Origin of the sequence: Kosakonia sp. YIM B13571 (assembly GCF_042788095.1) — a bacterium.
GTDB classification, from domain to species: Bacteria; Pseudomonadota; Gammaproteobacteria; order Enterobacterales; family Enterobacteriaceae; genus Kosakonia; species Kosakonia quasisacchari.
Genome location: NZ_JBHZPL010000003.1, coordinates 1 through 230686 on the forward strand (window position 1 = coordinate 1; position 230686 = coordinate 230686).

Below are 230686 nucleotides of genomic sequence, written 5' to 3' on the forward strand. Positions count from 1 at the left end.
CGGAACCGCAGCCGGAACCGCAGCCGGAACCGCAGCCGGAACCGCAGCCGGAACCGCAGCCGGAACCGCAGCCGGAAAAGACTGATAAAAAAAACAAAAAATAACCCGTTAATAGCGGGTTTTTTTCATAGGTGCTTCTGATGATCCTGACGAAAGAAGAGATCAAGCGGCAATTACGGCTTGAGGTTGATGACACCACTGAAGATGACTTGATCAGCGCTCTTGGCTCTGCAGCAGAATCCAGGACAGCCACTTACCTGAACCGGAATTTATATGCCGGAGACGAAGACATTCAGGAAGGAGATGATCGGGGGCTTGTTGTATCGGATGACCTCCGGCTGGCGATGCTGATGCTGGTAACTCATTTCTACGAAAACAGGTCAACGACCTCTGAAGTGGAAATGCTTGAAACTCCGCTGGCCTATAACTGGCTGGTGTCTCCTTACAGGTTTTACCCGCAATGAAAATACGTCAGGCGCAGACCAGCGCAACCTATATTCTGCCTGATCCGGGGGAACTGGATAAGCGGGTGCAGATCCGCCAGCGTGTCGACACGCCGTCGGACGATATGGGGACAGAACCGACCTATCCGATGGTGTTTAATGCCTGGGCAAAGGTGACACAGACCAGCGCCACTACTTATCAGGAAACGGCGCAGACGGAGAATGTCATCACCCATTACATTACGATCCGCTGGCGCACCGGTATCACGAAAGATTTTGAAGTCGTTCTCGGCGATGAGGTGTTTCGTGTGCAGCGCGCCCGCGACCTCAACAGCAGGCGGCGATTTTTGCTGCTGGAGTGTACCGATCTCGGCGTACCGTCGAACAGCGGAGGGAGCAGCAATGGCGACACCCTTTTTTCACGTTGATTTTCAGCAGCCCAGTGAGATGCGCTTCAACCGCGCGCGGGTGCGCAGGGCATTTATTCGCATTGGTCAGAAGCACATGCGCGATGCCCGCCGCCTGGTGATGCGGCGTGGCCGCTCGGAACCCGGTGTAAACCCCGGCTTTCAGACCGGCCGGCTGGCGAAGTCCATCGGCTTTATGGTGCCAAAGGCAAGTAAACGACGTCCTGGCTTTATGACGCGTATCGCGCCGAACCAGCGCAACGGGCAGGGTAACAGGCTCATCACCGGCGACTTCTACCCGGCATTTCTTTTCTATGGTGTTCGCGGCGGTGCCAGGCGTCGTCGCAGTCATCATCGGGGTGCCTCCGGCGGAAGTGGCTGGCGACTGGCGCCGCGTAACAATTTCATGGTTGAAACGCTGAATCACAATGCCCCCTGGACGCGTTACTTCCTTGCGCGCGAGCTGCGCCTCTCACTGAAGCCGGAGAAACGCCGCAAATGAAACTGACCCCGATTATTGCCGCGCTGCGCGCCCGCTGCCCGGTATTTCAAAACCGCGTTGCGGGCGCTGCGCAGTTCAAGAACCTGCCGGAGGCCGGGAAACTTGCGCTCCCGGCGGCCTATGTTGTACCGGGGGATGATTCGCCGGGCGATCAAAAAAGCCAGACCGACTACTGGCAGGATCTCCGGGAGGGCTTTTCGGTGATTGTTTTCGTCAGCAACGGACGCGATGAGCGCGGGCAGTGGGCCTCTTATGATGTGGTTCATGATATCCGCAACATGCTTTTCAAAGCCCTGCTGGGCTGGAACCCCGAGCCGGACGGCGAACCCATCACCTACGACGGCGGCACGCTGCTGGATGTGAACCGCTACGAGCTGACGTATCAGTTTGATTTTGTCGTTGAAAACGAATTATCCGGCGAAGACACGCGCCAGCAGGAGGAACTGGACTCCCTTAATGACCTGCTGACGCTGGCAATTGACGTCGACTTTATCAACCCCGGCAATGGCCCGGATGGTGTCATCGAGCACCACACGGAAATCCACTTTCCCGAAAACTGAGAGGCTCCATGTTTGTAAAACCCGTAGCCGGGCGGTCAGTTCCTGACCCTGCCCGCGGTGATCTTTTGCCCGAAGCCGGGCGGAATGTCGAAGAAAACAGCTACTGGCTGCGCCGGGAAGCTGCCAGCGACATTGAGCGCGCGGACAACGTTAAACCGAAAAAGGTGAAATCCGATGACAATTAGTTTCAATACCGTACCGGCTAACACGCTGGTGCCGTTGTTCTATGCCGAGATGGACAATTCGGCGGCGAACACCACGCAGGACTCAGCCCCGGCGTTACTGCTTGGTTACGCAAATACGGGCTCTGCCATTGCAACCAGTACGCTTGTGCTGATGCCGTCAGCGGATTACGCGAAACAGATTTGCGGGGCAGGCAGCCAGCTTGCGCGCATGGTCGATGCGTACCGTGCGACAGATCCGTTTGGTGAGCTCTACGTGATCGCCGTGCCTGAACCGGCAGCCGGTACAGCGGCAAAAATCACCCTGACCGTTACCGGCGCGGCGACGGAAAGCGGGATCGTTAATGTGTATATCGGTCGCACCCGCGTCCAGGCCGCTGTGGTGAATGGCGACGATGTTGCCGCAGTGGCGGCCAGCATCAGCGCCGCCATCAACGCGGACGCCACACTGCCTTTCACCGCATCGGCAGCACTGGGTGTGGTGACCCTCACCGCCCGCCATAAGGGGCTGTGTGGCAATGAAATTCCTGTTGCGCTGAACTATTACGGCTTTGGCGGCAATGAAGTGCTGCCTGCCGGTGTCTCGGTGGCGATCGCCTCCGGCACTGCCGGTGCAGGCGCGCCGAATCTGTCCGGGGCTATCGCGGCAATGGCGGATGAACCGTTTGACTATATCGGCCATCCGTTCAACGACCAGGCGTCTGTTAACGCCCTCGCCAGTGAAATGAACGATACCAGTGGTCGCTGGAGCTATGTTCGCCAGCTTTACGGGCATGTGTACACCGCAAAGCTCGGCACTCTTTCAGAGCTGGTGGCGGCCGGTGACCTGTTCAACCTGCAACACATCACCCTGGCGGGTTACGAAAAAGAGACGCAGACCCCGGCGGATGAACTGGCGGCCAGCCGTACAGCCCGCGCCGCCGTCTTTATCCGCAACGACCCGGCGCGCCCGACGCAGACCGGTGAGCTGGTGAATATGCTGCCTGCGCCGAAAGGGAAACGCTTCACGATGACCGAGCAGCAATCCCTGCTGGCGCATGGCGTGGCGACGGCATATGTCGAAGGCGGCGTGCTGCGCATCCAGCGCGATGTGACCACTTACAAAACCAATGCCTGGGGATCGGCGGATAACAGCTATCTCGACAGCGAGACGCTCCATACCAGCGCCTATGTGCTGCGTGCGCTGAAATCAGTCATTACCAGCAAATACGGTCGCCACAAACTCGCCAACGACGGAACCCGCTTCGGCCCCGGCCAGGCGATTGTGACCCCGGCGGTGATCAAGGGTGAACTTCTGGCGGTGTATCGCCGTCTGGAGCGCGCGGGCATCGTCGAGAATTACGACCTGTTCAAGAAGTACCTCATTGTTGAGCGCGATGCGAACAATCCGAATCGCCTCAATACCCTTTACCCGCCGGATTACATTAACCAGCTGCGTGTCTTTGCTGTCGTTAATCAGTTCCGCCTGCAATATCCAGAGGAGACAGCCTAATGTCCCGTATTGGTGGCACCTGTTATTTCAAAATTGACGGCCTTCAGTTGTCCCTGACCGGGGGCATTGAAGTGCCGATGAACAGGACGGTCAATGACGATGTTATTGGCCTGGATGGTTCTGTTGATCGCAAGGAGACGCACCGCGCGCCCTACGTTAAAGGGACATTCAAAGTCCCGAAGGATTTTCCTGTCAATAAAATTACCACGTCGGATCAGATGACCATTACCGCTGAACTGGCGAACGGGCAGGTCTACGTGTTGTCGTCTGCCTGGCTTCATGGCGAAGCAAACCACAACGCCGAAGAAGGTACGGCAGATCTTGAATTCCACGGTGAAGAAGGAGATTACCAGTGAGCGAACTTGAACTGACAAAGCCGATTCAGGCGCATGGCGAAACGATCAGCGTGCTGGAATTTGAAGAGCCAACAGGGAAAGACGTGCGCGAGCTGGGCTATCCGTACCAACTGAATCAGGATGAGTCCATCCGACTGCTGGCGAACGTCGTTGCGAAATACATCATCAAACTGGCCAAAGTCCCGCAAAGCTCTGTTGATCAGATGTCGCCTGTGGATCTGAACAACGCCGGCTGGCTGGTGGCCGGTTTTTTCCTCAAGGGCTGACAGCCGCATCTATCATTGATCGTTACTTCGACTGCGCCAGTTACTGGCGCATTAACCCTTATGAATTGTTGAATATGCCGATCAGTGAGATACCGCTGCTGATTAGCCAGGCGGACAGGATTGAGCAGGAGAAAAACTGATGGCTGGTGAGTTTGAACTGAAAGCGCTCATCACGGGCGTCGACAGGCTTTCGCCCGCGCTTGGCCGGATGCAAAAAAGTATCAGCAAATTCAGGCGGCAGGCGGAGGAAGGCGGGCGCGGCGGGCTGGCGATGGCTGCCGGGCTTGCCGCCGGGCTCACTTTATCGCTTCGCTCATATGCCCAGCAGGAGGATGCGGCGACCGGTCTGAAAGTCGCGATGATGCAGGCAAACGGACAGGTCGGCGCAAGCTTTGAAAATATCAACAAACTGGCAATCGGTCTGGGAAATAAGCTGCCCGGTACCACTGCCGATTTTCAGAACATGATGCAGATGCTGGTTCGTCAGGGTATTCCGGCGGAAAACATCCTTGGCGGCGTGGGCGAAGCGACAGCCTACCTTGCTGTGCAGCTCAAAAAGACACCTGAAGCGGCGGCGGAATTTGCGGCCAAAATGCAGGATGCTACCGGTACAGCATCGAATGACATGATGGGATTGTTTGACACTATTCAGAAAGCCTTTTACCTCGGTGTCGACGATACCAACATGCTTTCGTTTTTCACCAAAACCAGCTCTGTCCTGAAGATGGTTAATAAAGACGGGCTGAAGGCTGCCCAGGGGCTTGCGCCGATAAGCGTGATGATGGATCAGATGGGCATGGAGGGCGAGTCCGCCGGTAACGCATTGCGGAAAGTCATTCAGTCTGGCCTTGATATCAAAAAAGTCAGGGCGGTGAATAAAGTCCTCGGGGGGCAGAAACTTGGTATCAACCTCGACTTTACCGACGGTAAAGGCGGTTTCGGTGGCCTTGATAACCTGTTTAAGCAGTTGTCAAAACTGCGCAAACTAACAGATGTCAAGCGCACCGGTGTACTTAAAGCCCTGTTTGGTGACGATGCAGAAACCCTCCAGGTGGTGAACGCGCTCATTGATAAAGGTAAGGACGGTTACGACCAGATTCAGGACAAAATGAACAGGCAGGCCAGCCTGAATAAGCGCGTGGATGCACAGTTAAACACGTTAACCAATCTCTGGGATGCCATGACCGGTACCGCGGTAAACGGGCTTGCGTCGATTGGCAGCGCATTTTCTGGCGATACCAAAAAAGTGATCACCTGGCTTGGTGATATCAGCGAGAAGTTCGGTAAGTTCGCTGAACAAAACCCGAAAGTTATCCGGGGCATTGTTGGCGCTGCCGCCGGGTTTGTCGGTCTGAAACTCGCCATGCTTGGCGTTAACACCGCGCTGGGCTTTATCGGCGGTTCACTGAAAATGACCCCGATGGGGGCGTTTCTCCGCCTGGCGGCTATCGGTATCGGTTATGTGATCGCGAACTGGGATAAATTTGGTCCGATAATCGAGAAAATATGGGAAAAAATTGAATCCCTCACCAGTGGAACCGATGGCTGGAAAATAGCGCTGGCAGGTGTGGCGGCGTATATCGCGGGTAAATGGCTCACCACAATCATCAGTTCAGTCAGAACGGTGGGGACAGAGGCTGATGTTGCCAGTAAGAAAATGGGGTTGCTGGGTAAGCTTGGGCTGGCATCAATGCTCTACGCGCCTGTCGAAGGTGCGATGGAGTCGACTATCGGCAAGACATCCGCTGGCGACTGGATGAAAAACAACGGGTTGTTCCTGGCGTCTGACTGGACGCCATTTTTCAACCGGCAGAACATGGAAGAGTATGAGAAGGGTATCAAGCGCGGGCCAGGCGCTGCCGCTGCTGCACCTAAAGGTGAGCTCAAAGTCTCTTTTGAGAATGCGCCACCCGGTATGAAAGTGGATCCTTCCGGCCCCGGTTTTCAGGGGATTAGTTACGATGTGGGATATACCAGTATCGGCCGACCCTATTAATCGCAGCTTTCTGCTTTCTCAGTTAACAACCCGCTCCGGCGGGTTTTTTGTACCCGGAGAAAATATGGCGTGGAAAGACAGGCTTGTTGATGCGTCGTTTCGCGGCGTGAAATTTAAAGTTGAAGATGAAAGCGCGGGGGTGGGGCGCCGGGTTGAGACGCACGAATACCCGAACCGCGACAAGCCGTACACCGAAGACCTTGGCAAAGTGACCATGCGGCCGTCGATTTCGGCGTATGTGATCGGCGATGACTGCTATGAGCAGCGCGACAGGCTCATTGAGGCGCTGAACAAACCCGGACCCGGTACGCTGGTGCATCCGTCTTATGGTGAGCTGAAAGTCTGCGTTGATGGCGAAATACGCGTCAGCACCACCACCAGTGAAGGGCGCATGGTGCGCTTTGACCTGCGTTTCGTTGAGGCCGGGGAACTCTCGTACCCGACCTCCGGCGCGGCGACCGCGCAAAATCTGACTACATCCTGTTCCGCACTCGATGACTGCATCAGCACGGGGTTTGAGCAGTTCGGCATGACCGGTATGCCTGACTTTGTTCAGGCCGGTGTTATTGATGATGCGACCAGTATGGTCGGTTTTGTGTCCGACAAAATGAAAATGGTCGACTCCGCGATTTCAGCCGCCGCCAGGGCAATGCAGGGGGATATTTCCGTTCTGTTGCCGCCGCCGTCTTCCGGTAAAGGTTTCGTTGAAGCGCTTCAGACGATGTGGCGCGCCGGGAAACGCCTGTCAGGAAACGCCGGTGATCTTTACACGATGATTAAAAACTTTTCCGGCATCACGCTGGGGAGTGACCTTGCGCCGCGTGGCGTCTGGAAGACAGACAGTGTGACCACCCGAAACCGGGTCCGGCAGAGAAATTATGTCGCCAGCGCTATCCGTACGACGGCGATCAGTGAAGCCGCTTACGCCGTGACAAATCTCCCGGCGCCGAAAGCACCCGGTGCGACTGACAGCAGCCAGACTGCTGGCTGGCCTGTGGTGTCTCATCCCGCCCTGAATAATACCCCGGCAGCAACCAGCCCGGCAGCATTGCCGACCTGGGAAGAGCTGGGTGATATCCGCGACACGCTGAACCAGGCGATTGACAAAGAAATGGCACGCACTGACGACGATCAGCTTTTTCTTGCGCTGCGCCGGGTTAAAGCCGATCTGAATGCGGATATCAAAGACCGTCTCCAGCAGACACAGAGAACGGTTATCCGCACGCCCGACGAGGTGACGCCCGCACTGGTGCTGGCTGCAACCTGGTATGACAACGCCACGCGGGACAGCGACATTATCCGCAGAAACGCGATTGCCCATCCCGGCTTTGTCCCTGTCGAAGAACTGAGGGTACCTTTGCAATGAACGATAACGTAACGCTGCGCGTCGACGGGCGGGAGTGGGGCGGCTGGACGTCGGTGCGTATCGGCGCCGGGATTGAACGTCTGGCACGCGATTTCAGTGTTGAAATCACCCGCGAATGGCCCGGCGATGAGGGTGCCGGATCATTACAAACGCGCATCAGGAACGGTGCAAAAGTTGAAGTACTGATTGGTGATGATCTGGTGATGACCGGCTGGGTTGAAGCAACCCCTGTGCGCTACGACGCACAGTCAGTGAGTACCGGTATCAGCGGTCGCAGCCTTACGGCAGACCTCATCGACTGCGCCGCAGAGCCGACGCAGTTCAACGGGCAGTCGCTGGTTCAGGTTGCTGCCGCGCTGGCGAAACCCTTCGGTATCGAGGTGGTGAATTCCGGGGCACCCGCTGGAGTTATCCTCGGCGTGCAGCCTGATCACGGTGAAACGGTTATCGAAGTCCTGAACAAAATGCTGGGTAAGCAGCAGGCTCTGGCGTATGACGACCCGCGCGGCAGGCTGGTTATCGGCGGCGTCGGCTCCACCCGTGCCACTACGGCACTGGTGCTCGGGCAGAACATCATCAGCTGCGACACCGAGAAAAGCATCCGGGAGCGGTTTTCCACCTATCAGGTCAGCGGCCAGCGCGCAGGCAATGATGACGACTTTGGCGCGGCCACCACGTCGGCACTGCGCGCGAAAACGACGGATGCGGGTATCTCCCGTTATCGTCCGATGGCAGTCCAGCAGACCGGGCAGGCAACGGGGGCAAGCTGCATCGCCCGCGCTGAGTTTGAAGCCCGCCAGCGGGCAGCACGCACGGATGAGACAACCTACACAGTATGGGGCTGGCGGCAGGGTGACGGCACACTGTGGCAGCCTAACCAGCGCGTCATTGTGTCTGATCCGGTTTGTGGTTTCGATAACCGGGAAATGCTCATCTCGGAAGTCTCTTTCATCAAAGACCGCAGCGGCACACTCGCTGAGCTGCGTATTGGTCCGCCGGATGCATATCTGCCGGAGCCAAAAGATCCGAAGAAACGTAAAAAATCCTCTGACAAGGACCCCTTCTGATGCGAGCACTGCAGAGCCTGCAACGGCAGGTACAGAGTCTTATCGCGCGGGCGATTATTGGCAGCGTGAACCCCGCCACGAAGTGTCAGACCGTCGATGTTTCCATGATTGCGGGCGAAGAGAAATCCGGTATTGAGCACATAGAGCCATATGGCTTTACATCCCGCGCCACATCCGGCGCGGAAGCGGTACTTCTTTTTCCCGATGCTGACCGCTCACATGCCGTGGCGGTGGTGGTTTCAGACCGCCGTTACAGGATTAAGGGGCTGGCCGCCGGAGAGGTGGCGATTTACGACAACCAGGGTCAGTCCGTAACGCTTACCCGCGCAGGGATCGTTGTTGATGGCGGCGGTAAGCCCATCACCTTTATCAACGCGCCGAAGGCAAGATTTGAAATGGACATTGAGGCTACCGGCCAGATTAAGGACCTGTGTGACAGCAACGGACAGACAATGGCAGGCATGCGCGTCGCCTATAACGGACACCGGCACAAAGAGAACGGGCAGGGCAGTAACACAGACACCCCGACCACACCGATGGAGGCGTGATGGAACTCTGGCTGACAGTAAACGGGCAGCGGGTTAGCGCCAGTGCGCAACTGGATATGCTGACCCGTGCCGTGGTGATTTCTCTTTTTACATGGCGCCGCGCCGAGCCCGACGACAACGCCGATGTACCGATGGGATGGTGGGGGGACTCATTCCCGGCCGTACAGAACGATCGCTACGGCTCCCGTCTCTGGCTTCTGCAACGCAGCAAACTGACCAACCAGTTAGTGCAGAAGGTTCGGGTATACATCCGCGAAAGCCTCCAGTGGCTTATCGATGACGGGGTGGTGTCACGTATTGACCTGGACATTCAGCGCACCGGTATCAGTGAACTGGCAAACAGCATCACGCTGTGGCGCCGTGACGGGCCGGTGACGATTTCATTTAACGACTTATGGAGCGCGATCACAGATGCCGGACAGTGAATTTCAGCGGCCGACGCTGGCCGAAAATATCAGCATGATCCGCACCGACCTTTTCTCGATGCTGGATGTGAGCGACACGCTGCGCAGGATGGATGAGGATGTGAGGGCGAAGGTATACGCCGCGGCACTTCACACGGTCTATGGCTACATTGATTATCTGGCGATGAACATGCTGCCGGATCTCTGCGATGAAACCTGGCTTGCGCGGCATGCCGCAATGAAGCGCTGTCCGCGAAAAGACGCCACTTATGCTACCGGTTATATGCGCTGGGACGGCGTGGACAGTAACATCACTGTGAATTCCGGGGCCGTGATTCAGCGTGATGACCTCGTACAGTACACGGCTGTCGCTGATGCAACCAGCGCGGGCGGTGTGCTGCGGCTGCCTGTCATATGTAGCACGGCAGGCGCAACCGGCAACGCAGATGACGGAACGACACTGGCACTGGTGACGCCCGTTTCCGGTCTGCCTTCCGGCGGCGTGGCGGACACGATCACCGGCGGCTTTGATATCGAGGACCTTGAGACCTGGCGCGCCCGCGTACTCGAACGTTATTACTGGACGCCACTTGGTGGCGCCGACGGGGATTACATTGTCTGGGCGAAAGAGGTTTCCGGCGTCACCCGCGCCTGGACATACCGGCACTGGCTTGGCACCGGCACGGTAGGCGTTATGGTGGCGAGCAGCGACCTGATAGATCCGATTCTGGACAGCGCGACTGTTGCTGCGGTGCAGGCGCATATCGAACCGCTTGCACCTGTTGCAGGTTCGGATCTCTATGTGTTCACTGCCTTACCCCATGCCGTTAATTTCACCATTGACCTGACACCGGACACCATGGCTGTGCGTGAAGCGGTAGAGGCTGAGTTACGCGCCTTTCTTCTGCGCGATGGAATCCCCGAAGGGAAACTGGAACTCTCCCGCATTAACGAGGCTATTTCCATCGCTACGGGGGAATACAGCCACAGGCTGGTTTCTCCTGTCGCTGATATCCCAATTGCGAAAAACGAACTGGCCGTGATGGGGGCTATCACATGGCTGTGACCCGTGACGATTACATCAGCCTGCTGTCTGCACTGTTGCCGCCAGGCCCGGCATGGTCACCGGATGATCCGGCGGTAAAAGGGGCGGCACCCTCATTGCTGCGTGTGCATCAGCGCGCAGATGCACTGATGCATGAGATTGATCCGCGCACCACCACGGAACTTATCAACCGCTGGGAGCGAATAGCGGGGTTGCCCGATGAATGTATACCCGAAGGCACACAAACCATCAGGCAGCGTCAGCGGCGGCTTGATTCAAAACTCAATCTGACCGGTGGCATTAACGAAGCGTTTTATCTTTCGCAGCTTGCAGCGCTCGGCATGCCTGACGCCACGATAACCCGGTATGACAAAAGCACGTTTAAATGCACATCAAAATGCACTGACGCGCTCTGGTCACCGGAGTGGCGTTATTACTGGCAGGTCAATATGCCCGCCGCAGTGAATGTTATAAGCATGACCTGCAACGATAACTGCGAATCGCCGTTGCGCTGGTGGGGCGATACCGTTGTCGAATGCGTGATCAGCAAACTCTGCCCGTCCCATACCCATGTAATATTTAAATATCCGGAGTAACCATGCATCGTATTGATACGCCCACCGCACAGGTGGATAAATTTGGCTCAGGTAAAAATGGTTTTACACGCGGAAATCCTCAGACAGGTACACCTGCAACAGATCTTGATGATGACTATTTTGATATGCTGCAGGAAGAGCTTGTTGGAATTGTTGAGGCTGCTGGATTATCCCTCGATAAAACAAAGCATAACCAGCTAAGAACCGCTCTTCCTCTGTTCCTTGGCTTAGGAACAGCATCCAAAAAAAATATTGGTACCGGAGCGGGACAGATTCCTGACATGTCTAGTTTTACTACCGGTGTTGATGGCGCTTTTAAATTACCCTCTGGTCATATAGTACAATTTGATAATGGAACAACAAGTTCTGGTACTAGTGGCGGCGGATTCACTAAATCATTTCCAATACCATTCCCAAACTCCTGTCTTATGCTAATAGGGACTGCTTTTAATTTTCTTGGACAACGCGTTTCAGTTACAACAAACACCTCGGATCGCACTGCCGCAAATATGAATTTTGTCGATCAAAATGGCAATGGTATTGGTGGCATTCTTGTCGGTTACATAGCAATAGGTAAATAATATGAAATCTGTTTATTCACCTTCCCAGCACGTAATTTATAACTCATCTTTTTATGAAGATTATCAGCTGGCCGGAACTTGGCCAGCGGATGGTATTGAAATAAGCGACGAGGATGCCATAACATTTAATGGGCGTAATGAGCCTACTAGAAAAATGCTTGACTACCAGAATGGAAATTTATGCTGGGTTGACAGGCCTGCACCAACCCTTACAAAAGAGCAACTAGTATCTCAAGCAGAACAAAAGAAAGCCTCACTTCGCGCTACTGCTGATGCTGAGATTTCCTGGAGGCAGGATGCAGTTGATGCTGGAATGGCAACAGAAGATGAAGGGAAGGCTCTATCAGCATGGAAAATTTATCGGGTTTTGCTAATGAGAATTAGCACTTCCACAGATCCAGACATCAAGTGGCCAGAACTTCCGCAAGCATAAGATGATGAAGCACAGCCAATGTAAGACTGTGCTTTTATACTAAGCGATCTGATTTTGTATATTATTTTTATAAAACTTTCTTCCATAGTTCCTGATGGGAGACTCCAAAAATCTAAATGATATCTCAGCAACACAAGCTGTTAATAACAATCCAAAAAACAACATCCTGAATGTATCATTGCCATTTAAGTCTCTATTCATAATATTTTGTACTGATTCTGAAACAAAATAAAAGCAAGGAACATGGCATAAATATATGCTATAAGATCTAGAGCCTATCCATAAAATAATTTTATTTCTGCTTGCGTTTTTTAAGAAATAACCTTCGTCATATGAAGATATAAAAACCATTATCGCACTAATGACAGCCATAACACCCACATTAAATGATATTCCATGACCGTGGGTAAAAAATGCGAGAGATAAAATTAGTAGAGACGAAATGAAAATTCTTATTGATGGTGTGTTTAAAATTAAAGGCTTAATGCGCTTATACATTTCACTGTTGCTAAAGATTGCTATTAAGCAACCCCACGCAATAGCATCTGTTCTCACCATCCACGGCAAGGAAAATATTGGTCTGGTTAGTGTGAATTGAATAAGTATAATTATTAGCAATAATATTGGTGTTTTGTTTTTGAGAACCAACACTATTAGCGGCATTAATAAATAAAATTGTTCCTCAAGTGAAAGCGACCAGTATATTGAGTTTTTCCCGCATTCATATAAACCAACAGAGCAATAGTGATATCTGAAGTTTGAAACCTGAAAGATCTGAGCGATGATATCAGTGAAGTTTGCTGAAGGTAAGCCGTAATTTTCATGAACATTGTAATAAATGCTAAGAACAAAGGTTAAAGATATAAAAAACAAAGAAGCAGGAAGTAACCTAAATGCTCTCCTTATCCAAAATGACTTTAAAACTTGCGCGCGTCCTTCGCCATTAACAGACAATAACCTATTATATATGCTCTTTGTTATAACATATCCGGAAACGCAAAAAAATAAATCAACACCGCCCCAAAACTGCAAATTACTATTCATTAATGAGATCCAAGAAGGATTCCATGTTAAAAACACATTCAAATGAGCCAGTATAACGAAAACAATTCCTATAGCCCTTAGTGCTTCTATCTCATTGTTCTTATGCATGATTTCGACATAATTTTCTAAAATTAATTACACGTGATGATAGCACGTCACGTGAATGCCAACCATCATCACCTTTGATTAGAGGGGAATGCAACTCAAGGCCTGCGAGTGTGAGCAGAAATTCACCATTCATAAGCCAATCCTGGAAATTTACACAACGCGTAACCAGCTAACAAACATCATAACTTAATTCAAATTTGTTATGTAACAACCTCAGCAAACGAAACGGGATCTTGAAGAATGGCTTAGATAATAATACTGTATGTAAATACAGTATTTGTGAGATGCACATCATGCCACGCCAGTACGAAATACATACCGCCTTTGTGGCTTCCATACAGCAAAACCCCAAGGGTTACCAATACCTGCGTACAGCCGATTTTATACGTGAGCTTGCTGCTCGTAACTGGCATTTCAGCCAGGCGGATGCAAACGCGTGGATCGAGCAATATCAAACCGACTTTGTTGATAAGACGGCAGACTTCAGCGAGAACCGTCTCTGGATGCTGCGCAACATGGGGAGGATTCACTAATGGGATTCCCGTCGCCGGCAGCCGATTATGCAGAGCGCATGCTAACGGTTGACACTCTTTGTCGGATGGATGCCAATTGCCGGATTATCGAAACAGATACCGGGTATGCTGTGATAGACCGATCAGCACGTCCAGGAGAGGGCGAAACGGTTCTCGCCACTTTCGACGGACGCGCGCAGTTTGCAAAATGGATGGGTTGTGCGCTGATAACGGAAGACGGTGAAGCCATTGAAGGCGAGGCGCTGGACGGGGTTATAGTGCACGGTGTGCTGACCTATTCAGTTATCCGCGTTAAAGAAGATAATTTCGCGGTTTAGATGTCAGGGGTTTGACTTTCATTTTACCTTTGCAAAATTTCAAGCATAAAAAAAACAACCGCAATAGGTAGGGACTCTTGGTATTTTTATTGAGCACCAGAACACCTTAACCTCACATTATGTCGAAATCATTGCGCCTGTTATACTGGTAACCAGTTGCATATCCAATAAATAAGATATGATAGAATTAGTACACACAACAAATTCAAAGTAATGATAAATTTAATCGAAATATTCATGTGAAATAATCTCAATTTATAATGGTTCTTGCTATCATTATTAATGAATGAAGTGATATTATTTGTATTATCCTGCTTCGCTGTCATATAGTTTTACTCGTCTCGCACTATTGCTACTTACATTTTTATAGGGTAAGTGCTCTGCAGCTTTACGTAATGCTTGGTTGAAGGCAATGACTGTAACTGGTTTTACTATTGCTTTAACTCTATTCGAATGGCTTTGAAAAATATATATATCGTTCGGATATAAAACCCTGCGTTTTTTAACTATCTCAAAGGCACTTGTGTTCAAATATAGGGGATGGCTTTCCTTGTGAAAATTTTCAGTGATTACCCCTTTATATGAACATACGTCGGAATACATTAGATTTATAACTTTTCCAACACTTGTTTTTTGATAAAAAAGCATTGACCATAAATCGGACCATGTTTCGCTTAACTGTTTTAGCTTACTGTTTATACTTATAAACTCCAAAAAAGATAGTTCATCAGGTTTTGCCATGACACACCTGTATTTTTATAAGGCTATTTTATAGATATAAAATAAAGGAATGTAGCATTGAATACAATACATGATTAATGGGGGGCAGATCCCCGTTGCTTAAGATAACACGATGTAAGTATGCATTCCGAATGTCTACTCCTAGCTCATAGTGGACTTTTTCTTCCTGCCATAACGCACCGAACGGACAGAGGTTTTACCTTCATTTTACCTTTGTTTTACCTTGGCTGAATCTCAGGCATAAAAAAACCAACCGCAATTGGTTGGTTTTCCTAGGATTTTTTGGTCGGCACGAGAGGATTTGAACCTCCGACCCCTGACACCCCATGACAGTGCGCTACCAGGCTGCGCTACGTGCCGACATGTGGCGCTAATAGTACCCTTTTCATGGCTGATTGCAAGCTAAGGGCAGGCTGAGTGATTCATAATTAATCAATCAGTTAGCGATAAAACGTTTTTCATCCGTCAGCACCTGCAGCAGCAAACTGAGTTGCGGTTTCTGATCGCGAATTTTCTCACCCTGCGCATTCCAGGTCTGGTAATTTCCATTCTGATTCAGCACCAGCGTTAGTTCCGGCGTGGTAATCGCCAGCACTTCGCTGTCCGCAGCGGTTACCCAGTTATGACGGCGCATGGCGTTAAACAGATCCTGACCTTGCGAGTACTCGCTTGCAGGTGTGCTGACATGCAGCAGGCGTTGCATCAGGGTGGTCATAATATCTTTATGATCCGTCAACTTGCTAATACGTTGCGCTGGTGTCCCCGGCCAGTGTACGACCAGCGGCACGTGTAACCGACTGCGTGACCAGTCAAAATGGTTATCTTCTTTGCTTTCCGGAATGCCGTGTCCGGCGGTGATAATCACCACCGTGTCATCAAGCTTCCCGGAGGCGCGCAAAGCATCCAGCACGCGAGCGATTTGCTCGTCGACATTGGCCGCCGCTTTGCCATATTTACGGGCAAAGCCTGGCTGCGACATATCAACGGACGCTGTGCCGTTTAGCGAAATCCACGAGAACCAGCGGTTATCTTCCTGTGCATAATGCCCCAGCCAACTAATCCACTGGTCAGCGGTTTGTTCATCGCTCTGTATTTTTGCCGTGGGCAGCGAAAAATCAGATAACAGCGCCTGGCGATAAAGTGGGCTACTAAAACCGTCGGAAGAGAACAGCCCCAATTGATAGCCCTGCTGGTTAAAGGCGGTAATAAGCGCTGCCGGAATACGCGCCGACAGCACTCCATCCATATAACTTGGGGATATGCCATAAAACAGGCCGAAATAGCCGCCATCAGCGCTATTACCAGAACTCATATGCTGCGTAAACGTGACGTTTTGCTGGGCGAAACTCGCCAACTGCGGCATCTGTTTCTCATAACGTGAATAGTTGAGACCGTCGACGGTAATCAGCAATACATTCTGACCGGAACCCATATCCTGGTAACGCAAATCACTTAGCGGGTACTGAACCGACACCGCTTCCGGGTTGCCTTGCTCCACCAGGCGGCGCTGATAATCCTGCGCATCCAGTAGCCCGTGTTTTTCCAGGAAACGACGCGCGGTCATTGGGTAGGAGAGCGGCAGATTCGCTCGCTGCATGGTAATGGGGCGATAGAAATTAGCGTCGGCCCAAATGTACATCACGTGGGTGGCAATAAAGGCGACGAAGAAAAAAGCGGCCAACGGTTTGGCAAAGTGGCGACGCCGGGTGAGACTGCGCAGTTTCTGCCAGCTCCAGGTCGCAAACAACATCTCAATCAGCAGGATCACCGGCACGCTGATAAACATTAACTGCCAGTCACGCGCGGTTTCGTTTTGATCCGGGTTAATGACCAGTTCCCAGACGATCGGATTGAGATGCAGGTGAAAACGGGTAAAGACTTCACTGTCGATGAGCAACAGTGTCATGCCGGCGGTTGCCAGCAGCGCCGACAGCACGCGCATCAGCCGCTGGGACATCACAATAAATGTCAGTGGAAACAGCACCAGCAGATAGGTGGCGAAAACCAAAAAACTAAAATGTCCGACCACGCTCAGGTAGGAATAAACCCGCCCGGAGAGAGTGGTCGGCCAGTCGGCAACAAACAGATAACGGCTACCGAGCACGATGGACAACAAAATGTTGAACAACGCGAACCAGTGCCCCCAGCTTACCATCTGGGAGACTTTTTCACGGTAGCGCTGACGATTAGTCACCATAAACTGTCGATATTTCCCTTAATGCGCCTGGTCGTCGCCGATGGACGATTGTAACGCCTGCGCGAACGACTTCGCGATAGCCTGACGCTGTGCGGGGGCGACGCTGGTATTAATCAGGTTCGTCACCATATTGCCCAACACCATCAGGGATAGGTCGGTCGGTGCTTTGTGTTTTTCCAGTACGTTAGCCAGCTCACTCAGTAGCTTTTCAACGTGTTCATCACTGTAGCGGGAGATTTGTGGCATAAATCGAAATCAGTCTGTTCATGAAAGGGCAACATATTACCGTAGCAACAGCTTTTTTTCTGCTTTTTTATCAGCAGTTGCACAGTCGCGTTGGTGGTGGTTGAATACCGCCGGTCTAAAAGGAGAGTTTATCATGAGTCTGGACATCAACCAGATTGCCCTGCACCAGCTTATCAAACGTGATGAGCAAACCCTCGAACTGGTGCTGCGCGATTCTTTGCTGGAACCCACTGCGCCTGTCGAAGAGATGGTCGCTGAGTTGCATCGGGTTTACAGCGCGAAAAATAAAGCCTACGGCCTGTTTAACGATGAGAGCGAGCTGGCGCAAGCACTGCGTCTTCAGCGCCAGGGTGAAGAAGAGTTTCTGGCCTTCAGCCGTGCGGCAACCGGGCGCTTACGTGATGAACTGGCAAAATATCCGTTCGCTGATGGCGGTATTGTGCTTTTTTGCCACTACCGTTACCTGGCGGTGGAATATCTGCTGGTCGCAGTGCTGAACAACTTAAGCAGCATGCGTGTTAATGAAAATCTGGATATCAGCTCCACACATTATCTGGATATTAACCATGCGGATATCGTCGCGCGTATCGATCTAACGGAGTGGGAAACCAATCCGGAGTCGACCCGCTACCTGACATTCCTGAAAGGCCGGGTAGGGCGAAAAGTCGCCGACTTCTTTATGGACTTCCTCGGTGCTAGCGAAGGGCTGAATGCCAAGGCGCAAAACCGCGGGTTGTTGCAAGCGGTGGACGATTTTACCGCCCAGGCGGAGTTGGATAAATCAGAACGCCAGACGGTGCGCCAGCAGGTCTACACCTACTGTAACGAGCAGTTGCAGGCGGGAGAAGAGATTGAACTGGCCTCGCTCTCCAAAGAGCTGGCAGGCGTGAGCGAAGTGAGTTTCGAGGAGTTTACAGCAGGCCAGGGCTACGAGCTGGAAGAGAGCTTTCCGGCAGATCGCAGCACGCTACGCCAACTGACTAAATACGCCGGTAGCGGCGGTGGACTGACCATCAATTTCGATGCTTTACTCCTCGGTGAGCGCATTTTCTGGGATCCTGCGACCGACACGCTGACCATTAAAGGTACGCCACCGAATCTGCGTGACCAGCTACAGCGCCGCTTATCCGGCGGGAAGTAATCCTCTGAACCTGCCTGTAAAGGCAGGTTTTCTGCTTTACGACCCACGAGCCGTTAACGTATGGCTCTACGTCCGGGTATCGATTTCACTGCTGCGCACGGACATTACTCAATCAGCTTAAACACGAGCAGGCGGATTGACCCGCCACTTATCGATAGCGATCGGGCATAAAAAAACCCCGCCGGAGCGGGGTTTCTTCAACTTGTCGGCGATTAAGCGCGAACGAAGTCGATGTGGTTCAGTTTGGCTTTGTACGGGTGACGTTGTACAGCCTGAACTTTTACTTTTACTTCTTTGCCATCAACAGCAATGGTCAGAACTTCGCTGTAGAACTCAGCTTTAGACTGCATGTTCCACACTTTGTCGTGATCCAGTTCGATAGCGATTGGTGCTTCAGTTCCACCGTAAACGATAGCCGGGAACTTGTTAGCAATACGCAGGCGGCGGCTCGCACCCTTACCCTGCTCTTTACGTACTTCTGCGTTAATAGTAAACATTTGAATCTCTCTTAAATAATCCTGTTACAGGCGACCCAGCAACAGGCAGATGATCGGCTTTGCGGATGCAAAAGCGGGCGGTATTCTATCCCCGAATGTTTAATACATCAATCAAAAGCGCGTTTATCCGCGTAATTCATGTGCCCGCCGGAAACGGCCTTCGTAATCGAACACTTTTTCGCGCACTTGCCAGAACTGGCCTTTCATACGAGCGACGACAAAATCAGGATGGCGTAACAGCGCCTGCTGCGCCACGATATCCGCTGCGACAATCCAACGCAGCGGCACGCCAGGTGTGCGAGTATGTGGGCGAATAAAGAGTTGCTCAAAGGCGGTGCGTTGGGCGGCGGTTTGCAGACGGAAGCGCTCACTGACATCCGCGCCATCTTCATCGTAATAGGTGATTTTCAGCCATTCGCCTTTTTCGTCCGCACCCTGTTGTAATGTCATGCCACTACAGCGCAGCACAAGCGCATCCTTCAGTTTGAGCGCCGCTTTTAGCATATCGTCCGGGTCGACGAGCACTGCATCGCAGGTGCGACAGCGCCGGGCGGCGATATCATTTTCTGCGTTGCACTGTGGGCAATTTTTAAAGCGAAAACGAAAATCGCACTGCTCGCGGTGGCCTTCATCATCTTCCAGCCAGCCCTGGCAGCGGCGACCGAAATGTTCAATTAGCGTACCGTCGGCGGTGGTTTTTCCCCAAAAGGTATTGGCAAAACCGCACGCCGGGCAGAACACCTGCACCGGCACATTATCGCTTTTGCCTTTTGGCGCGCCGATTTCCGGGGCATAGAGATCGTGCGGGTTACCCGCGTAGTCAAGGATCAGGCAGTCGGTTTTTCCAGGTGAGAGGCGCAGGCCGCGACCAACAATTTGCTGATACAGGCTGACGGACTCTGTCGGACGCAGAATGGCTATCAAATCCACATGCGGTGCATCAAAGCCCGTTGTTAGCACTGCCACGTTTACCAGAAAGCGAAATTGCTGGTTTTTGAAGGCTTCGATTAAGGCATCACGCTGCGGGCCGGGGGTTTCACCGGTGATCAGCGCAGCGTCATCGGCCGGTAATAGGCCCGTAATCTCGCGCGCATGTTCGACGGTGGCGGCAAAAATCATCACTCCTTTGCGTGTCTGCGCAAATTCCACAATCTGGCTGACAATGTGTGGCGTAATGCGCTGCTGCTTTTTTAGCTCGCGATTTAGGCTGGCTTCGCTAAACAGGCCGTTACTTTGCGCCTGCAAACGGCTGAAATCGTACTGCACTACTGGCATATCCAGCCGTTCCGGCGGTGTGAGGTAGCCGTGTTTAATCATGTAGCGCAGCGGCAATTCATAAATACAGTCGCGAAACAGGGCTTTTTCATCACCGCGCACCATGCCGTGATAATGAAAACGGTAAATCCAGCCTTTCCCGAGGCGAAAAGGCGTCGCCGTTAGACCAAGCAAACGCAGGTGAGGGTTCACTTCGCGTAAGTGGCTGAGGATCTGTTGGTACTGGCTGTCATCGTCGTCGCTGATGCGGTGGCACTCATCGATCACCAGCAGGGAAAACTCGCCCTGAAACTGCGCCAGGTTACGTGCAACGGACTGGACGCTGCCAAACACGACTTTGCCGTGGCTCTGTTTACGTTTAAGCCCGGCGGCAAAAATATCGGCCTCCAGCCCCAACGCGACATATTTTGCGTGGTTTTGCGCCACCAGCTCTTTAACATGCGCCAGCACCAATACGCGCCCGCGCGCCAGTCGCGCCAGTTCGGCGATAACCAGGCTCTTTCCTGCACCGGTGGGCAGCACAATGACTGCAGGTTCGGCATGTTGACGGAAGTGGGCGAGGGTGGCGTCCACCGCTTCGCGTTGATAGGGGCGTAAGGTAAAAGTCATTATCTCGCAGGGGTTACATATTCACACTGCACAGTATGCCACGAATCTTTCCTTTGAGCGGTCTGTGATGCTCGTTATACTGTTCAGGTACTCATTTCTGTTTTTGGGCGCATTGCCCGCACCCAGCACCATACAGGCAAAAAAATTTCATGCGACTTGATAAGTTTATCGCTCAGCAACTCGGCGTCAGCCGCGCTATTGCCGGGCGTGAAATCCGCGGCCAGCGCGTTACGGTCAATGGTGAGATCGTCAGAGATACCGCTTTTAAACTGCAACCCGAACACAAGGTTGAATACGACGGTAACACCCTCGTTCAGCAAAATGGCCCGCGTTACTTTATGCTGCACAAGCCGGAAGGCTACGTCTGCTCGACGGATGATCCGGATCACCCGACGGTACTCTATTTCCTTGATGAGCCAGTGGCGCATAAGCTGCATGCGGCAGGGCGGCTGGATATTGATACCACCGGTCTGGTATTGATGACCGATGATGGCCAATGGTCGCACCGCATCACTTCGCCGCGACATCACTGTGAAAAAACCTATCTGGTGACGCTGGAATCGCCGGTGGCAGATGACACCGCTGAGCAGTTTGCCCGTGGCGTACAGTTGCATGATGAAAAAGATCTCACCATGCCTGCGGTGCTGGAAATCATCACGCCAACACAGGTGCGTCTGACCATCAGCGAAGGGCGTTACCACCAGGTTAAACGGATGTTCGCTGCGGTCGGCAACCATGTCGTGGGTTTGCACCGCGAGCGCATTGGTGCGATTACGCTGGATTCGGAGCTCGAACCTGGTGAATACCGACCGTTGACCGAAGATGAAATTGCCAGCGTTGGCATGCCCCCCCGCTAATTCAGGAGATTTACGTGACCCGCAGGCCGCACTCATCACTGAGCATTGTGTTTATTCTTGGTCTGTTGGCCATGTTGATGCCGTTATCCATCGATATGTATCTGCCCGCGCTGCCGGTGATTGCCGAACAGTTTGGCGTTCCGGCGGGCAGCGCACAGATGACGCTGAGTACCTATATTCTGGGCTTTGCGGTAGGGCAGTTGTTCTACGGCCCGATGGCCGACAGCATTGGACGTAAGCCAGTGATCCTCGGCGGCACGCTGATTTTTGCCGCCGCTGCCGTTGCCTGTGCGCTGGCGCAGAGTATTGAGCAGTTGATTATCATGCGTTTTTTCCATGGTCTTGCGGCTGCTGCGGCAAGCGTGGTGATTAACGCGCTGATGCGCGATATCTACCCGCGTGAGGAGTTCTCCCGCATGATGTCGTTTGTCATGCTGGTGACGACTATTGCGCCGCTGCTGGCACCAATGATTGGTGGCGCAGTGCTGGTCTGGTTCAACTGGCATGTGATTTTCTGGATCCTGGCGATTGCCGCATTGCTGGTTTCGGCAATGATTGTCTTTTTTATCCGCGAAACGCTTCCGGTTGAAAAACGTCATAAATTCCATTTTCGCACCACGCTTGGCAACTTCGCGTCGCTGTTTCGCCATAAACGTGTGCTGAGTTATATGCTGGCGAGTGGTTTCAGCTTTGCAGGTATGTTCTCTTTTCTCAGCGCCGGGCCGTTTGTCTATATCGAAATTAACCATATCTCACCGCAGGACTTTGGTTACTACTTTGCGCTGAACATTGTGTTCCTGTTTGTGACGACGATTATCAATGGCCGTATTGTCCGCCGCGTGGGCGCATTGAATATGTTCCGCAGCGGGCTATGGGTGCAATTTGCCATGGCGTTGTGGATGGTGGTAACGGCGCTGCTGGATGTCGGCTTCTGGTCGTTGGTGCTGGGCGTTGCGGCGTTTGTCGGCTGTGTAGCGCTGGTGGCTTCAAACGCAATGGCGGTGATCCTGGATGAGTTTCCGCATATGGCGGGTACGGCCTCATCACTGGCGGGGACGTTCCGTTTTGGTATTGGCGCAATTGTTGGTGCGCTGTTGTCGATGGCGACGTTTAACACCGCCTGGCCGATGATTTGGTCGATTACCTTCTGCGCTACCTGCTCGATTCTCTTCTATCTCTACGCCAGCCGGGCGAAAAAACCGGCTTAACCTGCCTGAACAGGGAGCAAAAACGCTCCCTTTTTTGATTCATGTCAACCAGAAACAACTTACGGCCACCCTTATTTGTTTATATTATGTAAAATCCTTTCGTGTAAAAAGTCACATCATTGTAGTGAAAAAGGTTGAGTTAGATCGCAGAAACGGGTACATATACCCCGAAACTAGGCCTGTCGCTTACCCATAATATCCTGATAAATGAGTGACTACCCCACACGCCGCGCGGGATGCGTTCATTTCTACGTGGTTGACAGGATGAATTGTCAATAATGTGTTAATATAAGTGTGAAATATTTGTGAAGTGAAAGTGCTTCTGGGGAAATAAAGTGAATACATTACAGCTCTCCATTATCCACCGTCTGCCCCAGTGCTATCGCTGGCTGGATGGTTTTGCAGGCGCCAAAGTTGAACCGATTCCGCAAAATGGCTTGGCGGCGAACGACACGCTGGTGGCTTTAAAACTGCTGAGTCCGGATGGTGACAACGCCTGGCCTGTCATGCACAAGCTCAGCCAGGCGCTAAGTGATATCGAAGTGAATTGCTCCGTGCTCGAATGCGAAGGGGAACCGTGCCTGTTCGTCAACTGCGAAGATGAGTTTGCCGCGACCTGCCGCCTGAAAAATTTTGGCGTTGCCATCGCGGAGCCTTTCTCCAGACAAAATCCTTTCTGATTTAGCTTAACGCCAAAAGCTGGCGTGTATACGCCTGCGCAGGCGCATCAAACACACGTCGGCACTCTCCTTGTTCCACCACTTCGCCCTCTTTCAGCACAATCACTTGATGGCACAACGTGCGCACAACCTGCAGATCGTGGCTAATGAAGATGTACGCCAGCCGGTAAGTTTCCTGTAAGGATTTCAACAGCGCGAGAATTTGCGCCTGCACAGTGCGATCCAGCGACGAAGTTGGCTCATCGAGAATGATCAGCTCAGGTTTGAGGATCAGCGCACGGGCGATAGCAATACGCTGGCGCTGGCCGCCGGAAAACTCACCGGGGAAGCGGTGTCGCGTTTCGGTATCCAGCCCGACTTCTCGCATCACGTCGATCACACGCTGTTCGCGTGCGTCACGCGATAGCTCAGGGTGATGGACTCTCAGCCCCTCTTCAATAATTTGCTGAACGTTCAGCCTTGGGTTCAGCGCAGAGTTAGGATCCTGAAAGACCACCTGAATTCGATGGCGCACTGGCAGCATCTGCTTCCGGTTCCATTGATGCAGCGGTTTATTATCGAACAGGATCGTCCCGCGCGAGGCGACCAAGCGCAGCAATGCCAGCCCGGTGGTGCTTTTGCCTGAACCGGACTCCCCCACCAGGCCGAGTGTTTCACCGGGGCGCAGCGTAAAGCTGATATCCTTCACCACCGTATTGTTATCCACCACACGCCTAAATATCCCTTTTCGAACAGGGAAGCTAACGGCGAGATTTTCGACCCGTAACAAGGGCTGTGCATCGGGATGAAGAGTGACGGGGTCGCCGCTAGGTTCGCTGTTCAGTAGCTTTTGCGTATAAGGATGCGCCGGTGCGAGAAACAGCGTCTGCGCACTGTTTTGCTCGACACAGCGGCCGTTTTGCATCACCGCTACATTGTCTGCCAGCTTACGTACAATGCTCAAATCGTGGGTGATGAACAGCAGCCCCATATTTAGCTCATCGCGCAGTTCGCGCAATAACGTCAGGATTTGCGCCTGCACAGAGACATCAAGCGCGGTCGTTGGCTCATCGGCAATCAGCAATTCAGGACGCGTGAGCAGCGCCATCGCGATCATCACGCGCTGGCGCTCACCGCCGGATAGCTGATGCGGGAAATCGCTCAACCGCGCGCGCGCGTTGCGGATCCCCACGCGATCCAGGCAGTCAAGGATTTCCGCCCGCCCGGCTTCTCGCCGCATACCGCGATGCAAAGAGAGCACTTCATAGAGCTGTTTTTCCAGCGTATGTAGTGGGTTCAGGGAGACCATCGGCTCCTGGAAAATCATGGCGATTTTATTACCGCGTATCCCGCGCAAGGTTCTTTCGCTGGCATGCAACAACGAGTCGCCATGAAACAGGATATCACCGGCAGGGTAAACCACCGGCGGTGAGGGGAGCAGGCGCAGGATCGATAATGCGCTAACGCTTTTGCCGGAGCCGGATTCGCCCACCAGCGCCAGTGTTTCGCCCGCCTCAATCCGTAAGGAGAGGTCATTGACGACGGGATGCAGCGTTTCACGCTGGCGAAAGGCGATTGTCAGAGCATCGATAGAGAGCAGGGGAGTAGCCATCTTACACCGCCTTATTTGGGTCAAACGCGTCGCGCACGGCTTCGCCAATGAAAATAAGTAGCGAAAGCAGCAAAGCGGTAGAGACAAAAGCGGCGATACCCAGCCACGGTGCCTGTAAATTGTTTTTCCCCTGCAGCAGCAATTCGCCCAGCGACGGTGAGCCGAGCGGCAGACCAAAGCCGAGGAAATCGAGCGAGGTGAGTGTGCCGATCGAACCGCAAAGGATAAACGGCAGGAACGTCAGGGTCGCGACCATCGCATTGGGCAGCATATGACGCAATATAATGCCGCGATCGCCCACGCCCATCGCCTGCGCGGCGCGGATATAGTCGAAATTACGCGTACGCAGAAATTCGGCGCGCACGACGCTCACCAGCGTCATCCAACCGAACACCACCGTGATGCCGAGAAGCCACCAGAAACCAGGTTGGATCACACTCGAAAGCAAGATGATTAAAAAAAGTGTGGGCAAGCCTGACCAGACTTCAATAAAACGCTGGCCGAGCAGATCAATTTTGCCGCCGTAATAGCCCTGTACCGCGCCAGCCAGAACACCGATAACGCTGGAAAAGAGGGTCAGCATTAAACCGAACAGAAGCGAGATGCGCGTGCCGTAAAGAAGGCGCGCCAGCACGTCTCCGCCGTTCGCATCGGTACCCAGCCAGTTTTGTGCCGAAGGCGGTGACGGGAAGGGCTGCGTGGTGGCGTAATTGATGCTGCGCGCACCAAAACGTATCGGCGCCCATAGCACCCACCCGTGCTCTTCAAGCTGCTTTTGTAGCCAGGGATCCTGGTAATCAGCAGGCGTCGCGAAGGGACCGCCAAAGTCGTTTTCGCTGTAATCTCTCACCACGGGCGCGAACCAATGCCCCTGATAGCGCACCAGCAGAGGTTTATCGTTGGCCACCAGCTCGGCGCACAGACTCATAACAAAAATCACCAAAAAAATCCACAGCGACCAATATCCGCGGCGGTTATGACGAAAACGCGCCCAGCGCGCCTGATTGATGTAGCTTAATTGAAGCATCAGCGCCCCTCGAAATCGATTCGCGGATCCACCAGCGTATAGGTGATATCACTGAGGATATTCAGCAGCAGGCCGATCAAAGAGAAAATATAGAGTGTGCCAAACATTACCGGATAGTCTCGCGAGACGGTGGCTTCATAACCCAACAGCCCGAGCCCGTTAAGGGAAAAAATCACCTCAATCAGCAGCGAACTGGTAAAAAACATGCTGATAAATGTCGCCGGGAAACCGGCAATCACCAGCAGCATGGCGTTACGAAACACATGTTTGCGCATGATATTACGCTCGCTGACACCTTTGGCGCGCGCGGTCACCACATACTGCTTACGGATCTCATCAAGGAAGGAGTTTTTGGTCAGCATGGTCAGCGCGGCGAAACCACCAATCACTGTCGCCAGCACCGGCAGAGCGATGTGCCATAAATAGTCGGTGATTTGCTTATACCACGGCAGGGTGTCGAAGTTGGTCGACACCAGGCCGCGTAGCGGGAAGAAGTCGTAATAGCTGCCGCCCGCAAAGAAAATAATCAACAAGATGGCAAACAAAAAAGGGGGAATAGCGTAGCCGACAATAATCAGCGCACTGCTCCAGCTATCAAAGCGGCTACCGTTATAGACCGCTTTGCGAATGCCCAGGGGAATGGACACCAGATAGATAATCAGCGTACCCCACAAACCAATAGTCACCGAAACCGGCAGGCTGTCCTTAATCAAATGTAACACCGACGCGCTGCGAAACAGGCTGTCACCAAAGTCGAAACGCGCGTAATCCCACAGCATTTTGAAATAGCGCTGATACATCGGCTTATCAAAACCGTAGCGCTTTTTGATCTCTTCAATGACTTGCGGATCAAGGCCGCGACCACCACGATAATGGCTGTTATTGCTCAACGCATCGCCGACGCCAGTGCGCGCATGCGTAGCGCCCATTCCACCACCGCCGCTACCGGGGAGATTGCTCTGATCGCCATACTCAATAGCAGCGATAGCCTGATCGACCGGGCCGCCGGGTGCGATTTGCACGATAAAAAAGTTGATGGTGATAATTGCCCAAATCGTAGGAATGATCAGCAATAACCGGCGAATGAGATATGCGCCCATCTCTTCTCCTTAACGTCTGGCAGCGGGCAATTTCGCCGCCTTGTTTACGTCATACCACCAGGTGTCGAACCCGAGCGAGTAGACGGGGCGAATGCCGGGCATGGAAAATTTATCCCAATAGGCGACGCGATCGGCAGCCATGTACCACATTGGCAGCATGTAATAGTTCCACGTCAGGACACGATCCAGCGCCCGCCCGAGCGGAAGTAGCTTCTCTTTGTTTCCCTGCCAGCGATTGATCTGCTCTATCAGGTTATCGACCGCCGGGTTTTTGACACCGGGAGCATTATACGAAGAGTCAATGTATTGCGAGCTCCAGGATATTTGCAAATCACCGCTTGGCCACGGTTGGGCGCGCCACAGGCGAGGCATCATATCGTAGTCGCGGCTGCGCATACGGTTGGTGGCTTGCGAGTTATCGACCTGACGCACCTCCATCGCGATACCAAGCCGCTCAAGATTGTGCTGAAACGGCAGCACCCACTGCGTATTGCCGCCGGAGGGCAGCAGCAGTTCAAAGGTAAAAGGCTGGCCGGTTTTGGCATTAACGCGCTGCTGATTTTTCAGTATCCAGCCGGATTCGGTGAGCAATTTATCGGCTTTCAGCAAATTTTCGCGGTCGTAGCCGTCCGCGTTTGATTTCGCAGGCGAATAAATGGAGGTAAACACTTCCGGCGGCACTTGCGCTTTTAACGGTGCCAGTAGCGTCAGTTCATCGGCATCAGGATAGTTGCGCGCCGCATATTCGGTGTTTTGAAAATAACTGTTGGCGCGGCTGTATGCGCCGTAGAACAGCGCTTTGTTCATCCATTCAAAATCAAAGGCCAGCGACACCGCTTCGCGCACGCGGCGATCGCTAAACACCGGGCGAGTGGTGTTAAACGCCAGCCAGCGTGTGTCCTGCGCGGAGATGTTTGGCTGCTCATCTTTAATGATATACCCCTGGCTGAAATTGCTGCCGATATAGCGCGTCGCCCAGTTTTTCGCATCGCCTTCGCTGCGCAGGTCGTAAGCGCCCGCTTTGAACGCCTCGAACGCCACGTTGTCATCGAGGTAGTAGTCATAACGAATGTTATCGAAATTCCAGCGCCCCCGATTCACCGGCAAATTTGCCGCCCAGTAATCGCGAACGCGGGTGTAGGCAATATATTGCCCCATGCGCCAGGTGCTGATGCGATACGGCCCACTGCCCAGCGGCGGGTGGGCGAGCGGTTCGCTCAGCTTATGATCTTTCCAGAACTTCTCCGGCATAACGGGCAGCGTTAACAGGCTGAGCATGTCCTCTTTACCCGGTTTCGCCAGCACAATGCGCACGGTGAGCGGCGAAATGGCTTTGACGGTCGTGCCTTTGTAGATCAGGCGGAATTGCGGCACGCCTTCGGTCATAAATTTCTGAAAGGTAAAAGCGACGTCGCTGGCGCGGATCGGTGTACCGTCATGAAATACCGCCCGTGGATTGATGCTGATCTCCATCCAGGAATAATCATCAGCGTAGCGCGCCATTTCAGCGACCAGCGGGTAATAGCTCCCCGGTTCATCGTCCGAGGTGGTAAACAAGGCGTCGTAGAGCGATTCGGTGCGCACCGCCGCATTACCGCGTAATGCGAAACGGTTGAAGTTGTCGAAAGTACCAATCACTGACAGTGTGACGTTGCCGCCTTTGGGCGCGGCAGGATTCACGTAATCGAAATGGGAAAAATTAATCGCGTATTTGGGCTCGCCAATAACGGCAAATGAGTAGCTTTCTTTTATGGTTTGCGCCTGACATGCCAGGCCAACAAAAACCAGCAATAAAGCTGAAATGCGCACAAACTTCATCCGGTGTGTTCCTTTGACCTGCAACGCGACAGGCTCGCTAACCACTTATCGTTGAATAATAAGGGAGGCCTGGTCTGATGTGAAATTATTCACGCTAGAGCAACGTGGTAAACTCCGGCGGATGCCACGCCACAAATTGCTCCAGCGTCAGCGGTCGGCTGAAGAAATAGCCTTGCATATAGTGAATGCCGTGTTCACGTAGCCACCTGGCTTGTTCTGGCGTTTCGACACCTTCGGCAACCGTGAGCATATTTAACCGCTTCGCCAGCGTCAGGACGGCGTCGAGCACCGGCGATGTCACGGTTTCTGTGCCGATAGCGTTAACGAAACCGCGGTCAATTTTCAGATAATCAAGCGTAAAGCGTTCCAGATAGATCAACGCACTGTGTCCGGTACCAAAATCGTCAATAGCGATTTCATAACCTTCGTTGCGCAGCGAATCAAACAGTTTGGTCACTTCCGTATAACGCAGCATATCCCGCTCGGTGATTTCCAGCACAATGCTGAAATGGTGCGGGGGCAGGGAGTGGGCGAAGTCGCGGACATCTTCAAGGAAATTGGCGGCATGCAAATGGCCAGGCGCGATATTAACACCCATTTTTGCACCTGGCGGAAGCAGCGTTTGTAACACGGGCGCGTCACGCGCAATCAGGTCAAAGAGATGCAATGTTAGCGGCACAATAAGCTGCTGCGCTTCGGCAAAGTGAATAAAAGCGTCAGGCGCTATTTCTCCTGCGGTGGGATGCTTCCAGCGCATCAGCACTTCGACACCTGTTACTTTCAGATCTTTTGCACTGATGACCGGCTGATAAACGACATAAAACTGGTCGCGCTTAATGGCAGTGAGGATCTCTCTGCCGGGGCGCATTTGCGTATTAAGGACGAAAGCACTCAGTAACGCTGCCAGCATGCCAAAGGTTGCTCCGAGCAGTGCGGCAAATTGTATATCTTCCGGACGCCACTTTTCTGCGTAGAGATAAAGCGTGATTGGCGAACCTTCAATCTGGGTGGTCAGAAAAGGGGACTGAGGCATATTGCTCAGGTTAATAAGCCCGCTGGAAAATGTGGAGACAGCCCGATCGCCAATACCAAGGGCGATACCGGTCAAATCCGGCTGCTGCGAAGTGTAAAGTGTGTAGGGGGCCAGATTGATGTTCAGCGTAGCGAATATGCCACGATGATCCAGCAATGGGCTGCGAAGCCAGAGTGCAATGGCGGGTTTATCCGGCATCATCGGTGTACCTGGTAAGAACACCATATCGCTGGCTTTATCGAGATCGATTTCTGGTACCAGATCTTTCATCGCAAGGCTCATCTCGCCGGTGGCCGAGGAGCAAAAGGCGTAGCGATCTTTCACCAGTAAAAAAGCACGCACGTTCATGCTGAATGCGGCGCGGGAAGTTAGTTCGCTGGTCACAGCGTGGCAATCATTCAGAGTGAGTGGTTGGAGCGATTCGGCAGTGGCGCGGATATCATTGAGGTAGTCCGAAAGCCAGGACTGCATATTGGTGAGCAGTGTATCGTATCTGGCTTCTCGCCGCTGTTGTTCGAACCAAAACTGACAGCCACTCGCGATTAATGCTGAGAACAGACCGATAAGCAGGCTGGTCAGCAAAATTTTTCGATTAACGGAAAAATGGCGGGTGAACATGGCGTTGGGCCCATTGTAGGTGCTCGGGGCGGCGTGGTGGTAGAGCCGGACTATAACCTGAAAAGATTCGTATAGCATAATGCAGACATAAAAAAACACTGCCGGAGCAGTGTTTTTTTATACTTAACGCGAGCCAAGGGAAAACCGGCATTAAGCAATTAGCTACGTGTCAGGATACGTCGCGCTTCGTTGTAGCGCTTCTTCCAGTAAGGCTCATCCATGCTTGAAATCATGACACCGTTGCTGGTGGAAGCATGAACAAACTGGTTATTACCAATATAAATGCCAACGTGTCGGCCGGTTGAACCCGCGCGGAACAGAACTAAGTCGCCCGTACGCAAACTGGTGCGCGAAATAGACTTTCCTGTTTCCTGCTGTTCCCAGGTGGAACGCGGCAACTCTAAACCAAACTGTTCACGGAAAGTGCGCTGCACAAAGCCGGAACAATCGATGCCTTTTTTGGTGTCGCCGCCCAAACGGTAGCGAACGCCTTTCCAGTCAGCATATTGATCCATAATGCGGCCTTTAACGTCCAGATTACGAACCATATTTTCAAATTCATCCTGAGAGGCTTGCAGTGAAGAGTTGTCTTCGCCCACAGCAAGCGTCTCAGAATGCATGTTCTTTGCGGTATTTGTAGAACAAGCTGAAAGCAGAACCGCTACTGCAATCGCGGGTATCGCCCGCACGATATATCTCAAAATCGGCTGAGATTTGACCATGTTGCTTATTTTCCCTTGAAGTCCTTAACGATAAATATCGTTATAAAAAATGCCAACGCAGCGAGATTAATTATCTGAATGCATCGAGACAAATGCTCTGACGTAATTTTGTGGAAGAACGCACAAATTTACGCGCAATGAGAATAAGAGCACTCTTTGCGACAAGACGAACCGAGGTTACCTGAACATCTTCGGCATGGCGAGCGGTTTTCTTTAATTTTTTATAAGAAATTATGATAGAGAAAGTGAATTCTCAGGATTGGGTGAAAAATAACCAATTTGGCTTAAATAGCATGCAAATTGCTCTTTTATAGGCAGATTGCCGTGACGAGAAAATGACAAAATTAGGGAAAAGCCGGGATTACGCATCAGGAATCGAAAACGATTCCTGATGAATGCGTGTTATTGATAATCGGAAATTGTTTAAATTTTGTTATTTCTGGGCAGGAAATGATCAAAGGCAGAAATAATTTTGTCGCTAAGCGGTGTTAACAAACACCACGGCAGACCGATCAAGACCGCCGACAGAGATCCGATGGCAATATCGGTAAACCAGTGAGCGCCGATCATTACGCGTGGAAAGGCGAAAACCGCAAAAATAATAAGGGAAATGCCCAGCGCTTTTCGGCCAAAATATCGCCACATTACACCCGCGAAAATAAGCAGCATCATGCCGTGATCGCCAGGGAAACTGTCTTTCGAGGCGTCTTTGGTGGGGAAGTCGAGCAAATCGCTAACCCGGTAAATGTCGGTAAAGAACAGCGACGGGCTGGCGCGTTTGACGGGCATCAGATTCTGCGCCAGTTGATTAATCACCACGGCGATCAGCAGCATCGTCAGGCCAATCATCAGAATACGGCGTCGCCCGGCCGCATCGTCTTTTAACCAAAAAGAGGTCATTAAACAGCCCATCGCCACCAGCGAGCAGGCGTCAAAGGCGCGATTATTGGTTAGCGCCACCAGCCACAAATAAGCGCGGCTTTCCATCAGACCCTGGTTGAAAAAGTGGAATATTGCAGAGTCCAGCGGAAACCAAAAACCGTGGTTAGCGGGCAAATACCAGGAAATAAATAGCGCCACTCCTGCGGCATTCAACAGTAAAATTAGCGGTAAACGAGTTTTCATAACGAATCTATTTTCAATTAACACGGCGGCAACGTTAGTGTTCCTGACTTAAACGAAGCTTCAACAAAGCGGACTGAAGCGTGTTCCAGTCTGCCTCTGAGGCGGTAATCAGCTCAATGCGGCTATCCGGCGGCGCAACATTTTGCGTTTCGATATGCAGATCCTGCCCCTGGCGGTTAACGCGCAGCAATCCTTCCGGAATACGCATTACCCCTTTAACACGCTCAACCGGCGCAAGGCGCGCCCACTCCAGTAAACCGATGGTGTCGAACACTGTCTCTTCATCAAAAATCCAGCCGCAGGCGTGATGGCCCTGGCCGCTGTTAAGGCTGCGACGCCAGCGTTGATGCGCTGGCAAGCTTAATGCCGCGAGGCCTTTTTTCTCACTATGTGCATGGTTATGCGCGGCACTTGAAGGTAGCTCACGCAGGTTACGGCGAGGAAGATCAAGCAGTGCGCCGTCAATAGCACCCTGGGTCGCGCTAACCTGTAAGCGATCACCACCATACTCCGCCCACCACCTATCCAGCGCTTGCTGGCTCTGCGGTGTAGCGCGATCTTGCTTATTGGCAACGACAATATCTGCCGCCGCTAATTGGTCGCGGAAGTTTTCATTGGTGAGTGCTTTTTCATCCAGTAACTGGCGGGGATCCAGCAAGCAGAGCGTTGCGCGCAAGTCTATCCACGGTTCATACACTGGGGCGCTGAGCATATCGAGGATCTGTTTTGGATGGCCCAGCCCGGTCGGCTCAATCAGCAACCGGTCAGGTTTCCCCTGGCGCAGCAGCGTATTGAGACCCACCTGCATCGGCAGGCCATTAACGCAACACATACATCCGCCCGGAATCTCTTTAAGCAGCGCACCGCTGTCAGCCAGCAGCGCGCCATCAATGCCGACTTCACCAAATTCATTCACCAGCACGGCCCATTTTTCCTGCGGGTCTTTATTGGCCAGCAAATGCAAAATCGACGTGGTTTTGCCGCTTCCGAGAAAGCCGGTGATGAGGTTGGTTTTGGTCACAAGCGCTCCAGGCGTCAACGAAATTAAATGTGACTGACGATCCTGGCGAAAAAAGTGCGAAAAGAGAAGGGCGCGGACGGCGTAAAAGCACTAACCGTCCGCCTAAATAGCAGAAATTGTTAATTACCGAGTGCGCGTTTCACCGCTGCATGTGCACCTTCAGTGGTGAGCGCTTGCCATGCGCGATGGATAGCATCAACAAACGTCGGGTTTTGCGGCAGGTCACTACCGAAAATCTCTTTTAGTGTCAGCAGTGCCGTTACGCGTTCATCGACGTTACTGGTTTCGACAATCGCGTGAATTTTATCCGCCAGCGGATCGCGAATATCAATACTCTGACCGGCGTCATCCACACCGCTGACATAACGCATCCAGCCCGCAATACCCAGCGCTAACAGCGGCCACTGCGTTTCTCGTTGCAAATGCACCCGAACACCATCCAGCATACGCTGCGGCAGCTTTTGGCTGCCGTCCATGGCGATTTGCCAGGTGCGGTGTTTCAGCGCCGGGTTAGAAAAACGGTCGATCAGGCTATCGGCATAGGCAGTGAGATCAACGCCAGTAATGCGCAGCGTCGGGGCTTGTTCCTGGAGCATCAGGCGGCGCACCGCGGTGCGGAACACATCATCCTGCATGCAATCATTAATATGCGCGAAACCTGCCAGGTAGCCGAGATACGCCAGAAAAGAGTGGCTGCCATTAAGCATGCGTAACTTCATTTGCTCCCACGGCTGTACATCCTGTACCAGTTGTACGCCTGCCACTTCCCATTCAGGACGTCCGGCGACGAAATTATCTTCAATCACCCACTGAATAAACGGCTCACAACTGATGGCGCACGGATCAAATACGCCCAGCGCTTCGCTTATTTCTGCCAGTGATTCGTCCGTTGCTGCCGGAACAATACGGTCAACCATGGTGGCCGGAAAGCTCACATGTTCCGCTATCCATTGCGCCAGTTCCGGCGAGCGGGTTTGTGCCATGCCAAGTACGGCGTTTTTAACAATATGACCATTATCTGGAATATTATCGCAGGAGAGCACGGTAAAAGGCGGCAGCCCGCGTTCACGGCGACGGGAGAGCGCTTCAACCAGAATCCCTGGTGCTGAGTGCGGTTCGCCTGGGTGCTGGAGATCGTGTTCGATGCGCGGCTGCTGCAGATCCAGTTTGCCGCTGGCAGGGTCAATGCAATAACCTTTTTCGGTGATGGTCAAAGAGACAATCGCCACTTGCGGTTCGCAGAATTTTTCAATTATGGCGGGCAGCGAATCGAGTTTCGCGTTCAGACATTCGTTCACCACGCCAATAATAATCGGCTGGTTCCCGTCCGCCCCTTTTTCCAGCACGGTGTATAAATGATTCTGCTCGCGCAACTGGGACATGAGCACATCGCCGCTGAACAGGCTTATTTCACAGATCCCCCAGTTACCGCCTTGCGCGTTCAGCACCCGGTTGGTTAACAGCGCCTGATGCGCACGATGAAATGCGCCAAAACCAAAGTGCACAATTCGCGAGCGCAGTTGTGTGCGGTCATACTGAGGTTGCTGTACGCTGGCGGGAAGCGTTACGGAGGCGATTGTCTTCATCTATATACACCTGATTAACCAATAATTAACAATGTGCAGTGTAAAGTTATATGACAGCAAAAAGAATTGGTATGCCGTAATTATCCGGGGAATGTGAGCTGGATCAATCATTGCTGTGGGAAGATTTGACCGTTGTAATTAAGCATGTATGGTAGTCGTCATATGTTTGTGTGTATTGGTATAACAACTTTGTAGAGGGTAAGGCAATGGAACAAACCTGGCGTTGGTATGGCCCGAACGATCCGGTGTCGCTTGATGATGTGCGTCAGGCAGGCGCGACGGGCGTCGTGACCGCACTGCACCATATCCCGAACGGCCAGGTCTGGCCGGTTGACGAGATCAAAGCGCGTCAGGCGCTGTTGGCGGAAAAAGGGCTGGTCTGGTCGGTGGTCGAAAGTATTCCGGTGCATGAAGATATTAAAACTCATACCGGGCAGTACGACACCTGGATTGCCAACTATCAGCAGAGCATCCGCAATCTGGCAGCCTGCGGTATTGATACCGTGTGCTACAACTTTATGCCGATCCTCGACTGGACGCGTACCGATCTTGAATATGAACTGCCGGACGGCTCCAAAGCGCTGCGTTTTGACCAGATTGCTTTTGCCGCGTTTGAGCTGCATATCCTGAAGCGCAAAGGCGCAGAAGCAGACTACAGCGAAGAAGAGCAGCGCCAGGCGCAAGCTTATTTCAACGCCATGACTGAAGCGGAAGTCGAAAAGCTGACGCGTAATATTATCGCTGGCTTGCCGGGTGCTGAAGAGGGGTATACCCTGGCGCAGTTCCACGCGCGCCTTGCTGAATACGACGGCATCGACAAAGCGCAACTGCGTGAAAATATGGCTTATTTCCTGCGCGCTATCGTTCCAGTTGCGCAGGAAGTGGGCGTGCGTATGGCGGTTCACCCGGACGATCCGCCGCGCCCGATCCTCGGTTTGCCGCGTATCGTTTCTACTCTTGAAGATATGCAGTGGCTGAAAGAAGCGGTAAACAGCATCAACAACGGTTTCACCATGTGCACAGGTTCATACGGCGTGCGTGCGGATAACGACTTAGTGCGGATGATCGAGACGTTTGGCGATCGCATTCACTTTACGCACTTGCGTTCAACCTGCCGCGAAGATAACCCGAAAACGTTCCATGAAGCCGCGCATTTGCAGGGTGACGTGGATATGGTGTCGGTGGTTGCCGCCATTCTGACTGAAGAGCAACGCCGCAAGAAAGCCGGTGATTTGCGCCCGATCCCGTTCCGCCCGGATCATGGTCACCAGATGCTGGATGATTTGCGTAAGAAAACCAACCCAGGTTATTCGGCGATTGGTCGCCTGAAAGGGATGGCAGAAGTTCGCGGCGTTGAGCTGGCGCTGAAGAAAACCCTGTTCCGCGATCTGTTGTAATCCGATTTATTGTCGGAAAATAAAAAGCCACTTCAATGAAGTGGCTTTTTTAATGTATCACGCTTATCAATCGGTGCGGCCCATATAGCGGCGCTCTTCAATATGAATACGGATTCTCTCGCCGGTGGTCAGGTATTCCGGAACCTGTACCACCAGGCCAGTCGTCAGGGTTGCCGGTTTGGTGCGCGAGCTGGCGGAAGCGCCTTTGATACCTGGTGCGGTTTCCACAATTTCCAGATCCACCGTCTGCGGCAATTCGAGAGCCAGCAACTGGCCGTCCCACAGCAGAACCTGCATATCCGGCATACCGCCTTCTGGAATAAACAGCAGCTCTTCTTCAATCTGCTCTTTATTGAAGGTGTACGGCGTGTAATCTTCTTTATCCATAAACACGTATTCGTTGCCGTCAACATAAGAGAAGTCGACAAAACGACGGTTCAGGGTCACGGTATCAAGGATATCGTCGCCTTTAAAACGCTCTTCCACTTTCAGCCCAGTACGGACATCGGAAAAACGCATTTTGTAGAGCGTTGCCGCGCCACGGGCGCTCGGTGACTGAATATCAATATCTTTCACAATCAGCAATTTGCCGTTGTAATTCAGCACCATACCTTTTTTAATTTCGTTCGCTCTTGGCATTGCAAGGGTCCTGTAAATTGAAAATTACGAAAATATCGCGACAAACTACTCGCGAGGGACTTTTCAGGCAAGTGGAATCGGAGAGTTTTGCGTTCAGAGGGCAAAAGATGGTAGCTTGCGCCTGCACGCGCAGCCCCGCGCGCCTGATAACCGAGAACGTTTATGGAATGCCGCCCGGACTGCGGAGCTTGCTGTACCGCCCCGTCCATCAGTAGCCCGATACCCGGCATGCCTGACGGGAAACCGGCCAATACGCCCTGCGTTCAGCTCGACGCGCAAAAGCGCTGCAAGATATTCGGCTCACCGCTGCGCCCAAACGTGTGCGCCGGGCTGCAACCGAGCCGTGAAATGTGCGGCGCAAACCGTGAGCAGGCGATGGTGTATCTGCTCGATCTTGAGCAACAAACCGCGCCTTAAATATCTTTTATCCGGCTCAGGCAAACCTGCGTAGCCAGCGTCATCACCAGCGCAATCCAGAACACGGCGTGATAACTCCAGATCTCTGCCACTACACCAGCCAGCGAACCGGCGATGATCCAGCCGACGCGCGTGGTATTAGTATAAAGGGTGGTGGCTGAACCCGCCTGGCCCGGCATTAAATCCTGAAAATAGAGCATGCCAATCCCGGCGAGAATCCCGATATAAATAGCGTTCAGCAACTGTAAAGCAAGCAATACGACGGGCGTGTGCACCGTCAGCATTCCTGCATAAAAAAAGATGCCCGCTACGGCGCTAACGCGCATCAGAAAGCGTTTGCCGAAGCGCTTTGCGTAATACCCGGCAATCAGCATGGTGGGGATTTCCAGCCCGGCAGCGGTGCCCATCATCACGCCCGCCAGTTTCTCTGGCAGATGCAGCTCATCAATAATGAACAGCGGCATATTAATAATATAAAGGCTGTTGGTGCCCCACATCAGCGTACAAATCACGAACAATAGCAGCGCATCGCGGCGGTGAGTGCGTGGCGCTTCCATCACCGCAGATTTCAGCTTTGGCTCTTTACGCATGGTTGGCAGGAACAGCCACACCATTGCACCGCAGACAATAAAGGCTGCCGCCGCGCATAAATACATGGCGGAGAAACCAAAGCCCATCGCCAGCGCGTAGGCCAGAGGCGGGCCAATCACCCACGCCAGGGAGACTTGCGCGCGCAGGATCGAGCTGAACATCACGGCTTCACGCCCGGTGCGATCCGCATATTCACGCGCGAGTGCAAACATTTGCGGGTTCGCTGTCGAGCCGAAGCTGCTGAGGAACACCCCGATGAACAGTAAAACAAAGTAGTTACGGTTCCAGGCGAACAGCACACAGGCCAGCACGCCGAGCAGGCAACAGAACACAATCAGCGTTTTGCGATCGCCTTTGCGATCGGAGCGTCCGGCAAGAAACTGGCTCACCAGAATGCCAATCACAGCGCTGCCGGTGAAAAAGAAACCCACCATCGCCGGGCGAACGTGCACTTCATTGGTTAAAAACAGGCTCAGCGTCGGCGTTTGCAGCGCACCGGCAATCCCCGTTAAAAAAGCGACAATCAGGAATGCCGTTGAGGTGAAATCAAAAGCGCCGGGACGCGCAGCGGCGGGAGAATTTTGCATGTTAAATGAGATCCAATAGCGAGACGCGGAGTGTACGCCGCTGCATGAAAAAAACCCAGCCTGCTAAGCAAAATTCATCACAAAAAATCCAATCCTCTTTCCAGCCTTTTTATTAAAGCTGATGAAAGCTGAAAGTGGATTGCTGAACAGAAAGATTGCTTCAGCAAATTTGCCTTACGCGTGGTCGAAATGTGCTGAACCTCAAAATTCTGCAACGCCAATTGAGAGAATTCTTGCTTACGGAAGAAAAAAAGTGAATGCTCCTTGAAACGTTTCAGCGTCATCACGTTATGTCTGAACAACGGCGGTGACGCATTATTTCTCAACTTAGCTGAAACGATTCAATCAGCGAGCGAGGGTCACATGTTCCAGTTATCCGTTCAGGACATCCATCCAGGCCAGCAGGCCAGCAATAAAGAAGATGCCATTCGCCAGATTGCGGCGGCGCTGGTAGCAGCAGGTAACGTCGCCGACGGTTACGTCGATGGCATGCTGGCGCGCGAAGGGCAAACTTCAACGTATCTCGGCAATGGTATTGCTATTCCGCACGGCACCACCGACACGCGCGATCAGGTGCTGAAAACCGGTGTGAAAGTCTTCCAGTTCCCACAGGGCATCCTCTGGAGCGAAGGACAGGTGGCGTATGTCGCCATCGGTATCGCCGCCAGTTCCGATGAACATCTTGGCCTGCTGCGTCAGCTGACGCATGTGCTGAGCGATGATTCCGTGGCCGCACAGTTGCAGTCCGCCACCTCTGCTGAAGAGCTGCGCGCATTGCTGATGGGCGAAAAACAGAGCGCATCACTCAAGCTGGATAACGAAACCTTAACGCTCGATGTCGCTGCCAGCGATCTGACGACGCTGCAAGCGCTGAACGCCGCGCGTCTGAAAGAGGCGGGTGCGGTTGATGCTGCCTATGTTACTCGCGCCATTAACGAGAAACCGCTGAACCTCGGTCAGGGCATTTGGCTGAACGACAGTGCTGAAGGCAACTTGCTGAGTGCGGTTGCGGTGAGCCGTGCAGCAACCCCGTTTGAGGTAGAAGGTGAGCGCGTGGCGCTGCTGGTCAGTGTTGCCATGGCCGACGAACAGCCAGTCGCGGTGCTCAAGCGCCTTAGCGATTTGCTGCTTAACAATAAAACCAGCCTGCTGCTGAATGCCGACGCCGCCACGCTTCTGGCGTTGCTGAGCAGTGACGATGCGGTTGCTGAAGACCTGCTGAGCGAGGAATTTGTCGTGCGTAACGAGCATGGTCTGCACGCACGTCCGGGCACCATGCTGGTCAATACTATCAAGCAATTTAACAGTGAAATTACCGTTACCAACCTCGACGGTACCGGCAAACCAGCTAATGGACGTAGTCTGATGAAAGTTGTTGCACTTGGCGTGAAAAAAGGACACCGCCTGCGTTTCACCGCGCAGGGTGATGATGCTGAACAGGCGCTGAAAGCGATTGGCGAAGCCATCGCTGCCGGTCTCGGGGAGGGCGCATAATGAGCAGACGTGTCGCTACGATTACCCTTAATCCAGCCTATGATCTGGTGGGGTTCACCCCGGAAGTTGAACGCGGCGAAGTGAACCTCGTGCGCACTACCGGCCTGCATGCTGCGGGTAAAGGGATCAACGTCGCAAAAGTACTGAAAGACCTTGGCATTGATGTCACCGTGGGCGGCTTCCTCGGTAAAGACAACCAGGATGGTTTCCAGCAATTGTTCAGCGAGCTGGGCATCGCCAACCGTTTTCAGGTGGTGCAGGGGCGTACCCGTATCAACGTGAAGCTGACGGAAAAAGATGGCGAAGTGACGGATTTTAACTTCTCCGGCTTTGAAGTTACCCCGGCTGACTGGGAACGCTTTGTTAACGATTCGCTGACCTGGCTTGGCCAGTTCGACATGGTTTGCGTGAGCGGTAGCCTGCCGTCTGGCGTCAGCCCGGAAGCCTTTACGGACTGGATGACGCGCCTGCGTAGCCAGTGCCCGTGCATTATCTTCGACAGCAGCCGCGATGCGCTGGTAGCTGGCCTGAAAGCCGCGCCGTGGCTGGTGAAACCGAACCGCCGTGAGCTGGAAATCTGGGCGGGCCGTAAATTACCAGAATTGAAGGACGTTATTGAAGCTGCTCATGCGCTTCGCGAACAGGGGATCGCCCATGTGGTGATTTCCCTGGGCGCAGAAGGCGCGCTGTGGGTTAACGCTTCGGGCGAATGGATCGCCAAACCGCCGTCAATGGAAGTGGTAAGCACCGTTGGCGCAGGGGATTCAATGGTTGGCGGGCTGATCTACGGTCTGCTGATGCGTGAATCCAGTGAACATACTTTACGCCTGGCCACCGCTGTTGCTGCACTGGCGGTAAGTCAGAGTAACGTAGGTATTACCGATCGTACCCAGTTAGCCGCGATGATGGCGCGAGTTGACTTAAAACCCTTCAACTAACAGCAGGAGAGGCATAATGAAAACGCTGCTGATAATCGACTCCGAACTCGGGCAGGCCCGCGCCTATATGGCGAAGACCTTGCTGGGCGCGGCGGCGCAGAAAGCAAATCTGCAATTTATTGATAACCCAGGCGAAGCGGAACTGGCTATCGTACTGGGAAGCAAGCTGCCAGGCGACAGTGCGCTGGACGGGAAAAAGGTTTGGCTGGGCGATATCAATCGCGCAGTCGCCCACCCGGAACTGTTCCTGAGTGAAGCGAAAAACCACGCATCGGCGTATGTCGCGCCTGCCGCAACGGCGACAGCCGTGACCAGCAGTGGCCCGAAACGCATTGTGGCGGTCACTGCCTGCCCGACGGGGGTGGCGCACACCTTTATGGCGGCGGAAGCGATTGAAACCGAAGCGAAAAAACGCGGCTGGTGGGTGAAAGTGGAAACCCGTGGTTCCGTGGGTGCGGGCAACGCCATCACCCCGGAAGAGGTTGCGCAGGCGGATCTAGTGGTGGTTGCGGCTGACATCGAAGTCGATCTGGCGAAATTTGCTGGTAAGCCGATGTACCGCACAACAACGGGTCTGGCGCTGAAGAAAACCGCGCAGGAACTGGATAAAGCTGTCGCGGAAGCGAAGCCTTATCAGCCGGCGGGTAAAGGTTCTGCTGATGCTGCTGAAGGTAAAAAAGAGAGTGCGGGCGCCTACCGTCACTTGCTGACGGGTGTTTCCTACATGCTGCCGATGGTGGTAGCCGGTGGTCTGTTAATTGCGCTCTCCTTCGCATTCGGTATTACCGCGTTTAAAGAAGAAGGCACGCTGGCGGCCGCGCTGATGAAAATCGGTGGTGGTTCAGCCTTTGCTCTGATGGTGCCGGTGCTGGCGGGCTTTATCGCGTTCTCCATCGCCGACCGTCCGGGTCTGACGCCGGGTCTTATCGGCGGTATGCTGGCGGTCAGCACCGGTTCGGGTTTTATCGGCGGTATCATTGCCGGTTTCCTCGCGGGCTACCTGGCGAAAGGCATCAGTAAAGGTCTGAAGCTGCCACCAAGTATGGAAGCGCTGAAACCGATTCTGATCATTCCGCTGGTTTCCAGCCTGATTGTCGGTCTGGCGATGATTTACCTGATCGGTACGCCGGTGGCGAAAATCCTGGCAAGTCTGACCTCCTGGCTGCAAACCATGGGCACGGCAAACGCCGTCCTGCTGGGCGCAATCCTCGGTGGCATGATGTGTACCGATATGGGGGGCCCGGTCAACAAAGCGGCATACGCTTTTGGTGTGGGTCTGCTGAGTACGCAAACTTACGCGCCGATGGCGGCAATTATGGCCGCCGGTATGGTGCCGCCGCTGGCGATGGGCCTGGCGACCATTGTTGCACGCAACAAGTTCGACAAAGGTCAACGCGAAGGGGGTAAAGCGGCGCTGGTACTGGGTTTGTGCTTTATCTCTGAAGGCGCAATTCCGTTTGCTGCCCGCGACCCGATGCGTGTTCTGCCGTGCTGTATCGCCGGTGGTGCGCTGACGGGTGCTATCTCCATGGCGATTGGTGCGAAACTGATGGCACCGCACGGTGGTCTGTTTGTGCTGCTGATCCCAGGCGCTATCACGCCGGTGCTGGGCTACCTGCTCTCAATCGTCGCGGGTACGCTGCTGGCGGGTCTGGTGTATGCCTTCCTGAAACGGCCAGAAACAGAAGCCGTCGCGAAAGTAGCATAAGAAATTGCCGACACCCGGAAAATGAGAAGGGCCGCTTAGCGGCCCTTTTTTTATGCGGTGGCTTCAGCGGTCTGCTGCGCCTTCAGCCAGGCAATTTCTTCGGCCCAGATATCCGGGTTAATGGTTTCCAGAATCATGGGAATGCCGTCGAAACGCGCATCGCGCATGATCCAGCGAAACGCGTCATGCCCGATATTCCCTTCGCCGAGGCTGTGATGGCGGTCAACGCGGCTACCAAAAGTACTTTTTGCATCATTCAGATGCATACCGCGCAGATACTGGAAACCGACCACACGCTCGAATTCCGCAAAGGTTTCTGCCGTGGCCTGTTCGCTGCGCAAATCATAGCCTGCGGCAAACGCATGGCAGGTATCAATACACACGCCGACGCGGGATTTGTCTTCCACTCCGTCAATAATTGCCGCCAGATGCTCGAACTTAAACCCAAGGTTGCTGCCCTGACCGGCGGTGTTTTCAATCACTGCCGTGACGCCTTCGGTTTGTGCCAGCGCAATGTTGATGGATTCGGCAATACGCGCCAGACATTTCTCTTCGGGGATCTGCATTAAATGGCTGCCCGGATGGAAGTTCAGCAGCGTCAGCCCCAGTTGCTGACAACGGCTCAGCTCATCAATAAACGCGTCGCGAGATTTTTCCAGTGCGTCCGCCACCGGGTGACCAAGGTTAATCAGGTAACTGTCGTGCGGCAGGATCTGGCCTGGCGCGAAGTGGTATTTTTCGCAGGCGGTTTTAAACTCGTCGATGGTTTCCGTACTCAGCGGCGCGGCACGCCACTGGCGCTGGTTTTTGGTAAACAGCGCGAAGGCCGTCGCGCCAATCTCCGCTGCGCGAATCGCGGCATTCGCTACGCCGCCGGAGGCGCTCACATGCGCACCAATGTATTTCATAAAAACTCCTGTTAAACCCGCCAGAGGAAAACGCTCATCATAGCGGGTCAACAGGGAGGAGACGTAGTGGTTTATGCCATCAGGTGATGAACCGCCAGGTTAATGGCACCGCCGCCGACAATCAGCCAGATAAACAGGATCAGCCCCATAACCAGCGGTTTTGCCCCGGCATTTTTTAGCGCGCTGATATGCGTGGTCAACCCCAGCGCCGCCATGGCCATCGCCAGCAGCAGCGTATCCAGCGTGTTCAGCATGTTCACCACCGATGCTGGCAACAGATGAAACGAGTTAAACACCGCGACAGCCACAAAACCCAGCGCAAACCACGGGATAGTCAGCTTGCTTTTTTCTGCGCCTTGCTGCGGGCTGAGCTGTTTGATACGCGCTGCCAGCAGCAGTAAAAACGGTGCCAGCATCATCACGCGCAGCATTTTGGCAATCACCGCGGCATTTTCCGTTTCCGGGCTGATAGCGTGTCCGGCTGCGACCACTTGCGCCACTTCATGTACTGTTGAGCCAACCCAGATGCCGTAGGTTTCCGGGCTAAACCAGTGCCCAACCAGCGGATAGAGTGCCGGGTAAATAAAAATCGCCAGCGTGCCGAAAATCACTACCGTCGCCACCGCAACCGTCACTTTGCTGGCTTCTGCTTTGACTACCGGTTCGGTTGCCAGCACGGCTGCTGCGCCGCAAATACTGCTGCCCGCGCCAATCAGCCAGCTGGTTTTTTTATCCAGGCCAAATACTTTTTGCCCAAGAAAACAGGCCAGCAAAAAGGTGCTTGATAGCGTCAGCACATCAATGGCGATACCGCTGACCCCGACATCGGCAATTTGCGAAAACGTCAGGCGAAAACCATAAAGAATAATCCCCAGCCGTAACAGGTGCTGTTTGGCGAACAGCACGCCGCTGTCGCAACGGTGGTGCCATGTCGGATAGAGCGTATTGCCGAGCAGCATGCCGATAAGAATGGCCAGCGTTAAGGCGCTCAGCCCAAGGCCCGCGACCGACGGGATAGCGCTAAGCCATAATGCGGCGGCGGTAATCACGCCGGTCAACAGCAAGCCAGGAACAAAATGCCAGGCTGGGTGGCGTCGAGTGTGTAACGTGATTTCTGTCATAACCTTCTCCTTTCAATGGAGAAAAGGTTAAGGCGAACTGGTTTAAAGGTAAAATTGATTATATATTTATAATCAATCTTTATAAGTGGTAAGTGACCTCTATGCATATAACGTTACGCCAGCTTGAAGTGTTTGCAGAAGTGCTGAAAAGCGGCTCCACCACCCAGGCTTCTCAGCGGCTGGCGCTCTCGCAATCGGCGGTTAGCGCGGCGCTAACCGATCTTGAAGGCCAGCTGGGTGTGCAATTGTTCGATCGCGTTGGCAAACGGCTGGTGGTCAATGAACATGGACGTTTGCTCTACCCCCGCGCGCTGGCAGCGCTGGAGCAGGCAACGGAAATCGAGCAACTGTTTCGCGAAGATAACGGTGCCATCCGCGTATTCGCCAGTAGCACGATTGGTAACTACATCCTGCCGGAGGTGATTGCCCACTACCGTCGTGATTTCCCCGATCTGCCGCTGGAGCTGAGCGTGGGTAATAGCCAGGACGTGATCAACGCGGTAGCGGATTTCCGCGTTGATATCGGTTTAATCGAAGGCCCGTGCCACACGGCGGAGATTATCGCCGAGCCTTGGCTCGAAGATGAGCTTGTGGTATTTGCGCCGCCGTCATCCCCGCTGCTGCAAGGGCGCGTAACGCTCGAACAACTGGCCGCTGCGCCGTGGATCCTGCGTGAGCGCGGCTCCGGCACGCGCGAAATTGTCGACTATTTACTGCTCTCGCATTTGCCGCAGTTTCGTCTTGGCATGGAACTGGGGAATTCAGAAGCCATCAAGCATGCAGTGCGCCACGGTTTGGGCATTAGCTGTCTGTCGCGGCGAGTGATTGCCGAACAGTTGGAAACCGGCAGCTTAGCGGAAGTCTCGATTCCGCTGCCCCGTCTGGTGCGTACGCTTTGGCGTATTCACCATCGTCAGAAGCACCTCTCCAGTGCATTGAATCGCTTTATCCGTTACTGCGCGATTTGATTGCACCATCAGCAGGCGTCTGCACCGTTTTGGTGGTGCAGACGCAGCGCTGCAACCTTCGATTCAGCCTCTAAACACCTCGTACTCCACACACCGTCGGAATATATCGTATTGGCACATTAGTTGCAGAAAGTGATTCAAAGAATCTTTTGTTTCATGAGCGATGAGGTGTTGACGATGAAAACGTGGATGAAGGCTGCAGCGGTGGCGACAGTAATGATGGCTTGCACCTCGCAGGCCATGGCGGATCAATTACAGGATATTCAGAAGCGTGGTGTATTGCGCGTGGCTGTACCGCAAGATTTTCCGCCATTTGGCTCTGTGGGCACCGATCTCAAACCGCAAGGTTACGATATTGATATGGCCGGGTACCTGGCAAAAGGTATGAAGGTGAAACTGCAACTGGTGCCCGTAACCAGCGCCAACCGCGTGCCGTACCTGCAAACGCATAAAGTTGACCTGGTAATTTCCAGCCTGGGCAAAAATGCGGAACGCGAAAAAGTGATCGACTTTAGCCGCGCTTATGCGCCTTTCTTCCTTGGTGTGTTTGGTCCGAAAGAGTCCACGGTGACTGACGCGAAAGCACTAAGCGGCAAATCCATTGGTGTCACACGCGGTGCGGTAGAAGATATGGTGCTGAGCGACATCGCGCCGAAAGATGCCGACGTGAAGCGCTACGAAGATAACAACACCACGCTTTCAGCCTATATGTCCGGCCAGGTGCAGTACCTTGCCACCGGTAACGTAGTGGTGGCGGCTATCGCGCGGCAGAACCCGCAAAAAGCCCCGGTCAGCCAATTTATGCTGAAAGATTCGCCGTGCTATATCGGGCTGATGAAAAACGAACCCGCGCTGAAAGCCGAAGTCGACAAGCTGGTGGAGCAGGCGCTGAAAGAGGGCGAGCTCAACAGCTTGTCACAGAAATGGATGCAGGCGCCGTTACCGGCCAACTTTGGCGCGTAACGCATGACGACGTCGCTTGATTTCGCCGCGCTCTGGCCGTACTGGCCAGAGCTGCTGGCAGGGCTTTGGACCACATTGACCTTAACCACGCTGGCGACGGTTGGTGGCGTGGCGATAGGCATTGCCGGTGCGGCGCTGCGTAGCGGTAAACCCGGCGTGATGAGTGCCATCTGGGGCGCGTATGTTGAGCTTATCCGCAACACGCCTTTTGTGGTGCAACTGTTCTTTATTGTTTTTGGCTTACCGAGCCTCGGGCTGAAACTCACCGCTGGTGAAGCGGCACTGATTGCCATGCTGGTTAACCTTGGCGCCTACAGCACGGAGATTATCCGCGCCGGGATCCAGGTTGCGCCGAAAGGGCAGTGGGAAGCTGCCCGCGTATTGGGGCTCAGTAAATCGCAAACCTTCTTACGGGTGATTTTGCCCCCCGCGCTGAAACGCATTTATCCGGCGCTGGTGAGCCAGTGCATTATCGTCATGCTGGGCTCCTCGGTAGTGTCGCAAGTTTCTTATGAAGAGTTGACCTTTATGGCCAACCTGATTCAGTCGCGCACGTTTTTAAGTTTTGAAGTCTATTTTGTCACCACGCTGCTGTACCTGATGCTGTCGCTACTGATGCGCCAGTTACTGCTGGCAATTGGGCGCAAATGGTTAGGGAGCGAGGCCTAATGAGTACGTTTACTGACTGGGATATTCTGCGCAACCTGCTGCTGGCGGCGCGCTGGACGGTGCTGTTGTCACTGATTGCCTTCGTCTGCGGCACGCTGGTGACGCTGCCGCTGCTGGTGTTACGCATTAGCCGCTGGCGTTTACCAAAACGGTTTATCAGCGCCTATGCCGCACTCTTTCAGGGCACACCGTTGTTGATGCAGCTGTTCCTGGCTTTTTTTGGCCTTGCGCTGTTTGGTATCGATGTCAGCGCGTGGACGGCGGCGACGCTGGCGTTAACGCTGTTTACCAGCGCCTTCTTGCTTGATATCTGGTACGGCAGCATCAAAGCATTGCCCAAAGGGCAATGGGAAGCCTGCCGCTGTCTGGGACTGAGTTTTGGTCAGACGCTGTTTCGTGTGATCGCGCCGCAGGCTATTCGTATCGCCATTGCGCCAACGGTGGGGTTTTCCGTGCAGGTGATTAAAGGCACGGCGCTGGCGTCGATTATCGGTTTTGTCGAACTCACCAAAGCCGGCACCATGCTCAACAACGTTACCTTCGCACCGTTCAAAGTGTTTGGCCTGGTGGCGTTAGGCTATTTCCTGCTGTGTTATCCGCTGTCGCGCTACAGCCGTTATCTGGAGAATAAATTCCATGCCGCTCATCACCATTAATGAAGTGCAAAAATATTATGGCGACAACCATGTGCTGAAGGGCGTAAGCCTCGACATAGAGATGGGGGAAGTGGTGTCGATTATTGGCCGCAGCGGTTCAGGCAAAAGCACCTTGCTGCGCTGCATGAACGGGTTAGAAGGCTACCAGGATGGCAGTATCAAACTGGGGGGGATGACGGTAACGGACCGGGAATCCCAGGCGCGTGAGATCAGCCGCTCAGTGGGAATGGTGTTCCAGAGCTTTAATCTGTTTCCGCATATGACGGCGCTGGAAAACGTGATGCTGGCACCGCGCCGGGTGCTGAAATTGCCTGCGGATGAGTGTCGTCGGCTGGCCAGTGAGATGCTGGAAAAAGTGGGGCTTGGCGAGCGTATTGACTACTATCCGGCTAATCTTTCCGGCGGCCAGCAGCAGCGCGTGGCGATTGCCCGTGCGCTGGCGATGAAACCGAAAGTGCTGCTGTGTGATGAAATTACCTCTGCACTGGACCCGGAATTGGTCGGCGAGGTGCTGCGCGTACTGGAGCAGCTTGCCCGTGAGGGGATGACGCTGATTCTGGTGACCCATGAAATGAACTTTGCGCGCGAAGTGGGCGACCGCGTGGTGTTTATGCATCAGGGAAAAGTCTGGGAGCAAGGCGAAAGCAAACACTTCTTCACGCAGCCGAAAACGCCGGAACTGCAGCAGTTTATCGCGTCAGTACGCGGTCTGAATTAATCTTTCTGCTCCCGCATCCGCGCGGGAGCCTGTTTATCGCCTCGCAACATCTGCCATTCACTGCTTTACTTATAATCCTCTGCCGATCATGAAGGTCTCTAATAAGAGGCGTTTTATGCCGGAAGGCCTGCGTTTCGTTTGCTACAATCGCGCCTCATTTTTTGGATGGATAGCATTTTCTTATGGTTTCCGAAACTAAAACCACAGAAGCGCCCACGCTTCGTCGAGAACTCAAAGCGCGTCATCTGACGATGATCGCGATTGGCGGTTCCATCGGTACAGGTTTGTTTGTCGCATCAGGGGCGACCATTTCTTCGGCGGGCCCGGGCGGCGCGTTGTTCTCCTATATGCTGATTGGCTTGATGGTCTACTTCCTGATGACCAGCCTGGGCGAACTGGCGGCGTACATGCCGGTTTCCGGTTCGTTCTCCACCTATGGTCAGAAATACGTTGAAGAGGGCTTCGGCTTCGCGCTGGGCTGGAACTACTGGTACAACTGGGCGGTGACCATCGCCGTTGACCTTGTGGCATCGCAATTAGTGATGACCTGGTGGTTCCCGGACACGCCGGGTTGGATCTGGAGCGCGCTGTTCCTCGCGGTGATTTTCCTGCTTAACTACATCTCTGTGAAAGGCTTTGGCGAAGCGGAATATTGGTTCTCGCTGATTAAAGTCACTACCGTTATTATCTTTATCGTTGTTGGTGTGATGATGATTGTCGGTATTTTCCAGGGGGAAAAACCGGCAGGCTGGAGCAACTGGGCGATTGGCGATGCGCCATTTGCCGGTGGTTTTTCCGCCATGATCGGTGTGGCAATGATTGTCGGTTTCTCTTTCCAGGGCACTGAGCTGATTGGTATCGCGGCGGGTGAATCGGAAGATCCAGAGAAGAATATTCCGCGCGCGGTGCGTCAGGTGTTCTGGCGTATTCTGCTGTTCTATGTGTTTGCGATTTTGATTATCAGCCTGATTATTCCCTACACCGATCCGAGCCTGCTGCGTAACGACGTAAAAGATATCAGCGTCAGCCCGTTCACGCTGGTGTTCCAGCATGCGGGTTTGCTCTCTGCGGCGGCGGTGATGAATGCGGTGATCCTGACGGCGGTGCTGTCGGCGGGGAACTCGGGAATGTACGCTTCCACGCGTATGCTCTACACGCTGGCGTGTGATGGCAAAGCGCCGCGCATTTTCTCCAAACTGTCGAAAGGTGGCGTGCCGCGTAACGCGCTGTATGCCACCACGGTGATTGCCGCGCTGTGCTTCCTGACCTCAATGTTTGGCAACCAGACCGTGTACTTGTGGCTGCTGAACACTTCCGGCATGACTGGTTTTATCGCCTGGCTGGGCATTGCCATCAGCCACTACCGTTTTCGTCGCGGTTATGTGGCGCAGGGACATTCGCTGGATAACCTGCCGTACCGTTCAGGTTTCTTCCCGCTGGGGCCAATCTTCGCCTTCGCGCTGTGCCTGATCATCACGCTTGGGCAAAACTATCAGGCTTTCCTGGCAGACCGTATTGACTGGGGCGCGGTAGCGGCGACGTATATTGGTATCCCGCTGTTCCTTATTATCTGGTTAGGTTATAAATTTTCCAAAGGAACCCGTTTCGTGCGTTATAGTGAAATGGAGTTTCCGGAACGTTTCACGAAATAAATTCACTCTTTAGCCCTCTGTATGGAGGGCTTTTTTTGCTCTGCCTGTTGCCTTTAGATTTACATCTCACACGACTGACAGCGGCTTCTTTTAAGGTTTTTTAGTGCGCCCTTCGGGGGCGAAATGAGTGTCGCTTTCTGTGAAGGCGGATATTTTGTGCTCCCTGTCCTGGCTTCGCTATCAGATCTCTGCGCCAACGAACCTATACTTCTCCTGATATCCACAAGTGTTATCGACAGTAATGGAGAATCGTATGAGTACATCCCTTTACAGTAAAACCCCGTCAGTCGCGGTGCTTGATAACCGGGGCCTGGCGGTACGCGACATCATATATCACCGTCATCCCGATGCGCCGGACACCTCCGAGGAACGTATCACGCATCATCAGTTCGATGCGCGTGGCCAGCCGTCACAAAGTGCCGACCCGCGTCTGTATGCCGCCGGGCTGGTGAATTTCAGTTACCTCCACGACCTGAACGGTACGCCGCTGCGTACGCAGAGCGCCGATGCCGGTACCACGGTTGCCCTGAATGACGCGTCAGGGCGGGCTTTTTTGCAGGTCAGCAATATCGGCACCGGTAATGACCGCAGCACCACAGTCACCCATACTTTTCAGTATGAAGAGGCAGGGCTGCCGGGGCGGCTGCTCGGTATTACCGAACAGATTGCCGGAGACAGTGCGCGCATCACGGAGCGGTTTATCTGGGGCGGTCATTCCTCAGATGAACAGAGCCACAATCTCGCCGGTCAGCTGGTCAGCCATTACGACCCGGCAGGCCTGCTTTCGATGAGCAGCGTTTCCCTGAACGGCGTGCCGCTTTCCGTCACCCGCCAGTTGCTGCCGGATGATGCAGAAGCAGACTGGCAGGGCGCGGACGCCTCGGCGTGGAACGACCTGCTGGCGGGTGAAACCTACACCACAACCAGCACGGTAGACGCCGCCGGAAATGTCCTGACCACGCTTGACGCGAAAGGCAATACCCAGCGCGTGGCGTTTGATGTGGCGGGTCTGCTGAAGGGCAGCTGGCTGACCATTAAGGGTGAAACAGAACAAGTCATCGTGAAATCCCTGACATACTCTGCTGCCGGGCAGAAACTGCGCGAGGAGCACGGCAACGGCGTGGTGACAACCTACAGTTACGAAGCGGAAACCCAGCGGCTGGTGGGTATTAAAACCGAACGCGCGACAACGACAAAAGTGCTGCAGGATTTGCGCTACGAGTACGACCCGGTGGGCAACGTGCTGGTGATTACTAACGATGCCGAGGAGACCCGTTTCTGGCGCAATCAGCAGGTGGTGCCCGAAAACACCTACGCCTACGACAGCCTGTACCAGCTGGTCAGCGCCACCGGGCGCGAAATGGCCAGCGCGGTGCAGCAGAGTAATAACCGGCCTGATTTCACCTCCTTCGATAACGCCACCTACACGAACTACTCCCGCACTTACACCTACGACAACGCCGGTAATCTGACGAAAATTCAGCACAGCGCCCCGGCCTCCGGCAATAACTACACCACCAGCATCACCGTCTCCGACCGCAGCAACCGCGCAGTACTCAGCACCTTCACGGAAAACCCGGCCGATGTGGAGGCGCTGTTCACCGCCGGCGGTCAGCAGAAACAGATGCTGCCGGGGCAAAATCTGCTGTGGACGGCGCGCCAGGAACTGCAGAAAGTCACTCCAGTGATGCGCGATGGCGAACCCGACGACAGCGAACGCTACCGCTACGACGCCAGCAGCCAGCGCGTGCTGAAAATCACCTCGCAGCTGACCGGTAACAGTACGCAGACGAAAAGGGTGATTTACCTGCCGGGTCTGGAACTGCGCAGCAGCAGCGCGGAAACCCTTCAGGTGATAATCGTTGGAGAAGCCGGTCGCGCCCAGGTACGGGTGCTGCACTGGGAAAGCGGTCAGCCTGCCGGAATTGCTAATGACCCGATTCGTTACAGCTACGACAACCTTACCGGCAGCAGCGCACTGGAAGTGGACGGCAGCGGCGAGCTTATCAGCCAGGAAGAGTATTACCCGTATGGCGGCACGGCGCTGTTTGCCGCGCGCAGCCAGCTGGAAGCGGATTACAAAACCCTCCGTTATTCCGGTAAAGAGCAGGACGCGACGGGGCTTTATTATTATGGATATCGCTATTACCAGCCGTGGGCGGGACGGTGGCTCTCAGCAGACCCGGCGAGCACCGTGGATGGGCTTAATTTGTTCAGGATGGTGAGGGATAATCCGGTAACATTATATGACAACGATGGTAGAGTTTCGAATGAAACACAAAGATTGAGAAAATATTCAATTAAAAATCCAGGGCTTGATGAGGAAATAATAACTGCAAAATCCATTCTTGATGAGGCGATAAAAAAACTGGAAGTGCCTAAATTAGAGAAAAAAACAAAAGAAGATATTCGTGAAATTCTTAAAGGAGGAGCTAATGCTAAAAAGATAAAAACGACAGAATTAAAAGGGGAAATATTGTTAAGATTTAAATTTATGCAGGATGCTTTATTAAAAAGCAAAACCATGTACGATGAGGAAGGAAAGGAAAAAGGAAATCTTGCATATGTATTACATGGTGATTCTGAAAGGAAAATATATTTTTCTGAGGCGCACTTAGAGCATTTGGGATCTGTTCAGAATATCCATAATATACTGCATGAAGCATCACATTTTTCCGGTATTAAAAGAAGCGGTAGATTCTACGAAATATTCGGTGAAAAAGGAACGCAGGACTATTTTTACACTCCATCCAGTCCTCACAATATTTATAAACCTGAAGAATATGTCAAGGAGTTAACCGGCGATACGGAAATAATTCTAAAAGGGATAGATCTAAGTGGAGTAAATAGGAATGCTAAGACGAAGAAGACAGCAATAGATATAGCATTGCATAATGCAGATACGTTAAGTCTTATTGCATTAAAACTTGGTTTCTCCAGAATTAAAAAGATGTCAACTTCGACAAGTAATCTCCATAAATAAAAGAGGAGCCGGCGAGTTAATCGCCGGGTTTACGATTATTTCAGCAGATGTTGCGCATGGAAGCGCACATGATCTTCAATAAACGAAGCGATAAAGAAGTAACTGTGATCGTAGCCGGACTGGATGCGCAGCGTCAGCGGCCACGATTTTTGTCGTGCCACTTCCGCAAGCCTCGCAGGCTGGAGCTGATCGGCCAGGAACTGATCGTTGTCACCCTGATCGATAAGTGTTGGAATCGCGTCAGTTTCGTTGCTTTCCAGCATCAGCGCACAGCTATCCCATTCACGCCATTGTTGCGCGTCGTCACCCAGATAGGCGCGAAACGCTTTTTGCCCCCACGGCACCTGTAACGGGTTAACGATTGGTGCAAAGGCGGAAACGCTGGTGTAACGGCCAGGGTTTTTCAGCGCCATGATTAGCGCGCCGTGGCCGCCCATCGAATGGCCACTGATAGCGCAGCGGTCGCTGACCTTAAATTGCGACTGGATAAGCGTCGGTAATTCATCGCGTAGGTAATCATACATTCGGTAATGCGCTGCCCACGGCTGCTGGGTGGCATTGAGGTAAAAACCTGCACCTTTGCCCAGGTCATAGCTGTCTGCATCTGCCACATCGTCGCCACGCGGGCTGGTATCCGGCATCACCAGCACAATACCTAATTCTGCAGCGACGCGTTGTGCCCCGGCTTTGGTGGTGAAATTTTCGTCATTGCAGGTGAGGCCGGAGAGCCAGTACAGCACCGGCGGCGGTGTTGCGCTGTATTGCGGCGGTAAGAAGATGCTAAAGGTCATCGTGCAGTTCAATATGGCGGAGTCGTGGTGCCAGCGCTGTTGCCAGCCTTCAAAACAGCGGTGCTCTTCGAGCATTTCCATGCGGGGCTCCTTAGAATTTTTACAAACAAAGTAAGGTGACTTCTTGTCATCATACAGACTATTCCCTTTGCTGTGAGTAACTTTCACTTCCGCATAAACGCAACATACTGCATCATAAACATAACTTTACGTTAACATTTGGAGGCGCTAATGGCGCAACGTGTGGCGCTTTGTGGGTTTATTGTGCTGGTGGTAGCGATGGGCATCGGGCGTTTTGCCTTCACACCGCAGGTGCCGTTAATGATCCGCGACGAACAACTAACCCTGACCAGCGCCGGGCTGGTGGCGGCGATTAACTACCTCGGCTATCTGCTTGGTGCCTGGGACGCAATGCGTGCGCAGCGGCATATCGAAGTGCGTCTTTATCTTGGTATTGGCGGCGCGGTGGCGCTGACCTTTCTCTCTTCGCTTGCGGATAACGCATGGGTGCATGGGGCGTTGCGTCTGGTCATTGGCGCAATGAGTGGCTGGGCGATGGTGCTGATTGCCGCCTGGACCAACGAGCGGCTGGCGCACGCTGGAAAACCAGGGCTGAGTGCCGCGGTGTTTGCCGGGCCGGGCGCAGGCATTGCATTAAGCGGCCTGCTGGCGGTGGCGATCCAGGCAAAAGGGTTAACTGCTGCGTCCGCATGGCAGGTGTATGGCGTATTGGCGCTGCTGTTGGTGGCATTGATTGCCCGCTATTTGCCGCGTCCTGGTGAGTGGCATCGGCCAGGAGAAAAGCCACAGCCGCTACAGTTAACCACCGATCTTAAACGCCTGGTCTGGAGCTACAGCCTGGCCGGGTTTGGTTATATTTTACCGGCGACGTTCCTGTCGCAAATGGCGGCGCTGCGTTTTCCGGGCAGCCTGTTTGCTCAATTTGTCTGGCCGGTGTTTGGTGCCGCCGCGGTGGTGGGGATAGCATTAAGTATTCTGCTACGCCACGTTGGACACAGCCATCAGCGGCTGGCGATTGTGTTGTGGCTGCAAGGCGCGGGCGTACTGGCGGCATGGTTACTGCCAGGTATGAGCGGGCTGGTGTGCGGCGCGTTGCTGGTAGGCGGCGGATTTCTCTGCGCCGTGCAGCTTTCACTGCTGTATGGACGCGAACTTGCACCCAATCACACGCGTTATATGGCCGGGTTGTTGACCACGGGCTATGCGATGGGGCAACTGGTCGGCCCAATGACCTCTGCTCTTTCCACCTGGCTTACGCAGCAGCTTGAACCGGCGCTTGGTGTGGCGGCAATGGCTCTGGTCATTGGGGGAGTTTTGGTCTGGAAACGTACGTCCTGAAAGGCGGCAGCGATTTCAATAATTATCGTCGTCGGGGCTGGATTATGTGCGCGACCTCACGCACAATGTTCGCTCACTTTGCGTTAACACCGCGAAGTTCGCCACACCTGCAGGAGAATAAAAAACATGTCATCACTCAGTAAAGAAGCGGCGCTCGTTCACGAGGCTCTGGTTGCCCGTGGTCTGGAAACGCCGCTGCGCCCACCAGTGCAAATGGATAACGAATCCCGTAAACGCCTTATCGCCGGGCATATGACTGAGATTATGCAACTGCTGAATCTCGATCTGAATGATGACAGCCTGATGGAAACGCCGCATCGCATTGCCAAAATGTATGTCGATGAGATCTTCTCCGGCCTTGATTACGCCAATTTCCCGAAGATAACCGTCATTGAAAACAAGATGAAAGTCGATGAGATGGTGACGGTGCGCGATATCACGCTGACCAGCACCTGCGAACACCATTTTGTCACGATCGACGGCAAAGCCACCGTTGCCTATATCCCGAAGGATTCAGTTATCGGCCTGTCGAAAATCAACCGTATCGTGCAGTTTTTTGCGCAGCGACCGCAGGTGCAGGAGCGACTGACGCAGCAGATCCTTACCGCGCTGCAAACGCTGCTTGGCACCAACAATGTCGCGGTTTCTATTGATGCGGTGCATTATTGCGTGAAAGCGCGCGGCATCCGCGATGCGACCAGCGCAACCACCACGACCTCGCTCGGTGGTTTGTTCAAGTCGAGCCAGAATACTCGCCAGGAGTTCCTGCGCGCAGTCCGCCACACTAACTGATAAGCGGGAGCCGCCGACATGGAGAGGAATGTCACGCTGGATTTTATTCGTGGCATCGCCATTCTCGGGATTCTTTTGCTGAATATCACCGCCTTTGGTTTGCCAAAGGCGGCTTATCTTAACCCAGCCTGGTACGGCGACATCACGGTGTCGGATGCCTGGACTTGGGCGCTGCTCGATCTCTTCGCGCAGGTGAAATTCCTCTCACTGTTTGCCCTTTTGTTCGGTGCGGGTCTGCAAATGTTGCTGCCGCGCGGGAAGCGCTGGATCCAGTCGCGCCTGACGCTACTGGTGCTGCTCGGTTTCATTCATGCTCTCTTCTTCTGGGATGGCGATATCCTGCTGGCTTATGGGTTGGTTGGGCTAATTGCCTGGCGCATGGTACGCGATGCGCAGAATGTGAAGACGATGTTCAATACCGGTGTGGTGCTGTACCTGATTGGCATTGCTGTTTTGTTATTGCTGGGGGGCATTTCAGGTGCGCAGCCGAACCGCTCCTGGTTGCCGGATACGGCGAATGTGCAGTACGAAACCTGGTGGCGAGTCAGCGGCGGCATAGGGGAGGCCATCAGCAATCGTGCGGATATGCTCTCTAATGCACTGTTGTCGCTGGGGGCGCAATATGGCTGGCAACTGGCGGGCATGATGCTGATAGGCGCGGCGCTGATGCGCAGCGGTTGGTTGAAAGGGCAATTCAGCCTGCGCCATTACCGCCGAACGGGGGGGCTGCTGATTGGTCTAGGGCTACTGATCAACATCCCTGCGATTATTGCTCAGTGGCAGCTAGGCTGGTCGTATCGCTGGTGCGCTTTCTTTCTGCAAGCTCCGCGTGAACTTGGCGCGCCGTTACAGGCGGTGGGTTACGCCGCGCTGGCGTGGGGATTCTGGCCGCAGATCTGTGGTTTCAAGCTGGTCAACGCTATTGCCTGTGTTGGACGCATGGCGCTTACCAACTATTTGTTGCAAACGTTAATTTGCATCACCTTATTCAATCGTTTCGGGCTGTTTATGCAGTTCGACCGCCTGCAACTGCTGGCATTCGTGCCTGCGGTATGGGCCGTGAATATCCTCTTCTCCCTGTTTTGGCTCAGGCGTTTTCGCCAGGGGCCAATGGAATGGCTATGGCGGCAATTGACCGCACGTGCTGCAGGGACGTCATTAGCGCGCACATCCAGATAACGATCTGGATCACAATCATTAACAAAACGGATGTAACCGTTTCCATTCATGTGATGCCACTCACGTAGCAATCGTCTGCTGACTGCCAGAATAGCCTCCTTACTTAACACAGGGGGTGGCTGTGAACTGCCGCAATCCAGAAAAGGTAGGTAAAAATGATCACCATTCGTGACGTTGCCCGGCATGCGGGCGTCTCTGTCGCGACGGTGTCCCGCGTGCTTAATAACAGCGCGCTGGTCAGCCCGGAAACGCGCGAAACGGTGATGAAAGCCGTTGCCCAACTGGGTTATCGCCCGAATGCCAACGCCCAGGCGCTGGCGACGCAGGTTAGCGACACCATTGGCGTAGTGGTGATGGATGTCTCCGATGCCTTTTTCGGTGCGCTGGTGAAAGCGGTGGATACGGTTGCTCAGCAGCACCAAAAATATGTGCTAATTGGCAACAGTTATCATGAAGCGGAAAAAGAGCGTCACGCCATTGAAGTTTTGATCCGCCAACGCTGTAACGCCCTGATTGTTCACTCAAAAGCACTAAGCGATGAAGAGCTTACGGGCTTCATGGAGCAGATCCCCGGCATGGTGCTTATCAACCGGCTGGTGCCTGGCTATGCGCACCGCTGCGTCTGCCTTGATAACGTCAGCGGGGCGGTGATGGCAACGCGCATGCTGCTCAATAACGGCCATCAGCGCATCGGTTATCTGGCGTCCAGCCATCAGATTGAAGATAACGATATGCGCCGCGAAGGGTGGTTCCGTGCGCTGGAAGAGCAGGGGATTAATGCCCCGGAAAGCTGGGTTGGCACCGGTTCGCCGGACATGCAAGGCGGTGAAGCGGCGATGGTGGAGCTGCTGGGACGCAACCTGCAACTCACCGCAGTCTTCGCCTATAACGACAGCATGGCAGCGGGTGCGTTGACGGCGCTGAAAGACAACGGCATTGCGGTGCCACAGCATTTATCACTCATTGGTTTCGATGATATTCCAATAGCGCGTTACACCGACCCGCAACTGACGACGGTACGTTACCCGGTCGCCTCAATGGCGCGGCTGGCGACCGAGCTGGCGTTGCAGGGGGCCGCAGGAAAGCTGGATCCAGAGGCTGCGCACTGCTTTATGCCGACCCTGGTACGCCGCCATTCCGTGACCGCGCGGCAAACTGTGGCGCCGATCACTAACTTATAAACTTCGATGATGTAACCGTTTTCAATCTGTGAGTAAATTCACAGTATCTTAACAAGGCGCTGACTATGATGTCAGCGTTTTAGAAGCTGAAACACGATGTAACGGTGATTAATCACTTTCACTATAAGTGAGCGCTTTGAAACATCGAAGAAAGCGAACTTCTGGAGCGTTACCCGGACACGGACGAATGGATTTTTAGAGTGAACTTCGGTCGGCAGTAACGTTTTCGTAACAACTGACCCGCCGAGCATTATTCACAAGAACTACCCTGCATATAAAAAAACCGGAGATACCATGAATAAGAAGGTGTTGACTCTGTCTGCTGTTATGGCAAGCATGCTTTTTGGCGCAGCCGCACACGCAGCGGATACCCGCATTGGTGTGACCATCTATAAATATGACGACAACTTTATGTCCGTTGTCCGTAAGGCTATCGAAAAAGACGCCAAAGCAGCGCCAGATGTTCAGCTGCTGATGAACGACTCGCAGAATGACCAATCCAAACAGAACGATCAGATCGACGTGCTGCTGGCAAAAGGCGTAAAAGCACTGGCGATCAACCTGGTTGACCCGGCTGCGGCAGGCACGGTGATTGAGAAAGCGCGTGGTCAAAACGTTCCGGTTGTTTTCTTTAACAAAGAACCTTCTCGTAAAGCGCTGGATAGCTACGATAAAGCCTACTACGTGGGTACCGACTCCAAAGAATCCGGCGTGATTCAGGGCGACCTGATTGCTAAACACTGGGCGGCGAACCCGGGTTGGGATCTGAACAAAGATGGCCAGATCCAGTTTGTACTGCTGAAAGGCGAGCCGGGCCACCCGGATGCTGAAGCACGTACCACTTACGTTATCAAAGAGCTGAATGATAAGGGCATTAAAACCCAGCAGTTGGCTCTGGATACCGCTATGTGGGATACCGCTCAGGCGAAAGACAAAATGGACGCCTGGCTCTCTGGCCCGAACGCCAACAAAATTGAAGTGGTTATCGCTAACAACGACGCGATGGCAATGGGCGCGGTTGAAGCACTGAAAGCACACAACAAATCCGCTATTCCGGTATTTGGCGTCGATGCGCTGCCAGAAGCTCTGGCACTGGTGAAATCCGGTGCGATGGCCGGTACCGTGCTGAACGATGCGAACAACCAGGCGAAAGCGAGCTTCGATCTGGCGAAAAACCTGGCCGAAGGTAAAGGCGCGGCAGATGGCACCACCTGGAAAATCGAAAATAAAATTGTTCGTATTCCTTACGTTGGTGTAGATAAAGACAACCTGGCTGAAATCGCCGGTAAATAATATTAAGAAAGCATGTTCTCATTGGGCGCAACGACTGTTGCGCCCTTATAACACGATATGCCAGGCCAACAAGGTATAATTATGGTCAGCAATAATACTCAGTCGTCAGGTGAATTCTTGTTGGAAATGAGCAATATCAACAAGTCTTTTCCAGGCGTAAAGGCACTCGATAATGTCAATTTGAAAGTCCGTCCGCATTCGATCCATGCATTAATGGGCGAGAACGGTGCGGGGAAATCAACATTATTAAAATGTCTTTTTGGGATCTATCAAAAAGATTCCGGCAGTATTCTTTTTCAGGGGAAAGAGATCGATTTCCATTCCGCTAAAGAAGCGCTGGAAAATGGTATTTCGATGGTTCACCAGGAACTCAACCTGGTGTTGCAACGTTCCGTGATGGATAATATGTGGTTGGGGCGTTATCCGACCAAAGGCATGTTTGTCGATCAGGATAAAATGTTCCACGATACCAAAGCCATTTTTGATGAGCTGGATATTGATATCGACCCTAAAGCACGCGTGGGAACATTATCTGTATCGCAAATGCAGATGATTGAAATTGCCAAAGCGTTCTCTTATGACGCCAAAATTGTCATTATGGATGAGCCGACTTCTTCGCTGACGGAAAAAGAAGTTAATCATCTGTTTAAAATTATCCGTAAACTGAAAGATCGTGGCTGTGGCATTGTTTATATCTCCCATAAAATGGAAGAGATATTCCAGCTGTGCGATGAAATTACTATTCTGCGCGACGGCCAGTGGATTGCCACCCAGCCGCTGGAAGGGCTGGATATGGATAAAATCATCGCCATAATGGTTGGCCGATCCCTGAACCAGCGCTTCCCGGACAAGCACAACGTGCCGGGCGAAACCATTCTTGAAGTGCGTAATCTCACCTCGTTGCGCCAGCCCTCTATTCGCGATATCTCCTTTGATTTACGTAAAGGCGAAATTCTCGGTATCGCGGGGCTGGTCGGGGCGAAACGTACTGATATTGTTGAGACGTTATTTGGTATTCGCGAAAAGTCCGCAGGCACGATTAAACTTCATGGCAAGTTGATTAATAATCACACCGCCAATGAAGCGATTAATAATGGCTTTGCGCTGGTGACGGAAGAACGCCGTTCTACCGGTATTTATGCTTATCTTGATATCGGTTTTAACTCATTAATCTCAAATATTCAGAATTACAAAAATAAAGTCGGTCTGCTGGATAATAGCCGCATGAAGAGCGATACCCAATGGGTTATTGACTCCATGCGTGTTAAAACACCCGGCCACCGTACACAAATTGGTTCGCTTTCCGGTGGTAACCAGCAAAAAGTGGTTATTGGTCGCTGGCTATTAACGCAGCCAGAAATTTTAATGCTTGATGAGCCGACCCGTGGTATTGACGTTGGGGCTAAATTTGAAATTTACCAACTGATTGCCGAACTGGCGAAAAAGAATAAGGGGATCATTATTATTTCCTCTGAAATGCCTGAGTTGTTAGGCATCACTGACCGTATTCTGGTTATGAGCAATGGCCTCGTTTCCGGAATTGTTGATACTAAAACGACAACGCAAAACGAAATTCTCCGTCTTGCGTCTTTGCACCTTTAAGATCAGGGGCTCCTCATGAGTGCGTTAAATAAGAAAACTTTTCTCACTTATCTGAAAGACGGCGGTATTTACGTTGTTCTTTTAGTGTTACTGGCCATTATCATTTTTCAGGATCCCACATTCTTAAGTCTGCTGAACTTAAGTAACATTCTGACGCAATCCTCGGTGCGTATTATTATCGCGCTGGGTGTAGCGGGTCTGATTGTGACCCAGGGTACAGACCTTTCCGCCGGACGTCAGGTTGGCCTCGCGGCAGTGGTTGCCGCAACGCTGCTGCAGTCGATGGAAAACGTCAACAAAGTCTTCCCGGATATGTCGACAATGCCGATTCCGGTGGTGATCCTGATTGTCTGCGTCATCGGCGCAGTGATTGGCCTGGTGAACGGTATCGTGATTGCTTACCTGAACGTGACGCCGTTTATCACCACGCTGGGTACGATGATTATTGTTTATGGTATCAACTCCCTGTACTACGACTTTGTGGGTGCGTCGCCGATTTCCGGCTTTGACAGCGGCTTCTCGACCTTTACGCAGGGCTTTATTGCGCTGGGCAGTTTCCGTCTGTCGTATATCACTTTCTATGCGTTGATCGCCGTGGCGTTCGTCTGGGTGCTGTGGAATAAAACCCGCTTTGGCAAAAATATTTTCGCCATCGGTGGTAACCCGGAAGCGGCAAAAGTCTCCGGCGTTAACGTGGCGCTGAACCTGCTGATGATTTACGCGCTGTCCGGTGTGTTCTATGCCTTCGGCGGGATGCTGGAAGCGGGTCGTATCGGTTCCGCTACCAACAACCTGGGCTTTATGTATGAACTGGACGCCATCGCCGCCTGCGTGGTTGGCGGGGTCTCCTTCAGCGGCGGTGTGGGTACCGTGCTTGGCGTAGTGACCGGTGTGATTATCTTCACCGTTATCAACTACGGTCTGACCTATATCGGTATTAACCCGTACTGGCAGTACATCATCAAGGGCGGCATCATTATCTTCGCCGTGGCGCTGGACTCACTGAAATACGCACGTAAAAAATAATCCCATCATCTATACCAGGCCCGCTGAAATAGCGGGCTTTTTTTTGCCTGTTTACCGCCTGTTGCGATGGATTAAACCCACTGCTTCCTACCCAAAAACTTCACTCACGGCGAGTTGTTAAATTTTTTGCTTCAGTGCTACGCTCAATAAAGTCGCAATGTTAATAAGGAGATTAGGGATGAACAGTGAGTGCACGTTTCCTGCACTTCCCGTGATTGGCTGGCAGGTGGGAGTGGTAGAGGATTTGAATGGCGTGGTAGTGAAGTTTGGTTGCAGCACGGGGCCTTGCGGCGCGGGAGCAACGACGTTTGATTCGCCTTTTTTTAATTTAACCCCTGATATGGTGAGAAGCCTGATCTACGACCTTGAGCGTAGCCTGCAGCAGCATGAAAGCAAAGTGGCCTGACGCTTCGCTTTGCACTTCGGGTGCATCCCATGTGCCCGATATTTAAGCCAATTCTGAATGCCTGTATGCCCATAGCTACTTACGCTTGAAAGAATGAATCTGTGAATGAGGTTGTATCCGCAGCTCAGGGGCGCTTATGAATTTTGTTTATTTTACTGTTGATAATCTACCGCATGAAAAAAATACTCCTGTTAACTTCTCTCTGAAAAATGTCGAACTGTTGCGCGATGGCGACGTGATTGCCTCCCTCGGCGATCTCAAAATCACGTCCTTACCCTTTTTCTATTTCTGCCCGGTACCTACTGGCTTTCGCAAAATAGAGTTCAGGATGAAGAACAGCCCGCCAGCACGGATTGTGTGTAGCGCAGGGTATTTAAAAAGCGGGGAATACCTGGTTAATACGCCGGAAGGGGAGAAAGCATTGTCCTTCAACGCGCTAAATGGCCAGTGGACGCTCGACAGAGCCAGCCGTGCGGCTATCGATCACCGCCATTTTGTTGAGCGCGGCTTTACGCTTCTCCGTCCAATGAAAACCAACAGTCGCAACGCGTCAATTAACTGACGCTTCAGTTTTTTCCTTTCTTTTGCATATCGATAAGCTGCTCGGCGGTGACGGCCGGGTAGCCTTGCGCGTCGTCCGGCACTTCCTGCATTGACGGAATAGGCACCAGCGGACCGAGGAAGCGCGGCTCACGCTTGAACATATACAGATCGGCAATAGTGCCCAGCCGCGCGCCAAATTCGCGCACGCGGACGCTCCACATATCTTTCGGCGAAGGCACGGCGTAACACTGTGCCTGGATGCCCATATGCTGGGCGATAAACAACGCACGTTCGCAGTGGAAACGCTGGGTAATGATAATGAAGTCGTTGGTATCGAAGACTTTACGCGTGCGCACAATCGAATCCAGTGTGCGGAAACCGGCATAATCCAGCACGATGTCGGCAGGATCGACACCAGCGGCGATTAAATCCTTACGCATGGTCATCGGTTCGTTGTAGCTTTGCAGGGCATTATCACCGCTCAGCAACAGGTAGTTTACCTTGCCGCTGTTATACGCATTAAGCGCGCCCTGAATTCGGTAGCGGTAATATTGATTGATAACGCCAGTACGGTAGTACTTTGCGGTACCGAGGACGACGCCGACCTGCCGCCAGGGAAGATCCTGCAAGTCGTCGTAAATATAGGGGGCGGTTTTCCAGCTCATCCAGCGGTCTAAGCCAAGCGCAGTTAACAGCAGCAAGCCGATGAGGACTAACAAGCTGTAAAAAAAACGCTTTAACATGCAGCAGACTCGAACAGGATTAGAATGTCCCTCAGGCTACTTTACCCGTGCGGCAAGCGCAAGAAACCACGGTTCAATTGCGGGGTTTTTCATCACTGCGGGCGCGAACCCGCAGCGTGAGTTATTTACTCAGCAAAACACGTTCAACTTTCTCACATCCCAGTGCGCGCAGTGTGGCGGTGGTGGCATCCCATTGGGTGAGCGGCGCATCGGCGCGTTCCGCCAGTACAGCACGTTGAATATCCGAGTAGTCGAAGCCGCCAAGGCTCAGCAGATTCAGTGCGCCTTGCAATGGTGGCAGCGTGGGGTTGAATGCGGCGTTTTCCGCGTAGCTACCGCTGAAGATACGCCCGTCGCGACAAAGAATTGCCACGCCCGACGGCGAATGGGTGTAGGGCGAGTGGCTTTTATTGGCCGCGTGGATTGCCGCCTGTGCCACGTCATCACCGTGCAGTGAAAAACCGTGGTTCTGTTGGTCCATTAACAGCGTTTTGATGTCGAGATCTTTTGGACCAAACGCATCCGGCAGGTAATCGCCCAACGTATGCGGCGCGCGACCCGGCAGGTTAATGCGCAGAGTCAGGCCGCTGTTCAGTTCATTCATAAACTGGCGGCAGTGGCCACACGGCGTGTAGTTGACGGTCACGGAAGAGAGCGCTTTTTCCCCGCGCAGCCAGGCGTGGCTGATGGCGCTCTGCTCGGCATGTACGGTTTGTTGCATTGTCGCGCCAAGAAACTCCATATTGGCGCCGAAATACCATGTTCCGCTGATGCCACGCGCAATCGCGCCCACGTTGAAGTGGGAAAGGTCGGTGCGGGCGCAGGCGGCGGCGAGCGGCAGTAACGCAAACGCCAGCGCATCCTCGTCCAGCCCCGTCGCGCTTTGCAATGTTGCCACCTGCTCTGCGCTCAGCATGGCGGGGAAATGCTCATCCACCAGCAGAGGAGCCAGTGCGGTCTGTAAATTCTCCGCAAGCCCGGAAAAAGCAGGGTGAAAACGTGAATGCATAGCTGTGCCTCATAGCAGTGTATTGGAATCGTAGTTTACGGGGCCGCATAGCCTCTATGTGTGATTCACTTCACACTGTATGTGCAACTTATGAAACTCAAATTAAAAATGCGCGACGTATCGCAAATTTTAACCCAGCAATGCGAGGATAACCGGGAACAAAAACGGCGCGGCCAGCGAGGTGATAATCCCGCAAATCACTAATGCCAGCGAACTGAACGCCCCTTCCTGATAATCCAGCTCGGCGCAGCGCGCGGTACCCAGCGCATGCGAGGCGGTTCCCATCGCCAGCCCGCGTGCCGATTTCGTGGTTATACGCATCAGGTTCAGCAGGGTATGACCGAATACTGCGCCCAATACGCCGACAAAGATCACGCACACTGCGCTGATTGCCGGGATACCGCCAATGCTGCCACCAACCGCCATCGCAATCGGCGTGGTAACGGATTTCGGTAATATCGATGCCGCAATTTCCGGTGTCGCGCCCATCAGCAGCGCAACGGCGGTACCGGAAAACATCGCCACCATGCTGCCGATAAAGCAAATAGTAATAATTGATTTCCAGCGGGCGCGAATCTGATGTAACTGCTCATAGAGCGGAAACGCCAGCGCAACAACGGCAGGTTGCAACAGATCGTTAAGGACCTTACTGCCCTGGAAATAGTGGTCATACGGAATACCCGTCACCAGCAGGATCGGGATAATCACCACCATCGCCACCAACAGCGGGTTGAGCAGCGGCAGCTTGAAACGCGCGGCGAGTTTACGCGCGGCGAAAAAAACCGCCAGCGTCAGCGGTAACGACCACCAGATATACGTCATCATTCTTTACGACCTTTTTGTCCTGCCACTTTACGCTCGCCATGCACCAGATGGGTGCTCCAGCTCACCACCAAAAAGACAATAATTGTGCTCACCGCGCAGGAAACAACAATCGGGCCGAACTGCGCACGCAGCAGGTCGTAATATTGCATGACGCCAACGCCAATGGGTACGAACAGCAGAGCCATGTAACGGATCAAAATAAAGCAGCCCGGATTTACCCATTTGGCAGGCAGAATTTGCAGCGCCAGCAGCACGAACATAATCAGCATGCCGATAATGCTGCCAGGAATGGTAATGGGCAGCAGCGATGAAACAAAAATGCCTGCGTAGAGACAAGCGTAAATAAGCACAAACGCACGAAGATACTGCCAGATAATATTCAGTGAGTTACTCATGGTGAAAGCCCTTGTCGAAACGCATTCATCATACAATTAAAGCAAAAAACGTGCTACTGATCACATCATGAATTATGAGCATACCAAACATTCCATTCAGGAACGTTATGCATTCCCACAAGATTTAGCGCCACACGTAGCCCAAAGTGTAGTGAAGAAAGGCACTTTCCACGCCTGAACAGAGACGCTACTATGGCGCCTCTTTTTTGCGGGGCGATATATGCGTGTATTACTGGCGCCGATGGAAGGCGTGCTCGATTCGCTGGTGCGCGAGCTGCTGACCGAGGTTAACGATTATGATTTGTGCATCACCGAATTCTTACGCGTGGTGGATCAACGCCTGCCGGTAAAATCCTTCTATAAAATCTGCCCTGAGTTGCACCGTCAAAGCCGAACGCCTTCCGGTACGCTGGTGCGTATTCAACTCTTAGGACAATACCCGCAGTGGCTGGCTGAAAATGCCGCGCGCGCGGTTGAGCTGGGCTCCTGGGGGGTTGATCTCAACTGCGGTTGCCCGTCGAAACTGGTCAACGGCAGCGGTGGCGGTGCGACGTTACTCAAAGATCCTGAGCTTATCTATCGTGGTGCAAAAGCGATGCGCGAAGCGGTGCCGTCGCACCTGCCGGTGACGGTAAAAGTGCGTCTTGGCTGGGACAGCCCTGCGCGCGCGTTTGAAATTGCCGATGCGGTACAGCAGGCCGGCGCCAGCGAACTGGCGATACACGGGCGCACCAAAGAAGAGGGTTACAAAGCCGAGTGCATCAATTGGCACGCCATCGGCGAGATCCGTAAGCGGTTAACCATTCCGGTGATTGCCAACGGCGAGATTTGGGACTGGCAAAGTGCACAGGATTGTATGGCCGCCACCGGCTGTGATGCGGTGATGATTGGCCGCGGCGCGCTGAATGTGCCGAATCTGAGTCGGGTGGTGAAATATAACGAACCGCGTATGCCGTGGCCGGAGGTTGTCGCGTTGTTGGCGAAATATTCGCGGCTGGAAAAGCAGGGCGATACCGGCTTGTATCACGTTGCGCGCATCAAACAGTGGCTGGGCTATTTACGCAAAGAATATCTTGAGGCCAGCGAGTTGTTTACTGAGATCCGCACCTATAAACATTCCGACGATATCGCGCAGGCGATCTCTCGCCAGCTCACCTGCGTTTGCGGCTGACGCGAACCGATTACAATATTCATTAACTGAATATATCGTATGATGGCGATCACATTTCACTGGCTGTCTCGTTGTTCGCTTCAATACAGCTAGTTTAAAGTGCGAGCGTGGATTGTTACTGCGCAAGCAGGCGAAACCTGATCATCTGGCAACTGTCGGAGGTCAGGTTTTTTTATTTCCGGGGTCGGAATGAATATCACCAAAATATTAAACAACAATGTCGTGGTGGTGCTGGACGAGCAGCAGCGCGAACAAGTGGTGATGGGCAGGGGAATTGCTTACCAGAAACGTCCCGGCGATCAACTCGATGAGCGCAGTATCGAAAAAGTGTTCGCCTTGCAGAGCGATGAGCTGGTGCGGCGTCTTGGTGAGCTTCTCAGCCAGATCCCGCTGGAGGTAATGACCGCCTGCGATCGCATTATTGAGCTTGCCAAAGCGCGGCTCGGGACGTTGCAGGAGAGTCTCTACATCACGCTGACTGACCACTGTTTTTTTGCCATTGAACGGCAGAAAAAGGGCGCGGTGGTGCGCAATGTGCTGTTGTGGGAGATAAAACGCCTCTACCCGAAAGAGTTTGAACTGGGTCAGCAGGCGCGGGCGATCCTCGCCCAACGTCTTGGTGTGGAGCTGCCGGAAGATGAGGCGGGGTTTATTGCCCTGCATCTGGTGACGGCGCAGTTGAACAGCGAAATGCCTGAAGTGATGCATATCACCAAGGTGATGCAGGAAATTCTGCATATCGTGAAGTATCAGTTGAAACTGGAATACGATGAAGAGTCGCTGAGCTATCACCGCTTTGTCACGCACCTGAAGTTTTTCTCCCAGCGCATGCTGAGCCGCACGGTGGTAGAAGACGATGATTTGTCGCTTCACCAGGCGGTCAAAGAGAACTACCGGCTGGCCTGGCAGTGCGCGGAAAAAGTGGCGCGCCACCTGGTAAGCAATTATCAGCGCCCGCTGACCACAGAAGAGATTATGTTCCTCGCTATTCATATTGAGCGAGTGCGCAAAGAACGGCGCTAAACGCGCTTTACGGATTGTTACTGCAAGCATAATGCAGGCAAAACCTGAGTCCGACACCGAGAGGTGCCGGTCTCAGGTTTTTTTTTACTCAGTCAACGCCTTCGGGCATGAAGTAAGGAACGCAGCATGGAATATCAAGCGCTGGCAAAAGAGATCCTCAGCCACGTTGGCGGCAAGGAGAACATCACAAGCCTGGTGCACTGCGCTACGCGGTTGCGCTTTAAACTTAAAGAGATGAAAAAAGCCGATGCCGAAGGCTTAAAAGCCAACCCCGGCGTGATTATGGTGGTGGAAAGCGGCGGTCAGTTTCAGGTGGTCATTGGTAATCACGTTCACGATGTCTGGCAAGCGGTGCGTAACGAGGCGGGCTTAACAGACGATACCCCCGTGGCGGCAGGCGATGATAAAGGCAGCCTGTTTGGCCGCATGATCGATATCATCTCCGGCATTTTCACGCCGTTTATCGGCATTCTCGCGGCTTCCGGGATCCTCAAAGGTCTACTGGCACTGGCGGTGGTTTGCGGCTGGCTCACGACCACCAGCGGCACGTACAAAATTTGGTTTGCCGCCAGCGACGCGCTCTTTTTCTTCTTCCCGCTGATCCTCGGTTACACCGCCGGGAAAAAATTTGGCGGCAACCCGTTTATCACTATGGCAATTGGCGGGGCATTAACCCACCCGCTGATGATAAGCGCCTTTGAGGCGGGCCAGGCGAGCGGGGCGGTGAGTGAAACCTTCCTGGGCATTCCGGTCACCTTTATTAATTACAGCGGTTCGGTGATCCCCATTATTCTGGCCGCATGGGTTAGCTGCTGGCTGGAAAAGCAGGGCAACCGCTTTCTGCATGCGTCGATTAAGAACTTCTTCGCGCCACTGTTTTGCATTGCCATTACCGTGCCGCTGACTTTTCTGGTGATTGGCCCAGTCGCCACCTGGCTTAGCCAGATGCTGGCGCACGGCTACCAGGCGATTTACACGCTGGCGCCGTGGCTGGCGGGCGCGGCACTCGGCGCGCTGTGGCAGGTCTGTGTGATTTTCGGTCTGCACTGGGGGGTGGTGCCGTTGATGATCAACAACCTTGCGGTCTTCGGTCAGGACACCATGCTGCCTATCCTGCTGCCAGCGGTATTAGGCCAGGTGGGGGCCACATTGGGGATCTTCCTGCGCACCCGTGATGGCCGACAGAAAATGTTGGCGGGTTCCGCCATCGCCGCCGGTATCTTTGGTATTACCGAACCGGCGGTCTACGGCGTAACGCTGCCGCTGCGTCGTCCGTTTATTTTCGGTTGTGTTGCCGGGGCGATTGGCGGCGCGATTGTCGGTTTTAGTAACAGCCATGTTTACTCCTTCGGTTTCCCCAACGTCTTTACGCTGGCGCAGATGATCCCGCCGGGCGGCGTTGACGCCACGCTGTGGGGCGGCATTGTGGGTAGTGTGGTCGCGCTGACGCTCTCTTGCGTACTGACGTTTGTCGCCGGTCTGCCAAAAACGCCCGTCGCCGCCGAGCCGGTTGACGTTGTACCCGCCAAAGCCAATGAGATCCTTGCGCCAATGAACGGCAGCGTGCTGGCACTCGACCAGGTGCCGGACACCACGTTCGCCAGCGGTTTGCTGGGTGAGGGCGTGGCGATTATTCCAGCCGATGGCCGGGTAGTGGCACCGTTTGCCGGTGAAGTGGCTTCGCTGTTTGAAACCAAACACGCCATTGGCTTGCTCAGCGATAACGGCATTGAAGTGCTGATCCATGTCGGTATCGACACGGTGAAACTCGATGGTAAACCGTTTATCGCCCATGTGCAGGTGGGCGACAAAGTGAAAGCGGGCGATCTGCTGCTGGAGTTCGATCGCGAGGCGATTATCGCTGCCGGGTTCGATCTCGCCACGCCCATTATCATCAGTAATAGCGACAGCTTCGGTGGTGTTCACACCGTGGCATCCCGTTCAGTTCAGGCCGGTATGCCGCTGCTTGCGGTTGCGGGCTAATCAAAGGAGAAAGTGATGAAAGCATTTCCGAAAGCGTTCTTGTGGGGCGGCGCACTCGCGGCCAACCAGGTGGAAGGCGCGTATCTTGAAGGCGGGAAAGGTCTTTCGACCTCCGACGTACAGCCAAAAGGCGTGTTCGGCGATGTCGTCGAACGTGTGCCGGGTGACAGTGCGCTGAAGGATGTGGCGATCGATTTCTATCACCGCTACCCGGAAGATATCGCCCTGTTTGCCGAGATGGGTTTTCGCTGCCTGCGCGTGTCGATAGCCTGGACGCGCATCTTCCCCAACGGCGATGAAACCGCGCCGAACGAAGCGGGGCTGGCGTTTTACGACAAGCTGTTCGATGAGCTGGCAAAACATGGCATCACACCGCTGGTGACGCTCTCCCACTATGAGATGCCGTGGGGGCTGGTGAAGCAGTATGGCGGCTGGGGCAACCGCAAAACCATCGGCCTTTTTGAGCGTTATGCGCGTGCGGTGTTCACGCGTTATGCCAGCAAAGTGAAGCTGTGGTTGACCTTTAATGAGATCAACATGTCGCTGCATGCGCCGATGACCGGCGTCGGCCTGCCGGAAACCAGCAGCAAAGCGGAAGTGTATCAGGCGATTCATCACCAACTGGTAGCGAGTGCGCTGGCGGTAAAAGCCTGCCACGAGATTGTCCCCGATGGCAAAATCGGCAACATGTTGCTGGGTGGTTTGATGTATCCGCTGAGCTGTAAACCGGAAGATGTGCTGGAAGCGCTCCAGCAGAATCGTAGCTGGGAATTCTTTGGCGATGTGCAGTGCCGTGGCGCGTATCCGGGCTATATGCTGCGCTATTTCCGCGACAACAGCATTCACATTGATATCACCGATGCCGATCGCGACGCGCTGAAATCGACCATCGATTTTATCTCCTTTAGTTACTACATGACTGGCTGTGTCACCACCGATGAAGAGCTGAACCAGAAGGCGCGCGGCAACATTCTCAGCATGGTGCAAAACCCGCATCTGGCAAGCTCGGAATGGGGCTGGCAGATTGACCCGATTGGCCTGCGCACGTTGCTGAATATGCTGTGGGATCGCTGGCAGAAGCCGCTGTTTATCGTTGAAAACGGTCTGGGCGCGAAAGACACGGTGGAAGCGGATGGCAGCATTAACGACGATTACCGCATTGCTTATCTCAACGATCACCTGGTGCAGGTGCGTGAAGCGATTGACGATGGTGTCGAGGTGATGGGCTACACCAGTTGGGGGCCGATTGATCTGGTCAGTGCCTCCAAAGCGGAGATCTCCAAGCGCTACGGTTTTATTTACGTCGATCGCGATGATAACGGCAACGGCACCCTGGCACGCAGCCGTAAGAAAAGTTTTTACTGGTATCGCGATGTCATCGCCAGTAACGGTGAGAGCCTGAAATAACACGCGCTCTGCCCGGTCAAACCGGGCAGAAACGTCAGTTAAAGCGTTTAGCGATAAACTCTTTCAGCCACATTACCGCCGGATCGCTGCTGTGGCGCTGATGCCACAGCATCGCCAGCTCAATCGGCTGTACATCCAGCGGCAGCGGGCTGCTCGCAAATCCTCGTGTGCGTTGCCACTCCTGCGCCAGGCCTGCCGGTACGGTTGCCAGCGCGGGCATCGTCTCCAGCAACCCCGGCAGGGCGGCGAAATGCGGCGTGGTGTAGTGGATGCGGCGCTGATGGCCGGTTTTTGCCAGCAATGTGTCGAAGTGGCTGCTGGTGGCTTCCCGGTAACTGACCATTAAATGCGGCTGTGCGGCAAAGGTGTCGATATCCAGCGGCGCGTTCAGCGCCAGCTGTTGCGGGTGCCAGAGCGTGATAAACGGCATGGTGGCCAGCACTTCGCGCTCCAGCCAGCGCGGTCCGGCCTCGGCGACGCTTATCGCCATATCCATCTCGCCGCCTTCCAGCCGACCTGCATCGCTGAACGGATCGCTGGCCACCACATTCAGGCGCATGCCGGGCGCAGCCTGTTGCAGCGCCGGGATCAGCTTCGGCATCAACCACATTTCCACCCAGTCCGCCATCCCGAGCGTTAGCGTAACGGTCGCTGTTTGTGCATCAAACGCCGTTTGCTGAAACAGTGCGCTTTGCAACTGCTCCAGCAGCGGTAGCAGCTCGGTGTGCAGCTCCACGGCGCGGGCGGTGGGTTGCATTTTATGGCCGCTACGAATAAACAGCGGATCGTCAAACAGGGTGCGCAGGCGCGACAGCACACCGCTCACCGCCGGTTGACCCAGATGCAGCTTATCGGCCGCCGCAGAAACGCTCTGTTCGCGAAACAGCACAGCAAAGGCGATCAACAGGTTAAGATCGATTTTGCGGAAATCATTCTCTTTGATAGTCATTATTGCTCCAATCAATTGGAGTGATAGTAGCCGTTGCCGGATACTGGCGCAACGAAAACGACTGGAGAAGAGTATGAAACATTATCCACTTCTGTTCGCGCTGGCGACGGCGGGTTTGAGTTTTGGCGCGATTGCCGCCACACCGCTCTCAACGCACCAGCCGCAAGCGCCGGGTTTTTACCGTATGGCAATGGGCGACTGGCAAATCACCGCCGTTTCCGATGGCACCGTTGCGGTCCCGTTCGACAAACTGCTGACCCATATCACCCCGGAGCAGTTGCAGGAACGGATGGCGCAGGCCAGCCTGCCGGTCAATGCCGAAACCTCGATCAACGCCTTTGTGATTAATACCGGCAAGCAGTTAATTCTGGTGGATGCGGGTGCCGGGTCGTTGTTTGGCAACGCGGGCGGGCATCTGCCGGAAAACCTGCGTGCGGCGGGCATTGACCCGGCCACCATTGATACGGTGCTGTTAACGCATATTCATGCCGATCACTCAGGTGGCGTGCAGCGCGACGGCAAACCGGTGTTCACCAATGCCACCGTGCGGGTCGATCAGCGTGATGTTGATTTCTGGCTCAACCCGGCGCATGCAAAAGAGGTCGAGGAGGGGCAACGCCACACTTTTGCGGAATCGGAACGCTCACTGCGCCCGGTGATGGATGCCGGTAAGCTCAGCACTTTCCGCGCGCCGACGCAAATTATCGCCGGCATTGAAGCGATCCCGGCGCCGGGTCATACGCCTGGCAGCGTGATTTACCGCGTTACACACGGCGGTAAGACGCTGATGCTGTGGGGCGATATTATTCATGCGCATCCGGTGCAACTGCCGCAGCCGGAAGTGGCGATTCATTTCGATGTTAACCAGCAGCAAGCGGTAAAAACCCGTGAAAACGTGCTGGCGCAGGTCGCGCGTGAAGGCGACTGGGTAGCGGCGGCGCATATTGCTTTTCCCGGCATCGGTAAAGTGATGAAGGCGGATAACGGCTATCGCTGGGTGCCGGTGAATTACAGCGCGCAGGGGAATTAACCCTGAATGCCGGGTAGCGGGTGCTACCCGGCGGCACATTTTAGAAGATCATCTTAAACACGCCGGTGACCACCAGCAGACCAATCAGAAAGATAATCAGGATTGCCCAAAGCAGTATCTTCATCATTTTCTTCGTCCTTTTTATATGCAGGTAGTTAAAAGCGTAGGCAATCTCACGGCTTTGTGCCTTTTTCCTATACTTACCTGTCTATTTGTTAACCAGAGGACGACCTATGCCTGTAACGAAAGTTGCGATTGTGACCGCCGCCGATTCCGGGATTGGTAAACAGTGTGCGCTGATGCTGGCGGAACAGGGATTTGATATCGGCATCACCTGGCATTCAGACGAAAACGGCGCGAAAGATACCGCTTTACATGTTGAGGATCTTGGGCGGCGCGCAGAAACCATCCATCTCGATCTCAGCCAGTTGCCGGAAGGCGCGCAGGCAATTGAGACGTTGATTTCCCGCTTCGGGCGAATTGATGTGTTGGTGAATAACGCCGGGGCGATGAGCAAAGCTCCGTTTCTCAATATGCGGTTTGAAGACTGGCGCAGCATTTTTACCGTTGATGTCGACGGTGCGTTTCTCTGTTCGCAAATCGCCGCCAGGCACATGGTGCAGCAGGGGCAGGGCGGGCGCATCGTCAACATCACCTCGGTGCATGAGCACACGCCGTTGCCGGACGCCAGCGCTTATACCGCCGCGAAACATGCGCTCGGAGGCTTAACCAAATCAATGGCGCTGGAGCTGGTGGATCACAACATCCTGGTGAACGCCGTCGCGCCGGGGGCGATAGCCACGCCGATGAATAACATGCGCGATGAAGATGCAAAACCGGGTTCGTTGCCCATTGTTCCGCTGACAAGACCGGGCACCACCAAAGAGATAGCCAGCATGGTCGCCTGGCTCTGTTCAGAACATGCCAGCTACACCACCGGTCAATCGTTGATCATTGATGGGGGTTTTATGCTGGCGAACCCGCAGTTCAAACCGAAAACGGCTTAGTCGTTTGACGCGTTGCGCTGGCGTTTTTTCCGCCGATGATGGAACCACCAGCGCAGTGCAACCACCAGCACGATGGCGAGAATCAGCCAGATCCAGCGTTTTACATGCTGGTCGAACTGGTGCAGCCACGGGCCAATTACTTCCCCGCCCACGTAGCCAAGCGTGGTAAACAGCAGCGCCCAGACGATGGCCCCAACGATGTTGAGCGGCAGAAAGATTCTTGGTCGCAAACGGCTGGTACCAATCAGCAGCGGGCCAATAATGCGAAAGCCATACATAAAGCGTGAGCCGATAACAAACAGGTAAGGATGGCGGCGAATAAGCGATTGCGCCTGGTGGATTTTGTCCCGGTGGCGGGAGAAGCGGCGCAGGATTTTCGTGCCGTAGCGTCTGCCGACGAGATAAAGCAGCTGATCGCCGATCATGCCGCCGAGCGCCACGGATACCACCACTAGCCAGAACCGTAACAGCCCCTGATGCGCGGCAACACCGCCCAGCAGGGTAATTGTCTCCCCTTCAGCCACACTGCCAATCACCAGTGCGGCGTAGCCATACTGGCTAATCAGATGATTGATATCCATTGTTTTTACGTCCTCCCGGTAAAACGCTTATAAGCATACACCCGATATCGCGCCTTCGCCGGAATGACGCCGTTTCGTTGTCGCAGCATTTTTGTTGCTGTACAAAAAATAATCTAAATAGTGAATTATACTGACAGTGTCGATGTTCGGGCTTTCAGCGAGGGGGCGTTATGAACCATGTCTGGGGACTCTTTTCCCATCCCGATCGTGAAATGCAGGTTATCAAGGGCGAAAACGAGACAATTTCGCATCACTACACCCACCATGTATTAATCATGGCGGCGATTCCGGTTGTTTGCGCGTTTATTGGTACCACGCAAATTGGCTGGAATTTTGGCGAAAATAGTGTGGTGACGCTGTCATTGTTTACCGGTTTCTATCTGGCGGTGCTGTTCTATGCGTTGATGCTGGCAGGCGTGGCGGTGATGGGCCGCGTTATCTGGTGGATGGCGCGTAGCTTGCCGCAGCGGCCTTCATTAGGGCGCTGTATGGTATTCGCCGGTTATGTGGCGACACCGCTCTTTCTCAGCGGGATTGTGGCGCTCTATCCGCTGGTGTGGCTTTGCGCGCTGGTGGGGACGGTGGCGCTGTTTTACACCGGTTATTTGCTGTATGTCGGTATCCCGACCTTCCTTAATATCAACAAAGAAGAGGGGTTGAGTTTCTCAAGCTCGACGCTGGCGATTGGTGTGCTGGTGCTCGAAGTGCTGCTGGCGCTGACGGTGATCCTGTGGGGTTACGGTTACCGCTTGTTCTAAACCTGTTGCGTTGCTGGCGTAAATGTCGGCAACGCAATCTCTCGCAACGATTATCCTCTGGCGACAACCCTGCATGGCGGCTATTATGCCCAAGCCAGCTCTGTTATTGCTCCGGCTGACAGAAGCGGTGTGCGTAATAACGTGCGTGAATAATTTTCAGAAGTCTCACCATGCAGAAATTTCGAGTTTCCTTATTAAGCCTGGCTTTATTACTGGCTGCGCCCGTGGTGCCGTTTGCCGTCGCGAAAACCACAGCGGCGACCACTGCCGCACAGCCTGAAATCGCTTCAGGTAGCGCGATGATTGTCGATCTGCAAACCAATCAGGTTATCTACTCCAGCCACCCTGATCTGGTGCGTCCTATTGCTTCCATTACCAAGCTGATGACGGCAATGGTGGTGCTGGATGCGCACCTGCCGCTGGATGAGAAACTCAAAGTGGATATCAGCCAGACGCCGGAGATGAAAGGGATTTACTCTCGCGTGCGCCTTAATAGCGAAATCAGCCGTAAAGATATGCTGCTGCTGGCGCTGATGTCCTCGGAAAACCGCGCGGCAGCGAGCCTGGCACACCACTATCCGGGCGGTTATAACGCCTTTATCGCGGCGATGAACGCCAAAGCGAAAGCCTTAGGCATGAGCAATACGCGTTATGTTGAACCGACCGGTTTGTCGATTCATAACGTCTCGACCGCCCGCGATCTGAGCAAACTGCTGATTGCCACCAAACAGTATCCGCTGATTGGTCAGTTAAGCACCACGCGTGAAGAGATGGCGACTTTCGCTAATCCGGCGTATACGCTGCCGTTTCGCAACACTAACCACCTGGTGTACCGCGATAACTGGAACATTCAGTTGACGAAAACCGGCTTTACCAATGCGGCAGGACACTGCCTGGTGATGCGTACCGTGATCAACAACAAACCGGTGGCGCTGGTGGTAATGGATGCGTTTGGCAAATTTACCCATTTTGCCGATGCCAGCCGTTTACGTACCTGGATTGAAACCGGCAAAGTGCAGCCGGTTCCGGCGTCTGCATTAAGCTATAAGCGCCAGAAAGCGGCGCAGATGGCGCAAAACCCGTCTGCGGGTGAGCAGACCGCGCAAAACGATTAATTACTCCGGCAGCGTCCAGTCACCGTCGTTGAGTGGACGCTGCATAATCAGCGTATCCCGCCAGTCGCCTTTCTTGTAGCCGACGCTTCGCAACTGCCCGGCAATCTCAAACCCGTGCTTTTTATGCAGCCGCAGTGAACCAGAATTATTGTTGCCATCGCCAATCACCGCAATCAGTTGCCGCCACGGCCCTTCTTCGCAGCGTTCGATCAACGCGCTCATCAACGTACTGCCAATGCCGCGCCCGGTCATGCTGGCATCCACATAAATGGACTCTTCGAGCGTATAGCGATACGCCTCGCGCGGACGGTAATAACCGGCATAGCAATACCCGACCACAATGCCGTGATAGAGCGCAACCATCCACGGTAAACCCTCTTTAGCAATATGGTTCATGCGGGTGCGCATTTCATCAATGGTTGGCGGAACTTCTTCGAAGGAGGCGCGACCGTGCAGGACATGCCAGGCATAAAGCGAGGCAATGGCGTGAACATCCTCAGGGCAGGCGTCGCGCACTACCACCGCAGGACCGGATAAGATATCGACAGCTGACATGACGGGTGTGCTCCTTCAAAGCGGGCGGCCATAGAAACGTTTCTATGGCGCTGTTCGCTACTCTATTACGAAAGGAGCACAAATACAGCCTGTCAACGGGTTATTTCATCGTCGTTGACGGTGCGTTATTTGAAGCGTGTTCTTCTTGCCAGAACTTGCGCTTGCTGGTTTTACCGATGCCGGGATTCATGCTGTTTGTCGGGTCGTTTTCTTTATAAAAACGTTTTAACGGTTCCGCGGCTTCATACAGATGCCCGACGTTATGCTCGGCCGGGTATTGCGCGCCACGCTGGCGTAACAGTTCCAGCATTTGCTCTTTCAGCGCATGGGCATCCACGCCTTTTTTCACAATGTAATCCTGGTGGAAAACATGGCACATAAAGTGGCCGTAATAGAGCTTATGCACCAGTTGGCTGTCGATTTCCGGCGGCAAATGCTCAAACCAGTCGCTGTCATTGCGGCGCAGCGCGATATCCAGCGCCAGAATATCTTCCACTTCATCGGCGTGTACCGCCTGATAACGAATCGCCGCACCTGCGGCGGCAAAGCGGTGTAAGAATGCTTTGCTCCCTTCTTCAGGCGTGCAAACAAAAAAGTCGCCCTCTGCATTAGTAAAGTACGTTTTCAGCCAGTTTTGTGCTTCCGCAATGCCATCGCCGGACATTTTCAGCAGCAGGTGATGTTCATATTTATCACGCCACTCTTTCATGCGCGGCGGCAGGTGAGACGGGAAAAAGCCGCTGATTTTTTGCAAGGAACGATCAATAAAATGCGGCTTAAATACCGTCGCTCTTTCCAGCAGCGCTTCGGTGCGGCCTTTCATGGTGAAGAAGAACGGCATTTTATCGGTGCCGAGTTTATCGATCATCAGGAAGGTGTCTTTGCCGTAGCGCTCGGCGATATCGTAAATATCGCGATGCATATACTCACCGGCGACGGGCAGGTTTTCGAAGTTGGCCAGAATATGACGACGGATTTCCGCCAGCACCGCCGTTTGATTCGTGCCGATATAGAACACTTGCTGGCGCGTTTCGGCCGGGAAGGTGTCGAGACGGACGGCAAAAACGGCCAGTTTCCCCGCGCAGCCGGAGGATTCGAACAAGCGCTGCGGGTCGGCGTTGTAACGCGCCGGGGTGTCGGCATCGACATCGCGCACGCGGGTGATGTAATCATGATCGTGGCCGTGGCGCTGGTCGTGCAACACGTCGCTATCGCTAACACGATCGTCATCGAGTTTGCTGAGGATCTGCTCCGGTGTTTCCCCCAGCGCAATCCCTAAATGGTTCACCAGCACCAGTTTGCCCTGCTCATCAATGCGTGCGAACAGCGACATTTCGGTGTAGGCCGGGCCGCGTTGCACCAGTGAACCGCCGGAGTTATTGCAGATGCCGCCAATCACCGATGCGCCAATGCAGGAAGAGCCGATCACTGAATGTGGCTCGCGGCCCAGCGGTTTGAGCGCTTTTTCCAGCGAATAGAGCGTCGTGCCAGGGTAGGCGAGTACCTGTTCGCCGTTATCCAACAGGTGCAGCTTATCAAGGCGCAGAGTGCTGATAATCACGATTTCCCGGTCATAATCATTGCCGTTTGGCGTCGAACCTTCCGTCAGCCCGGTGTTTGCCGCCTGCATCAGAATAATTTTATCGGCGTTAACACAGGCTTGCAGAACGCGCCATAACTCAACCAGCGAGCCAGGAAAGACCACCGCCAGCGCGTTGCCCTGGCCTGAACGAAAGCCCTTACGATAGCGGGCCGTTTTGGCCGGGTCGGTAAGCAGGTGAGACGCGCCAACCAGCCGTTTGAGTTCGCTGATAAAGGCGTTATTTGGATGTGACATTATCCACTCCTTGTGGCTAATCATTGTTCAATACACTTCATTCTTCGGGCCGCCTTTGAGTAGCGTTGGCACCCGGAAGCTTATCTCAGTAAGCGTCATAAGAATGTGAAGACCTGCCGCTTTGGCGCGTTATGCATGATGACGTGTAAAGTGCGCATTAATGTTAGTCCCGTAAAACCAAACGGGGGGAGCGAATTCGCATAAAAATCAGAGTCCCACTCTGCAACACGTGCCAGGATTATGGCACACTGCGTTTCTTTCGCGGCCAGTGACCGCGGTTATGGGTGAAAAAACAAGAGAGTAAACGACATGAAATGGCTATGTTCTGTAGGTGTCGCTGTGAGCCTCGCGCTGCAACCTGCGCTGGCGGAAGAGATGTTCGGCAACCATCCGCTGACGCCAGAAGCAAGGGATGCGTTTGTCACTGCGCTGCTCAAGAAAATGACGGTCGATGAAAAAATCGGCCAGTTGCGTTTAATCAGCGTCGGGCCGGATAACCCAAAAGAAGCCATTCGCGACATGATCAAAGCAAGCCAGGTCGGCGCGATTTTTAACACCGTCACCCGGCAGGATATTCGCGCCATGCAGGATCAGGCGATGCAGTTGAGCCGCCTGAAAATCCCTTTGTTTTTCGCCTATGATGTGGTACACGGCCAGCGTACCGTCTTCCCGATTAGCCTCGGTCTTGCCTCCAGTTTCAACCTTGATGCGGTGAGAACGGTTGGTCGCGTTTCTGCCTATGAAGCCGCTGATGACGGCCTGAATATGACCTGGGCGCCAATGGTTGATGTCTCGCGCGATCCGCGTTGGGGCCGTGTTTCTGAAGGGTTTGGCGAAGATACTTACCTGACTTCAGAAATGGGGCGCACCATGGTAGAAGCGATGCAGGGCAAAAGCCCGGCGGATCGCTACTCGGTGATGACCAGCGTGAAACACTTCGCCGCCTATGGGGCGGTAGAAGGCGGTAAAGAGTACAACACCGTTGATATGAGCCCGCAGCGCCTGTTCAACGACTACATGCCGCCGTACAAAGCCGCGCTGGACGCCGGTAGCGGCGGTGTGATGGTGGCGCTGAACTCGCTTAATGGCACACCGGCCTCCTCTGACTCATGGTTGCTGAAAGACTTGCTGCGCGATGAGTGGGGCTTTAAAGGCATCACCATTTCCGATCACGGGGCGATTAAAGAGCTGATTAAACACGGCACCGCCGCTGATCCGGAAGATGCGGTGCGCGTGGCGCTGAACTCCGGCATCAACATGAGTATGAGCGATGAGTACTACAGCAAATACCTGCCGGGCCTGGTGAAATCGGGCAAAGTGACGATGGCGGAGCTGGATGATGCCACCCGTCACGTGCTGAATGTGAAATACGATATGGGGCTGTTTAACGATCCGTACAGCCACCTGGGGCCGAAAGATAGCGACCCGCAAGACACCAATGCCGAAAGCCGTCTGCACCGCAAAGAAGCGCGTCAAGTGGCGCGCGAAAGTATGGTGCTGTTGAAAAACCGTCTTGAGACGCTGCCGCTGAAAAAATCGGGCACCGTGGCGGTGGTTGGCCCGCTGGCGGACAGCAAACGTGATTCGATGGGCAGTTGGTCTGCGGCTGGCGTTGCCGATCAGTCCGTTACCGTGCTGACCGGTATTCGCAACGCACTGGCCGGTAAGGGTGAAGTGGTGTATGCCAAAGGGGCAAACATCACCAATGACAAAGATATCGTTAATTTCCTCAATCTTTATGAACCGGCGGTGGTTGTTGACCCGCGTTCACCGCAAGCGATGATTGATGAAGCGGTCGCCGCGGCGAAAAAATCCGACGTGGTTGTTGCGGTAGTGGGTGAAGCGCAGGGCATGGCACATGAAGCTTCCAGCCGCACCGATATCACTATTCCGCAGAGCCAGCGCGATTTGATCGCCGCGCTGAAAGCCACCGGCAAGCCGCTGGTGCTGGTGCTGATGAACGGTCGTCCGCTGGCACTGGTGAAAGAGGATCAACAAGCCGATGCCATTCTGGAAACCTGGTTTGCTGGCACCGAAGGCGGCAATGCCATTGCCGATATTCTGTTTGGTGATTACAACCCGTCCGGTAAGGTGCCGATGTCCTTCCCGCGCTCTGTCGGGCAGATCCCGGTCTATTACAGCCACCTCAACACCGGGCGTCCGTATAATGCAGATAAACCCAACAAATACACCTCTCGCTACTTTGATGAAGCGAACGGCCCGCTCTATCCGTTTGGTTATGGCCTGAGCTACACCACCTTCAAGGTTTCTGACGTGAAGATGTCCGCGCCGTCGATGACGCGCACGGGCAAAGTGACCGCCAGCGTCGAGGTGACCAACACCGGCAAACGTGAAGGCGAGACGGTTATTCAGATGTATTTGCAGGATGTCACCGCTTCAGTGAGCCGCCCGGTAAAACAACTGCGCGGTTTTGATAAGGTGAATCTGAAACCGGGCGAAACCCAAATCGTTAGCTTCCCGATCGATATTAATGCGCTGAAATTCTGGAACCAGCGCATGAAATATGACGCGGAGCCGGGCAAATTTAATGTCTTTATCGGCGTTGATTCCGCGCGCGTTAATCAGGGTGAGTTTGAACTGCGTTAACCTCTCACAGGCCGGGAAACCGGCCTGATTTTCCTCGCTATACCTTATTCCTTTATCGTTTAACCTTCTAACGCGACAAAGCCGCTATTTTTCGTCTACGCTTTTTTCTCAAGCTGCTGAAAAAGGCCGTAAAAAATGAGGGAAGTACAATGACAATCATGAAAAAGATTGCGTGCGCAATAGGGTTAATGGCCGCTGTGAGCCTCCCGCTGCAGGCGGCGGAGCCGATAAAGGTCGGTTCCAAAATTGATACCGAAGGGGCGCTGCTGGGCAACATCATTTTGCAGGTTCTGGAAAGTCATGGTGTAAAAACAGTCAATAAAGTGCAGCTCGGCACCACGCCAGTGGTGCGCGGCGCGATCACTTCTGGCGAGCTGGATATTTACCCGGAGTACACCGGCAACGGGGCGTTCTTCTTTAAAGATGAAAACGATGCCGCGTGGAAAAACGCGCAGCAGGGCTACGAAAAAGTCAAAAAGCTGGATGCCGAAAAAAACAAGCTGGTATGGCTAACCCCCGCGCCGGCGAACAATACCTGGACTATCGCGGTGCGCCAGGATTTGGCGCAAAAAAACAAACTTAACTCGCTTGAAGATCTGAGCCGCTACCTGAAAGCGGGCGGTGAATTTAAGCTCGCCGCGTCGGCTGAATTCATTGAGCGCACCGATGCGCTACCCGCCTTTGAAAAAGCCTATGACTTTAAGCTGAAACAGGATCAACTGTTGTCGCTGGCCGGTGGCGATACGGCGGTGACCATCAAAGCGGCGGCGCAGCAAACCTCTGGCGTCAATGCGGCGATGGCCTACGGTACGGATGGCCCGGTGGCAGCACTCGGTCTGCAAACCCTGAGCGATCCGAAAGGTGTGCAGCCTATCTATGCGCCAACGCCGGTGGTGCGCGAATCTGTACTCAAAGCCTACCCGCAACTGGATGCGTGGCTGAAACCGGTCTTTGCCAGCCTGGATGAGAAGACGCTGCAAAAACTGAACGCCAGCATTGCAGTTGAAGGGCTGGATGCGAAGAAAGTCGCCGCAGATTACCTGAAAGAAAAAGGCCTGGTGAAATAACTACCTCTATGGATGTTTCGATACGCTGCCATAACCGTGTGTTGTTGCTGTTGGCTGTGCTGGGCGGGTTGGCGGCGTGGCTGCCGTTTGTGAGCTATGCGCCAAACCGGCTGGTTTCCGGCGAAAGCCGCGCTTTATGGCAGCTTTTTTCCGCGCTGTGGTTACTCGCCCCCTGCTTTTTACTGGCGATGAGCTTTATTCCCGGCCGCGGTGTGCAGGTGGCTACACTGCTGCTCACTGAAGTGCTGTTCTGCCTGCTGATATGGAGCGCGGGCAGGGCGGCGACCGACCTCGCGCAGGCGGGCAGCCCGCTGGCGCGCACGTCGCCGGGCAGCGGGTTGTGGCTGTGGCTTGCGCTGACGCTTTTGGCCTGTAGCGATGCGATTCGCCGGGTTGTGTCCAACCCCGTGTGGCGCTGGTTGCTGCATGCGCAGGTGTGGTGCTTTCCCCTCTTTTTATTGCTCAGCGGCAAGCTGGATAATCTCTCACTGCTACGCGAATACACCAATCGCCAGGATGTGTTCAACGATGCGCTGGCGCAGCATTTAACGCTGTTGTTTGGCACATTGTTACCCGCGTTGGTATTTGGCTTTGCCATTGGGCTGTGGTGCTATCGGCATCCCTCTCGACAGGGGCCGGTGTTCGCGGTGCTCAACGTCATTCAAACCATTCCCTCGGTGGCGCTGTTCGGCTTACTGATTGCGCCGCTGGCCGGGCTGGTGCGGCAATTCCCTGAGCTTAATCATCTGGGGATTGCCGGAACCGGTATGACACCGGCGCTGATTGCGTTAATTCTCTATGCTTTACTGCCGCTGGTGCGTGGCGTGGTTGCCGGATTAAACCAGGTGTCGCAAGAGGTGCTGGAAAGCGCCGAAGCGATGGGCATGAGCGCACGTCAGCGTTTCTGGCAGGTGCGCGTGCCGCTGGCGCTTCCGCTGCTGCTGCGCAGCCTGCGGGTGGTGGCGGTGCAAACGGTCGGGATGGCGGTGATCGCGGCATTGATTGGCGCGGGCGGATTTGGTGCGCTGGTCTTCCAGGGGCTGCTGAGTAGTGCGCTGGATTTGGTGCTGCTGGGCGTCATTCCGGTTATTGTCATGGCGGTGGTTGTTGATGCGTTATTTGGTTTAGGCATAGCGCTGCTGAAGGTGAAACATCATGATTGAATTTAACAACGTCAGTAAATCCTTTGCCGGGCAGCCAGCGGTAAGCAACCTCAATTTACACGTAAAAACCGGCGCGTTTTCGGTGCTGATTGGCACCTCGGGATCCGGAAAATCCACCACCCTGAAGATGATTAACCGGCTGGTGGAGCATGACGAAGGTACGATTACGTTTGCCGGGGTGGATATCCGCACGCTTCCGGTGCTGGAGCTGCGCCGTCGTATGGGCTACGCCATCCAGTCGATTGGTTTGTTTCCTCACTGGACGGTGGCGCAGAACATTGCCACCGTGCTGCAACTGCAAAAATGGTCGCGCGCGAAGCGTGACGCGCGGGTGGATGAGCTTATGGCCCTGCTTGGGCTGGAGCCTTTGTTGCGTGACCGCTTTCCACATCAGCTTTCCGGTGGGCAGCAGCAGCGTGTAGGGGTTGCCCGTGCCCTTGCTGCCGATCCGGAAGTGTTGTTAATGGATGAACCCTTCGGTGCGCTTGATCCCGTGACACGCGCGGCGTTACAGCAGGAGATGGTGCGCATTCACCGCCTGCTTGGGCGCACCATTGTGCTGGTGACGCATGATATTGACGAAGCATTGCAACTGGCCGATCACCTGGTGCTGATGGATGGCGGGAAGGTGGTACAGCAGGGGACGCCGTTATCAATGTTAACTGCGCCGCGTAACGATTTCGTGCGCGAGTTTTTTGGCCGCAGCGAGCTTGGCGTGCGGTTGCTCTCTTTGCGCCAGGTGCGCGGTTATCTACGCAGTGAACACGTTTATGCTGGTGAACCGCTACAGGACGCGATGACGCTGCGTGAAGCGCTCTCTGCTTTTGTCGCCCAGCAGTGCGAGGTGCTGCCGGTGAATAATGCGCAGGGGCAGCCCTGCGGGAGCCTGCATTTTCGCGATTTACTGCGCGTGGAGGTTACCTGTGAAGATCCTGCGTGATCCGCTGCTGTGGCTGATGGTGCTGTTTATTGCGCTGCTGATCTGGTTGCCGCACAGCACGGCGCTGTTTAGCTCGCTCTTTCCGCAACTTCCGCGCCCGGTCTATCTGCAGGAGAGTTTTATTTCGCTCACCGCTGCACATTTCTCGCTGGTCGCGGTTTCCAGCGTGATTTCGATTGTGCTGGGCGTTGGTGCAGGCGTTGCCGTTACGCGTTCTGCCGGGCGGGAGTTTCGCCCGCTGGCGGAAACCATTGCCGCCGTAGGACAAACTTTTCCCCCGGTCGCGGTGCTGGCGATTGCTGTGCCGGTGATGGGCTTTGGTAAACAACCGGCAATTATTGCGCTGGTACTGTATGGCGTATTGCCGATCTTACAGGGGACGCTGGCGGGGATTGCTTCGGTGCCGGAAAGCGTGCAAAGCGTCGCGAAAGGCATGGGCATGAGCGCGTGGCAGCGGTTGTTAAAAGCAGAGTTGCCGCTCGCTGCACCGATGATTATCGCCGGGGTGCGCACGTCAGTGATTATTAATATCGGTACCGCCACCATCGCCTCAACGGTGGGGGCAAATACGCTGGGTACGCCAATCATTATTGGCCTGAGCGGTTTTAATACGGCTTATGTGTTACAGGGGGCGGTGCTGGTGGCACTGGCGGCGATTATTGTCGATCGGGGATTTGAGCGGCTGGCACAGCGGCTCAACCGACACCGCCACGCACGATAAACGAATAACCGGCGAGCATGACGCCACCAATTCCGCCGATAGCCATCAGCAAAAAGACAGCGATAACAAGAATTTTACCAGACTTCATTTTATGCTCCTTCTGAATCAGGCTGGCATTATAAAGGCAAGTTGAGTTGTTAATAAAACATTAAATGCCGAGTAACCAGACGCTGTGCCCTTCTTCGCGCCATGCCAGCATCTGCTGTTGCTGTGATTCGCCCGGCGTTTCGCCGCACCACACCAGCAGCGTCTGGCCGGGGAACATCTCCGGGCGTAGCTGAGGTAGGGCGTGCGCCAGAATATCCACCCGCCATCCCTGCTGGCTTGCCATCCAGCCTTCCAGCCACAGCCGCGTGGTGTCCTGCACATTCCAGCCAATCACCAGCGCGTCTTTACCCGGTTTTTTACGCGCAGATGCCAGGCACCCGGAAATATAGTTGATAAGTATCCCATCGAGCAGGCTCAGCATCGCCTGCAGGGCGGGCTGCTGGGATTGTAGGCGTAATCGTAAGGGGATAAGCAGATGCGTTGCCAGCGCTTGCGCCGGGTAGTCGCGCCCGTTGTCTTTAATCCACTGATGTAGGCGATGTGGGTCGCCCTGTTGCAGGTATTGCAGGGCGGTTTCTTGCTGGGCCCGCCAGCCATCACGCGTCTCTTCCTGCGCCGAGGAGAGCAGTTTTTGCACTTTGCTGACCTGCACGCCGGTATCTATCCAGCGTTTGATTTCCCGAATGCGGTCTATGTCCTCTTCGGTGAATAACCGATGGCCGCCATCCGTGCGTTGGGGCTGTAATAATCCATAACGTCGTTGCCATGCCCGCAGCGTCACGGGGTTGATTTCGCATAACAACGCCACTTCACCGATTGTGTAAAGCGCCATGGTTTCATCCTCGCCAGCCGACTCCCTGTATAACTGTAGCCGCTGCCGGTCGGCACAGGATGCGCCGCCGCAAATTTGCGCAAAATGTGTCCTGACGGTTAATCACTCTGGCTAATTTTGTGATATGGAGCACGATTTTGTATTTTTTTGCAGCGCTTCAAAGAAACATCTGAAAACACCCTGTATGTTACGCGCTTTAGTTGATGTGGTGTTGCGGGTATGTACGAGTTCAATCTGGTGTTGCTGCTGCTTCAGCAGATGTGTGTGTTTCTGGTTATCGCCTGGTTGATGAGCAAAACGCGGTTGTTTATTCCGCTGATGCAGGTGACCGTGCGCTTACCGCATAAGCTGCTGTGCTACGTCACCTTCTCTATTTTCTGCATTCTCGGCACCTATTTCGGCCTGCATATCGAAGATTCTATCGCCAACACGCGCGCGATTGGCGCGGTGATGGGCGGTCTGCTCGGCGGCCCGTTGGTCGGTGGTCTTGTCGGCTTAACCGGTGGTATTCACCGTTATTCGATGGGCGGTATGACTGCGCTGAGCTGCATGCTTTCTACGTTTGTCGAAGGGCTGCTCGGTGGGCTGGTACACCGGGCGTTGATTAAACGCGGCCGCACCGATCTGGTGTTTAGCCCGTTTACCGCCGGGGTGGTGACCTGCGTGGCGGAACTGATCCAGATGCTGATTATTCTGCTCATCGCCCGTCCGTTTGATAGCGCGCTGCACCTGGTGCAAAGCATTGCCGCGCCGATGATGGTCACCAACACCGTCGGCGCGGCGCTGTTTATGCGTATTTTGCTCGATAAGCGCGCCATGTTCGAAAAATACACCTCGGCGTTTTCCGCCACCGCGCTGAAAGTGGCGGCGTCGACGGAAGGGTTTCTGCGCCAGGGCTTTAATGAAGAGAACAGCATGAAGGTGGCGCTGGTGCTCTATAAAGAGCTGGATATTGGCGCAGTGGCGATAACCGACCGGGAAAAACTGCTGGCCTTCACCGGCACCGGCGACGATCACCATCTGCCGGGGCGGCCTATCTCCTCGGTCTGGACGCAGCGCGCCATTGAAACCGGCGAAGTGGTCTATGCCGACGGTAACGAAGTGCCTTACAAATGTTCGCTCCACCCGCAATGCAAACTCGGTTCGACGCTGGTGATCCCGCTGCGTGGCGAAAACCAGCGCGTGGTTGGCACAATTAAGTTGTATGAAGCGAAAAACCGCCTGTTCAGCTCCATCAACCGCACGCTGGGCGAGGGGATAGCGCAACTGCTCTCGGCGCAGATCCTTGCCGGGCAGTACGAGCGGCAAAAGGCGCTGCTCACTCAGTCGGAAATTAAGCTGCTGCACGCGCAGGTAAATCCGCATTTCCTGTTTAATGCCCTGAACACGCTAAAAGCGGTGATCCGCCGCGACAGCGATCAGGCCGGATTGCTGGTGCAATATCTGTCGACTTTCTTTCGTAAAAACTTAAAACGCCCGTCAGAAATTGTGACGCTGGCGGACGAAATTGAGCATGTGAATGCCTACCTGCAAATTGAAAAAGCGCGTTTTCAGTCACGCTTGCAGGTGCAGTTGCATGTGCCAGAGACGCTGTCGCATCTGCAACTTCCGGCTTTTACCCTGCAACCGATCGTTGAGAATGCCATCAAACATGGCACGTCGCACCTGCTTGGCGTGGGCGAGATTGTGATTAACGCCAGCCAGGACGGACGGCATCTGGTGCTGGACATTGAAGACAATGCCGGGTTGTACCAGCCGAAAAGCGACGCCAGTGGATTAGGGATGAGCCTGGTGGATAAGCGCCTGCGCGCGCGTTTCGGCGATGAGTGCGGCATTACCATTGCCTGCGAGCCGGATCTGTTTACCCGCATTACCTTACGACTCCCGCTGGAGGAACACGCATGTTAAAAGTGCTGATTGTTGATGACGAACCGCTGGCCCGGGAAAACCTGCGAATTCTGCTCCAGGAAGAGAGTGACATTGAGATTGTTGGCGAGTGCGGTAATGCCGTAGAAGCCATTGGCGCGGTGCATAAACTGCGCCCGGATGTGCTGTTTCTGGATATCCAGATGCCGCGTATCAGCGGGCTGGAGATGGTTGGTATGCTCGATCCGGGAAACCGGCCGTATGTGGTATTCCTGACCGCGTTTGATGAATATGCGGTGCAGGCGTTTGAAGAACACGCGTTCGATTATCTGCTCAAACCGATAGAAGCTCTCCGGCTGGAGAAAACCCTCAGCCGCCTGCGTCTTGAGCGAAACGTGCAGGATGTTTCGGTGCTGCCGGAAAACCAGGAAGCGCTGAAATTTATCCCTTGCACCGGGCATAGCCGGATCTGGTTATTGCAGATGGACGAAGTGGCGTTTGTCAGTAGCCGCATGAGCGGCGTGTATGTGACCAGCCAGGAAGGCAAAGAGGGATTTACCGAGCTGACGCTGCGCACGCTGGAGAGCCGTACGCCGCTGGTGCGCTGCCACCGCCAGTACCTGGTCAATATGGCGCACCTCAAAGAGATCCGCCTCGAAGATAATGGCCAGGCAGAGTTACTGCTGCGTGATGGGCTGACGGTGCCGGTGAGTCGACGTTATCTGAAAAATTTAAAAGAGGCGTTGGGGTTGTAAATTCCTGCGCGATGCCTACACTGCGCGCAGGTTCATCATTTCCGGAAAAAAATATGCTTAATAACGATATCCTGCGCAGCGTGCGTTACACCCTGCAAGCTGATAACACCGCGCTGGTGCGCATTCTGGCGCTGGCGGACACGGTCGTGACCGTTGAACAGCTGGCACCCTGGCTGCGCAAAGACGATGAGGAAGGTTATAAGCCGTGTCCGGATATTGTGTTGTCCGCGTTTCTGAACGGTCTTATTTATGAAAAGCGTGGCAAAGATGAAACCGCGCCGCCGTTGGCTGTTGAGCGCAAGCTGAATAATAATATCGTGCTGAAAAAACTGCGTATCGCTTTCTCGTTAAAGACGGACGATATTCTGGCCATTCTGACCGCCCAGCAGTTTCGCATTTCAATGCCGGAAATCACTGCCATGATGCGTGCACCGGATCATAAGAACTTCCGCGAATGCGGCGATCAGGTTATGCGTTATTTTTTGCGTGGGCTGGCGGTACGCGAACAGAAACCGAAGGGTAAAACCGAAGCGGAATAATCGACACTCCTTCAAGCCGCATCGCCAGCTTGTTTACCTGTCGGCGGGTGCCGCCAACAATGCGCAGCTTGAAGGAGAATATTGCTTACTGGACTTCTTTAAAGCCGCGTGATTTCAGCAGCTCTTCTGATTTTTTCATACTGATTTTGCCATTGACCGTGCCGGTAAACTCAGAGCCCTGCAGGTTGTTCAGTGCAGAAAAATCCACCTCGTTGTAATCCACATCCAGCGTCTCTTGCGCGTAGGTTTCCTGATAATCGACGCTCTCTTTGATCCCTTTAATGCTCTGGTATTTTTTGCTGATCGGATCCAGCACTTTCATCGCCTCGTCTTTTGTCTTCGCGCCAATTGAAGCGTATTCGATTTTATTTTTGGCGGTCTGGCGCTCGACCTGATCGCCTTTGTAGTAATAGGTGAGTGTCACTTCTGTGCCCGCTTGTGAAAAGCTAAAGGTTTTGCTCTGCTCTTTTTCCCCACAGCCGCTCAGGCCAATGAGTAAAGCGACAGAAAAAAGTGCGGCGATGAGTTTACTGAATTTCACGATAATCCCCTGTTTTCCATGTGAAGTAGTGTTTGGTTAATGCAGAATTGAGTATAGAAAAAGGCGCTGAATTCAGCGCCTTATTTTTTACTTCACTTGCTGGCCTGCTTTTGCGCCGCTGTCCGGGCTGAGCAGGAAGATATCTTTTCCGCCGGGGCCGGCGGCCATCACCATTCCTTCGGAGATCCCAAAACGCATCTTGCGCGGTGCCAGGTTGGCGACCATCACGGTCAGGCGGCCAATCAGCGCACTTGGGTCCGGGTAAGCGGAACGGATGCCGGAGAAGACATTGCGTTTTTCGCCATCCAGATCCAGTGTCAGACGCAGCAGCTTGTCGGAACCTTCAACCAACTCGGCGTTTTCGATCAGCGCCACGCGCAGATCGACTTTCGCGAAATCGTCAAAGCTGATGGTTTCCTGAATCGGGTTATCCGCCAGCTCGCCGGTGACTGGTGCGGCAGCCGCTTTCACTTCCTCTTTTGACGCTTCGACCAGCGCTTCCACTTGTTTCATCTCGATACGGTTGTACAACGCTTTGAATGCGTTAACTTTGTGGCCGAGCAGCGGCTGGTTGATGGCGTCCCACTCAAGCGTGGTATTGAGGAACGCTTCGGTGCGCTCCGCCAGCGACGGCAGAACCGGTTTCAGCCATGTCATCAGCACGCGGAACATGTTCAGCCCCATGGTGCAGATGGCTTGCAGATCGGCGTCACGGCCTTCCTGTTTTGCCACCACCCACGGTGCTTGTTCGTCAACGTAGCGGTTCGCCACATCGGCCAGCGCCATAATTTCGCGCACCGCTTTGCCGAACTCACGGCTCTCCCACGCTTCGCTAATGGTGGCCGCTGCGTCGGTAAAGGTTTTGTACAGCGCCGGGTCTGCAAGCTCTGCGGCCAGCACGCCGTCAAAACGTTTATTGATAAAACCCGCGTTACGGGAAGCGAGGTTGACCACTTTGTTCACGATGTCGGCGTTCACACGCTGGATGAAATCTTCCAGGTTGAGATCGATATCATCAATGCGCGAAGAGAGTTTCGCCGCGTAGTAATAACGCAGGCTGTCGGCGTCGAAATGGTTCAACCAGGTACTGGCCTTGATAAAGGTACCACGCGATTTGGACATCTTCGCACCGTTCACCGTCACATAGCCGTGGACGAACAGGTTGGTCGGCTTGCGGAAACCGCTGCCTTCCAGCATTGCCGGCCAGAACAGGCTGTGGAAATAGACGATATCTTTACCGATGAAGTGATACAGGTCGGCGTCGGACTCTTTCTGCCAGTACGCGTCAAAGCTGGTGGTATCGCCGCGTTTGTCGCACAGGTTTTTGAACGAACCCATGTAGCCAATCGGCGCATCCAGCCAGACGTAAAAGTATTTGCCCGGCGCGTTCGGGATTTCGAAACCGAAATAAGGCGCATCGCGGGAGATATCCCACTGCTGTAAGCCAGATTCGAACCACTCCTGCATTTTGTTCGCGACCTGCTCTTGCAGCGCGCCGCTGCGCGTCCACGCCTGCAACATTTCGCTAAATGACGGCAGATCGAAGAAGAAGTGCTCGGAATCACGCATCACCGGCGTCGCGCCAGACACCACCGACTTCGGCTCAATCAGCTCGGTCGGGCTGTAGGTTGCGCCGCACACTTCGCAGTTATCGCCGTATTGATCCGGTGATTTGCACTTCGGGCAGGTGCCTTTCACAAAACGATCCGGCAGGAACATGCCTTTTTCCGGATCGTAGAGCTGAGAGATGGTGCGGTTTTTAATAAAACCGTTCTCTTTCAGGCGCGTGTAGATAAGCTCCGACAGCTCGCGGTTCTCGTCGCTGTGCGTGGAGTGGTAGTTGTCGTAGCTGATGTTAAAGCCAGCAAAATCGGTCTGATGTTCCTGACTCATGTCCGCAATCATCTGCTCCGGGGTGATCCCCAGTTGCTGTGCTTTCAGCATGATCGGCGTGCCGTGGGCATCGTCCGCACAGATGAAGTTGACCTCGTGGCCGCGCATTCGCTGGTAACGGACCCAGACATCAGCCTGGATGTGCTCCAGCATATGGCCGAGGTGGATGGAGCCGTTGGCGTACGGCAGTGCGCACGTTACCAGAATTTTCTTCGCGACTTGAGTCATAGTAGGCATTACATCTTCTTGAGAAAAAGGGGGAGAAATATTACCAAAAAGGTAAATATTGCGCCACGCGAGAAGGGCTTTTGGCGCGTTTTAATCCCTATAATTAACCTTTTTGGTAAAGATTGCTCCCCCTGTAAGTACTAAGGGCTTTAAGAACGTTTCAATCCCTATATGAATACATGGGTAATAATTACGCCATGCGTTAACGGCATTTATCCGTAAATGAATAATTGTTGCCCGTGGGGTAAACTTGCTGGCTACAATGTCGTTTTCAGAACAACTACAAAGGAGTCGGGATGAGTTCGCAATCCCAGGCCAAATCCCCGGAAGCGTTACGCGCGATTGTTACCGGGACGCTGGCCGATTTTCAGCACCCAACCCTGAAGCACAATCTCACTGCGCTCAAAGCGGTGCATCATGTCGCATGGCTTGATGAAACCCTGCACGTCGAGCTGCTGATGCCGTTCGTCTGGCGCGGCGCGTTTGAAGAGTTAAAAGCGCAGTGCAGCGCCGAATTGCTGCGTCTGACCGGCGCGCGCGCCATTGACTGGAAGCTCTCGCATAACATTGCCACCTTAAAACGTGTGAAAAACCAGCCGGGCGTCAACGGTGTGAAAAACATCATTGCCGTCAGTTCCGGCAAGGGCGGGGTAGGGAAATCCTCCACGGCGGTAAACCTGGCGCTGGCGCTGGCGGCGGAAGGGGCGAAAGTCGGTATTCTCGACGCCGATATTTACGGCCCGTCGATCCCGGTGATGCTCGGTGCAGAACATGAGCGTCCGACCTCGCCGGACGGCACGCATATGGCGCCGATTATCGCTCATGGCCTGGCGACCAACTCGATTGGCTACCTTGTGACTGACGATAACGCCATGGTGTGGCGCGGCCCGATGGCCAGCAAAGCGCTGCTGCAACTGTTGCAGGAATCCATGTGGCCGGATCTGGATTACCTGGTGCTGGATATGCCGCCAGGCACCGGTGATATCCAGTTGACGCTGGCGCAAAACATCCCGGTGACTGGCGCGCTGGTGGTGACAACGCCGCAGGATATCGCGCTGATCGACGCCAAAAAAGGCATCGTCATGTTCGAGAAAGTGGAAGTGCCGGTGCTCGGTATCGTTGAAAACATGAGCATGCATATTTGCAGCAACTGCGGTCATCACGAACCGATTTTCGGTACCGGTGGTGCGGAGAAACTGGCCGAGCAGTATCACACCGAATTGCTGGGGCAGATGCCGCTGCACATTTCGCTGCGTGAAGATCTGGATAAAGGTACGCCAACAGTGGTGAGCCGCCCGGACAGCGAATTTACCGCTATTTACCGTCAACTTGCCGGGCGCGTAGCCGCGCAGCTTTACTGGCAAGGTGAAGTCATTCCTGGTGATATCGCTTTCCGCGCGGTGTAAATCAGTCAACCTCTCCCGTTCGGGAGAGGTTTTTCACTTCTTCAGATAGTGCATCAGCACGTAATCCCCTTCCGGTGAAACGCCCTGTGCTTCGATATGCCAGCCGTGGTGCTGATAAAACGCCAGTGCGGCTTTGTTTTGTAGCAAGCACTTCAGCGCGCCGGTGCCGGTAAAGGTGGATTGCGCATGTTTGAGCAGTGCGCTGCCGACGCCTTTGCCCTGAGCGGCCGGGTCGACAAACAGGTTGTGCAGGAAATTGTCGTTTTCGTACACCGAGGCGAACCCCAGCCGGTGACCCTTTTCTTCGGCGACCCAAATGGTTTCATCGAGCGTGGCGGCATCAAAATCTTCCAGCCGCCAGTCGCTGCCATCAAGCCAGTGCCAGCTCTCTTTGCGGGCGTGTAAATAAAGGGTGCGTAAAAACGGTCTGTCACTTTCCTGCCAGCGGCGAATAATCATTCAGCTCCTGATTAACGGTGGTAAAAGATGTCGCCGTTATAGGCTTTGAGGATTTTGCCTTCGGCATCCGTGATCAGCACATAGTTGCCGCCCATGTAGGTCCAGTGGCTACCAGCTTCGGGGGCTGGCAGGTTACGCAGTTGCCACTGTTTAATGTTGTACTCTTCGCTGCGGTACATTGCCGGTACGGTATCGCCAATGTTGAATTTCGTGAAGTCAGCGACAAACTCATTAATTTCATAGGATTGCGGCCCGGTTGCGCCTGGTGTAGCGGTTTGCGGTGCGGCAAAGGCCGTCGTGGCGGTAGCCAACAGCGCGCCCAGAAGCATCATTTTTGTTTTACTCATACTCTCTCCAGGTTGTTCTTATACATTTCACGCGGTTGCATAAATAGCACGCCATCATTGCCGTTAACTGACAGCGGAGCAACTACGAAAAAATAACGCTTTGGTAAAAAGTGTAAGCAAACCCAGGGCAGAGGAGGAAAAGCGGACGCCGATTTTCGCTATCCGCTTGTAACCTTTAAGAATAATCCTGGCTAGTTGTCAGCCGGCAAACCCTTCCAGCACGATTTTCCCTACCGCCCGCTGGCTTTCAAGCAGCGCGTGGGCTTTGCGCAAGTTCACGGCATTGATGGTGCCAAAGTGCTCGCCAAGCGTGGTTCTTAACACACCTTCATCGATCAACTGCGCCACGCGTGAGAGCAACTGGTGCTGAGCAATCATATCCTCGGTGGTGAACATTGAGCGGGTAAACATAAACTCCCAGTGCAGCGAAATGCTTTTCACCTTCAGCGGCAGCGCGTCCAGGCTTTGCGGATCATCAATCAGCGCCAGTTTACCCTGCGGTTTCAGGGCGTTAATCAGCTGCTGATAATGCTCTTCGGTGTTATTGAGGCTGGCGACATGAGAAACCTGTTTGACGCCAATTCGTGCCAGCTCTTCAGTCAACGGTTTGCTGTGGTCAATCACATAGTGCGCGCCGAGTTCTTTTACCCACTGCTGGCTGGCGGGGCGAGATGCCGTGCCAATTACCGTTAAGCGCGTTAACTTACGCGCCAGTTGCGTCATGATCGAACCCACGCCGCCCGCTGCGCCAACAATCAAAAGTACATCACTTTCGTTACCGCCCTCTTTGATGCCAAGACGGTCGAATAACAACTCCCAGGCGGTAATGGCGGTTAAGGGCAGAGCGGCAGCGGCAGCGTTATCCAGCGTTTTCGGTTTGCGTGCCGCAATACGCTCATCCACCAACTGGAATTCGCTGTTGCTACCGGGGCGCGTCAACGCACCGGCATACCACACTTCATCACCTGGCTGGAACAACGTGACCGCTTCACCGACGGCGGTCACCACGCCCACTGCATCCCAGCCCAGCACGCGCGGTGCATCGGCGTTAAAACCGGCGCGCACTTTGGTATCCACCGGGTTGACGGAAACGGCCTTCACTTCAACCAGTAAGTCGTGACCGCTGGCTGTCGGTTGCGGCAGTTCAATGTCGGTAAGAAAATCCAGATTGCTGCCGTTCTGCGCGGCGCGGGTAATAGCGATAGCTTTCATAAAGGCTCCGTTAATGCGTTTTGGGTGTCGATACAGATAAGGGTAGTCAAAGCTTATCTGATGAAAAACACGCAAAACGGAGCAGCACTTATCCTTGATGAGTGAAAATCAATTGATCTGGCCGTCCGGGGAATCCGAGTTTGGCACCGGGATATCGGCGCTGACGCGCAAATCCTGGTCATCGAAAATCATGCAGTGGCGATTATCAAAGGCGAGGGTAATTTTCTGCCACGGACGGAAATGGACATCTCCCGGCAGCAGAATTTTAATGTTGTCATGGCCGTAGCACTGACCAAACAGATAAGTGTTATTACCGAGTCGTTCTACCACTTCACACTGAAATTCCAGCGGCGTGCCGCGCGTGACATCCGTGGAGAGATGTTCCGGGCGAATACCCAGTGTGATGGCCGCGCCTGGCTCCAGCCGCGATGTTTCGATTGCGAGCGTTAATTGATGCCCCTGCGCCAGCGTGATGGTCACTTCGCCGGGTTGCCAGGCTTTAACCGTGGCGGGCAGGAAGTTCATCTTCGGCGAGCCGATAAACCCGGCGACAAACTTGTTTTTCGGGTTGTAGTAGAGCGACATCGGCGAGCCCATCTGCTCGACATTGCCGTAGTTCATCACCACGATTTTATCCGCCAGCGTCATTGCCTCCACCTGATCATGGGTGACATACACCATGGTGGTTTTCAGCTCCTGGTGCAGGCGCGCAATGTGCAGGCGCATCTCGACACGCAGTTCGGCATCAAGGTTGGAGAGGGGTTCGTCAAACATAAATACGCGCGGGTTACGCACAATCGCACGGCCAATGGCGACGCGCTGGCGCTGACCGCCGGAGAGCTGTTTCGGTTTTCGGTCAAGCAGATGGCTCAGTTGCAGGGTTTTCGCCACCATCTCCACCTGGCGGCGGATCTCCTCTTTCGGCACTTTGTTCACTTTCAGCCCGTAGCCCATGTTTTCCGCCACGGTCATATGCGGGTAAAGCGCATATGACTGGAACACCATCGACACGCCGCGATGCGCCGGCGCGACATCATTCATCACCTCGTCGCCGATCAATACTTCGCCTTCGCTAACCTCTTCCAGACCGGCAATCATGCGCAGCATGGTGGATTTGCCGCAGCCGGAAGGGCCGACAAATACCGCGAATTCGCCATCATCAATCGATAAATTGACATTGTTCAGCGTCACCGTGTCGCCAAACCGTTTGGTGACATTCCTCAGTCGTATATTGGACATCAACGTTCCCCGAATGTAGTAGCCGTTATTTACCGTTTATGCCGTGTGCTGAGTGTTTTTGTATTACGTATAACAATCATCTGGCGTCGCTGCGTAACGGCGAAAAATCTTGCTATGACTATAACTTCCAGCGTTTTTGCGCCCTATATCGAATTTTCATTTCTGTAACACCGGTCACATAACTCACCGTTTATGCTCGTTTTATTAATTGGTAAAGCGTAGCGTATAACAAATTCAATAAGGCGAGTGAATACGTCTTAAACTCTGCAATATCAGGTGTTTTGTTTAAAAGCTATCCTGATGCTGCGCCATAAAAACCACAAAATTGTTATACCTTGACATGAGGTTGATAATGAAAAAGAACACACTTACTGCACTGATCCTCTCTGCACTCGCCGTTGGCCAGACGGTTAGCCTGTCGGCGCACGCCGCCACCCAGCAGCTTAATGTCTGGGAAGACATCAAAAAGTCGGTCGGCATTCAGGATGCCGTGAAAGATTTTGAACAAAAGTACGACGTCAAGGTTAACGTGCAGGAGATGCCCTATGCGCAGCAACTGGAAAAATTACGCCTTGATGGTCCGGCAGGGATTGGCCCGGATGTGCTGGTTATTCCTAATGATCAACTGGGCGGCGCGGTGGTGCAAGGGCTGCTGACCCCGCTGAATCTGGATAAAGAGAAGGTTGACGCTTTTACGCCTGCATCAATCAACGCCTTTCGTCTGGATAACACTTTGTATGGTGTGCCGAAAGCGGTGGAAACCCTCGTGCTTATCTATAACAAGGAACTGATTGATAAGCCGCTGCAAAGCCTGCCGGAATGGCTCGACTATTCGAAAAAACAGCGCGCACAGGATAAATACGGGTTGCTGGCCAAGTTTGACCAGATCTATTACAGCTGGGGTGCCATCGGGCCGGAAGGCGGCTACCTGTTTGGTAAAAACGATAAAGGCGGTTTCAACCCGCAGGATATTGGCCTCAATAAACCGGGCGCGGTGGAAGCCGTCACCTTCCTGAAAAAATTCTATGCCGAAGGCGTATTTCCCTCCGGCATCCTCGGCGATAACGGCCTGAACGCCATCGATTCGCTGTTTACCGAGAAAAAAGCCGCAGCGGTGATCAACGGCCCGTGGGCGTTCCAGCCGTATGAAGCGGCGGGTATCAATTATGGCGTCGCGCCGCTACCGAACCTGCCAGACGGCAAGCCGATGAGCTCGTTCCTCGGCGTGAAAGGGTATGTCGTTTCAACCTGGAGCAAAGACAAAAAGCTTGCCCAGCAATTCATTGAATTTATCAACCAGCCGCAGTACGTGAAAACGCGTTATATCGCCACCCGCGAAATCCCGGCGCAGAAAGCGATGATTGACGATCCGGTGATTAAAAACGACGAAAAAGCCAGTGCTGTCGCGGTTCAGGCGGCACGCGCTACGGCAATGCCAGGCATTCCGGAAATGGGCGAAGTGTGGGGGCCGGCGAACGCCGCGCTGGAGCTGAGCCTGACCGGCAAACAGGAACCGCAGGCGGCGCTCGATGCGGCCACCAAACAGATCCATATGCAAGTTGAAGCGATGCAGGCCAGTAACCAGTAACCGCGTGTTGTTGCGAAACGGGAGGGGCACCTCCCGTTGTTGAAAAGGAGTCGTACGTGATTATCAGTCCCAGCGAAAATTTTGCCAAAACGCGTGGCGCAGGGCGGCATGCGTGGTGCGGGCTGCTGCTGGCCGTTGTGCCGGGTTTGGGTCAGTTTTATCACCGCCAGTGGTTCAAGGGCCTTATCTTCCTGGTGCTGCTTAGCAGCTTTATGGGCATTTTTTACGATTTTCTGCGTGAAGGGGTATGGGGTTTATACACTCTTGGCGAAGAGGTCCCGCGTGATAACTCCATTTTCTTGCTGGCGGAAGGCATTATCAGCGTGCTCATCATCGCCTTTGGTGTGATGGTCTATTACCTCTCACTGCGCGATGCGTGGGTAAACGGTAAAAAACGCGACGCAGGGAAACCGCTCAACAGCGTGCGCAAACAGTACCAAATGTTACTCAGCGACGGCTTCCCGTATCTGATGATCACGCCAGGCTTTATCCTGCTGGTGTTTGTGGTAATTTTCCCGATCCTCTTCGGTTTCGCTATTGCTTTTACTAATTACAATCTTTACCACACGCCGCCGGCCAAGCTAGTGGACTGGGTGGGATTAAAGAACTTCGTCAACATCTTCACCCTGTCGATCTGGCGCTCAACCTTCTTTGATGTGCTGCAATGGACGGTGGTCTGGACGCTGCTGGCCACCACGTTGCAGTGCTCCGTTGGCGTGCTGCTGGCGATTCTGGTGAACCAGAAAGATCTGCGCTTTAAGCCGCTGGTACGCACCATTTTTATCCTGCCGTGGGCGGTGCCAGGATTTGTCACCATTCTGGTGTTCGCCGGGATGTTTAACGATTCGTTCGGCGTGATTAACAATGCCATTCTCGCGTTCTTCGGCATTGCGCCAAAAGCCTGGCTGACGGATCCATTCTGGACCAAAACGGCGCTGATCATGATGCAAACCTGGCTCGGTTTCCCGTTTGTTTTCGCCATGACCACCGGCGTGTTGCAGGCCATCCCGGACGATCTGTACGAAGCGGCGAAAATGGATGGCGCGGGCACCTGGACGCGGCTTCGCACCATTACGTTGCCGCTGGTGCTGTACTCGATTGCGCCGATCATCATTACCCAATACACCTTCAACTTTAACAACTTCAACATTATCTATCTGTTTAACAACGGCGGCCCGGCGGTTGCGGGGGCGAACGCGGGTGGGACGGATATTCTGGTGTCGTGGATTTACAAGCTGACAATGTCCTCTTCGCAGTACGCGATTGCGGCAACCATCACCATTTTGCTGTCGATTTTTGTCGTCGGTCTGGCGCTGTGGCAGTTCCGCGCGACCAAATCTTTTAAAAACGACGACATGGCATAAGGGAAGAAAAATGGCTCAATCACAAAGTATCCGCCGCGAGAAGTGGATCCGCCTGACGCTATCCTGGCTGGTTATCGCGCTGGTATCGCTGATGATTATCTACCCGCTGGTGTGGACGATTGGCGCGTCGCTGAACGCCGGTAACAGCTTGCTCAGCACCTCGATAATCCCGGAAAACCTCTCGTTTCAGCATTATGCCGATCTGTTTAACGGCCAGGTCAACTATCTGACCTGGTACTGGAACTCAATGAAGATCAGCCTGCTGACCATGGTGCTGACGCTGATCAGCGTCAGTTTCACCGCTTATGCCTTTTCGCGCTTCCGTTTTAAAGGGCGGCAGAACGGGCTGATGTTGTTTTTGCTATTGCAGATGATCCCGCAGTTTTCGGCGCTGATCGCCATTTTCGTGCTGTCGCAACTGTTGGGCTTAATCAACAGCCATATGGCGCTGGTGCTGATCTACGTCGCCGGGATGATCCCGATGAATACCTATCTGATGAAAGGCTATCTCGATGCTATCCCGCGTGATTTGGATGAGTCTGCACGCATGGATGGCGCGAGTAACTTCCGCATTTTTATTGAGATCATCATGCCGCTGTCGAAACCGATTGTGGCCGTGGTGGCACTGTTCTCTTTCACCGGGCCGCTGGGGGATTTCATTCTCTCCAGCACCATTTTGCGCACCCCGGACAAATACACGCTGCCGATTGGGCTTTACAACCTGGTGGCGCAAAAAATGGGCGCCAGTTACACCACCTACGCGGCGGGCGCGGTCTTGATCGCCGTTCCGGTGGCCATTCTTTATCTGGCACTGCAAAAATACTTCGTCTCCGGCCTGACCTCCGGCAGCACCAAAGGATAACCACATGAAAAGATTTGCACCCGCTCTGCTTGCTGTCTGTCTGGGTAGTTTGTCCGCCAGCGCCTTCGCTGCCGACGCGCTTCAAACGCGCGCCTTTAACGGCATGCCCGCCGATTTCATCAAAGGCGCGGATATTTCGACGTTGCTCGACGCCGAGAAGCACGGAGCGAAGTTTTATAACGAAAATAACCAGCCGCAGGATGCGATTGCCATTCTGAAGGCCAACGGCGTCAACTATGTGCGCTTGCGTTTGTGGGTTGACCCGAAAGATGCGCAAGGCCAGGCCTACGGCGGCGGCAATAACGATCTGGCCAGCACGCTGGCGCTGGCGAAACGGGCCAAAGCGCAGGGTATGAAACTGCTGCTCGATTTCCACTACAGCGATTTCTGGACCGATCCGGGCAAGCAATACAAACCAAAGGCCTGGGAGAAAATGGATTACCCACAGTTGAAAACGGCAATCCATGATTATACCCGCGATACCATCGCCCGCTTTAAGCAGGAGGGCGTGCTGCCGGATATGGTGCAAATCGGCAATGAGATTAACGGCGGCATGTTGTGGCCGGAAGGCAAAAGCTGGGGGCAGGGCGGCGGTGAGTTTGACCGGCTGGCGGGCTTGCTGAATTCAGCTATCGCTGGCCTGAAAGAGAACCTGAAGAACGGCGAGCAGGTAAAAATCATGCTGCATCTGGCAGAAGGCACCAAGAACGATACTTTCCGCTGGTGGTTTGATGAAATCACCAAACGCAACGTGCCGTTCGATGTCATCGGCCTCTCGATGTACACCTACTGGAACGGGCCGATTAGCGCGTTGCAGGCCAATATGGACGACATCAGCAAACGCTACAACAAAGATGTGATTGTGGTGGAAGCGGCCTACGGCTATACGCTGGCGAACTGTGATAACGCGGAAAACAGCTTCCAGGCGAAAGAGGAAAAAGAGGGCGGCTATCCAGGCACCGTGCAGGGGCAATATGACTATATCCACGATTTAATGCAGTCGGTAATCAATGTTCAGGGCCATCGCGGCAAAGGTATTTTTTACTGGGAGCCTACCTGGATTGCCGTTCCCGGAAATACCTGGGCCACGCAAGCTGGCATGAAATATATCAACGACAAGTGGAAAGAGGGAAATGCCCGCGAAAACCAGGCGTTATTTGATTGTCAGGGTAAAGTGCTGCCATCGGTAAAAGTCTTTAATTAATTTTGGTGTGGTAAATTTCAGGATCTGTTTATGAATAAATTTGCGCCTTTAAGCCCGAAGGTTGTCTCGCTATTGCATGGCGCGGACTATAACCCGGAGCAGTGGGAAAATTATCCCGATATTATTGATAAAGACATTGCCATGATGCAGCAGGCAAAATGCAATGTGATGTCTGTTGGAATATTCAGTTGGTCGAAACTCGAACCGCAGGAAGGGGTATTTAATTTCGCCTGGCTGGATGTCGTTATAGAGAAATTATATGCCGCCGGTATCCATATTTTTCTGGCCACGCCAAGCGGCGCGCGTCCGGCGTGGATGTCGCAAAAATACCCGGAGGTGTTGCGGGTCGGGCGCGACCGCGTTCCGGCGCTGCATGGCGGGCGGCATAACCACTGTATGACGTCGCCGGTGTACCGGGAAAAAACGCTGAAAATCAACACGCTGCTGGCGGAGCGCTATGCGCACCATCCGGCGGTGCTGGGCTGGCATATTTCCAATGAATATGGCGGCGAATGCCACTGCGCGTTGTGTCAGGAAAAATTCCGCGGCTGGCTGAAAGAACGTTATCAGACACTGGAAAACCTCAATCACGCCTGGTGGAGCGATTTCTGGAGCCACACTTACAGTGACTGGTCGCAGATCCAGTCACCGTCGCCGCAGGGCGAAGTCTCCATTCACGGGCTGAACCTAGACTGGCGGCGTTTTAACACCGCGCAGGTGACCGACTTTTGCCGCCATGAAGTTGCCCCGCTGAAAGCGGCTAACGCGACGCTGCCGGTAACTACCAACTTTATGGAGTATTTCTACGATTACGACTACTGGCAGCTTGCCGAAGCGATCGATTTTATCTCCTGGGACAGCTACCCGATGTGGCACCGGGATAAAGACGAAACGGCGCTTGCCTGCTACACCGCCATGTATCACGACATGATGCGCACGCTGAAAGGCGGCAAACCGTTTGTGCTGATGGAGTCCACACCGAGCGTCACCAACTGGCAGCCGACCAGCAAGCTGAAAAAGCCGGGAATGCACATTCTCTCGTCGCTGCAGGCGGTGGCGCACGGCGCCGATTCGGTGCAGTACTTTCAGTGGCGTAAAAGCCGCGGATCGGTCGAGAAGTTCCACGGCGCGATTATCGATCACGTCGGGCATCTGGATACGCGCGTGGGTCGTGAAGTCTGCGCGCTGGGCGACATGCTCAGTAAACTCACTCCGGTAATGGGTTGTCGCACCGATGCCCGCGTGGCGATTATCTTCGATCAGCAAAACCGCTGGGCGCTGGATGATGCCGAAGGCCCGCGCAATAAAGGGCTGGAGTATGAAAAAACGGTTAACGAGCACTATCGACCGTTCTGGGAAAAAGGTATTGCCGTTGACGTAATCAATGCTGATGCCGATCTCAGCCGTTATCAACTGGTGATTGCACCGATGCTGTATATGGTGCGCGACGGTTTTGCCGAGCGCGTAGAGGCGTTTGTCGCGGCGGGCGGTCATCTGGTGACCTCTTACTGGACCGGCGTGGTCAATGAAAGTGATCTTTGTTATCTCGGCGGTTTCCCGGGTCCGCTGCGCAAGTTGCTTGGCATCTGGGCAGAGGAGATTGATTGCCTGGACGACAACGAGCGCAATCAGGTACAGGGTCTGGCGGGAAATGAGGCCGGCTTACAGGGGCCGTATCAGGTGCGTCATCTGTGTGAGTTGATCCACACCGAGAGCGCGCAGGCGCTGGCAACTTATCGGGATGATTTCTACGCCGGACGGCCCGCTGTGACGGTCAATCATGTCGGCAAAGGCAAGGCCTGGCATGTGGCGTCGCGCAACGATCTCGCTTTCCAGCGTGATTTCTTCGCCAACATTATTGATGAGCTGGCGCTGCCGCGCGCGTTGCAAAACGATTTGCCGCCGGGCGTTGTTGCCACCGCGCGTACGGACGGTGAAAGCATCTTTGTCTTTATTCAGAATTTTAGCGCCCAGCAGCAGGCAATAACGCTGCCTGGTGGCTATCAGGATTGTTTGTCCGGTTCGTCCGCCAGCGGTGCGCTGTCGCTCGCTCCCTGGGATTGCCGGGTTGTTAGCTGTAAAGCGTAAGTGAACCTTCCGCGCCTGCCCATTCGGGCAGGCGTTTTTTTATCTGCTGATTATCAGGAGACTATTATGGTGAGCCTTAAATCCTTCCTGCATTACTTCTCTGAACCGAAAAACGCGGCCACAACGCCCATGAGTGAAGGGGAGTTGCAGAAAATTCAGCGGCTGGCGCAAGCCTTTGGCGGCGCGCCGAATATTGCGCATGTCGATGCCTGCTTAACCCGTTTGCGCGTCACGGTTAAAGATCTGGCGATTGTCGATTCTCAGGCACTGCAAAATGAAGGGGCGCTGGGGGTGATTATTCTTGGGCAAGAAGTTCACGCTATTTTCGGTAAGCAATCCGACGCGCTGCGTAAATTACTTGATGAGCATTTCTCGTCTCGCTAATAAATAAAAAAGGGATACCTGCATGGGTATCCCGAAATAAAACAGTGGCAACTTTGCTCAGTTCGCGGAGATAAAATAAATAATGATGTTACTCGTTAATAAATACAATGTGGTGCCTTATCTTTTTGCGACAACATAGTTTCCCGGTATTGGTTTATTGAAATAAAAAGCCAGAGTAAACAGAATCAGCCAACAAAGAGATAACGTGAAGGATGAAGTGTATTACCACCAGGCTTCAACCTGAACGCCGAAGTTCCAGGTGTTATTTTTCGTTCCGTCTTCAAATGATTTTCCGTCTTCCGAATCATTTAAATAGGAAGCGAAAAGACGTAACTCAGGACGAGACATAAATTCCGGGCCATCCGCCAGACCGACGGCGAAAGTATATTTCTCGCCGCTCTGTTTGTAATGGGTGCCGTTTTTATAATCATCTTTCTGGTAGAAACCACCGACTTCGCCAATCAAGCGCACATAATTGGTGAGCTGATACTGGGCACGTCCAACCAGCGAAACCAGCCGTGTTTTGTCGGTATATTCGGTGATGTCATTGGCTGAACCGTATGTCAGCACATGGTTCAGCGAGAACTTATCGGTAATCGGAATAAGGCCGGTGTTAATCACACGATAGCCGCTGGCGTCATTCACGTCGTGCCACATGTCGTACCAGCCGCCGCCCTGCGACACCATGTTCTGCGCCAGCCCTTTGTTGGCATATTGCAGCACCAGTTTATTGTAGCCGCCAAACATATCCTGGCTGATTTCACCGGTCACCATTACGCCGTCATCGGCTTCATACAGGCCACCGTAGTCTTTCTGTTTCTTGGTTGGGTTTGGCATGGCGTAGTCGATGCCGAACTCGGTCCACGCGCCTGACCACGGTTTCCAGCCCGCATAACGCAGGTCAATATAGTTGATGTTGACGTCGTTATCGTTATCAACGCGGTAATCGACATCGTTGGCGTCGCCACGGATCCACGCCACGGAAACCGCGCCTGGGCCTAAGGTGTAGTTTTCAATACCCGCGCCGGAACCGGAAATGTTCCAGTATTTGGTATCAATAATGTGCAGATCGTGGCGCTGGTAGTAGCGTTTACCGCCCCAGATCACCGCGTTGGGATCGTTAGGGATAAGCCCCTTGATTTGCAGGTTTAATTGACGCAAACCAAATTGTGCGTCGTCGCCAATGGTGGTTTCGTTGTCGTTGGAGCCATCGGAAACCATGCTGACCATGGTGTCGAGGTAAAAACTCACCTCGTCTTTTTTATACACTTCCGAGCCCAGTTCCACTTCCCCGTAGGTATCGGATTCGTTACCGAGGCGGCCGAGTTTGTTTTTCTGCCACTCCACCTGCCCACCATCGCCCGACACGCCTACGCCACCGCGCAGGTAACCGTGAAAGTCGATAGGCACAGATGAGGCGGCCAGGATGGATGGTGAAGTCAGCGCAGCGGCTAACGCAAGTGTGAGAGTGCGTAGCGTAGTGTTCATATCATTCCTCTTATTGTTTTGTATTACGTTCACATAAACGCTGTCATAAAATGCCTAAATGTAAAAACAGGCAAACTAACGATTGCGAATGTGTGATTAAGTGCAAATAAATCAGCGTTTTTTGTTACAGGTAGCGAATTCCTTCACAATGTTCGCTATTGTGAGCGTGATACTTATTTGGCAAAAAAGAGGCGAGGGAAAGTGTGGTAAGCGTTTTTTTAGACAGCCCCTGTTACAATTGGCGCATAACAACATAAGGAACCGGACCATGAAGTCTAAAAGTGCGACGTTAGAAGACGTTGCCCGCCATGCGGGTGTCTCCTATCAGACCGTGTCCAGGGTACTCAACAAATCTGCCAATGTATCCGAAGCCACGCGTCTCAAGGTGGAGAAATCCATAGAGTTATTGCGCTACGTACCTAACAGGCTGGCCCAACAACTGGTCGGCAAACAGAGCCATACCATTGGGCTGGTGACCACTTCGCTGGCACTGCATGCGCCATCGCAGGTGGCGGCGGCAGTAAAACGCTATGCCAACCTTGATGGTTACCAGGTGCTGATCTCGATGATCGATGAGAACGTCAATCATGATATCCAGGCCGCTATCAACGAATTGAAATCACAGCTCGTCGATAAAGTGATTATCAACGTACCGTTGGAGACCGAGCAGGCGCAGCGCATCGCCTCTGACAACGATGATATCGTCTGCCTGTTTCTCGATGTTGACCCTTACAGTTCGGTGTTTAACGTTTCGTTTAACCCGGCAGACGGCACCCGCGCCAGCGTCAAACACCTTTACGATTTGGGGCATCGGCAGATTGCCTTACTGGCCGGACCGGAGAGTTCGGTCTCGGCGAAGCTGCGCCTGAAAAGCTGGATCGAAACCCTGAACGGTTATGGGCTGAAACCAGTGATGGTTTTTCACGGTAACTGGGATGCGCAAAGTGGTTATGCCGGTGCGCTACAGATGCTGCGCGAAACGCCAAACTTTACCGCCGTGTTGGTAGGTAACGACCAGATGGCGCTCGGGGTACTAAGCGCGTTTCATCAGCACCAGGTGGCGATTCCCGGTGAGAAGTCGGTTGTCGGTTATGACGACACCTACGAAAGCTCGTTCTTTTACCCGGCGCTGACCACCGTCTCGCTGGATCTCGATTTACAGGGTAAGGAAGCTGTCCGGCGGCTGCTCGATAGCGGTCACGGCGACGCCACGCGCAGTTCTTCCGTGTTGCCCGCGCGGCTCATTGTGCGCCATTCCACGGGCGTGCAGCAGGCGCAGGGCACCAACCTGCAAGAGATCTCCCAGCAACTGCAAGCTATTGCGCACAAGTTGTGGAAATGATCGCGCTTTAATGCCACCAGTCATCCGGCACCTGCGCCGGGTGACATCAGTGCGCCAGTTCACCTTCAAATCCATTATTCCGTGTTTCAGTCATGTATATAATTTCGGTCTTGCGCTGAGGCTACATTTATTTTTCGGATTTTTAATTTTATTAATTAACACAAAAATAACAGGCAACTTGTTAATATTTATCACTTCATTGAGTGAAATAAACGGCAAGTAAAAAATGCTATGGCCTGGTAACTGTCCAGCAGTTTGCTGCTAAGATAACGCTTGCATGAGGGTTTGTACCGGCGTTTTAGTGTAAATGTAATTAAGCGTTTACTTAACCGATAAATGTCTTGTGGTCTTAGCGGTAACAGTAAGATGGATATATTTAATATTTTAAATTCCGGGTGTTATTTTCTGTGTAATAGCATTTTATTTTATGTGTTCCATTAATTTATCTTCCACGACTGTTACGAGTTGTTCAGTTGGTATAGCGGTGCGTCTGCATTAACAGTGGGGCGCTGTCCGTATTTTATCGAAATAGATTACAGGAACGCTTATTTTTAAATATAAGGAAGTTATATATGGACAGGATTGTTAAAGTTAATTTAGAACGGCAATTCTCTGCAACGTCGCAACTGGGCATGGCGCACAACCCTTCATCCGGTTTAAATAGCGTTCCGAATATGAAAACCACGCTTTCAAGGCTCTCCTGCGCGGTAAAAGTCACCTTTCCGATGTTGCTGTTTTTTACAGGCATTCCTGGTGCTATGGCCGTAAATATTACGCAAAACACACTTTACGATAAGCCGGTTAACGATATTAATGATGGTCTTCAGTTCAATCCGAACAGCGGCCTGGAAATTACCGCTGGAGCCGGTACAGTCAATATCGCTAACGGCGCAGGCCCGTATGCAGTAGAAATGGACAGCGCTTATTTATGGTTGCATGGCGGTTCACTTAATAGCGCAGGCGATCTCCTGTTGAACGGGCAGTCGCACATTCAGTTCGGCGGGGCGCAAATGGGTGGCGTCCCCGCATCGACAAACGGTTATGGCGGCACACTCTCGTTCGGTAACCTTGTGACCAGCACCGGTGCTGGTACGTTAACGTCTATTAATATTAATGATGCGCAGTCGGTAATCGTGGCCAACAGCATCAACCTGCAGTCTGAAACAAGCCAGTTCGTCCAGACCGGTGGCACGACCACAGTGGCGCATGATATGTCGATTTCTCCCGGTGGCGGCGCGGCGAGTGGCGGGTTATCGGTCAGCGGTTCCGCGATTCTCAATGTAGGCGATAATCTCACCGCCGATCTCGCTGGCGGCGGCATGGGGTTGCATATTGCCGATGGCGCAATCGTCAATGTTGGCGGTGATTTAACGCTCTCCAATGATCGAACGCTCAATGACATCAATGCGGTTGCGGATAATGCAATAATTCGCAATGCGGACGTGCATGTTAACGGCGATATGAACCTTAATGGCACACATGCTGGCGACACAGCGTTGCAAATTCATGGCGGTTCTTCCGGGCAACACGTGGTTATCGGCGATAATATTAATCTCAATGCCTCTGTTGCCGGTAATAACATGAAAACGGTACTCGGCAATAACACCTGGCTAGAAGTGGAGAACAATATTACGCTTAACAGTGTGTCTGGAGCAAATAACACCCTTTATATTGGTGATGCATTAACGGATGAGCAAAATCATATTCGGGCGAGTCGCATCATTATGAGCGGTACGGGTGATAATAAAATTATCTTCAATAATAGCTTTTCCACGCAATCGAATGATGGCTATGTTTTCAACATGCAAATAATAGGAGATGGCAGTGTTGAGTATCAGTCGGGTCATACCACGCTGGGATTAGAATCGGATTATAGCGGTGATACGCTAATTAGCGGCGGGCTAGTCACAATTACCCATACGCGAGCGCTGGGTTCAAATAATATCACAATTAATACTAACGCCAACGATCCGTTACAAGGGCTGGATATAGCAGGGGTGGGCCACTATGCTTTCACCAATAATATGACCGGTACTGGTAATACGACGGTGTCAGGCGATGTCATTATTTTTATTAATAAAAACACGTATGCCGGGAAATGGAATATCACGGGAAAAGCGGCAACCAGCAAGGACTTATTCGTTAGTGACAACAGTTTTGGAACAGGTACGATTAATATTGCGGCGAGTGGGGAATTTTCCGCGCAAACAGATGCTGCTTTCGAATTTAATAATCACCTGACCGGTACGGGCGATTTTATCGCCGATAATAACCACAATTCGTTTAATTTTACCGCTGATGTCGGCCGTGATTTTTCCGGTGATGTTTATCTCAGAAATAATGATTTCCTGCTGGATGGGGACAATACCGCCGCGCTCACTCAGGCCACACTGCATGTTGAAAACGGCAACACCACTACCGTTGGAACAGGCACTCAATCCATTGGCGGCCTGGCTTTCAACGGCGGCACAATGGTATTTGGCGATGTCGGCTCTCTACCTTTAGTTGAGGCGGTGGGCAATGTGGATCTGTCCGGGCGGGGCACAATTCAGATAAGCAACAGCAGCAGTTTGCAACATACGCCGCCTGATACCAGTAACCCGCTCATGCAACAGGACGAGGCAGAAGTTGTACGTCAGTTGGTGGAAAGCCAGCAAGCCGTAACCGGCGCTGGCGGCAATTTGCTGCTCGTCGATGAAAATGGGCAGGCGGTTTCCGCAGAAACGGAGCACGACGTTACGCAAAATGGCCAGACCGTGGCGAAAGGGCACTATGACTATCGTCTTACCAGCGGTAGCGGCGCGGATGGAATGTATATCAATTACGGGCTGACTGAGCTTGAACTGCTGGCGCAGGGCAATGATGCCCTGACATTGAGCGCAGAAGGCAACAGCGGTAACGCCGCCGATCTGAGCGCGAAAGTCAGCGGAAGTGGCGATTTGCAAATTAATACCGACACGGCGGTTTCATTATCCAATCGGGATAACGACTATACCGGCGTGACGCGGATTGTGGCCGGTCAGTTGCAATTAGCAAACGATCAAACACTGGGTAACACCTCGTTGGTCGACATGGCCACTGCAACGGTGCTGGACATTCATGGCTACCAGCAAACCCTCGGCGCGATAGAGAGCCAACAGGGATCGCTGATAGATCTCGCGGGCGGCAACCTGACGGTGACCAAAGGCGGCGATATCGCGGGTGCGCTCACCGGCAGCGGCGCGTTGAATTTCATTGGTGGGCCGATGGCTATCCACGGTGACAATACCGCGCTCAGTGCGGATATCACCATAACATCGGGGGCATCCGTCACCCTCGATACTCCTCGTGGGCTGGGAACCGCGGGCATCGATAACCTCGGTTTTCTCAAATTTAACGGTGCTTCCGGTCTGTTTGAAAACACGCTTACCAATAACGGGATTGTTGTGCTGAACGACAGCGACATCCAGTTTACCGCTGACAATACCTATTTCGGCGGGACGGTTGAGATTGGTGACGGCAGCCAGCTTACGGTTAATGCGGCAAATCAGTTGAGTTGCGCGTCGATAATCAATGACGGAACGCTTCGGCTGGTGACCAACGATGACTGGACCGTGCAAAACAGTGTGACCGGTTCGGGCGGGCTGGAAAAAGGTGGCCTCGGCATCATCACGCTCTCGCAGGCCGCTGCGCTTTATAAAGGTGAGACGAATATCCGAACCGGCGGCGTGAAGTTTGGTTCCCCCGAAGATCCGTTCACGCTGGAGTCATCGCACGTCAATATCTATAAAGACGCGGTGCTTATTGGCAACGGCGCGGTAGCAGGTGATGTCACTAACGCCGGCACTCTGTCGATCGGAACCGGAACGGCGAACCGGACTGCAGGCGCGGGCGGTGCCGCAGCAGTGAGCGATGTGTTAACCATTAACGGTAACCTGAATAACACCGGCACTGTTCAGATAGGTGCGGCAACAAGCGGCAAAGCGCCGGGTAATCAACTGGTGGTGAAGGGGGATTACCAGGGCAGCAACGGTGTGATTAATTTCAACACCGTTCTGGCGGATGACAGCGCCGCAACGGAAACGCTGCGGGTGGAAGGCGATACCAGCGGTACGACTAAGGTCAGCGTTAACAATGTCGGCGGCATGGGCAAGCAAACGCTGAACGGGATCCAGCTCATCCAGGTTAACGGACACTCAGCCGGGCGATTCACTCAGCAGGGGCGAATTGTTGCGGGCGCGTATGAATATATGCTGGTGCGCGGTAACGGGCAGGATTATGCACATTGGTTTTTAAGCAACCAGTTGCAAGAAGACCTGCCGCCTGACCCGCCGATCGACCCCGAAGATCCACCGAGCGAACCGGAGCAGCCGCCGACCAAGCCCGAGCAGCCCGATCCTGACCCGACGCCATCACAACCGACGCCACCGCAATCCACTAAGCCGGTTAACCGACCGGAAGGGGGAAGCTACACGGAAAACCTGGCGGCAGCCAACCGCATGTTTGCCATCCGTTTGCAGGATAGCGTTAGCGAAACCCAGACCGATAACGGGCAGCAGGGCGATACCGCAGAGAGCAGCATGTGGATGCATCAGGCGGGATCGCGTAACCGCTCGCATGACGACAGCGGGCAACTGAAAACCGAGTCGACTCAGTATGTGGTGATGCTGGGCGGTGACCTGGTGCAATGGAGCGACGGCCGCCAGGGACGCGGGCGCGTGGGAGTGATGGCCGGATACGGAAACAACCACAGCAAAACGCACTCGGACATCAGCGGTTACGATGCCTACGGTCGGGTAAACGGCTACACGGCAGGCGCATACGGTGCATGGTATGCCGACGAAGTGAATAAAACCGGGCTGTATGTGGGCAGTTGGGCGCAATATAGCTGGTTTACGAATTCAGTCAGCGGTGAGGAACTCTCTTCCGAGGCGTATCACGCGAAAGGTGTCAGTGCGTCCGTTGAAACCGCCTGGAACTGGAAAGCCGCGGAGTTTTCCGCCAGCAACGGTTCGCGGACAATCTGGCACATCCAGCCGCAGGCGCAGGCTATCTGGATGGGAGTAAAAGCTGAGGATCACCGCGAAGCAAACGGTACGCGCATCAGCGGCGATGGGAGTAACGCGCTACAAACGCGGCTCGGGATCCGCAGTTGGTTGAACAGCTACGGCAGTGAGGATAATGACAACGGGCGCAGGTTACAGCCGTTTATCGAAGCCAACTGGATCCACAACACGCAGCGTTTCGCCACGCGTATGGATGGTGAAACCATCAGCCAGGCGGGCGCGGAGAATGTCGGCGAAGTGAAAATCGGCATGACCGGCAGGTTGAACACGCAACTGAGTCTGTGGGGCAATGTCGGCCACCAACTCGGCGGTCACGGTTATAGCAGTACGCAAGCGACGTTTGGCGTTCGTTATGAATTCAAATAGTTGTCCGTACGCCTTACGCTACAGGGCTTGCTCGCATGTGTCGCTTTTGCAGGAAGGCCGGTTTACAACACCCGGCGCGCGCATTATCCTGAGTGGCGGTTAATAAGCTGTTAACCACAACGTATTGATTTTTAAATGACTCGGGGTGCCCTTCTTTGTGAAGGCTGAGAAATACCCGTACCACCTGATCTGGATAATGCCAGCGTAGGGAAGTCAGATGCCTGCCCGGCATCCCTTCTTCACGCCGGGCAGGAGCGAAACCATGCAACCTGACCTGCTTGATCGTGTGCAAATCGCACATGCGTTACAGCAATTCCGCCGTCGTTCTCCCCTTGTGCACTGTATGACCAATGACGTCGTACAAACCTTTACCGCTAACGTGCTGCTGGCGCTTGGCGCATCACCCGCGATGGTGATTGATAGCGAAGAAGCGCCGCAGTTCAGCGCCATCGCCGATGCCTTGCTCATTAATGTTGGTACCTTAACGCGCGAACGCGCCACAGCAATGCGATCGGCGGTGGAGAGCGCGAATGCCGCGCATAAACCCTGGACACTCGATCCGGTCGCCGTTGGCGCACTCACGTTACGCACTGAATTCTGCCAGCAACTGCTGGCGCTGCGTCCGGTGGCAATTCGGGGTAATGCTTCGGAAATCCTCGCGCTGGCCGGCATGAGCGCAGGCGGGCGTGGCGTTGATACCACCGATACTGCCAGTGCGGCACTGCCAGCCGCGCAGGCGCTGGCGCGACAAAGCGGGGCGATTGTTGCGGTAAGCGGCGAAGTGGATTACATCACCGACGGGTCGCGCGTGCTGATGGTAACCGGCGGTGATGTGCTGATGACACGCGTGGTTGGCACCGGCTGTGCGCTCTCGGCGGTGGTAGCTGCCAGTTGCGCGTTGCCGGGCGATAAACTGGAGAATGTCGCCGCGGCCTGTGCATTTATGGCGCAAGCCGGTAGCCTGGCCTGCGCGAAAAGCACCGGACCGGGCAGTTTTGTTCCCGCTTTTCTGGATGCGCTGTATGCGCTGGGAGGCAAAGCATGAAGCGCATCAACGCGTTAACCATTGCCGGTACCGACCCCAGCGGTGGGGCGGGTATTCAGGCAGATCTGAAAACCTTTTCGGCGCTGGGCGCATATGGTTGTTCGGTGATCACCGCGCTGGTGGCGCAAAACACCCGTGGCGTGCAATCGGTGTACCGCATTGAACCTGACTTTGTCGCCGCGCAGCTTGATTCCGTGCTCAGTGACGTGCGTATCGACACCACCAAAATCGGCATGCTGGCAGAAACGGACATTGTTGAAGCCGTCGCGGAGCGGCTGCGGCGCTACCAGGTGCGCAATGTGGTGCTGGATACGGTGATGCTCGCCAAAAGCGGCGACCCGCTGTTATCGCCGTCGGCGGTTGCCGCACTGCGCCAGCATTTACTGCCGCAGGTTTCACTTATCACGCCTAATTTGCCGGAAGCTGCTGCGCTGCTCGATGTACCCCATGCCCGCAGCGAGCAAGAGATGCATGCGCAGGGTGAAGCGCTGCTGGCGCTCGGTTGTGAAGCGGTGTTGATGAAAGGCGGCCATCTGGATGACGCCGAAAGCCCGGACTGGCTGTTTACCCGCCAGGGTGCGCTGCGCTTTACCACCCCGCGCGTAAAAACGAAAAACACCCACGGCACAGGCTGCACGCTCTCCGCCGCGCTGGCGGCGCTGCGCCCGCGTCATAACGATTGGGCATCTACCGTCGCGCAAGCGAAACAGTGGTTAACGGCGGCGCTGGCGCAGGCGGATACGCTGGAAGTGGGGCACGGCATTGGACCGGTGCATCATTTCCATCAATGGTGGTAAACCGGTATACGAAACGTGCCAGCAGATAATGCTGAAAAAATGGCCAGCGGTGGAAAATCTGGCGTGAGCGAACCAGGCTTATCTCTGCCTGCCGTCAGACAGGTAAGGATAATCCAATTCGCTTTGTGCGAAGCTTACGGGAGCATAGCTATGACTGATATTGTGCAGTTACTTGGCAAAGACGCCGACAGCCTTTTGCAACACCGTTGTATGACCATTCCTGCCGACCAACTCTACCTGCCGGGACATGATTATGTTGATCGCGTGATGGTCGACAACAACCGCCCGCCAGCGGTGCTGCGAAATATGCAGACGCTGTATAACCACGGGCGGCTGGCGGGTACGGGCTATCTGTCTATTTTGCCGGTCGACCAGGGGATCGAGCACTCAGCAGGCGCGTCGTTTGCCGCCAACCCGCTCTACTTCGATCCGAAGAATATTGTCGAACTGGCGATTGAAGCGGGTTGTAACTGTGTGGCATCCACTTATGGCGTGCTGGCCTCGGTTTCGCGCCGCTATGCGCACCGCATTCCCTTCCTGGTAAAACTGAACCACAACGAAACGCTCAGCTACCCCACCGAATATGACCAGACGCTGTATGCCAGCGTTGAGCAGGCGTTCAATATGGGCGCGGTCGCCGTCGGGGCAACGATCTATTTTGGCTCGCTGGAGTCTCGCCGCCAGATTGAGGAGATCTCAGCCGCCTTTGAACGCGCGCATGAACTCGGCATGGTGACCGTATTGTGGGCTTACCTGCGTAACTCCGCATTCAAGAAAGATGGCGTGGATTACCACGTTTCTGCTGATTTAACCGGCCAGGCGAACCACATTGCCACCACCATTGGCGCGGATATTGTGAAGCAGAAAATGGCGGAAAATAACGGCGGCTACAAAGCGGTGAATTTCGGTTACACCGATGAGCGCGTTTACAGCAAACTGACCAGCGACAACCCGATTGACCTGGTGCGTTACCAGTTGGCGAACTGCTACATGGGCCGTGCCGGGCTGATTAACTCCGGCGGCGCGGCGGGCGGCGACACCGATCTGGGCGACGCCGTTCGTACGGCGGTTATCAACAAACGCGCGGGCGGCATGGGGCTGATTCTTGGCCGTAAAGCGTTTAAGAAAACCATGGCCGATGGCGTGAAGCTGATTAACGCCGTGCAGGATGTCTATCTTGACGAGAAAGTGACCATCGCCTGATGCGTCATTTACCCTCCCCGCGGGGAGGGTAAAGTAAAAACGCTATTTCATTTCTGCTCAATTCCCTTCCCGATCTTCATCACACTTCCGTAATCTTTTGTGAAAAATGTCACGTACCGTCGTGCGCATGCCCAAAAAATGGCGGTCGCTTAGCGGAAATTGTCCGAGGATGCGGCGTATTTTTGTGCATATATTTTCTTATGAAACAGCTTTTCAAAAATACCAAGGATCTGTAATGAAAATTGAATCAGTGAATGTCACCGTCTTTCAGCATCCTACGCGTCGCGTTTCCGACAGCGCCGGGCACTCGCATCCTGGGCCGGAAACGCAGGCCAAAATGGCGATGCTGACCATCACCGCAGACGATGGCAGCAAAGGCTATTCCTTCGCACCGCCGGAAGTGGTGCGCCCGTTCGTCGTGAACGCTTTTTTCCGCAAAGTGCTGGTCGGGCAGGATCCGTTTAACCGCGAGCGCATCTGGCAGGATCTGGTGCACTGGCAGCGCGGCAGCGCACATCAGTTAACCGAGCGCGCATTGTCGTTTGTTGAACAAGCGCTGTGGGATCTGATTGGCCGCAAACTCAATATGCCGGTGTACAAGCTGCTTGGCGGCTACCGCGACAAAGTGCCCGCTTACGGCAGCACCATGTGCGGCGACGAACTGGAAGGCGGGCTTTCGACGCCGGAAGAGTACGCTTCGTTCGCCGAAAAACTGGTGGCGCGCGGCTATAAAGCCATCAAGTTACATACCTGGATGCCGCCGGTGAAATTCGCACCGAACCCGAAAATGGATGTTAAAGCCTGCGCGGCGGTGCGTGAGGCGGTTGGCCCGGATATCGACCTGATGATAGATGGCTACCACTGGTACAGCCGCGCCGAAGCGCTCTATATCGGTAAAGAGTTGGAAAAGCTCAACTTCGCCTGGTTCGAAGAGCCAATGGAAGAAGAGAGCATGTCCTCTTACGTGTGGCTGGCCGAAAACCTGTCGATTCCGATTATCGGGCCGGAAAGCCTGGGCGGGAAACACCACAGCCGCGCCGACTGGGTAAAAGCGGGCGCGTGCGACATTCTGCGTGCCGGAGCCAACGGTGTGGGCGGCATTTCGCCGACGCTGAAAGTGGCGAACCTGGCCGAATCGTTCGGCATGGATTGTGAAGTGCACGGCAACGGTGCGGCGAGCCTGGCGGTAATTGGCGCAATCCGCAACTGCCGCTGGTACGAGCGCGGTTTGCTGCACCCGTTCCTCGATTATGACCAACCGGCAGCGTACTTAAACAGTATCGTCGATCCGATGGATGAAGAGGGTTTTGTTCATCTGCCGCAGCGACCTGGACTCGGCGAAGACATCAATTTTGCGTATATCGAAGCCAATACCGTCAGCCACGACTGACAGATAACAATAAATGCCCGGGAGCTATGACTTTCGGGCCACGTAGCCGATTTTTGGCGAAACGTACTCTACAAACGGTATGCACAGATGAAAAAAACTTCCCTCGCGGGAGCGTGTTTACTCGCGCTCTCGCTGATGATGGGGAGCGGCGCGACGTTGGCGAAAACGCCGCCCGATCAGCTCATCATCGGCATGAACATGAACAACCTGCTGACCCTCGATCCGGCGGCAATGACCGGCAACGAAGTGGTCAGCATTGTGGTCAATCTCTACGATTCGCTGGTCGAACTCGATCCAAATGAACTCACCAACGTCAAACCGGCGCTGGCAGAGTCCTGGGATATCAGCCCGGACGGCAAAACGCTTACCTTCCACCTACGCAATAACATCAAATTCCATTCTGGTAACCCGCTGACGGCGCAGGATGTGGTGTGGTCGATGCGCCGCCTGCTGCACCTGAACCTGGCGCAGGCGTCGGTGTGGAAATCCTATGGTTTTAGCAAAAAGAATATCGACCAGCAGGTGAGCGCACCGGACAACAACACCGTGCAAATCCGGCTTCCTAAGCCTAACGATCCGCAACTGGTTATCTACTCGCTGGGCGCGCTGGGCAATCTCGGCGTGCTGGACAGCAAAACCGTGCAAAGCCATGAAGTGAACGGTGACTGGGGCAATCGCTGGCTGACCACCAACGAAGCGGGTTCCGGCCCGTTTATGCTGGAAACCTGGCAGGCGAAAGATGTGCTGCGTATGAAGCGCAACCCGGATTACTGGCGCGAGGAACCAAAACTGAACCGCGTGGTGCTGCGCCATTTCCAGGAGTCGCAAACTCTGCGCCTGATGCTGGCGAAAGGCGATCTGGATATTGCCAACAACATGGCGGTATCGGACATCAACGCGTTGCGTAAAGACCCCAACGTGACGGTTGAAGCGGTACAAAAGGGCACGGTTTATTACGTGGCGATGAGCATGAAAGAGCCGCATTTCGCTAACCCGAAAGTGCGCGAAGCGGTGCGGTATCTGATTGATTATCAGGGTATCAATAAGGCGCTGATGCCGGGCTACGGCGTGCTGCACCAACGGCCGATCAAAGCGGGAATGCCGTCAACGCTGCCGGATCCCGGCTACCGGCTGGACATTCCGCGCGCGAAAAAACTGTTAGCGGAAGCGGGTTATCCGAATGGGTTTGACACCACGCTGCGCGTACTCGCCGACCAGCCGTTTCTAAATATCGCCATCGCCGTGCAGTCAACACTGATGCAGGCCGGGATCAACGCCAAAATCGTCACCGGCACCGGCAACCAGATCTATGGCGCGATGCGTGAGCGCAAATTCGAAATGCTGGTGGGGCGCGGCGGCAGCGGTGTTGAGCCGCATCCGCATTCGAGCCTGCGTGCGCTGGTCTATAACCCGGATAACAGCGACGAGGCGCGGCTCACCAACTTCCAGGGCTGGCGCACCAGTTTCTACGATAAACCGCTCAATGAGATGATCGACAACGCGTTGCTGGAGCGCGACCCGGAAAAACAGAAAAGCGACTACCAGCAAATTCAGTTGCGCTATGACCAACTGATCCCGGCGCTGATCCCGCTCTCGCAAATGGTGGATTCGGTGGTGGTGCGTAATGAAGTGAAAAACTTCCAGTCGCATCCGTCTGCCACCACGTTCCTGCGCGACGTGTACAAAGTGCCGGCTACCGGAGGAGAGAAAGGATGAGTTCGCTACTGCTTGCGCCTGGCTCACGCACCAGACGCCTTTCAAAACGGTTAACTCAGGTGGTGGTGACGCTGTTTGGTCTGCTGTTGCTGACCTTCTTTATTGGCCGCGTAATGCCTGTCGATCCGGTGCTGGCGATTGTCGGCCCGGATGCCGATCACAGCACGTATCAGCAGGTTTATCAGCAACTGGGGTTTGATAAGTCGTTGATGACCCAGTTTGGCATTTACCTGAATAACCTGCTGCACGGCAATCTCGGTAACGCATTGCTGACCGGTAAACCGGTGCTGGACGATATTGCGCGCGTCTTCCCGGCGACGCTCGAACTGGCGACGATGGCGATTATCGTTGGCGCGGGGCTGGGCATTCCGCTGGGTGTGCTGGCGGCGGCGCGCCGTAACAGCGTGTCCGATTATGTGGTGCGCATTATCAGCCTTGCCGGTTACTCCACACCGATTTTCTGGGTCGGCATGATGGGGCTGCTGCTGTTCTACGCCTGGCTTGGCTGGGTCGGCGGTGCCGGGCGGCTGGATCTGGGGCTGGATGGCGTGGTGCCGCATCGCACCGGGCTTATCACCGTAGATGCGCTGCTGGCAGGTAACGGCGCGGTGTTCTGGAATGCGCTTAATCATCTGGTGCTGCCTGCCTCGCTGCTCGGTTTCCACTCGCTGGCGTATATCAGCCGCATGACCCGCAGCTTTATGCTGGCGCAACTGTCGCAGGAGTTCATCATCACCGCGCGGGTGAAAGGGCTGACGGAACGCCAGGTCATCTGGAATCACGCGTTTCGCAATATCCTTGTGCAACTGCTGACGGTGGTGGCGCTGGCTTACGGTTCGCTGCTGGAAGGGGCGGTATTGATCGAAACCGTCTTTTCGTGGCCGGGCTTTGGTTCCTACCTTACCGGCAGTTTATTGCTGGGGGATATGAATGCGGTCATGGGCTGCGTGCTGCTGGTCGGGGTGATTTTTGTGATGCTTAATCTGATCTCCGACATGCTCTACCAACTCTTTGATCCGAGGACGAAATCATGACGGTCTCTTTTGATTCGCCGGTCTCTTCGGCACGCCGCGAGCGCAGCCTGCGCATCAAACGCGGCGTCGGGCGTGCGGCCGGATTTGTTGGCAAAATGGCGCGCAACCCGCTCACGGCAATCGGCGGTGGCATCGTTCTGCTGCTGTTGGTGGTGGCGATTTTCGCGCCGCTTATCGCACCTTATAACCCGCTGGTTCAGGATCTGGAAAATGCCCTGAGCGCGCCGAATGCCGCGCACTGGTTTGGTACCGATGAGTTTGGTCGCGATATCTTCAGCCGCCTGGTTTACGGCTCGCGTATCACGCTTTATATCGTGTTGCTGGTTTCCGTTACCGTTGGCCCACTGGGGCTGCTGCTTGGCGTCAGCGCCGGGTACTTTGGCGGCAAGGTCGATATGGTGCTGATGCGTGTGACCGACATCTTTATCTCATTTCCAAGCCTGGTGCTGGCGCTGGCGTTTGTCGCGGCGCTTGGGCCGGGGCTTGAACATGTGGTGATCGCCATTACGCTCACCGCCTGGCCGCCGATTGCACGACTGGCGCGCGCGGAAACCCTCTCATTGCGCCAGGCCGATTTTATCTCTGCCGTGCGCTTACAGGGTGCCTCACCGGTGCGCGTGCTGTGGCGTCATATCGTGCCGCTGTGCCTGCCGTCGGTGATTATCCGCATCACCATGAATATGGCGGGGATCATTCTGACCGCGGCGGGGCTGGGCTTTTTAGGCCTGGGCGCGCAGCCGCCGGAGCCGGAGTGGGGCGCGATGATTTCAAGCGGTCGCACTTACATGATGGAGTGCTGGTGGGTAGTAACCATTCCTGGGCTGGCGATCTTGATCAACAGCCTGGCCTTTAATTTCCTGGGAGACGGCTTACGTGACATCCTCGATCCTCGCAGCGAATAATTCGCCGCTGCTCGATGTGCGCAACCTGCATGTCGATTTTATCAACGGGCGCGCGGTGACCCATGCGGTGCGCGGCGTCTCCTTCAGTCTTGGTCAGGAGAAACTGGCGATTGTCGGTGAGTCTGGCTCGGGGAAATCCACCGTCGGTCGCGCCTTGCTGCGCCTGCATCCGGCGAAAGCGCGTATTCAGGCAGATGCTATGCAGTTTGGCGACGTGGATCTGCTGAACATCAGCGAAGCGCAGATGCGCCAGGTACGCGGCAAGCGTATTTCGATGATTATGCAGGATCCGAAATATTCGCTGAACCCGGTGGTTTGTGTGGGCGATCAGATTGCCGAAGCCTGGCTGACGCACCATCCAGGCAAGAAAGCCGAGGCGAAAGCGAAAGTGCTGGAGATGCTCGATGTGGTGCGCATTCGTCAGCCGGAACGCGTTTATCATCTCTACCCGCATGAGATTTCCGGCGGGCAGGGACAGCGCATCATGATTGCCATGATGCTGATCACCGACCCGGAACTGGTGATCGCCGATGAACCCACCTCGGCGCTGGATGTTTCGGTGCGTTTGCAGGTGCTGGGTTTACTGGACGACTTAGTGAAATCGCGCGGGCTGGGGCTGATTTTTATCAGTCACGACATCAACCTGGTGCGCAGTTTCTGTGACCGCGTACTGGTGATGTACGCCGGGCGGGTGGTGGAGTCGATTGCCGCGAATGATCTCGATAACGCGCAGCACCCCTATACGCAGGGGCTGATTCACTCCCTGCCGGAAATCCATAACCGCCGCCCGGTGCTGCCGGTGTTGCAGCGCCAGGCCAGCTGGCTGGGCGAATAAGGAGAGCAGAATGATCAACGTGAAAAACCTTCACCTCGCGTTTGGTGAAGGGGAAAAACGCAATCAGGTGCTGGAGGATGTCAGTTTCAGCGTGCAGCCGGGTGAGATTTACGGGCTGGTGGGGGAATCCGGCTCCGGCAAAACGACGGTACTGAAGTGCCTGGCTGGGTTGTTTACCCACTGGGAAGGCGAATTGGCAATCAACGGCCAGCCGCTGGAAAAGCGCCTCAGCCCGCCACGCTGCCGGCTGGTGCAGATGGTGTTTCAGGATCCTTACGGTTCGCTGCACCCGCGCCACACCATTGGCGACATTCTGGAAGAGCCGCTGCAAATTCACGGCATTAACGACCGCGATCGGCGCATCAACACGCTGCTGGATAAGGTGGGGTTAAACCGCGCCTTTCGTGACCGTTATCCGCATCAGCTTTCCGGCGGCCAGCGGCAACGTGTGGCTATCGCCCGGGCGCTGATTCTGGAACCGCGCGTATTGCTACTCGATGAACCGACTTCGGCGCTGGATGTTTCGGTGCAGGCGGAAATCCTCAACTTGCTGACGGCGCTGCATCAGGAGTCTCAACTCACTTACCTGATGGTGACGCACGATCTTGGGGTGATCGCCCATTTGTGCCAGAAGGTGGCGGTGATGCAGCACGGTAAAATCCTCGAGACATTAACCGTCGATGCGCTGGTGAGCGGCACGGCGCAAACGGATTATACGCAGATGCTGGTTAACGCCAGCCAGCAGTATAGCCGCGAGATGGCGCGGGAGGTGGCGGCGTATTAAATTTGTCTGCCGTCCGGCTTATCTGTCGCGATTGTCGCGATTGTGGAAGGGTTCCGTTCACCATCAGAACGGTTCTCACAATAAACCTTATCCCGTTCACTGTATGTGAAGTTTCAGAAACGGCAGAACGTCTGATGAACGGAACCATTGTACCTGTGCGACATGCCACATCGATTGCCGGATGTCGCATATCCGGCCTACAACAACGTACTTTTCAGCAACACTGGCCTGGCTTTGACTTTCGGTCTCACAGCGATGGGGGGAGTCCCCGCTGAAATCGGCGCGTGAATGACAAGGGCTGGACGCCATGGATGGCGGCCAGAGGCGAATCGAGCCACGACGGCGAGTCGAGCCGACCGCAGGCAGGCACGCGGGAGGTGAGCGCAGTGCGCAGCACCGATTTCCTGCGGGGCCGCGGGGATTGATAAGGGGAGCGCGGCAGCTCCCCTTATCCCGTTCACGGTATGTGAATTTTCAGAAACGCCAGAACGCCTGGTGAACGGAACCAGTCCACCTATGCGACATGCCGCATCGATTGCCGGTGGCGTTTGTGCTCACACTAGCTTCCAACACCCGCGTAACGTTGCGGCGCATTAACGCAATAACGGGCAATCCGGCGGTAACCGGCATTGCAACGCATTCGGCACCACTTCAATGCGAAACTGCTCGCCGCGTAGCGGTTCGCCGTCGAGATTAAACGTCATTTCGTGCGGGGCATTGATCTCAAACCATGCCGATTTCCCGTCGATAATATGCGGGTTATCGTCCGGCTGTGTCAGGGTGTTGAACAGCGCGGGCAGTAACTCATCGCCGGTGAAAATCCGTAGTTGTAATAAGCCATCATTGATCAGCGCTTGCGGGCAGAGTTGCTGCCCGCCGCCCGCCTGGCGGCCATTACCGATGCCGATCACCAGTGCGTCGCCCTGCCAGTGAAAATCTTCACCGGTGATTTTGCAGCGATCCGCTTTCAGCATATCCATGCGCATCAGACCGTGAATCAAATAGGAGACGCCGCCCAGCGCGGCTTTGAGTTTTTCCGGCGTTTCGCTGGTAATGCGGGTACCAAAACCACCGGTTGCCATATTGATAAAGCAGGTTTTATCGTTCACACGGGCAATATCAATCGGCACCGCTTTGCCGACAATCGCCAGCTGTAAGGCTTTATCCAGCGCTTCCGGGATGCCTGCGCTGGTGGCGAAATCGTTGGCGGTGCCGAGCGGTAAAATGCCCAGCGCCGGAATCGTCTCGCCTTTGCAGTTCACCAGCGCGGTCGCCACTTCGTTAATGGTGCCGTCGCCGCCACCGGCAATCACGGTGGCAACGCCAAGCTGCAGCGCCTCCTCGACATAGCGCACCGCGTCGCCTTTTTCCCAGGTGACGCGCACCTGAATATCCATGCCTTCGTCGCGCAGCAGCGTCACCGCTTCGCGCAGGGCTTCGTCCCCGGCGCTTTTACCGTTGAGAATTAACAAACTTGTGGGAAATGCGCTCATTCTTTTCATCCTGATTGAATTCGATGAGAAAAGTGTATCTCAGGAGAGAAAAGTGGGGAGAAAAAGCAGAGAAAGGATGAAAAAAAATCAGCCTGCGTAAGGGAGATTACGCAGGCTAAGGAGGTGGTTCCTGGTACAGCTAGCATTTATGGGTTATGTTTTTCAGCGAGAAGGATAATACCCGTATTAAACGGGGCGGTATGTGATCCGATTCTAAGATTTTTCGCGCCGAAAAAATAACCCTGCTCAATCACTTCGCGTGAGGGTTGCGTGTTGATTGCCCGGTGAAATTGCGCATTAACAGCGCATATTCCAGCGCCATATCCTGCGGAACCGGCAACCAGACGGTATAACCATCTCCAGGCGCGACCGGCATGGCTTCGCCTTTGGCGTTTTCCATATGCTCCAGCGTAAAGTTGACGTTGCCCTGCGGCGTCATCAGCTCCAGGCTGTCGCCAACGGAGAACTTATTCTTCACTGCTACGGCCGCAAGGTCGCCTTTGCGTTCACCGGTGAATTCACCGACAAATTGCTGGCGTTCGGAAACGGAATAACCGTATTCATAATTCTGGTAGTCGTCATGGGTGTGACGGCGCAGGAACCCTTCGGTGTAACCGCGGTGCGCCAGGCCTTCCAGCGTCTCCAGCAGCGAGGTATCGAACGGCTTGCCCGCTGCGGCATCGTCAATCGCCTTGCGATAAACCTGTGCGGTGCGCGCGCAATAGTAGAATGATTTGGTACGGCCTTCGATTTTCAGCGAATGCACACCCATCTGTGTTAAACGCTCAACATGCGCAATAGCACGCAGATCTTTGGAGTTCATGATGTAAGTGCCGTGTTCGTCTTCGAAGGCGGTCATGTACTCGCCCGGACGCTGGGCTTCTTCAATCATAAACACTTTATCGGTTGGCGCGCCGATGCCGAGCGTCGGCTCAATGTTCTGCACCGGGATCGGCTCATGCACGTGCACGATATTGCCGATGGCGTCTTCTTTGCCTTCCTGCACGTTATATTCCCAGCGGCAGGCATTGGTGCAGGTGCCCTGGTTCGGATCGCGTTTGTTGATATAACCCGAGAGCAGGCAGCGGCCGGAATAAGCCATGCACAGCGCGCCGTGCACGAAGATTTCGATCTCCATGTCCGGTACCTGGGCGCGGATTTCGGCAATCTCTTCCAAAGAGAGCTCGCGGGAAAGGATCACGCGCGTCAGCCCCATTTGCTGCCAGAACTTCACGGTCGCCCAGTTGACGGCGTTGGCTTGTACGGAGAGGTGAATCGGCATCTGCGGGAAGTTTTCACGCACCAGCATGATTAAACCGGGATCGGACATAATCAGCGCATCCGGCCCCATATCCACCACCGGTTTCAGATCGCGAATAAACGTTTTCAGCTTGGCGTTGTGCGGGGCAATGTTCACCACCACGTAAAACTGTTTACCCAGCGCGTGGGCTTCGTTAATCCCGATTTGCAGGTTTTCGTGGTTGAATTCGTTATTGCGCACGCGCAGCGAGTAACGCGGTTGGCCCGCGTAAACCGCATCTGCGCCATAGGCGAAAGCGTAACGCATATTTTTCAGCGTTCCCGCCGGGGAGAGGAGTTCCGGTTTAAACATGATGTTCTCATTCTGATGACAGGTCAGACAGCCTCACCGCAGCGAGGCAGTAGGGGAGTTCCCCTAAATTTAGGGCGGGAATTGTAGCGCTGCGAGCCGGGGGAGTAAACCCGCGCGTTAGTTCACGCGCAGGTAGGTGCCGTCAGCGCTGACGTTATGGCCAAAACCGCAATTCATTGCGTCGTCGGTTTTCATCTCCAGCCTGTTGAGATCTTCCGCCAGATTCAACGAAATGGTGCATTGGGAAATGCCTTCATCACGCAAAACGATGTCGCCTTTGCCGTTTTTCAGCGTCACTTTTTCGCTGAAATCGCCCATATTCGGCCCGGAGTACAGCCCCATAATGCCGAAATAAAGACCGGACCAGTCGGCCTGCCAGCTCTCTTTACCCTGCGGTTTGAGCGTGAGTACTTCCCACTCGCTGCGTCCGGCGTACTGCCAGTATTCACCGGCGGCGGAAGCCGGTTTTGGCAGCGCCTGCAGCTTGTCCTGAATACGCGAAAGGTTATATTTCGACTTTTCATCGTCCGGCATAATGGACAGCCACGCCTGCGCTTTACGGTACTCGCCCTGGCGGATCCAGGTGAGCGCGACGTTGTTGTAGGCGGTCGCTACTAACACATCGTTCGGTTTATCTTTGCCTAATTCGCACTGTTCCAGCCATGCCGCCTGCTCTTCGAAAGCCTCGCGCGCTTTGGGGTAGTCTTTCGCTTTGTAATACTGATCGCCTTTTTTGGCGTAATCGGCGATTTTCGCGCAGTCTGCAGCCATCTGTGCTTCAGTGATCTCTGCCTGGCAGTTGAACGCTGCAAATAAGAGTGTCAGCGCCCCATAGTAGTATTTCCTCACTATCCCTTTCCTTTTATTGTTGTGTAGGCCTGGTGGCTGGCGAAACGACGCCTTGCCCCCAGGCGCCAGTCATCATACAGAGGATTGCGCCGTTGTTCACGGAAGACGTATTCACCGGGGTTATACTTGACGACGGGCCGTGTCAGGCTGCTGTCGGGTTGCTGTCAGGTACGGATCGTGTTGCTGTCTTAGGGGTTGGGTGACACTACAGGCCGGATTCATCAGGAGAAAGAGTATGAGCGATAACAAAGTAAAAACATTACGTCTGGCTCGGGCCTGGTCACAGGAACAACTGGCGGAGATGGCGGCGCTGAGCGTCAGAACCGTGCAGAGAATTGAAAATGGCGATCAGCCTTCTCTGGAAACACTCAGCGCACTGGCGGCCGTGTTTGGTGTCAGTGTTACTGAGCTTTCCGCGCAGAGCGAGGCGGGCGAAGAGGCGCTGGATAAACGCATCACCGCGGCGCGGGAACAGCTCGACGCCGAAAGCAGTTTCTGGCGCATGCTGATCACTGCCGTTATCGTCTGCGCGCTGCTGTTTTTCCTCAACCGCAGCACCTCGCCGGATAGCCAGTGGTCATTGTGGGTGGCAGCGATTTGGGGCGGGCTGGTGGCGGTGAAAGGGTTGCGGATTTTTGTCTTCGCCAATCTGATTAGCCAGTGGCACAAGCAGCGTTTGCAGCGATTGCTGCGTAAATAATATGGATGAAGCGTGTCGGGCGCATGCGCCCGACATACGGCTTACGCCAGTTTGCAAGCGTCGGCTTCCCAACGATAACCGACACCGTAAACGGCGCGGATAAAGGATTGCTCCTCATCCAGCGCTTCCAGTTTGCGGCGTAAGTTTTTGATATGGCTATCGATGGTGCGGTCTGTAACTACGCGGTAATCATCATAGAGATGGTTAAGTAATTGCTCGCGGGAGAAGACTTTACCCGGCTCGCTGGAGAGGGTTTTCAGCAGGCGAAACTCCGCGGGGGTAAGATCCAGCAGCTTGTTGTGCCAGCTCGCCTGGAAACGCCCTTCATCGACAATCAGCGGGCTTTCAGCGTCCAGCCGCTCCAGTTCGCGCTGCGGTTTGCAGCGGCGCAGAATGGTTTTCACACGCGCCACCACTTCACGCGGGCTGTATGGTTTGCAGATGTAATCATCCGCGCCAATCTCCAGCCCCAGCAGGCGGTCGATCTCTTCGATTTTCGCCGTCACCATGATAATGGGCACGTTAGAAAAACGGCGGATTTCCCGACATAACGTTAACCCGTCGGTGCCGGGCAGCATCAAATCCAGCAGGATCAGATCCGGCGGCGTTTGGCGCACGTAAGAGAGCACCTGATCGCCGTGGTTAATCAGCGCTGGCGCGTAGCTTGCCGCGCGCAGATAGTCGAGCAGCAACTGTCCCAGTTTAGGCTCATCTTCAACAACCAGGATGCGTGGCGTGTTTTCATCAATCGGTAACTCAGTCATACATCTCTCGTTTTTTCGCGTTCAAGCGGTAGTTCAACTGTAATGCTAACCCCGCCAAATGGCGAGTGCGCCGCATGGATAGCGCCGCCGTGCGCTTCCACAATATTCAAACAGATAGCCAGCCCCAGGCCGGAACCGCCGCTGGCGCGGTTACGCGAGCCTTCCGTGCGATAAAAGCGCTCAAACAGCCGTTTGAGTTGCTCATCGCTGACGCCCGGCGTGCTGTCGGCAAAACGCATTACCAGCGTGTTGTCGCGGGTAATAACCTGAATCAGCGTTTGCCCGCCCGCATCGGTGTAGCGCAGGCTGTTTTCCAGCAGGTTGTTAAATAACTGCATCAGGCGATCGGGATCGCCAAACACCGTGGCGCTGGCGGGGACTTCAAGGGAAAGTGTCAGATTTCGACTGGCGTAACGCTCGCGGAAAGCGCCTGCGGCGATCTCCACCAGCGACACCACATCAACCGGCGCTTTCTGGTAGGCCAGCGCCCCTTCATCGGACATCGACAACTGGTGCAGGTCGTTGACCAACTTTGTCAGCGTGCCGACTTCCGCCTGTAACGATGCTACCGACTCCGGCGTGAATTGCCGCACGCCGTCCTGAATTGCCTCCAGCTCGCCGCGCAGTACCGCCAGAGGCGTGCGCAGTTCGTGCGAGATATCCGCCATAAAGTCGCGGCGCATCTGTTGGTTTCGCTCCAGCGTGCTGGCGAGCTGGTTAAAGTCGCGCGCCAGCCAACCTAGTTCATCCTGGCTACCGGGATTGACACGGGTGGAGAAATCGCCCGAGGCGAGCCGATGGGTGCCATCGACTAGCCGTTTTACCGGAGCAAGTAAACCGCGCGCCAGCGGGAAAGTTGCCAGCGCGGCGAGCAGCGTGGCAAGGCCGACAATTAGCCAGCTGGTGCGTCGCTGCTGGCGCTCAAAGTTGATATCGGTGTTGCGCGTCAGGCGTTCAATCGGCGAAGCGATAACCCAACCGACGGTCGCATTATTAACCACAATCGCCCGGCGTGTACCGTCTGATGGCACCGGCGAGCGCGGGCCGACCAGCACATTATTATCTTGATCAGCAACCCAGAATTTGGTGCGCCAGCCGTGCGGCGGCATATCCGGTGGTGGCGGTCCTGGCTCGCGTTCCATTTCGTCATTCGGGCCGGGGCGCATGTCACGCTCCGAGCCGGGTTCCATGCCAGGCGGTGCGTTTCTGTCCATCTCGCGCGGTGGTGCGCCAGGGCGGTCTTCATCGCGGTCGTTATCCCGTTCGAATGAGCGTAAGAGCTGGAAAATCACCCGGTCGTTATTACGCAGAAACTGCCAGCTACCGTTCTGCGCATATTGCTCGGCCAGTGAGTCGCTCAACATTTGCAGGCGCTGTTCGTTGCCGCGCTTAATGTAGTCAATAAAACCGTGCTCAAAGCTGAGGCGCACCGCCCAGTGCATGGTGATCAGCAGCACAATGCAGGTGGCTAAAATTGCCAGAAACAGTTTGGCCGTAATACCCGGCCGCCAGAACTTCATGATTCTCTCCTGTTGCGACGGGCAATTACGACGTTCTGGCTGGCGTCATTCGGGACGCGGGCGAAGAGTAACGCCGGGAGTGAAATAATCACCGCCATGCTGAGGTAAGCGTAAAGGAAAACATGGTGCGCCACGCCGCTGTCCGCCGACAGATGCTGCTGGCCAAACAGGCCGAGCAGCAGCCCGGCGACGGTCACGCCGATACTCATCGACAACTGCATGATCATCGACAACAGGCTGTTGCCGCCGCTTGCCAGCTCATCGGGCAGATCTTTAAGCGTTAACGTGTTCATGGAGGAGAAACGCATTGAGTTGATCATCCCCTGGCAGAACAGCACGACCGGTAGCAGGTAATACCAGCCGAGCAGTGCCGTTGCCATAAACAGCAAGCTGATGGCGGCTAACCCAAGCGTGGAGCAGACCAGCGCACGGCGGTAACCAAAACGGTTCACCACTTGCACCACGATGCGTTTCATTCCCATGCTGCCCAGCACCATCGGGATCATCATCAGCCCAGCGTGAAAGGGCGAAAAGCCAAGGCCAATTTGCAAAAACACCGGCGTCATAAACGGCAACATACCGCTGCCGATGCGCCCGGCAAAACTCCCGGCCAGGCCCAGCGAAAACGAGGGCGTGCGGAACAACCGCAGATTAAACAACGCACCGTCATTGCCCCTGGCATGCAGCAGATAAAAGAGAATCGCCGCCGCGCCCACCGTCACCAGCGCGCCGAGTTGCCACGACGTTAGTCCCAGCCCGCGATTGCCATCGAGCGCCAGCGTCAGCGTTGCCATGCCGCCCGCGAGCAGCACAAAACCCGCCATATCAAAGCGGCGGGTTTGCAGGGTGTAGTTGGGCATCAGGCTCAGGGTGGCAATGGCACCGAGAATGCCCACTGGCAGGTTAATCAGGAAAATCCAGTGCCAGGAGGCATATTCAACCAGGATACCGCCAAGCGCCGGGCCGAGCAGCGGGCCGATCTGCCCCGGCAGAGTGACAAAGGTCATCGCCGCCATGTACTGATCGCGCGGGACAATTTTCATCACTGTTAGTCTGCCGACCGGCACCATCATCGCGCCGCCGACACCTTGCAGCACACGTGACATGACTAACTGATCGAGCGTGGAAGCCTGCGCGCAAAACAGTGAGCCGGTGGTAAACAGCACAATGGCGGCAAAAAAGATATTACGCACGCCTATTCTGTCTGCCAGCCAGCCGCTGGCGGGCAGCATCACCGCCACTGTCAGCACATAGGCGACCACCACCATATGCATGTGCAGCGGGCTCTCCCCGAGGCTTTTCGCCATTGAGGGGAGCGCCGTGTTAACAATGGTGGTATCCAGCGACTGCATAAAAAAGCCAAAGGCGACAATCCATAGCTGCCAGCGGATGTTTTTCGGTAACTCATTCATTCACTAACAGGCTCTCTTTCGTGTCGGCTAAAACGCATGCGCAGGCGGTCGAAGAACAGATAGACCACCGGCGTGGTGTACAGGGTGAGCAACTGGCTCATCACCAGCCCGCCCACAATCGTAATACCGAGCGGCTGGCGTAGCTCGGAGCCGTCGCCACCGGAGATAACTAATGGCAGTGCGCCAAACAGCGCCGCCAGGGTGGTCATCATGATCGGGCGAAAACGCAACAAGCAGGCCTGGAAAATCGCCTCTTCGGCGGTGAGATTCCCCTGGCGCTGTGCTTCGATGGCGAAGTCGACCATCATAATCGCGTTTTTCTTTACAATCCCAATCAATAGCATAATGCCAATCAGCGCTATCAAACTGAATGGCGCGCCGAAAAGCTCAAGCGCCAGTAGCGCGCCCACGCCCGCCGAGGGCAGGGTAGAGAGAATGGTCAGCGGGTGAACATAGCTCTCGTACAAAATTCCCAGCACGATATAGACCGTCGCAATTGCCGCCAGGATCAGAATGACCTGTGAGTTCATCGTCTCCTGGAACACCTGCGCGGTGCCGGCAAAACTGCCGCGCACGCTGGAAGGTACGCCAAGCTGCGTCATCGCACGGTTGATGGCATCACTGGCTTGCGATAACGAGGTGCCCGTTGGCAGGTTAAAGGCGATGGTCGATGCCGCCGACAACCCCTGGTGATTCACCGACAGCGGCGCGTTAGCGGGTTGCCAGTGCGCAAAATAGGATAGCGGGATTGTTTTACCGTCACTGTTGATGACGTACATCTTATCCAGCGCACTGACATCCTGGGTGTAACGCGGGTCGACTTCCATCACCACTTTGTACTGATTTAGCGGCTGGTAAATAGTGGAGATCTGCCGTTGACCGAAAGCATTATTCAGCAGACTGTTGGCTGCCTGGACGCTGATACCCAGCCGCGACATGGTTTCACGGTCGTACACCAGATTCATTTCCGCGCCGTTATCCTGCTGATCCGAGTTAACGTCTGCCAGTTCCGGCAGCGCGGCAAGGGCTTTACGGATTTTGGGCTCCCATTCACGCAAGGCGCTGAGAGAGTCTGACAGCAAGGCGAACTGGTAGCTGGCGTTTGCCTGACGTCCGCCGACGCGAATATCCTGTACGGCCATCAAAAACAGGCTCGCGCCTGGCTCTTTTGCCAGCTTGCCGCGCAGACGGTCAATCACCTGTTGCGCAGTTTCGTGGCGGACATTACGGGACTTCAGGGTGATAAACATCATGCCGCTGTTTACGCGCGAACCGCCGGTAAAACCGGTGACATTATCCACCGCCGGATCGTCGCGGATAATCTTCATAAAGTCCTGCAACTTGCCGCGCATCGCCTGGAACGAAATGCTCTGATCGGCCTGAATACCGCCCATCAGCACGCCGGTATCCTGCTCAGGGAAGAACGTTTTCGGAATCGAAATGTAGAGCCAGATATTGAGTGCAATGGTGCCAATCAACACTAACCCGACTAACCGCGCGTGGTTGAGCACCCATTTCAACGAACGGGCATATTGCTGCTGTAGCGCCACCAACAGGCGGCCGAAGCCTTTTTCCCGGCTGCGCTCGCGGGGTTTATGCGCTTTTAACAGCCAGCCACACATCATCGGCGTTAGCGTCAGGGAAATAACCAGCGAAATACCAATCGCCACCGACAGCGTGACGGCGAATTCGCGCAGCAAGCGCCCCGGCAAGCCTGCCATCAACAGCAGCGGCAGGAATACGGCTACCAGCGAGATACTCATCGACAGCACGGTAAAGCCCACTTCGCGCGTACCTTGCAGCGCCGCCTGCAAAGGTTTCATCCCTGCTTCCAGATGGCGCGAGATATTTTCCAGCACCACGATGGCATCATCGACAACAAAACCGGTGGCAATGGTCAGCGCCATCAGCGACAGGTTATTCAGGCTAAAGCCGCATAAATACATGGCGGCAAAAGTACCGATAAGCGACACGGGAACGGCGACTGCCGGGATCAGCGTTGCGCGGCCTGAACGTAAAAACAGGAACACCACGAGGATCACCAGCGCCACCGAGATAACCAGCGTCTGTTCGACCTCTGCTAGCGAAGCGCGAATCGTCGGTGAGCGATCCTGGGCGATTTGCAAATCGATCGCCGCAGGAATCGTTTGCTGCAAGCCGGGCAGACGCGCGCGAATACTGTCCACCGTCTGAATAATATTGGCTTCCGGCAGTTTGCGGATCATCAGCAAAATGGCGGGCTTCGCATTGGTCATCCCGGCGTTGCGCACGTCCTGCACCGAGTCAGTGACCTTCGCGACATCGCTTAAGCGCACGGCGGAGCCGTTTTTGTAGTGGATGATTAATGGTTGGTATTCGGCGGCGGTTTTCAGCTCATCATTGGTTTGCACCTGCCAGCGTTGCGCGCCGTCTTCCACTGCGCCCTGCGGTTTACGCACGTTGGCATTGCTGATTGCTGTGCGTACCGAATCCAGCGACACGCCCTGGTTAAACAGCGCCTGTGGGTTTAAATCCACGCGCACGGCGGGCAGCGAACTGCCACCAATGTCGACATCGCCCACGCCATCAATCTGCGAAATGGTCTGCGCCAGTTGCGTCGAGGCGAAGTCATATAACTGACCCTGCGAATAGGTGTCTGACGTGAGTGTCAGGATCATGATTGGCGCAGCCGACGGGTTCGCTTTGCGATAGGTTGGGCGGCTTGGCATGCCGCTTGGTAACAGGTTTTGCGCCGCGTTAATCGCCGCCTGTACATCGCGCGCCGCGCCGTTGATATCGCGGTCGAAATTAAACTCAAGAATAATACGCGTGCTGCCCAGCGAGCTGGATGAGGTCATTTCGCTGACCCCGGCAATGCGCCCGAGTGAGCGCTCAAGCGGTGTCGCCACGGAGGAGGCCATGGTTTCCGGCGACGCACCCGGCAGTGAGGCGCTAACCATAATCACCGGGAAATCGACCTGCGGCAGCGGGGCGACCGGCAGCAGCCGGAAGCCGAGAATGCCGCATAGCGTAATGGCGAGCGAAATCAAAATCGTCGCCACCGGGCGGTAAATGAAGAGGGCGAAAAACTTCACTTACGCCTCCTCTTCACGGCGCGGGAAACGCTTTTTCACCGCCAGCGACAGGCGATCGAACAACAGGTAAATCACCGGCGTCGTAAAGAGCGTCAGCACCTGACTCACCAGCAAACCACCGACCATGCCAATGCCCAGTGGACGGCGTAATTCTGCGCCGACGCCGGTGCTCAGCATTAGCGGTAACGCGCCAAGTAGTGCCGCCAGGGTGGTCATTAATATCGGGCGAAAACGCAGTAAACAGGCCTGGAAAATCGCATCGCGTGGCGACATACCCTCTTCGCGCTCGGCGGCGAGGGCGAAGTCAATCATCATGATGGCGTTTTTCTTGACGATACCGATAAGCAAAATAATGCCAATGATGGCAATCACATCCAGTTCACTGCCGGAAACCATCAGCGCCAGCAGTGCGCCAACGCCTGCCGTTGGCAATGTCGACAGGATGGTGATGGGGTGAATAAAGCTCTCGTACAGCACGCCGAGCACGATATACATCGCCGCGACGGCCGCAACAATCAGCCAGATGGTGCTGCCAAGCGCCGCCTGGAACGCCAGCGTGCTGCCCTGGAATTGCGTGGTGATGTCCGTCGGGAAGTTAAGCGTTTTCTCGCTATCCAGCACGGCTTGCACCGCATCACCGAGCGAATACCCCTCCGCTACGTTGAAGGAAATCGTGGTCGACGGGAATTGATCCAGATGGTTGATGCTCAGCGGTGCATAGCGTTGCTCCACTTTAGCAATTGACGAGAGCGGCACGATGCCGCCATCGGTGCTGGTCAGGCGGATGTTGTCGAGCGCGGAAAGCCCCGGCGTTTGCGCCGTGTCGTGTTCCAGCACCACGCGATACTGGTTTGCCTGGGTATAAATGGTGGAGATTAACCGCTGACCGAACGCGTTATAAAGGGCGTTATCCACATCCGCCATGTTGATGCCAAGGCGGCTGGCGCTGTCGCGATCGACATTCACATACGCCACGAGGCCTTTGTCTTGCCAGTCGCTGCTGACATCCGCCAGTTGCGGGAGCGCCTGCAGTTTGCTCACCAGCTGCGGTACCCAGGTACTGAGCGCATCTAACGAGTTGGCCTGCAAGGTGAACTGATATTGCGTGCGGCTAACGGTGGTATCAATGGTTAAATCCTGTGTCGGTTGCAGGTAGAGTGCGACACCGGGTACTTTCGCCGCCGCCTGTTGCAGGCGCTCAATCACCGGCTGGACGCGATCGTCGCGCTCATCCAGCGGTTTCAGATTAATTTGCAGCCGTGCGCTGTTAAGCGACGGGTTAGTGCCATCAACACCGACAAAGGAGGTCAGGCTTTCTACCGCCGGATCGCGCAGGATAATATCGGCCACCTGGCGCTGGCGCTCTGCCATGCTGGCAAAGGATGCGGATTGCGGCGCTTGCAGTGTCCCCTGGATAATGCCGTTGTCCTGCACCGGGAAGAAACCTTTCGGAATAACGACCCATAACATGATCGACAACAACAGTGTCCCGACCGCCACGCTCAGCGTCAGCCACGGGTGGTTCAACACTTTACTCAGTAACCGCCCGTAGCCTGCGATGACGTGCTCGAAGAAACGCTCCGACGCGCGGGAAAAACGGTTCTGTTTGCGCAGGGATTCGGCGCTCAGCATGCGGGCGCACATCATCGGCGTCAGTGTCAGCGACACAATCGCGGAAATCAGGATCGCTATTGCCAGCGTGACGGCAAATTCGCGGAACAGGCGGCCGACGATATCCCCCATAAATAGCAGCGGGATCAGTACCGCAATCAACGAGAATGTCAGCGAGATAATGGTAAAGCCAATTTCACCGGCCCCTTTCAATGCGGCGGCCAGCGGTTTTTCGCCTTTTTCGATGTAGCGCGAGATATTCTCGATAACCACAATGGCGTCGTCGACCACAAAGCCGGTGGCGATGGTCAACGCCATGAGCGTCAGGTTGTTGATGGAGAAATCAAGAAACACCATCGCCGCGAATGTTCCGACCAGCGACAGCGGCACCGCAACGCCTGGAATAATGGTGGCCGGAATATTGCGCAGGAAGACATAGATAATCATGACGACCAGCGCGATTGCCAGCATCAGCTCGAACTGGGTGTCGTCGACCGACGCGCGAATGTTGTTGGTTCTGTCCGACAGCACTTTCACCGTGACCGATTTTGGCAGGCTTTCAGTTAACTGCGGCAGCAGGGTACGGATGCTGTCGGCGGTCTTAAGAATGTTTGCTCCTGGCTGGCGCTGAACGTTCATGACAATCGCTTGTTGCTTATTGGCCCATGCGCCAAGCCAGCTATTTTCGGCACCTTGTTCAACGGTCGCGATATCGCCAAGGCGGATCGGCGCACCATTCTGATAAGCGACAATCAACTGGCGATACTCTTCGGCAGACTGCATCTGATCGTTGGCGGAAAGCGTGACGGCACGGGTTGGACCATCGAGGCTGCCTTTCGCCGAATTGACGTTGGCATTAGTGATGGCGGTGCGAATGGTTTCGCTGGTCAGCCCGAGAGCAGCAATCGCCTGGGCATTGAGTTTGACGCGCACTGCCGGGCGCTGGCCACCAGACAGGGTCACCAGGCCGACGCCAGAAACCTGCGATATTTTCTGTGCAACGCGCGTTTCCACCATATCTTCCACTTGGGTCATTGGCATGGCAGAAGAGGTGACGGCGAGTGTCATAATTGGTGGATCCGCCGGGTTAACTTTACTGTAGACCGGCGGGTTGGGTAGATCGGACGGTAGCAGGCTGTTAGCGGCATTCATCGCCGCCTGTACTTCCTGCTCGGCGACATCCAGCGGCAAACTGAGCTGGAACTGCAATGTCACCACCGACGCGCCGCCGGAACTTTGCGACGACATCTGTTTTAAGCCGGACATCTGACCAAACTGGCGCTCCAGCGGTGCGGTGATCGCAGAAGTGACCACATCTGGGCTGGCGCCGGGGTAGAGCGTCACCACCTGGATGGTTGGGTAATCGACTTCAGGCAGCGCGGAAACGGGCAGAAAACGGTAGCCGATAATACCGGCAAGCAGGATCGCCACCATCAACAGCGTGGTGGCGACCGGACGCAAGATAAACAGACGGGAAGGGCCGCCCGTCCGGCCCGGCGGTAGCAACTGCATCAGGAATGCGCTCCTTTGGCCGGATGTTCACGCTTTGCCGGTACGGCTTCGGCGTTTTTCGCATCCACGACTTCCACTTTCGCCCCTTCGGTCAGGCGGTCAATTCCGTCCGTCACCACGCGATCGCCCGCCGACAGACCGGCGGCAATCACTACTTTCTGGCTGTCCTGAATACCGGGCGTGACGGTGTGTTTGCTGACCTGGTTTTTGTCGTTCAGAACCCAGACGAAGTTACCTTCATTACCCATTTGCAGTGCAGCCGCCGGGATCACTACCGCGTCCTGCTGTGTGGCAACCAGCATGCGTGCGTTGACGAACTGGTTGGGGAACAGGGCATCGTCCTGGTTATCAAAGCGGGCTTTCAGTTTGATGGTGCCGGTGGTGGCGTCAATCTGGTTGTCGAGGCTTAACAATGTGCCGCTGCTCAGCTTCTGTTTGTTGGTGCGATCCCAGGCTTCCACCACCAGTTGTTGGCCTGCTTTTTGTGCTTGCACGACGGTGGCGATTTCGCTTTCCGGTAAGGTAAACACCAAATCGATGGGGTGTGTTTGCGTCAACACCACGATCCCGGTGGTGTCACTGCTGCTGATTTGGTTGCCAATATCCACCTGTTTTAAACCCACTCGCCCGGAAATAGGGGCGGTTATGCGGCTCCAGTCCAGCTCTAACTGCGCGCTGGCAACGGAGGCTTCGTCAGCTTTCACGGAGCCTTCCGATTCGGTCACCAGCGCCTGCTGGCTATCGAGATCCTGGCGTGAAACCAGGCTGGTTTTCGCCAGTTGTTGATAGCGAGAAAGATCGCGGCGGGCGTTGGCGAGTGTGGCTTTATCTTTCGCCAGTTGGCCCTGCGCTTGCACCAGCGCCACTTTGAATTGGCTTGGATCGATTTCCGCCAGCAGATCGCCGGCTTTTACTTGCTGGCCTTCCTGGAAATGGATCGCCATAAGCTGGCCCGAAACGCGACTGCGCACGGTAACGGTGTTTGCGGCGGTAATGGTGCCGAGCCCGGAGAGATAACGCGGTACGGCTTCTCGGGTTGCTGTTGCGGCCTGCACCGGCGGCAGCGCGCCGCCGCGCATACCATGACGGCCTCCGCCCGGCGCGCTTTGGCGCTGAGTCTGCCCGGTGGCAGAGGAAGAAGTATCTTTATGTGCGAACTGGTACCAGGCTACGCCCGCTACCGCCATGACCACGACCGCGACAAGCGTGCGGCGAAACGTAACACTGCCTTTCATCGTTATGGGTATCTCATCGGAAAACTAATGGCGAAATAATACTAGTTTAGTAACGGCATGCCCCGGAAAAATGGAGGAAAAATGAAACACTGTCTGGAAACGTATGGCAGGCAGGGTAATTTGCGTTAGGGGGATTTTAAAGAAGAAAATAATGCCGGGAGGGATTCTCCCGGCAAGATATTAACGAAACAGTGTCTGCGCCCAACGCGCAAGACCTGCTGTGACGGAGCCGAAGTCATCGCCGCCCGCAATCGGGATCCCCGGCAGGGTTTGCGCCAGCGCTTTTTTAATCAGCGGTGAACGTGCGCTACCGCCGGTGAGATAAATCACTTCCGGCGTTTCTGCACTGGTTGCCAGCGCCAGTTGCACCTGTTCAAGGATGCGTTGCAGCGGCTGATTTAATGCGCTTTCCAGACCTTCCCGGTCAATTGCCGCCGCGAGATTATCGCTAATAAAGGGCAACTGTGCGCTCACCTGCGCGTCATCGGAAAGGGCGATTTTGCTCTCTTCGGCGCTGCGCACCAACCGGTAGCTGAGACGCTGTCGCCACACTTTTACCAGCAGCGCCACTTTCTCCGCATCGCGGGCGTCACGCAGGAGATCGTTAAGCAAGCGGCCATTGGCGGCGCTGTAAAACTCGGTCTGCGCGGGAACATCGTTAATCGCTACCGCATTCCACCAGGGCAGGATCGGCAGTGCGATGCCTTTTTCTGTCTGACCGCCCATGCCGAGCAGCGGCATCAGGCTTTTGAACGCCAGCGCAATGTCTAAATCGTTACCGCCAACGCGGCAACCGCTGTGCCCCAACAGACTGGCGGCGCGCTCTTGCTTGTCGCGCCATTGCGGCCCCATCAGCAACAATGAGCAGTCGGTCGTACCGCCGCCGATATCCACCACCAGTACCCGTTTTTCCGCACTTAGCGTAGCTTCAAAATCGAGCCCTGCAGCGACCGGTTCGAACTGGAACACCACATCACGGAACCCGGCGCGCTTCGCGGCACGCTCAAGGATCCCCTGCGCCTGCGCGTTTGCCTCATCACCGCCCAGCCCCTGGAAGTTGATCGGGCGGCCAATCACGGCCTGATCAATACTCTCCGGCAATTGCGTTTCTGCCTGCTGACGAATATGCAGCATCATGGCGCACACCAGGTCTTCAAACAGCGCGATTTGCTGCGGTTTCAGGCCGCTGGCGCCAAGGAAGGATTTCGGTGATTTAACAAAGTACACCTCTTCCGGGTCGCTGACGTATTGACGCAATGAGGCCAGCCCGAACTGCACACTGGCGGCGTTAACCTCAATATCTTCCTCGCGGTTAAAGCTCATCGCCCGCCGCAACAGCGCCTGGGTTTCGACGTCTGTCGCCGGAACCTGATGGTGGCGATAGAGCCACTCGCTGACCGCTTCACGCGTCGGTGCGCAGAGCATCGACGGGAGTAAGGTACTGTTGTTTTCCATTTTCAGCAGTTGCGCTGCGCCGTCGCGCATCACCGCGATCGAGCAGTTTGCCGTACCGTAGTCAAAACCAACAAACACGTGTTTATCCCCATGCCAGTGAAGAAGGGGGGCGACTTTAGCCGAATGCGTGACGGGCGACAACCGGAATATGAAAGCAAGGCGGAAAATCCCCGGTTTGTTATGCTGTTAGCATTACTATTCAGGAGTTGCTATGTACACACTGCACTGGCGCAAGCCGTATGACTGGGCGTGGATGTTCGATTTTTTACGTGCGCGCGTCGTGGCGGGCGTTGAGGAGATTAGCGCAACGCGTTATGTGCGCACTTTCCACTACCACGGGCATCGTGGGTTAATCACCGCCGAACCTGACTTAGCGGCAGCGACGCTGAAGGTTACGCTCAGCGATGGACTTATACCCGTAGCGGAACACTGTCTCGCACGTCTGCGCTGTTTGTTTGATCTGGATTGCGACGCAGAAACGGTGAACACAGCGCTGGGCTCACTTGGCGCGGCGCGTCCCGGTTTGCGTTTGCCGGGCAGCGTGGATCCGTTTGAGCAGGCGGTGCGAGCGATTCTGGGGCAACTGGTGAGCGTGGCGATGGCGGCGAAACTAACCGCAAAAGTCGCGCAGCGCTTCGGTGAGCCGCTGGCAGACGCACCGGGCATGATCTGTTTTCCTACGCCAGAGCAATTGGCACAAGCGCAACCGGAAGAACTGAAAGCGCTGGGCATGCCGTTAAAACGCGCGGAGTCGCTGATTTTTCTCGCACAGACGGTTTGCGACGGTACATTTCCGCTCAACCCACCCGCTGACGTGGAGCAGGGGATGAAAGCGCTGCAAACCTGGCCGGGCATCGGGCGCTGGACCGCGAATTATTTTGCGCTGCGTGGCTGGCAGGCGAAAGATGTGTTCCTGCCGGATGACTACCTTATTAAGCAGCGTTTTGCCGGGATGACGCCCGCGCAAATCCGCCGCTACGCCGCGCGCTGGCAGCCGTGGCGGTCGTATGCGTTGTTGCATATTTGGTATAGCGTTGGCTGGCAGCCTGAGACGGAGGAGAAATAAGGCTATTAATTGAGCACAAGAGGAAAATAAGGCGTTATTGTCGCAGCAAGTATGGAACCGGCCAGCGCGGAAAAACCGGAGCGTACACGTAGTACGTGAGGATTTTGAGCACTGCCCGGTTTCAAAATGGCAAGTAAAATAGCCTTATTACCTCTTGTTAGTTAATTGCGAAATAACTGGTATTCAGCATCAAATCCAGCGGCTGTGCCTGCGAAATAATATCGCCGTAGATCAAATCGATACCGATTCCCGACAAGGTATCCATCATCAGCGGCTGGTGAGTTGGCCCGGCGATACTCTTCACGCCCAGTCGCTGCGCGTGACCCTGAATAATGGTCACCATCATTTCGTCCATCAGATTGCCGTGGACGTTTGTCACTAACTCTGGCTCCAGCAACAGGTAGTCGGCCATATGCGGTGTGAGGTAGTTAAACACTTCCAGATCGTGCCCAATATGGCTGAAAATGATGCGGCAACCCGCATGGCGCAGGCGTTTGAGGTTCTCATTAATGGTGTTGCCTTCGCGCATCAGCGCATCGGCATGAATAATCAGGTGCAGCAAACGCCCCGGCATTGACCCGCTTTCCAGCATTTGCAGCAGTTCAGTCACCAGAGATTGACTTGCCAGCCCAACGACAGAAAGCGGCAGGGCGACACCAAGGCCTTTACCCGCTACGGCTGTCGCGTGGTTGCGGAAAAATTCGTGAAACACCCGCCTGTCGAGTGCGCGGATAAGTTCCGGTTCCGTCAGGCCTGAGCGGAACGCGTGCTCCTCCATCACTTCCCCTTCGCTGGTCCACAAGCGCAGCGACAGCAGCCAGAAGTTGCAGGCCTCCGGCACGCGCGGAGAGGCCACGCCGCGCGCAATCATCAGTAAATGGTTATCTTTGATCATGTGCCACTGTTCATCCAGCGACATCATGCTGCGCTCGTGCTGCATCAGCCCTTGCTGCGCTTCGTAGACGGTAACCATTCCGCGACCATTGTTCTTTGAGGCGTAACAGGCGATATCCGCCTGCGACATCACGTCTGATGCCTGGTAATTGGTCTCATCAATAATCGTAATCCCGGCGCTGGCACCGATGCGGTGCTGGCGGCCTTCCCACATAAACTCGTAATCATTGATAGCTTCAATCATCCGCCCGGAGATATAGCGCGCACTCTCGACATTACAATCTGGCAGCAGCAGGCCAAACTCATCACCGCCGAGACGGGCGAGAATATCGGTTGAGCGCAGCATGCTGAGCATCAGCGAGGAAATTTCACGCAACAAGGCATCACCTGCAGCATGCCCGGCGGTGTCGTTCACTGCCTTAAAGCGGTCGAGATCGATGAACACCAGCGCATGTCGCTGGTGGAACTCCTGCACGGTCACTAACAGGCGTTTGAGATGATTTTCAAAACTGACACGGTTCGCCAGGTGGGTGAGCGCGTCGTGAGACGCGCTGTAACTGAGCTGGCGCAGCATCTTACGCGATTCGGTGACATCCTGGATAACCAGTACCGAGCCGATATTTTGTCCGTCCAGTGTGCTTAACGGCGTGACGCTGTAGTGGATATCGAAGCTGCCGCCGGTGCGACAGTGCAGCACCACATCCTGCTCAATCGCGGTACGCGACATATCGCCGCTATGAATGTTTTCCATCGCCGGACCGTTATCACCGAAAGTAATGCGCAGCACCGTCAATAGAGGCTGACCAATGGCGTGTTCCTGCGGCCAGCCGCTCATTTTTTCTGCCACCGGGTTCATAAAGGTGACCTTCATATCAACATCAGTACACAGCACCGCTTCACCGATAGAATCAAGCGTAATGTGCAGCCGCTCTTTTTCCTGGAACAGCGCATCGTTGAGCTGTTTTACCTCGGTCATGTCCATATTGACGCCGAGCAGCCGCTCCACTTCACCGTTCTTGTTGAGCACACGGTTGGCAAGGGTACGGATATGGCGAATCCCCTCTTTTACCGGCACCCTGAATTCCAGCTTGAATGCGACGCGGGCGGCCAGCGCATCGCGGATAATGCGCTCGGTTTCCGGGCGATCCTCCGGCAGAATGCGTTCGTACCACAGATGCCAGGTCGGTTTCATATGCGCGGGGACTTCGTACATCTCAAACATACGTTTATCCCAACTGATGATGTCGGGTTCCAGCTCCCACTCCCAGATACCGATGCCGCCTGCTTCGTTCGCAAGGGTAATGCGCTCCATCAGGCGCTTGTTCACCCACTCGGTCTGTTTCAAGTCGTTAATATCTTCGATCTGGGCGATGAAATAGAGCGGGGTGCCGTCGGCATGACGCACGACTGAAACGGCCAGCAGACCCCAGACCAGATCGCCATTACGTGTGTAATAGCGCTTTTCCAGCGAGTAGGTAGGAATGTCGCCGCGCGCCAGTTGATCAAGCAGTTCGAGGTCTTTATGTAAATCTTCCGGCCAGGTAAGCTGCTGAAAGTTCATTAAACGCAGTTCATCCTGGCTGTAACCCAGAAACTGGCACAGCGCTTTATTGGCCTGTAGCCACTGCCCATCGGTGCCCACTAATGCCATGCCAATGGCGGAATATTCCATGGCGTTACGAAAACGTTCTTCGCTTTCGGTAATGTGTTTACGCTCGGCGCGAAAGGCATACATCACCATGGTCATCACGTTAACTGGCAGCAGGATCATCAAAAATGGCAGCCAGGGTGCGTTTGTCATCACGCCGCTTTTCGGCGCGATAATCACGTTCGGCTCCTGCGCGATGATCAACGACACCGTCATGACAGTTATCAGAAAAACCAGAAACGCTTCCATTCGCGGTAGACGAACCGCACTCCACATCAACAACACAATCACTGCGGTGAAAGGCCACGGTAAATAGTGCAGCGACAGCCAACTGAGCATCAACGTAATGGCAAGCGTCGCCAGTGTTTCCAGCAGTAATTGCGGTTTGCGATGGCGCAGCAAGTAGTGCGGTTTGAATAATAGCCCAAGCGGCACCAGCGCCAGCGCGCCGATGGATTCTGACAATACCCAGATAATAAAGGTACGCAAAACGTTTTCTGGCGGTACCAAAAGACAGATCAGCGCACCGCCGACCAGCGGCGGAACCACCGCGCTGCCGATGGCAAGGCGGATCCAGTCACTCAGATTTTGCAGCGGATTATACCAGGGCAACAATTTACGTAGCAGCACCGCGCCAACGGCGGCTTCAACAATATTGACGGCGGTATAGCGCAAATCGACAAAAGAAACGGAAAAAAGCAGTACGGTGGCGGCAACATTCCCCAGCGCGCAGGCGAACGCGATGCCGGGCCACATCTTACCCGCGTGGCGGTAAAACGCCACGGTCATGATCGCGGTGGGAAACCAGAGTGGGGCAATGACGGTGCCAAAGCGGATCAGTTCCAGCGAGAACAGGGTGAAGATAAAAGAGAGTAACCCTAAACTGAGGAGCCGCAGTCCAGGATAAGGTGTGGTAACCAAAACGCGCTGGTGTTGTTTCTTCATTACCGCTTAATCCGCAAGCCCTGTGCCGTCCGGAACAGAGTCCGACGAATGAAATTTGAATTTTGGATTATGCTAGTACAAACAATTTACAATTCCTATGCCGGGCGCTCATAATTTGACATCATAGTGTTATTAATTACTTAGTGGATGAATAAAACGCGCACCGCGCTCCATTTTTGAGTGGTTTGCTTTGCGAATAATGCGTTTTGTGGGTAAAAATTGGCGACTTTTTATCACACTTGGATCCCGTGTCTATTCGACTGGTATCGCGACGGCGAAGTCCCTATAATTGCGGCGTTTGACGCTCTGGCGTCGTCCTTCCTTTACATCCAGGTTATCAGGTCGCTAAATTTATGACTGATCAGTCTCATCAGTGCGTCATTATCGGCATCGCCGGCGCATCCGCTTCAGGTAAAAGCCTTATTGCCAGCACTCTTTACCGCGAACTGCGCGAACAGGTAGGTGATGAACATATTGGCGTTATTCCGGAAGACAGTTACTACAAAGATCAAAGCCATCTGTCGATGGAAGAACGTGTAAAAACCAACTATGACCATCCGAGCGCGATGGATCACAGCCTGTTATTCCAGCATTTAGAGTCACTTAAGCGCGGCGAAGCCATTGAGTTACCGGTTTACAGCTACGTTGAACATACCCGTACGCAAGAAACCATTCGCATTGAAGCTAAAAAAGTCATCATTCTGGAAGGGATCCTGTTGCTGACCGATTCACGCCTGCGGGATGCGATGAATTTCTCCATTTTCGTCGATACGCCGTTGGATATCTGCCTGATGCGCCGTATCAAACGTGACGTGAACGAGCGTGGCCGTTCAATGGATTCGGTAATGGCGCAATACCAAAAAACCGTGCGTCCAATGTTTCTGCAGTTTATTGAACCCTCCAAACAGTACGCCGATATTATCGTGCCGCGCGGCGGTAAAAACCGCATCGCCATTGATATTCTGAAAGCCAAAATCAGCCAATTCTTTGAGTAATAATGTTAGGCTGTCACCGTTCGTATTAATTTGCCCGGCCCCTGAGGCGCGCTCAGGGGTATGCCGCATCAAAAGGAGAATGTGCCATGCGTCTTTGTGACCGAGATATTGAAGCCTGGTTGGACGACGGTCGACTCGCGATTAACCCGCGTCCGCCGGTTGAGCGTATTAACGGTGCTACGGTAGATGTCCGCCTGGGCAACAAATTCCGCACATTCAGTGGGCACACAGCAGCGTTTATCGATCTCAGTGGCCCGAAAGACGAAGTCAGCGCGGCGCTTGACCGGGTGATGAGCGATGAAATAGTTCTGGCAGAAGGTGATGCTTTTTACCTGCATCCTGGCGAACTGGCGTTGGCGGTGACGTATGAATCCGTCACGCTGCCTGCGGATTTGGTCGGCTGGCTGGACGGGCGCTCGTCGCTGGCGCGTCTGGGATTAATGGTGCATGTTACTGCGCACCGTATCGATCCCGGCTGGTCAGGCTGCATCGTGCTGGAGTTCTATAATTCAGGCAAACTCCCGCTGGCACTGCGTCCGGGGATGCTGATTGGCGCGCTGAGCTTCGAGCCGCTCTCCGGCCCGGCAGAACGCCCATATAACCGCCGTGAAGATGCGAAATATCGCGATCAACAAGGCGCGGTCGCCAGCCGTATTGATAAAGACTGAGTGAAGTAGACCTACTGAGGACGCCATGAGAAGAGTGTTAACCACGCTGATGATCCTGTTGGTCGTGCTGGTAGCTGGCCTTTCGGCGCTGGTACTGCTGGTCAACCCCAACGATTTTCGCGCTTATATGGTGCGTCAGGTTGAAACCCGTAGCGGTTATCAATTGCAGCTTGATGGCCCGCTGCGCTGGCATGTCTGGCCGCAGCTTAGCATTCTCTCAGGGCGGATGACCTTAACCGCTCCCGGTGCGCAGACGCCGGTGGTCGCCGCCGACAATATGCGTCTTGACGTTAATCTGTGGCCGTTGCTTTCGCACCAGTTACACGTCAAACAGGTGATGCTAAAAGGCGCGGTTATCCAGTTAACGCCGCAAAGTGCCGCCGCGCCGCAAAAAGGCGCGCCCGTGGCGCCGCGAGAAAACAATCTGCCGCAGGTGGAAGAGGATCGCGGCTGGTCATGGGATATCGCCAGCCTGCAAGTGGCTGATAGCGTGCTGGTGTTCCAGCACGATGATGATGAACAACTGACGGTGCGCGATATCCGCCTGCAAATGGAGCAGGATTCGTTGCACCAGGCAAAACTTGATTTCGCCGGGCGGATTAACCGCAATCAACGTGATTTAACGCTCTCTTTCAGCGCGCAGGTGGATGCGCGCGATTATCCGCATAATCTCACCGCCGCCATTGATAACGTGAAATGGCAATTGCAGGGCGGCGATGTCCCGACACAGGGAATCGAAGGGGAAGGGCACTTACAGGCGCAGTGGCAACGTGCCCAGCAGCGCCTGACGCTCAATGATCTGAGCTTGCGCGCGAACGATACCGCGCTCACTGGTAACGGCAGCGTGACGTTTGGCAACCTGCCGGTGTGGGCGCTCGATTTGCAGTTTGATTCCCTCAATCTCGATAACTTATTACCGCCGGAGCAGACTGCCGATAACAGTGGTTCGCCGCAGCAGCAAGGGCAGGCGCAAAACCGCTTGCCGCGCCCGGTTATCTCCACCAGCCTGGATACACCGCAGTACAACGGGTTACGCAGTTTTACCGCACAGATTGGCATTAGCGCGAAAAGCGTGCGCTGGCGTGGCATGCAGTTTGCGGATGTGGTCGGGCAATTCAACAATAATGCTGGTTTGCTGTCGATCCCCACGCTACAAGGAAAAATGGGCAACGGGTTGATCTCGTTGCCTGGCGAGCTTGATGCGCGCAGTGATACATCTCGCGCGATCTTCCAGCCAAAACTGGATAACGTGGAAATTGGCACCATCCTGAAAGCCTTTAATTACCCGATTGCGTTGACTGGCAGCCTGAGCATGGCGGGCGATTTTTCCGGGCCGAATATCGACGCTGATGATTTCCGCCGACACTGGCAGGGTGAGGCGCATCTCGATTTGAAAAACAGCCGCATGGAAGGGCTCAACTTCCAGCAGCTCGTACAACAGGCCGTGGCGCGCAGCAGCGATGTGCAGGCGCAGGAAAACTACGATAACGCCACGCGTCTTGATAGCTTCAGCAGCGATGTGTCACTGGATAAGGGGCTGATGACCTTCAATGATATACAGGGGAGTTCTCCGCTGCTGTCGCTTACCGGTGAAGGTGAGATGGATCTGGTGAAAGAGCAGGCGGATACCCGCTTTGAAGTGCGTGTCATGGAAGGCTGGAAAGGGGAGAGCGATCTTATCGATTTCCTGAAGAATACGCCGGTTCCACTGCGCGTGTACGGTAAATGGCAGACGCTTAACTACAGTCTGCAAGTGGATCAACTGCTGCGTAAACATCTGCAGGATGAAGCGAAACGCCGGTTGAATGACTGGGCTGATCGTTATAAAGATCGCCAAAGTGGCAAAGATGTGAAAAAGCTGCTCGACAAGATGTAAGCGAACCTATTGGCCGGGTTGGCGTTGTGCCACCCGGCAAGGCTATTTACAAAATGCCTTCCAGCGCCAGATGCTGTAACAACATAATGGTTTTACCGTCGGCAATCACACCGCTGCGGATAGCAGCCAGTGCGGCGCTAAAATCCATCTCTACCACTTCAATATCCTCACCTTCATCCGCTAAACCTCCGCCATTACCGGTGCGTCGGCTGTCGTCATATTCGGCGATAAAAAAGTGCAATTTTTCGCTGACCGAACCGGGGCTCATCCACGCCTCAAACACTTTTTGCACCTGTTCCAGCCGATAACCGGTCTCTTCTTCGGCCTCATGCCTGATGCGATCTTCCGGGGCAAGTTCATCCAGCAGGCCGGCAGCTGCTTCCAGCAAAAAACCGCTGTGCTGGTTAACGAACAGCGGCAAGCGAAACTGCCGGGTGAGGATTACGCTGCGCTTATTGGCGTTATACAGCAGGATCACCGCGCCGTTACCACGATCGTAAACTTCGCGGCTCTGGCGCTGCCATTCGCCGTCTCGTCGGCGAAAGTCAAAGGTGTATTTCGTCAGTTTGCCCCAGTCCTCAGATAAGGACCTGGTGGCAATAATGCGTATTTGTGCATTTTCAGATGGCATATTCGCTCCTCGGGACGTAAGATTGCATCTTATCGTGCATGTTCGTGCATTAACAAGAAATTTCGTGCAATCGGGAGCCCCCTCATGCTGACCTCACAACGCAAACAACTGATCCTTGCCCGGCTCGCTGAAGAGGGGCAGGTGCTGTCGAAAAATCTCAGTGAGCAGTTCGGCATTTCAGAAGATACTGTGCGCCGCGATTTGCGCGAACTGGCGGCTGAAGGACGCTTGCAGCGCGTGCACGGAGGAGCGTTACCAGCATCGGCTGCGGTAGTCACCTTTTCCGAGCGGCAAACGCTGCAATCCGATGCCAAGCGGCGGATCGCGCAGAAAGGAGCGGAACTGGTATCACCCGGGCAAGTGGTGATGATCGATGGCGGCACCACTACCAGCGAGTTAATCCGCTTTTTCCCTGAAGATCTGCGCATTACCGTCGTCACCCACAGCCCGAGTATCGCTGTCGGATTGGCACAGCATCCGTTCATTAACGTGGTGATGATTGGCGGACAGCTTTACAAACACTCTATCGTCAATGTCGGCGCGGCGGCGCTGGAGGGGATCGCGCGCGTACGCGCCGATCTCTTTTTTATGGGCGTGACCGGTGTGCATGTGGAGGCCGGGTTAAGTACTGGTGATTTCGAAGAGTCGCGCATCAAGCATGCCATGGCGCAAAGAGCGGCGGAGACCGTGGTGCTGGCCTCACCGGAAAAATTAAACACTGCCTCCCCGTGGGTGATCGGCGATATCCGGCTTATCAATACGCTGGTGGTTGATGCCCAAACCGATGCGCGCACGCTGGAACCGTTTGCCCACCGCGGTATTGCGATTGTCAAAGCGTAGGAGAACAGACGAGACGTGGCCGGGGAGAACCCCGGCCGGGTTTACACTTCGTAATCGAGAGTTTCGTCGTTGTGAAGGGGAATAAGCTGTACTTTTTGTACCCGGTGGCTTTCCACATCCAGCGTTTTTAGCAAGTAATCACCCACCTGAACTTCTTCCCCCGGTTGCGGAATGCGTTGTAAATACTCCATCAGCAGCCCGGCAATGGTGTGATACTCGCGTTTCTCATCGAGTGGCAACGGTACATATTGCACCAGATCTTCCAGCGGCATATGGCCATTCGCCGTCCAGCTACCGTCACTGTTTTTCTGTATATCATGGCGTGCGTCAATCTCTTCTACCTCGTTGGGCAAATTGCCCGCGATGGTTTCCATCACATCGCTTAAGGTGACCACACCTTCAACGGAGCCAAACTCATCCACCACAAAGGCAAAGTGGGTGCGGGCATTACGGAACTGTTCCAGCGCCTGCAACAGCGGCAACCCTTCCGGGAAAACCAGAGGCTGGCGCACCAGTACGCGTAGATCGAGCGGTTCGCCGTGTAAAGATTGCTGTAGCAGATCGAGGATATGCACCACGCCCAGCAAGGTATCATCCTCTTCGCCGCCGGTGACAACCACGCGCGTATGCTGGTTTTTTTCCAACAGTGCGCGGACTTCTGATTCCGGCGCGCTCAGATCGATATGTTCAATATCGTGGCGCGACGTCATGATGCTGCTCACCGTGCGCTGATTGAGATTCAGCACGCGCTCAATCATCCGCCGTTCCTGCGGATTGAAAATCTGGCCGTCGTCGCCGTCGCGCAACATAGAGGCGGCGTCGGCATCCAGCTCCGCTTCTTCTTTACGCCCGCTCAGTAAACGCATGACGGTTTCGGTGGTGCGCTGGCGCAATGTCCGGTCGGCGAACAGAAAACGGCGGCGGTTGAAGATAGCCAGCTGGTTCAGCGCTTCAATCATTACCGAGAAGCCAATAGCAGCGTACAGGTAACCTTTCGGAATATGGAAACCAAACCCGTCAGCCACCAGGCTAAAACCGATCATCAACAGGAAGCTGAGACACAGGATAACTATCGTGGGATGGTTGTTGACGAAGCGGGTGAGGGTTTTACTCGCCAGCAGCATCAGCGAAATGGCGATAACAACCGCCGCCATCATGATTGCCAGGTGATCAACCATACCTACGGCGGTGATCACTGAGTCCAGTGAGAAAACCGCGTCCAGTACGACAATCTGCGTCACCACGGCCCAGAATTTCGCCCCGCGCCGTTGCGTGGGGTTGTCGCTGTCTTTCCCTTCGAGACGTTCGTTGAGTTCAACCGTTGCTTTAAATAACAGGAACAGCCCGCCCACTAACATAATTAAGTCGCGTGCGCTGAAACTGAGCCCGCGTACGGTGAATAAAGGTTGGGTCAGCGTGACCAGCCAGGAAATTGAGGCCAGCAACAGCAGACGCATCAGCATGGCGAGTATCAGACCGGTGACGCGCGCGCGGTCACGCTGTGCCGGTGGCAATTTCTCGGCGAGAATTGCAATAAAAACCAGGTTATCAATACCTAGCACCAGTTCGATCACCACCAGCGTGATCAGACCAGCCCAGATTGACGGATCGGCAATCCATTCCATCGTTAACGTAACACCTTATGTGATATGACAATTGTCACAATGCGATCATGGATAAAGCTGAGATAAATTGCAATGCCAGCCTGCGATTTATCTTATTTTAGGTGGTTATTTAAAGCGCTTAAAAGGTTATTTCCTTATTGTTTATATGATTAATTATCACTATTTAAATATAGAAAATAGGAAAAGTCGCATAGGTAATGCTATGTCAATTTGTTGTCAATATGCGGTAAATCCTAAAAGCGTAAAAATTTGGTCTTAATATTATTCTTAAAAAGATGTTTATCTCTGAATGTCGCCTTGCCTGCTATTCGCTTAGCTGCAACAATTCCTCCAGCATCGTTCAAATATACCAGCGTCTTTATTTTCAGCATTGTTAATCAGTGCGAAAGCCGGTACCTGCCGTATTTTATCTGGTTGGTAAATAGCACCACCAGAAAGAGGATGTAAGGGATGACTATCAATGACTTAACGTCAATCAGTGAATTGGTAACTGAAAGCCAGGGGCGGTAGCGTGCCTGCGGGTATGTCAATCAGCCTGGATTATTCTGTAATCGCATGTGGTTGAATAAACGCTTTTTAGGACTGATGCCAGTTATATTTCTCAAGAATTAACTGCATTCTGAATCTGTGTACAGCTTGAGCGCTTATTTAAATCGCACAGGATAATTACTCTGCCAAAGTGATAATTAATCAATGATGAAATCTAAAACGAAATTGATGCCATTATTGGTGTCCGTTAGCTTGATGAGTGGCTGCACCGTCTTCCCGGGGAGCAATATGTCTACGATGGGAAAGGATGTGATTAAACAGCAGGATGCTGACTTTGATATAGACCGTATGGTGAATGTCTATCCATTAACCCCACGTCTGATTGAACAATTGCGCCCGCGCACCAATGTTGCTCAACCGAATATGTCACTGGATCAGGAGATTTCCGCCTACCAGTACCGCGTTGGCCCAGGGGATGTGCTGAACGTGACAGTGTGGGATCACCCGGAACTTACCACGCCAGCCGGTCAGTATCGTAGTTCGAGCGATGCCGGTAACTGGGTACAGCCCGATGGCACCATGTTCTACCCGTACGTCGGCAAGATTCACGTCGCTGGTAAAACGCTTTCTGAGATCCGTAGTGATATTACCAGCCGCTTAGCGACCTATATTGCCGACCCGCAGGTGGACGTTAATATCGCCGCGTTCCGTTCACAAAAAGCCTATATCTCCGGTCAGGTGGCGAAATCTGGCCAGCAGGCGATCACCAACGTACCGCTTACCGTTCTTGATGCGATCAATGCTGCAGGTGGTCTGACCGACAGCGCAGACTGGCGCAACGTGGTGCTGACACACCAGGGCCAGGAGCAGCGCATTTCGCTGCAGGCGCTGATGCAAAACGGCGATCTCAGCCAGAACCGTTTGCTCTACCCGGGCGACATTCTGTTTGTTCCGCGTAATGACGATCTGAAAGTGTTCGTCATGGGCGAAGTGAAAAAACAGAGCACGCTCAAAATGGACTTCAGCGGCATGACGCTGACCGAAGCACTCGGCCAGGCCGAAGGGATCGATCTGACCACTTCCAACGCCAGCGGCATTTTCGTTATTCGTCCGCTGAAAGGCAACGACAGTGGCCGTGGCAACAAGATCGCCAATATTTACCAGCTTGATATGTCGGATGCCACATCACTGGTTATGGCAACGAACTTCCGTCTCCAGCCGTATGACGTGGTGTATGTCACGACCGCGCCGGTTGCGCGTTGGAACCGTCTTATCAACCAGTTGCTGCCGACAATCAGTGGCGTTCGCTACATGACCAACACGGCCAACGACATCCAAAATCTGCAATGACTATGTTCAACAAAATTCTGGTGGTATGCGTGGGGAACATTTGTCGTTCCCCAACGGCAGAACGGCTGCTGAAAAAATACCAGCCCGCTTTAACGGTGGCGTCAGCCGGGCTTGGTGCGCTGGTTGGACGTAGCGCAGATGCGAACGCCGTGAGTGTGGCGGCGGATAATCAACTCTCTCTGGAAGGGCATTGCGCGCGACAAATTACCGGAAAAATGTGCCGCGAATACGACCTGATTCTGGTGATGGAAAAACGTCATATTGCCCGCCTGTGTGAGATTGCCCCGGAAATGCGTGGAAAGGTCATGTTATTTGGCCACTGGGATAACGAGCGGGAGATCCCCGACCCGTATCGCAAAAGTCGTGAAGCTTTTGAAGCTATTTACACCTTACTTGACCAGTCTGCCCGCCATTGGGCGCAGGCATTGCAAGCTCAGCAGGGATAATAATGACAGAGAAAACACACCATTCGCATTCTGCTGCCCAGGCGGTGGGCAACGACGAAATCGATATTGGCCGTTTGCTCGGCACAATCATTGAGGCTCGCTGGTGGGTGCTGGGCATCACCTCGGTCTTCGCACTGATTGCTGTCGTCTACTGCCTGTTCGCAACCCCCATTTACAGCGCCGATGCGCTGGTGCAAATCGAGCAGAATACCGGAAGCTCGCTGGTGCAGGATCTGAACAGCGCGTTATCGAACAAGCCACCGGCGTCCGATGCAGAAATCCAGCTTATTCAGTCACGCCTGGTGCTGGGTAAAACCGTTGACGATCTCGATCTGGATATTTCCGTGGTCAAAAACACCTTTCCGCTGTTTGGGGCCGGGTGGGATCGCCTGATGGGGCGGCAGAACGAGACGGTGAAAGTCACCACGTTCACGCTACCAAAAGGAATGAACGAGCAGACCTTTACATTAAAAGTACTCAGCCCGAAACAGTACCTGTTAAGCAGCGACGGCGGTTTTGAAGCGCGTGGCGAAGTAGGGCAACAGCTTAGCAAGCAAGGCGTCACCATGATGGTGAGTGCTATTCAGGCATCGAATGACAGCGAATTTACCGTCACTAAATATTCGACGCTTGGCATGATCAATAATCTGCAAAGCAACCTGACGGTGGCCGAAAACGGCAAAGATACGGGCGTACTCAGTCTGACTTATACCGGTGAAGACCGTGAGCAGATCCGCGCCATTCTGGACAGCATCACGCGAAACTATCTTGAGCAGAACATTGAACGCAAATCCGAAGAAGCGGCCAAGAGCCTGATCTTCCTCGATAAGCAACTGCCGGAAGTGCGCGAAAACCTCGATATCGCAGAGGAAAAACTCAACTCCTATCGTCAGCGCAAAGACTCTGTGGACCTGCCGCTGGAAGCGAAATCTGTGCTCGATTCGATGGTTAACATCGATGCGCAATTGAACGAACTAACCTTCCGCGAAGCAGAAATCTCCAAGCTCTATACCAAAGTGCACCCGGCTTACCGCACCTTGCTGGAAAAGCGTAAAGCGCTGGAAGATGAAAAGTCGAAACTGAACAACCGCATCACCGCGATGCCGGAAACGCAACAGGAGATTGTTCGCCTGACGCGTGATGTTGAATCAGGCCAGCAGGTTTATATGCAGTTGCTGAATAAACAGCAGGAGCTGCGTATCACCCAGGCGAGTACCGTTGGCGATGTGCGTATTGTCGACCCGGCTATTGCACAACCGGGCGTGCTGAAGCCGAAAAAGGCGCTGATCATTCTTGGCAGCATTATCTTGGGCCTGATTGTTTCGGTGGTCGGTGTGCTGCTGCGCTCGCTGTTTAATCGCGGCATCGAAAGCCCGCAAGTGCTTGAAGAGCATGGCATCAGCGTGTACGCCAGCATTCCGCTGTCGGAGTGGCAAAAAGCGCGGGATAGCGTCAAAACCATCAAAGGGGTCAAACGCTATAAGCAGAGCCAACTGCTGGCGGTGGGGAACCCGACAGATCTGGCCATTGAAGCGGTGCGCAGCCTGCGTACCAGCCTGCACTTCGCCATGATGCAGGCCAATAACAACGTGTTGATGATGACCGGGGTCAGCCCGTCAATCGGTAAAACTTTTGTCTGCGCCAACCTGGCGGCGGTGATTAGCCAGACCAACAAGCGCGTGCTGCTGATCGACTGCGATATGCGTAAAGGCTACACCCATGAACTGCTGGGCACCGACAACGTGAATGGGTTGTCCGAAGTGCTGGCCGGGAAGGGCACAATAGAGGGTTGCGCGAAGCCGACTTCTGTCAGCAACTTTGATCTTGTACCGCGCGGTCAGGTACCGCCAAACCCCTCTGAATTGCTGATGAGCGAACGCTTCAGCCAACTGGTGAAATGGGCCAGCAGCCACTATGACCTGGTGCTGATTGACACCCCGCCAATCCTTGCGGTAACGGATGCGGCAGTGGTTGGTCGCCATGCCGGCACCACGCTGATGGTGGCGCGTTACGCGGTGAATACGCTCAAAGAGATCCAGACCAGCCTGAGCCGCTTCGAACAAAACGGTATTCAGGTGAAGGGCGTGATCCTGAACTCGATTTTCCGCCGTGCGACCGGCTATCAGGATTACGGCTACTACGAGTACGACTACAAGTCCGATTCAAAATAACCAGACCCTTACCTCTATCCCTCAACGCGCTGCGCCTTTTCCCCCTTGTGGGAAAAGGCGGCAGTAAGGGCGAAAGCGGCATGTTGAACGCATTAGGGAACGCATCATGAGCACAACAGCAAACCCATTAATTTCAATTTATATGCCAACCTGGAACCGGCAACAGCTGGCGATCCGCGCGATTAAATCGGTGCTGCGCCAGGATTACCCGCACTGGGAAATGATCATTGTTGATGACTGCTCCGCAAGCTTTGAGCAACTGCAACAGTTTGTTGATGAGCTGGGCGACCCGCGCGTAAGTTACACGCGTAACGCTTTTAACTCTGGCGCTTGCGCGGTGCGCAACCAGGCGATTTTGCAGGCGAAAGGCCAGTACATTACCGGCATTGATGATGACGATGAATGGACGCCAAACCGTCTGTCCGTTTTTCTCGCGCACAAACATCTGCTCAATACCCGCGCCTTTTTGTACGCCAACGATTATGTTTGTCAGGGCGAAGTCTATTCGCAACCGGCGAGCTTACCGCTGTACCCGAAATCGCCGTTCTCGCGCAAGTTGTTCTACAAGCGCAACATCGTTGGCAATCAGGTCTTCACCTGGGGCTGGCGTTTTAAAGAGAGCCTGTTTGATACCCAACTGAAGGCGGCGCAGGATTACGACATTTTTCTGCGGATGGTCGAGGAGTACGGCGAGCCGTGGAAAATCGAAGAAGCCACGCAGATCCTGCACATTAACCACGGTGAAATGCAGATCACCTCTTCGCCGAAGAAATTTTCCGGCTACTTCCACTTTTACCGTAAGCACAAAGACAAATTCGATCGCGCCAGCAAGAAATATCAGCTGTTCACTCTCTATCAAATCCGCAATAAGCGGATGAACTGGCGCACTTTGCTGACGCTTTTTTCCCTGCGTAACGGCAAACGTCTGGCTGATGGGCTGCGGGGGAAATAATGCGTCTGGAAGATTTTCGCGCTAATCACTGGAATTTGCGCCCGTGCTGCATGGTTGCGGCGTACCGCATTGCCCATTTTTGCTCCGTGTGGCGCAAAAAGCATGTCATCAACAATCTCTGGGCCGCGCCCGTCATTCTGTTGTACCGCTTTGTCACGGAATGCCTGTTTGGGTATGAAATTCAGGCCGCTGCGACGATTGGTCGCCGCTTTACCATTCATCACGGCTATGCGGTGGTGATCAATAAAAACACCGTCGCCGGGGATGATTTCACCATTCGTCATGGCGTCACCATCGGCAACCGTGGAGCCGACAGCCTGGCCTGCCCGGTGATTGGCAACAACGTTGAATTGGGTGCCAACGTGGTGATGATTGGTGATATCACTATTGGGAACAACGTCACCATTGGCGCGGGTAGCGTGGTGCTCGACAGCGTGCCGGACAACGCGCTGGTGGTGGGCGAGAAAGCGCGCGTGAAGGTGATTAAATGAATATTTTGCAATTTAACGTGCGCCTTGCAGAAGGCGGTGCCGCAGGCGTTGCGCTGGATTTACATCAGCGCGCGCTGCAACAAGGCATTTCATCACGTTTTATTTACGGCTATGGCAAAGGCGGCAAAAAAAGCGTCAGCCACGACAACTATCCGCAGGTGTATAAACAGACACCACGTCTGACTTCCATCGCTAATCTGGCGTTGTTTCGCCTGTTTAACCGCGATGTTTTCGGCAATCTGAATAATCTCTATCGCACCGTGACCCGCACAGAAGGGCCGGTGGTGCTGCACTTCCATGTGATGCACAGCTACTGGCTGAATCTGGATGAACTGGTGACGTTTTGCCAGAAGGTGAAAGCGCACAAGCCGGATGTCACCTTTGTCTGGACGCTGCATGACCACTGGAGCGTGACCGGGCGCTGCGCCTTTACCGATGGCTGTGAAGGCTGGAAAGAGCATTGCCGCAAATGCCCAACGCTGTCGAACTACCCGCCGGTGAAAGTTGACCGTGCGCATAAGCTGGTTGACAGCAAACGTCAGCTCTTTAACGACATGTTGGCGCTTGGCTGCCAGTTTATCTCCCCCAGCCAGCACGTGGCGGATGCCTTTAATAGCCTGTATGGGGCAGGGCGCTGCAACATCATTAATAACGGTATCGACGTGGCGACAGAAGCGATTCTGGCCGAGCTGGCACCGGTGAAAGAGACGCAAGGCAAACCGAAGATTGCTGTGGTGGCGCACGATCTGCGCTACGACGGGAAAACCAATCAACAACTGGTGCGCGACATCATGGCGATGGATGACCGCGTGGAGCTGCATACCTTCGGTAAGTTTTCACCGTTTGAGGGCAACAATGTCACCAACCACGGTTTTCTGACCGATAAGCGCAAATTGATGAGTGAACTCAACGAGATGGATGCGCTGGTCTTTAGTTCTCGCGTGGACAACTATCCGCTGATTCTGTGCGAAGCGTTATCTATCGGTGTCCCGGTGATTGCCACCCACAGCGATGCGGCACGCGAAGTGTTACAGAAATCGGGCGGTAAGACATTCAGCGAGCAGGAGGTTTTGCCGCTAGTGCAATGCCATAAAGCCGAGATTGCCCAGGCGGTCTTTGGCGAAAGCCTCGATGCATTCCGCGCACGCAGCCGCCAGGCATACAGTGGCCAACAGATGCTGGAGGAGTATGTCTCATTCTATCAAGGTCTGTAGCTACCTCCTGCTGCCGCTCATTTACCTGCTGGTTAACGTCAAACTCCTCCAGTTGGGCGAGAGTTTTCCGATCACTATCGTGACGTTTTTGCCGGTGCTGCTGTTGCTCTATGTTGAGCGCATCAGCGTGAAAAAACTGATGATAGCGCTGGGGGCCGGGGCAGGGCTGACACTGTTTAACTTTATTTTCGGTAAGTCGCTGGACGCCAGTAAATATGTCACCTCGACGATGCTGTTCGTTTATATCGTGATCATCATCGGCATGGTATGGAGCATCCGCTTCAAAACCATTTCGCCGCATAATTACCGTAAGATCTTGAGATTTTTCTATGCGGTAGTGGCATTCGTGGTTCTGCTTGCGGCGATGGAAATGGCGCAGATTATCCTGACTGGCGGCAGCAGTTTAATGGAAGGAATTTCGAAATATCTCATCTATAGCAACAGTTACGTGCTGAATTTTATCAAGTTCGGCGGTAAACGTACTACGGCGTTATATTTCGAACCGGCATTCTTCGCTCTGGCGTTAATCTCAATTTGGCTCAGCATCAAACAGTTTGGTATCAAAACGCCGAAGACCGATGCTATGATTTTGGCAGGGATAGTTCTTTCGGGATCGTTCTCTGGGGTAATGACATTTATCATGTTTTATCTGCTGGAATGGGCTTTCCAGTATCTGAACAAAGAGGCGATCCGTAAAAAGTTACCGTTGGCAATTATTTCACTGGCAGTGTTTATTGTTGGCGTTGTATTTGCTTTTCCATATATCGCAGAACGAGTCGGCGATTTAGGTACGGAAGGCTCTTCCTCGTATTATCGTATTATCGGTCCGCTGGTGATGGTGGGATATTCACTGACCAATATTGATGGTGTAGTAAGATTTGGCTCACTTTACGAATATGTCGCATCATTCGGAATCTTTAACGGTGCGGACGTCGGGAAAACAATAGACAATGGGTTGTATCTGCTGATCATTTATTTTTCATGGTTCGCGGTATTACTGACCGGATGGTATCTGTTTAAAGTTGGAAAAATGATGATAAATGCCTTTGGCAACAATCAGAATTTTCGCGTTCAACTTTATCTGTTCACTCCGATATCGTTGTTTTTTACGGGGTCTATCTTTAGCCCGGAATATGCGTTTTTAATTGTTTGTCCATTTATTCTACGCAAAGCGTTGAATATAGCGACTACATGATGAGGTGGGTCAAATGCTGCTAAGTGTTATTACTGTCGCGTTTCGTAATTATGAAGGTGTGATGAAAACCTGGCAGTCGCTGGCTCACCTGGCGAAAGCGCAAGATATTGAATTTGAATGGATTGTGGTTGACGGTGGCTCTCAGGATGGTACTGAGGAATTTCTGAAAAACCTCAATGGGCAATACAATTTACGCTATATCAGCGAACGCGATAAAGGCATCTATGATGCTATGAATAAAGGGATCGATATGGCCGCAGGACGCTTTGCGCTGTTTCTCAATTCCGGCGATATTTTCCATGAAGAAATTGTGGATGTTGTTCGCCAGCTGGATGATGAGAGAGAAAATGCTATGTATATTGGTGATGCGCTGTTGGATTTCGGCGATGGCACCAAAATACGTCGTGGCGCAAAACATGGCTGGTATATTTACCACAGCCTACCGGCCAGCCATCAGGCAATATTTTTCCCGGTAAATGGTCTGAAAACTTACCCCTACGATCTGCAATATAAAGTCTCTTCCGATTACGCATTAGCCGCCAGAATGTTTAAAGCGGGTTTCCCGTTTAAACGTTTGAAAGGCCTTGTCTCTGAATTTTCGATGGGCGGCGTATCAACATCTAATAACCTTGAATTATGTCAGGATGCTCGCAACGTGCAGCGTAAAATATTACGCATGCCGGGCTTCTGGACACAGTTGTCTTATATGTTGCGTTTACGGACGACCGGCAAAACGAAAGCCTTATATAACAAAGCATAACGCTCAGATATAAGGAAAAATGATGCAGGATTTAAAAGGATTCTCCGTGCCGAAAGGCTTTCGGGGCGGCAACGCTATTAAGGTTCAACTGTGGTGGGCGGTTCAGGCGACATTATTCGCATGGTCACCGCAGGTGCTGTATCGCTGGCGCGCGTTCCTGTTGCGTTTATTTGGCGCGAAAGTTGGAAAAGGCGTGGTTATTCGTCCATCGGTAAAAATTACCTATCCGTGGAAATTAACATTGGGCGATTACAGCTGGGTAGGAGATGACGCAGTGTTATATACGCTGGGTGATATTTCTATCGGTGCGAATTCAGTGGTTTCTCAGAAATGTTATTTGTGCACCGGCAGTCACGATTATATGAGCGCGCATTTTGATATTAACGCGACGCCAATCGTGATTGGTGAGAAGTGCTGGCTGGCGACAGATGTGTTTGTTGCGCCAGGCGTCTCCATCGGCGACGGGACGGTAGTCGGTGCGCGCAGCAGTGTTTTTAAATCGCTTCCGGCAAATGTGATTTGCCGTGGCAATCCCGCAGTGGTGACGCGCGAACGCGTTGAAAAGGTAACTCCCTGAACTGGGACTATTGAGGAAAATAAATTATGTCTAAAGTCGCTCTCATCACCGGCGTAACCGGGCAAGATGGCTCTTATCTGGCTGAACTGCTTCTGGAGAAGGGTTACGAAGTTCACGGCATTAAACGCCGCGCTTCCTCATTCAATACCGAGCGTGTGGATCACATCTATCAGGATCCGCACACCAGCAACCCGAAATTCCATCTGCACTACGGTGACCTGACCGATAGCTCCAACCTGACGCGTATCCTGCAGGAAGTGCAGCCGGATGAAGTTTACAACCTGGGCGCGATGAGCCATGTGGCTGTGTCGTTCGAATCCCCGGAATATACCGCTGACGTTGATGCCATGGGTACGCTGCGTCTGCTGGAAGCGATTCGCTTCCTGGGTCTTGAGAAGAAAACCCGTTTCTACCAGGCGTCCACCTCTGAGTTGTACGGCCTGGTGCAGGAAATCCCGCAGAAAGAGACCACGCCGTTCTATCCACGCTCTCCGTACGCGGTTGCCAAACTGTATGCGTACTGGATCACCGTTAACTACCGTGAATCCTACGGCATGTACGCCTGCAACGGCATTCTGTTCAACCACGAATCTCCGCGCCGTGGCGAAACGTTCGTGACCCGTAAAATCACCCGCGCTATCGCCAACATCGCCCAGGGTCTGGAATCCTGCCTGTACCTCGGCAACATGGACTCCCTGCGTGACTGGGGCCATGCCAAAGATTACGTGAAAATGCAGTGGATGATGCTGCAACAGGAAAAACCGGAAGACTTCGTTATCGCCACCGGCGTGCAGTATTCCGTGCGTCAGTTCGTGGAATTTGCCGCCGCACAACTGGGTATCAAACTGCGCTTTGAAGGCACCGGCGTGGAAGAAAAAGGCATTGTCGTTTCTGTGACCGGCCATGACGCACCAGGCGTGAAACCGGGCGATGTGATTGTTGCCGTTGACCCGCGTTACTTCCGTCCTGCTGAAGTGGAAACCCTGCTGGGCGACCCGAGCAAAGCGCACGAAAAACTGGGCTGGAAACCGGAAATCACCCTGCAGGAGATGGTCTCCGAGATGGTGGCAAAAGATCTGGAAGCAGCGAAAAAACACTCACTGCTTAAGGCCCACGGTTACGAGGTTGCCATCGCGCTGGAGTCCTGAGCATGACCAAACAACGTGTTTTTGTGGCTGGCCATCGCGGGATGGTGGGGTCAGCCATCGTACGGCAGCTCGAACAGCGGGCGGATATCGAACTGGTGCTGCGTTCCCGCGAGGAGCTGAACCTGTTAGATAGCGCGGCTGTGAATGCGTTTTTCGACAGTGAGCGTATCGACCAGGTTTACCTGGCGGCGGCGAAAGTGGGCGGTATTGTGGCGAACAATACCTACCCGGCGGACTTCATCTACGAAAATATGATGATTGAGAGCAACATTATTCATGCCGCGCACAAGAATGACGTGAACAAACTGTTGTTCCTCGGCTCGTCCTGCATCTACCCGAAACTGGCTCACCAGCCGATTGCGGAAAGTGAGCTGTTACAGGGGACGCTGGAGCCGACCAACGAACCGTACGCCATTGCCAAAATCGCCGGTATCAAGCTGTGTGAGTCCTACAACCGCCAGTATGACCGTGATTACCGCTCGGTGATGCCGACCAACTTGTACGGGCCGCACGATAACTTCCACCCGAGCAACTCGCATGTGATCCCTGCGCTGTTGCGCCGCTTCCATGAAGCGACACAGGAAAATGCGCCGGATGTGGTGGTGTGGGGCAGCGGCACGCCGATGCGTGAATTCCTGCATGTGGATGATATGGCGGCTGCCAGCATTCATGTACAGGAACTGGCGCGCGAAGTGTGGCAGGAGAATACCGAACCGATGCTGTCGCATATCAACGTCGGCACCGGCGTGGACTGCACCATTCGTGAACTGGCGCAAACCGTGGCAAGCGTGGTGGGCTACAAAGGTCGCGTGGTGTTTGATGCCACCAAACCGGACGGCACCCCGCGCAAACTGCTGGATGTGACCCGCCTGCATCAGCTTGGTTGGTATCACGAGATCTCACTGGAAGCGGGGCTTGCGAGCACCTACCAGTGGTTCCTTGAAAACCAGCACCGGTTCCGGGGGTAAGTATGTTTTTGAGTCAGGAAGATTTTGCCACGGTGGTGCGTTCGACCCCGCTGATTTCCATCGATTTGATCGTGGAAAACTCACGCGGCGAGTTTTTACTCGGCAAGCGCACTAACCGCCCGGCCCAGGGATACTGGTTTGTACCGGGCGGACGCGTGCAGAAGGACGAGCCGCTGGCGGCCGCTTTCGAGCGTCTGACTCAGGCGGAACTGGGACTGCGCCTGCCGATGTCGGCAGGCGAGTTTTACGGCGTCTGGCAGCACTTCTATGACGACAACTTTTCCGGCCCGGATTTCACCACGCATTACATCGTGCTGGGCTTTCGCCTGCGCGTGGATGAAGAGACCCTCGCGCTGCCGCCGGATCAGCACAATGACTACCGCTGGGGCACGGCGGAGTCACTGATTGCCGACCCGCTGGTGCATGACAATAGCCGCGCCTATTTCCTTGATGCGCAGGGAGTTCCGGGCTTATGAAAATCCTGGTCTATGGCATCAACTATTCGCCGGAGCTAACCGGGATCGGTAAGTACACCGGCGAAATGGTGGAATGGATGGCCCGTCAGGGCCATGACGTGCGTGTTATCACCGCGCCGCCGTACTACCCGGAGTGGAAAGTGGGCGCGCACTACAGCGCCTGGCGCTGGCGCAAAGAGCAGGGCGTTGCCACGGTGTGGCGCTGCCCGCTGTATGTGCCCGCGCAGCCATCGACCTTAAAGCGGCTGCTGCACCTGGGCAGTTTTGCCCTGAGTAGTTTCTTCCCGTTGATGGCGCAGCGTCGCTGGAAACCGGATCGCATTATCGGCGTGGTGCCGACACTGTTTTGCACGCCGGGCATGCGCCTGCTGGCAAAACTGAGCGGTGCGAAAACCGTGCTGCACATTCAGGATTATGAAGTCGACGCCATGCTGGGTTTAGGCATGGCGGGCAAAGGTAAAAACGGTCGTGTGGCGAAGCTGGCGACCGCTTTTGAACGCAGCAATCTGCATAACGTTGACAACGTGTCGACCATCTCCCGTTCGATGATGAACAAAGCGCGGGAGAAAGGGGTGGCTGCGGACAAAATTATTTTCTTCCCGAACTGGTCCGAAGTGGCGCGTTTTCGCGATATCGACGACGAATCCGTCGCGCAACTGCGCCGAATACTCGGCCTGCCGGATGACAAAAAAATCATTCTTTACTCCGGCAATATCGGTGAGAAGCAGGGGCTGGAAAATGTCATTGAAGCGGCGGCAAAACTGCACAACCAGCCGTGGCTGTTTGTGATTGTAGGCCAGGGCGGCGGCAAGGCGAGGCTGGAAAAAATGGTCAGCGAGCGCGGGCTTCACAACGTGAAATTCTTCCCGTTGCAGCCGTACGACGCGTTACCGGCCTTATTGAACATGGGCGATTGCCATCTGGTGATTCAAAAACGCGGCGCGGCTGACGCGGTGCTGCCGTCCAAACTGACCAACATTCTGGCGGTCGGCGGCAATGCGGTCATCACCGCTGAAGAGAGTACCGAACTTGGCCAACTGTGCCTGACCCTGCCAGACATTGCGGTCTGCGTTGAACCGGAATCGGTTGACGCGCTGACCTGGGGCATTGAACGCGCACTGGCGATGCCCAAAAACAACACGGTGGCACGTGAATATGCCGAACGCACGCTCGAAAAAGAGAACGTGTTAAGCCAGTTTATTGCAGATATCAGCCCGGAGAATTCCACTCAGTCCGCGGGTGCCCGCGAAAGCGCGCATGACGGCGAACTGAATTTCGATGGCAATGGGGATAAATCATGAGTCAAACACAACTCTATCCGGTCGTGATGGCCGGCGGCTCTGGCAGCCGTTTGTGGCCGCTGTCCCGTGTACTTTACCCTAAACAGTTTCTCTGTCTGAAAGGCGAACTGACCATGTTGCAAACCACCATCTGCCGCCTGAACGGCGTGGAGTGCGAAAGCCCGGTGGTGATTTGTAACGAACAGCACCGCTTTATCGTGGCGGAGCAACTGCGTCAGCTGCACAAGCTGACCGAAAACATCATTCTTGAACCCGCAGGCCGCAATACCGCACCGGCCATCGCGCTGGCTGCGCTGGCGATAACACGCCACAACCCGGATAGCGATCCGCTGATGCTGGTGTTGGCCGCTGACCACGTGATTCAGGATGAAGAGGCATTTCGCACTTCGGTACGCAACGCGATCCCATACGCCGACGCTGGCAAACTGGTGACCTTTGGTATCGTGCCGGATCTGCCGGAAACCGGCTATGGCTACATCCGTCGTGGCGCGGTATCCGCCGGTGAAGTCGATGCGGTGGCGTTTGAAGTGGCACAATTTGTCGAAAAACCCAACCTCGAAACCGCACAGGGTTATGTGGCCAGTGGTGAGTATTACTGGAACAGCGGCATGTTCCTGTTTCGCGCCGGTCGCTATCTGGAAGAGCTGAAAAAATACCGTCCGGATATCCTTGAGGCTTGCGAAAAAGCAATGGACGCCACCGACCCGGATATGGACTTTATCCGCGTTGATGAGGCGTCCTTCCTCGCTTGCCCGGAAGAGTCGATTGACTACGCGGTAATGGAAAGAACTGCCGATGCGGTGGTGGTACCGATGGATGCGGGCTGGAGCGATGTCGGCTCCTGGTCCTCGCTGTGGGAAATTAGCCAGCACACACCGGAGGGAAACGTCCATCACGGCGACGTTATTAGCCATAAAACCGAAAATAGCTACGTTTATGCGGAATCTGGCCTGGTGACAACCGTCGGGGTGAAAGATCTGGTGGTGGTGCAAACCAAAGATGCGGTGCTGATTGCTGACCGTAACGCCGTGCAGGATGTGAAAAAAGTGGTTGAAAAAATCAAAGCCGACGGGCGCCACGAACACCATATTCACCGCGAAGTTTACCGCCCGTGGGGTAAATATGACTCCATCGATTCCGGCGATCGCTACCAGGTGAAACGTATTACCGTGAAGCCGGGGGAAGGGCTCTCCGTACAGATGCACCACCACCGCGCAGAGCACTGGGTGGTGGTGGCGGGTACGGCGAAAGTGACGATTGATGGCGAGGTGAAATTGCTGGGCGAAAACGAATCTATCTATATTCCGCTCGGCGCGCGCCACTGTCTGGAAAACCCTGGGAAAATTCCGCTCGATCTGATCGAGGTACGCTCTGGTTCATACCTTGAAGAGGATGACATTGTGCGGTTTGCCGATCGTTACGGCCGTGTTTAATTCCCGCGCCGGATAACGCGAACGTTATCCGGTTTGTAAATTTAAATTAATCAACAAGATATGGCCATTTTACGGTCACGGCTGACTGTTGCCTGAAGAAGAGGTAATGATGGAAAAATTAACCTGTTTTAAAGCTTACGATATTCGCGGCAAGCTGGGCGAAGAACTCAATGAAGATATCGCATGGCGTATTGGCCGCGCCTATGGGGAGTACCTGAAGCCGCAGACCATCGTGCTGGGTGGCGATGTGCGCCAGACCAGCGAAGCGCTGAAACTGGCGCTGGCGAAAGGCTTGCAGGACGCGGGTGTGAATGTGCTGGATATAGGTCTTTCCGGTACAGAAGAGATCTATTTTGCTACGTTCCATCTGGGCGTTGACGGCGGTATCGAAGTGACCGCCAGTCATAACCCGATGGACTATAACGGCATGAAACTGGTGCGTAAGGGCGCGCGTCCGATTAGCGGCGATACCGGGCTGCGTGATGTTCAGCGCCTGGCAGAAGCCAATGATTTCCCACCGGTGAACCCGGCAAAACGCGGCAGCTACGAGCAAATTAATCTGCGCGACGCTTATATCGATCACCTGATGGGCTATATCGATACCAATAACCTCAAGCCGCTGAAGCTGGTGATTAACTCCGGTAACGGCGCGGCAGGCCCGGTAGTGGATGCCATTGAAGCCCGCTTTAAGGCGCTGAATGTGCCGGTGACCTTTGTCAAAGTGCACAACGAACCGGACGGCACCTTCCCGCACGGTATTCCTAACCCGCTGCTGCCGGAGTGCCGCGACGATACCCGCAATGCGGTGATCGAGCATAACGCCGATATGGGCATTGCTTTTGATGGCGACTTTGACCGTTGCTTCTTGTTCGACGGGGAAGGGCAGTTTATCGAAGGCTACTACATTGTTGGCCTGCTGGCGGAAGCGTTCCTCGAGAAACATCCGGGCGCGAAGATTATCCATGACCCGCGCTTGTCATGGAACACGGTGGATGTTATTGGCCGCGCGGGCGGAACGCCAGTGATGTCGAAAACCGGCCATGCCTTTATTAAAGAACGGATGCGCGAAGAAGACGCCATTTATGGCGGCGAAATGAGCGCGCACCACTACTTCCGCGACTTTGCCTACTGCGACAGCGGCATGATCCCGTGGCTACTGGTCACCGAGCTGCTGTGTCTGAAAGGTAAAACTCTGGCACAACTGGTGAGTGACCGCATGGTGGCGTTCCCGGCCAGCGGCGAGATCAACAGCAAACTGGCGGATCCGGCGACGGCTATCAACCGCGTTGAACAACACTTCACGCCAGGCGCGCTGGAGATCGATCGCACGGACGGCATCAGCATCGCATTTGCCGACTGGCGCTTTAACTTGCGCTCTTCCAACACAGAACCCGTGGTACGCCTGAATGTTGAATCGCGGCGCGACGTGCAACTGATGGAAGCGCGAACGCAGGAAATTCTGGCACTGTTGAATCAATAACAATAAGGCGTTCCTCTCCCCGATGCCGGGGAGGGTGAGCATACAGGCAGGTACAACGATGACTCATCTCAAAAAACGCGACCGGGCTAAAACGAATGCATCGTTAATCTCTATCGTGCAGCGCTTCTCCGACATCACCATTATGTTCGGTGGCCTGTGGTTGGTGTGTAAGGTCAATGCGCTGCCGTTCTTCTACATGCATCTGCTGATGGCTCTGATTACGCTGGTTGTTTTCCAGATGATCGGCGGAATGACCGATTTTTATCGCTCCTGGCGGGGCGTGAAAATCATGACTGAACTGACGCTGCTGTTGCAGAACTGGACGCTGAGTCTGGTTTTCAGCGCCGGCCTGCTGGCGTTCAATAATGATTTCGATAACACCTTCAATATTTATCTCGCCTGGTATCTGTTGACCTCGATGGGACTGATGCTGAGCCGTTCGGTGATCCGCTTTGGTGCGGGCTGGATGCGTAACCTTGGCTACAACACGCGCCGCGTGGCCGTGGCCGGGGATATGCCGATGGGCCAGGAGTTGCTGGAAGGTTTTCGCAATGAACCCTGGCTCGGGTTTGATGTGGTCGGGGTTTATCACGATCCAAAACCGGGCGGCATTACCACTGACTGGGCGGGGAACCTCGATCAACTGGTGGAAGATGCGAAAAGTGGGAAAATTCACAACGTCTACATCGCCATGTCGATGAATGACGCAGTTTGTATCAAAAAGCTGGTGCGCCAACTGGCCGATACCACCTGTTCGGTGATCCTCATCCCGGATGTCTTTACCTTTAATATCTTGCATTCGCGTGTGGAAGAGGTGAACGGCGTGCCGGTGGTGCCGCTGTATGACACACCGCTTTCCGGCGTCAACCGCATCCTGAAACGTCTGGAAGATATTGTCCTTGCTTCGCTGATTTTACTGCTCATCTCCCCGGTGCTGCTGGCGATTTCGGTGGCGGTGAAAATCAGTTCGCCGGGGCCGATTATCTTCCGCCAGACGCGCTATGGCATTGACGGTAAGTCGATCAAGGTGTGGAAATTCCGCTCCATGAAGGTGATGGAAAACGACAAAGTGGTGACCCAGGCAACGCAGAACGATCCGCGCGTCACCAAAATCGGCAGTTTTCTGCGTCGCACTTCGCTGGATGAACTGCCGCAGTTTATCAATGTGCTGACCGGCGGCATGTCGATCGTTGGCCCGCGTCCGCATGCGGTGGCGCACAATGAGCAGTACCGTTCGCTGATTGAGGGCTACATGCTGCGCCATAAAGTGAAACCCGGTATTACCGGCTGGGCGCAAATTAATGGCTGGCGTGGTGAAACTGACACGCTGGAGAAAATGGAAAAACGTATTGAGTTCGACCTCGAGTACATCCGCGAATGGAGCCTATGGTTCGATATCAAAATCGTTTTTCTGACCGTCTTTAAAGGCTTTGTTAACAAAGCGGCGTATTAAGGAAAGGTCATGAGCCTGAGAGAAAAAACCATCAGCGGCGCGAAGTGGTCCGCCATGGCGACCCTGACCATTATTGGTCTGGGGCTGGTGCAGATGACCGTACTGGCGCGCATTATCGATAATCACCAGTTTGGTCTGCTGACCATCTCGCTGGTGATTATCGCGCTGGCGGATACGCTGTCGGATTTCGGTATCGCGAACTCCATTATTCAGCGTAAAGAGATAAGCCATCTCGAACTGACCACGCTTTACTGGCTCAATGTCGGGTTGGGTATTGTGGTCTGCATTGCCGTTTTCTCCCTGAGCGGGGTGATCGCCAATGTGCTGAATAACCCGGATCTGGAACCGCTGATTAAAACGCTGTCGCTGGCTTTTGTGGTTATCCCACATGGCCAGCAATTCCGTGCGTTGATGCAAAAAGAGTTGGAGTTCAACAAGATAGGCGCAATCGAAACGCTGTCAGTGTTGGCGGGCTTTAGCTTTACGGTTATCAGCGCATTCTTCTGGCCGCTGGCGATGACCGCGATTCTCGGTTATCTGGTCAACACCGCCGTACGCACGCTGCTGTTTGGCTATTTCGGTCGCAAAATTTACCGTCCAGGGCTGCATTTCTCACTGGCTTCTGTCAGTTCCAACCTGCGTTTTGGTGCCTGGCTGACGGCAGACAGCATCATCAACTATGTGAACACCAACCTTTCCACACTGGTACTGGCGCGTATTCTCGGTGCCAGCGTCGCCGGGGGCTATAACCTGGCGTACAACGTGGCGGTGGTGCCACCGATGAAGCTCAACCCCATCATCACCCGCGTGCTGTTCCCGGCGTTTGCCAAAATTCAGGACGATACGGAAAAGCTGCGCGTGAACTTCTACAAGCTGCTGTCGGTTGTTGGGATCATTAACTTCCCGATCCTGCTGGGGCTGATGGTCGTGTCGGATAACTTTGTGCCGCTGGTGTTTGGCGACAAATGGAACAGCATCATTCCTATCCTGCAGCTGCTGTGTATTGTCGGCCTGTTGCGCGCGGTAGGTAACCCGATTGGTTCGCTGCTGATGGCGAAAGCACGGGTGGATATCAGCTTTAAATTCAATGTCTTTAAAACGTTTCTCTTTATCCCCGCCATTATTGTCGGTGGACATCTGGCGGGTGCGCTCGGCGTGACACTCGGTTTTCTGCTGGTGCAAATTATCAACACGGTTTTGAGCTACTTCGTGATGATCAAACCGGTTCTCGGTTCCAGCTACCGCCAATACATCCTGAGCCTGTGGCTGCCCTTTTATCTGTCGCTGCCGACACTGGTGGTGAGCTATGGCCTGGGTCTGGCCCTGAACGGACATGTGCCGCTGGCGGCGATGCTGGCGATTCAGGTCACTGCGGGCGTGGTGGCGTTCGCCGGGATGCTGATTGTGTCGCGTAATGCGCTGGTGGTGGAGATGAAGCGCCAGTTTTGCCGCAACGAGAAACTCAAAACGCTGCTTCGCGCAGGATAAGAAACCTGATTGAACCCCTTTATGAGGTCGTTATGAAATTATTGATCCTTGGCAATCACACATGCGGCAACCGTGGTGACAGCGCTATTTTACGTGGATTGCTGGATGCGATTGCCCTGATTGAGCCTGATGCAGAGGTGGATGTGATGAGCCGCTATCCGGTGAGCTCATCCTGGTTACTCAACCGCCCGGTGATGGGCGACCCGCTCTATAGCCAGATGAAAGAGCAGAACAACGCCGCCGGGTTGATGGGGCGCGTGAAAAAAGTGCTGCGCCGTCGTTACCAGCACCAGGTGCTGCTCTCCAGGGTGACGGATACCGGTAAGCTGCGCAATATCGCTATTGCGCAAGGTTTTACCGATTTTGTCCGCCGCCTGGCGGGCTATGACGCGATTATTCAGGTCGGCGGCTCTTTCTTCGTCGATCTGTATGGTGTGCCGCAATTTGAACACGCGCTGTGTACGTTTATGGCGAAAAAACCGATCTACATGATTGGTCACAGCGTGGGACCGTTCCAGAACGAGGCGTTTAACCAACTGGCAAATTATGTATTTGGCCATTGCGATGCGCTGATCCTGCGCGAAACCGTGAGCCTCAACTTGATGAAGCAAAGCGACATCACTACCAGCAAAGTGGAGCATGGCGTGGATACCGCCTGGCTGGTGGATCACCATCAGCACGATTTTGTTGCCAGCTATGCGGTCCAGCACTGGCTGGATCTGGCGGCAAAAGAGAAAACCGTGGCGATTACGCTGCGTGAGTTGGCACCGTTCGATAAACGACTCAACACCACCCAACAGGCCTATGAACAGGCTTTTGCCGAGGTGGTCAACCGAATCATTGACGCGGGTTATCAGGTCATTGCGCTCTCTACCTGTACCGGCATTGACAGCTATAACAAAGATGACCGTATGGTGGCGCTCAATCTGCGCCAGTATGTGAGCGATCCGTCGCGCTACCACGTGGTGATGGATGAACTCAACGATCTGGAGATGGGCAAGATCCTCGGCGCCTGTGACTTAACTGTCGGTACGCGCCTGCACTCCGCGATTATCTCGATGAACTTTGGTACACCGGCGATTGCCATTAATTATGAACACAAGTCGGCAGGCATCATGCAGCAACTTGGCATGCCGGAAATGGCCGTCGATATTCGCCATCTGCTGGATGGTTCGCTGGCGGCGATGGCGGCCGACACGCTGGGACAACTGCCTGCGATTAACCAACGTCTGGCAACGGCGGTGGCAGCGGAGCGCGAGCACGGCATGAAAATGGTCAAATCGGTGCTTGATCGTGTGCAGGGGGTGAAATGAAAGTCAGCTTCTTCTTGCTGAAGTTTCCCTTATCTTCTGAAACCTTTGTGCTCAATCAGATCGTTGCCTTTATCAATATGGGTTTTGAAGTTGAGATTGTTGCCCTGCATAAGGGCGATATGAACAACACGCACGCGGCATATACCGAGTACCGGCTGGCGGAAAAAACGCACTGGCTACTGGCCGAGCCGGAAGGGAAGATGGCAAAACTGAGCTATCGTGGGCAGGCGATCGCGCGGGGTATCTGGAAGTCCTCAACCTGGAAAGCGTTGAACATGTCACGCTACGGCGGCGAAGCACGCAACCTGATCCTGCCAGCCATTTGCGGCCTCGCGCCGCGCACGTTCAGCGCCGATGTCTTTATCGCCCACTTTGGCCCGGCAGGCGTTACCGCCGCAAAACTGCGGGAACTGGGCGTACTCAAGGGCAAAATCGCCACCGTGTTCCACGGCATTGATATCTCTCATCGCGACGTGCTCAACCACTACACGCCTGAGTATCGGCAACTTTTCCAGCGTGGCGATCTGATGTTGCCGATCAGCGATTTATGGGCGAGTAGACTGAAAAATATGGGCTGCCCGGAGACCAAAATCGCCGTTTCGCGCATGGGGGTTGATATGGCCCGCTTTAGCCTGCGCTCGGTTAAAAGCCCCGGTAGCCCACTGCAAATTATCTCTGTGGCGCGTCTGACCGAGAAAAAAGGGCTGCATGTCGCCATTGAAGCGTGCCGTTTATTGAAAGAACGTGGGGTGGATTTCAAATATCGCATCCTTGGTATTGGTCCATGGGAACGCCGCTTACGCACGCTTATCGAACAATTCCAACTGGAAGATGTGATTGAAATGCCGGGCTTTAAACCCAGCCATGAAGTGAAAGCGCTGCTTGATGAAGCCGACGTTTTCTTACTGCCGTCGATTACCGGCGCGGATGGGGATATGGAAGGGATCCCGGTTGCGCTGATGGAGGCGATGGCGGTGGGGATCCCGGTGGTTTCAACCGTCCACAGCGGCATTCCTGAGCTGATCGACGCCGGGCAGTCCGGCTGGCTAGTGCCGGAAAATGATGCCGAGGCGCTGGCGCAGCGCCTGGCTGCTTTCGGAAGTATGGAGAGCCGTGATTTGACACCGGTGGTGACGCGGGCGCGGAAGAAAGTCGAGAACGACTTCAACCAGAAAATCATCAACCAGCAACTTGCCAGTCTGTTGCAGACGCTTTAACAGAGGTTTTATGACCGTGAAGAAAACAGCAACTGCGCTCTCTCGCCGCACCTTTCTGGCCGCCGGTTCCGCGCTGGCGGCGCTTCCTTTACTACATATTCCGGCAGCCCGCGCGTTGGGGCGTAACGACACGGTCAGCATCAGTGATTACAACCGTAATGACTGGCCCGCCGCGTTTAAACAGGCTTTTGCCGAAGGGCAAACCGTGGAAGTCCCCGCGGGTGTGGTCTGCGACAATATCAACACCGGTATTTTTATTCCCGCCGGCAAAACGCTACTGGTGCGCGGCGCGCTGAAAGGTAACGGACGCGGACGCTTTGTGTTGCAGGACGGCAGCCGTGTGGTGGGGGAGAAGGGCGGCAATTTCTATAACATCACGCTGGATGTTCGCGGTTCGGACTGCGTAATCAAGGGCGTGAGTATGAGTGGCTTTGGCCCGGTGATGCAGATTTACATTGGCGGCAAAGATGCGCGCACAATGCGCAATTTGCTGATTGATAACATCACGGTGAGCAAAGCGAACTATGGCATTTTACGCCAGGGTTTCCACAACGAACTGGACGGTGTACGGATTACTAATGGTCATTTCAGTGACTTACAAGGTGATGCGATCGAATGGAATGTGGCCATCAACGACCGCAATATCCTGATCTCCGACCACGTGATTGATAATATCAACTGCACCAATGGAAAGATTAACTGGGGCATTGGTATTGGGCTGGCGGGCAGTACCTACGACAATAACTACCCTGAAGATCAAGCGGTTAAAAACTTTGTCGTGGCGAATATTACCGGCAGCAACTGCCGCCAGTTAGTGCATGTGGAAAACGGTAAACATTTTATTATTCGCAACGTTAAAGCGAAAAACATCACTCCGGATTTCAGTAAGAAAGCCGGGATTGATAATGCGACGGTGGCGATTTACGGCTGCGATAATTTTGTCATTGATAATGTCAGCATGGTCAATAGCGCCGGTATGCTGATTGGCTATGGTGTTATCAAAGGCGATTATTTGTCGATCCCGCAGAATTTCAAACTCAACGATATCCAGCAGGACAATAGCAGCAGCAAATATAAGCTGCGCGGTATCCAGATATCGTCCGGTAATGCCACGTCATTTGTGGCTATCACTAATGTGAAAATGCAGAGTGCGACGCTGGAGCTGCACAATAAACCGCAACATCTTTTCCTGCGTAACATCAACGTAACGCAAGAGGCCGCTAACGGCCCGGCACTGAAGATGAACTTCGATTTACGCAAAGATGTGCGCGGGCGTTTTATGGCGAAACAGGATACGTTGCTGTCGCTGGCGAATATTCATGCAGTCAATGAAAATGGACAGAGTTCAGTCGATATCGACAGGGTCGATCAGCATGTGGTAAATGCCGATAATTTGAACTTCCGTTTGCCGGCGAAGCGGCTCTAAGCGCATTAAATAGCCTTTTACGATAAATCCTGGTGATTTAGCACCAGGGTTAGGATTACATCTACTGCCTTACAGGGACATTAGGCGTAACATCTTTCACTTTCCTCGCTGCAAACGCACTGGCGAAAACAGGTTAAAGGTTTATAATTCATCCAATTATTATAGGTGGAAGAAATAATGGTTAATTTGAAAGCAGTTATTCCGGTAGCCGGTCTGGGGATGCATATGCTCCCGGCCACGAAAGCGATTCCAAAAGAGATGCTACCGATCGTCGACAAGCCGATGATTCAGTATATCGTCGACGAAGTTGTTGCTGCAGGGATCAAAGAAATCGTTCTGGTGACCCACTCGTCAAAAAACGCCGTGGAAAACCACTTCGACACCTCCTACGAACTTGAAGCGCTGCTTGAACAGCGTGTTAAACGCCAGTTGCTGGCGGAAGTGCAGTCTATTTGTCCGCCAGGCGTGACGATTATGAACGTGCGTCAGGCGCAGCCGCTGGGTTTAGGCCACTCTATTCTTTGTGCGCGTCCGATCGTTGGTGATAACCCGTTTGTCGTGGTGCTGCCGGATATCGTGCTGGATACGGCGACCGCCGATCCGCTGCGTTACAACCTCGCGGCGATGGTGGCGCGCTTTGCTGAGACTGGCCGCAGCCAGGTGCTGGCAAAACGCATGAAAGGCGATCTCTCTGAATACTCCGTGATCCAGACCAAAGAGCCGCTGGATACAGAAGGCAAAGTCAGCCGCATTGTTCAGTTTATTGAAAAGCCGGATCAACCGCAGACTCTGGATTCCGATCTGATGGCAGTAGGGCGCTATGTGCTTTCTGCCGATATCTGGGCAGAGCTGGAAAAAACCGAGCCGGGCGCGTGGGGTCGTATTCAGCTGACCGATGCGATTGCTGAGCTTGCGGAAAAACAGTCTGTTGATGCGATGTTGATGACTGGCGACAGCTATGACTGCGGTAAGAAAATGGGGTACATGCAGGCCTTTGTGAACTACGGTCTGCGTAACCTCAAAGAAGGTCAGAAATTCCGCGAAAGTATTAAGAAATTGCTTACACAGTAAGCAAACGTAAAACGGGTATATAGATTCGCCAATTCAGGGGCAGTGAAGAGTGGTGGTAAGACGATTACGTCTTTCTCATATTCTCACTGCTCTTTTACTTTATTAATAAAAATCAATAGTTAAAAGGGATGCAAGGTGGCTTAAACGCGGAGATGTTGCTGAGATTTTTCCTTGTTTCCGGCACTGTTTAAGCGGAGAATACGCGTTTAGCATTTTGTGCCGGGCGGTGCGTTAAATTAAGTCGCCAATGGGCGTTGATGCAACTTCAAATTGTCGGAATGCACCCACAGTATACTGGTAGCTGTAGAGCCTGGGGCGGTAGCATATCCGAAATTTGGTTGCGAGTTACGGGCCTGGCTTCCAGGTTTTTAAGTTAAGTCATTGAAAAACAAAAGCGGATAATTCTCGTGAAAATACTGGTTACTGGTGGTGCAGGTTTTATTGGTTCAGCGGTTGTTCGGCATATCATTAATAACACGCAGGACTCTGTGGTTAATGTTGATAAATTAACTTACGCAGGTAATCTTGAATCACTGGCAGAAATTGAAAACAATGCCCGCTACTCATTTGAGCGTGCGGATATTTGTGAAAGCGAAGCGCTGACGCGCATTTTTGCTGAGCATCAGCCAGATGCTGTCATGCATTTGGCTGCTGAGAGCCATGTTGACCGCTCCATCACAGGCCCTGCTGCATTTATCGAAACAAATATCATCGGGACCTATGTACTTCTGGAAACAGCACGGAAATATTGGGCGCAGTTGGGTGATGCTCAAAAATCTCAATTTCGTTTTCATCATATTTCTACGGATGAAGTGTATGGCGATTTGCCGCATCCTGAGGACGTTCCTGAAGGTTCTGTATTGCCACTGTTTACAGAAAAAACGCCCTATTCGCCAAGTAGCCCGTACTCTTCATCAAAAGCATCAAGCGATCATTTAGTCCGCGCGTGGCGTCGAACTTATGGCCTACCAACATTGGTAACAAATTGCTCAAATAACTACGGTCCGTATCATTTCCCGGAAAAACTGATTCCACTTATTATCCTGAATGCTCTGGGCGGTAAACCGTTACCAGTCTACGGGAATGGTGAGCAGATCCGTGACTGGTTATATGTAGAAGACCATGCTCGCGCATTGTACAAAGTGGTGACGGAAGGAGCTGCGGGAGAAACTTATAACATCGGCGGTCACAATGAACGCAAAAATATTGATGTCGTGAGAACGATTTGTAGCATTCTGGATGACATTATCACGGACAAGCCTGCCGGACTAAGACATTTTTCCGATCTGATTACTTATGTTACTGATCGCCCTGGACATGATCTGCGTTATGCCATTGATGCTAGTAAAATTAAGAAAGAACTGGGTTGGGTGCCACAGGAAACGTTTGAATCAGGAATCCGCAAAACTGTCGAATGGTACTTGGCTAATGAAAGCTGGTGGAAACGTGTGATGGATGGTTCATATGCTGGTGAACGTCTGGGATTAACGGAAGAATAAAGGAATAAATGATGAAAGGTATTGTTCTTGCTGGCGGTTCCGGCACGCGTTTATATCCAATCACACAAGGCGTGTCTAAACAGCTGTTACCTGTTTATGATAAGCCAATGATTTTTTATCCTATTTCTGTCCTTATGCTGGCCAATATTCGGGATATTTTAATTATAACGACCCCAGAAGATATGCCCGCGTTCAAGCGTTTGCTTGGTGATGGTTCGCAATTTGGTATAAACCTTTCTTACGCAGTGCAACCTTCTCCGGATGGTCTGGCCCAAGCGTTTATCATTGGCGAAGAATTCATCAATCATGAACCTTGCGCATTGGTGCTTGGTGATAACATTTACTTTGGGCAAAGTTTCGGTAAGAAGTTAGAAGTTGCATCACAAATGACCAGCGGTGCTTTGGTATTTGGCTATCAGGTGCAGGACCCTGAACGTTTTGGCGTTGTTGAATTTGACGCAAACTTTAAGGCGCTTTCAATCGAAGAGAAACCCTTAAAGCCAAAATCAAGCTGGGCAGTGACGGGCCTCTATTTTTATGACAAACACGTAGTAGAGATGGCAAAACAGGTGAAACCGTCACTACGGGGTGAGCTTGAAATCACGACTCTGAACCAGATGTATTTAGATCAGGGTAACTTGCAGGTAGAGTTGCTGGGGCGCGGTTTCGCATGGCTGGATACTGGAACTCACGATAGTTTGGTAGAAGCATCTCAGTTTATTCATACTATAGAAAAACGTCAGGGTATGAAGGTTGCTTGTCTAGAAGAGATCGCATACCGCAATGGATGGCTGAATAAGGAAAAAGTTGAAGAACAAGCCAGCAAACTTGCTAAAACCGAATATGGCCGTTATCTGAAAATGCTTATCAACGAGTAAATTATATTTGCCTTCTTTGCGTTTAAAGAAAAATAACTATAAGTAATAGAAGTCAATATCTTTCTTGTAAAGCGCTTTCATTAAATAAATTATGCTTCGTCATGGTTTATATTTCAGAAAATAGAAACATCTTAAGCTAAACGCCATTCATAGAAAAAAGTCATCGACAATATGGCTTTTTCTTGAGGTTAAACGTTTATTATAAATGATGTGAATTCAAGGGGCAATTCTGTGAAAGTTGTTGATACTGTTATTAATGACGTAAAAATTATTGAGCCGAGAGTATTTGGGGATGAGCGTGGTTTTTTTCTTGAGACGTTCGAAAAGAAACGTTATCAGGAAATGCTTAATATAAGCCTTGATTTTGTGCAAGATAATCATTCGCGTTCTACAAAAGATGTTCTCCGCGGTTTACATTTCCAAAAGATTAACCCTCAGGGTAAATTAGTGCGTGTTGTGAGCGGATCTGTGTTTGACGTTGCAGTTGATATTCGTCCTGAGTCACCAAGCTATGGAAGTTGGGTCGGAGTTGAGCTTTCTGCGGAAAATAAAACGCAACTCTGGATTCCACCAGGACTTGCACATGGTTTTTGCGTACTCACGGAAACGGCAGACTTTGAATATAAATGTACTGATTACTATTATCCAGAGCACGAGGGATGTTTACTGTGGAATGACAGGGATGTTGGTATCGAATGGCCTATAGTAAATCCCAAACTATCGGAAAAGGATAAAAATGGTCTTACATTGGCGAATCTGTATAAATGAGAGTATTGCTAACCGGAGCTAAAGGTCAGTTAGGACAAAGTCTTAGCAATCATATGCCGTCAGACTGGATTGTTCTGGCTGCAGATAAAATATTCCTTGATATTGCAAATGAACAGAATGTCTATGATGTGATATCATATTTTAAACCCGATGTTGTGATCAATACCGCTGCTTTCACGTCGGTTGATGATGCTGAGAAAAATATCGATGTGTCTAAGCAGGTTAATTTTTTAGGCGCGAAGTATGTTGCTCAGGCAGCAAAAAAGTATGGAGCAAAACTTATACATGTGTCTACGGATTATGTATTTGATGGAAAAAGCACGGTGCCGTACTCTGAGGAAGATAAGGTTAAATCGCTTAATGTTTATGGTAGTACAAAACATCTTGGTGAACTAGCTGTCCTTGAAAATCACTCTGATGCAATAGTAATTAGAACATCTTGGGTCTACAGTGAATATGGCAAAAATTTTTTGAGAACGATCTTTAATTTTGTGCAGAGAAATAAAGATGTCAAAGTTGTATTTGACCAGATAGGAGCGCCAACCTATGCTCCTGATATAGCTAAATTAATTATTGATATCATTAAGGCAAATAGCTTGAAACCTGGTATTTACCACTATAGTGGTGACACTGTTATGAGTTGGTATGATTTTGCTCAAAAAATTGCTGAAGCTGTAATTTTCTCACATTCTAAAGTTGAGAGTATTAGCTCTGCTGAATATAAAGCTGTAGCTGAGAGGCCTTCATACAGTGTTCTAAATTGCGATAAAATAGAAAAACTTGGTTATAAACGCTCTTGTTTCACAAATGGTTTTAATCAGTCTATTAGTGCGCTTATTGAAAAAAGTAAATAATTATGATTTCTTTTATTAATGAAATAGTTGAATATAAGCAAGTTTTGAGGCAACTAATAACTCAACAAATTACGATGAGATATAGAAGGACCTTCTTCGGTTTCCTCTGGACCTTACTCAATCCTTTGCTGAACATGGCAATTATTGCTGTAGTATTCTCGTTAGTAATGAAGTTTCAAGTTAATGAGTATGCTATATTTTTGTTCGCTGCAATGATTCCATGGTCTATCTTTTCTAACTCTCTGAACCAAGGCGGTGGTGCATTACTGGCAAATGAATCTTTGTTTAAAAAAATATACCTTCCGAAACAATTGTTCGTAATTTCAGTTGTTATTTCTACCTTGGTTGACTCATTATTAAGCACTGCATGCCTGTTCATAATCGCATTAATTTTGGGAGCCAAAATTACATTATCACTTTTTTTCTTACCTATATCTTTTCTTTTGCTTGTAACATTCACCCTTGGTATAACGTTCATTCTTTCAATTGTGACTGTTTACTACAGAGATGTTCAGTATTTAATAGGAGTTGTTTTACAGGCATTATATTTTGCCACGCCAATTATTTATCCTATTAATGCTACACCTGAAAAATTTCACATGATATTTATTTTAAATCCATTGGTATATTATATTGATCTTTTTCGGTCCCCTATTTATTATGGGCTTATGCCCAATGCTCACACATTATTGATATGTTCTGTTTGTTCATTGTTGAGTATTGTCTGTGGCGTTTTTTATTTTAGGCAGAATGAAAAAAAAGTTATATTTAGGTTATAGATATGAATTCTGAAATAGTTCTTGAAAACGTTGCTTTACAATTTACGCTTTATCATAATAAAAGCTCAAGCGTAAAGGAATTATTCGCCGATCTCTTTACCAGATCTCATCAAAAAAAAGCCGAAACCTTTTTAGCGTTAAAGGAAATAAATCTAAAAATAAACCACGGCGATAGATTAGGTATTATTGGGCATAACGGAGCAGGGAAAAGTTCTTTATTAAAGGTATTGTGTAAAATTTATACCCCAACAACAGGTAATATCTATATCAAGGGTAAAGTGGCCCCTTTACTTGAAATAGGAGCTGGTTTTAACCCTGAATTAAGTGGTAGAGAAAATATATACCTGAATGGCACTATTCTTGGCTATGACTTAAAGAAACTGAAAGAAATTGAGTCGGAAATAATCAAATTCGCTGAGCTTGAACAGTTCATTGATATGCCCGTGAAATACTATTCAACCGGCATGTATATGAAATTAGCTTTCTCTATTGCTACTGCCACTAAGCCTGACATTCTCATTCTTGATGAGCTATTTGCAGGTGGGGATGCTGATTTTATTCTAAAAGCACAAGCAAGAATGAAGGCGATGATAGAAGATTCCAATATTATGGTATTTGTTTCACACCAAATGGAACTTTTGCTCGAACTTTGTAACAGAGTTATCTGGGTAGACCATGGAAGTATCATTGCGGATGGTCTACCTAATGATATTATTAACCAATATTTGAATAAGTGAGTGGTAACATTTGATGCGCAGGATTGCCTTTTATCTTTTTTATGACGAGTGTGGTGAAGTAGATGATTATATACCATTCAAGCTCACTGCTTTACAACACTTTGTCAAAGACATTATAGTTATTTCTAACTCAAAAATAACAGCTGCTGGAAGGGCGAAACTTGAAAATATTGGTGCGAAAGTTTTTTGTCGGGAAAATGTTGGTTTCGATGTATGGGGTTACAAAGAGGGTATTGAGTCTATTGGCTACGATAAACTAGCCAGCAATTATGATGAAGCTATTCTTCTAAATTATACTTTTTTTGCGCCAATTTTTCCTTTCGCTGAATTGTTTAATGAAATGAGCAGCAGAGAGTGTGATTTTTGGGGTATCAGTGAGCATGGTGAAGTGGTTCCAAACCCTTTCACAGGAACTGGTATATTGCCTCGCCACATTCAGTCTCATTTTATTGCCATTCGAAGTAAAATGTTGGGTTCAATTGAATTCAAAAAATATTGGCAAGATATGCCAATGATTACGAGTTACACCGATTCCGTGCTCAAACATGAATCACGTTTTACCGATCATTTTGAGTCGATGGGCTTTACTTCATCCGTTTATATTAATAATGATGATTATCCGTCAACATATCCGACATTTATTGATGTAAAGCAGACAATAGAGAATCGATGTCCAATTCTTAAACGTCGCCTCTTTTTTCACGATCCTTTTTGGCTTGATATCAATTGTGTTGACCTGCGTGGAGCCATTGAGGAAGTTGAAAAAAATAGTGACTACGATATAGCTCTTATTAACCAAAACATTAATAGGACAGTTAAGCCTAGAGTTCTTTATACAAATTTAGAACAACTAAGGATCATACCTGATAACTACGTTTCTCCAGAGTACTCTGATGCACAGAATCATGGAACCAAACTTGCGGTAATAGCTCACGTTTATTACTCCGATATGTGGGAAGAAATATATAACTACATCGGAAATATTCCCTATAAGTATGATTTATATATTTCAACTTCTAGCGAAAAAGATGCTGTTATTCTACGAAATAAAACCGAAAATATTGGTCAATATGTTCACGTTCGCGTTGTTGAAGAAAACCGTGGTCGTGATATGTCATCACTTTTTATCACTTTCAAAGATGTTTGTACGAATGATAAATATGATTATATTTGTCGTGTACATTCCAAGAAGTCACCACAAAATGGATTTTCTCGTGCGGATTCTTTTAAGAAACATCTTTATCAAAACCTCTTGGGTTCATCTGAATATATCAGCAATCTTATTGGTTTCATGAATAAACATGAAGATATAGGTGTGATTTGCCCACCGCTTGTACACATCGGCTATCCTACGATGGGGCATAGTTGGTTTGCTAACTACGGACCCACAGCAGCACTCTGTAAGAAATTAAACATACAGGTTCCTCTAGATGATGACACACCAGTTGCAGTCTATGGAACGATGTTTTGGTTTAGACCAGCAGCGTTACGCCCTTTGTTTGAGCATGATTGGAAGTGGACTGATTTCAATGCGGAACCAGCTCATGTTGATGGGAGTTTATCACATGTACTGGAACGTATTATTAGTTATGTATCGAAAAATGAAGGATTTAGCGTTTATAGTATAATGACGCCTTCGCAGGCAGAAAAGAATTATACTAAGCTTGAGTTTAAACATCAGAAAATTATGTCCACACTACCTAATGGTGATGTGTATTGGCAATACTCAAGCTTGCTTAGACTATTTACTGACTCAAAATCAGGTAAAGCGGATTTTCTTGCAGTGCTAAGTGGTTGTTCGAGGCTTCTATTCAGTACGTTTAGACGGACTGTATGGGAAAAATATCCGCGTGGATCAAAAATGTTATACGGACCTTATCGTTTAATCAAAAAGGTCTATAAGTTTGCCAAATTTAAGAAGAAAAAATGATTATGAAAATTGCTGTTACTGGTGCTGGTGGCTATATAGGAAAACATGTAGTTAGGGCATTAGCTCTAATGCACCATGACGTTAGTGCTATAGTATATCCTGGAGCAAATAACGTGGTTCTCCCTGAAAAGGGTAGTATAATTTCTCCTACACTTATTGAAATGGATATTTTAGAAGCAACGGATGAGCAAATCATCAGAATTTTCAGTCAATTTGATGCCGTTCTTCATTTAGCATGGAGCGCGGGTTTTAATCATCATGATCAAAGCCATATTTCTAATGTTATGCGCCACTATTATTTCTTAAAAGCGTTAATTGCAGCTGGTGTGAAAAATATTTCTGTTGCTGGAACTATGCATGAGATAGGATACCATGTAGGCGAGATTACCGATAACACTGCATGCAATCCTACCAACCCGTATGGGATTGCAAAGAATTTTCTGCGCCAAGCCTGCATCTATGAAATGGAAAAAGCCAGTATCCCACTTAAATGGTTGCGTATGTATTACATAACCGGTGATGATAGAAATAGTAACTCCATTTTTGCTAAAATAATTGCTGCCGATGATGCCGGTAAAGAGACCTTCCCTCTTAATAGTGGCGAAATGTTGTACGATTTTATTGATATTGAGTGTTTAGCGCAACAGATTGCTGCCGCAACAATTCAGACTGATATTCATGGAGTTATCAACTGCAGTAGTGGTAAGCCGAAAAGTTTGCGCACAGCAGTAGAAAACTTTATCGCTCAGCATAAACTCAAAATTAAACCTGAGTATAATGTTTATCCTGCTCGGCCATATGATTCACCTGCTATTTGGGGTAATAGTTGCAAAATCGAGAAAATAATGGCAAATGGCCACAGTGATGACAAATAAAGTTAACATTCGAGAGTTGAGCGTTATAGCTGTTATTGTAACTTTCAACCCTCTCGTTTCTAATTTATCATATCTTGTGTCACATCTACAAAGCCAAAAGTGTCGCATTATTATCGTCGATAATGGAAGTAATAATGTAAAAGATATTTTTAAGCTTGTAAAAGATTACGGTAATACTGAGATTTTGCCTCTTGCTGAGAATGTCGGTATTGCCGCAGCACAAAATATTGGTATTCGCCATGGTCTTAACCATGGCGGAGATTTTACTTTGCTTTTTGATCAAGACAGTAATATTTCTAACGATTATGTTGAACTCATGCTTAAGGATTTTCTATCTCTTAAGCGGATCAGTAGAATCGCTGCTCTTGGACCGACCTTACAGGACAGTAGATATAATAAAATATATCCAGTGATTCGTCTTTCCAATCATGGATTTCGTACGAAAATCACTCCAAACACAAGTTCAACTCAACCTGTTGAGGTCACGTGTATTATAGCTTCTGGAAGTTTAATAGATAATGCTATCTTTAATGCATCTACATTGATGGATGAAGCACTATTTATTGATTATGTCGATACCGAGTGGTGTTTACGAATTATTAACTTAGGATTCAAGATTTTTGTTACGCCAAATGTGATTATGCAGCATGCGATTGGTGATGCGCATATTCAAATATTTACATTTGTTGTTCCAGTACATTCTGTATGGAGACGTTATTATAGAGTAAGAAATGGTGTCCTTATGCTTAAAATGGCTCATGTTCCTAAACTCTTAGCAATGCGAGAAATAATGTTTTCACTAGTTCATCAATTAATATTGTTGATCAAAACAAAAGAAATTGGTTATCTCAAAATTTATTTTCGTGCGATGTTAGATGCTATTAGAAAATCGATATGATACATATAATAATTGTAAGCCACTATCACGACGAGTATATTATATCGTTAATCAAAAAAATAAAAAGTACAAGTTCCGATTCTAACTCATTATTTCATTTCTATATCAAAGATAACGTCAATAGCTTTAAATTACAACGCTTTTGTAATGCGGAAAGTATCGACTATATGGGTTCGAAGGAACGTTCTGGTTTTTCAAGGAATAATAATCTCGCAGTCGAGGAAATAATTAGGAAATACCATGTTAAAGATGAGGATTATTTTTTATTTCTTAATCCAGATATATTAATTGAAACCGAAACCATTATAAACCTTTCTAATATACTTGCAGATCATAAATATGATCTCTTTACTGCTGATTTATATAAGGATCAGCAGTTATCAGTACGGGATCCCTCTGTCCGTCATTTTCCAACACTAACCGATTTCTTTACTTCATATTTTTTGGGTTATAATAAAAGTATTATTGATCGCTCTGATATCAGTTGTCATCAAATGGTTGATTGGTGTGCTGGCTCTTTTTTAGGAATGAAATGCTCCGTCTTTAAGCATATCGAGGGGTTTGACGAGCATTTTTTTATGTATTGCGAAGATATTGATATTTGCCTCAGGGCAAAAAAAGCTGGATATAGATTAGTTTACCTTCCAGAGTTGAAGGTTGTTCATTTTAGCCAAAATGATAATAGGACGCTATTTAGTAAGAATTTTTTATGGCATATTAAAAGTGTTATTTATATATGTCGTAAACATATTTTAAAACTATGCTGATGCTGAATGTTAACCTCACACTAATAGCTTATATAGTTCTCACTATAATTAAAATTTGGAGGAGGTTGTTCATGCTTAAAAATGTATTTCTTATTCCGGACTAAAACGATTGCCGAAATGTGCACTTACATTGAAAGGATTATGCAAGAAGTTTAAACGGATACTATCGCTCACGTTTTATTTTAAGTTACCATGCCCTTTACTTTGACTCGCCCGGATCATCCGGAGGCGTATTTGCACCTGACAGGAGTATGTAATGTCCAAGCAACAAATCGGCGTTGTAGGTATGGCAGTTATGGGGCGCAACTTGGCGCTCAACATTGAGAGCCGCGGCTACACCGTTTCAGTTTTCAACCGCTCGCGCGAAAAAACCGAAGAAGTCATTGCCGAAAACCCGGGCAAAAAGCTGGTTCCTTACTACACCGTACAAGAATTTGTCGAATCCCTGGAAACCCCGCGCCGCATCCTGTTGATGGTGAAAGCGGGTGCAGGCACCGATGCCGCTATCGACTCCCTCAAGCCATATCTCGACAAAGGCGACATCATCATTGATGGCGGTAACACCTTCTTCCAGGACACCATTCGTCGTAATCGCGAACTCTCTGAAGAAGGTTTCAACTTCATTGGCACCGGCGTTTCCGGTGGTGAAGAGGGCGCGCTGAAAGGCCCTTCAATCATGCCTGGTGGTCAAAAAGAAGCTTACGATCTGGTTGCTCCGATCCTGACTAAAATTGCTGCAGTTGCAGAAGATGGCGAACCTTGCGTGACGTATATTGGTCCGGACGGCGCGGGTCACTACGTCAAAATGGTGCACAATGGCATCGAATATGGCGATATGCAGCTAATCGCAGAAGCGTACGCGTTGTTGAAAGGCGGTCTGAATCTCTCTAACGAAGAGTTGGCGAAAACCTTTAGCGAGTGGAACGCTGGCGAGCTGAGCAGCTATCTCATCGACATCACTAAAGATATCTTCACCAAGAAAGATGAAGAAGGTAAATACCTGGTTGATGTGATCCTTGACGAAGCGGCGAATAAAGGCACTGGCAAATGGACCAGCCAGAGCTCGCTGGATCTCGGCGAGCCGCTGTCACTGATTACCGAATCCGTGTTTGCACGCTATATCTCTTCTCTGAAAGAGCAGCGTGTTGCCGCGTCTAAAGTGCTTTCCGGTCCGCAGACGAAACTGGTGGGGGATAAAGCTGAATTTATCGAGAAAGTACGCCGTGCGCTGTACCTCGGTAAAATTGTTTCCTACGCGCAGGGGTTCTCCCAGTTGCGTGCCGCTTCCGACGAGCACAACTGGGATCTGAATTACGGTGAAATTGCGAAGATCTTCCGCGCAGGCTGTATCATTCGTGCGCAGTTCCTGCAGAAAATCACCGACGCTTATGCCGAGACCCCGGCTATCGCAAACCTGCTGCTGGCACCATACTTCAAGAAAATTGCCGACGACTATCAGCAGGCGCTGCGTGATGTAGTAGCCTATGCCGTGCAGAATGGTATTCCGGTACCGACCTTCTCTGCAGCGGTGGCATACTACGACAGCTACCGCTCTGCGGTACTGCCAGCGAACTTGATCCAGGCTCAGCGTGACTATTTTGGTGCGCACACCTATAAACGCACTGATAAAGACGGCGTGTTCCATACCGAGTGGTTGGATTAATCTGATAATCACCCATCTTGTTTACCCAAGCCCGGTTGCTAAAGCCGGGCTTTTTTTCGTCTGATCCGCCATTTTTTCGGGCAGTCATATTCATTTTGTCGATTATTGCCCGCTAAACCATACATAAACGCCGCTGTTGACGGCCGATTGTCGCCTTGACAGTCCCTCAACAGAAGAGGTAAAAACCCCAACAGTTATTGATATTAAGCGGGTGGCGACGGGATCGTCATCTCCGGTTTCATACACTCACAAAAGTTGCTTATCGAATGAAAATAACAATCTCCGGAACAGGTTACGTTGGGCTATCAAACGGGATTCTGATTGCGCAGAACCATGAAGTGGTGGCGCTGGATATCGTTCAGTCCAAAGTAGATATGCTTAATCAGAAGATCTCTCCCATTGTAGATAAGGAGATCCAGGAGTATTTGCAGAATAAGCCGCTGAACTTCCGTGCGACGACCGACAAACTCGACGCCTATCGCGGCGCGGATTTCGTCATCATTGCCACGCCGACGGATTACGATCCAAAATCTAACTACTTCAATACCAGCAGCGTGGAATCAGTCATTCGTGATGTTCACGAGATCAACCCTCAAGCGGTGATGATCATTAAATCCACCATTCCGGTGGGCTTTACCCAATCCATTCGTGAAAAATACGGCATTGATAACGTTATCTTCTCACCGGAATTCCTGCGTGAAGGTAAGGCGCTGTACGATAACCTGCACCCATCGCGTATCGTTATCGGCGAACGCTCCGAACGTGCCGAGCGTTTTGCTGCGTTGTTGCAGGAAGGCGCTATCAAAAAAGATATTCGCGTACTGTTCACCGACTCCACGGAAGCCGAAGCGATTAAACTGTTCGCCAACACCTATCTGGCGATGCGCGTGGCCTACTTTAACGAACTGGATAGCTATGCAGAAAGCCTGGGGCTGAACAGCCGCCAGATCATCGAAGGCGTATGTCTGGATCCGCGTATTGGCAATCATTACAACAACCCCTCGTTTGGTTACGGTGGTTACTGCTTGCCGAAAGATACCAAACAACTGCTGGCGAACTACCAGTCGGTACCGAATAACATTATTTCGGCTATTGTTGATGCTAACCGTACACGTAAAGACTTTATTGCGGATTCCATCCTGGCGCGTAAACCGAAAGTGGTGGGCGTTTATCGTCTGATCATGAAGAGCGGTTCCGATAACTTCCGCGCCTCTTCCATTCAGGGCATCATGAAGCGTATTAAAGCGAAGGGCGTGCAGGTCATTATTTATGAACCAGTGATGCAGGAAGATGAATTCTTCCACTCCCGCGTGGTACGCGATCTGGACGCGTTCAAACAGGAAGCGGATGTGATTATCTCCAACCGTATGGCCCAAGAGCTGGCGGATGTACAGGACAAAGTCTATACGCGCGATTTGTTTGGTAACGATTGATTTATCTTTGGCACCTCTATGAGGTGCCAGCTTTTACCGAATTCCCTTTTCGTATTTTCTTATTTTTCTTCTTTTTCAAACTGACATTAACATCGCGTGTTAATGTTCCCTTACATGTCCATATTCAAAATGTAGAGACAGTGTAAGTATCCCGCTTAAACGAACCATTCACTTTCAGAGATCTTCCGACATACTTACTATGTCCCCTGAGGAGATCACCATGCGTAAAGCCCGATTCACCGAACACCAGATCATTGCCGTTCTGAAGTCCGTCGAAGCCGGACGTACCGTTAAGGATGTCTGCCGCGAGGCCGGGATCTCTGAGGCTTCGTACTACAACTGGAAAGCGAAGTTTGGCGGGATGGAAGCCTCTGATATCAAAAAGATGAAAGACCTTGAGGATGAAAACCGTCGCCTCAAACAGATGTTTGCGGACCTGAGTCTCGAGTGCCGTGCACTGAAAGACGTTATTGAGAAAAAGCTTTAACATCAGCGATAAAGCGTGAGCTGGTCAGCTATCTGACCGCGCAGTTTGCCATGAGCTTATGCCAGGCCTGCAGGACATTGTCGCTGAGCAGGATGGTATTTCGTTATCAGCCGGATACGCGACGTGATGAACCAGTGATTATGGCGCTGACTGTGGCGGCTGAACGCTATCCGCGATACGGATTTAAAAAGCTTTTTCAGGTGCTGCGCAGGCAGGGCAACAGCTGGAACCATAAGCGCGTTCACCGGATTTACTGCCTGCTGAAACTGAATTTTCGCCGTAAGGGAAAACAGCGTCTGCCAGTACGTAATCCGGCTCCGCTGGCGACGCCAGAGGCGATGAACCAGAGCTGGTCCAGCGATTTTATGCACGATGCGCTGGTGTGCGGCAGACGCTTCCGGACCTTCAATGTGGTGGATGATTTTAACCGCGAAGCACTGGCGATCGAAATTGACCTGAATATCCCGGCACAGCGGGTCGTGAGAGTGCTGGACAGGATCGTGGCAAACCGCGGATATCCGCTGAAGATGCGGATGGATAACGGTCCGGAACTGGTCTCGCTGACGCTGGCACAATGGGCAGAAGAGCATGGTGTGATGCTGGAATTTATCAGGCCCGGCAAGCCAACGCAGAATGCCTTTATCGAACGGTTCAACCGAACATACAGAACAGAAGTACTGGATTTTTATCTGTTCAGAACACTGAATGAAGCACGGGAAATTACAGAGCGCTGGCTGGCTGAATATAACGGCGAGCGCCCCCATGAATCCCTGAATAACCTGACACCGGAAGAGTACCGGTTGATGGCTGAAACCCCGGAAATCTCAAAAAGTGCGTGGAACTAAAACGGGTGTGCTTACAAGTGCACTGACAGTAAAAATGAAAAATTCTGTTCCCATCTGTAATGATCTTTGGTCAATAGAAGGATGAAGAAGTGAAGACACATCTGGTTTATACCAGATGTGTCTTCTTTATGCCTTTTATCTTAACCCATCAAATACGATACGTTTATTTTTCTCAATAAGATACTTCGAACCCGCTTCTGATAAATGCCCCCAATCCATAGTGGTAATATTTATAGCGCCCGGGGCTGTTCTTACTAAGCATCCCTCAGTGTTACACAAACTCTCTACCGAGGAAATATAATCAACATTTTCATTAATCATTGCTTCTTTGATTATTCTATCGAAAGAAAAAATATCATGCAGGAGTCCATTTTTCATATACTCCGGTGGTAATGTCTTATTAGCATCATAGTAATGTATGATCTGCCGAATCAGGCCTTCATTCCATTCAGGGAAAGGACCGAAGATGACAATACGAGAATCTGGTGAAACATGTTTGATGCTTGAAATCGTGATATGCAATTGTTTTATCGTCCATGACATATCCGATGAGCCGTTAGTGCCATGTACCATCCAGGCAATTACAACAACTTTAGGTTGTACCATTTGAACGAAGCTGAGTCTATCATTGTTAGCTTTCAGGAGATCTTTTCCTGAATCAGTTCGTCTTCCTCTCACAAAAAATGGTGGCCCGTTACCATCAGTTGATTGACTGATATTTGCTTGATATCCCTCTTTTTCGATTACATATTTGATGCCAGGATAAAGCGATGCAGAATAGGAATCACCCCATATAAAAATCTGGTTACGGTTTTTAGATATACATCCATTTTTAACCGCAATATCAGGTTCTACCGTATGACATACATCTTTGCGGATGCTTTTTTGGAAATGAAAATAGTCATAAGGATCTGTTATTGAAGTGAATGTTTGATAATCATGAGTTGCGTTATTTACTGACCGTGAGGATATTCCATCAAAACAATATGTTACAAAACCTATAATGCCCATAAAAAAGGTACTAAATAGCAGTATTATCGATATTAGCGTTTTTTGGGTGCTTTTTCGCAATGGTGTTTCAATATATTTATAAATTAAATACGCTACTACCAAGCATGATGTCATTAGGACAACCTTAAGCGTGGTACTTGGCTCATGACCTAAAATAATTCTTGTTCCTGAGTAAAATGGCCAATGCGCCATATATAGCGGATAACTAATTAGCCCGATTGAAAGCAAAGGTTTCCATGTTAGTATTTTATTAAAACCACTTTTCTCGCCGTAAATGACCATTCCAGTTCCTAAAACGGGTAATAGTGCTACAATACCAGGGAATGGCATACTGCTGTTAATTGTAAAAAAACCACATATCAAGAAAATAAAACCTGTCGTAGATATTATTTGGTGGCTCATTTTATTTTTGACTGTTTTTTTTTCTCCTTGTGAAGCAATCATAGCTCCGAACATCAACTCCCAAGCCCTGGAAAAAGGTGAATAATAATTACTACCAGTGGCGGAATGCATTGTATAAATGCTGAATGCGAGGCTGGCGATAAACAAAACGGTTCCTGTTACGTATAAGCTTCGTTTCGTTCGTGCAAAGAGAGTGAGAATGATTGGCCATAAAAGATAAAATTGCTCTTCAATACCTAAAGACCAAAGGTGCAGAAGTGGCTTGTAAGTCGCGCTGCTGTCAAAGTAACCTGTTTCTCGCCAAAGAAGTATGTTAGATAAAAAGAAGGCGCCGCCAAAAATGTGCTTAGCTAGAGATTTAAAATCACCCTGTAAAAACATAAACCAGCCCAAAGTATATATGGCGAAAAGCAAGATAAATAGGGCGGGAAAGATTCTAATTATACGCTTAACATAGAATTTTTTAAAAGAAAAATTCCCATTATCGATCTCTTTTATTATTATGGAAGTAATTAGATAGCCGGAAATAACAAAGAATACGTCCACTCCGATAAAACCACCAGGCATAACCTGAGGGAAGTAATGGAAAACAAATACCGAAAGCACTGCAATGGCTCGAAGTCCATCAATATCAGGTCTATATTTTATAAGCATAAAATTAAATAACTAAACCTTCGTTTAATAATACCCACCTTAACATACAGGTGGGTGTATATGGTGAATATTAGGATTGGATATAGTTAGCGTTTCAAACGTTATAAAACGCTCTATACCAGTCAACAAAGCGCTTCACACCGTCTTTGACTGAAGTCTGGGGCTTAAAGCCTGTCACCTCATACAGCGGCTGGGTGTCTGCGCTCGTTTCCAGCACATCGCCTGGCTGAATCGGCATCATATTTTTCTGCGCTTCAATACCCAATGCTTCTTCCAGTGCCGTGATGTAATCCATCAGCTTGACCGGAGAGCTGTTGCCAATGTTATAAACATGGTAAGGCGCAGAGCTGGTTGCCGGTGAACCGCTTTCAACTGTCCAGTTTGCATCCGGCTGCGGGATAACATCCTGCATACGGATAATCGCTTCCACGATATCGTCAATGTAGGTGAAGTCGCGCTTCATTTTGCCATAGTTGTAAACGTCAATGCTCTTGCCTTCCAGCATCGCTTTCGTGAACTTAAAGAGCGCCATGTCCGGGCGTCCCCAAGGACCATAAACCGTAAAGAAACGCAGGCCGGTCGTTGGCAGACCATACAGATGCGAATAGGTATGCGACATCAGTTCATTGGCTTTTTTCGTTGCCGCGTAGAGTGATACCGGGTGGTCAACCGAATCATCAGTGGAGAAGGGCATCTTACGGTTTAACCCGTAAACGGAGCTGGAGGATGCATACAGCAGATGCTGCACTTTATGATGACGGCAGCCTTCAAGTACGTTCAGATGTCCAATCAGATTAGATTCTGCGTAAATGTGCGGGTTTTCCAGCGAGTAACGGACCCCTGCTTGTGCAGCGAGATGAATAACGCGGTCGAATTTCTCACGCGCAAACAGCTGCGCCATCCCTTCGCGGTCAGCGAGATCGATTTTATGAAAGTGGAAATTGGGAGAAGCCAGTAAATCCAGGCGCGCTTGCTTCAGACTGACATCGTAGTAATCATTCAGGTTATCAATACCCACAACCTGGTGGCCCGCTTTCAGCAAACGTTCACTGACGTGATAGCCGATAAACCCGGCAGCGCCGGTGACCAGAAATTTCATCTTCAACCTCAATGTTTGATATGCACAACTTGTGATGCGAAAAACTGTGGTGGGATGATACCTGCTGTGGGAAATAATGGTAACTGCTTTATCAGCGATAAATAAGAGGGAGCGTGATAGCTCCCTATGCATAGCTTATTTATGCCGCTTGCGTAAATTCTCAATCACGGTGGTTAAATCAAGTTGCTGATCCTGCAGCAGCACCAGCAGGTGATACATCAGGTCAGAGGCTTCGTTAGTCAGCTCTTCGCGGTCGTTTACGGTTGCCGCCAGTGCCGTTTCTACACCTTCTTCACCCACTTTCTGCGCGATACGCTTAGTGCCGCTGGCGTAGAGTTTGGCGGTGTAAGAACTTGCCGGGTCGGCCGTTTTGCGCGCTGCGAGCAGTTCTTCTAACTGGTAGAGAAACAACCACTGGTGACTGGTATCGCCAAAGCAGCTGGAGGTTCCCGTGTGGCAGGTTGGGCCGATAGGGTTAACAAGGACCAGCAACGTGTCGTTGTCGCAATCAGGGGCTATCTTCACCACGTTAAGGAAATGACCCGAGGTTTCACCTTTGGTCCATAACCGCCCTTTAGTGCGGGAGAAAAAAGTGACTTTACCGCTTTCCTGCGTTTTTGCCAGCGCCTCTTTGTTCATGTAACCCAGCATCAGCACTTCGCCGGAAACCGCATGTTGCACCACGGCGGGCAGCAGTCCGTCGGTTTTTTCCCAATCCAGTTGGGCCAGTTGTTGCTCTGTTAACATACCCTGATCTCCACGCCCTGGTCTGCCAGGTACGTTTTTAATTCACCAATATTGAGTATCTGCTTGTGAAACACGGAAGCCGCCAGCGCGCCGTCAACGTTCGCATCGCGAAAGGCTTCCAGGAAATGTTCCATGGTGCCCGCACCACCAGAAGCAATCAGTGGAACATGACACACCGCGCGCACTTTCTTCAGTTGTTCAAGGTCGTAGCCATTGCGCACGCCATCCTGGTTCATCATGTTCAGCACGATTTCCCCTGCGCCGCGCTTTTGCACTTCCTGCACCCAGTCCAGCGTTTCCCATTGCGTGACACGGGTGCGGCTCTCATCACCGGTATATTGATTGACGTGATATTTGCCTGTTTCGGCGTCAAACCAGGTATCGATACCGACCACAATGCACTGCACACCGAAGCGATCTGCCAGCCGTGTGATTAACTCAGGATCGGCCAGCGCAGGGGAGTTAATCGAAATTTTATCTGCGCCAAACGAGAGGATTTTCGCCGCATCGTCAGCAGACTTAATCCCACCTGCGACACAGAAAGGAATATCAATCACTTCCGCCACGCGTGACACCCAGCTCTTATCCACCACGCGGCCATCGCTGGAGGCGGTGATGTCGTAGAAAACCAGCTCGTCCGCACCTTCTTCAGCGTAGCGTTTTGCCAGCGGTACAATGTCGCCAATAATTTCGTGATTACGGAACTGCACGCCTTTCACCACCTGGCCATCACGCACGTCAAGACAAGGGATTATCCGTTTTGCCAGCATTGAATGGCCTCCTTCACCGTGAATTTACCTTCCAGCAGCGCACGTCCGACAATCACGCCGCGCACGCCAGTACCGCGCAGGGCGGCAATATCCTTCAAATCCCCAATACCGCCGGACGACTGAAACGCCACTTGCGGCCAGCGGGCGCAAATCTCTTCATACAGGGAAACGTTCGAGCCAGCGAGCGTACCGTCGCGGGAAATATCGGTACACAGCACATGTTTGAGCCCAACAGTCAGATAGGTTTCCACCAGCGCTTCCAGCGTTACTCCGGAGTTCTCCTGCCAGCCGCTCACTGCGACCTGCTTCGTGCCTTGTTCATCAATGCGCACATCCAGCGCCAGCACCAGCTTGTCTGCGCCAAAGCGCGCAAACCAGCCTTTCACTACCTCAGGCGATTTTACCGCCGTCGAGCCGATAACCACGCGGGCAACCCCGGCAGCGAGCAGGGCGGCGACATCCTCTTCTGTGCGCACTCCACCGCCAACCTGCACCGGAATATTCACCCCGGCGACCAGCGTTTTCAGCAACGGGATCTGGCGTTTCGCCGGATCTTTCGCGCCGGTTAAATCGACGAGGTGCAGCACTTGTGCGCCCTGGGCGGCATAATCCTGCAAGCGCTGCAGCGGGTCGTTGCCATAATCGCGCTGCTGTGCGTAGTCGCCCTGATGAAGACGTACGACGGTGCCGTCAATTAAATCTAAAGCCGGAATAATCATCACATCTCCAGGAAGTTTTTCAGCAGTTGCGCACCCGCGCGGCCGGAACGTTCCGGATGAAATTGCACGCCGTAGAAATTGTCTTTCTGCACGGCGGCAGTAAACGGCTCGCCATAATCGCAGCGGGCAATGGTGTACGCGTTCACCGGCATGGCGTAGCTGTGCACAAAATAGAAATAAGCGCCGTCCTCGATGCCCTGGAACAGGCGGTTCCCGGCTTTTGCATAAACCTGGTTCCAGCCCATATGCGGCAGTGGCAGGCCAATGTCTTTCATCTTCGGCACATCCTGTTCGATGATGCCCAACAAATCGACGCCGCGGGTCTCTTCGCTAAAACGCCCGAGCAGTTGCATTCCCAGGCAGATGCCGAGCACCGGCTGCGTACAGGCTTTCACCAGTTCGATCAGGTCGCGCTCGCGTAGCTGATCCATCGCGGCCTGCGCCGTTCCGACACCGGGTAAAAACAGTTTGTCTGCGCGCAGCACCACATCCGGGTCGCGGCTGACTTGCGGCTCGTAACCGTGGCGCGAGACGGCGGATTTCACCGAGTTCAGGTTGGCGCAGCCGGTATCGAGGATCACCACATTCATCACAGCACTCCTTTTGATGAGGGGAGCGTATCGCCTTCCACGCGTATCGCCTGGCGCAGCGTGCGACCAAATGCTTTAAATAAACTTTCCACGCGGTGGTGGTCGTTTTTGCCTTTGGTTTTGAGATGCAGCGTCACGGCCATGGTGTAAGAGAGCGAGCGGAAGAAGTGCTCGACCATTTCGGTGCTCAAATCGCCCACGCGCTGGTAGGCAAACTCTGCTTTATATTCGAGGTGTGGGCGGCCGGAAATGTCCAGCGCACAGCGCGCCAGGCACTCATCCATCGGTAACACAAAGCCAAAACGGTTGATGCCACGCTTGTCGCCGAGCGCCAGTTTAAGCGCTTCACCCAGTGCCAGCCCGGTATCTTCTACCGTGTGGTGATCGTCAATATAGAGATCGCCTTTCACCGCGATTTCCATGCGAAAACCGCCATGCGTCGCGATTTGATCAAGCATATGGTCGAAGAAACCGACGCCGGTGTGGATCTTGCTACCGCCTTCGCGATCCAGCCACACTTTGACATCAATCTGCGTCTCTTTGGTATTGCGCTCAACGTGCGCATAACGGTCGCGGCGCGTCAGTTGCTCCCCAATCATCGCCCAGTTCAGCGTCTCAGGGTTGTATCGTAAACCGCCAATCGACATGTTGTTCGCCAGCTCAATATCAGTGGCGCGGTCGCCAATCACATAGCTATTCACGCGATCGAGTGCGCCTTCTGCCAGCCAGCGTTCCACCAGCTTCACTTTTGGCTTACGGCAGTCGCACGCATCGGCAGGCAGGTGCGGGCAAATCAGCACCTCTTCAAATTCGATGCCCTGGGAGGTGAAGACCTGCATCATCAAGTTGTGCGGGCCATCGAAATCCGCTTGCGGGAAACTGCTGGTACCCAGACCATCCTGATTGGTGATCATCACCAGTTTGTAACCGGCTTTTTGCAGTTTCAGTAATACCGGGATGACCCCCGGCTCAAAGGCCAGTTTCTCGAATTTATCCACCTGATAATCGGAAGGGGGTTCGGAAATCAGGGTTCCATCACGGTCAATAAACAGGTACTTCTGGCTCATACTGGCTCCGCACGTAAGGCGTCAATGACGCGCTGGCTTTCTGCACGGGTGCCAATGGTGATGCGCAGGCAGCCGCTTAAAGAAGGTTGTTTGTTCTGGTCTCTCAGGATAATGCCTTGATCCCACAACGATTTAAACACTGCGCTGGAGGCAGTCAGGCGCACAAGAATATAGTTAGTCTCCGAGTCGAACACCTGCTCCACACACGGAATATCCCGCAGCGCGGTAATCAGATACTGGCGTTCAACCAGAATTTGCGCCACCCGCTCGCGCATCGCGACAATACCCTGCGGGCTGAGCGCTTGCGCGGCAATATCCGCCACCGGTGTAGAGAGCGGGTAGGGGGCAATCACTTTTAACAGCAGCGCGATCACGTCTTCATTTGCGAGGGTAAAACCGCAACGCAGGCCTGCCAGCGCAAACGCTTTAGAGAGGGTACGCAGTACCACCAGATTCGGGTATTCACTGAGCCAGCCCGCCAGCGTGGCCTGTGGGCAAAACTCAATATAAGCTTCATCCGCCACAACAATCGCTTTGCCGCGCGTCATTTCAAGCAATACGCGGAAATCTTGCGGGTTGATAATCTGCCCGGTGGGGTTATTCGGGCTGCAAACGTAAATAACTTTGACGCCATCCAGTTTGTCGGCGATGCCTTGCAGATCCAGTTGCCAGTCAGCCAGCGCGGGCACGGTACGGTACTCCACCCCCAGCGTTTCGGCGCTGACGCTATACATGCCATAGGTCGGCGGGCAGAACAGCACTGCGTCTTTACCCGGTTCGCAAAATGCGCGGATCAATAACTCAATCCCTTCATCTGCACCACGGCTGACCAGCACTTGTTCCGGTTTTACGCCCGCATAGTGCGCATAGTTTTCTATTACCGCTTTTGGCTGGCACTCCGGGTAACGGTTTAACGTTTGCTGCGTCAGTTCGAAAGGTACCGCTGTCGGAAATTCATTGGCATTCAGCCAGACATCGCCTTTACCGCCAAGACGGCGAGCCGACTGATAGGGCGTCAGTTCGCGCACATTTTTACGCGCCAGTTCTTCAATGCTCATGCTTGCTCCTTCAGTGCCTTAACGCGCAACGTGACGGCGTTTTTGTGAGCGGTCAGTCGTTCTGCCGCCGCCAGCGTTTCAATGGTGCTTGCGAGCTGCGCGAAACCATCGCGGGAGAGTTCCTGCACCGTCATCCGTTTCTGGAAATCGGCCAGACCCAGGCTGGAACAGGTGGCGGTGTAACCGTAAGTGGGCAGCACGTGGTTAGTGCCGGAAGCGTAATCGCCTGCGGATTCCGGTGACCAGTCACCGAGAAACACCGAGCCTGCGCTGGTGATGCTCTCCACCAGCGAACGCGCATCGCGGGTCTGAATAATCAGGTGCTCCGGGCCGTATTGGTTGGAAATCGCCACGCATTGCGCTAAATCGCGTGCCACAATCAGGCGGCTGGCAGAGAGCGCCTGGCGAGCGGTTTCCGCGCGCGGCAGTTCCGCGAGCTGTCGTTCAACCGCCTCGGCTACACGGGTCGCCATCTCGCTGTCCGGCGTCAGCAGGATAACCTGTGAATCCGGGCCGTGCTCCGCCTGCGAAAGCAGATCGGAGGCGACAAAATCCGGCGTTGCGCCACTATCGGCGATGACCAGAACTTCGGAAGGGCCGGCGGGCATGTCGATTGCCGCGCCGTCCAGGCGCTGGCTGACCTGGCGTTTGGCTTCGGTCACAAAAGCATTTCCAGGGCCAAAAATTTTGTCGACCTTCGCGATCGATTCGGTGCCAAAAGCCAGCGCGGCAATGGCTTGTGCGCCGCCCACTTTAAAAATCTCCTGCACACCGCAAAGCTTTGCGGCATAGAGAATTTCATCGGCAATCGGCGGCGGCGAGCAGAGCACCACTTTCTGGCAACCGGCAATACGCGCCGGTGTTGCCAGCATTAATACGGTTGAAAACAGCGGGGCAGAACCGCCGGGAATATACAGACCAACCGAAGCGATAGGGCGGGTAACCTGCTGGCAGCGTACGCCCGGCAGGGTTTCAACATCCACCGTTTGCAGCTTTTGCGCAGTATGGAAGGTATCGATGTTTTTCACCGCTACAGCCATCGCTTGCTTGATGTCGTCACCCAGGCGTGCGCTGGCATCGGCGATTTCCTGTGCCGTGACTTTCAGTACGTCGACCTCAGTTTTGTCGAATTTGGCGCTGTATTCACGCAGGGCGTCATCGCCGCGCGCTTTAACCGTGTCGAGGATCTCAACCACGGTACGCGTGATGCTATCAGACGCAGAGATCGCCGGGCGCATCAACAAGTCGCGTTGCTGCGCTTCGCTACAGCTGTTCCAGTCGATTACGGTATTGAAGCTCATGGTCTTACTCCATCATCTTCTCAATCGGTAGCACCAGAATGGAACTTGCTCCCAGCGCCTTCAGTTTTTCCATGGTTTCCCAGAACAGCGTTTCGCTGCTGACCATGTGCATTGCCACACGCTGCTGATCGCCCGCCAGCGGCAGAATAGTGGGGCGTTCCGCACCAGGCAGCAGGGCGATGACCTCTTCCAGACGCTCGCTTGGCGCGTGCATCATAATGTATTTCGATTCACGCGCCTGAATAACGCCCTGAATACGCGTTAACAGCTTATCGATAAGCTGCTGTTTGGCATCGGTCATTTCACCGTCGCGCTGGATCAGACAGGCTTTCGAACGGTAAATCACTTCCACTTCACGCAGGCCATTGGCTTCGAGCGTCGCGCCGGTTGAAACCAGATCGCAAATCGCATCCGCCAGACCCGCCCGTGGGGCGACTTCAACAGAACCATTTAACAGACAAGATCTAAAAGAGACACCTTTCTGATCGAGATAGCGTTTTAACAGGTGCGGATAAGAGGTGGCGATACGTTTACCGTCCAGCGCTTGCGGGCCGTTCCAGCTTTCGTCAACCGGGGTTGCCAGGGACAGGCGGCAGCCGCCGAAATCGAGGCGACGCAGGGTGAAATAGCGCGGGTCTTCACCCTGTGCGCGGCGGGTCAGCAGCTCTTCTTCCAGCACGTTTTCGCCGATGATGCCCAAATCAACGACACCATCCATCACAAGGCCCGGAATGTCATCGTCGCGTACGCGCAGAATATCAATCGGCATATTTTCTGCCAGGGCGATCAGACGCTGGGTGTGCAGGTTAATTTTAATCCCGCAGCGGGCCAGTAGTTCGCGTGAATCTTCGCTCAGGCGGCCGGATTTCTGAATAGCTATGCGTAAGCGCGAGTTGTCTAACATTCTGTTGTCCTCTTTTATCCTGCTAAATTTGGTTCAAAAAAAAGCCCCCGGAAGAAGATCTTCCGGGGGCTTTCTCTGCGTTCATGCACCACTGGAAGATCCAAACGTCTTCCAGCACACACCGCCTGAAAGACTAGTCAGGATGATGGTGATGATGGTGGTGTTTAAATTGAACGCGGGTCATAAAATTCTCGATGAATGTTTATTCATAAGTTGTCAGTTAACGTAAACTACTTTGGTCGCCGAAGGCAAGGGCTTTTTTTTATCATTAAATCATTTCATATTCGTTCTATGAATTGTCAGTTATCACTGGCTGGCGTAGCCTTAAACAGGTGGAAGCGAGAGTGCAGGGGAAAGGCATGAAAAAGGTCGCGATTATCGGATTAGGATGGCTGGGAATGCCGCTGGCGCTGTCATTAACGGCGCGAGGCTGGCAAGTTACCGGCAGTAAAACCAGCCAGGATGGCGTCGACGCGGCGCGCATGTGCGGCATCGAAAGCTATGTGCTCAACCTTGAACCAGAATTAGTCTGCGAATCGGACGATCTTGATGCGCTGATGCAGGTCGATGCGTTAGTCATCACCCTCCCGGCTCGTCGCAGTGGCCCCGGCGAAGAGTTCTATCTGCAAGCGATGCAGGAGATTGTCGACAGCGCGCTGGCTTATCGTATACCGCGTATTATTTTTACCAGTTCCACCTCGGTTTATGGTGATGCGCCCGGCATCATCAAAGAAAACACGCCGCGCCAGCCCGTCACCGCAAGTGGGCGGGTGCTGAAAGAACTGGAAGACTGGCTGCATAATTTGCCCGGCACATCGGTGGATATTTTACGCCTGGCAGGGCTGGTGGGACCGGCGCGCCATCCGGGGCGTTTCCTGGCGGGAAAAACGGCGCCTAACGGCCAGCACGGCGTTAACCTGGTGCATCTCGAGGATGTGGTCGCAGCGATTACGTTGCTGCTGCAGGCGCCGAAAGGCGGGCATATCTACAATCTCTGCGCGCCGGGACATCCGTCACGCGAAAGTTTCTACCCGGCAATGGCGCGACAGCTTGGCCTGGTGCCGCCCAATTTCACTGCATCCCGCAGCGATGATGAGAAGGGAAAAATCATAGACGGCAGCCGTATTTGCCATGAACTGGGTTTTGAATATCTCTATCCGGATCCGATGCAGATGCCGCTGGCGTGATTTTTTAGCAATTAGTGCTATTAAAATGTTTAATAATTCAGCAAAAGCCTAAAATTCATGCACTTAGTTGTATAAAAAGTGCAGGATAGGTCTTACCGTATTGTCATACTGCTTCAAGATGGTGCAAAATACGCCGCTGCAAAAAAATGAAGAGACTAACCGACGTTAACCCGTCGGTTATTTTTTTTGCAAGCACAAACGTCATTCAATAAAAGAGGCCGGGCTTCGTACCGGATAGATACACATTTAAAAACCGACAGTCGTTGTCGCTGAGGAAATAACACAAATGGGGCAATTTTTTGCTTTTGCGCCGGCACTCGCCGTTCAGGAGAATCGCCATGACGCATAACGTTACTCCAAAAACCTCTCGCGTGGAATTACGTAAGACGCTTACGTTGATTCCGGTTGTAATGATGGGCCTGGCCTATATGCAGCCAATGACGCTGTTCGATACGTTTGGTATCGTCTCTGGCCTGACCGATGGCCACGTGGCAACCGCGTATGCCTTTGCGTTGGTCGCTATCCTCTTTACTGCGCTGAGCTACGGCAAGCTGGTACGCCGCTTCCCGTCTGCTGGTTCTGCGTATACCTACGCTCAGAAATCCATCTCCCCGGCCGTCGGTTTTATGGTGGGCTGGTCATCACTGCTGGACTATTTGTTCATGCCGATGATCAACATTCTGCTGGCGAAAATTTACTTTGAAGCGCTGGTGCCTTCGGTGCCGTCGTGGATTTTCGTGGTGGCGCTGGTGGCTTTTATGACGGCCTCCAACCTGCGCAGCATCAAAACCGTGGCGAACTTCAACACCTTGATCGTTATCCTGCAAATGGGGATTGTCGCCGTTATCGTTGGGTTGATCATCTACGGCGTTTCCCACGGGGAAGGCGCTGGTACGCTGGTCAGTTCCCGCCCGTTCTGGTCTGAAGGTGCTCATGTCGTGCCGATGATCACTGGCGCAACTATCCTGTGCTTCTCGTTTCTGGGCTTTGATGGCATTTCTTCCCTTTCTGAAGAAACCAAAGATGCGGAGCGTGTGATTCCGCGCGCCATCTTCCTGACCGCGCTGATCGGCGGCATGGTATTTATCGGGGCATCTTACTTCCTGCAACTTTACTTCCCGGACATCTCCCGCTTTAAAGAGCCGGATGCTTCTCAGCCGGAAATCATGCTGTATGTTGCGGGTAAAACCTTCCAGTGGGGCGTGCTGATTTTCTCCAGCGTGACCGTGCTGGCGTCCGGTATGGCCGCACATGCAGGCGTTTCCCGTCTGATGTATGTGATGGGGCGCGATGGCGTATTCCCGACCCGTTTCTTTGGTTATATCCATCCGAAATGGCGTACTCCGGCGTGGAACGTGCTGCTGGTTGGCGCAATCGCGCTGCTGGCGATCCGTTTTGACCTGGTAACGGCCACGGCGCTGATTAACTTTGGTGCGCTCGTTGCGTTTACCTTCGTTAACTTGTCCGTGATCTCCCAGTTCTGGATCCGCGAAAAACGCAACAAGACGCTGAAAGAGCACTTCAACTATCTGGTGTTGCCGGTATGCGGTGCGCTGACGGTTGGCGCGCTGTGGATTAACCTTGAGCAAAGCTCGATGATCCTGGGGCTTATCTGGGGCGCTATTGGCCTGGTTTACCTGGCGTGTGTGACGCGCAGCTTCCGCAATCCAGTCCCGCAGTACGAAGATATCACGCAGTAAATTTTCTTCTGCACATCTACTAAGCCGGAGCCTTGTCTCCGGCTTTTTTGTATCGGTTACTTCCCTATTAATAACCTCGCAAACTAAGTTAGATAATTTCGTTATTGGTTCCAGCCATGCTGCGTGTGGAAAATTTGCGATCTGGTTTTTTCTAACGTTGTTACCGTTATGCTTTCAATGATTGTAAGTGGATTGATTTGCGGCGCACTGTTGGGGTTTGTGATGCAGCGCGGGCGCTTCTGCCTGACCGGTGGGTTTCGCGATATGTACATCGCGAAAAATAACCGGATGTTTTATGCCCTGTTGATTGCCATCGCCATTCAAAGCGTTGGTGTTTTTGCATTAATCCAGAGCGGAGTGCTGCAATACAATGCCGGTGCGTTCCCGTGGCTTGGCACTGTTGTTGGCGGTTACATTTTCGGGCTGGGGATTGTCTATGCTGGCGGTTGCGCCACAGGCACCTGGTATCGTGCGGGTGAAGGGTTGATAGGGAGCTGGATTGCACTGTTTACCTATATGGTGATGAGCGCGGTAATGCGCTCTCCGCATGCCGACGGCATTAATGGGCTGCTAAAAACCTACAGCACGGAACATAACTCGATTGCCGAAACCTTCGGTGTTTCCGTCTGGCCCTTAATCGCTCTGTTGCTTGTCGTCACGCTGTGGGCGGTCACCAGAGAGCTGCGTAAGCCGAAGCTGAAGATTGCTTCATTACCGCCGCGTCGTACCGGGCTTGCGCACCTGCTGTTTGAAAAGCGCTGGCATCCCTTTGTCACTGCGGTACTGATTGGTCTTATTGCGCTGCTTGCCTGGCCACTTAGTGAAGCCACCGGTCGTATGTTTGGCTTAGGCATTACCTCGCCGACCGCCAACATCTTACAGTTCCTGGTCACAGGGCAGAGTAAGTTCCTCAACTGGGGCGTCTTCCTGGTGCTGGGCATTTTTCTGGGTTCGTTTATCGCCGCGAAAGCCAGCCGCGAGTTTCGCGTACGCGCGGCGGATGCGCAAACCACGTTGCGCAGCGGGTTTGGTGGCCTGCTGATGGGCGTGGGAGCCAGTATGGCTGGCGGCTGTTCGATTGGTAATGGTCTGGTGATGACCGCGATGATGACCTGGCAGGGCTGGGTCGGGCTGGTGTTTATGATCCTTGGCGTATGGACCGCGTCATGGTTTTTATATGTCCGTCCGCAGCGCAAAGCGAAACTGGCGGCGGCTGCGGCTTAACTTACAGGAGCTGTTATGGCTGTAAAAAAACTGGACGTGGTAACGCAGGTTTGCCCGTTTCCTCTGATAGAAGCAAAAGCGGCGCTGGCGGAGATGGCCCGTGGCGATGAACTGATTATTGCGTTCGACTGCACCCAGGCGACCGAAGCTATCCCACAATGGGCGGCGGAAGAGGGCCACACCATTACGGATTACCAACAGGTTGGCGACGCCGCCTGGCGTATTACCGTGCAGAAGGCGTAAGCCGATGCCCTCCCGTTACCGGGAGGGCACTCTCAGACAATCTCTTCGGCGTACTGCCACAGCGCTTTTAACAGCGACTGCTTTTCACTGTCACCTTCATATTGCTGGAACAGCGCCTGCAGCGCTTCGGCGTAGTGTTGCAAAAACTCCGGGGTTAAGACGTCGCGGCGATGGGTAAGCCAGCGCTGCTGTTCATGCTCATCCAGCGTGCCGGGGAAGTTACGTGCCCGGTAGTTAAACAGCAATTTTTCAATACGCGCATCGGCAAAGGTGATGTCCAGTGCGGGCAGGTTACGCGGCTCGGTTTCCAGCAAAATCTTCATCGCAGCGCGGTCAGCATCGCTGAAAAAGCCGTTGTAGATTTGTGCATCTACGTTATCTGAAGGAACAAACGGTTCCGCCTCGGCGAAAATCGCCAACACTTTCTCGCGCACCTGCGGGTTATCGCGCAGGATTTGCAAATTATCCAGACACTGCTGAAGGTTAATGCCCAGCCGCTCTGCGTCTTGCGGGCGCAGCGTGTTAGCCTGCGCCAGGATCGGGCACTTATTCAGATGCACCAGCTTGACCGGAACCGCCGCTCTTTCACCCAGTTCCACTTTCGGCGTATACAGCCGTTCGCGCAGCGCATCGGTGTCCAGTTCCAGCAGCGGCGACATGTCACCGGCCAGATCCACCATAATCACCGCGTTGCGGTTTTCCGGATGCCAGGCCAGAGGCGCCACCCAACTGGTGTTGCCGCGCCAGGCACCAAACATCCCGGAGACATGCACCAGCGGTTTCATTTGTGGCACATCAATCAGCGTCGCCAGCTTCTGCTTATGGCGATGGCTGAACAGATAGTCGAACAGCTTCGGCTGTTTCGCTTTTACCAGTTGCGCCATGGCGATAGTGGCGTAAACGTCTGCCATTGCATCGTGGGCGTTCGCATGTTCGATACCGTTGGCTTTAGTCAGATGTTCAAGACGAAAACTGGGCAGACCATCCTCGTTTTCCGGCCAGTTAATCCCGTCCGGGCGCAGGGCGTAGCAGGCGCGCATGACGTCCAGCAGATCCCAGCGTGAATTATGGTTTTGCCAGCTCCAGGCATAAGGATCGTAGAAGTTGCGGTAGAAAATATTGCGCGTCACTTCGTCATCAAAACGCACATTGTTGTAACCGAGCACACAGGTGTTCGGCACGGTGAACAGATCGTGAATACGTTTAGCGAAAGCCGCTTCGTTCTCGCCTTTGGCGCGCGCTATTTGCGGCGTAATGCCGGTTATTAGCACCGCTTCCGGCTGCGGCAGATAGTCGTCTGCCGGTTTGCAATAGAAGACTTCCGGTTCGCCAATAATGTTGAAATTCGCGTCGGTGCGAATCGCGGCGAACTGCGCCGGGCGATCCAGCGCCGGGCTGGTACCGAAAGTTTCATAATCGTGAAAGAGAAAAGTGGGCGTTGCGGCGGAATCAGACACCAGATGCTCATCCTGTCAGTAAATATGCCCACTATGGTAAACCATCCCGGCGCGTGTGCCGAAGGAAAACCGGTCATTCTTCCGCAGACCTTCGCAAAAACAGGTGCTTAAAATCGATCTGTGTCACACTTTTTTGCAATTTAACCAGGTAACGACACACGAAGTTCCGTAAAAAGAACGACGATTTCAGATGCTACTGAGGATATTTCATTGAAACGCCGTTTGTTTGCTGCTTCTTTGCTGGCGGTATGCGTTAACCACGCTTACGCCGACGACTTACCTTTTGCCCCTCAGCCCCCGGCAATTCAGGCTGGCTCCTGGGTATTGATGGACTACACCACCGGGCAAATCTTAACAGCGGGCAATGAACATCAGCAACGTAACCCGGCGAGCCTGACCAAACTGATGACCGGCTACGTGGTTGACCGCGCTATTGATAGCCACCGCATCAGCGCTGATGATGTCGTCACCGTCGGAAAAGACGCCTGGGCAAAAGGAAACCCGGTGTTCGATGGTTCTTCATTGATGTTTCTTAAACCGGGCGATCGCCTGACGGTGCGCGACTTGAGCCGTGGTTTGATTGTTGATTCCGGTAACGATGCCTGCGTGGCGCTGGCGGATCACGTGGCGGGCGGGCAACCGCAATTTGTCACTATGATGAATGATTACGTCCAGAAGCTGAATCTGCGCGATACCCATTTTGAAACCGTACACGGGCTGGATGCGCCAGGCCAGCACAGCTCTGCGTATGATCTGGCGGTACTCTCCCGCGCCATCATTCATGGCGAGCCGGATTTCTATCATATGTACAGTGAAAAAAGCCTGACGTGGAACGGCATTACCCAGCAAAACCGCAACGGTTTGTTATGGGATAAGACGCTGAACGTTGATGGGCTGAAAACCGGTCACACGTCTGGCGCGGGCTTTAACCTGATCGCCTCAAGCGTGGACGGAGAGCGGCGTTTGATTGCGGTGGTCATGGGCGCAGACAGCCCGAAAGGGCGTGAAGACCAGGCGCGTAAGCTGCTGCACTGGGGTCAGCAGAATTTTAACACCGTGGAAATTCTGCGTAATGGTAAGAAAGTGGGCAGTGAACGGGTGTGGTACGGTGATAAAGAACAGGTTGATGTCGGCACCGATCAGGATTACTGGCTGGTGCTGCCCAAAGCGGAACTGCAAAATGTGAAAGCTAAATATGTGCTGGACAACAAAGAGCTGGATGCCCCGCTTGCCGCGCATCAGCGCGTGGGTGAAATCCAGCTTTTTGACCGCGATAAAGTGATAGCCCATTGGCCATTGGTTACGCTGGATAGCGTTGGCAAAGGCGGTTGGTTCTCGCGTTTGAGCGATTACCTCCATCATAAAAGCTGACACCGTCAAGCGTTGGCTGGAAGGCATGCGAGCTTGCTCTCATAATTGAGTTGTTGCAGATGGCAGGCGCAGGCCTGCCAGTTATACTGTATGTTCGAACAGTAACACTAAGGGAGTTAGTATGAGCTACACAGTCAAGCAGTGTGAAAAACGCCGTATTGCCGGGTTTCATCTGGTCGGGCCGTGGGACGAGAAAGTTAAACAGGGATTTGCGCAGCTGTCGATGTGGGTTGATAACAAGCAGATCCAGCCGTTGGAGTGGATTTGTGTTTATTACGACAACCCGGATGAAGTACCCGCAGAAAAATTGCGGGCGGATGTGGCGATCACCGTTGACGATGCGTTTCAGGTGCCAGCCAACAGCGAAGGGGTGATGACCACAGAGGTTCCGGGTGGCCAGTACGCGGTGGCGCAGGCACGGGTTTACAACGAAGAGTTTGCAGCCAGCTGGGATCTTTTTTTCGATGAGTTGCTCACCGATCAGGCATTACAAATTTCGGCCGGACCCTGTTTCGAAGTCTATCGCAACGACGGTCAGCGCGACGGTTACTGGGAAATCGAGATGTATATTCCGGTAGAGCCGAAAGTGCTGTAAGCAGTAAACGCGCGCAAAGGGACGTCAGGATCAAGCTGGCGTCTCTTTTTTGTTTAAAAAGGTGATATCTGCCACTGAAAAATCCTACAATTGCGCCTCTTTTTATTTCTAACCCGGAGAACGGGCGTGCGTCGCGATAAATCACTCAGCCTTTTTGAAATCCGTCTTTACCGCCATTATCACGTCGTACATGGCGTGCGCATTGCATTGGCTTTTGTGCTGACTTTCCTGCTGATCCGCCTGCTGGATGTGCCGGAAGGTACCTGGCCATTAATCACGCTGGTGGTGCTGATGGGGCCAATTTCCTTTTGGGGTAACGTTGTACCGCGCGCGTTTGAGCGCATCGGCGGAACTATCTTCGGCGCTGCACTGGGGCTGGTGGCATTAAGGCTGGAACTGATTTCTTTGCCGGTGATGCTGGTGTGGTGTGCCGTTGCGATGTTTATATGCGGCTGGCTGGCGCTCGGTAAAAAGCCTTATCAGGCGCTGATTATCGGCGTGACGCTCTCGGTGGTGGTCGGCGCGCCGACCGGGGATATGCATACCGCATTGTGGCGCAGCGGCGATGTGATTATTGGTTCGTTGTTGGCGATGCTGTTCACCGGCATCTGGCCGCAGCGGGCTTTTTTGCACTGGCGCATTCAGATGGCGAATTACGTCACGGCGTTTAACCGGGTCTATCAGGCGGGTTTATCACGCAACCTGGTGGAGCGGCCGCGTCTGGAAAAACACCTGCAAAAAATTCTCAATGACGTGGTAAAAATGCGCGGCTTAATCACGCCAGCCAGTAAAGAGACCCATATCCAGAAAGCGATTTTTGAAGCTATCCAGACCGTCAGCCGTAATTTGGTGTGCATGCTGGAGTTGCAAATTAACGCCCACTGGAGCTCGCGCGCCAGCCATTTTGTCATGATCAATGCCAATACTCTGCGTGAAACGCAGCAGATGACGCAGCAGACGTTGCTGACCATTGCCCACGCGTTGTATGAAGGCAACCCGCAGCCGATTCTGGCAAACACGGAAAAGCTCAATGAGATTGTCACCGAGTTACGCCAGTTAAGCCGCGAACATCAAGGAGATGCGCTGGCCGAAACGTCTATTCATGGTTATGTCTGGTTAAGCCTGGAATTGGCGCGTCAACTGGAATTGTTATCGCATTTGATTTGCCGGGCATTGCGCAAATAAGCGGCAGATAGCCGCCGGACACAGTCTGGTTGTTTCGATTCAGCTGGATTTGTGGTTATGATAGAGAAAAGGAAAAATTATTGTCATATGCAACCGCTTTGGGTAGGTTTGCCTCTAAGCTTGTTGCGTTAACGAATCCGAATCTCACATTATCAGGGGTGTAAAAATGGAAACAACCAAGCCTTCGTTCCAGGATGTTCTGGAGTTTGTGCGTCTGTTCCGCCGCAAGAATAAGTTGCAGCGTGAAATTCAGGACGTTGAGAAGAAGATCCGTGATAACCAGAAGCGTGTTCTGCTGCTGGATAACCTCAGCGATTACATCAAACCAGGCATGAGCGTTGAAGCCATTCAGGGCATTATCGCCAGCATGAAAACCGACTACGAAGATCGCGTAGATGATTACATCATCAAAAACGCCGAGCTGTCGAAAGAACGTCGTGACATTTCCAAAAAGCTGAAAACCATGGGCGAACTGAAGTCGGTTGAAGCAAAAACCGAATAATGCCTCGCGGTGAGAGGTTCGCCTCTCACCCCTATTTCACGCCGCCCGCCACCATCTCCAACAAATAGCTTTTTGGCCAGTGTACCGCCAGTTCCCTCTTCGCTAGAAAACTGCAAACCGCTTCCACATCATGACGTGCTGAATCAAGAAACAAACCCACCACGCTCCCGCTATGCGCCACGTTCAGACCGTACAAATCGAATCGTTCCACCAGATTGAGCAGGGTATTGAACGCCGGTTTTTGCAATAGCGCCTGGCTGGCTATCGCGCTGAGTGTTGCGGCTTCGCCCAGCAGTGCGGCATCATTTTTCGCGCAAGCGCGTTGTAGCGTTTGCCATGCTCTGTCCAGAGTGCCCGCATTGTCGAGCAGCGCCTGCTGGCGCGTCATCCGGTGATAATCTGCGGTCGTCAGTGTCAGCGGGCTCTCCAGCAGCAGAACCTCGCTGTGCGGAAGTGCGCCACAGGGAATGCGGGTCGCTGCGGTGTTATGGTCAAACAGCGTCAGGCCCGAAAACAGCGTGCTGTCGGTCGGCTCCAGCGTCACGCAGAGCTGAGCCAGTGTTTCTTCATCCAGCGGCTGATTAAGATGTCGGGCAGCCGCTACGGCTGTCGCCGCAATATCGGCTGTGCTGCTGGCCATGCCTTTCGCCACTGGAATGGTGGAGCGGCAGTCGATACGCAGCGTTGACGAGAGGGACGCGGGAAGTTGCCAGTGCGCCAGCAACAGTTTGATCATCGCGCGGGTGAGCGGGCGCTCTTTGGCCAGTGGCGTGCCGGTGGTGACTTCCACATGGCTGTACCACGCCACCGGGCAGGAGACCAGCTTTTCGCCGCCGAGTATCCAGCCCTGGATTATTTCGCCGCAGGATGCGGGACATGCTGCCTGCGCCACGGTGATCCCCCTAAAAAATAAAACGGATAGTGTCATTTCATCCCGTCGAATGCCAGCATTAACGCCACGTTGGCATGTCTCCACCCGAGCACGAAGATATTTCGACATTGCTCGCTGCACATGGTCTTTATCATTCCCAGTTGAGGATTTCCGCAGGCGCGTGATTACACACATCTTTCCGTCAGATTATGAAGAGGTTCTACCGCTATTTTGTTTACAGCCTTAGAAGGTGTTTGAATGACTCATGCAGCGTTGAGTTAATTCCGACACTGAAAATCGTGACGCGAAACCTGAATAAATCAGGTGTTGATAAAAGCGGGTGAGCAATACATTGTTATAGCGCAACAAACTCGTGTTTACGCGACGATAAACTGCATCAGTTTTATTTCCCTGCGGCAATCCAGTTTGCCTCTGGGAAATGTCATGAACAAGCGAACACGGTTTTCGCGCCGTGACGCAATAAGCCAACAGGTTTTGCCGCCGCTTTTTGCGCGGCTGGGAAGGGGGCGAAAATCCCCCGCAGCCCCCGCTGCTGTGATGCTGACAACCCCGAAAACGCCACTGATCGCCAGATCGGGAAGGACGGGTGAGGATGACGCTAAGCCAGAAGACCGACCTGATGGGCCATTATCAACAACTTCGGTGGGAAGTGGGTTGCTCAGAAGCGTACGGTCGTAAGACCGGGCAAACGCGCGCCTGACTTCAGCTTTCCGCCCGTGATGGGGTATCAGGAATGTCAGACAGGCGCAGCGCCTTTCTCCTTGCCGGAACCGGTAGCGGCTGTGGTAAAACCACCGTCACGCTGGGGCTGCTTACTGTTTTTAACCGTCGCGGCTTACGTGTTCAGCCGTTCAAAGTCGGGCCGGATTACCTGGATACCGCCTGGCACAGCGCCGTTTCCGGCGTCGCCTCCCACAATCTCGACAGCTTTATGCTGCCAGAGCCAACGCTCAACGCGCTCTTTTGCGAGCATGTTACCGCCTACGATGTTGCCATTATTGAAGGCGTGATGGGATTGTACGACGGCTACGGCACCGACCCTGATTATTGCAGCAGCGCCGCACTGGCAAAACAGCTTGGCGTTGCGGTGATTTTGCTCGTTGACGGCAAAGCGGTGTCGACCTCCATTGCCGCAACAGTCATGGGTTTTCAGCACTTCGATCCGCAACTGCCCATTGCCGGCGTTATCGTCAACCGGGTTAACAGCGACAGCCATTTTCAGCTCCTGAAACACGCCATTGAACACTATTGCGCGCTACCGGTGCTGGGGTATGTCCCGACCGCGCCCGGCATTACGTTGCCGGAGCGTCATCTCGGTCTGGTGACCGCGCGTGAATCAGTGGTGGAAGCCCAATCGTGGCAAGATTTTGCCGGGCATCTGGAGCAAACGATTGATATTGACCAACTGCTCACACTCAGCCAACTCACGGCGCTTCCCGCCGGGCAAATGCCGCCCTTGCCGGATGCGGCTGCAGGCGCAGGGCTGACGCTGGCATTAGCCTTTGATGAGGCCTTCAACTTTTACTACCCCGATAACCTCGATTTACTGGAACGCGCAGGTGTTCACATTGTGCGCTTTAGCCCGCTGCGGGAGCGCCAGTTACCGGAATGCCAGATGCTGTGGCTTGGCGGGGGGTATCCGGAGCTGCATGCGCGGGCGTTATCAGAAAATACCCCGATGCTGGAGGCTATCCGCGCGGCACATCGACGCGGTGTAGCGATCTACGCCGAGTGCGGCGGGCTGATGTATCTCGGCACCGCATTGCGTGATGCTGACGGCCACGAATGGCCGATGGCGAATGTGATCCCCGGTCTTAGCGTGATGGGTAACAAACTGACCCGCTTTGGCTACTGCGAAGCCCGCGCGACGCAACAGACCTTACTGGCGGCAGTGGGTGAAACCCTGCGCGGACACGAATTTCACTATTCAGATTTCACCGCGCAAACGGCGGCGGTGCTCGACTGCCATAAAACCCGTGACGGCGAAGTGCTCAAACGCTGGCAGGGCGGCTGGCAGGTTGGTAACACCTTCGCCAGCTACCTGCATCTGCACTTCGCCCAACGCCCGCAAATGCTCAACCACTGGTTTGCTGTCGCAAGGAGCGCGCAATGACACTGCTTGCCTGGGTTGTGGCGTTTTTACTCGATCGGCTGCTGGGCGACCCGCCGCACTGGCCGCATCCAGTACGCTGGATTGGCGCGCTGATTAACCTGCTACAAGGCATCGTGCGGCGCTGTTGCCATAGCGATAACGCGTTGCGCATGGGCGGCGGCGTAATGTGGCTGGCGGTGGTCGGTGTGAGCTGGGGAGTGGCCTGGGGCGCGCTGGCGCTGGCAAGCGCCACTCACCCGTGGCTCGGCTGGTGTGTCGAGGTGTGGTTGATCTACACCTCGCTCGCCACCCGTTGCCTGGCGGACATGGCACGGGAAGTCGAAAAGCCGCTGCGCCAGGGGCTGCTTGCCCAGAGCCGCGAAAAACTCTCATGGATTGTCGGGCGCGATACCCGCCAGTTGCAGCCGCCGCAAATCACTCGCGCGGTGGTGGAAACGGTCGCGGAGAATACCGTCGATGGGGTGATTGCCCCGCTGTTTTTTTTGCTGCTCGGCGGCGCGCCACTGGCGATGGCCTACAAAGCCGTCAACACGCTGGATTCAATGGTCGGCTACAAACATGAAAAGTACCGCGCCATCGGCATGGTCAGCGCCCGGCTGGATGATGTCGCCAATTTTATCCCGGCACGCCTGAGCTGGCTTTTGCTGAGTATCGCAGCCTGGTGTTGTCGCCAGGATGCCCGCGCAGCATTGCGTGTGGGTTTTCGTGACCGGAACAATCACAGCAGCCCGAACTGCGCCTGGCCGGAAGGTACGGTTGCCGGTGCGCTCGGCGTGCGCCTTGGCGGGCCAAACGACTACTTCGGCGAACGCGTCGAAAAACCCTGGATCGGTGATGATACCCGCGCCATTGACGTTGATGACATCGGGCGAACCATCCAGATGATGTGGCTGGCCTCGACGTTGGCACTGGTGCTGTTTGCGCTGGTACGTTTCGTGTGGATGGGGGCCTGAGGATGAAAACGATGGATTATTTGCAACAACCGCAGGCTATTGAAGCCAAAAGTTTTGTCATTATTAGCGACATTATCAAAGAGATGCGCCCCGATTACCGCTTTGCCAGTCCGCTGCATGAAGCGGTTATCAAACGGGTCATTCATACCACCGCCGATTTCGACTGGCTCGATATCTTATGGTTTTCCGATGACGCGCTGGAAAGCCTCTGTACCGCGATAAAACAGGGCTGCACGCTCTACACCGATACCACCATGGCGCTTTCCGGCATTAATAAAACCCTGCTGGCGCAGTTCGGCGGCGAAGTACGTTGCTATATCTCCGATCCGCGCGTGGTGCGCCGCGCCAAAGCTGACGGTATCACCCGTTCGATGGCGGCGGTCGATCTGGCGCTGGGCGAAGAGGGGGACAAGGTGTTTGTCTTCGGCAATGCGCCCACTGCGCTGTTTCGCCTGCTTGAACATAACACCCCGGTAAACGGTGTGGTCGGTGTACCGGTTGGCTTTGTCGGCGCGGCAGAGTCGAAAGAGGCGCTGGTGGCGAGCGGTTTACCGGGTATTGCTGCACGCGGGCGTAAAGGCGGTAGCAACGTGGCGGCGGCGATCGTTAACGCGCTGCTTTACAGCCTGCGGGAGGCGCAATGAGCGAACAGGCGTTCGATGACCCGGTGTGGCACAACGGTAAAGCGCTGCGTAAAGGCTATACCACCGGCTCCTGCGCGACGGCGGCCGCGAAAGTGGCGGCGCTGATGGTGCTTCGCCAGCACCTTATCCACCAGGTATCGATTGTCACGCCGTCGGGCGTCACGCTACGCCTGAATGTCGAGTGTCCGCATGTGGAAGGTAAACAGGGTATTGCCGCTATCCGCAAAGACGGTGGCGATGATGTTGATGCCACTCACGGCATGCTGATTTTCGCCCGCGTCACGCTTAATGATGAGGGTGAAATAACCCTGCGCGGCGGCGAAGGCGTTGGTACTGTCACCCGCAAAGGCATTGGCCTGGCCGTTGGCGAAGCGGCTATCAACCGCACGCCGCGCCAGACTATCGAAGCCGCCGTGCGCGAAGTGATTGGTCCGACGCGCGGCGCAGAGGTGGAAATTATTGCCCCGGAAGGGAAAGAACGCGCAAAGAAAACCTACAACGGCAGGCTCGGTATTCTTGGCGGCATTTCAATTATTGGCACCACCGGCATTGTCACGCCGATGTCGGAAGAGAGCTGGAAGCGCTCGTTGGCACTGGAGCTGGAATTAAAACGCGCCGCCGGGATGGATCGCGTAATTCTGGTACCCGGTAACCACGGCGAACGTTTTGTCCGCGAGTATCTGGGACTGTCCGGCGAGCAAGTGGTCACCATGAGTAACTTCGTTGGCTACATGATCGAAGAGGCGGTGCGCCTTGGTTTCCGGCATATCGTGCTGGTCGGTCATCCCGGCAAGCTGGTGAAAATCGCCGCCGGGATCTTTCACACCCACAGCCACATCGCCGACGCGCGCATGGAAACGCTGGTCGCGCACCTGGCGCTGCTCGGTGCACCGCATGCGCTCCTGCTGGCGGTGAGCGAGTGCGACACTACCGAAGCGGCAATGGAGCACATTGACGCCGCCGGTTTCAGCCACCTTTACGATCACCTGGCAACCCGTATCTGCCAGCGTATCGAGCAAATGCTGCGCTTTACGCACAATCCGCCGCAGTGCGATGCCGTGATGTTCTCCTTTGATAACAAGGTGCTGGGCGCGAATCGTCCCGTTGAGGCGATTGCCGGGGATCTCAGATGTTAACCGTCGCCGGGATGGGGCCGGGCAATCTGGCGCTAATGACGCCGCAGGCACAGGAGGCAGTAGCGCAGGCAGAGGTGCTGGTCGGTGGTCAACGCCACCTGGCGCAATTCCCCGATTTTGCCGGGGAGGTGCGGGCGCTGGATGCGGATATTCCTGCTTTGTTGACGTGGCTGGAAAAACAGAGCGCGCGCAATGTGGTGGTACTGGCCTCCGGCGACCCCTTGTTTTACGGCATCGGCACACGGCTGGTGGCGCACTTCGGTATTGAACAGTTGCGCATTATTCCTGGTATCAGCGCCGCGCAGTACCTCTGTTCGCGTACCGGCATTGATATGAATGATATCTGGCTGACCAGCAGCCACGGACGCGATGTGGATTTCGATGCCCTGGCGCGCGCCAGCAAGGTCGCGATGGTGACCGATGCCCGCTGCGGGCCAAAAGCCATTGCTGACGCGCTACTGGCGCGCGGGGCAGAAAATCGCTGGCTGGTGATTGGCGAAAACCTCGGTCTGGACAATGAACGTATCCACTGGCTGCGCCCTGCGGATGTAAAGGCGCATTACGAGATGAATGTGGTGGTGATCCTCAATGAAAGATGAGCTGTTTATGCGCGGCGAAAAGGTGCCGATGACCAAAGAAGCGGTGCGTGCGCTGGCGCTGTCGAAGCTGGCGCTGCACAGCGCCAGCCACCTGATTGATATCGGCGCGGGTACCGGTAGCGTGAGCATTGAAGCGGCGCTGGCGTACCCGCAACTGCAGGTCACGGCGATTGAACGCAACCCCGCAGCGCTCGGGCTGCTGGAAGAGAATTGCCAGCGCTTTGCTTGTCGCAATATCACCCTGATTTCCGGCGTTGCGCCGCTGTTTGTCGAGCAGCCTGCGGATGCGGTGTTTATGGGCGGCAGCGGCGGTAATCTGACGCAACTTATCGACTGGTCGCTGGCGCAGCTTAACCCCGGCGGGCGGCTGGTGATGACGTTTATTCTGCAGGAAAACCTCAGTACCGCGCTGGCGCACCTGGCGGATTGCTCTGTCGCTGAGCTGGATTGTCAGCAACTTCAGATTTCGCTGCTGACCCCGCTTGGCAGCGGCCACTACTTCAAACCGCATAATCCCGTTTTTATGATTTCCTGTGCAAAGGAGCAACATCATGGCTGACAACACGGACGCACGAACAGTCTGGTTTGTGGGTGCAGGTCCAGGCGATAAGGAGCTTATCACCCTAAAAGGGTATCGCCTGTTGCAACAGGCGCAGGTAGTGATTTACGCCGGTTCGCTCATCAATACCGAACTGCTGGAATACTGCCCGCCTGACGCAGAGTGCCACGACAGCGCCGAGCTGCACCTTGAGCAAATCATCGATTTAATGGAAGCCGGTGTGAACGCCGGGAAAGTGGTGGTACGTCTGCAAACTGGCGACGTTTCGCTGTATGGATCGGTGCGCGAACAGGGTGAAGTATTAACTCAACGAGGCATTCACTGGCAGGTCGTACCCGGCGTCAGCGCGTTTCTGGGCGCGGCGGCGGAACTGGGGGTTGAGTACACCGTACCGGACGTGTCGCAAAGCCTGATTATCACCCGCCTCGAAGGGCGCACGCCGGTGCCGGAGCGTGAACAGCTGGAAGCATTTGCCAGCCATCAGACCTCCATGGCGATTTACCTCTCGGTACAGCGCATTCACCGCGTGGCGGAACGTTTAATCGAAGGCGGCTACCCGCCGACCACGCCCGTCGCAGTTATTTATAAAGCAACCTGGCCGGAGAGCCAAACGGTGCGCGGCACGCTGGCGGATATTGCTGACAAAGTGCGCGCTGCCGGGATCCGCAAAACCGCGCTGATCCTCGTCGGCGCATTTCTGGGCGACGAGTTCCACTACTCCCGGCTTTACGCAGCGGATTTTAGCCATGAATACCGTAAAGCCTGAATCGATAGCGCTGTTTTGCCTGACGCCGGGCGGCGTGGCGCTGGCGGCGCGTCTGCAATCTGCACTGTCGATGACCTGTTTTACCAGCGAAGAATTGCTTACGGAGGGATTTCAGCCCTTCGACGGCGGTTTTGCGCAGACGCTGCGCGAGGCGTTTTGTACCTGTTCGTCGGTGATTTTTATCGGTGCAACGGGCATTGCCGTGCGCGTTATCGCCCCGCTGGTGAATGACAAATTTAACGATCCAGCGGTGATCGTCATTGATGAGCGCGGGCAGCATGTTATTAGCCTGCTTTCCGGGCATTGCGGCGGTGCGAATGCACTGGCGCGTTACCTGGCGGGTGTGCTGGACGCCGATCCGGTGATCACCACAGCGACAGACGTGAACGATCTGGCGGCGCTCGACATGCTGGCAAGCCAGTTGGATGCGCGGATGCAGGATTTTCGTCCGGCGGTAAAGCGCGTCAATCAGATGCTGGTCAGCGGTAAACGCGTTGGCCTGTGGTGTGAAGCGGCGATGCGCGAAGACGTGGCGCGTTGCGATACACGCGGTTTTATCGCGGTGGAGCGCCTGGACGCCTTGCCGGAACTGGAGGGGGTAGTGTGCGTGACCACGCAAGCGACGCTGTCGGTGCTGCCTTTGCCCGTTTTCAAACTGGTGCCGAAACGCATCGTGGCGGGGATAGGTTGTCGGCGTGACACGCCGTTTGCGCTGCTCTCGGCGCTGTTGCTGCGTCAGTTGCAGGCGAACGCCATCGACCCGCTAGCGCTGCGCGCGATTGGCAGCATCACCTTAAAACAGGATGAAAAAGGGCTGATCCAACTTGCACAAAGCTTGGGCGTGCCGTTTGAGGTTTTCAGCGCTGATGCATTGCGGCAACACGAACACCATTTTCCCGCCTCGGAATTTGTTCGCCAAACCGCTGGGGTTGGGAGCGTCTCCGGCCCGGCGGCATGGCTGATGAGCCACGGGCAACTGATTGGCGAAACCCTGCGCGAGCAGGGCGTGACTATTACTTTGGGAGTTTCACACTGATGTTAACGGTAATCGGGATTGGCCCCGGCTCACAGGCAATGATGACCATGGAAGCCGTTGAAGCGCTGCAGGCGGCGGAAATTGTAGTGGGTTACAAAACCTATACCCATCTGGTGAAAGCCTTTACCGGAGATAAACAGGTGATCAAAACCGGCATGTGCAAAGAGATCGAGCGCTGTCAGGCGGCGATTGAGCTGGCGCAGGCAGGAAATAACGTGGCGTTGATCAGCAGCGGTGACGCCGGGATCTACGGCATGGCCGGGCTGGTGCTTGAGCTGGTGAGTAAACAGCAACTGGATGTCAACGTCCGGCTGGTGCCGGGCATGACCGCCAGCATCGCCGCAGCGGCGCTGCTCGGCGCGCCGCTGATGCATGATTTTTGCCATATCAGTTTAAGCGACCTGATGACGCCGTGGTCGGTGATTGAAAAGCGCATTGTCGCGGCGGGTGAGGCGGATTTTGTCATTTGCTTCTACAACCCGCGCAGCCGGGGTCGCGAAGGTCATCTGGCGCGCGCGTTTGAACTGCTAGCGGCCAGTAAACGCGCCGACACGCCGGTGGGCGTGGTGAAATCCGCCGGGCGCAAGAAAGAGGAAAAATGGCTGACCACGCTCGGCGAGATGGATTTTGAACCCGTCGATATGACCAGCCTGGTGATTGTTGGCAATCGCGCCACCTATGTGCAAAACGGCCTGATGATCACGCCCAGGGGCTACACCCTGTGACCGCTGGTGACGTATTGGTTATTGGCGGCACCAGTGATGCGCGCCAGATCTGCCAGCAACTGGATGAAGCCGGAGTGCATTACACGCTGTCGGTGGCAACACCGACCGGGCAACAACTGGCGGGAAATATTCGCGGTCAGGTACGCTGTGGGCGGCTGGAGATAAGCGATATGGTCGCGTGGCTGCAACACAATGGTACGCGCTGGGTGATTGATGCTTCGCACCCATATGCCGATGTGGTCAGCCGTAATATCGCCGTTGCCTGTGAGCAGGCGCAGGTATTGCTCAGCCGCTATCAGCGCCCGGAGCAGTTACCGGATTTGACCCATCCGCTGCTGTTTTATGTCGCCTCACTGGAAGAAGCCTGTGACAAAGCCCGCGAACTGGGCGCGCGTATTTTGCTGACCACCGGCAGTAAAGATCTGGCGCGCTGGCGCGAGGGTTTGCCGGGGAAAACATTGCTGGCACGCGTGCTCCCCGTGCCAGACGTGGTGGCGCAATGCGCGCAACTGGGTTTTGGTGTCGGTGATATTTTCGCCCTCTGCGGCCCGTTCAGCGCGGAGTTTAACGCCGCGTTTTACCGCCAGTACCGGGTAGAGGTGATGATCACCAAAGCCTCCGGTGCAGAAGGCGGTTATCTGGAAAAAGTACAGCCTGCGCTGGATGCCAGCATTCCGTGCATTGTCATTGCCCGCCCGCAACCTGCGGTGAGTGGAGATGAGTTACTCAACAGTCAGGATGCCTTCGCCGGACGGTTGCGGTGCTGGCTGGCGGCACAGTGAGGAGAGAAAAGTGAAAAAAGCCCTTCTGGTGGTGAGTTTTGGCACCAGCTATCACGACACTTGTGAAAAGAATATTGTGGCCTGCGAGCGTGAGCTGGCGGCCAGTTGCCCGGATCGCACCCTGTTTCGCGCGTTCACCTCCGGCATGATCATTCGCAAGCTGAAGCAGCGCGATAACCTGCACATCGATACCCCGCTGGACGCGCTGCAAAAACTGGCGGAACAGGGTTATCAGGATGTGGCAATCCAGTCGCTGCACATTATCAACGGTGACGAATATGAAAAAATTGTTCACGAAGTGCAAACCTTGCGCCCGCTGTTTAAACGGCTGGTGATTGGTGCGCCGCTACTCAGCAGCCATGAAGATTACCTGCATCTGATGCAGGCGCTTTCACGTCAGATGCCGATGGTTGCTCCGGATGAACGCGTGGTGTTTATGGGCCATGGCGCCAGCCACCATGCCTTTGCAGCGTATGCCTGCCTTGACCATATGATGGCGGCGCATCGCTTCCCGGCGCGCGTCGGCGCGGTGGAAAGCTACCCGGAAATCGACGTGGTGATCGACAGTTTGCGCCATGAAGGAGTAAAAGCCGTACACCTGATGCCGCTGATGCTGGTGGCAGGCGATCACGCGATTAATGATATGGCATCGGATGATGGCGATTCGTGGAAAACGCAGTTTGAACGTGCCGGTATTGCTGCCACGCCGTGGCTACAAGGGCTGGGTGAAAACGCCGATATCCGCGCGATGTTTGTCCAGCATTTGCAGCAGGCGCTTGAACAAGCGCTGGAGGTGGCGGCATGAGTGGAAAACTCTACGCATTAAGCACCGGCCCTGGCGCTGCGGATCTTATCACTGTGCGCGGTGCGCGTATTCTCAGCCAGCTTGATGTGCTGTATGCCCCAGCCGGGCGCATAGGGGGTGACAGCCTGGCGCTGTCGATTGTCCGTGAGTATCTCGGCGAACAGACCGAAGTGCGCTGCTGCCACTTTCCGATGAGCGCTGACAGCGCAGAAAAAGAGGCGGTGTGGGATGAAGTCGCCGCTGCGCTGGACACCGAAGTGCAGGCTGGCAAGCAAGTCGGTTTTATTACGCTTGGCGACGCCATGCTGTTCAGCACCTGGGTGTTTTTGCTGCAACGCTTACAACACCCACAAACACTGGAAATTGTTCCCGGTGTCACTTCGTTTGCCGCCATTGCTGCGCGAGCGCAAATACCGCTGGCGATGGAGCAACAATCGCTTGCGGTGGTGTCCTGCACTGCGCCGGAAAGCGACATCCGCCAGGCATTATTGCAACACGACAACCTGGTGCTGATGAAAGTCTATGGCCGTTTCGCGCGCATCAAAGTGCTGCTTGCTGAGGCGGATTTACTCGACCATGCGCTGATGATGGCGGAAGCCACGCTGCCGGGAGAGCAGTGCTGGCGGCAGCTCAGCGAGGTGAGCGACGATCAGCCGCTGCCCTATTTTTCAACCATTCTGGTGAATAAGCATTGGGAGAAGGCATAACCACACCGCGTTGTGCGAGAGCGAACTGTGTTCATCCGTGAGGGTGAGTGGAGAGGCAATCATCGTGTTATCGTCCGCCAGGGCATTGCGTTACGCTACACGGCTTGTGGCGAGTAAAACGGCACGGCGGGCAGGAGTGCCGCTGTGCAAACGTGCCCGTATGCGGGCGACGCAGGTTAAGGAGATGTCATGACGCAGGCCATTATGCTGCAAGGCACCGCATCGGACGTGGGTAAAAGCGTGCTGGTGGCGGGGCTGTGCCGTATTTTTCATCAGGATGGGCTAAAAACCGCGCCGTTTAAATCACAGAATATGGCGCTCAACTCCGGTATCACTGCGGACGGTGAGGAGATGGGACGCGCGCAAATATTTCAGGCTGAAGCGGCGGGTATTGTGCCAGATGTGCGCATGAATCCGGTGCTGCTTAAACCGACCAGCGATCGCAAAGCACAAGTGGTGCTGATGGGTAAAGTCGCGACCGATATGGACGCCGTGAGTTACCACGAATATAAACCGCGACTGCGCGAGCAGATTATCCGCGTTTACCAGAGCCTGGCGCAGGAGTACGACGCGCTGGTGCTGGAGGGTGCCGGCAGCCCGGCGGAGATCAATCTGCGCGACCGGGATATCGTCAATATGGGCATGGCGGAGATGGCCGCTTGTCCGGTCATTCTGGTTGCTGATATTGACAGAGGCGGCGTGTTTGCCGCGATTTACGGCACGCTGGCGCTGTTACAGGAGCACGAGCGCTGGCGGGTGAAAGGGGTGATCATCAATAAGTTTCGCGGCGATGTCGCGCTGCTCACCCCGGGAATTAAGCAGATTGAAGCGTTGACTGGCGTACCGGTGATTGGCGTGATGCCGTGGCTGGAGGTCGACCTTGAAGATGAAGACGGCGTGGCGTTACAGCGCGGAAAATACTTGCGCACCGGCGAGCGGGCACTGGATATCGCCGTGGTGCAACTCCCGCATATTTCTAATTTCACCGATTTCAATGCACTCGCGGCTCAGCCGGATGTACGCGTTCATTACGTGCGCGCGCCGGACGAACTGCACCGCGCCGATCTGGTTATCCTCCCCGGCAGTAAAAACACCCTGGGCGATCTCAACTGGCTGCGTGAAAGCGGGCTGGCAAAAGCAGTGCTGGAACGCCACCGTGCGAATGTGCCGATTATCGGCGTCTGTGGCGGGTATCAAATGCTTGGCGAAACCATTATTGATGAGGTGGAGTCCGGGCTGGGTCAACAGCCAGGGCTGGGGCTACTGGAGACGGTGACGCGTTTTGCGCATGACAAAACCACCACGCGTGTTGAGGCGGTGTTGCCAGAATCGCTACCCGGCTGGCTGGCCCCGTGCGCCGGACTAACGCTGCGCGGCTATGAAATTCATATGGGCGAAACCACGCGCGGCAGTAGTTGCCAGCCGGCGGTGTGGCTACAAAAAACGGGACAGCGCGTGGCAGACGGTGCAGTCAGCCGTGACGGTTTGGTGTTCGGCACGTACTTGCATGGTTTGTTTGATAGCGACGCGTTCACGCGCACATTACTTAACGGGCTGCGCCAGCGCAAAGGGCTGCCGTCGCTGGATGTGCGCGTTGATTATGCACAGTACAAAGCGCAGCAGTTTGATATTCTTGCCGACGCCATGCGTCAGCATGTGGACATTGATCGTATTTATCAAATTATGCAGCAACATCAGGAGCAAGCATGTTAACCCTTGTTACCGGCGGTGCGCGCAGCGGCAAAAGCCGCCATGCCGAATCGCTGGTCGCGAATGCAAAAACAGTGCTCTATATCGCCACTTCACAAATCTTTGATGACGAAATGGCGGCGCGTATTGAGCACCATCGGGCGGGACGCCCCCAACACTGGCGCACCGAAGAGCGCTGGCAGCAGTTGTCAGCCGTCATTACTCCGCATAACGATCCCGATGAAGCGATAGTGCTGGAATGCATTACGACACTTGTCACCAATCTGCTGTTTGCTTCTGGCGTGGGCGACGACCCGGATAAGTGGGATTACGCCGCGCTGGAAGCGCAGGTTCAACAGGAGATTGAGCAATTGATTGCAGCCTGTGCGGCGTGCCCGTCACCGGTGGTGCTGGTGACCAATGAAGTGGGGATGGGCATTGTGCCGGAAAACCGCCTGGCGCGGCATTTTCGCGATATCGCCGGGCGTGTCAATCAACGGTTGGCGCAGGCGGCGGATCATGTCTGGCTGGTGGTGTCCGGGATTGGAGTCAAAATCAAATGATCAAATTGTTCTTCGCCACGCTCTCTTTTATCAGCCGATTACCCGTGCCTGGCCGCTGTGTACAGGGGCTGGATGTCGCGGATTACGTGCGCGGTATAGTGACGTTTCCGCTGGTCGGGCTGTTGCTCGGGGCGCTCAGTGGTAGTGTCGTGCTGGTGTTACAACCCTGGTGCGGCGTGCCGCTGGCGGCACTTTTTGGCGTGCTGGCGCTGGCATTGTTAACCGGTGGTTTTCATCTGGATGGCCTGGCGGACACCTGCGACGGTGTCTTTTCCGCGCGGCGGCGCGAACGGATGCTGGAGATCATGCGTGACAGTCGACTTGGCACCCACGGCGGTCTGGCGCTGGTGTTTGTGCTGGTTGCCAAAATTCTGGTTATCAGCGAGCTGCAACTGCGCGGTATCAGCATGATTGCCGCACTGGCGATGGCCTGCGCCGCCGGGCGCGGCTGCTCGGTATTACTGATGTTCGGCCATCGCTATGCCCGCGAAGAGGGGCTGGGCAACCTGTTTATCGGCAAAGTTTCGGGCAGAGACACGCTGGTCACGCTGACAATCACTGGGTTGCTGGCGATTGCCATATTGGGTATGAAAGGGATTATTGCGCTGCTGGTGACACTGGCGGCGATCTTCTTGCTGGGACACCTGCTTAAACGCACGCTGGGCGGGCAAACCGGCGATACGCTGGGCGCAGCGATTGAACTTGGCGAACTGGTATTTCTTCTGGCGCTGCTCTGAACAGCCCGCAACATAACGAGAAACAACATGCAGACATTGACGACACTATTGGCAAGTATCCCGGCCCCCGATGACGTAGCGATGGCGCAGGCGCAGCGTCATCTGGATGGTTTACTGAAGCCGGTTGGCAGCCTTGGCCGACTGGAAGCATTAGCGGTGCAACTGGCGGGAATGCCGGGGTTAAACGGCAAGCCGCAAAGTGGTGAGAAAGCCATTGTGGTGCTGTGCGCCGATCATGGCGTCTGGCATGAAGGCGTGGCGGTATCACCGCAGGTTGTCACCGCGATTCAGGCGGCGAACATGACGCAGGCGACGACGGGCGTTTGCGTACTAGCCGCGCAGGCTGGTGCGAAAGTGCATGTGCTGGATGTTGGCATTGACGCCGATCCGATCCCTGGCCTTGTGAATATGAAAGTCACGCGCGGCAGCGGCAATATTGCCACCGGTCCGGCGATGAGCTCGCAGCAAGCCGAAGCGTTGCTACTGGAAACGATGTGCTACACCCGTGAACTGGCGGCGCAAGGCGTGAAAGTGTTCGGCGTCGGTGAGCTGGGCATGGCGAACACCACACCGGCGGCGGCGATTGTCAGCGTGCTGACCGGCGAAAAACCTGAACATGTGGTCGGCATTGGCGCAAATTTGCCGGAAAGCCTACTCGGGCATAAAGCGCAGGTGGTGCGTAAAGCGATTGCCGTCAACCAGCCCAATCCTGCTGATGGTCTTGAGGTGCTGGCAAAAGTTGGCGGTTACGATTTACTGGGAATGACCGGGGTAATGCTGGGTGCCGCCTCGTGTGGTTTACCGGTGGTGCTGGACGGTTTCCTTTCTTACGCATCGGCGCTGGCGGCGTGCCGCATTGCGCCGCAGGTCAAACCCTATTTGATTCCTTCGCATCTGTCGGCGGAAAAAGGCGCGCGCATTGCACTGGAACATTTAGGGCTGGAACCGTATCTCAACATGGGAATGCGATTAGGCGAAGGGAGTGGCGCGGCGCTGGCGATGCAACTGGTGGATGCCGCGTGTGCAATCTACAACAATATGGGCACACTGGCGGCGAGCAATATTGTGCTGCCGGAAACGAAATAACGATGCCTTTTGCCGGGTGGCGCTTCGCCTCGCCCGGCATTACCCTTCTTTCTGCATCGCCTGCAACAGCGTATCCAGCAATCCCGGAAAGCAGGCGTCGAGATCTTCGCGGCGCAGGGAGATCATATTTTCCCGTCCCTGCGGGCGTTGCCAGACCACACCGCTATCACGTAGTACTCGCCAGTGGTGCGTCATGGTTGATTTTGCCACGTCTTCGGGGCGCAGGGCGTTACAGCTCAGTTCGCTGCCGTCGGCAAGCCGCTTGATCATCGCCAGGCGCAGGGGATTGCCAAGGGCAAAGAGTACATTTTCAAGGCGAAATTGCGCACGTTCGGGATGGTTAGCGATCATAATATTCCTGTGTCGGCGGTTGCTGTGCTGGAAAAGCAGCAGCCCGTATCGGCGGCTGGGCCGGTACTATACGCAAACTGATTTGCGAAAGCCACGAGGTCAATCGTGGCTCAACCAATCGTAAGAATAGCAAAAATAGTTCGAATATACTCGTACAGTTGTACTATTATAGACGCCGTGAATGAATAGCGGCCAATTCCGGTCGCGAACGAACAGTCAAATGACTAAGGACGCATCATGCCCCGACCCATCCCCCTCGAACGTTATCGCAACATCGGTATCTCCGCGCATATCGATGCCGGTAAAACAACCACCACTGAGCGCATCCTGTTTTACACCGGGATGAGCCACAAACTGGGTGAAGTACACGATGGCGCGGCAACCACCGACTGGATGGCGCAGGAGCAAGAGCGCGGTATTACCATTACGTCTGCGGCGGTAAGTTGCTTCTGGCCTGGCATGGACAGAGGTTTTGAGCCGCACCGCATCAACATTATCGACACCCCCGGGCACGTGGATTTCACCATTGAGGTGGAACGTTCCATGCGCGTGCTCGACGGCGCGGTAATGGTGTATGACTCCGTGGGTGGCGTGCAGCCGCAGTCGGAAACCGTGTGGCGTCAGGCCAATAAATACCACGTGCCGCGTCTCGCCTTCGTCAACAAGATGGATCGCCCCGGCGCGGATTTTTTCCGCGTGGTGCAGATGATGATCGACCGCCTGAAAGCCAACCCGGTGCCGATTGTGATCCCGATCGGCGCGGAAGAGCATTTCACCGGCGTGGTGGATTTGATCAAAATGCGCGAAATCATCTGGGATGACGCGACGCAAGGAATGAGCTTTAGCTACGGCCCGGTGCCGGATGATCTGCTGGCGACGGCGCAAGAGTGGCGCGAGAAAATGATCTCTGCGGCGGCGGAAGCCAGCGACGAGCTGATGGATAAATATCTGGAAACCGGCTCGCTGGACGAAGCGGAAATCATTACCGGGCTGCGCAAACGCACTGTCGCGGGTGAAATTCAGCCGATGCTATGCGGCAGCGCCTTCAAAAACAAAGGTGTGCAGCGCATGCTCGATGCTGTGGTGGAGCTGATGCCGTCGCCGCTGGATATTCCGGCCATTCAGGGCGTGGATGAAAAAGGCCAACCGGCAGAGCGCCATCCCACTGATGACGAACCGTTCTCGGCGCTGGCGTTCAAACTGATGACTGACCCGTATGTTGGCCAGCTTACCTTTATCCGCGTCTATTCCGGCGTGCTGAAAAAAGGCGATGCGGTTTACAACCCGGTGAAAGGCAAGAAAGAGCGCATTGGGCGTATTGTGCAGATGCATGCCAACGATCGCCACGAGGTGGATGAGCTGCGCGCCGGTGATATTGCCGCCTGTGTTGGCCTGAAAGATGTCACGACCGGCGACACGTTAAGCGACCCGGATAAAGTGATCACCCTGGAGCGCATGGAGTTCCCTGAGCCGGTGATTTCGCTCGCGATTGAGCCGAAAACCAAAGCGGATCAGGAAAAAATGGGCATCGCGTTGCAGCGGCTGGCGTCGGAAGACCCATCATTCCGCCTGCATACTGACGAGGAATCCGGGCAGACGATTATTTCCGGGATGGGCGAGTTGCATCTGGAAATTATTGTCGACCGCATGAAACGTGAGTTTGGCGTGGAGGCCAATATAGGTCGCCCGCAGGTTACCTATCGTGAAACCTTGCGTAAAACCGTGAAGGATATCGAAGGTAAATTTGTGCGCCAGTCCGGTGGTAAAGGGCAGTATGGTCACGTGGTACTGACGCTTGAACCGCTGAAGCCGGGTAGTGGCTTTGTATTTGAAGACGCGACCAAAGGCGGCGTGGTGCCGCGCGAGTACATTCCTTCAGTGGAAAAAGGCCTGCGTGAAGCCATGAACAACGGCGTGCTGGCGGGTTACCCGGTGGTCGATGTGAAAGCAACCCTGACATTTGGTTCCTATCACGATGTTGACTCCTCGGAAATGGCCTTCCGCATGGCAGCAATCTTTGGCTTCAAAGAGGGCGCACGCAAAGCGGATCCGGCAATCCTTGAGCCGATCATGCATGTTGAAGTGGAAACGCCGGAAGAGTACGCCGGGAACATTATGGGCGATCTCTCCTCCCGTCGCGGGATGGTGCAGGGCATGGAAGAGCGCTTTGGTAGCCAGATTATCCGCGCCGACGTGCCGCTGGCTGAGATGTTCGGCTACTCCACCACGCTGCGCTCCATGTCGCAAGGCCGCGCGACCTACAGCATGGAGTTCCACCACTATGCGGAAGCGCCGCGCAACGTGGCAGATGATATCATCGCCAGCCGCGTAAAAGCATAACGCATACGCTGTTACGGCAAACCCCGCCTCGGCGGGGTTTTTTCTTGTATGAAGCCGGGTCGCAAAATCAATGCAACGTTGCATTTTGTTTTTGATATCCAGGAATTACTCTTCCAATGCTGCACATCCTCGCATGCATGCACTCACCGAACACCGCATTATTTGAATATAGAATTGTATCTATATAGTTTTTGATCTATATTAATGAGGTGTGCTGTGTGGCAGATAACAATGACGCAGACGTTTGAACGCTGGTTTGATGCATTGGATGACAAAGATCGCACCCGTGTGCTGGCGGCACTGATGGTGCTTCGGGCTAAAGGTCCGCAGTTACCAAGGCCTTACGCGGATACGGTAAAAGGCTCGCGTTATAACAATATGAAGGAGCTACGTATACAAAGCCGGGGCGATCCGTTTCGGGTTTTCTATGCCTTTGATCCACAGCGCGTGGGCATATTGCTTTGTGCAGGTAACAAGGCGAGCGATGAAAAACGCTTTTATGATGTGATGATCCAGCTTGCAGATCGGGAGCTAACGCGCCATCTGCACAAGATTAAAATCAAGGAGTAACACGATGAGCAAAACGCTGGAACAGCTAATTGCCGAACAAAAGGCCGATGTTGTCACCGCTGCGCAGTCACTCGCGCAGGAGATGCTGCTCAACATCCACCTTGCCGAACTGCGTGAGCGGGTACAAAAAACGCAGAACGAGATGGCGCAGGAACTCGGTTTGAAGCAGCCAACGGTGGCAGTGATGGAAAAGCAAGGGCGCGATATTAAACTTTCCACGCTGAAGCGCTATGTGGAAGCGACAGGCAGCAAGCTACGTATTGATATTGAGCTGCCGGATGGCTCGCATTATGGCTTTGCGCTGTGAAGCGATAACGTGCTGTAAAAAAGAGAAAACCCGCAAAGCAAACTATGATTAGCAAACACCCGTTGCGCCCCGAGGATGAGATGATGCGCTGCGTTAAACTGCTTTGTTGTTGTGTTGCTTTATTCTGCGCCCAGGGCGCACAGGCGGTGAGCTATCCACTGCCGCCGGAGGGTAGCCGTCTGGTCGGAACCCCGCAAACTATTACCATTGCGCAGGGAAATACGTTACCGCTGGAAGCGTTTGCTGCGAAGTACGGACAAGGGCTGAGTAATATGCTTGAAGCCAATCCGGATGCCGATCCTTTTTTACCTAAAGCCGGTTCACAACTGGTCATTCCACAGCAGGTGATCCTGCCCGCTACCGTCCGCGAAGGCATTGTGATTAACGTTGCGGAAATGCGCCTCTACTATTACCCCAAAGATTCGAATACGGTCGAGATCTTACCGATTGGCATCGGCCAGGCCGGACGCGAAACACCGCGCAACTGGGTTACGGCGGTGGAGCGCAAGCAGGAAGGTCCAACCTGGACACCCACGGCGAATACCCGAAAAGCGTACGAGAAAGAGGGGAAAAATCTCCCCGCGTTTGTACCCGCCGGGCCGGATAACCCGATGGGGCTTTATGCTATTTATATCGGGAAGCTGTATGCCATCCACGGCACGAATGCCAATTTTGG

General features: G+C 53.5%; 211 protein-coding genes, 1 tRNA gene, 2 riboswitches and 1 other annotated feature (1 of these 215 cut by a window edge). Of the genes, 146 read left to right on the plus strand and 66 right to left on the minus strand.

Annotated features, from left to right (window positions below; translation table 11 throughout):
- The first annotated feature begins 140 nt into the window (after nucleotides 1-140).
- The 17 genes from ACFX4O_RS08415 to ACFX4O_RS08495 all read left to right on the plus strand — a co-directional run bounded on the left by ACFX4O_RS08415 (nucleotide 141) and on the right by ACFX4O_RS08495 (nucleotide 12244).
- Nucleotides 141-464, plus strand: coding sequence for a head-tail connector protein (locus tag ACFX4O_RS08415; RefSeq protein WP_380211804.1), 324 nt, complete (start codon nucleotides 141-143; stop codon nucleotides 462-464).
- Entirely contained in the window at nucleotides 461-871 is a 411-nt protein-coding gene (locus tag ACFX4O_RS08420) for a phage head closure protein (protein WP_380211806.1), read from the plus strand. The genes ACFX4O_RS08415 and ACFX4O_RS08420 overlap by 4 nt, the downstream gene beginning before the upstream one ends.
- Entirely contained in the window at nucleotides 846-1352 is a 507-nt protein-coding gene (locus ACFX4O_RS08425) for a hypothetical protein (RefSeq protein WP_380211808.1), read from the plus strand. The genes ACFX4O_RS08420 and ACFX4O_RS08425 overlap by 26 nt, the downstream gene beginning before the upstream one ends.
- Complete coding sequence (locus ACFX4O_RS08430; RefSeq protein WP_380211809.1) at nucleotides 1349-1912, plus strand: hypothetical protein; 564 nt, start codon at nucleotides 1349-1351, stop codon at nucleotides 1910-1912. Before ACFX4O_RS08425 ends, ACFX4O_RS08430 begins: the two co-directional genes overlap by 4 nt.
- An 8-nt stretch (nucleotides 1913-1920) precedes the next feature.
- Nucleotides 1921-2097, plus strand: coding sequence for a DUF2635 domain-containing protein (locus ACFX4O_RS08435; RefSeq protein ID WP_380211810.1), 177 nt, complete (start codon nucleotides 1921-1923; stop codon nucleotides 2095-2097).
- Nucleotides 2087-3586: a phage tail sheath subtilisin-like domain-containing protein gene (locus ACFX4O_RS08440; protein ID WP_380211811.1), complete on the plus strand. Its 1500-nt coding sequence runs from the start codon at nucleotides 2087-2089 to the stop codon at nucleotides 3584-3586. Before ACFX4O_RS08435 ends, ACFX4O_RS08440 begins: the two co-directional genes overlap by 11 nt.
- Entirely contained in the window at nucleotides 3586-3942 is a 357-nt protein-coding gene (locus tag ACFX4O_RS08445) for a phage tail tube protein (protein ID WP_086869599.1), read from the plus strand. The genes ACFX4O_RS08440 and ACFX4O_RS08445 overlap by 1 nt, the downstream gene beginning before the upstream one ends.
- Nucleotides 3939-4208: a phage tail assembly protein gene (locus ACFX4O_RS08450; protein WP_380211813.1), complete on the plus strand. Its 270-nt coding sequence runs from the start codon at nucleotides 3939-3941 to the stop codon at nucleotides 4206-4208. The genes ACFX4O_RS08445 and ACFX4O_RS08450 overlap by 4 nt, the downstream gene beginning before the upstream one ends.
- 139 nt (nucleotides 4209-4347) lie before the next feature.
- A complete protein-coding gene (locus ACFX4O_RS08455; protein ID WP_380211815.1) occupies nucleotides 4348-6204 on the plus strand; it encodes a phage tail tape measure protein in 1857 nt (618 codons plus the stop codon).
- Nucleotides 6205-6268: 64 nt separating this feature from the next.
- Nucleotides 6269-7570, plus strand: a complete 1302-nt coding sequence (locus tag ACFX4O_RS08460) for a DNA circularization protein (protein ID WP_380211817.1) — start codon at nucleotides 6269-6271, stop codon at nucleotides 7568-7570.
- On the plus strand, nucleotides 7567-8637 hold the full coding sequence (locus ACFX4O_RS08465; RefSeq protein WP_380211819.1) for a phage baseplate assembly protein: 1071 nt from the start codon (nucleotides 7567-7569) through the stop codon (nucleotides 8635-8637). Before ACFX4O_RS08460 ends, ACFX4O_RS08465 begins: the two co-directional genes overlap by 4 nt.
- Nucleotides 8637-9185, plus strand: coding sequence for a phage baseplate assembly protein V (locus ACFX4O_RS08470; protein WP_380211821.1), 549 nt, complete (start codon nucleotides 8637-8639; stop codon nucleotides 9183-9185). Before ACFX4O_RS08465 ends, ACFX4O_RS08470 begins: the two co-directional genes overlap by 1 nt.
- Complete coding sequence (locus tag ACFX4O_RS08475; RefSeq protein WP_380211823.1) at nucleotides 9185-9610, plus strand: phage GP46 family protein; 426 nt, start codon at nucleotides 9185-9187, stop codon at nucleotides 9608-9610. Before ACFX4O_RS08470 ends, ACFX4O_RS08475 begins: the two co-directional genes overlap by 1 nt.
- The gene (locus tag ACFX4O_RS08480; RefSeq protein WP_380211825.1) at nucleotides 9597-10655 is read left to right on the plus strand and encodes a baseplate J/gp47 family protein; all 1059 of its coding nucleotides are present in this window, start codon (nucleotides 9597-9599) and stop codon (nucleotides 10653-10655) included. Before ACFX4O_RS08475 ends, ACFX4O_RS08480 begins: the two co-directional genes overlap by 14 nt.
- The gene (locus tag ACFX4O_RS08485; protein WP_063618141.1) at nucleotides 10646-11230 is read left to right on the plus strand and encodes a YmfQ family protein; all 585 of its coding nucleotides are present in this window, start codon (nucleotides 10646-10648) and stop codon (nucleotides 11228-11230) included. The genes ACFX4O_RS08480 and ACFX4O_RS08485 overlap by 10 nt, the downstream gene beginning before the upstream one ends.
- A gap of 2 nt (nucleotides 11231-11232) precedes the next feature.
- Complete coding sequence (locus ACFX4O_RS08490; protein WP_380211827.1) at nucleotides 11233-11811, plus strand: hypothetical protein; 579 nt, start codon at nucleotides 11233-11235, stop codon at nucleotides 11809-11811.
- Between the two features lies 1 nt (nucleotide 11812).
- Nucleotides 11813-12244, plus strand: coding sequence for a tail fiber assembly protein (locus tag ACFX4O_RS08495; RefSeq protein WP_380211829.1), 432 nt, complete (start codon nucleotides 11813-11815; stop codon nucleotides 12242-12244).
- 39 nt (nucleotides 12245-12283) lie between these two features.
- On the opposite strand, the gene ACFX4O_RS08500 is transcribed toward ACFX4O_RS08495, so the two are convergent.
- Complete coding sequence (locus tag ACFX4O_RS08500) at nucleotides 12284-13396, minus strand: acyltransferase family protein (protein ID WP_380211831.1); 1113 nt, start codon at nucleotides 13394-13396, stop codon at nucleotides 12284-12286.
- A 293-nt stretch (nucleotides 13397-13689) separates the two neighbouring features.
- Between ACFX4O_RS08500 and ACFX4O_RS08505 the strand changes: the two genes are divergently transcribed.
- Together ACFX4O_RS08505 and ACFX4O_RS08510 are read left to right on the plus strand one after the other, a co-directional pair.
- Complete coding sequence (locus tag ACFX4O_RS08505; protein ID WP_380211833.1) at nucleotides 13690-13929, plus strand: hypothetical protein; 240 nt, start codon at nucleotides 13690-13692, stop codon at nucleotides 13927-13929.
- A complete protein-coding gene (locus tag ACFX4O_RS08510; protein WP_380211835.1) occupies nucleotides 13929-14246 on the plus strand; it encodes a hypothetical protein in 318 nt (105 codons plus the stop codon). The genes ACFX4O_RS08505 and ACFX4O_RS08510 overlap by 1 nt, the downstream gene beginning before the upstream one ends.
- 306 nt (nucleotides 14247-14552) lie before the next feature.
- Here ACFX4O_RS08510 and ACFX4O_RS08515 read toward each other — a convergent pair whose 3' ends face one another.
- The 4 genes from ACFX4O_RS08515 to ACFX4O_RS08530 all read right to left on the minus strand — a co-directional run bounded on the left by ACFX4O_RS08515 (nucleotide 14553) and on the right by ACFX4O_RS08530 (nucleotide 17430).
- On the minus strand, nucleotides 14553-14987 hold the full coding sequence (locus ACFX4O_RS08515) for a hypothetical protein (protein ID WP_380211837.1): 435 nt from the start codon (nucleotides 14985-14987) through the stop codon (nucleotides 14553-14555).
- A 283-nt stretch (nucleotides 14988-15270) separates the two neighbouring features.
- Nucleotides 15271-15347, minus strand: a tRNA-Pro gene (locus ACFX4O_RS08520).
- A gap of 76 nt (nucleotides 15348-15423) precedes the next feature.
- The gene (gene yejM / locus ACFX4O_RS08525) at nucleotides 15424-17184 is read right to left on the minus strand and encodes an LPS biosynthesis-modulating metalloenzyme YejM (protein ID WP_131410757.1); all 1761 of its coding nucleotides are present in this window, start codon (nucleotides 17182-17184) and stop codon (nucleotides 15424-15426) included.
- Between the two features lie 18 nt (nucleotides 17185-17202).
- Nucleotides 17203-17430, minus strand: coding sequence for a YejL family protein (locus tag ACFX4O_RS08530; protein ID WP_017458551.1), 228 nt, complete (start codon nucleotides 17428-17430; stop codon nucleotides 17203-17205).
- A gap of 133 nt (nucleotides 17431-17563) precedes the next feature.
- Between ACFX4O_RS08530 and yejK the strand changes: the two genes are divergently transcribed.
- A complete protein-coding gene (yejK, locus tag ACFX4O_RS08535; protein ID WP_380208069.1) occupies nucleotides 17564-18571 on the plus strand; it encodes a nucleoid-associated protein YejK in 1008 nt (335 codons plus the stop codon).
- 212 nt (nucleotides 18572-18783) lie between these two features.
- Here the strand turns inward: yejK and rplY are convergent, their stop codons facing one another.
- On the minus strand, nucleotides 18784-19068 hold the full coding sequence (gene rplY / locus ACFX4O_RS08540; RefSeq protein WP_131410753.1) for a 50S ribosomal protein L25: 285 nt from the start codon (nucleotides 19066-19068) through the stop codon (nucleotides 18784-18786).
- A 123-nt stretch (nucleotides 19069-19191) separates the two neighbouring features.
- Nucleotides 19192-20952, minus strand: coding sequence for a DEAD/DEAH box helicase (locus ACFX4O_RS08545; protein WP_380208071.1), 1761 nt, complete (start codon nucleotides 20950-20952; stop codon nucleotides 19192-19194).
- Nucleotides 20953-21101: 149 nt separating this feature from the next.
- On the opposite strand from ACFX4O_RS08545, the gene rsuA reads away from it, so the two are divergent.
- The 3 genes from rsuA to ACFX4O_RS08560 all read left to right on the plus strand — a co-directional run bounded on the left by rsuA (nucleotide 21102) and on the right by ACFX4O_RS08560 (nucleotide 23697).
- The gene (rsuA, locus tag ACFX4O_RS08550; RefSeq protein WP_380208073.1) at nucleotides 21102-21809 is read left to right on the plus strand and encodes a 16S rRNA pseudouridine(516) synthase RsuA; all 708 of its coding nucleotides are present in this window, start codon (nucleotides 21102-21104) and stop codon (nucleotides 21807-21809) included.
- A gap of 14 nt (nucleotides 21810-21823) precedes the next feature.
- Nucleotides 21824-23017: a Bcr/CflA family multidrug efflux MFS transporter gene (locus ACFX4O_RS08555; protein ID WP_131410747.1), complete on the plus strand. Its 1194-nt coding sequence runs from the start codon at nucleotides 21824-21826 to the stop codon at nucleotides 23015-23017.
- 335 nt (nucleotides 23018-23352) lie between these two features.
- Entirely contained in the window at nucleotides 23353-23697 is a 345-nt protein-coding gene (locus tag ACFX4O_RS08560; RefSeq protein WP_131410745.1) for a YejG family protein, read from the plus strand.
- 1 nt (nucleotide 23698) lies between these two features.
- Here the strand turns inward: ACFX4O_RS08560 and yejF are convergent, their stop codons facing one another.
- From yejF to ACFX4O_RS08605, 9 genes are all read right to left on the minus strand, one after another.
- Nucleotides 23699-25288, minus strand: coding sequence for a microcin C ABC transporter ATP-binding protein YejF (gene yejF / locus ACFX4O_RS08565; protein ID WP_380208075.1), 1590 nt, complete (start codon nucleotides 25286-25288; stop codon nucleotides 23699-23701).
- A 1-nt stretch (nucleotide 25289) separates the two neighbouring features.
- Entirely contained in the window at nucleotides 25290-26315 is a 1026-nt protein-coding gene (locus ACFX4O_RS08570) for a microcin C ABC transporter permease (protein WP_380208077.1), read from the minus strand.
- Nucleotides 26315-27415 carry a microcin C ABC transporter permease YejB gene (yejB, locus tag ACFX4O_RS08575; RefSeq protein WP_131410739.1) on the minus strand — a complete coding sequence of 367 codons (1101 nt, stop codon included), beginning with the start codon at nucleotides 27413-27415 and terminating at the stop codon, nucleotides 26315-26317. Before yejB ends, ACFX4O_RS08570 begins: the two co-directional genes overlap by 1 nt.
- Nucleotides 27416-27424: 9 nt before the next feature.
- Complete coding sequence (locus ACFX4O_RS08580; protein ID WP_380208079.1) at nucleotides 27425-29233, minus strand: extracellular solute-binding protein; 1809 nt, start codon at nucleotides 29231-29233, stop codon at nucleotides 27425-27427.
- Between the two features lie 94 nt (nucleotides 29234-29327).
- On the minus strand, nucleotides 29328-30884 hold the full coding sequence (locus ACFX4O_RS08585; protein WP_380208080.1) for a cyclic di-GMP phosphodiesterase: 1557 nt from the start codon (nucleotides 30882-30884) through the stop codon (nucleotides 29328-29330).
- 158 nt (nucleotides 30885-31042) lie between these two features.
- Nucleotides 31043-31606: a bifunctional murein DD-endopeptidase/murein LD-carboxypeptidase gene (gene mepS / locus ACFX4O_RS08590; RefSeq protein WP_380208082.1), complete on the minus strand. Its 564-nt coding sequence runs from the start codon at nucleotides 31604-31606 to the stop codon at nucleotides 31043-31045.
- Between the two features lie 423 nt (nucleotides 31607-32029).
- A complete protein-coding gene (locus ACFX4O_RS08595) occupies nucleotides 32030-32731 on the minus strand; it encodes a phosphatase PAP2 family protein (RefSeq protein WP_380208084.1) in 702 nt (233 codons plus the stop codon).
- Nucleotides 32732-32765: 34 nt separating this feature from the next.
- The gene (locus ACFX4O_RS08600) at nucleotides 32766-33752 is read right to left on the minus strand and encodes a CobW family GTP-binding protein (protein ID WP_380208086.1); all 987 of its coding nucleotides are present in this window, start codon (nucleotides 33750-33752) and stop codon (nucleotides 32766-32768) included.
- A gap of 119 nt (nucleotides 33753-33871) precedes the next feature.
- Nucleotides 33872-35338, minus strand: coding sequence for a mannitol dehydrogenase family protein (locus ACFX4O_RS08605; protein ID WP_380208088.1), 1467 nt, complete (start codon nucleotides 35336-35338; stop codon nucleotides 33872-33874).
- Nucleotides 35339-35544: 206 nt separating this feature from the next.
- Between ACFX4O_RS08605 and uxuA the strand changes: the two genes are divergently transcribed.
- Nucleotides 35545-36735: a mannonate dehydratase gene (uxuA, locus tag ACFX4O_RS08610; protein WP_131410725.1), complete on the plus strand. Its 1191-nt coding sequence runs from the start codon at nucleotides 35545-35547 to the stop codon at nucleotides 36733-36735.
- Nucleotides 36736-36801: 66 nt separating this feature from the next.
- On the opposite strand, the gene yeiP is transcribed toward uxuA, so the two are convergent.
- The gene (gene yeiP, locus ACFX4O_RS08615) at nucleotides 36802-37374 is read right to left on the minus strand and encodes an elongation factor P-like protein YeiP (RefSeq protein WP_131410723.1); all 573 of its coding nucleotides are present in this window, start codon (nucleotides 37372-37374) and stop codon (nucleotides 36802-36804) included.
- A 162-nt stretch (nucleotides 37375-37536) separates the two neighbouring features.
- Between yeiP and ACFX4O_RS08620 the strand changes: the two genes are divergently transcribed.
- Nucleotides 37537-37791 (plus strand): YkgJ family cysteine cluster protein, encoded by a 255-nt coding sequence (locus ACFX4O_RS08620; RefSeq protein WP_131410721.1) that lies wholly within the window; start codon nucleotides 37537-37539, stop codon nucleotides 37789-37791.
- On the opposite strand, the gene setB is transcribed toward ACFX4O_RS08620, so the two are convergent.
- Complete coding sequence (gene setB, locus ACFX4O_RS08625; RefSeq protein WP_380208091.1) at nucleotides 37788-38969, minus strand: sugar efflux transporter SetB; 1182 nt, start codon at nucleotides 38967-38969, stop codon at nucleotides 37788-37790. The genes ACFX4O_RS08620 and setB overlap by 4 nt on opposite strands.
- A 363-nt stretch (nucleotides 38970-39332) precedes the next feature.
- Between setB and fruB the strand changes: the two genes are divergently transcribed.
- From fruB to fruA, 3 genes are read left to right on the plus strand one after another with little or no spacing between them, the layout of a single operon-like run.
- A complete protein-coding gene (fruB, locus tag ACFX4O_RS08630) occupies nucleotides 39333-40463 on the plus strand; it encodes a fused PTS fructose transporter subunit IIA/HPr protein (protein ID WP_380208093.1) in 1131 nt (376 codons plus the stop codon).
- The gene (fruK, locus tag ACFX4O_RS08635) at nucleotides 40463-41401 is read left to right on the plus strand and encodes a 1-phosphofructokinase (RefSeq protein WP_131410715.1); all 939 of its coding nucleotides are present in this window, start codon (nucleotides 40463-40465) and stop codon (nucleotides 41399-41401) included. The genes fruB and fruK overlap by 1 nt, the downstream gene beginning before the upstream one ends.
- 16 nt (nucleotides 41402-41417) lie before the next feature.
- Complete coding sequence (gene fruA / locus ACFX4O_RS08640) at nucleotides 41418-43109, plus strand: PTS fructose transporter subunit IIBC (RefSeq protein ID WP_131410713.1); 1692 nt, start codon at nucleotides 41418-41420, stop codon at nucleotides 43107-43109.
- 50 nt (nucleotides 43110-43159) lie between these two features.
- Here fruA and nfo read toward each other — a convergent pair whose 3' ends face one another.
- A complete protein-coding gene (gene nfo / locus ACFX4O_RS08645; RefSeq protein WP_380208096.1) occupies nucleotides 43160-44017 on the minus strand; it encodes a deoxyribonuclease IV in 858 nt (285 codons plus the stop codon).
- A 71-nt stretch (nucleotides 44018-44088) separates the two neighbouring features.
- Complete coding sequence (locus tag ACFX4O_RS08650) at nucleotides 44089-45138, minus strand: YeiH family putative sulfate export transporter (RefSeq protein ID WP_380208098.1); 1050 nt, start codon at nucleotides 45136-45138, stop codon at nucleotides 44089-44091.
- Nucleotides 45139-45239: 101 nt separating this feature from the next.
- On the opposite strand from ACFX4O_RS08650, the gene yieE reads away from it, so the two are divergent.
- The 7 genes from yieE to ACFX4O_RS08685 all read left to right on the plus strand — a co-directional run bounded on the left by yieE (nucleotide 45240) and on the right by ACFX4O_RS08685 (nucleotide 53747).
- Entirely contained in the window at nucleotides 45240-46106 is an 867-nt protein-coding gene (gene yieE, locus ACFX4O_RS08655) for a DNA-binding transcriptional regulator YeiE (protein ID WP_131410707.1), read from the plus strand.
- A 189-nt stretch (nucleotides 46107-46295) separates the two neighbouring features.
- Nucleotides 46296-47069, plus strand: a complete 774-nt coding sequence (locus tag ACFX4O_RS08660; RefSeq protein ID WP_235855242.1) for a transporter substrate-binding domain-containing protein — start codon at nucleotides 46296-46298, stop codon at nucleotides 47067-47069.
- Between the two features lie 3 nt (nucleotides 47070-47072).
- Nucleotides 47073-47738, plus strand: a complete 666-nt coding sequence (locus ACFX4O_RS08665; RefSeq protein WP_380208101.1) for an amino acid ABC transporter permease — start codon at nucleotides 47073-47075, stop codon at nucleotides 47736-47738.
- Complete coding sequence (locus ACFX4O_RS08670; RefSeq protein ID WP_380208103.1) at nucleotides 47738-48394, plus strand: amino acid ABC transporter permease; 657 nt, start codon at nucleotides 47738-47740, stop codon at nucleotides 48392-48394. The genes ACFX4O_RS08665 and ACFX4O_RS08670 overlap by 1 nt, the downstream gene beginning before the upstream one ends.
- Nucleotides 48375-49112: an amino acid ABC transporter ATP-binding protein gene (locus ACFX4O_RS08675; RefSeq protein ID WP_131410701.1), complete on the plus strand. Its 738-nt coding sequence runs from the start codon at nucleotides 48375-48377 to the stop codon at nucleotides 49110-49112. Before ACFX4O_RS08670 ends, ACFX4O_RS08675 begins: the two co-directional genes overlap by 20 nt.
- 182 nt (nucleotides 49113-49294) lie before the next feature.
- Nucleotides 49295-50764: an amino acid permease gene (locus ACFX4O_RS08680; RefSeq protein ID WP_380208105.1), complete on the plus strand. Its 1470-nt coding sequence runs from the start codon at nucleotides 49295-49297 to the stop codon at nucleotides 50762-50764.
- 253 nt (nucleotides 50765-51017) lie between these two features.
- Nucleotides 51018-53747 carry an RHS repeat protein gene (locus ACFX4O_RS08685; protein ID WP_380208107.1) on the plus strand — a complete coding sequence of 910 codons (2730 nt, stop codon included), beginning with the start codon at nucleotides 51018-51020 and terminating at the stop codon, nucleotides 53745-53747.
- Nucleotides 53748-53782: 35 nt separating this feature from the next.
- On the opposite strand, the gene fghA is transcribed toward ACFX4O_RS08685, so the two are convergent.
- The gene (fghA, locus tag ACFX4O_RS08690; protein ID WP_131410695.1) at nucleotides 53783-54619 is read right to left on the minus strand and encodes an S-formylglutathione hydrolase; all 837 of its coding nucleotides are present in this window, start codon (nucleotides 54617-54619) and stop codon (nucleotides 53783-53785) included.
- A 150-nt stretch (nucleotides 54620-54769) separates the two neighbouring features.
- On the opposite strand from fghA, the gene ACFX4O_RS08695 reads away from it, so the two are divergent.
- The 9 genes from ACFX4O_RS08695 to ACFX4O_RS08735 all read left to right on the plus strand — a co-directional run bounded on the left by ACFX4O_RS08695 (nucleotide 54770) and on the right by ACFX4O_RS08735 (nucleotide 63938).
- On the plus strand, nucleotides 54770-55897 hold the full coding sequence (locus ACFX4O_RS08695) for a YbfB/YjiJ family MFS transporter (RefSeq protein ID WP_380208109.1): 1128 nt from the start codon (nucleotides 54770-54772) through the stop codon (nucleotides 55895-55897).
- 126 nt (nucleotides 55898-56023) lie between these two features.
- On the plus strand, nucleotides 56024-56689 hold the full coding sequence (gene folE / locus ACFX4O_RS08700; protein WP_017459784.1) for a GTP cyclohydrolase I FolE: 666 nt from the start codon (nucleotides 56024-56026) through the stop codon (nucleotides 56687-56689).
- A gap of 18 nt (nucleotides 56690-56707) precedes the next feature.
- Nucleotides 56708-57868 (plus strand): DUF418 domain-containing protein YeiB, encoded by a 1161-nt coding sequence (gene yeiB, locus ACFX4O_RS08705; RefSeq protein WP_380208112.1) that lies wholly within the window; start codon nucleotides 56708-56710, stop codon nucleotides 57866-57868.
- Between the two features lie 155 nt (nucleotides 57869-58023).
- Entirely contained in the window at nucleotides 58024-59049 is a 1026-nt protein-coding gene (galS, locus tag ACFX4O_RS08710; RefSeq protein WP_380208114.1) for an HTH-type transcriptional regulator GalS, read from the plus strand.
- A gap of 294 nt (nucleotides 59050-59343) precedes the next feature.
- Nucleotides 59344-60342: a galactose/glucose ABC transporter substrate-binding protein MglB gene (gene mglB / locus ACFX4O_RS08715; protein ID WP_131410687.1), complete on the plus strand. Its 999-nt coding sequence runs from the start codon at nucleotides 59344-59346 to the stop codon at nucleotides 60340-60342.
- A gap of 81 nt (nucleotides 60343-60423) precedes the next feature.
- On the plus strand, nucleotides 60424-61944 hold the full coding sequence (gene mglA / locus ACFX4O_RS08720; RefSeq protein ID WP_380208116.1) for a galactose/methyl galactoside ABC transporter ATP-binding protein MglA: 1521 nt from the start codon (nucleotides 60424-60426) through the stop codon (nucleotides 61942-61944).
- A 15-nt stretch (nucleotides 61945-61959) separates the two neighbouring features.
- Entirely contained in the window at nucleotides 61960-62970 is a 1011-nt protein-coding gene (gene mglC, locus ACFX4O_RS08725) for a galactose/methyl galactoside ABC transporter permease MglC (protein WP_131410683.1), read from the plus strand.
- Between the two features lie 178 nt (nucleotides 62971-63148).
- Nucleotides 63149-63376 (plus strand): hypothetical protein, encoded by a 228-nt coding sequence (locus ACFX4O_RS08730; RefSeq protein ID WP_380208118.1) that lies wholly within the window; start codon nucleotides 63149-63151, stop codon nucleotides 63374-63376.
- Between the two features lie 136 nt (nucleotides 63377-63512).
- The gene (locus tag ACFX4O_RS08735; RefSeq protein ID WP_380208120.1) at nucleotides 63513-63938 is read left to right on the plus strand and encodes a hypothetical protein; all 426 of its coding nucleotides are present in this window, start codon (nucleotides 63513-63515) and stop codon (nucleotides 63936-63938) included.
- 4 nt (nucleotides 63939-63942) lie between these two features.
- Here ACFX4O_RS08735 and sanA read toward each other — a convergent pair whose 3' ends face one another.
- The 4 genes from sanA to ACFX4O_RS08755 all read right to left on the minus strand — a co-directional run bounded on the left by sanA (nucleotide 63943) and on the right by ACFX4O_RS08755 (nucleotide 66891).
- Nucleotides 63943-64662, minus strand: a complete 720-nt coding sequence (gene sanA / locus ACFX4O_RS08740) for an outer membrane permeability protein SanA (RefSeq protein WP_131410677.1) — start codon at nucleotides 64660-64662, stop codon at nucleotides 63943-63945.
- 121 nt (nucleotides 64663-64783) lie between these two features.
- Nucleotides 64784-65671, minus strand: coding sequence for a cytidine deaminase (gene cdd, locus ACFX4O_RS08745; protein WP_380208121.1), 888 nt, complete (start codon nucleotides 65669-65671; stop codon nucleotides 64784-64786).
- Nucleotides 65672-65800: 129 nt separating this feature from the next.
- Nucleotides 65801-66496, minus strand: a complete 696-nt coding sequence (locus ACFX4O_RS08750; RefSeq protein WP_131410673.1) for a CidB/LrgB family autolysis modulator — start codon at nucleotides 66494-66496, stop codon at nucleotides 65801-65803.
- The gene (locus ACFX4O_RS08755) at nucleotides 66493-66891 is read right to left on the minus strand and encodes a CidA/LrgA family protein (protein ID WP_380208124.1); all 399 of its coding nucleotides are present in this window, start codon (nucleotides 66889-66891) and stop codon (nucleotides 66493-66495) included. Before ACFX4O_RS08755 ends, ACFX4O_RS08750 begins: the two co-directional genes overlap by 4 nt.
- 220 nt (nucleotides 66892-67111) lie before the next feature.
- Here ACFX4O_RS08755 and dusC point away from each other — a divergent pair, with 220 nt between their 5' ends.
- From dusC to ACFX4O_RS08775, 4 genes are all read left to right on the plus strand, one after another.
- A complete protein-coding gene (dusC, locus tag ACFX4O_RS08760) occupies nucleotides 67112-68062 on the plus strand; it encodes a tRNA dihydrouridine(16) synthase DusC (protein ID WP_380208126.1) in 951 nt (316 codons plus the stop codon).
- A gap of 189 nt (nucleotides 68063-68251) precedes the next feature.
- Entirely contained in the window at nucleotides 68252-69085 is an 834-nt protein-coding gene (gene bglG, locus ACFX4O_RS08765; RefSeq protein ID WP_380208128.1) for a transcriptional antiterminator BglG, read from the plus strand.
- Between the two features lie 126 nt (nucleotides 69086-69211).
- Nucleotides 69212-71068, plus strand: a complete 1857-nt coding sequence (gene bglF / locus ACFX4O_RS08770) for a PTS beta-glucoside transporter subunit IIABC (protein WP_380208130.1) — start codon at nucleotides 69212-69214, stop codon at nucleotides 71066-71068.
- 15 nt (nucleotides 71069-71083) lie between these two features.
- Nucleotides 71084-72475: a glycoside hydrolase family 1 protein gene (locus ACFX4O_RS08775; RefSeq protein WP_380208132.1), complete on the plus strand. Its 1392-nt coding sequence runs from the start codon at nucleotides 71084-71086 to the stop codon at nucleotides 72473-72475.
- 34 nt (nucleotides 72476-72509) lie between these two features.
- On the opposite strand, the gene ACFX4O_RS08780 is transcribed toward ACFX4O_RS08775, so the two are convergent.
- Nucleotides 72510-73424 carry a LysR substrate-binding domain-containing protein gene (locus tag ACFX4O_RS08780; RefSeq protein WP_380208133.1) on the minus strand — a complete coding sequence of 305 codons (915 nt, stop codon included), beginning with the start codon at nucleotides 73422-73424 and terminating at the stop codon, nucleotides 72510-72512.
- Between the two features lie 73 nt (nucleotides 73425-73497).
- Here ACFX4O_RS08780 and ACFX4O_RS08785 point away from each other — a divergent pair, with 73 nt between their 5' ends.
- On the plus strand, nucleotides 73498-74454 hold the full coding sequence (locus ACFX4O_RS08785; RefSeq protein WP_380208135.1) for an MBL fold metallo-hydrolase: 957 nt from the start codon (nucleotides 73498-73500) through the stop codon (nucleotides 74452-74454).
- Between the two features lie 40 nt (nucleotides 74455-74494).
- Here ACFX4O_RS08785 and yohP read toward each other — a convergent pair whose 3' ends face one another.
- A complete protein-coding gene (gene yohP, locus ACFX4O_RS08790) occupies nucleotides 74495-74581 on the minus strand; it encodes a small membrane protein YohP (RefSeq protein WP_017459799.1) in 87 nt (28 codons plus the stop codon).
- 106 nt (nucleotides 74582-74687) lie between these two features.
- Between yohP and ACFX4O_RS08795 the strand changes: the two genes are divergently transcribed.
- Complete coding sequence (locus ACFX4O_RS08795; protein ID WP_380208137.1) at nucleotides 74688-75461, plus strand: SDR family oxidoreductase; 774 nt, start codon at nucleotides 74688-74690, stop codon at nucleotides 75459-75461.
- Here ACFX4O_RS08795 and ACFX4O_RS08800 read toward each other — a convergent pair.
- A complete protein-coding gene (locus ACFX4O_RS08800; RefSeq protein ID WP_131410655.1) occupies nucleotides 75458-76042 on the minus strand; it encodes a DedA family protein in 585 nt (194 codons plus the stop codon). The two genes, ACFX4O_RS08795 and ACFX4O_RS08800, sit on opposite strands and share 4 nt — an antisense overlap.
- A gap of 170 nt (nucleotides 76043-76212) precedes the next feature.
- Between ACFX4O_RS08800 and ACFX4O_RS08805 the strand changes: the two genes are divergently transcribed.
- The gene (locus ACFX4O_RS08805) at nucleotides 76213-76800 is read left to right on the plus strand and encodes a Yip1 family protein (RefSeq protein WP_017459802.1); all 588 of its coding nucleotides are present in this window, start codon (nucleotides 76213-76215) and stop codon (nucleotides 76798-76800) included.
- 170 nt (nucleotides 76801-76970) lie between these two features.
- A complete protein-coding gene (pbpG, locus tag ACFX4O_RS08810) occupies nucleotides 76971-77915 on the plus strand; it encodes a D-alanyl-D-alanine endopeptidase (protein ID WP_380208140.1) in 945 nt (314 codons plus the stop codon).
- Here the strand turns inward: pbpG and ACFX4O_RS08815 are convergent, their stop codons facing one another.
- Both ACFX4O_RS08815 and dld read right to left on the minus strand, forming a co-directional pair.
- Nucleotides 77916-78470, minus strand: coding sequence for a GNAT family N-acetyltransferase (locus ACFX4O_RS08815; RefSeq protein WP_131410649.1), 555 nt, complete (start codon nucleotides 78468-78470; stop codon nucleotides 77916-77918).
- Between the two features lie 100 nt (nucleotides 78471-78570).
- The gene (dld, locus tag ACFX4O_RS08820; RefSeq protein ID WP_380208142.1) at nucleotides 78571-80307 is read right to left on the minus strand and encodes a D-lactate dehydrogenase; all 1737 of its coding nucleotides are present in this window, start codon (nucleotides 80305-80307) and stop codon (nucleotides 78571-78573) included.
- Between the two features lie 309 nt (nucleotides 80308-80616).
- Between dld and bglX the strand changes: the two genes are divergently transcribed.
- From bglX to ACFX4O_RS08845, 5 genes are all read left to right on the plus strand, one after another.
- Nucleotides 80617-82914, plus strand: coding sequence for a beta-glucosidase BglX (bglX, locus tag ACFX4O_RS08825; RefSeq protein WP_380208144.1), 2298 nt, complete (start codon nucleotides 80617-80619; stop codon nucleotides 82912-82914).
- Between the two features lie 149 nt (nucleotides 82915-83063).
- Nucleotides 83064-83981 carry an ABC transporter substrate-binding protein gene (locus tag ACFX4O_RS08830; RefSeq protein WP_380208146.1) on the plus strand — a complete coding sequence of 306 codons (918 nt, stop codon included), beginning with the start codon at nucleotides 83064-83066 and terminating at the stop codon, nucleotides 83979-83981.
- A gap of 8 nt (nucleotides 83982-83989) precedes the next feature.
- A complete protein-coding gene (locus ACFX4O_RS08835; RefSeq protein ID WP_380208148.1) occupies nucleotides 83990-85144 on the plus strand; it encodes an ABC transporter permease in 1155 nt (384 codons plus the stop codon).
- Nucleotides 85137-86084: an ABC transporter ATP-binding protein gene (locus tag ACFX4O_RS08840; protein ID WP_380208150.1), complete on the plus strand. Its 948-nt coding sequence runs from the start codon at nucleotides 85137-85139 to the stop codon at nucleotides 86082-86084. Before ACFX4O_RS08835 ends, ACFX4O_RS08840 begins: the two co-directional genes overlap by 8 nt.
- On the plus strand, nucleotides 86068-86805 hold the full coding sequence (locus tag ACFX4O_RS08845) for an ABC transporter permease (protein WP_380208152.1): 738 nt from the start codon (nucleotides 86068-86070) through the stop codon (nucleotides 86803-86805). The genes ACFX4O_RS08840 and ACFX4O_RS08845 overlap by 17 nt, the downstream gene beginning before the upstream one ends.
- On the opposite strand, the gene ACFX4O_RS08850 is transcribed toward ACFX4O_RS08845, so the two are convergent.
- Both ACFX4O_RS08850 and mlrA read right to left on the minus strand, forming a co-directional pair.
- Nucleotides 86780-86893: a protein YohO gene (locus ACFX4O_RS08850; RefSeq protein ID WP_017459817.1), complete on the minus strand. Its 114-nt coding sequence runs from the start codon at nucleotides 86891-86893 to the stop codon at nucleotides 86780-86782. The genes ACFX4O_RS08845 and ACFX4O_RS08850 overlap by 26 nt on opposite strands.
- Nucleotides 86894-86953: 60 nt before the next feature.
- A complete protein-coding gene (gene mlrA / locus ACFX4O_RS08855; RefSeq protein ID WP_131410635.1) occupies nucleotides 86954-87685 on the minus strand; it encodes an HTH-type transcriptional regulator MlrA in 732 nt (243 codons plus the stop codon).
- A gap of 219 nt (nucleotides 87686-87904) precedes the next feature.
- On the opposite strand from mlrA, the gene ACFX4O_RS08860 reads away from it, so the two are divergent.
- From ACFX4O_RS08860 to ACFX4O_RS08870, 3 genes are read left to right on the plus strand one after another with little or no spacing between them, the layout of a single operon-like run.
- The gene (locus ACFX4O_RS08860) at nucleotides 87905-89593 is read left to right on the plus strand and encodes a sensor histidine kinase (RefSeq protein WP_131410633.1); all 1689 of its coding nucleotides are present in this window, start codon (nucleotides 87905-87907) and stop codon (nucleotides 89591-89593) included.
- Entirely contained in the window at nucleotides 89587-90306 is a 720-nt protein-coding gene (btsR, locus tag ACFX4O_RS08865) for a two-component system response regulator BtsR (RefSeq protein WP_380208155.1), read from the plus strand. The genes ACFX4O_RS08860 and btsR overlap by 7 nt, the downstream gene beginning before the upstream one ends.
- A gap of 53 nt (nucleotides 90307-90359) precedes the next feature.
- On the plus strand, nucleotides 90360-90845 hold the full coding sequence (locus ACFX4O_RS08870; RefSeq protein WP_131410631.1) for a DUF1456 family protein: 486 nt from the start codon (nucleotides 90360-90362) through the stop codon (nucleotides 90843-90845).
- Nucleotides 90846-90930: 85 nt separating this feature from the next.
- Here ACFX4O_RS08870 and ACFX4O_RS08875 read toward each other — a convergent pair whose 3' ends face one another.
- Complete coding sequence (locus ACFX4O_RS08875; protein WP_131410629.1) at nucleotides 90931-91386, minus strand: YehR family lipoprotein; 456 nt, start codon at nucleotides 91384-91386, stop codon at nucleotides 90931-90933.
- Between the two features lie 87 nt (nucleotides 91387-91473).
- A complete protein-coding gene (metG, locus tag ACFX4O_RS08880) occupies nucleotides 91474-93507 on the minus strand; it encodes a methionine--tRNA ligase (RefSeq protein WP_380208842.1) in 2034 nt (677 codons plus the stop codon).
- A 296-nt stretch (nucleotides 93508-93803) separates the two neighbouring features.
- Here metG and apbC point away from each other — a divergent pair, with 296 nt between their 5' ends.
- The gene (gene apbC, locus ACFX4O_RS08885; RefSeq protein WP_380208158.1) at nucleotides 93804-94913 is read left to right on the plus strand and encodes an iron-sulfur cluster carrier protein ApbC; all 1110 of its coding nucleotides are present in this window, start codon (nucleotides 93804-93806) and stop codon (nucleotides 94911-94913) included.
- A 33-nt stretch (nucleotides 94914-94946) separates the two neighbouring features.
- Here apbC and ACFX4O_RS08890 read toward each other — a convergent pair whose 3' ends face one another.
- From ACFX4O_RS08890 to ACFX4O_RS08905, 4 genes are all read right to left on the minus strand, one after another.
- Nucleotides 94947-95372, minus strand: a complete 426-nt coding sequence (locus ACFX4O_RS08890) for a GNAT family N-acetyltransferase (RefSeq protein WP_131410627.1) — start codon at nucleotides 95370-95372, stop codon at nucleotides 94947-94949.
- An 11-nt stretch (nucleotides 95373-95383) separates the two neighbouring features.
- Nucleotides 95384-95719: an RcnB family protein gene (locus ACFX4O_RS08895; RefSeq protein WP_131410625.1), complete on the minus strand. Its 336-nt coding sequence runs from the start codon at nucleotides 95717-95719 to the stop codon at nucleotides 95384-95386.
- 198 nt (nucleotides 95720-95917) lie between these two features.
- Nucleotides 95918-96931, minus strand: coding sequence for a zinc-binding alcohol dehydrogenase family protein (locus tag ACFX4O_RS08900; RefSeq protein ID WP_131410623.1), 1014 nt, complete (start codon nucleotides 96929-96931; stop codon nucleotides 95918-95920).
- A 108-nt stretch (nucleotides 96932-97039) separates the two neighbouring features.
- A complete protein-coding gene (locus ACFX4O_RS08905) occupies nucleotides 97040-98170 on the minus strand; it encodes an ABC transporter ATP-binding protein (protein WP_380208161.1) in 1131 nt (376 codons plus the stop codon).
- A gap of 352 nt (nucleotides 98171-98522) precedes the next feature.
- On the opposite strand from ACFX4O_RS08905, the gene ACFX4O_RS08910 reads away from it, so the two are divergent.
- From ACFX4O_RS08910 to ACFX4O_RS08935, 6 genes are all read left to right on the plus strand, one after another.
- Entirely contained in the window at nucleotides 98523-99758 is a 1236-nt protein-coding gene (locus ACFX4O_RS08910; RefSeq protein WP_017459829.1) for an extracellular solute-binding protein, read from the plus strand.
- A 56-nt stretch (nucleotides 99759-99814) separates the two neighbouring features.
- Nucleotides 99815-101122 carry a carbohydrate ABC transporter permease gene (locus tag ACFX4O_RS08915; RefSeq protein ID WP_380208163.1) on the plus strand — a complete coding sequence of 436 codons (1308 nt, stop codon included), beginning with the start codon at nucleotides 99815-99817 and terminating at the stop codon, nucleotides 101120-101122.
- 10 nt (nucleotides 101123-101132) lie between these two features.
- A complete protein-coding gene (locus tag ACFX4O_RS08920) occupies nucleotides 101133-101984 on the plus strand; it encodes a sugar ABC transporter permease (RefSeq protein WP_020454348.1) in 852 nt (283 codons plus the stop codon).
- 4 nt (nucleotides 101985-101988) lie between these two features.
- The gene (locus ACFX4O_RS08925) at nucleotides 101989-103188 is read left to right on the plus strand and encodes an arabinogalactan endo-beta-1,4-galactanase (RefSeq protein WP_380208166.1); all 1200 of its coding nucleotides are present in this window, start codon (nucleotides 101989-101991) and stop codon (nucleotides 103186-103188) included.
- A 30-nt stretch (nucleotides 103189-103218) separates the two neighbouring features.
- The gene (locus tag ACFX4O_RS08930) at nucleotides 103219-105276 is read left to right on the plus strand and encodes a beta-galactosidase (protein ID WP_380208168.1); all 2058 of its coding nucleotides are present in this window, start codon (nucleotides 103219-103221) and stop codon (nucleotides 105274-105276) included.
- A 66-nt stretch (nucleotides 105277-105342) separates the two neighbouring features.
- Nucleotides 105343-105660, plus strand: coding sequence for a glucose PTS transporter subunit EIIB (locus ACFX4O_RS08935; RefSeq protein ID WP_380208170.1), 318 nt, complete (start codon nucleotides 105343-105345; stop codon nucleotides 105658-105660).
- Nucleotides 105661-105882: 222 nt separating this feature from the next.
- Here the strand turns inward: ACFX4O_RS08935 and ACFX4O_RS08940 are convergent, their stop codons facing one another.
- Nucleotides 105883-107148: a maltoporin gene (locus ACFX4O_RS08940; RefSeq protein ID WP_131410609.1), complete on the minus strand. Its 1266-nt coding sequence runs from the start codon at nucleotides 107146-107148 to the stop codon at nucleotides 105883-105885.
- Nucleotides 107149-107416: 268 nt separating this feature from the next.
- On the opposite strand from ACFX4O_RS08940, the gene ACFX4O_RS08945 reads away from it, so the two are divergent.
- The 11 genes from ACFX4O_RS08945 (at nucleotide 107417) to ACFX4O_RS08995 (ending at nucleotide 123607) form a co-directional block, all read left to right on the plus strand.
- Nucleotides 107417-108490 (plus strand): LacI family DNA-binding transcriptional regulator, encoded by a 1074-nt coding sequence (locus tag ACFX4O_RS08945; protein WP_131410607.1) that lies wholly within the window; start codon nucleotides 107417-107419, stop codon nucleotides 108488-108490.
- Nucleotides 108491-109062: 572 nt separating this feature from the next.
- The gene (locus ACFX4O_RS08950; RefSeq protein WP_380208172.1) at nucleotides 109063-113901 is read left to right on the plus strand and encodes an autotransporter outer membrane beta-barrel domain-containing protein; all 4839 of its coding nucleotides are present in this window, start codon (nucleotides 109063-109065) and stop codon (nucleotides 113899-113901) included.
- A 131-nt stretch (nucleotides 113902-114032) separates the two neighbouring features.
- Nucleotides 114033-114129: riboswitch (TPP riboswitch) on the plus strand.
- Nucleotides 114130-114163: 34 nt separating this feature from the next.
- Nucleotides 114164-114946, plus strand: a complete 783-nt coding sequence (gene thiM, locus ACFX4O_RS08955; RefSeq protein ID WP_380208174.1) for a hydroxyethylthiazole kinase — start codon at nucleotides 114164-114166, stop codon at nucleotides 114944-114946.
- Nucleotides 114943-115743 (plus strand): bifunctional hydroxymethylpyrimidine kinase/phosphomethylpyrimidine kinase, encoded by an 801-nt coding sequence (gene thiD, locus ACFX4O_RS08960; RefSeq protein ID WP_380208176.1) that lies wholly within the window; start codon nucleotides 114943-114945, stop codon nucleotides 115741-115743. The genes thiM and thiD overlap by 4 nt, the downstream gene beginning before the upstream one ends.
- A gap of 150 nt (nucleotides 115744-115893) precedes the next feature.
- Complete coding sequence (gene fbaB, locus ACFX4O_RS08965; RefSeq protein ID WP_380208178.1) at nucleotides 115894-116946, plus strand: class I fructose-bisphosphate aldolase; 1053 nt, start codon at nucleotides 115894-115896, stop codon at nucleotides 116944-116946.
- A 235-nt stretch (nucleotides 116947-117181) separates the two neighbouring features.
- Entirely contained in the window at nucleotides 117182-118336 is a 1155-nt protein-coding gene (locus ACFX4O_RS08970; RefSeq protein WP_380208180.1) for a mandelate racemase family protein, read from the plus strand.
- 87 nt (nucleotides 118337-118423) lie between these two features.
- The gene (locus ACFX4O_RS08975) at nucleotides 118424-120052 is read left to right on the plus strand and encodes an ABC transporter substrate-binding protein (protein WP_380208182.1); all 1629 of its coding nucleotides are present in this window, start codon (nucleotides 118424-118426) and stop codon (nucleotides 120050-120052) included.
- On the plus strand, nucleotides 120049-121086 hold the full coding sequence (locus ACFX4O_RS08980; RefSeq protein WP_380208184.1) for an ABC transporter permease: 1038 nt from the start codon (nucleotides 120049-120051) through the stop codon (nucleotides 121084-121086). Before ACFX4O_RS08975 ends, ACFX4O_RS08980 begins: the two co-directional genes overlap by 4 nt.
- Nucleotides 121083-121988 (plus strand): ABC transporter permease, encoded by a 906-nt coding sequence (locus ACFX4O_RS08985; RefSeq protein WP_131410593.1) that lies wholly within the window; start codon nucleotides 121083-121085, stop codon nucleotides 121986-121988. Before ACFX4O_RS08980 ends, ACFX4O_RS08985 begins: the two co-directional genes overlap by 4 nt.
- Nucleotides 121960-122823: an ABC transporter ATP-binding protein gene (locus tag ACFX4O_RS08990; RefSeq protein WP_380208187.1), complete on the plus strand. Its 864-nt coding sequence runs from the start codon at nucleotides 121960-121962 to the stop codon at nucleotides 122821-122823. The genes ACFX4O_RS08985 and ACFX4O_RS08990 overlap by 29 nt, the downstream gene beginning before the upstream one ends.
- 10 nt (nucleotides 122824-122833) lie before the next feature.
- On the plus strand, nucleotides 122834-123607 hold the full coding sequence (locus tag ACFX4O_RS08995) for an ABC transporter ATP-binding protein (RefSeq protein WP_380208188.1): 774 nt from the start codon (nucleotides 122834-122836) through the stop codon (nucleotides 123605-123607).
- A 593-nt stretch (nucleotides 123608-124200) separates the two neighbouring features.
- Here the strand turns inward: ACFX4O_RS08995 and yegS are convergent.
- The 3 genes from yegS to ACFX4O_RS09010 all read right to left on the minus strand — a co-directional run bounded on the left by yegS (nucleotide 124201) and on the right by ACFX4O_RS09010 (nucleotide 127561).
- Nucleotides 124201-125100 carry a lipid kinase YegS gene (gene yegS / locus ACFX4O_RS09000; RefSeq protein ID WP_380208190.1) on the minus strand — a complete coding sequence of 300 codons (900 nt, stop codon included), beginning with the start codon at nucleotides 125098-125100 and terminating at the stop codon, nucleotides 124201-124203.
- A 250-nt stretch (nucleotides 125101-125350) separates the two neighbouring features.
- Nucleotides 125351-126712: a tRNA 5-hydroxyuridine modification protein YegQ gene (gene yegQ / locus ACFX4O_RS09005; RefSeq protein ID WP_380208192.1), complete on the minus strand. Its 1362-nt coding sequence runs from the start codon at nucleotides 126710-126712 to the stop codon at nucleotides 125351-125353.
- A gap of 117 nt (nucleotides 126713-126829) precedes the next feature.
- A complete protein-coding gene (locus tag ACFX4O_RS09010) occupies nucleotides 126830-127561 on the minus strand; it encodes a tetratricopeptide repeat protein (RefSeq protein ID WP_131410585.1) in 732 nt (243 codons plus the stop codon).
- 235 nt (nucleotides 127562-127796) lie between these two features.
- Here ACFX4O_RS09010 and ACFX4O_RS09015 point away from each other — a divergent pair, with 235 nt between their 5' ends.
- Nucleotides 127797-128261, plus strand: a complete 465-nt coding sequence (locus tag ACFX4O_RS09015) for a helix-turn-helix domain-containing protein (RefSeq protein ID WP_380208194.1) — start codon at nucleotides 127797-127799, stop codon at nucleotides 128259-128261.
- A 41-nt stretch (nucleotides 128262-128302) separates the two neighbouring features.
- Here ACFX4O_RS09015 and baeR read toward each other — a convergent pair whose 3' ends face one another.
- The 7 genes from baeR to yegD all read right to left on the minus strand — a co-directional run bounded on the left by baeR (nucleotide 128303) and on the right by yegD (nucleotide 140922).
- Nucleotides 128303-129025, minus strand: coding sequence for a two-component system response regulator BaeR (gene baeR / locus ACFX4O_RS09020; RefSeq protein WP_131410581.1), 723 nt, complete (start codon nucleotides 129023-129025; stop codon nucleotides 128303-128305).
- Entirely contained in the window at nucleotides 129022-130545 is a 1524-nt protein-coding gene (gene baeS / locus ACFX4O_RS09025) for a two-component system sensor histidine kinase BaeS (protein WP_380208196.1), read from the minus strand. Before baeS ends, baeR begins: the two co-directional genes overlap by 4 nt.
- Complete coding sequence (locus tag ACFX4O_RS09030) at nucleotides 130542-131957, minus strand: MFS transporter (RefSeq protein ID WP_380208198.1); 1416 nt, start codon at nucleotides 131955-131957, stop codon at nucleotides 130542-130544. The genes baeS and ACFX4O_RS09030 overlap by 4 nt, the downstream gene beginning before the upstream one ends.
- On the minus strand, nucleotides 131954-135031 hold the full coding sequence (gene mdtC / locus ACFX4O_RS09035; protein ID WP_380208200.1) for a multidrug efflux RND transporter permease subunit MdtC: 3078 nt from the start codon (nucleotides 135029-135031) through the stop codon (nucleotides 131954-131956). The genes ACFX4O_RS09030 and mdtC overlap by 4 nt, the downstream gene beginning before the upstream one ends.
- The gene (locus tag ACFX4O_RS09040; protein ID WP_380208202.1) at nucleotides 135032-138154 is read right to left on the minus strand and encodes an MdtB/MuxB family multidrug efflux RND transporter permease subunit; all 3123 of its coding nucleotides are present in this window, start codon (nucleotides 138152-138154) and stop codon (nucleotides 135032-135034) included.
- Nucleotides 138154-139389, minus strand: coding sequence for an MdtA/MuxA family multidrug efflux RND transporter periplasmic adaptor subunit (locus tag ACFX4O_RS09045; protein WP_380208204.1), 1236 nt, complete (start codon nucleotides 139387-139389; stop codon nucleotides 138154-138156). The genes ACFX4O_RS09040 and ACFX4O_RS09045 overlap by 1 nt, the downstream gene beginning before the upstream one ends.
- Nucleotides 139390-139569: 180 nt before the next feature.
- Nucleotides 139570-140922: a molecular chaperone gene (yegD, locus tag ACFX4O_RS09050; RefSeq protein ID WP_380208206.1), complete on the minus strand. Its 1353-nt coding sequence runs from the start codon at nucleotides 140920-140922 to the stop codon at nucleotides 139570-139572.
- A gap of 133 nt (nucleotides 140923-141055) precedes the next feature.
- On the opposite strand from yegD, the gene alkA reads away from it, so the two are divergent.
- Nucleotides 141056-141910 carry a DNA-3-methyladenine glycosylase 2 gene (gene alkA, locus ACFX4O_RS09055; RefSeq protein ID WP_380208208.1) on the plus strand — a complete coding sequence of 285 codons (855 nt, stop codon included), beginning with the start codon at nucleotides 141056-141058 and terminating at the stop codon, nucleotides 141908-141910.
- Between the two features lie 157 nt (nucleotides 141911-142067).
- Here alkA and ACFX4O_RS09060 read toward each other — a convergent pair whose 3' ends face one another.
- Nucleotides 142068-145397 (minus strand): diguanylate cyclase, encoded by a 3330-nt coding sequence (locus ACFX4O_RS09060; RefSeq protein ID WP_380208209.1) that lies wholly within the window; start codon nucleotides 145395-145397, stop codon nucleotides 142068-142070.
- 353 nt (nucleotides 145398-145750) lie between these two features.
- On the opposite strand from ACFX4O_RS09060, the gene udk reads away from it, so the two are divergent.
- From udk to asmA, 3 genes are all read left to right on the plus strand, one after another.
- Nucleotides 145751-146392: a uridine kinase gene (gene udk / locus ACFX4O_RS09065; RefSeq protein WP_017458502.1), complete on the plus strand. Its 642-nt coding sequence runs from the start codon at nucleotides 145751-145753 to the stop codon at nucleotides 146390-146392.
- An 86-nt stretch (nucleotides 146393-146478) separates the two neighbouring features.
- Nucleotides 146479-147060 (plus strand): dCTP deaminase, encoded by a 582-nt coding sequence (gene dcd / locus ACFX4O_RS09070; protein ID WP_131410564.1) that lies wholly within the window; start codon nucleotides 146479-146481, stop codon nucleotides 147058-147060.
- Nucleotides 147061-147085: 25 nt separating this feature from the next.
- A complete protein-coding gene (gene asmA / locus ACFX4O_RS09075) occupies nucleotides 147086-148936 on the plus strand; it encodes an outer membrane assembly protein AsmA (RefSeq protein WP_380208212.1) in 1851 nt (616 codons plus the stop codon).
- Nucleotides 148937-148982: 46 nt separating this feature from the next.
- On the opposite strand, the gene ACFX4O_RS09080 is transcribed toward asmA, so the two are convergent.
- Nucleotides 148983-149567, minus strand: a complete 585-nt coding sequence (locus tag ACFX4O_RS09080; RefSeq protein ID WP_380208214.1) for an NUDIX domain-containing protein — start codon at nucleotides 149565-149567, stop codon at nucleotides 148983-148985.
- 84 nt (nucleotides 149568-149651) lie between these two features.
- On the opposite strand from ACFX4O_RS09080, the gene ACFX4O_RS09085 reads away from it, so the two are divergent.
- A complete protein-coding gene (locus ACFX4O_RS09085; RefSeq protein ID WP_380208216.1) occupies nucleotides 149652-150407 on the plus strand; it encodes a DeoR/GlpR family DNA-binding transcription regulator in 756 nt (251 codons plus the stop codon).
- Between the two features lie 41 nt (nucleotides 150408-150448).
- On the opposite strand, the gene ACFX4O_RS09090 is transcribed toward ACFX4O_RS09085, so the two are convergent.
- On the minus strand, nucleotides 150449-152032 hold the full coding sequence (locus ACFX4O_RS09090; RefSeq protein WP_131410556.1) for a TerC family protein: 1584 nt from the start codon (nucleotides 152030-152032) through the stop codon (nucleotides 150449-150451).
- 693 nt (nucleotides 152033-152725) lie between these two features.
- Here ACFX4O_RS09090 and ACFX4O_RS09095 point away from each other — a divergent pair.
- The 34 genes from ACFX4O_RS09095 (at nucleotide 152726) to ACFX4O_RS09260 (ending at nucleotide 190864) form a co-directional block, all read left to right on the plus strand.
- Entirely contained in the window at nucleotides 152726-153871 is a 1146-nt protein-coding gene (locus ACFX4O_RS09095) for a polysaccharide export protein (RefSeq protein WP_131410554.1), read from the plus strand.
- 2 nt (nucleotides 153872-153873) lie between these two features.
- Entirely contained in the window at nucleotides 153874-154317 is a 444-nt protein-coding gene (gene wzb, locus ACFX4O_RS09100) for a low molecular weight protein-tyrosine-phosphatase Wzb (RefSeq protein ID WP_131410552.1), read from the plus strand.
- 2 nt (nucleotides 154318-154319) lie between these two features.
- Nucleotides 154320-156488: a tyrosine-protein kinase Wzc gene (gene wzc / locus ACFX4O_RS09105; protein WP_131410550.1), complete on the plus strand. Its 2169-nt coding sequence runs from the start codon at nucleotides 154320-154322 to the stop codon at nucleotides 156486-156488.
- Nucleotides 156489-156594: 106 nt separating this feature from the next.
- The gene (gene wcaA / locus ACFX4O_RS09110) at nucleotides 156595-157440 is read left to right on the plus strand and encodes a colanic acid biosynthesis glycosyltransferase WcaA (protein WP_044489411.1); all 846 of its coding nucleotides are present in this window, start codon (nucleotides 156595-156597) and stop codon (nucleotides 157438-157440) included.
- Entirely contained in the window at nucleotides 157440-157931 is a 492-nt protein-coding gene (gene wcaB / locus ACFX4O_RS09115; RefSeq protein WP_131410548.1) for a colanic acid biosynthesis acetyltransferase WcaB, read from the plus strand. The genes wcaA and wcaB overlap by 1 nt, the downstream gene beginning before the upstream one ends.
- The gene (wcaC, locus tag ACFX4O_RS09120; protein ID WP_131410547.1) at nucleotides 157928-159145 is read left to right on the plus strand and encodes a colanic acid biosynthesis glycosyltransferase WcaC; all 1218 of its coding nucleotides are present in this window, start codon (nucleotides 157928-157930) and stop codon (nucleotides 159143-159145) included. The genes wcaB and wcaC overlap by 4 nt, the downstream gene beginning before the upstream one ends.
- On the plus strand, nucleotides 159120-160340 hold the full coding sequence (gene wcaD, locus ACFX4O_RS09125; protein ID WP_380208221.1) for a colanic acid polymerase WcaD: 1221 nt from the start codon (nucleotides 159120-159122) through the stop codon (nucleotides 160338-160340). The genes wcaC and wcaD overlap by 26 nt, the downstream gene beginning before the upstream one ends.
- Nucleotides 160341-160353: 13 nt before the next feature.
- Nucleotides 160354-161100, plus strand: a complete 747-nt coding sequence (gene wcaE, locus ACFX4O_RS09130) for a colanic acid biosynthesis glycosyltransferase WcaE (protein ID WP_380208223.1) — start codon at nucleotides 160354-160356, stop codon at nucleotides 161098-161100.
- Between the two features lie 22 nt (nucleotides 161101-161122).
- The gene (wcaF, locus tag ACFX4O_RS09135) at nucleotides 161123-161677 is read left to right on the plus strand and encodes a colanic acid biosynthesis acetyltransferase WcaF (RefSeq protein ID WP_017458487.1); all 555 of its coding nucleotides are present in this window, start codon (nucleotides 161123-161125) and stop codon (nucleotides 161675-161677) included.
- Between the two features lie 26 nt (nucleotides 161678-161703).
- The gene (gene gmd / locus ACFX4O_RS09140; RefSeq protein ID WP_131410544.1) at nucleotides 161704-162825 is read left to right on the plus strand and encodes a GDP-mannose 4,6-dehydratase; all 1122 of its coding nucleotides are present in this window, start codon (nucleotides 161704-161706) and stop codon (nucleotides 162823-162825) included.
- A 2-nt stretch (nucleotides 162826-162827) separates the two neighbouring features.
- Nucleotides 162828-163793, plus strand: a complete 966-nt coding sequence (locus ACFX4O_RS09145; protein ID WP_380208225.1) for a GDP-L-fucose synthase family protein — start codon at nucleotides 162828-162830, stop codon at nucleotides 163791-163793.
- 2 nt (nucleotides 163794-163795) lie between these two features.
- Nucleotides 163796-164269, plus strand: coding sequence for a GDP-mannose mannosyl hydrolase (locus ACFX4O_RS09150; protein ID WP_131410543.1), 474 nt, complete (start codon nucleotides 163796-163798; stop codon nucleotides 164267-164269).
- Entirely contained in the window at nucleotides 164266-165570 is a 1305-nt protein-coding gene (gene wcaI / locus ACFX4O_RS09155) for a colanic acid biosynthesis fucosyltransferase WcaI (RefSeq protein ID WP_380208227.1), read from the plus strand. Before ACFX4O_RS09150 ends, wcaI begins: the two co-directional genes overlap by 4 nt.
- Nucleotides 165567-167003 carry a mannose-1-phosphate guanyltransferase gene (gene cpsB / locus ACFX4O_RS09160; protein ID WP_131410539.1) on the plus strand — a complete coding sequence of 479 codons (1437 nt, stop codon included), beginning with the start codon at nucleotides 165567-165569 and terminating at the stop codon, nucleotides 167001-167003. The genes wcaI and cpsB overlap by 4 nt, the downstream gene beginning before the upstream one ends.
- A 109-nt stretch (nucleotides 167004-167112) precedes the next feature.
- Nucleotides 167113-168483, plus strand: coding sequence for a colanic acid biosynthesis phosphomannomutase CpsG (gene cpsG / locus ACFX4O_RS09165; protein ID WP_380208844.1), 1371 nt, complete (start codon nucleotides 167113-167115; stop codon nucleotides 168481-168483).
- Between the two features lie 58 nt (nucleotides 168484-168541).
- A complete protein-coding gene (gene wcaJ / locus ACFX4O_RS09170; protein WP_380208230.1) occupies nucleotides 168542-169936 on the plus strand; it encodes an undecaprenyl-phosphate glucose phosphotransferase in 1395 nt (464 codons plus the stop codon).
- A gap of 9 nt (nucleotides 169937-169945) precedes the next feature.
- Nucleotides 169946-171424 (plus strand): MOP flippase family protein, encoded by a 1479-nt coding sequence (locus ACFX4O_RS09175; protein WP_131410535.1) that lies wholly within the window; start codon nucleotides 169946-169948, stop codon nucleotides 171422-171424.
- Between the two features lie 32 nt (nucleotides 171425-171456).
- The gene (wcaK, locus tag ACFX4O_RS09180) at nucleotides 171457-172737 is read left to right on the plus strand and encodes a colanic acid biosynthesis pyruvyl transferase WcaK (protein WP_131410533.1); all 1281 of its coding nucleotides are present in this window, start codon (nucleotides 171457-171459) and stop codon (nucleotides 172735-172737) included.
- Nucleotides 172734-173954 carry a colanic acid biosynthesis glycosyltransferase WcaL gene (wcaL, locus tag ACFX4O_RS09185; protein ID WP_380208232.1) on the plus strand — a complete coding sequence of 407 codons (1221 nt, stop codon included), beginning with the start codon at nucleotides 172734-172736 and terminating at the stop codon, nucleotides 173952-173954. Before wcaK ends, wcaL begins: the two co-directional genes overlap by 4 nt.
- Before the next feature lie 10 nt (nucleotides 173955-173964).
- Nucleotides 173965-175380 (plus strand): colanic acid biosynthesis protein WcaM, encoded by a 1416-nt coding sequence (gene wcaM / locus ACFX4O_RS09190; RefSeq protein ID WP_131410529.1) that lies wholly within the window; start codon nucleotides 173965-173967, stop codon nucleotides 175378-175380.
- A 177-nt stretch (nucleotides 175381-175557) separates the two neighbouring features.
- Nucleotides 175558-176451 carry a GalU regulator GalF gene (galF, locus tag ACFX4O_RS09195; RefSeq protein ID WP_065370577.1) on the plus strand — a complete coding sequence of 298 codons (894 nt, stop codon included), beginning with the start codon at nucleotides 175558-175560 and terminating at the stop codon, nucleotides 176449-176451.
- A 407-nt stretch (nucleotides 176452-176858) separates the two neighbouring features.
- Nucleotides 176859-177950 carry a dTDP-glucose 4,6-dehydratase gene (gene rfbB, locus ACFX4O_RS09200; RefSeq protein ID WP_380208235.1) on the plus strand — a complete coding sequence of 364 codons (1092 nt, stop codon included), beginning with the start codon at nucleotides 176859-176861 and terminating at the stop codon, nucleotides 177948-177950.
- A gap of 11 nt (nucleotides 177951-177961) precedes the next feature.
- A complete protein-coding gene (rfbA, locus tag ACFX4O_RS09205) occupies nucleotides 177962-178828 on the plus strand; it encodes a glucose-1-phosphate thymidylyltransferase RfbA (protein WP_380208846.1) in 867 nt (288 codons plus the stop codon).
- A 231-nt stretch (nucleotides 178829-179059) separates the two neighbouring features.
- On the plus strand, nucleotides 179060-179596 hold the full coding sequence (gene rfbC / locus ACFX4O_RS09210) for a dTDP-4-dehydrorhamnose 3,5-epimerase (protein WP_380208237.1): 537 nt from the start codon (nucleotides 179060-179062) through the stop codon (nucleotides 179594-179596).
- Nucleotides 179593-180450, plus strand: a complete 858-nt coding sequence (rfbD, locus tag ACFX4O_RS09215; protein WP_380208239.1) for a dTDP-4-dehydrorhamnose reductase — start codon at nucleotides 179593-179595, stop codon at nucleotides 180448-180450. The genes rfbC and rfbD overlap by 4 nt, the downstream gene beginning before the upstream one ends.
- Nucleotides 180451-180452: 2 nt before the next feature.
- Nucleotides 180453-181229, plus strand: a complete 777-nt coding sequence (locus ACFX4O_RS09220; RefSeq protein ID WP_380208241.1) for an ABC transporter permease — start codon at nucleotides 180453-180455, stop codon at nucleotides 181227-181229.
- A gap of 2 nt (nucleotides 181230-181231) precedes the next feature.
- A complete protein-coding gene (locus ACFX4O_RS09225; protein WP_380208243.1) occupies nucleotides 181232-181966 on the plus strand; it encodes an ABC transporter ATP-binding protein in 735 nt (244 codons plus the stop codon).
- Between the two features lie 13 nt (nucleotides 181967-181979).
- Complete coding sequence (locus ACFX4O_RS09230; RefSeq protein ID WP_380208245.1) at nucleotides 181980-183896, plus strand: rhamnan synthesis F family protein; 1917 nt, start codon at nucleotides 181980-181982, stop codon at nucleotides 183894-183896.
- Entirely contained in the window at nucleotides 183893-184771 is an 879-nt protein-coding gene (locus ACFX4O_RS09235) for an NAD-dependent epimerase/dehydratase family protein (RefSeq protein WP_380208247.1), read from the plus strand. Before ACFX4O_RS09230 ends, ACFX4O_RS09235 begins: the two co-directional genes overlap by 4 nt.
- On the plus strand, nucleotides 184749-185669 hold the full coding sequence (locus tag ACFX4O_RS09240) for a glycosyltransferase family 2 protein (RefSeq protein ID WP_380208252.1): 921 nt from the start codon (nucleotides 184749-184751) through the stop codon (nucleotides 185667-185669). Before ACFX4O_RS09235 ends, ACFX4O_RS09240 begins: the two co-directional genes overlap by 23 nt.
- Before the next feature lie 167 nt (nucleotides 185670-185836).
- Nucleotides 185837-186436 carry a glycosyltransferase family 2 protein gene (locus ACFX4O_RS09245; RefSeq protein ID WP_380208254.1) on the plus strand — a complete coding sequence of 200 codons (600 nt, stop codon included), beginning with the start codon at nucleotides 185837-185839 and terminating at the stop codon, nucleotides 186434-186436.
- Nucleotides 186437-186692: 256 nt separating this feature from the next.
- Entirely contained in the window at nucleotides 186693-188099 is a 1407-nt protein-coding gene (gene gndA / locus ACFX4O_RS09250) for an NADP-dependent phosphogluconate dehydrogenase (RefSeq protein WP_380208256.1), read from the plus strand.
- A 266-nt stretch (nucleotides 188100-188365) separates the two neighbouring features.
- Nucleotides 188366-189532, plus strand: coding sequence for a UDP-glucose 6-dehydrogenase (gene ugd / locus ACFX4O_RS09255; RefSeq protein WP_380208258.1), 1167 nt, complete (start codon nucleotides 188366-188368; stop codon nucleotides 189530-189532).
- Nucleotides 189533-189752: 220 nt separating this feature from the next.
- Nucleotides 189753-190864, plus strand: a protein-coding gene (locus ACFX4O_RS09260) for an IS3 family transposase (protein ID WP_380208260.1) whose coding sequence is annotated in 2 segments (ribosomal slippage) — nucleotides 189753-190014 and nucleotides 190014-190864 — 1113 coding nt in all. Because the reading frame shifts where the segments join, the coding sequence is not laid out codon by codon here.
- Nucleotides 190865-190999: 135 nt separating this feature from the next.
- On the opposite strand, the gene ACFX4O_RS09265 is transcribed toward ACFX4O_RS09260, so the two are convergent.
- From ACFX4O_RS09265 to hisL, 11 genes are all read right to left on the minus strand, one after another.
- Complete coding sequence (locus tag ACFX4O_RS09265) at nucleotides 191000-192931, minus strand: acyltransferase family protein (protein WP_380208262.1); 1932 nt, start codon at nucleotides 192929-192931, stop codon at nucleotides 191000-191002.
- A gap of 94 nt (nucleotides 192932-193025) precedes the next feature.
- Complete coding sequence (locus tag ACFX4O_RS09270) at nucleotides 193026-194030, minus strand: NAD-dependent epimerase (protein ID WP_380208264.1); 1005 nt, start codon at nucleotides 194028-194030, stop codon at nucleotides 193026-193028.
- Between the two features lie 135 nt (nucleotides 194031-194165).
- Nucleotides 194166-194777 (minus strand): bifunctional phosphoribosyl-AMP cyclohydrolase/phosphoribosyl-ATP diphosphatase HisIE, encoded by a 612-nt coding sequence (hisIE, locus tag ACFX4O_RS09275; RefSeq protein ID WP_131412024.1) that lies wholly within the window; start codon nucleotides 194775-194777, stop codon nucleotides 194166-194168.
- Entirely contained in the window at nucleotides 194771-195547 is a 777-nt protein-coding gene (hisF, locus tag ACFX4O_RS09280; protein ID WP_380208266.1) for an imidazole glycerol phosphate synthase subunit HisF, read from the minus strand. The genes hisIE and hisF overlap by 7 nt, the downstream gene beginning before the upstream one ends.
- Nucleotides 195529-196266 (minus strand): 1-(5-phosphoribosyl)-5-[(5-phosphoribosylamino)methylideneamino]imidazole-4-carboxamide isomerase, encoded by a 738-nt coding sequence (hisA, locus tag ACFX4O_RS09285; RefSeq protein ID WP_380208268.1) that lies wholly within the window; start codon nucleotides 196264-196266, stop codon nucleotides 195529-195531. The genes hisF and hisA overlap by 19 nt, the downstream gene beginning before the upstream one ends.
- Nucleotides 196266-196856 carry an imidazole glycerol phosphate synthase subunit HisH gene (gene hisH / locus ACFX4O_RS09290; RefSeq protein ID WP_380208270.1) on the minus strand — a complete coding sequence of 197 codons (591 nt, stop codon included), beginning with the start codon at nucleotides 196854-196856 and terminating at the stop codon, nucleotides 196266-196268. The genes hisA and hisH overlap by 1 nt, the downstream gene beginning before the upstream one ends.
- Entirely contained in the window at nucleotides 196856-197923 is a 1068-nt protein-coding gene (gene hisB, locus ACFX4O_RS09295) for a bifunctional histidinol-phosphatase/imidazoleglycerol-phosphate dehydratase HisB (RefSeq protein ID WP_380208272.1), read from the minus strand. The genes hisH and hisB overlap by 1 nt, the downstream gene beginning before the upstream one ends.
- Nucleotides 197920-198981: a histidinol-phosphate transaminase gene (gene hisC / locus ACFX4O_RS09300; RefSeq protein ID WP_131412034.1), complete on the minus strand. Its 1062-nt coding sequence runs from the start codon at nucleotides 198979-198981 to the stop codon at nucleotides 197920-197922. The genes hisB and hisC overlap by 4 nt, the downstream gene beginning before the upstream one ends.
- Nucleotides 198978-200282 (minus strand): histidinol dehydrogenase, encoded by a 1305-nt coding sequence (hisD, locus tag ACFX4O_RS09305; RefSeq protein ID WP_131412036.1) that lies wholly within the window; start codon nucleotides 200280-200282, stop codon nucleotides 198978-198980. The genes hisC and hisD overlap by 4 nt, the downstream gene beginning before the upstream one ends.
- A 4-nt stretch (nucleotides 200283-200286) precedes the next feature.
- Nucleotides 200287-201186 carry an ATP phosphoribosyltransferase gene (hisG, locus tag ACFX4O_RS09310; RefSeq protein WP_017458451.1) on the minus strand — a complete coding sequence of 300 codons (900 nt, stop codon included), beginning with the start codon at nucleotides 201184-201186 and terminating at the stop codon, nucleotides 200287-200289.
- Nucleotides 201187-201221: 35 nt separating this feature from the next.
- Nucleotides 201222-201344 (minus strand) — a sequence feature (His leader region).
- On the minus strand, nucleotides 201320-201370 hold the full coding sequence (hisL, locus tag ACFX4O_RS09315) for a his operon leader peptide (protein WP_001364200.1): 51 nt from the start codon (nucleotides 201368-201370) through the stop codon (nucleotides 201320-201322). It overlaps the preceding feature by 25 nt.
- 175 nt (nucleotides 201371-201545) lie before the next feature.
- Here hisL and ACFX4O_RS09320 point away from each other — a divergent pair, with 175 nt between their 5' ends.
- The 4 genes from ACFX4O_RS09320 (at nucleotide 201546) to tsuB (ending at nucleotide 205540) form a co-directional block, all read left to right on the plus strand.
- The gene (locus ACFX4O_RS09320) at nucleotides 201546-202373 is read left to right on the plus strand and encodes an SDR family oxidoreductase (protein ID WP_380208276.1); all 828 of its coding nucleotides are present in this window, start codon (nucleotides 201546-201548) and stop codon (nucleotides 202371-202373) included.
- A 338-nt stretch (nucleotides 202374-202711) separates the two neighbouring features.
- Complete coding sequence (locus tag ACFX4O_RS09325; RefSeq protein ID WP_380208278.1) at nucleotides 202712-204073, plus strand: APC family permease; 1362 nt, start codon at nucleotides 202712-202714, stop codon at nucleotides 204071-204073.
- 168 nt (nucleotides 204074-204241) lie between these two features.
- Nucleotides 204242-205297, plus strand: coding sequence for a thiosulfate utilization transporter TsuA/YeeE (gene tsuA, locus ACFX4O_RS09330; RefSeq protein WP_380208280.1), 1056 nt, complete (start codon nucleotides 204242-204244; stop codon nucleotides 205295-205297).
- Nucleotides 205298-205312: 15 nt separating this feature from the next.
- Nucleotides 205313-205540, plus strand: a complete 228-nt coding sequence (tsuB, locus tag ACFX4O_RS09335; protein ID WP_131412042.1) for a thiosulfate utilization sulfurtransferase TsuB/YeeD — start codon at nucleotides 205313-205315, stop codon at nucleotides 205538-205540.
- Nucleotides 205541-205572: 32 nt separating this feature from the next.
- Here the strand turns inward: tsuB and sbcB are convergent, their stop codons facing one another.
- Complete coding sequence (gene sbcB / locus ACFX4O_RS09340) at nucleotides 205573-206997, minus strand: exodeoxyribonuclease I (protein ID WP_380208282.1); 1425 nt, start codon at nucleotides 206995-206997, stop codon at nucleotides 205573-205575.
- 210 nt (nucleotides 206998-207207) lie between these two features.
- Between sbcB and dacD the strand changes: the two genes are divergently transcribed.
- From dacD to ACFX4O_RS09360, 4 genes are all read left to right on the plus strand, one after another.
- A complete protein-coding gene (gene dacD, locus ACFX4O_RS09345; protein WP_131412046.1) occupies nucleotides 207208-208368 on the plus strand; it encodes a serine-type D-Ala-D-Ala carboxypeptidase DacD in 1161 nt (386 codons plus the stop codon).
- Nucleotides 208369-208489: 121 nt separating this feature from the next.
- The gene (sbmC, locus tag ACFX4O_RS09350) at nucleotides 208490-208963 is read left to right on the plus strand and encodes a DNA gyrase inhibitor SbmC (RefSeq protein WP_131412048.1); all 474 of its coding nucleotides are present in this window, start codon (nucleotides 208490-208492) and stop codon (nucleotides 208961-208963) included.
- A gap of 126 nt (nucleotides 208964-209089) precedes the next feature.
- Nucleotides 209090-210148, plus strand: coding sequence for an FUSC family protein (locus tag ACFX4O_RS09355; RefSeq protein ID WP_380208285.1), 1059 nt, complete (start codon nucleotides 209090-209092; stop codon nucleotides 210146-210148).
- A 166-nt stretch (nucleotides 210149-210314) separates the two neighbouring features.
- Complete coding sequence (locus ACFX4O_RS09360) at nucleotides 210315-210650, plus strand: DUF496 family protein (RefSeq protein ID WP_017458442.1); 336 nt, start codon at nucleotides 210315-210317, stop codon at nucleotides 210648-210650.
- A 31-nt stretch (nucleotides 210651-210681) separates the two neighbouring features.
- Here ACFX4O_RS09360 and ACFX4O_RS09365 read toward each other — a convergent pair whose 3' ends face one another.
- Nucleotides 210682-211542 (minus strand): L-threonine kinase, encoded by an 861-nt coding sequence (locus ACFX4O_RS09365; protein ID WP_380208287.1) that lies wholly within the window; start codon nucleotides 211540-211542, stop codon nucleotides 210682-210684.
- A gap of 452 nt (nucleotides 211543-211994) precedes the next feature.
- Nucleotides 211995-212177, plus strand: a riboswitch (cobalamin riboswitch).
- Between the two features lie 98 nt (nucleotides 212178-212275).
- Between ACFX4O_RS09365 and ACFX4O_RS09370 the strand changes: the two genes are divergently transcribed.
- The 16 genes from ACFX4O_RS09370 (at nucleotide 212276) to cobT (ending at nucleotide 226442) form a co-directional block, all read left to right on the plus strand.
- Nucleotides 212276-213655: a cobyrinate a,c-diamide synthase gene (locus tag ACFX4O_RS09370; protein WP_380208289.1), complete on the plus strand. Its 1380-nt coding sequence runs from the start codon at nucleotides 212276-212278 to the stop codon at nucleotides 213653-213655.
- Nucleotides 213652-214608, plus strand: a complete 957-nt coding sequence (gene cbiB, locus ACFX4O_RS09375) for an adenosylcobinamide-phosphate synthase CbiB (protein ID WP_380208291.1) — start codon at nucleotides 213652-213654, stop codon at nucleotides 214606-214608. Before ACFX4O_RS09370 ends, cbiB begins: the two co-directional genes overlap by 4 nt.
- Before the next feature lie 11 nt (nucleotides 214609-214619).
- Nucleotides 214620-215252 (plus strand): cobalt-precorrin-8 methylmutase, encoded by a 633-nt coding sequence (locus tag ACFX4O_RS09380; protein WP_380208293.1) that lies wholly within the window; start codon nucleotides 214620-214622, stop codon nucleotides 215250-215252.
- Complete coding sequence (gene cbiD / locus ACFX4O_RS09385) at nucleotides 215249-216388, plus strand: cobalt-precorrin-5B (C(1))-methyltransferase CbiD (protein ID WP_380208295.1); 1140 nt, start codon at nucleotides 215249-215251, stop codon at nucleotides 216386-216388. The genes ACFX4O_RS09380 and cbiD overlap by 4 nt, the downstream gene beginning before the upstream one ends.
- Complete coding sequence (gene cbiE / locus ACFX4O_RS09390) at nucleotides 216382-216987, plus strand: precorrin-6y C5,15-methyltransferase (decarboxylating) subunit CbiE (RefSeq protein ID WP_380208297.1); 606 nt, start codon at nucleotides 216382-216384, stop codon at nucleotides 216985-216987. Before cbiD ends, cbiE begins: the two co-directional genes overlap by 7 nt.
- Nucleotides 216977-217546, plus strand: a complete 570-nt coding sequence (locus ACFX4O_RS09395) for a decarboxylating cobalt-precorrin-6B (C(15))-methyltransferase (RefSeq protein ID WP_380208299.1) — start codon at nucleotides 216977-216979, stop codon at nucleotides 217544-217546. Before cbiE ends, ACFX4O_RS09395 begins: the two co-directional genes overlap by 11 nt.
- Nucleotides 217539-218312, plus strand: coding sequence for a cobalt-precorrin-4 methyltransferase (locus ACFX4O_RS09400; RefSeq protein WP_131412064.1), 774 nt, complete (start codon nucleotides 217539-217541; stop codon nucleotides 218310-218312). The genes ACFX4O_RS09395 and ACFX4O_RS09400 overlap by 8 nt, the downstream gene beginning before the upstream one ends.
- Nucleotides 218293-219348, plus strand: coding sequence for a cobalt-precorrin 5A hydrolase (gene cbiG / locus ACFX4O_RS09405; protein ID WP_380208302.1), 1056 nt, complete (start codon nucleotides 218293-218295; stop codon nucleotides 219346-219348). Before ACFX4O_RS09400 ends, cbiG begins: the two co-directional genes overlap by 20 nt.
- Nucleotides 219348-220073: a precorrin-3B C(17)-methyltransferase gene (locus ACFX4O_RS09410; protein WP_380208304.1), complete on the plus strand. Its 726-nt coding sequence runs from the start codon at nucleotides 219348-219350 to the stop codon at nucleotides 220071-220073. Before cbiG ends, ACFX4O_RS09410 begins: the two co-directional genes overlap by 1 nt.
- Nucleotides 220070-220855, plus strand: coding sequence for a cobalt-precorrin-6A reductase (locus ACFX4O_RS09415; RefSeq protein ID WP_380208306.1), 786 nt, complete (start codon nucleotides 220070-220072; stop codon nucleotides 220853-220855). Before ACFX4O_RS09410 ends, ACFX4O_RS09415 begins: the two co-directional genes overlap by 4 nt.
- A gap of 10 nt (nucleotides 220856-220865) precedes the next feature.
- On the plus strand, nucleotides 220866-221660 hold the full coding sequence (locus ACFX4O_RS09420) for a sirohydrochlorin cobaltochelatase (protein ID WP_380208308.1): 795 nt from the start codon (nucleotides 220866-220868) through the stop codon (nucleotides 221658-221660).
- Nucleotides 221657-222367 carry a cobalt-factor II C(20)-methyltransferase gene (locus ACFX4O_RS09425; RefSeq protein WP_380208310.1) on the plus strand — a complete coding sequence of 237 codons (711 nt, stop codon included), beginning with the start codon at nucleotides 221657-221659 and terminating at the stop codon, nucleotides 222365-222367. Before ACFX4O_RS09420 ends, ACFX4O_RS09425 begins: the two co-directional genes overlap by 4 nt.
- A gap of 189 nt (nucleotides 222368-222556) precedes the next feature.
- Nucleotides 222557-224080: a cobyric acid synthase gene (locus tag ACFX4O_RS09430; protein WP_380208312.1), complete on the plus strand. Its 1524-nt coding sequence runs from the start codon at nucleotides 222557-222559 to the stop codon at nucleotides 224078-224080.
- Nucleotides 224074-224619, plus strand: a complete 546-nt coding sequence (gene cobU / locus ACFX4O_RS09435) for a bifunctional adenosylcobinamide kinase/adenosylcobinamide-phosphate guanylyltransferase (protein ID WP_131412078.1) — start codon at nucleotides 224074-224076, stop codon at nucleotides 224617-224619. The genes ACFX4O_RS09430 and cobU overlap by 7 nt, the downstream gene beginning before the upstream one ends.
- Nucleotides 224616-225356, plus strand: coding sequence for an adenosylcobinamide-GDP ribazoletransferase (gene cobS, locus ACFX4O_RS09440; protein ID WP_380208314.1), 741 nt, complete (start codon nucleotides 224616-224618; stop codon nucleotides 225354-225356). The genes cobU and cobS overlap by 4 nt, the downstream gene beginning before the upstream one ends.
- Before the next feature lie 27 nt (nucleotides 225357-225383).
- Nucleotides 225384-226442 (plus strand): nicotinate-nucleotide--dimethylbenzimidazole phosphoribosyltransferase, encoded by a 1059-nt coding sequence (gene cobT, locus ACFX4O_RS09445; protein ID WP_380208316.1) that lies wholly within the window; start codon nucleotides 225384-225386, stop codon nucleotides 226440-226442.
- A 39-nt stretch (nucleotides 226443-226481) separates the two neighbouring features.
- On the opposite strand, the gene ACFX4O_RS09450 is transcribed toward cobT, so the two are convergent.
- Nucleotides 226482-226793, minus strand: coding sequence for a helix-turn-helix transcriptional regulator (locus tag ACFX4O_RS09450; protein ID WP_131412084.1), 312 nt, complete (start codon nucleotides 226791-226793; stop codon nucleotides 226482-226484).
- Nucleotides 226794-227030: 237 nt separating this feature from the next.
- Between ACFX4O_RS09450 and fusA the strand changes: the two genes are divergently transcribed.
- The 4 genes from fusA to ldtA all read left to right on the plus strand — a co-directional run.
- The gene (fusA, locus tag ACFX4O_RS09455; RefSeq protein WP_380208319.1) at nucleotides 227031-229133 is read left to right on the plus strand and encodes an elongation factor G; all 2103 of its coding nucleotides are present in this window, start codon (nucleotides 227031-227033) and stop codon (nucleotides 229131-229133) included.
- A 216-nt stretch (nucleotides 229134-229349) separates the two neighbouring features.
- Nucleotides 229350-229703, plus strand: a complete 354-nt coding sequence (locus tag ACFX4O_RS09460) for a type II toxin-antitoxin system RelE/ParE family toxin (protein ID WP_165501930.1) — start codon at nucleotides 229350-229352, stop codon at nucleotides 229701-229703.
- Between the two features lie 4 nt (nucleotides 229704-229707).
- Nucleotides 229708-230010, plus strand: coding sequence for a helix-turn-helix transcriptional regulator (locus ACFX4O_RS09465; protein WP_131412090.1), 303 nt, complete (start codon nucleotides 229708-229710; stop codon nucleotides 230008-230010).
- A gap of 83 nt (nucleotides 230011-230093) precedes the next feature.
- Nucleotides 230094-230686, plus strand: the 5' portion of a protein-coding gene (gene ldtA, locus ACFX4O_RS09470) for a L,D-transpeptidase (protein WP_380208853.1). 358 nt of this gene lie beyond the right edge of the window; the window shows 593 of its 951 coding nt (coding positions 1-593); its start codon is at nucleotides 230094-230096; its stop codon lies off the right edge, out of view.

What these genes read in the sequence shown, in the direction of transcription:
- ACFX4O_RS08415 (WP_380211804.1), top strand. Translation starts at nt 141, where the DNA reads ATGATCCTGACGAAAGAAGAGATCAAGCGGCAATTACGGCTTGAGGTT.
- ACFX4O_RS08420 (WP_380211806.1), top strand. Translation starts at nt 461, where the DNA reads ATGAAAATACGTCAGGCGCAGACCAGCGCAACCTATATTCTGCCTGAT.
- ACFX4O_RS08425 (WP_380211808.1), top strand. Translation starts at nt 846, where the DNA reads ATGGCGACACCCTTTTTTCACGTTGATTTTCAGCAGCCCAGTGAGATG.
- ACFX4O_RS08430 (WP_380211809.1), top strand. Translation starts at nt 1,349, where the DNA reads ATGAAACTGACCCCGATTATTGCCGCGCTGCGCGCCCGCTGCCCGGTA.
- ACFX4O_RS08435 (WP_380211810.1), top strand. Translation starts at nt 1,921, where the DNA reads ATGTTTGTAAAACCCGTAGCCGGGCGGTCAGTTCCTGACCCTGCCCGC.
- ACFX4O_RS08440 (WP_380211811.1), top strand. Translation starts at nt 2,087, where the DNA reads ATGACAATTAGTTTCAATACCGTACCGGCTAACACGCTGGTGCCGTTG.
- ACFX4O_RS08445 (WP_086869599.1), top strand. Translation starts at nt 3,586, where the DNA reads ATGTCCCGTATTGGTGGCACCTGTTATTTCAAAATTGACGGCCTTCAG.
- ACFX4O_RS08455 (WP_380211815.1), top strand. Translation starts at nt 4,348, where the DNA reads ATGGCTGGTGAGTTTGAACTGAAAGCGCTCATCACGGGCGTCGACAGG.
- ACFX4O_RS08460 (WP_380211817.1), top strand. Translation starts at nt 6,269, where the DNA reads ATGGCGTGGAAAGACAGGCTTGTTGATGCGTCGTTTCGCGGCGTGAAA.
- ACFX4O_RS08465 (WP_380211819.1), top strand. Translation starts at nt 7,567, where the DNA reads ATGAACGATAACGTAACGCTGCGCGTCGACGGGCGGGAGTGGGGCGGC.
- ACFX4O_RS08470 (WP_380211821.1), top strand. Translation starts at nt 8,637, where the DNA reads ATGCGAGCACTGCAGAGCCTGCAACGGCAGGTACAGAGTCTTATCGCG.
- ACFX4O_RS08475 (WP_380211823.1), top strand. Translation starts at nt 9,185, where the DNA reads ATGGAACTCTGGCTGACAGTAAACGGGCAGCGGGTTAGCGCCAGTGCG.
- ACFX4O_RS08480 (WP_380211825.1), top strand. Translation starts at nt 9,597, where the DNA reads ATGCCGGACAGTGAATTTCAGCGGCCGACGCTGGCCGAAAATATCAGC.
- ACFX4O_RS08485 (WP_063618141.1), top strand. Translation starts at nt 10,646, where the DNA reads ATGGCTGTGACCCGTGACGATTACATCAGCCTGCTGTCTGCACTGTTG.
- ACFX4O_RS08490 (WP_380211827.1), top strand. Translation starts at nt 11,233, where the DNA reads ATGCATCGTATTGATACGCCCACCGCACAGGTGGATAAATTTGGCTCA.
- ACFX4O_RS08495 (WP_380211829.1), top strand. Translation starts at nt 11,813, where the DNA reads ATGAAATCTGTTTATTCACCTTCCCAGCACGTAATTTATAACTCATCT.
- ACFX4O_RS08500 (WP_380211831.1), bottom strand. Translation starts at nt 13,396, where the DNA reads ATGCATAAGAACAATGAGATAGAAGCACTAAGGGCTATAGGAATTGTT.
- ACFX4O_RS08505 (WP_380211833.1), top strand. Translation starts at nt 13,690, where the DNA reads ATGCCACGCCAGTACGAAATACATACCGCCTTTGTGGCTTCCATACAG.
- ACFX4O_RS08510 (WP_380211835.1), top strand. Translation starts at nt 13,929, where the DNA reads ATGGGATTCCCGTCGCCGGCAGCCGATTATGCAGAGCGCATGCTAACG.
- ACFX4O_RS08515 (WP_380211837.1), bottom strand. Translation starts at nt 14,987, where the DNA reads ATGGCAAAACCTGATGAACTATCTTTTTTGGAGTTTATAAGTATAAAC.
- yejM (WP_131410757.1), bottom strand. Translation starts at nt 17,184, where the DNA reads ATGGTGACTAATCGTCAGCGCTACCGTGAAAAAGTCTCCCAGATGGTA.
- ACFX4O_RS08530 (WP_017458551.1), bottom strand. Translation starts at nt 17,430, where the DNA reads ATGCCACAAATCTCCCGCTACAGTGATGAACACGTTGAAAAGCTACTG.
- yejK (WP_380208069.1), top strand. Translation starts at nt 17,564, where the DNA reads ATGAGTCTGGACATCAACCAGATTGCCCTGCACCAGCTTATCAAACGT.
- rplY (WP_131410753.1), bottom strand. Translation starts at nt 19,068, where the DNA reads ATGTTTACTATTAACGCAGAAGTACGTAAAGAGCAGGGTAAGGGTGCG.
- ACFX4O_RS08545 (WP_380208071.1), bottom strand. Translation starts at nt 20,952, where the DNA reads ATGACTTTTACCTTACGCCCCTATCAACGCGAAGCGGTGGACGCCACC.
- rsuA (WP_380208073.1), top strand. Translation starts at nt 21,102, where the DNA reads ATGCGACTTGATAAGTTTATCGCTCAGCAACTCGGCGTCAGCCGCGCT.
- yejF (WP_380208075.1), bottom strand. Translation starts at nt 25,288, where the DNA reads ATGGCTACTCCCCTGCTCTCTATCGATGCTCTGACAATCGCCTTTCGC.
- ACFX4O_RS08570 (WP_380208077.1), bottom strand. Translation starts at nt 26,315, where the DNA reads ATGCTTCAATTAAGCTACATCAATCAGGCGCGCTGGGCGCGTTTTCGT.
- yejB (WP_131410739.1), bottom strand. Translation starts at nt 27,415, where the DNA reads ATGGGCGCATATCTCATTCGCCGGTTATTGCTGATCATTCCTACGATT.
- ACFX4O_RS08580 (WP_380208079.1), bottom strand. Translation starts at nt 29,233, where the DNA reads ATGAAGTTTGTGCGCATTTCAGCTTTATTGCTGGTTTTTGTTGGCCTG.
- ACFX4O_RS08585 (WP_380208080.1), bottom strand. Translation starts at nt 30,884, where the DNA reads ATGTTCACCCGCCATTTTTCCGTTAATCGAAAAATTTTGCTGACCAGC.
- mepS (WP_380208082.1), bottom strand. Translation starts at nt 31,606, where the DNA reads ATGGTCAAATCTCAGCCGATTTTGAGATATATCGTGCGGGCGATACCC.
- ACFX4O_RS08595 (WP_380208084.1), bottom strand. Translation starts at nt 32,731, where the DNA reads ATGAAAACTCGTTTACCGCTAATTTTACTGTTGAATGCCGCAGGAGTG.
- ACFX4O_RS08605 (WP_380208088.1), bottom strand. Translation starts at nt 35,338, where the DNA reads ATGAAGACAATCGCCTCCGTAACGCTTCCCGCCAGCGTACAGCAACCT.
- uxuA (WP_131410725.1), top strand. Translation starts at nt 35,545, where the DNA reads ATGGAACAAACCTGGCGTTGGTATGGCCCGAACGATCCGGTGTCGCTT.
- yeiP (WP_131410723.1), bottom strand. Translation starts at nt 37,374, where the DNA reads ATGCCAAGAGCGAACGAAATTAAAAAAGGTATGGTGCTGAATTACAAC.
- ACFX4O_RS08620 (WP_131410721.1), top strand. Translation starts at nt 37,537, where the DNA reads ATGGAATGCCGCCCGGACTGCGGAGCTTGCTGTACCGCCCCGTCCATC.
- setB (WP_380208091.1), bottom strand. Translation starts at nt 38,969, where the DNA reads ATGCAAAATTCTCCCGCCGCTGCGCGTCCCGGCGCTTTTGATTTCACC.
- fruB (WP_380208093.1), top strand. Translation starts at nt 39,333, where the DNA reads ATGTTCCAGTTATCCGTTCAGGACATCCATCCAGGCCAGCAGGCCAGC.
- fruK (WP_131410715.1), top strand. Translation starts at nt 40,463, where the DNA reads ATGAGCAGACGTGTCGCTACGATTACCCTTAATCCAGCCTATGATCTG.
- fruA (WP_131410713.1), top strand. Translation starts at nt 41,418, where the DNA reads ATGAAAACGCTGCTGATAATCGACTCCGAACTCGGGCAGGCCCGCGCC.
- nfo (WP_380208096.1), bottom strand. Translation starts at nt 44,017, where the DNA reads ATGAAATACATTGGTGCGCATGTGAGCGCCTCCGGCGGCGTAGCGAAT.
- ACFX4O_RS08650 (WP_380208098.1), bottom strand. Translation starts at nt 45,138, where the DNA reads ATGACAGAAATCACGTTACACACTCGACGCCACCCAGCCTGGCATTTT.
- yieE (WP_131410707.1), top strand. Translation starts at nt 45,240, where the DNA reads ATGCATATAACGTTACGCCAGCTTGAAGTGTTTGCAGAAGTGCTGAAA.
- ACFX4O_RS08660 (WP_235855242.1), top strand. Translation starts at nt 46,296, where the DNA reads ATGAAGGCTGCAGCGGTGGCGACAGTAATGATGGCTTGCACCTCGCAG.
- ACFX4O_RS08665 (WP_380208101.1), top strand. Translation starts at nt 47,073, where the DNA reads ATGACGACGTCGCTTGATTTCGCCGCGCTCTGGCCGTACTGGCCAGAG.
- ACFX4O_RS08670 (WP_380208103.1), top strand. Translation starts at nt 47,738, where the DNA reads ATGAGTACGTTTACTGACTGGGATATTCTGCGCAACCTGCTGCTGGCG.
- ACFX4O_RS08675 (WP_131410701.1), top strand. Translation starts at nt 48,375, where the DNA reads ATGCCGCTCATCACCATTAATGAAGTGCAAAAATATTATGGCGACAAC.
- ACFX4O_RS08680 (WP_380208105.1), top strand. Translation starts at nt 49,295, where the DNA reads ATGGTTTCCGAAACTAAAACCACAGAAGCGCCCACGCTTCGTCGAGAA.
- ACFX4O_RS08685 (WP_380208107.1), top strand. Translation starts at nt 51,018, where the DNA reads ATGAGTACATCCCTTTACAGTAAAACCCCGTCAGTCGCGGTGCTTGAT.
- fghA (WP_131410695.1), bottom strand. Translation starts at nt 54,619, where the DNA reads ATGGAAATGCTCGAAGAGCACCGCTGTTTTGAAGGCTGGCAACAGCGC.
- ACFX4O_RS08695 (WP_380208109.1), top strand. Translation starts at nt 54,770, where the DNA reads ATGGCGCAACGTGTGGCGCTTTGTGGGTTTATTGTGCTGGTGGTAGCG.
- folE (WP_017459784.1), top strand. Translation starts at nt 56,024, where the DNA reads ATGTCATCACTCAGTAAAGAAGCGGCGCTCGTTCACGAGGCTCTGGTT.
- yeiB (WP_380208112.1), top strand. Translation starts at nt 56,708, where the DNA reads ATGGAGAGGAATGTCACGCTGGATTTTATTCGTGGCATCGCCATTCTC.
- galS (WP_380208114.1), top strand. Translation starts at nt 58,024, where the DNA reads ATGATCACCATTCGTGACGTTGCCCGGCATGCGGGCGTCTCTGTCGCG.
- mglB (WP_131410687.1), top strand. Translation starts at nt 59,344, where the DNA reads ATGAATAAGAAGGTGTTGACTCTGTCTGCTGTTATGGCAAGCATGCTT.
- mglA (WP_380208116.1), top strand. Translation starts at nt 60,424, where the DNA reads ATGGTCAGCAATAATACTCAGTCGTCAGGTGAATTCTTGTTGGAAATG.
- mglC (WP_131410683.1), top strand. Translation starts at nt 61,960, where the DNA reads ATGAGTGCGTTAAATAAGAAAACTTTTCTCACTTATCTGAAAGACGGC.
- ACFX4O_RS08730 (WP_380208118.1), top strand. Translation starts at nt 63,149, where the DNA reads ATGAACAGTGAGTGCACGTTTCCTGCACTTCCCGTGATTGGCTGGCAG.
- ACFX4O_RS08735 (WP_380208120.1), top strand. Translation starts at nt 63,513, where the DNA reads ATGAATTTTGTTTATTTTACTGTTGATAATCTACCGCATGAAAAAAAT.
- sanA (WP_131410677.1), bottom strand. Translation starts at nt 64,662, where the DNA reads ATGTTAAAGCGTTTTTTTTACAGCTTGTTAGTCCTCATCGGCTTGCTG.
- cdd (WP_380208121.1), bottom strand. Translation starts at nt 65,671, where the DNA reads ATGCATTCACGTTTTCACCCTGCTTTTTCCGGGCTTGCGGAGAATTTA.
- ACFX4O_RS08750 (WP_131410673.1), bottom strand. Translation starts at nt 66,496, where the DNA reads ATGATGACGTATATCTGGTGGTCGTTACCGCTGACGCTGGCGGTTTTT.
- ACFX4O_RS08755 (WP_380208124.1), bottom strand. Translation starts at nt 66,891, where the DNA reads ATGAGTAACTCACTGAATATTATCTGGCAGTATCTTCGTGCGTTTGTG.
- dusC (WP_380208126.1), top strand. Translation starts at nt 67,112, where the DNA reads ATGCGTGTATTACTGGCGCCGATGGAAGGCGTGCTCGATTCGCTGGTG.
- bglG (WP_380208128.1), top strand. Translation starts at nt 68,252, where the DNA reads ATGAATATCACCAAAATATTAAACAACAATGTCGTGGTGGTGCTGGAC.
- bglF (WP_380208130.1), top strand. Translation starts at nt 69,212, where the DNA reads ATGGAATATCAAGCGCTGGCAAAAGAGATCCTCAGCCACGTTGGCGGC.
- ACFX4O_RS08775 (WP_380208132.1), top strand. Translation starts at nt 71,084, where the DNA reads ATGAAAGCATTTCCGAAAGCGTTCTTGTGGGGCGGCGCACTCGCGGCC.
- ACFX4O_RS08780 (WP_380208133.1), bottom strand. Translation starts at nt 73,424, where the DNA reads ATGACTATCAAAGAGAATGATTTCCGCAAAATCGATCTTAACCTGTTG.
- ACFX4O_RS08785 (WP_380208135.1), top strand. Translation starts at nt 73,498, where the DNA reads ATGAAACATTATCCACTTCTGTTCGCGCTGGCGACGGCGGGTTTGAGT.
- yohP (WP_017459799.1), bottom strand. Translation starts at nt 74,581, where the DNA reads ATGATGAAGATACTGCTTTGGGCAATCCTGATTATCTTTCTGATTGGT.
- ACFX4O_RS08795 (WP_380208137.1), top strand. Translation starts at nt 74,688, where the DNA reads ATGCCTGTAACGAAAGTTGCGATTGTGACCGCCGCCGATTCCGGGATT.
- ACFX4O_RS08800 (WP_131410655.1), bottom strand. Translation starts at nt 76,042, where the DNA reads ATGGATATCAATCATCTGATTAGCCAGTATGGCTACGCCGCACTGGTG.
- ACFX4O_RS08805 (WP_017459802.1), top strand. Translation starts at nt 76,213, where the DNA reads ATGAACCATGTCTGGGGACTCTTTTCCCATCCCGATCGTGAAATGCAG.
- pbpG (WP_380208140.1), top strand. Translation starts at nt 76,971, where the DNA reads ATGCAGAAATTTCGAGTTTCCTTATTAAGCCTGGCTTTATTACTGGCT.
- ACFX4O_RS08815 (WP_131410649.1), bottom strand. Translation starts at nt 78,470, where the DNA reads ATGTCAGCTGTCGATATCTTATCCGGTCCTGCGGTGGTAGTGCGCGAC.
- dld (WP_380208142.1), bottom strand. Translation starts at nt 80,307, where the DNA reads ATGTCACATCCAAATAACGCCTTTATCAGCGAACTCAAACGGCTGGTT.
- bglX (WP_380208144.1), top strand. Translation starts at nt 80,617, where the DNA reads ATGAAATGGCTATGTTCTGTAGGTGTCGCTGTGAGCCTCGCGCTGCAA.
- ACFX4O_RS08830 (WP_380208146.1), top strand. Translation starts at nt 83,064, where the DNA reads ATGACAATCATGAAAAAGATTGCGTGCGCAATAGGGTTAATGGCCGCT.
- ACFX4O_RS08835 (WP_380208148.1), top strand. Translation starts at nt 83,990, where the DNA reads ATGGATGTTTCGATACGCTGCCATAACCGTGTGTTGTTGCTGTTGGCT.
- ACFX4O_RS08840 (WP_380208150.1), top strand. Translation starts at nt 85,137, where the DNA reads ATGATTGAATTTAACAACGTCAGTAAATCCTTTGCCGGGCAGCCAGCG.
- ACFX4O_RS08850 (WP_017459817.1), bottom strand. Translation starts at nt 86,893, where the DNA reads ATGAAGTCTGGTAAAATTCTTGTTATCGCTGTCTTTTTGCTGATGGCT.
- mlrA (WP_131410635.1), bottom strand. Translation starts at nt 87,685, where the DNA reads ATGGCGCTTTACACAATCGGTGAAGTGGCGTTGTTATGCGAAATCAAC.
- ACFX4O_RS08860 (WP_131410633.1), top strand. Translation starts at nt 87,905, where the DNA reads ATGTACGAGTTCAATCTGGTGTTGCTGCTGCTTCAGCAGATGTGTGTG.
- btsR (WP_380208155.1), top strand. Translation starts at nt 89,587, where the DNA reads ATGTTAAAAGTGCTGATTGTTGATGACGAACCGCTGGCCCGGGAAAAC.
- ACFX4O_RS08870 (WP_131410631.1), top strand. Translation starts at nt 90,360, where the DNA reads ATGCTTAATAACGATATCCTGCGCAGCGTGCGTTACACCCTGCAAGCT.
- metG (WP_380208842.1), bottom strand. Translation starts at nt 93,507, where the DNA reads ATGACTCAAGTCGCGAAGAAAATTCTGGTAACGTGCGCACTGCCGTAC.
- apbC (WP_380208158.1), top strand. Translation starts at nt 93,804, where the DNA reads ATGAGTTCGCAATCCCAGGCCAAATCCCCGGAAGCGTTACGCGCGATT.
- ACFX4O_RS08890 (WP_131410627.1), bottom strand. Translation starts at nt 95,372, where the DNA reads ATGATTATTCGCCGCTGGCAGGAAAGTGACAGACCGTTTTTACGCACC.
- ACFX4O_RS08895 (WP_131410625.1), bottom strand. Translation starts at nt 95,719, where the DNA reads ATGAGTAAAACAAAAATGATGCTTCTGGGCGCGCTGTTGGCTACCGCC.
- ACFX4O_RS08900 (WP_131410623.1), bottom strand. Translation starts at nt 96,931, where the DNA reads ATGAAAGCTATCGCTATTACCCGCGCCGCGCAGAACGGCAGCAATCTG.
- ACFX4O_RS08905 (WP_380208161.1), bottom strand. Translation starts at nt 98,170, where the DNA reads ATGTCCAATATACGACTGAGGAATGTCACCAAACGGTTTGGCGACACG.
- ACFX4O_RS08910 (WP_017459829.1), top strand. Translation starts at nt 98,523, where the DNA reads ATGAAAAAGAACACACTTACTGCACTGATCCTCTCTGCACTCGCCGTT.
- ACFX4O_RS08920 (WP_020454348.1), top strand. Translation starts at nt 101,133, where the DNA reads ATGGCTCAATCACAAAGTATCCGCCGCGAGAAGTGGATCCGCCTGACG.
- ACFX4O_RS08925 (WP_380208166.1), top strand. Translation starts at nt 101,989, where the DNA reads ATGAAAAGATTTGCACCCGCTCTGCTTGCTGTCTGTCTGGGTAGTTTG.
- ACFX4O_RS08930 (WP_380208168.1), top strand. Translation starts at nt 103,219, where the DNA reads ATGAATAAATTTGCGCCTTTAAGCCCGAAGGTTGTCTCGCTATTGCAT.
- ACFX4O_RS08935 (WP_380208170.1), top strand. Translation starts at nt 105,343, where the DNA reads ATGGTGAGCCTTAAATCCTTCCTGCATTACTTCTCTGAACCGAAAAAC.
- ACFX4O_RS08940 (WP_131410609.1), bottom strand. Translation starts at nt 107,148, where the DNA reads ATGAACACTACGCTACGCACTCTCACACTTGCGTTAGCCGCTGCGCTG.
- ACFX4O_RS08945 (WP_131410607.1), top strand. Translation starts at nt 107,417, where the DNA reads ATGAAGTCTAAAAGTGCGACGTTAGAAGACGTTGCCCGCCATGCGGGT.
- ACFX4O_RS08950 (WP_380208172.1), top strand. Translation starts at nt 109,063, where the DNA reads ATGGACAGGATTGTTAAAGTTAATTTAGAACGGCAATTCTCTGCAACG.
- thiM (WP_380208174.1), top strand. Translation starts at nt 114,164, where the DNA reads ATGCAACCTGACCTGCTTGATCGTGTGCAAATCGCACATGCGTTACAG.
- thiD (WP_380208176.1), top strand. Translation starts at nt 114,943, where the DNA reads ATGAAGCGCATCAACGCGTTAACCATTGCCGGTACCGACCCCAGCGGT.
- fbaB (WP_380208178.1), top strand. Translation starts at nt 115,894, where the DNA reads ATGACTGATATTGTGCAGTTACTTGGCAAAGACGCCGACAGCCTTTTG.
- ACFX4O_RS08970 (WP_380208180.1), top strand. Translation starts at nt 117,182, where the DNA reads ATGAAAATTGAATCAGTGAATGTCACCGTCTTTCAGCATCCTACGCGT.
- ACFX4O_RS08975 (WP_380208182.1), top strand. Translation starts at nt 118,424, where the DNA reads ATGAAAAAAACTTCCCTCGCGGGAGCGTGTTTACTCGCGCTCTCGCTG.
- ACFX4O_RS08980 (WP_380208184.1), top strand. Translation starts at nt 120,049, where the DNA reads ATGAGTTCGCTACTGCTTGCGCCTGGCTCACGCACCAGACGCCTTTCA.
- ACFX4O_RS08985 (WP_131410593.1), top strand. Translation starts at nt 121,083, where the DNA reads ATGACGGTCTCTTTTGATTCGCCGGTCTCTTCGGCACGCCGCGAGCGC.
- ACFX4O_RS08995 (WP_380208188.1), top strand. Translation starts at nt 122,834, where the DNA reads ATGATCAACGTGAAAAACCTTCACCTCGCGTTTGGTGAAGGGGAAAAA.
- yegS (WP_380208190.1), bottom strand. Translation starts at nt 125,100, where the DNA reads ATGAGCGCATTTCCCACAAGTTTGTTAATTCTCAACGGTAAAAGCGCC.
- yegQ (WP_380208192.1), bottom strand. Translation starts at nt 126,712, where the DNA reads ATGTTTAAACCGGAACTCCTCTCCCCGGCGGGAACGCTGAAAAATATG.
- ACFX4O_RS09015 (WP_380208194.1), top strand. Translation starts at nt 127,797, where the DNA reads ATGAGCGATAACAAAGTAAAAACATTACGTCTGGCTCGGGCCTGGTCA.
- baeR (WP_131410581.1), bottom strand. Translation starts at nt 129,025, where the DNA reads ATGACTGAGTTACCGATTGATGAAAACACGCCACGCATCCTGGTTGTT.
- baeS (WP_380208196.1), bottom strand. Translation starts at nt 130,545, where the DNA reads ATGAAGTTCTGGCGGCCGGGTATTACGGCCAAACTGTTTCTGGCAATT.
- ACFX4O_RS09030 (WP_380208198.1), bottom strand. Translation starts at nt 131,957, where the DNA reads ATGAATGAGTTACCGAAAAACATCCGCTGGCAGCTATGGATTGTCGCC.
- ACFX4O_RS09040 (WP_380208202.1), bottom strand. Translation starts at nt 138,154, where the DNA reads ATGCAGTTGCTACCGCCGGGCCGGACGGGCGGCCCTTCCCGTCTGTTT.
- ACFX4O_RS09045 (WP_380208204.1), bottom strand. Translation starts at nt 139,389, where the DNA reads ATGAAAGGCAGTGTTACGTTTCGCCGCACGCTTGTCGCGGTCGTGGTC.
- alkA (WP_380208208.1), top strand. Translation starts at nt 141,056, where the DNA reads ATGTACACACTGCACTGGCGCAAGCCGTATGACTGGGCGTGGATGTTC.
- ACFX4O_RS09060 (WP_380208209.1), bottom strand. Translation starts at nt 145,397, where the DNA reads ATGAAGAAACAACACCAGCGCGTTTTGGTTACCACACCTTATCCTGGA.
- udk (WP_017458502.1), top strand. Translation starts at nt 145,751, where the DNA reads ATGACTGATCAGTCTCATCAGTGCGTCATTATCGGCATCGCCGGCGCA.
- dcd (WP_131410564.1), top strand. Translation starts at nt 146,479, where the DNA reads ATGCGTCTTTGTGACCGAGATATTGAAGCCTGGTTGGACGACGGTCGA.
- asmA (WP_380208212.1), top strand. Translation starts at nt 147,086, where the DNA reads ATGAGAAGAGTGTTAACCACGCTGATGATCCTGTTGGTCGTGCTGGTA.
- ACFX4O_RS09080 (WP_380208214.1), bottom strand. Translation starts at nt 149,567, where the DNA reads ATGCCATCTGAAAATGCACAAATACGCATTATTGCCACCAGGTCCTTA.
- ACFX4O_RS09085 (WP_380208216.1), top strand. Translation starts at nt 149,652, where the DNA reads ATGCTGACCTCACAACGCAAACAACTGATCCTTGCCCGGCTCGCTGAA.
- ACFX4O_RS09090 (WP_131410556.1), bottom strand. Translation starts at nt 152,032, where the DNA reads ATGGAATGGATTGCCGATCCGTCAATCTGGGCTGGTCTGATCACGCTG.
- ACFX4O_RS09095 (WP_131410554.1), top strand. Translation starts at nt 152,726, where the DNA reads ATGATGAAATCTAAAACGAAATTGATGCCATTATTGGTGTCCGTTAGC.
- wzb (WP_131410552.1), top strand. Translation starts at nt 153,874, where the DNA reads ATGTTCAACAAAATTCTGGTGGTATGCGTGGGGAACATTTGTCGTTCC.
- wzc (WP_131410550.1), top strand. Translation starts at nt 154,320, where the DNA reads ATGACAGAGAAAACACACCATTCGCATTCTGCTGCCCAGGCGGTGGGC.
- wcaA (WP_044489411.1), top strand. Translation starts at nt 156,595, where the DNA reads ATGAGCACAACAGCAAACCCATTAATTTCAATTTATATGCCAACCTGG.
- wcaB (WP_131410548.1), top strand. Translation starts at nt 157,440, where the DNA reads ATGCGTCTGGAAGATTTTCGCGCTAATCACTGGAATTTGCGCCCGTGC.
- wcaC (WP_131410547.1), top strand. Translation starts at nt 157,928, where the DNA reads ATGAATATTTTGCAATTTAACGTGCGCCTTGCAGAAGGCGGTGCCGCA.
- wcaD (WP_380208221.1), top strand. Translation starts at nt 159,120, where the DNA reads ATGTCTCATTCTATCAAGGTCTGTAGCTACCTCCTGCTGCCGCTCATT.
- wcaE (WP_380208223.1), top strand. Translation starts at nt 160,354, where the DNA reads ATGCTGCTAAGTGTTATTACTGTCGCGTTTCGTAATTATGAAGGTGTG.
- wcaF (WP_017458487.1), top strand. Translation starts at nt 161,123, where the DNA reads ATGCAGGATTTAAAAGGATTCTCCGTGCCGAAAGGCTTTCGGGGCGGC.
- gmd (WP_131410544.1), top strand. Translation starts at nt 161,704, where the DNA reads ATGTCTAAAGTCGCTCTCATCACCGGCGTAACCGGGCAAGATGGCTCT.
- ACFX4O_RS09145 (WP_380208225.1), top strand. Translation starts at nt 162,828, where the DNA reads ATGACCAAACAACGTGTTTTTGTGGCTGGCCATCGCGGGATGGTGGGG.
- ACFX4O_RS09150 (WP_131410543.1), top strand. Translation starts at nt 163,796, where the DNA reads ATGTTTTTGAGTCAGGAAGATTTTGCCACGGTGGTGCGTTCGACCCCG.
- wcaI (WP_380208227.1), top strand. Translation starts at nt 164,266, where the DNA reads ATGAAAATCCTGGTCTATGGCATCAACTATTCGCCGGAGCTAACCGGG.
- cpsB (WP_131410539.1), top strand. Translation starts at nt 165,567, where the DNA reads ATGAGTCAAACACAACTCTATCCGGTCGTGATGGCCGGCGGCTCTGGC.
- cpsG (WP_380208844.1), top strand. Translation starts at nt 167,113, where the DNA reads ATGGAAAAATTAACCTGTTTTAAAGCTTACGATATTCGCGGCAAGCTG.
- wcaJ (WP_380208230.1), top strand. Translation starts at nt 168,542, where the DNA reads ATGACTCATCTCAAAAAACGCGACCGGGCTAAAACGAATGCATCGTTA.
- ACFX4O_RS09175 (WP_131410535.1), top strand. Translation starts at nt 169,946, where the DNA reads ATGAGCCTGAGAGAAAAAACCATCAGCGGCGCGAAGTGGTCCGCCATG.
- wcaK (WP_131410533.1), top strand. Translation starts at nt 171,457, where the DNA reads ATGAAATTATTGATCCTTGGCAATCACACATGCGGCAACCGTGGTGAC.
- wcaL (WP_380208232.1), top strand. Translation starts at nt 172,734, where the DNA reads ATGAAAGTCAGCTTCTTCTTGCTGAAGTTTCCCTTATCTTCTGAAACC.
- wcaM (WP_131410529.1), top strand. Translation starts at nt 173,965, where the DNA reads ATGACCGTGAAGAAAACAGCAACTGCGCTCTCTCGCCGCACCTTTCTG.
- galF (WP_065370577.1), top strand. Translation starts at nt 175,558, where the DNA reads ATGGTTAATTTGAAAGCAGTTATTCCGGTAGCCGGTCTGGGGATGCAT.
- rfbA (WP_380208846.1), top strand. Translation starts at nt 177,962, where the DNA reads ATGAAAGGTATTGTTCTTGCTGGCGGTTCCGGCACGCGTTTATATCCA.
- rfbD (WP_380208239.1), top strand. Translation starts at nt 179,593, where the DNA reads ATGAGAGTATTGCTAACCGGAGCTAAAGGTCAGTTAGGACAAAGTCTT.
- ACFX4O_RS09220 (WP_380208241.1), top strand. Translation starts at nt 180,453, where the DNA reads ATGATTTCTTTTATTAATGAAATAGTTGAATATAAGCAAGTTTTGAGG.
- ACFX4O_RS09225 (WP_380208243.1), top strand. Translation starts at nt 181,232, where the DNA reads ATGAATTCTGAAATAGTTCTTGAAAACGTTGCTTTACAATTTACGCTT.
- ACFX4O_RS09230 (WP_380208245.1), top strand. Translation starts at nt 181,980, where the DNA reads ATGCGCAGGATTGCCTTTTATCTTTTTTATGACGAGTGTGGTGAAGTA.
- ACFX4O_RS09235 (WP_380208247.1), top strand. Translation starts at nt 183,893, where the DNA reads ATGATTATGAAAATTGCTGTTACTGGTGCTGGTGGCTATATAGGAAAA.
- ACFX4O_RS09240 (WP_380208252.1), top strand. Translation starts at nt 184,749, where the DNA reads ATGGCCACAGTGATGACAAATAAAGTTAACATTCGAGAGTTGAGCGTT.
- ACFX4O_RS09245 (WP_380208254.1), top strand. Translation starts at nt 185,837, where the DNA reads ATGGGTTCGAAGGAACGTTCTGGTTTTTCAAGGAATAATAATCTCGCA.
- gndA (WP_380208256.1), top strand. Translation starts at nt 186,693, where the DNA reads ATGTCCAAGCAACAAATCGGCGTTGTAGGTATGGCAGTTATGGGGCGC.
- ugd (WP_380208258.1), top strand. Translation starts at nt 188,366, where the DNA reads ATGAAAATAACAATCTCCGGAACAGGTTACGTTGGGCTATCAAACGGG.
- ACFX4O_RS09265 (WP_380208262.1), bottom strand. Translation starts at nt 192,931, where the DNA reads ATGCTTATAAAATATAGACCTGATATTGATGGACTTCGAGCCATTGCA.
- ACFX4O_RS09270 (WP_380208264.1), bottom strand. Translation starts at nt 194,030, where the DNA reads ATGAAATTTCTGGTCACCGGCGCTGCCGGGTTTATCGGCTATCACGTC.
- hisIE (WP_131412024.1), bottom strand. Translation starts at nt 194,777, where the DNA reads ATGTTAACAGAGCAACAACTGGCCCAACTGGATTGGGAAAAAACCGAC.
- hisF (WP_380208266.1), bottom strand. Translation starts at nt 195,547, where the DNA reads ATGCTGGCAAAACGGATAATCCCTTGTCTTGACGTGCGTGATGGCCAG.
- hisA (WP_380208268.1), bottom strand. Translation starts at nt 196,266, where the DNA reads ATGATTATTCCGGCTTTAGATTTAATTGACGGCACCGTCGTACGTCTT.
- hisH (WP_380208270.1), bottom strand. Translation starts at nt 196,856, where the DNA reads ATGAATGTGGTGATCCTCGATACCGGCTGCGCCAACCTGAACTCGGTG.
- hisB (WP_380208272.1), bottom strand. Translation starts at nt 197,923, where the DNA reads ATGAGCCAGAAGTACCTGTTTATTGACCGTGATGGAACCCTGATTTCC.
- hisC (WP_131412034.1), bottom strand. Translation starts at nt 198,981, where the DNA reads ATGAGCATTGAAGAACTGGCGCGTAAAAATGTGCGCGAACTGACGCCC.
- hisD (WP_131412036.1), bottom strand. Translation starts at nt 200,282, where the DNA reads ATGAGCTTCAATACCGTAATCGACTGGAACAGCTGTAGCGAAGCGCAG.
- hisG (WP_017458451.1), bottom strand. Translation starts at nt 201,186, where the DNA reads ATGTTAGACAACTCGCGCTTACGCATAGCTATTCAGAAATCCGGCCGC.
- ACFX4O_RS09320 (WP_380208276.1), top strand. Translation starts at nt 201,546, where the DNA reads ATGAAAAAGGTCGCGATTATCGGATTAGGATGGCTGGGAATGCCGCTG.
- ACFX4O_RS09325 (WP_380208278.1), top strand. Translation starts at nt 202,712, where the DNA reads ATGACGCATAACGTTACTCCAAAAACCTCTCGCGTGGAATTACGTAAG.
- tsuA (WP_380208280.1), top strand. Translation starts at nt 204,242, where the DNA reads ATGCTTTCAATGATTGTAAGTGGATTGATTTGCGGCGCACTGTTGGGG.
- tsuB (WP_131412042.1), top strand. Translation starts at nt 205,313, where the DNA reads ATGGCTGTAAAAAAACTGGACGTGGTAACGCAGGTTTGCCCGTTTCCT.
- sbmC (WP_131412048.1), top strand. Translation starts at nt 208,490, where the DNA reads ATGAGCTACACAGTCAAGCAGTGTGAAAAACGCCGTATTGCCGGGTTT.
- ACFX4O_RS09360 (WP_017458442.1), top strand. Translation starts at nt 210,315, where the DNA reads ATGGAAACAACCAAGCCTTCGTTCCAGGATGTTCTGGAGTTTGTGCGT.
- ACFX4O_RS09370 (WP_380208289.1), top strand. Translation starts at nt 212,276, where the DNA reads ATGTCAGACAGGCGCAGCGCCTTTCTCCTTGCCGGAACCGGTAGCGGC.
- cbiB (WP_380208291.1), top strand. Translation starts at nt 213,652, where the DNA reads ATGACACTGCTTGCCTGGGTTGTGGCGTTTTTACTCGATCGGCTGCTG.
- ACFX4O_RS09380 (WP_380208293.1), top strand. Translation starts at nt 214,620, where the DNA reads ATGGATTATTTGCAACAACCGCAGGCTATTGAAGCCAAAAGTTTTGTC.
- cbiD (WP_380208295.1), top strand. Translation starts at nt 215,249, where the DNA reads ATGAGCGAACAGGCGTTCGATGACCCGGTGTGGCACAACGGTAAAGCG.
- cbiE (WP_380208297.1), top strand. Translation starts at nt 216,382, where the DNA reads ATGTTAACCGTCGCCGGGATGGGGCCGGGCAATCTGGCGCTAATGACG.
- ACFX4O_RS09395 (WP_380208299.1), top strand. Translation starts at nt 216,977, where the DNA reads ATGAAAGATGAGCTGTTTATGCGCGGCGAAAAGGTGCCGATGACCAAA.
- ACFX4O_RS09400 (WP_131412064.1), top strand. Translation starts at nt 217,539, where the DNA reads ATGGCTGACAACACGGACGCACGAACAGTCTGGTTTGTGGGTGCAGGT.
- cbiG (WP_380208302.1), top strand. Translation starts at nt 218,293, where the DNA reads ATGAATACCGTAAAGCCTGAATCGATAGCGCTGTTTTGCCTGACGCCG.
- ACFX4O_RS09410 (WP_380208304.1), top strand. Translation starts at nt 219,348, where the DNA reads ATGTTAACGGTAATCGGGATTGGCCCCGGCTCACAGGCAATGATGACC.
- ACFX4O_RS09425 (WP_380208310.1), top strand. Translation starts at nt 221,657, where the DNA reads ATGAGTGGAAAACTCTACGCATTAAGCACCGGCCCTGGCGCTGCGGAT.
- ACFX4O_RS09430 (WP_380208312.1), top strand. Translation starts at nt 222,557, where the DNA reads ATGACGCAGGCCATTATGCTGCAAGGCACCGCATCGGACGTGGGTAAA.
- cobU (WP_131412078.1), top strand. Translation starts at nt 224,074, where the DNA reads ATGTTAACCCTTGTTACCGGCGGTGCGCGCAGCGGCAAAAGCCGCCAT.
- cobS (WP_380208314.1), top strand. Translation starts at nt 224,616, where the DNA reads ATGATCAAATTGTTCTTCGCCACGCTCTCTTTTATCAGCCGATTACCC.
- cobT (WP_380208316.1), top strand. Translation starts at nt 225,384, where the DNA reads ATGCAGACATTGACGACACTATTGGCAAGTATCCCGGCCCCCGATGAC.
- ACFX4O_RS09450 (WP_131412084.1), bottom strand. Translation starts at nt 226,793, where the DNA reads ATGATCGCTAACCATCCCGAACGTGCGCAATTTCGCCTTGAAAATGTA.
- fusA (WP_380208319.1), top strand. Translation starts at nt 227,031, where the DNA reads ATGCCCCGACCCATCCCCCTCGAACGTTATCGCAACATCGGTATCTCC.
- ACFX4O_RS09465 (WP_131412090.1), top strand. Translation starts at nt 229,708, where the DNA reads ATGAGCAAAACGCTGGAACAGCTAATTGCCGAACAAAAGGCCGATGTT.